The organism is Pseudomonas sp. KU26590 (genome assembly GCF_026153515.1).
GTDB lineage: Bacteria > Pseudomonadota > Gammaproteobacteria > Pseudomonadales > Pseudomonadaceae > Aquipseudomonas.
The window spans coordinates 3,222,679-3,450,603 of the sequence record NZ_CP110644.1 but is presented as its reverse complement, the minus strand read 5'-3'; the positions used below and the strand labels follow the sequence as shown (position 1 = coordinate 3,450,603).

The window sequence follows — 227,925 nt, the reverse complement described above, 5'->3', positions numbered from 1 at the left end:
CACCGGTTCGTACTTCCTGGCGCTGATTTTCTTCGTCGCCATGGCCTTGGGATTGGTGCTGTTCTCCAGTCTGATTGATTACCGCGAACGTGGATTGGCGTGACCTGCCCTGTTCTGCCCATTCCCATTGCGCTCACTGAATAACCGAGGCAATCGTCATGCAGCTCATAACAACAACAGGCAGCGAAACCGCTGCCAATGCCGTGATCAGACTCAACGCGCTGGACGATGTGTTGATCGCCCGGCAACCGCTGGTCAAAGGTCTGGTGCTTAAAGCCGAAGGTATCGAGGTGCTTGAGCCTGTGCCTTCCGGTCACAAAGTCGCGGCGCGTCATATCGACGTGGGCCAACCCGTGCGCCGCTACGGTCAAATCATCGGCTTCGCCAGCCAGTCCATCGAAGCGGGACAACACGTGCATGTCCACAACGTCGCCATGGGCGATTTCTCTCGGGACTACGCGTTCGGTGTTGACGCCAAAGGCAGCCCTGCCCCTATAGCGGAGACGTTCATGGGCATCGTGCGCGCCGATGGCCGTGTGGCGACTCGCAACTACATCGGCATCCTGACGTCGGTCAATTGCTCCGCCACAGTGGCGCGGGCGATCGCCGACTATTTCCGCCGCGACATTCATCCTGAGGCATTGATTGAATACCCCAACGTCGACGGCGTCGTCGCACTCACCCATGGCGTGGGCTGCGCCGTCGATCCGGGTGGCGAGGCGCTGGCCATGCTGCGCAGGACATTGGGGGATATGCCGTTCACCCGAACTTTGCCTCGGTGCTGATGATCGGCCTGGGTTGTGAGACGAATCAGATTCCCGATCTGCTGGCAGCCCAGGGCCTGACCAGCAGCCATTCGCTGCGCACGTTCACCATTCAGGGCACAGGCGGCACGTCGAAAACCATCGCCAGTGGCATCGCGCAAGTGAAGTCACTGCTGGCAGAAGCCAACCACGTCAAACGCGAACCCGTCAGCGCCAGCCACCTGATCATCGGCCTGCAGTGCGGTGGGTCGGACGGTTATTCGGGCATCACGGCGAACCCTGCATTGGGCAACGCAGTCGACCGCCTGGTAGCAGCCGGTGGCACCGCGATTCTGTCGGAAACGCCAGAGGTCTACGGCGCCGAGCACTTGCTGACCCGCCGCGCCGTCAGCCAGACAGTCGGTGAAAAGCTCATCGCCCGCATTCACTGGTGGGAAGCCTATTGCAAGCGTATGGACGCCGAGCTGAACAACAACCCTTCGGCGGGCAACAAAGCCGGAGGCTTGACCACCATTCTGGAAAAATCCCTGGGGGCCGTCGCCAAAGCGGGCTCCACCGATCTGGTGGATGTCTACGAATACGCTGAAACCATCAGGGCACATGGCCTGGTGTTCATGGACACCCCCGGCTACGACCCGATCTCCGCCACCGGCCAGGTCGCTGGCGGGGCCAACCTGATTGCCTTCACCACGGGGCGCGGTTCGGCGTATGGCTGTGCGCCCTCGCCGTCCATCAAGCTCGCCACCAACAACCGTCTGTGGGAAACCCAGGAAGAAGACATGGACGTCAACTGCGGCGGGATTGCCGACGGCACCATGACCATCGAGGAACGCGGCGAATACATCTTCCGCATGATGCTGCGCATCGCCTCGGGTGACAAAAGCAAAAGCGAACAGCATGGCTACGGCCAGAACGAGTTCGTGCCGTGGCAGATCGGCGCGATCACGTAAGACCTCTCATTTACTTCGGCACTCCGGCTCCCATCGTCCAGCACGGTGGGGAGCCGCTTGGTTCAGCGGGTGTCCCGACATTTACTCATCCAATCAGGAGCCCTGACATGACGCAGATTCTCGGTCTGAACTACATCGGTGGACAGCGACTCGGCGCTGGCAGTGTGCAGTTGCAAAGTTCCGATGCCACCACAGGCGAGGCACTCCCAGGCCAGTTCATCCAGGCGACGCAAGGCGAAGTCAACGCGGCAGCCAAGGCGGCCGCTGCTGCCTACCCGATTTATCGCAATCTGCCAGCGTCCTGCCGCGCCGAATTTCTGGACACCATCGCCGACGAGCTGGATGCGTTGGGCGACGATTTCGTCAGCACCGTCTGCCGTGAGACGGCGTTGCCTGCCGGACGTATCCAGGGCGAGCGTGGTCGCACCAGCGGGCAAATGCGCCTGTTCGCCAACGTGCTGCGTCGGGGTGACTTTTACGGTGCGCGCATTGATCGCGCCTTGCCGGATCGTAAACCCCTGCCCCGCCCCGATCTGCGTCAGTTCCGAATCGCCGTGGGCCCGGTCGCTGTGTTCGGCGCGAGCAACTTCCCCCTCGCGTTTTCCACTGCCGGTGGGGATACCGCTTCTGCCCTGGCGGCGGGCTGCCCGGTCGTATTCAAAGCGCACAGCGGCCACATGGCGACCGCTGAATGGGTGGCGGACGCGATCATGCGTGCAGCGGCGCGCACCGGTATGCCCGACGGTGTGTTCAACATGATCTATGGCGGGGGCGTCGGCGAGTGGCTGGTCAAGCATCCATCGATTCAAGCCGTGGGGTTCACCGGCTCTCTCAAAGGCGGCAACGCCTTGTGCAAGATGGCGGCCGAGCGTCCCCAGCCGATTCCGGTATTCGCCGAAATGTCGAGCATCAACCCGGTAATCATTCTCCCCCAGGCGCTAAAGGTGCGTGGCGACACGATCGCCAATGAGCTCGCCGCCTCGGTGACCTTGGGTTGCGGGCAGTTTTGCACCAACCCCGGGCTGATCATCGGCGTGCAGTCGGCCGATTTCACGGCGTTCTTGGAGCGCTTCACTGCGCGAATGGACGATCAACCGGCGCAGACCATGCTCAACGCTGGAACCCTGGCCAGCTACAGCAAGGGGCTGCAACACTTGCTCGCGCACCCGGGCGTGACGCATCTGGCGGGAAGTCCGCAACAGGGTAGCCAGGCCCAACCGCAGTTGTTCAAAGCCGACGTCAGCCTGCTGCTCAGCGGTGACGAACTGCTTCAGGAAGAGGTATTCGGGCCGGCCACCATCGTTATCGAAGTCGCCGATCAGGCGCAACTGGCCGCAGCGCTCAATGGCCTGCGCGGGCAACTGACGGCCACCGTCTTCGGCGAAGCGGATGAGCTGATGGAATACCGCTGGCTGACCGAGTTTTTGCAGGAGAAGGTCGGCCGGATTCTGTTGAACGGCTATCCGACGGGCGTGGAAGTCACCGAGACGATGGTGCATGGCGGGCCGTACCCGGCGACGTCGGACGCGCGCGGGACGTCGGTGGGGACATTGGCGATTGATCGCTTCCTGCGCCCGGTATGTTTCCAGAATTACCCGGATGCTTTGCTGCCCCCTGCGTTGCAAGACGCTAACCCGTTGGGCATTCAGCGGTTGGTGGATGGGCAACAGTCGAATGGGGCACTTTGACGGCCAAGCCGAGGGAGCCATGAAAAACCGCCCGATTGGGGCGGTTTTTATCATCCGTTAATCGCAACTCGCCGGCGAAGTGCCTACCGCCCGAGGTACTCACCCACCCCACTCTCCAGCAGGTCCACCAGTTCGGCATCCATATATTGAAAATCGTCAGGGATCTCCAGAACGTGGATGAGCTTGTGTTCAAGAAGCCGAGCGTACTCTGCGCGAAGCCGCTGCAGGTGTTTACGCTCCATGACGAAGATCACTTCTGCCCAGCGAATGTCCGCAGGCCCAACTTGCTTGCGTGCACTGGAACTGGTGCCCGCCGAACGCACATTGAAACCGGGTCGACGGCGCCACATCGCTTCCGCTGTAGGGCTTCGCCACTGGTTACGACTACAGATGAACAGGAGATTCGTCACTTTAGATCCAAAAGCCAGGAGAAGGATGAGGCGTTGCTCGTGGCACAGGCTGATTAACAGAATCGCCCATCAAGTACTGGCGCGGTCGATCAATGCAAAACCGGTGTCGACGCGAATACGACTGCTGCTGGAGGTGTGTTCATGAAACCGATCCAGCAAGGCCTGGGCAACTTGTAACCCGATGCGACTCCCATTGACGCTGACCGTCGACAACGCAGGGTAAACCTGAGCTGCGCTGCTGAGATCACCAAAGCCCATGACCGCCAGATCCCCGGGAACCTGAAGGCCACGACTTGCCGCCTCGGCCAGAACCCCCTGAGCGACGGTGTCGGAGCTGCACACAACGACGTCGGTGCTGATGCCTCGGCCGAGCAGTCCTGCCAGCCCTTCCCGTCCCACTTGCAACGTTGCCGGAGGTGCGAGCAGTTGCATGGGCACGTCGGTGATGCCGTGCTTTTTGAGTTCGGCGATCAGGCTATTGCACCGACGCATACCCCGGGGATCGCTGATCGCCACGACAGAAAAGCGCTTGTAGCCTTTGTGCAGCAAATGCCGAGCCGTTTCTTCACCAACGCGTTCGTGGGAGAAGCCCACCAGCATGTCGATGGGATCTTCGCTCAAGTCCCATGCTTCCACTACGGGAATACCTGCTTGAGCCAATCGGGTGCGACTGGATGCGGTGTGTAAAGTACCGGTCAGCACGATACCGTCCGGTCGACGTCCCAATACCGCCTCCAGGAGTTTTTCTTCCTGCTCCGCGTCGTACCCGGTAAGCCCGAGGAGGGTCTGATAGCCTGCTTGAGTCAGTCGGTCCATCAAGGCTTGAACCGTGTCGGCGAAAATGCTGTTGGCGATGGTGGGCAAAAAGATCGCCACCAGACGACTCTTGTTGCTCGCCAGCCCTCCCGCCAGCATGTTCGGCACATAGCCGGTCTTTCGAACGGCTTCGCGCACCTTCTCGCGGGTGTCCTCGCTCACCAGATCAGGCCGGTGCAACGCCCGCGAAACCGTCATGGGCGACACGCCCGCTACTTTGGCAACATCAATCAAGGTAGGGCTGGAGGGTTTTTTCGGCACGGACGACAGTTCCTGCTGGGCAGGCCCGCCTGGTTTCTTGGGCATGAAGGATTCCGAATTCAACACTGGGGTTGGCTCAGCTCTGAGACAAGCTGTGTCGAGGGGGAATTTAACAAAGCTTGGGGCGACAAGCACCCGGTTAAATAAATGGCCCGCTCACCCGACCGGGAACTGAATACGGATATCGAGCAGCGTGATGGCCGGACGCTGCGCTGCGGCGGTCCATCTCATCGAAGTGGCATACAACGAGCGTGGCAGCGGGTCCAGCCCACCGCTGCCACGCCCTTGCCGAATATCGCCGGTCAGGGCCGCGAACCCACCTCAGCGACCTGCGCGGTCCACGCGCGGGTTTGCTCGCTCAGAGAGAGCCCGAGGCCTGGGCGGTTCGGCACCAGCATGCGTCCGTCGCGGGTTTCCAGGCGCTCGTTGAACAACGGTTCCAGCCATTCGAAATGCTCGACCCATGGCTCCGTTGGGTAGGCAGCGGCCAGGTGAACATGCAGTTCCATGGCAAAATGCGGCGCCAGCATTATCCCGGCCTGCTCGGCCATGGCCGCGACCTTCAGATACGGCGTGATACCACCCACCCGTGGGGCGTCCGGCATGAGAAAGTCGGCGCCGCGCTTATTAATGAACTCAGCGTGCTCCGCAACGCTGGTGAGCATCTCCCCTGTCGCGATCGGTGTATCAAACTGTTGGGCCAGCGCCGCGTGCCCTTCGGCGTCGTAGCAATCGAGCGGTTCCTCGATCCAGATCAGGTTGAATTCCTCGAAGCGCCGGCACATTCGCTGCGCAGTCGGACGATCCCACTGCTGATTGGCATCGACCATCAACGGGAAGTCATCACCCAGATGTTTGCGCACGCTCGCAACCCTGTGCAGATCAAGCGCCCAATCGGGTTGCCCCACCTTCAGCTTGATGCCGCCGATGCCCTTTTCCCGCGACATATCGGTGTTGTGCAGCAACTGATCCAGCGGCGTATGCAGGAAGCCGCCTGATGTGTTGTAGCAGCGCACCGAATCCCGATGAGCGCCGAGCAAGCGGGCGAGCGACAAGTTGGCGCGTTTGGCTTTCAGGTCCCACAACGCAACGTCAAAGGCGCCGATGGCCTGAGTCGACAGACCGCTGCGGCCCACCGAAGCCCCCGCCCAGCACAATTTGGTCCACAGCTTGGCGATGTCGCTGGGGTTTTCTCCGATCAACGCAGGCGCAATCTCATTGGCATGGGCAAACTGGCCCGGGCCGCCGGCACGTTTGGAGTAGCTGAAACCCAGGCCCCGGTGGCCATCTCTGGTTTCGATCTCGGCCACCAGAATGGCGATTTCGGTCATCGGCTTCTGCCGGCCGGTCAGCACCTTGGCGTCGCTGATCGGGTTGGCCAGAGGCAAGAACACCGACGACACTTTCACCCAGGCAATCTGGTCATCGTCGGAAGACGTGGTGTGTTTTTGTTCTACGGGCATGGTGCGTTCCTTGGTCTTGAAGAAGTGTCTGTTGGGAAATTCACGCGCGAGAGTTCGCGAGATCCGGTTTTGTGGGCGCCTCGACAACCGGAGCCACCGCATCGTCGTCGAGGTCGTCGATCTCCAGACGAGTCAGCGGCCCGACAATGACCAGGTAGGCGAATGCACCGAGCAGGCCCATGGCGGCGACGTAGATCAGTGCCGAATCGAACGATCCCATCTGGTTGACCAGCACGCCGATGGCAATGGGCGTCACGATGCTGGCGATGTTGCCGCAGAAGTTGAACATTGCACCGCTGATGCCCATGGCACGTTTGGGCGAGACGTCCCCGACAATGCACCAACCGAGATTGCCGACGCCCTTGGCGAAAAACGCCAGCGACATCACAGCGATCACGAGCGCGACAGACTGGGTGTAGTTGGCAATGACGATGCTGCTGGACAGCAACAGCCCACAGATAATCGGAGTCTTGCGGGCGGTCGTCAGGCTGAAGCCCTTCTTGAGCATCCAGTCGGACCAGATGCCACCGATCATGCCACCCAGGCAGCCGGCGATGGGCGGGATGGCCGCGACGAGGCCCACTTTGAGCATGGTCATGCCTTTGGCTTCAATCAGATAAGTCGGAAACCAGGTCAGGAAAAACCAGGTGATCGACGTCAGACAGAACTGGCCGAGGTACACCCCCAGCATCATCCGGTTACCGCCGATCGCACGAACGCGCTTCCAACTGAAGGGGGTCTTTACGTCACCCATGTCAGGCAACCCACCGCCTGCCTCGATGTAATCGATTTCGGCCTGATTGGCGCGTTTGTCACTGCGCGGCTCACGGACCATCCTGAACCACAGCAGACCGATCAGGATCCCTGCCCCGCCCGTCCAGAAAAACACGTGCTGCCAGCCGAAGCTGTTGAGCAACAGCACCATCAGAGGCGTGAAAACAGCGAGGGCGAAATATTGCGCCGACTGGAAAACCGCCGTCGCCAGGCCACGTTCATGGCGAGGAAACCACATGACGGTCAGGCGGTTATTAGCCGGAAACGCCGGGGATTCAGCGACCCCCATCAGAAAGCGCAGCACAAACAGCACCAGAAATGCGGAGCTGAACAGGTCGACGTAGCCCTGCAGATAGGTCAGCGCCGACCAGATAATCAAGCTCAATCCGAGCACCGCGCGGGAGCCGTACCGGTCGAGGACGATGCCTCCGGGGATTTGCATGCTGGTGTAAGCCCAGCCGAATGCGGAGAAAGCGATGCCCATGGTGACGGCGTCGAAGCTCAGGTCAGTGCGCATGGAGGGGGCAGCAATCGACAACGTCGCGCGGTCGACGTAATTGAAAACAGTCACGATAAATATCATCGCAAGCATGAGATAGCGGACGTTTGTCCTGGGTTGCAGCGTGTTCTGGATCACTTTTATTTTCCTTATTGTGATGTGTGGCAGGTGGCGTTGGCAGCCCCGTCAACCTGAGCGTCGGCAGCCGATGATTGCGCAATCATGCGAAGCTAAAAAAAGAGTGCTCACCTCACAGATCACACCCAGCCAACGAAAATACTACATTGATTGCGCAATCATTAACTGACCGTTTATCACTTTTGCGCCCGTGAGGCGGTGATCGAAAGGTTATTCAGCGGCCGACTCATCTCGTCGGTCGCACACGAACCGTAGATTCATGGATTGCGAACCTGCTCTTGATGGCAACACCCCGGTCCCTATCCTGTTGAAGGTGTCCCCGTGAGTGTCCCCATCCGAGAGTTCATCATGAACAGCCCCAAAACCCTCTATCAAAAGCACATCGATGCGCACATGGTGTGCTCGCTGGACGACCAGGGTCATGTACTGCTGTACATCGATCGTCAGGTCATCAACGAATACACCAGTCCTCAGGCGTTCAGCGGTTTGCGTCAAGCCGGGCGAACGGTATGGCGCCCGGGTACGGCATTGGCGGTAGTCGATCACGTCAACCCGACCGCGCCTGAACGCACCGCCGTGATGCCCGATGCGGGCGGTGCGCGGCAGGTGTCCTATCTGGCCGAGAACTGTGAGGATTTCGGCATCGAACTGCTGGACATCCTTGATAAGCGCCAGGGCATCGAGCACGTCGTCGCCCCCGAACAGGGCTTCATTCTCCCCGGGATGGTCATTGCTGCGGGCGACAGTCACACCACGACTTACGGGGCACTCGGTGCCTTCGGGTTTGGCATCGGCACGTCTGAGATCGAGCATCTCCTGGCCACGCAAACACTCGTCTACAAACGCCTGAAAACCATGCGCGTCAGCGTCATGGGTGCCTTGCCGCCTGGCCTGACCTCCAAGGACGTCATCATGGCCCTGATCGGTCAGATCGGCGCCTCCGGGGCCACGGGTTTTGCCATCGAGTTTGCCGGATCGACCATTGATGCCCTCAGCGTCGAAGCGCGCATGACCATCTGCAACATGGCCGTCGAAGCCGGCGCGCGTGGCGCGTTCATGGCACCGGACCAGAAGGTGTTTGACTACCTTGAAGGCAAGCCGCGCGCGCCAAAGGGTGATCAATGGCGGCGTGCGGTGGAGGTGTGGCGCAGCTTGTGCAGCGACCCCGGTGCCGTGTTTGACCATGAGGTAACGCTCGACGTCAGCACCCTCCTCCCGATGATCACATGGGGTACGAGCCCCGATCAGGTCGGGGCCATTGATGCACGGGTTCCGGACCCGCTGCAGGTCAGTGATCTCATCCTGCGCCGCGACATGCAGCGCGCCCTGACCTACATGGGACTCACGGCGGGCGAGCCTTTGAATGAAATCGTCATCAGCCATGCATTCATCGGATCCTGCACGAATGCCCGTATTGAAGACCTGCGTGATGCAGCCAGCGTGATCCGCGGCAGGCGAGTGGCAACGCACGTGCGGGCGATGGTCGTGCCAGGCTCCACCGCCGTTCGCGATCAGGCTGAAGCGGAGGGGCTGGCAGCCATTTTTCGGGATGCCGGATTCGAATGGCGTCAATCGGGCTGCTCCATGTGCCTGGCCATGAACGACGATGTGCTCGCCCCGGGCAACCGCTGCGCGTCGAGTACCAATCGCAATTTCGAAGGCCGCCAGGGTGCTGGAGCACGCACCCACTTGATGAGCCCGGCAATGGTGGCAGCGGCTGCAATCAGCGGGCATCTGACGGATGTCCGGCAATCCGGAGAACGCGTATGAGCATGAACCCCTTCACCCGCGTCACCGGCGCCGCCGCGCCGATGTTGGCGGCCAATATCGACACTGACGTGATCATGCCCAAGCAATTCCTCAAAGGGATTGATCGCAACGGCCTGGACCAGGGGCTGTTTCATGACGTGCGCTTTTTGCCCTCAGGGCAGCCAGACCCTGCATTTGTGCTCAACCAACCCGCCTGGCAGCGTGCGCGCTTCATGGTGGTTGGCCCTAACTTTGGCTGCGGTTCCAGCCGAGAACATGCCGTGTGGGGCCTCAAGCAGAGGGGCATTCGTGCGCTGATTGGCACGAGCTTCGCCGGCATTTTTTACGACAACTGCCAGCGTAACGGTGTGCTGCTGATCAGCCTTGAGGCGGCCACCGTGCAACGCATCGGCGAGATCGTCGGGCAGCCGGAGACGTCCGAGATATCGATCGACCTGCAAGAACAAACCATCCTGCTGCACGGCCATGAAGTGGTTCGCTTCCAGATCGACACGCTGCGCAAAACCGCACTGTTGCTTGGACTGGATGCCATCGGCAGCACCCTGCAGCGCAGCGACCAGATACTGGCGTTTGAACGCGAGCATCTGGTCGCAAACCCGTGGCTGTCTTGAAGTAAGGGGTATCTCGATAGATGCGCGGTCGGTCGCACAATCCTGTGCGGCCCGCCTTGTTCAGATCGACAGCTGCGCGAAGTGCGCCACAAGAAATTTGACGCAGGCCCGCAGCTTTCCCGAGTGAGCAAGCCGCGTGGGGTAGACGGCCCACACGTTGGCGCTTTGCCCGTAATCGTGGAGCACCTGAACCAGCCTGCCCTGCTCGAGTAATGGTTTCACATCCCACAGCGAACGCAGGAACACACCTCGCCCATGCAACGCCCACTGCAACACGATCTCGCCGCTGTTGGATGACAAGGGGCCGCCTACCCGCACGCTTTCCTGCTGGCCGTCGCGCTCCAGCACCCAGACCCCGAACGCGTTATCGCGCTCCTTCAAAACGAGGCACTCATGGTGCTCCAGGTCACTCAGTTGCTGGGGTGCTCCATGGCGTTCGAGGTAGCCGGGGGCCGCGCACAGGATGCGTCGGTTGCTGACCAACTGACGCCCTATGTGCTGGCCGGGAATGTCGTCACCCACGCGAATTTCCAGATCGAAGCCTTCGTTGACGATATCCACCACCCGGTCGAACAGGTCCAGGCGGATTTCCAGCTCAGGGTATCGGTCGGTCAGCAACGCCAGCGCGGGTGCCACGTGATGGCGGCCAAATCCGAAGGTGCTGCAGATATGCAGTCGGCCACAGGGGTTGTCATGGGCATCGATCAACTGGTCGGACAGATGCTGAAAGTCTTCCAGGATCCGCGCCGCCCAGCCTTTTACACGCTCGCCATCGTCGGTCAACGTGATACGGCGACTGGTACGGTGCAGCAAACGGGTCGCCAGGGTCTTTTCGAGGATCTGGATACGTTTGCTGACGTAAGCCGCCGACACGCCAAGCTCATCGGCGGCCGCTGCAAAACCGGCCTTGCGGATCACGGTGAGGAAGACCCGCAGGTCTTCGGGGAGGGGCATGGAGCCTTTCTTGTCAGTCATCAAAATGGCACAAGTCGCGGTGTGAATTGCGAGGATAGCATCGCATCAACGGGCAAATTATTGCCCTCCTCACGCCTCTTGGCTAAAGGGGTTCAGCGAAAAATCCCAGCACCTCTTCAAGCAGTAACTCGGGCACTTCCTCGGCGATGTAATGGCCTGAAGGCAACGCCTTTCCGCGTACATCAGTCGCTACTTGCTGCCATTCCTTGAGCGGATCGAAACAACGCCCCACGGTGCCTTTGGCGCCCCAAAGGACCAACAGTGGCGGCGTCAGGTGATGACCCGCGGCGAGATCTGCGCGATCGTGTTCAAGGTCGATACCGGCCGAAGCGCGGTAATCTTCGCAGATGCCCCGCGCACTGCCGGGAATGTGCAGGCAGCGCAGGTACTCGGCGAACGCCTCTGGGGTGAAAGGATCAAGGCCAGCGCTGCGGCTGCCCATCACACTGCGCAAATAGAGGTCGGGGTTGGCCTCGATCAGGCTCTCCGGCAACGGCGCCGGACGGATGAGGAAGAACCAGTGCCAGTAGGCCCGGGCAAAGGCTTCGTCCGTTTGCGTATACATCGCCAGGGTGGGCGCGATGTCGAGCAGCACCATTTGCGTGACCGCTTGTGGATGGTCGAGGGCCAGGCGATGGGCCACCCTCGCCCCCCGGTCGTGGGCAAGCACCCTGAACTGCTCAAAGCCTAGCGACTGCATCAACTCGACAGCATCGAGCGCCATTTCACGCTTTGAATAATGAGCGTGCTCAGCATCGGCAGCCGGCCTGTCGCTATCGCCGTAGCCACGCAGGTCAGCGGCGACCACGGTGAATTCGGCGGCCAGTTGCTCGGCGATCTTGTGCCAGATAACGTGGGTCTGAGGGTGGCCGTGCAACAGCAACAACGCGGGGCCGGTGCCGCCGATGCGATAGCTGATGGTGAGGCCGTTGACCTGGCGTTGTTGTTTTTGGAAACCGGCGAACATGATTTGACTCCATAGGTGCTGGCTCAATCCTGAGATCAACCGAACCGGGCGGCAATATGCCAAGCGTAGACGCACAGTTCATGATCTGTGTAGCACTAGGTGTGCGGGCGCCTCAGCCGTACAAGCGTCCACCAGCCATGGGATTTTTCGTCGACAGTATTCAAGGTAAGTGCGCACAACGGCAGAAGGATGACGATGCGCAGGATAGAGAAGATTCAAAGCCACTGACGGCAGTGGACATTCCGGTAACAGCGGCACCAGTAAGCCCCCTTCTATAGCGTCCTTCACGATGAAGGGCGGCAGTTCGGTTATTACCTCGCCAGCCAACACACTGTGCAGCAAATGCATGCTGTCGTTTGTCGACAGCACGGTGTTCGGCGTCACTGATGTGCCTGCGAATCGCCAAGTCGCGTTCGTATTGGTGCCAAGACTCCACGTAGCACAGGGCAACCTGCCTAGATCATGTGGCGTGCTCGGCCGGCCGTGGGTCGAGATAAACCGGGGGCTGGCGACCAGCACATGTCGATAGTCGAGCAAATGCCTGCCGATCAACGCTTCATGCTCCACCTCACCGACGCGCAATGCCACGTCGATGCCGTCCTCGACCGGGTGAACACGACGCTCCGTCGACAGCAGATGAACGCGGATATCGGGATGATCGTTCTGAAAGTCAGTAATCAGCTGCCACCAGGGCGAGAACGATGGCGGCACTGAAAGACGCAGCTTCCCCTGAACGTGAGCTTGATCGCTCACCACCGCATCGTGGCCTTCCTGCAGCAGTTCCAGGCCCCGACTTGCATGCTCGAAGAGGCGAGTGCCGGCTTCAGTCAGCTTCACGCCCCTCGCTGAGCGCTCCAGCAACTCGACCTTCAGCGCCTGCTCAAGCGCACGAATCCTCCGGCTCGCGGTGGTCAGTGGTACGCCCAAACGTTCAGCTCCGGCGGTCATGCTGCCGGCCTGGACGATGGTCACCAGCATCTGTACCGCGTTGAGATCCATGGTTGGGCCCTCTCATTTATGAAACCCATGGTCTCACTGGCAGGCATTCTCTTTCAATCATCCACCCCATAGAGTGCTGCCTAGCGTCTCTACATCTCAAGGGGGAACACGTATGCCAACCGTTACCGAAGCCATCCAGTCGCGCTTCTCCGCCCACAGCTATGACCCGACTCATGTTTTATCGGAGCAGGACGTTACTGGCTTGATCGACCTTGCTCGCCATGCGCCGTCTGCATTTAATTTGCAACACTGGCGTTTCATTGCCGTGCATACCAAAGAGGCGAAAGCAAAGATGTTGGTGACGGTGGGTCGTGGGGGTAAAACGAATTGGCCGCAAAAACCACGCAAGGCCACTAGCGACATCCTCTCGATCGTTTGATTTCTCTATAAAAGAAATACTGAAGTGCCGTTATCTGCCTTTGTTGTCATCGCCAGAACTGCACTACGGCCACGTGCGCGGGCTGCGTTTCTTCCCGTCGCTGCCATCGCCTTCAACATCCGCTGAAGTTGTAGACCCTCAACGTGCTGTCGCCCTTGCGCCACGCAGCCCTGCTTTGGAATTCAAACCTCATGAAACTCTACGTTTACGATCATTGCCCGTTCTGCGTGAAAGCGCGCACGATTTTCGGCCTTAAGACCACAGCCTTCGATCTCGTCATTATGTTGAACGACGATGAAGCCACTCCGACGCGCATGATTGGCAAGAAAATGGCGCCGATCCTGGAGCACGACGGGCGCTACATCGCCGAGAGCATGGACATCGTTGCGCATGTCGATGGCCTGTCCGGCGCAAGAGTGTTGTCCGGCGTCAGCAACCCGTTCCTGTCCCAGTGGAACAGCGAGGTGACCGGTCCTCTTTATTCCCTGGCGATTCCGAGATGGGCGACTGCAGACTTCGAAGAGTTCTCCACCCCAAGTGCGCGCGCCTACTTCACGCGCAACAAAGAGGCCATGCTCGGCAGCTTCAAGGATCATCTGGCGGCCAGCGCCGACTACATCGCCACGCTAAACCGTCATTTGCTCATCCTTGAGCCAATGATCCAGTCGCCGGATGCGGTGAATGGCGAGCTGTCGGAAGACGACATCCACCTCTTCGCCACCTTGCGCAGCATGTCCATCGTACGGGGCATCGTGTACCCCCCCGCTGTACAGGCTTACCGGCTGCGCATGTCGGAACGCACCGGCATCGATCTTCACGATCACATCGCCGTCTAGTGTCGGCCCGACGGCGATCATGATCACCGTCGGATCGCTCTTGCCCTAAAGTGGCACGGTAAGCTTGAGCCAGTACGCTTCGCCTTCCGGACGGTTGCGAACGTCGCTTTCCCGTTGCCACTTAGCGGTGAGGAACCACCCCGACGCGCCGCTATATTTGATCGACGGCCCTATGGCAAATGCGCGCCCTTTGTTGTCTTCCAGCCGGTCACCGTTTTGGCGGTCATCGGTGGTCTGGCGGTAAATGTAACCCCCTACGCCCAGGACCCAGCCATGGCCGACGCCCCAGCCCAGGGAATAGTCTGCGTGCAGTTCCTGGCCCGAGCGATAGTCGGTGTCCGAGTTACGCAGGTTAAAGTCGTACATCACCTTGAGGTCGGCATTAAGCCCCACGGGGTCGACGTAAGAGAAGGCCGCAATGGGTTCGAATGCCCAGTAATTGCGCCCGATGTTGGCCAGGTCACCTCGATCGTAGCGGCCTGTCGGCGCAAAGATGTCCAGGGCGTAGATCGCATGGAATCTTTCACTGTAGTGATAGCCCAGGCCAGGGCCGAAGATCACATCACCCATGCCCTTCTTGCTTTGATGCTGGCCATTGACATCAACCTTCAGGTCAACCAGTGGAACGTTGACGTGAAAGGCCAAGGCGCCGTCGAACACCTTTTGCTCCGTGACCCAGATCAGCCTCGGCGCGATGACATTTGCACTCAGATGAAAATCGTCAACGGCCTTGCCACCTCGATTGTCACGCAGCGTGTCGGCCCGGTAACTTTCGGCGAATATCTGGCCGTAGAAACCGGGAGGCGGCATGGCCCCGGTCATGTAGTTTTCCGCCCCCATCGGGTAAGAAGATCCTCCTCCTTCGGTGGCCTGTGCGTCCGGCAGCGCCATGACCAGCACTGATCCCACCATCAAATAATGAAAGGGCTTGAAAAGACGCGTTGGTTCGTACGATTTATTATTATTCATTGTTCGCAACCATAAATGGGTGATGACGCGCCAACCCTGGAATCAGCCGCCTCCAGGGCTGCCTGACGTCGTGAAAACGCGAAGAAGGGTCCCCCTAGAATGGATAGGGCTGGTCCGACGGCTCCACGGTGACCCATTTCACTTCGGTGAACTCGTCGATGACAGCGCTGCCATCGAATCGACCGTATCCGCTGTTTTTCATACCGCCATAAGGCGCTTGAGGCTCGTTCTGTACCGTCGCCCCGTTGATGTGCACGCAGCCAGCGTCCAGACGACTCGCCAGCTCAAGTGCCCGGCTGACATCACGGCTGAAAATCGACGATGACAGTCCGTACGCAGTGTCATTGGCGACCGCCAACGCGTGCCCGGCCCCCTTGACCCGGACAATGGTGGTAACAGGTCCAAAGGTTTCCTCATCGTAGATATCCATTGCCGAACTGACGTGATCGACCAGCGTTGCGCTCATCAGCGCCTGCTCCGCCAAACCACCCGCCACAATCTTTGCGCCCTTGCGGGTGGCGTCGTCGAGCAGTTGATTGATGCGTTGGACCGAGCCCCGGGAAATCATCGGTCCGATCACACTGGCAGGCGACGAGACCGGGTCCCCCGTCTCCAGGCGGCTGATACGCGCGGCAAACATTTCAACGAATCGGTCGGCGATCGTTTCGTCAACGACAAAGCGCTCCGTCGACATGCAGATCTGCCCCTGATAGAGAAAGGCGCCAAATACCGCTGCGTTCACGGCACCCTGGAGATCGGCATCCTCGAGAACAATAAACGGCGCTTTACCGCCCAGCTCCAGCAAGCATCGCTTGAGGTATTTGGCACTGGTCTGCGCAATCATCCGCCCGACCTTGGTCGAACCGGTGAAGTTGATTCGCCGCACAGTGTCGTGAGCGATCAAGGCTTCGGTGACGGCCGATGCATCCTCGGGCGCCGAAATAATGAAGTTCAAGACACCCGGGGGAAAGCCTGCTTCGTAGAAACACTCGGCCAACAGTTCGTGGGTACGCGGGCTGTTCTCCGACCCTTTGAGAATGACGGTATTGCCGCACGCCAGTGGGTAGGCAATGGCCCGCGCGCCCAATATCACCGGCCCATTCCACGGGACGATGCTCAACACGGTGCCCACCGGTTGGCGAAGGGTCATGGACAGGGTGCCGGTTTTGTCCGTCGGAATGGTTTCACCCTTGATCTGAGTGGTGAGTGCCGCAGCCTCACGCAACAGATTCGCAGAGGCCCCCACGTTGAATTGCGCCCACAGCTGGGACGCGCCGATTTCTTCTGCCATCACGCTGCAGAACGTCGCCATCTTGCTTTCCAGCACGTCGGCCGCCGCCAGCAGCAGCCGACGGCGTTCGGTCGGTCCAACCCTGGACCAGGTCTTGAACGCGTTTTGCGAGGAGGCCGCTGCCCTCAATGCATCTTCAATGCCGCACGCAGCCCCTTCGGTGATCGGTTGAGCGCTGACAGGGTCCATCCGGCAATAGGTTTTGCCGCTGGCGGCGTCCTGCTTTTGGTTGTCGATAACCAGTTTCACATTCATCTTTCGCTACCTTTATCAGTCAGGGGTTCAAGCCGCGTCAGTCGCTGTCGGCATGCGCAGGATTGGCTTGATCGTGATACCGCTTTCGCTGTCAGCCATGGCTTCGTTGATCTGATCGAACGTGTAGAAACGGCACAGCTTGTCGAAGGGAAAACGGCCCTGCAGGTACAGATCGACCAAGGTAGGAATGAACGCATTGGCGACGACATCGCCCTGAACGATGCCCATGATTCGCTTGCCGGGAATCATCACGTCGTTGATGTTGAAGGCCACCTCGGTGCCCATCTTTGTCGCGCCGACAATGCCGCACGTCCCCAGCGTGGTCACCGCATCAATGGCTTGTCGCAGCACCTCTGCGCGCCCGGAACACTCCAGGCTGTAGTTGACGCCACCCCCGGTAATGTCACGAATGCGCTGCACCGGGTCTTCGTCGCGGCTGTTGATCACATGAGTGGCGCCCAGCTCAAGCGCCATCTCAAGACGACTGGGGGTCACGTCCACCGCGATGATGATGGTCGCGCCTGCGACCTTCGCCGCCATCACGGCCGCCAGGCCTACTGCGCCCGCACCGAACGCGGCGAAACTTGCGCCCGCCTCCACTTTCATGGCCTTGAGCACAGAGCCTGCCCCGGTCTGGATGCCGCAACCCAAAGGGCCAAGGAGTTCAAGCGGGGCATTTTTGGAAACCTTGACCACGTTGCGTTCGTTGGCGACGACGTACGTCGAAAAGGAAGATTGACCGAAAAAATGGTCATGGATTGGCGTATTTCCCTCGCAACTGCACGTTGCTGTGCTGCCATCCAGACGACCGCCGCCGAAGTTCAGCGGGTGCATATGGGAGCAATGGGCCGGGTGTCCGGTTTCGCACGGCAGGCACAGCCCGCACGACATGTACGTCATCACCACATGGTCGCCAGGCGCGACGGTGGTCACGGCCGAGCCCACGGACTCGACCACGCCGGCGCCTTCATGCCCCAGAACAATCGGCAGTGGCGTGGGAAACAGCTGATCCCGAACAACCATGTCCGTATGACACACACCGGTGGCGACAACGCGCACACGCACTTCGTCGTTACGCGGGACGCCCAGCTCAGCCTGTTCCATGCGCAGCTCTGCACCGGCCTCACGCAAGACAGCGACGGTGACTTCAATAGGTTTCAAATGACTCGGGGACATGCGGTGATCCTCTTTTTTATTGTCGATCGAACGTATGGAATCCGTGGGTTACGAGGCCTGAAGTGCCCGCAGACGATTGCTGCGTTGCTCGGCTGCGTTATCACGCGCGGTGCGCAGCTGGAAGTCGAAAGTCATCTCTGCGAACCGCCCTTGAACCCCCTGCTGCTGGCCCTCCTCAGCGGCTTCGACAAAGCGAACCTCACCGATCAATCCATCGCGGGTGGCGTAAGCGAAGTCATCCCAGAGGTAGGCGTCGTTCGAGAGGTTTATCTGCGTGGTCAGATGCTCAAAGCCTGGCGCAGACACGAAAAAATGAATGTGCGCCGGACGTTGACCATGGCGCCCAAGCTGGTTCAGGCATTCCTGGGTCGGACCTGATGGATTGCAGCCGTAGCCCGACGGCACAATGCTTTGAAAACGGTAACGTCCCTGCTCATCCGTCACTATTCGGCGGCGCAGGTTGTATGCCGATTGGCTTTTATCGAAGTGCGAATAATTGCCCTTGGTGTCCGCTTGCCAGACATCGACCAACGCGGCGGCGATCGGCTGGCCTTGCAGGTCGACAACCTTGCCTTCGACGAACAGGACCGTTGCGGCATCGCCCTCGCCCCCGTCATCCAGCCGTGCGTAGCCTTCACATAAAGGGGCACCGGCGACATACAGCGGGCCTTCGATGGTGCGCGGCGTCCCCCCCGTCTGGCCGGCGTGTGCCTGTTCGGCGTCGTGGCGCAGGTCGAGGAAATGCTCGATGCCAAGCCCCGCCACCAGCAGGCCGGCCTCATGGCTTGCGCCCAGTCGGTTGAGGTATTCCACCGCCGACCAGAATTCGTCATCGCTGACGTCCAGCTCCTCGATCAAGCGAAAGGTTTGCTGTAGCAGTCGAAAGACGATTTGCTTGTTTCGCGGATTTCCATCTGTATTTTTCAACCCCGCAGCGTCCTCGAAAAACGCGAGAACCTGCGGTGTGTCTGCAATGCTGACCGCCATGTTAAGGCTCCTTTTTTATTATTGAAGGGTGTGCAGTGGACCAAGAGTCCGGGGAAATCAGCGTACGGCTGCCGTTTGCCACCCGAGCTGAACGCGAGCGCTTGCCAGGTCGTTTTCCATGTCGTGGTTCCACAGCCAGTCGAACCGGTTGGCGAGAGTCGTTGACAGCACGGCCGGGTCATCGCCGGCCTGACGATCACGCCATTCGTACAGTTCACCGGCTTCCCATGAAGTCCGCTGAACCCTGCACGCACGCGGTCTGCGTACTGCGTCGTAAACCTCCAGTACGCGCTTTATGTTTTCGTGGCCCAGCTGAGGATCAGCCAGTAACCGCGCCAGCAACCAGGCATCTTCGAGGCCTTGACCGGCTCCGGCGCCTTGATGGGGAAGCATGGCGTGCGCTGCGTCACCGATCAGGGCCACACGACCGTGGACGTAGCCGGGCAGCTCGGCCAAATCATGAAGTGCCCAGAGAGTGGGCGCAGGAATGCACTCGAGTAGCACCCGAACCGCGTCTCCCCATTGCGAAAACGCATCGAGCATTTCGGCCTGGGTCGCATTTTTTACCCAGGGTTTGTCCTGGGGCCATTGCGGGTCAGGAACGCTACGATCGGAGACAAAGGCCACGACGTTGATCAGCCGGCCTTGTTTGATCGGGAAGGTGAGGATGTGGCCATCCAGGCCCAGGTACATCTGCGGGACATTGATTAAATGCTCATCGATGCCGGCAGCGCGATAAGCTTCCCTGAGCGTCTCGCTGTCAATCATTCCACGGTAAGCGCAGGTGCCACTGAAACGGGGTGCGACAGCAGGCTCACCCAGACCCCGCAAGACATAATCACGAATCGAGGACTTGATGCCGTCGGCCGCGATCAGCAGATCACAGGTGTGTTCGGTGCCGTCCAGGAAACCAATTCGAACCCGGTCGGCGACCTCTTCGAGGGTGACCGCACGTTTGTCAAACCGAGCGATGCCAGGGGGTAACTCGTGGGCCAGGGCGTCCAGAAAGTCGGCTCTGTGCACCGACGACTGGCCTACCCCCGGCGCAACGCTTGCCCCCAGATAGCCGGCGTCTGTGCCACGACGCCATTCAAACCAGATGTCCTGCCAGGGTTCGGGGGTGCGGTCAGCGATGCGCTGATACGGCTTGCCAATGCCCAACCCTTCGATGGCACGTACGGCGTTGGCACCAAAAGATACGCCTGCCCCGACTTCACCGAATGCAGGGGCGGCTTCAAACAGCTGGATATCGAGATGAGCGTGGCGGCATAAATCCAGCGCAAGCGCGATGCCTGCAATACCGCCACCGACGATTGCGATCTGTAGTTTTGATTGAGTACTGCTCATGGGACGGACCTGCGTTTTGTTTTTGGAATGTCCTGATCATGCCCATACTCAGAGTTATTGATAAATGGCGTAACATGCATAAAATCTATCACCAGTATGAATAACGGCTCTGGCTTGGGGCTTGAAGGCAGCACAATGCAGCTACGCGATCTGGATTTGAATTTGCTGGTGATTTTCCATCAGCTACTGATTGACCGAAGTGTCTCCGGCGCTGCCCAGAGTCTTGGACTCACGCAACCGGCTCTGAGTAATGCCCTTAAACGTTTACGCACAGCGCTCAAGGATGATCTGTTCGTGCGGACCCATCGCGGGATGCAGCCGACGCCTTACGCGTTGCAACTGGCTGAACCGGTGGCAAACGCCATTGGCACGCTGCACGGCGCATTGAACCGTCTTGACGATTTCAATCCGGCGACGACCCACAAGCGCTTCGTTATTGCGATGACGGACATCGGTGAGATCTACTTCATGCCCAAGTTGATTCAGACGCTGCTGGAATTGGCGCCGGGCGTGACAGTGAGTACGCTGCGCAGCCATGCCGGCCTTTCCGAAGGCATGGCGAACGGCGAGGTGGATCTGGCAGTCGGGCTGCTACCCGATCTGCAAGCGGGCTTTTATCAGCGACGACTTTTCCATCATCGCTATGTCGGCCTGTGCAGAACGGGGCATCCCGTTACACAGCACGCCATGACGCGCGCGCGTTACTGTGAATACGGCCACGTAAGGGTCAGTGCGACCAGCACGGGGCACGGCGAGATCGATGGGATCATGCAGCGCGCCGGCCTGCATCGAGACATCAAACTTGAAGTACCGCACTTCGTCGCTGTCGGCCACATCCTGCAAAACACCGACCTCATCGCCACCGTACCGGAGCGGTTTGCAATGAGTTGCATTGAGCCATTCGGACTGACCATTTTGCCGTTGCCCATGCCGTTGCCGGAAATCGCCATCAACCTGTTCTGGCACGCCCGATGCGTACGAGATCCCGCCAATCGCTGGTTTCGACAGTTGATGTTTGATCTGTTCAGCGACTGATGTGGATGGGGCGTCGGGAGAGAAAGGCGCTAAAGTTCAGGTGACACGTCGGCTCTACCGAAGTGGCAAGAAGTGTCCCGACAGCTTACTGCCAGTCCTCGAATAGCCGGACCAATTCATCCACGACATACCTCACCTTTGGCCGCAAGTGCGACACCTTCGGCCATACCGCATGGACCTCGACTGGCTCCGGCTCATAGCCTCCCAACACCTCGACCAACCTTCCGGCTTCAATATCATCCCTGAAAAGGCAGCGCGGCATCTGACACAGACCCACGCCGGCCAACGCGGCGAGAATCATCGCTTCCCCGTCACCGATCTGATGGGTAAACGGCGGCGAGAAGCGAACGGTTTCCTGATTCTGCGTGACCCGCCAGGAGAGCGGCTGGCCCCGTCGATGTCCGACGATGCAATGGTGGCGGTCCAGATCCTCGAGGCTGGCGGGGACGCCAAAGCGCGCCAGGTAATCCGGGGCCGCACAGATCGCCCAGCGTTGGCGCGCGAGCCGGCGGGCCACCAGGCCGCTGGTATCCTTGATTTCGCCAAAGCGCACGAGCAAGTCGATGCCTTCTTCAATCGGATCGACCAGATGATCCGAAAACGTCATGTTCAGCCGCAATGACGGGTATTTTTTGGCAATCTCAAACAGCAGGGGCGCAATCACCCGCCGCCCGAATGCCACGGGAATATCCACCCGCAGTCGGCCGGAAGGTTCGCGAGTGCCGGGCCCCAAGCCACTTTCTGCCGCGCCGATTTCTTCGAGTGCGTTTGAGCAGGCGATGAAATAAGCATCGCCATCAGCGGTGAGCGAAATTCGCCGCGTGGTTCGGTGGAAGAGCTGCACCCCCAGTCTTTCTTCAAGGCGAGCGATAGACTTGCCGACGGCCGATTTCGATACGCCCAATCGTGCAGCCGCCTCGGTGAAGCTGGTCGAGCGCGCGGCTGTAATAAAGGTGATCACACCTTGAAGCGAATCAATCGGAATCATGAAAACCGTCAACTGTAGATATTATGTCTACCCACTTTATAGTTTCAGGCCGTTTATCACGAGACTTATCTACACTAGGATGGGTGTCATCTGGTGGCCTGGGAGCTCAGGCCCGGTTTTCGATCCCCCAAGAGGAATACATCATGCCCGTAGTACGTGTTAGCTGGTTCGAAGGAAAAGAGCACGCTCAGAAAGCAACCGTCGCCGCTGAGATCACTGAAAGCATCGTAAAAAACACCGGTACCCCGGCCGAGTACATCTACGTTATTTTTGAAGACGTAGCCCCTTCCGACTGGGCCGGTGCAGGCAAGTTGTTTGGTGAAGAGCCGGCAAAGCCCTGATCTGATACAGCGCATTCAATGCATCGGCCAAGCGAGCGATGCATCCTCCCAAGGCGTGTTTTACGCCCTCGATGGAAGACATCCCCATGCATCCCTACATTTCCTGCCAGTTTTCCCTTGCCATCAAGCCCGGCGACTTTCCTGAGTTCAAGGCCCTGATTGCCCGTATCGTTGAAGCGACCAAAAAAGAGCCGGACACGCTGGTTTACGAGTACAGCGTCAACGAAGACCAAAGCGTTGCCCACATCCTTGAGCGTTACAAGGTGGAGTCCGTGGTCAGCCACGTGGACACGACCTTCGCCCCTTTCGGTGAGCGCTTTCTGGAGTTGTGCACCATCACCAGCCTGATCGTGTATGGCACCCCCGATGCAGAGATCCGTAAACGTCTGGATCCGTTCGGCGCTGTGTACATGACACCGTTTGACGGCTTCAGCCGCTGATCATGTAGACCGGTCAGGTGGAGGGCCTCACCGGCTAACCAACGGTAAACCCAGGCCGATGGATTCAAGCAACTGCGCGATGGTCTGCGAGATATGACGGACCACCGGGTCGCCGCGACTGTCCGGGTGCATGGCGACCCAGATGTCGAGATCAAGCATGGGGAGGCTACTCTGAAGCCTGACAAGGCGTGGATCGGGATCCGCGAGAAAACACGGTAATCCTGCCACGCCGATACCCGTGCATGCGGCCTCATATTGATGGCTCAAATCCGACAGTTCGCAGGCCACGCGCTTTGCGCCTATGACGTCGTACAGCCAGCGTTTGTGGGCGAAGTCGGTTTGACGTTCGGTATAGCCAACGAACGCCCACTGCTGCGGATCGTCTAGGCAGGGATAATCACGTCCGGCGTACAGTGCGAACGGCATCTGGCCTACCTTCCTGATGATATCCGTGTCTTCGATCGGTAGCGCCAGGCGCAACGCCAGGTCCGCCTCAAGGCGCGATAACGACGCCACATGGGACTCGCTGAGAATGCTCAACTGCACAAGCGGGTGCAGACGCGCCAGCACAGCGAGATGGGGGGCCAGGAAGTGTCTGGCGAGTATGGGCGGGGCCGTAATGGAGACCTTTGTCCTCACGGCTGTGCTGGATGCCAGACACTTGCGCTCGATGGCAAAGGACTTCGCCTCTATGTCCAAAGCATCCTGCAGTATCTGTTGCCCCACCGCTGTCAGGCGGGACTCGCGGGACAGCCTGTCCACCAGACGGACATTAAGTTGCGCTTCCAGCGAGGCCAGACGCCGGCTTACGGTGGCCTGATTGACGCCCAATACCCGCGCCGCGCCCGACAAACTGCCCGACCGTGCGATGGTTAAAAAAAATCGAAGGTCTTCCCAGTTCATAAGCCATGCACATATGCATTGAGTGTCTGCGGATTCTAGTATTTACGCATGGACTGTCAAACGCTACTTTCCATCCACTGTTTGAGCAATGTGACGATATAGCCATGTCAAGAACCACCTCTCTGGCCGCGATTCAAGTCGCAGCCTGCCTCGGATTCCTCGTGGTCCAGCTGGACGTCAGCGTGGTGAACGTCGGTTTAGGCGCACTGAAAACGGCTTTCGACACCAACCTCACTGGCTTGCAATGGGTCATCAACAGCTACGCGCTGGCGTTCTCCGCCCTGCTGATTCTCGGCGGCGCCTGGGGCGACAAGTTCGGCGCCAAGACAGTCTTCGCTTCGGGGTTTGGGATTTTCACACTCGCCTCGATCGGCTGCGGCCTGTCCAACAGCATGAGCATGCTTATCGGCATGCGGATCGTTCAGGGCGTCGGCGCGGCTCTGTTGGTCCCGACGTCCCTGACGCTGATAAGGCTGGCGTTCGAAGACCCTGATAAACGCAGGTCTGCTGTCGCGATCTGGGGTGCCTGTGGCGGTATTGCCTTGGCGGCCGGGCCCGTAATGGGTGGGCTGTTGATCGAGTACCTGGGCTGGCGCAGCGTTTTTTGGGTTAACGTACCCATCGGCGTGCTGGCGATCGGGCTTGTCATGCGCTATGCCCCGACATCCCCGCGCATTGAACAGAAAGTCGATGTACCGGGACAGATCACCATTGCCCTTTGTCTGGCGTCACTGACCTACGCACTGACCGAGTTGAGCGCAAAGGGCTGGGGTACCGAAACGGTCTCGGTCATGGGCATCGCCGTGGCGTGCGCCATTGCATTCGTGGTGATCGAGCGCCGGATAAAACACCCTCTGCTGCCTAAACGGCTGGCCAGCAACAGGATATTGGCGACCACTGCACTGGCAGGATCGGCCATCAACCTCACGTTCTATGGGACGGTGTTCGTCTTCAGCATTTACTTCCAATCGTTTCTGCACTATGACGCGTTCAGAACGGGCCTTGCATTCATACCGCTGACGGCAGTGCTGACCGTCTCCACCATGGTTTCGTCACGCATTGCCAAACGGGTAAGCGCGACGCGCATCATCACCACCGGTTTTCTAGTTCAGGTCGTGGGGTTTCTGGCGCTGTCAAGGGTCACTCCAGACTCTTCGCTCTGGTACCTGAACATCGCCTTGATGGTGGTGGGTATTGGCAGCGCAGCATCGGTGCCCTCCATCACCAACTCCATGTTGTCAGCTGTCTCCAAGGAGGATGCGGGCATGGCATCAGGCTTGATGGCATCGGCACGGCAGTTGGGAGGGGTCGTCGGCGTCGCGGTCTTCGGGGCGATGATCACCAGCACCGAACCTGCCGCTTTTTCTCACGGTTTGTCCATGGCGATGGTCGTCTGTGCGCTGGCGCTGCTGCTCTGTCTCGGCGTGAGCCACTGGGTCACTCGCCCGTCCCGTTTACCGGTGGCCACGTGAATAAACTACCAAACGACAATCTATTTGCCTCTACAGGAGTGCCCTATGAGCAAGCCCACCCTCGCCAATGACACCATCAGTTCCAAGGTTGAGATCGAGTATCCGGATTTTTCAAAACTGCCCGATCCGGTCAGAGAAAAGTTTGAGAACCTGCCAACGAAAGTTAATTTCTTTCGGATGCTGGGTTACAGCGCCGGGGCGTTTATTCCCGTCATCGATTTGACCAACGCGATATTCAGGGACCTGACGATCTCCGATTACCATAAAGAGTTGCTGGTGTTGCTGCTGGCTGCCCACGAAAACGTTGCTTATGAATGGGAGCAGCATATTTCCATCGCTCAGGTGGCGGGTGTTCGTCCGGAGCAGTTCGTCGCCATTGCAGAAGGCCGCCTCGATGATACCGTCGCGTTCAAAGAAGACGAGCGCGTTCTGCTTCGGTTCGGACAAGCCATTATTGACAAGGGCAAGGCGCCCGGTGTGCTGTTCAAGCATGCACAGCAGCACTTCTCGCTTCAGGAATTGAGCGACGCAGTCATCGTCATCGGTTACTACCGGATGGTGTCTGGCTATCTCCAGACCTTCAACATCGAGATTGATGCGCAGCAGGATGGCAGCTGGATCAAGGGTTGAGACTGATGCCCGCCTGCTTGCTGGCTGGCCCTGGGGTCGATGGCAGTGCCATCGACCCTGCAAGGCCCTTTCGCCAGTCGGCGTCAGCCGTTCATATCAAACAATGTCGTCAACCACACCACCGTCTACCCGCAGCGCTGCGCCTGTCGTAGCAGACGCCTGAGGTGAACAGACGTAGACGATCATGTTGGCGACTTCTTCAACCGTTGCCGCCCGCTGGATGATCGAGCTTGGCCGGTGCTCCTGGATGAACGCCTTGGCAACCTCGTCAAGGGATTTGCCAGTCCGCTCCACTTCGCTTTGCATCATGCCTGCAACCCCGTCGGACAACGTCGGGCCCGGCAGCACACTGTTGACGGTCACACCGCTGCCCGCGACCCGCTTTGCCAGGCCGCGCGCCAACGCCAGCTGTGCGGTTTTGGAGACGCCGTAGTGAATCATGTCCGCCGGGATGTTGCGTGCAGACTCAGAGGATACGAACACCACCCTGCCCCAGTGCTTGTCTACCATCGCCGGCAACAATGCGCGGCTCAGACGCACACCGGACATGACGTTGGTCTGCCAGTAGTTGTCCCAGACATCGTCGTCGGTTTCGAAAAAATCCTGGGTGCCGTAGATACCGGCATTGTTAACCAGAACGTCGATCTGCCCCGCACCCTGCACCAGTGTCTGAACGCCGTCCGGCGAGCCGAGATCTGCGGCCACGCCCGAAACGGTAGCGCTTGGGACAGCGCTTTTCAGTCTGGCGACGGCGTCATTGACCGAGCCCTCGCTGCGGCCATTGATCACCACTTCTGCGCCGGCCTCGGCGAGCCCTTTGGCAATCGCGAATCCGATCCCACTGGTGGAGGCGGTCACCAGCGCACGCTTGGTATTCAATTCGATTTTCATCATGTCTCCATCAATAATGGACGGGCATAGCCCCGATTGGGACTTCTACAGACTGTAGAAGCAATCCACCACTGTAGAGAATTGAGCCAGCGGGATAAATCTCGATTCGGGAGAGGGATTAACAACCGCCGGTTTCAAAACACCTCCGGGTTCACCGCCTCTTTGCCGAATGTGTGCAGCGCGAAGTCCAGAAAACTGCGCAGCTTGGGCGTCAGCCGTCGATCGGGCGCGTAAAGAACATGCAAGGGGCGAGAGGGAATCGGATAAGTCGGCAGCAGTGGCACGAGGTCGCCTCGCAGTAACGATGCCCGTACCAGTTCCACCGGTTGCAACAACACGCCCAGACCTGCCAGCGCGGCACACAGAAGCGGCTCGCCATGATCGGCCATCAAACGACTGTTCACCGGCACGATCACTTTGCCCTCCGGCCCGGCGAACGTCCAATGGGTCCGTAACTCAGTGTGGGAAAAGCCCAGGCACTCGTGGTCCTGCAAGTCCCATGGCGTATGTATGGCGGGCTTGTCGCGCAGGTACGATGGCGCCGCGCACAGCATCAGTTGATAAGGTGCCAGGGGACGCGCAATCAGGCCACTGTCGGACAACTGACCGACCCTGAAGACAACGTCAAAGCCTTCGTCGATGACGTCAACGGCGCGATTAGCCAGCGTCAACTCGACGCTGATCATGGGATTGGCCCTCATAAAATCAGGCAGTCGAGGTGCCAGCGACTGCATGCCGAAACTGACCGGCGCGTTGACCCGCAGTTGGCCTGTGGGCGTGGCCTGAATCTCGGCTGCCATATTTTCTGCGCTTTCCACCTCCGCAAGAATGATCTTGCAGCGGTCGTAAAACGTGCGACCAAAGTCGGTCAGGCTCTGACGTCTGGTCGTACGATTGAGCAACCGCACGCCCAAGTGCTGCTCGAGGTGCAGGACATGTTTGCCCACCATCTGCGCCGACATTTGCAGCGAATCCCCGGCAGCGCTGAACGAGCCCGTTTCGACTGCCCTGACGAACGTCGCCATACTGCTAAGCCGATCCATTAAAAATGATCCGTTTCGAATGTGACGCCATTTTCAGTATTTATCGCCCTGCACTTCAAGCCCTATTCTGGACGCACCTATTTTCCCCAAGGTGAAACCAGGCAGTACATGAGCATCAACCTCACAGGTTGGTGCAATACGTCGGTATCCATCTTCAAACGACTGCAGGCACTCCTTCTTGAAATACCCCTTGAACGCCATACCGCTTAACACCCTCCTCGGCGAAGACTTTTTCTTTCCCCACGAAATCATGGGTCAGCCCTTCCGCACCTCAGACTTCGAAGACCTGAGCCTCAGCAGCTTTGTCACGAGCGATGGGGTCAATCTCGCTTATTGGGAAGCAGGGGAAGGACAGCCGCTGATTTTCATCCCTGGCTGGTCTGCCAATGGCGCCATGTATTTCCACCTGATGCACATGCTGAGCAAGCACTACCATGTCTACGTGCTGGACGTGAGGAATCAGGGCCTTTCAGAACGGGTCAATTCGGGCAATCGAATTTCCCGGTTTGCGATGGACGTGAAACAGTTTGCGGATCACCTGGGGCTTTCCCAGGCCCACTACTGCGGCTGGTCGATGGGCGCCTCGGTCATGTGGGCCTACATCGACCTGTTCGGGACTCAAGGTATCCAGACGCTGAGCATCATCGACCAGGCGCCGTCGGTGTATTGCCATGCCGACTGGAGCGAGGAGGAACGTGTTCAGGCTGGCGCGTTCACCACCTCGCCCGAGCGCATGATCGCATCCTATACACAAGGCACCGCCACCAACATGCTCGTCTCCGGAAGCCGGGTACTGGAACGGGCCATGGCCATGGAATCGCCCTACTTCCATAACGTGATCAGTCTGGTGCAGGCAGCGGTGAACGATGACATGGCCTTCACCGCGCAGGTGTTGTTCGATCACGCCACCAATGACTGGAGGGATGTAATCCGCACCAAGATCGATGTGCCGACGGCGATCTTTACCGGCGAGCACAGCGACTGGCTGGAGAGCCAACGCTGGATGAGTTCGGTGATCCCGGATTCGGTGCTGCATGTGTACACGAAGGAAGAGCAAGGCGATCACTTCCTGGCCTTCAAAAATCCGCAAAAATTCGCGGCGGATCTGCGCGGCTTTATCGAGCGATAAGTCGCTCCCCAGACCACTTGACCCTGTCGCCAGGGTCAACGCTTAACGGCCAGTCGAGGTCATGACTGGACGCGGAACGTGTTACTCCCACGATGGCTTGGCGAATCGCTCCGCCAGAAACGTGATGAGCGCACGCACCTTGGCGGGCAGATGTTTACGCGTCGGGTAGACCGCATAGATACCCAGCTCGACCGAACGAAACCGAGGCAGGATTTCGATCAGGTCACCTCGACGCAGATCATCCGCCACCATAAAGCTTGGTTGCAGCGAAACGCCTCCGCCGGCCATGGCAATGGCCCGACAGGTGTCCCCGTTATTGCACCGCACCACTGAACGGGTGATGACGGTTTCCAGGCCGTGGGGCCCTTCGAATTGCCATTCATTGCCGCTGGCATAGTTGCTGTAGGCAACGGCGCCGTGCTCCGCCACATCTGACAATTCGCGGATGGGCGCATGGTTGCTCAGATAGGCCGGCGACGCGCACAGGCACATCCGGGTGCTGGCCAGGCGTCTGCCCACCAATGAAGAGTTCTCCATCCGTGCGATCCGCACAGCGACATCAATGCCTTCATCGACAAGGTCCACCAGACGATCGCTCAGGCTGATCTCCAACTCGACCTTGGGATAGGCCTTCATGAAATCGGCCCAGACCGGCGCCAGGTGCAACACGCCAAAACTGACCGGGGCATTCACCCGTAGCACGCCGCTGGCCTCTGGTGAAGCAGACGAAACCGCGTCCTCAGCCTCGTCCATCATCAACAGGACTTCACGCGCCTGGAGATAGAACTGGCGGCCCTCGTCCGTCAACGAAAGCCGCCGGGTCGTGCGGTGTAAAAGCCTTGCGCCCAGCCGCGCTTCAAGCCCGCTCACGTAGCGGGATATCGCCGCCTTGGACATGCCCAGTGGCTCGGCCGCGCCCACAAAGCTGCCTTTATCGACCACGGTGCAGAACACCTGCATTTCCAGCGCACGATCCATGATTGTCTCACTATGCGGAACTATTCATCACATTTAGCCCGGTTTATCCCAGTAGGGCAATCTATAAACTGAGCCCATCGAAACGCAACTCAACTCAAAACGAGGCACTTATGAAAATTACATTGATTGGTACCGGCAACATGGGTTCGGCATTTGCGAAACAGCTTTCGGCTGCAGGCCACACCGTTCGGGTCACTGGACGTGACATTGGCAAGGCACAGGCCCTGGCTGATCAGTTCGCCAATGTCAGCGCTCACACCGCATCTGAAGCACTGAACGACAGCGACGTGGTTGTCCTTGCAACCGCTTACCCGGATGCCGCTGCAGCGCTGCAAAGCCTGGGCGATCTGAGCGGCAAAGTCATCATCGACATCACCAACCCTCTGAGCGCCGACTTCATGTCGCTGACGGTTGGCCACGTGACCAGCGCCTCGGAAGAGATCGCCAAGTCCGTGCCACAGGCCCATGTCGTGAAGGCGTTCAACACCCTGTTCGCTCAAGTGCTGGCCGACGGTCCCACGTTCGCCAACGACCAGACCGGCAGCGTGTTTGTCGCCAGCGACAGCGAGCGCGCCAAGCAGACGGCCATCGCATTGGCCCGCAGCCTGGGCTGGAACACGGTGGATGCCGGTGGTCTGGTCAACGCTCGCTACCTGGAGCCTTTGGCAGGTCTGAATATTTATCTGGGCTATGGCGCAGGTCTGGGCACCACCGTCGCCCCGGTCTGGCTGAGCAAGTAATACCCACGTCATCAAACAGGAGTCGTCATGAACACCTTATTCCCACTGCTCTTTGTGTCTCATGGCGCTCCCTCGTTCGCCATGGAACCTGGCCTGGCAGGCAAGAACCTCACTGCGCTCGGTCAAGCAATGCCGCGACCTGACGCCATCGTGATCCTTTCTCCGCACTGGATGACCCGCGATCACGTCAGTGTCACCGCCAGTACTTTTCCAAAGACCATTCACGACTTTGGCGGCTTTCCCGACGCGCTGTATGAGTTGTCCTACCCGGCACCCGGTGCGCCAGAGTTGGCGAGCCATATCGTGGAGCTGTTGCAAACGGCCGGTTGGGACTCGCGGCTGGACGCGAACCGCGGGCTCGATCATGGCGCCTGGGTACCCCTGCGCTACCTGGCGCCAGACGCCGACATACCGGTGGTTCAGGTCTCCATGCCCGCATCACTCGATACACGCAGCGCCTGGAAACTGGGCGAAGCCCTCAAGCCGCTGCGCGAGATGAATGTGTTGATCGTGGCGTCAGGCAGCCTGACCCATAACTTGTACGAATTCCGTGGGGCAACACCCCATGGGGCCGATTACGTCAAACAGTTTGCAGCCTGGACGGCCCAGACCCTGCAAGCGCGAAACTTCGATCAATTGCTCGATTACAAGCAATTCGCGCCTTCCGCCCAGCGGGCGCACCCGACCGATGAACACTTTCTGCCCCTGTTCATAGCGCTGGGTGCAGCGGGCGAAACGTATCAGACGCACGTTCTGGAGGGGGGCATTACCCACGGCGTACTGGCCATGGACAGTTACCTCTTCACGTTACCCGTTAACGAGCCGTCCACATCCCTTCAACCCCTAAAAGGCGTGGCATAACCTCATGCAGACCATCAGTTTTTCAGATCCGGCACGCGAGGCCGAGTCGGGTATTTTCTTCCGCAAGGCGTGCAACAGCGTTAGCCCGAAAGGTCGTCTGCTGCTGCTCCATGGCGTGGGCTCGAACGAAGCGAATCTGGCATCTCTGGCAACTTCGCTGCCTGAAGACATTGAAATCCTCTTGCTGCGCGGCCCGTTGCAGCTTGGCCCCCAGGGTTTTGCCTGGTATCAGGTCAACTTCACCAGCAACGGCCCGTCTTTCAACCAGCAGCAGGCCGAAGCCAGCCGACAGCTGTTGATCCAGTTCATCGAGGCTCTCCCTGCGCTGCCTACCGTGATTGCAGGTTTCAGTCAGGGCGGAATCATGAGTTCCAGCGTTGGCGTCACGCAGCCGGAACTGGTGGCGGGTTTTGCACTGCTGAGCGGAAGGATGCTGCGGGAAATCGAACCGCTGATCGCTGCGCCAGAGCGGCTGAAAACGGTCTCGGCCTTCATTGCGCACGGACATCAGGACAACGTCCTGCCGGTTGATTGGGCCCACGAAGCCGATGCATGGCTGAGCCGGATTGGCGTGGAACACCAGACGCATTTTTACGACATGGCTCACGAGATCGTACCGCAAGAGCTGGCGGATTTTTCCCGCTGGCTGACCCAGACACTCTCGCTTTCCAACTGACAACGACCCATCAAAAAAGGACTTCATCATGATTGATTCACGCACTGCCCCTTACGCAGCACTGGTTATGCGCCTGGCCTTGGGCGTCATGTTTCTCGCCCATGGCCTGACCAAGGTATTGGTCTTCACGCCGGCGGGCACCGTAGGCTTTTTCGAGTCCATCGGCTTCCCCGGCTTCCTGGCTTACCCCGTCATGGCGTTTGAAGTCATCGGCGGCTTAATGTTGATACTCGGCGTGTATACCCGCCTGGTGGCAGCACTCGCTGTTGTTCAGCTGTTTGTCGCAGCGACCGTGCATTTCGCCAACGGCTGGAGCTTTACCAACCCGAATGGCGGCTGGGAATACCCGATCTATCTGGCTGTCACGGCGCTGGTCGTAGCGTTGCTCGGCGAAGGTGCCTTCGCTGCAAAGCCGTCCAGGGCCTGACGAACCCGATGCAGTTGCGCACCGAAGTGCTGCAGCTGCATCGCAACGTCTGAATGGCGGCACCCATGATGCACCGGGTGTTTGCTTCACTCCCCCTTCACCCTGGAAGCTCCGTGCTCCTTTGGCCAAGGTGAAGTTTTAGCGCCCTCACGGGCGCTTTTTTTGCTCAGGCGCCTGAGTGAAGCCTCGAAAGAGCGTGGCGTCACTTAGATATATGCACGTACCACGCTTGGCGTTTCAAGCCGCCTTACCTGCTGGGTATTCAGGCCAGTCGGGCGACCATGAATTCCACGAAGGCGCTGATTTTGGGCAGGGATTGACGGCTTGAGGGCCAGAGAATGCTGACCGTTCGGTGATCACGCAGATACCCTTCCAGGACAGGGACGAGCAGTCCCTCGGCCACGGCGCTTTCAACAAAGAAGTCCGGCAGGCAAGCGATGCCCCGGCCTGCCAGCGCCATGGCGAGTAAAGGCTCAATGGCGTTTGCTGTCGCCGTGGCCGCCACGTCAATGCTGCGTTCATCCTCCTGCACCACCAGCGGCCAGGGATCGAGTTTGCCACTGGTGGGGTAGCGATAGCGCAAGCAGGAATGAGCGCCCAGTTCGGATGGATGCGTCGGGGTGCCTTTTTCATCAAGGTACAACGGCGACGCCACCAGCCGATGGCTGTAGCCCTTGAGCCTGCGCATGGTCAGCCGCGAATCTTCCACCTCACCGATGCGTATGACCGCATCAAACCCGTCCTCGATAACGTTGACCAGACGGTCGCTGAATTCAAGCTCCAGCTCGACTTCGCCGTAGGCTTGCTGAAACGCGATCAGGTGCGGCATCAGGCTCATGCCCAACTGTGGCAAACCGATCCTGAGTTTGCCTTGAGGCTTGCCGGCAGCCTGGGAGAGCTCGCGCTTGGCGACTTCAAACTCAGAGAAAATCCGCCGGCAGCGTTCCAGAAACAGCTCGCCCTCTGCGGTCAAGGTGACCGCCCGTGTCGACCGGTGGAAAAGCCTGACACCGAGCTCCGCCTCAAGCCGGGCCACAGCCTTTCCCACTGCCGATGAGGACACGCCAACACGACGCCCCGCCTCGGTAAAACTGCGGGTTTCCGCAGTACGGACAAACGCGCCCAGCGCCCCAAAGTGATCCATTGCGCGTCTTCCTATTTAAGCTTTCTGTTCCGTAATGATCGGAATTCTAGCCTATTTTTCGCCAACGGAATTACCGATATAGTCTTCGTCATCAGCATTTATCGCTCAAATCCGGGTGCCGCCTAACGGCCATCCATCCATTCGGGAAGCCGTCCATGTCTTCTGTATCCCCCACCGAGGGGCTTTCATCGCAACTCCAGCTTCACCCCGGTTATTCGCGCGTGTTTGAACCGGGCCATTTAACCTTCGGCTTCATCGCGCCGCTGGAAAGCTACCCCGACAGCCCCGGACCGACCTTGCAGGATCATGTCGCCATGGCGCAAAAGGCTGACGAAGCCGGCTTTGCCGCCATCTGGCTGCGGGACGTGCCGTTCTGGGACCCGAATTTCGGGGACGTCGGCCAGATCCTTGACCCGATGATCTATGCCGGCTATCTGGCTGCCGTGACCCGCCAGATCACCATCGGCACTGCGGGCATCGTGCTCCCGTTACGCGACCCACTGATCGTCGCCAAGCAAGCCACCAGCGTCGACCAACTGCTGGGCGGTCGATTCATCATGGGCGTCGCCACCGGTGATCGCCCTACCGAGTACCCGGCCTTCGGCATCGATTTCGACAGCCGTGCGGCGCGCTTTCGCGATGCGTTTGCGTTGATCCGCACGGTAACGGAACAGTCGTGGCCGCGGCGCTCGACCGAGTTCTACGGGCAATTGGACGGTGCGATCGATCTGGTTCCCAAACCCGTGGGTCCACGGATTCCCACCATTGTCATCGGCCAGTCAGGCCAGTCGCTGGAGTGGATTGGGGAAAACGCCGACGGGATTCTTTCCTACATTTCCAATCCTGCGCTGGTCGCCCAGGTCACTGAGCGCTGGCGTATCGCTTGCGGCGTAAATGGCTACAAGCCCTACGGCTACGGCACGCTGTTTGATCTGGACCGTGACCCCAACTGTCCGGTGCAGCCAGGCCGCGTTTTGCGTGCGGGCCGCAATGCGTTGATCGAACTCTGGAAGCGCCAGGAGGAATTGGGGGTGGGCCACGTTGCCTTGCACTTCAAGCCGCAACGCCGCCATGCCGCCGAGGTCGTGGACGAGTTGGGGGAATATGTACTGCCGCACTTCCCGACGCGTACCTCACCCCTTCACCCGCCCCACGGGAGTGCTTCTCGATGAAACTCGATCTTCACCATATGGATTTCATCTTTCAGACCGCGCTGGGGACTTACCCGCTGGCTGCGCAGTGCGAGATGCTCGCCGAGAACGGCTACCAGGGCCTCACGATGTCGGCATGGAGCAACGATCTCAAATCGATCCCGCTTATCAAGCCCACATGGGGCCTGGATGTTGGCGCGATCTATCTGATCTACCGCCAGGGGTTGGAGTCGTTCGTCACACAGATTTTCGAATCGGTCGAAGGCTGCTCAACCATCGAACTGGCTTTGCATTCCGGCGAAACCGTCACCGACCTGGACCGACGGATGCTTGAGCATCTGCTTCCCATCTGCGAGCGTCGCGGTCTGAAAATCGCGCTCTATCCCCATGCACGGTATGGCATGCAAACCACGTCGCAAGCCGTGGCGCTCTGCGAGGAGTTCAACCACCCGCTTCTAAGCATCGTGTTCAACGGTTACCACTGGTACGCCACTCAGGAGAAATTGCTGGAGCAACGGCTTGACGCGGTGTGGCCATGGCTACACCAGGTCATTATCGCCGGAACCAGACGCTCCCCCCTGGGTTGGGGCGGCCTGGCAACCATCGAGCCGCTGGATGAGGGCGAGATGGACAACTTCGTGCTCATGGGTGCGCTGCTGCGCCGCGGCTTCAACGGCCGGGTGGGTGTGCTGGGCTGGGAAAGCATGGGAGGCGATGTGTACGGCAATCTGCATCGATCCGAGAAGGCTTTCCGCTCCATGGAGCAAAGGTTGGCGGCCCACCCCGAATGGGCCGTGCTGAACGAGCTGCCTTACTAGGCGCAGGAGCGATTCAATGACTCATTCCATTCATGCCCTGGACTCGTTCTTCTACTCGTCCATGGGCGTTTACGCGTTCCAGAGCCAGTGCGAGATGCTCGCAGACCTGGGCTATGACGGGATCACCGTCTCTGCATGGAGCGGTAGCCCGCTGACTGATCTGACGCTGCTCCCCCGCGTCAGGGAACAACATGGCCTGAAGGTCGAGGCGCTCTACCTGGTGCTGCACGAAGGCCGCAATGACCACGTCTTGAGGCGGATCATCGAGTCAGTCGAAGGCGTGGAGCTGATCGAACTGGCGGTCCAGACCTCAGTCAACGGCAGTCCAGCGATCCTTCGGTTTATCGAGTCCTTGCTGCCCATCGCCGAGCGGCGCGGGTTGCGCATCGCGCTTTATCCGCACCTGCACCACGTGACGCAAACCACCACGCAGGTCGTGGAGATCTGCGAGCACTTCAACCATCCACGCCTGGGCGCCTCTTTCAATGCGTACCACTGGTACGCCAGCCAGGAAGGCAAACTCCAGGAACGGCTTGACGCCATGAAACCCTGGCTGATGCAGGTCGTGACCTCTGGCAGCGCACTGTCGCAGCTGGGCTGGGGCGGCGTTGCAACCATGGAGCCGGTAGACCGGGGCGAGATGGACAATTTCGCCGTGCTCGCGGCACTGGACCGCATCGGTTACACCGGCAGTATCGGTGTGCTCGGCTGGGACTACGGTGGCGATATCTACCTTAAATTGCAGCGCTGTCTGGTCACGCTTCGAGACATGGACCGCAGGCTGGAGAAGCATTTGAACTGGGCAGACTTTCCGTTGAAGTAATCACGCTCTCTGCCCTCCCCTTGAGCCCACAACCAGGAATATGCAATGACAGCGCTTTCGGTTCTTGACCTGATGATGATCGGCGAAGGCAAGACCTTCGCCCACACCCTCGCCGATGCCGCCACTTTGGCACGTAGCGTCGAGCGCAGCGGTTACACACGATACTGGGTCGCGGAGCACCACGACCTGCCCGGTATTGCCTCGGCAGCGACTGCGCTGCTTATTCAACACCTGGCTGGCGCTACCCAAAACCTGCGTGTCGGCTCAGGCGGCATCATGTTGCCCAACCACTCGATGCTAAGCGTCGCGGAACAGTTTGGTACGCTGGACACCTTGTTTCCAGGGCGTATTGATTTGGGCGTAGGGAGAGCGCCGGGCTCGGCGGGGCCGGCAATTCGCGCCCTGCGTGGTGATTCGTCGGAACGGGATTTCACCCAGGACATACGTCAGTTGACCGACTACCTGGCGGACGACGGCCGCCAGCCTGTGCGTGCGATTCCGGGCAATCACAGCGTGCCGATCTGGCTGCTGGGCTCCAGCCCCAACAGTGCAGATCTGGCGGCGAAACTGGGGCTTCCCTACGCGTTCGCCTCGCATTTCGCACCGCGGTTTCTGATGGATTCAATCGCCCACTACCGCGCCACATTCAAGCCCTCGGCCATGCTCAAGCAACCCTACGTGATTGCCGGCGCCAATGTCTTTGCAGCAGCAACCCGTGCAGAAGCGCAGTACCACGCCAGCTCTCATCAGCAATGGGTGAGCAGGCTGTATGCCGGCAAGCCAGGGCTGCTGCCACTCCCCGAAGAAGGTTACATCGAGCGGCTCTCAGAGTTGGATCGACAGACCCTGACGCAGACCATGTCCTGTACCGCTGTTGGCGACAAAGACGATGTTGGCAGTTGGCTGCGGCAGTTCATCGCCACGACCCAGGCTGACGAAGTGATCATCGATGCGAGGATTCATGATCCCGATGCACGGTGCCGCTCCTATCAGCTTGCCGCTGAATCCATCGCAGACCTGCTGGACTGATTCGACAAAAAGGACAAACCGTGTCATCGCATTCAGAAGAAGACTTGCCACTGGTGCCCCCGGATTTCCAGGTTTCAATCCGCGCCATCGCTCACCCCGTCAGGCGTGAAATCCTGCAGTGGCTCAAGGAGCCGTTGCGGTATTTCCCAGATCAGGAGTACGGCCAGCACCTTGGGGTGTGCATCGGCCAGATAGTGCTGCGATGCGATCTCCCCCAATCAACTGTTTCCAGTCACCTGGCACTCCTCAAGGCTGCCGGTCTGGTGGAACAGCGCAAATCCGGGACTGTGCACTTTCTCCGGCGCAATGAAGCCTGCATTCGCAGCTTGGCAACCCTCGTGAGCAGGCAACTGCAGGCTGAATGAAACAGGCGCAAATCCGCGCCTGCGGCATCTCGACACAGACAGATCTATATACTCCCCGCCAGTATCTGCATATACTCCCCACCAGTACCTAGACATACCCCCTGCCAGTACCTGTGTAAAAATGCTGTCCGAGTCCACACCTGGAGAACATAGATGCCACATTCACCTGCTGAGAAGAAACGCGTACTGGGAAGGGTGAGACGTGTCAGGGGCCAGTTGGATGCCTTGGAAGCAGCGCTTGAAAAAGGCGCTGATTGCGGGCCGGTCCTGCAACAGATCGCCGCCATACGCGGCGCCGTCAACGGTCTGATGGCTGGCGTGCTGGAAAGCCACCTCAGAGAAGAATTCACTAATTTGGTAGAAACGACCGAGGCGCAGCGCTCGTCGATTGATGAAGTGGTTTCTCTGGTGCGCACGTACCTGAAATAGCTGCGACTCAATCTCGACGGCGTTGACTCCCCTGTTCAACAAACATTATTCCCAGGAGAAAGCCCTATGAAGTCTCGTGCTGCAGTTGCGTTCGAAGCGGGTAAACCGCTTCAAATCGTCGAGATTGATGTTGCACCGCCCCGCAAAGGCGAGGTGTTGATCAAAATCACCGACACCGGCGTTTGCCACACCGACGCGTTCACGCTGTCCGGTGATGACCCGGAAGGTCTGTTCCCCGTGGTCCTGGGCCATGAAGGCGCAGGCATCGTGGTTGAAGTCGGCGAAGGCGTCACCAGCCTCAAGCCGGGCGACCACGTCATCCCGCTCTACACCGCCGAATGTGGCGAATGCCTGTTCTGCAAGTCCGGCAAAACCAACCTGTGCACCGCCGTGCGCGCGACCCAGGGTAAGGGCGTGATGCCAGACGGTACCTCGCGCTTCTCTTACAACGGCCAGCCGCTGTATCACTACATGGGTTGCTCGACGTTCAGCGAATACACCGTGGTTGCCGAAGTCTCGGTGGCCAAGATCCACCCGGATGCCAACCCTGAGCACGTCTGCCTGCTGGGCTGCGGCGTGACCACCGGTATTGGCGCGGTGCACAACACCGCCAAGGTCCAGCCGGGTGACACCGTCGCCATCTTCGGTCTGGGCGGCATTGGCCTGGCAGCCATTCAGGGCGCCCGTCAGGCAAAAGCCGGTCGCATCATCGCCATCGACACCAACCCGTCGAAATTCGAACTGGCCCGCTCGTTCGGCGCCACCGATTGCGTGAACCCGAAGGACCACGAGCAGCCTATCCAGCAAGTGATCATCGAGATGACCGGCTGGGGCGTCGATCACTCTTTCGAGTGCATCGGTAACGTTCACGTGATGCGCGCAGCACTTGAATGCGCCCACCGCGGTTGGGGCCAGTCGATTGTCATCGGCGTTGCCGGTGCCGGTCAGGAGATCTCCACCCGTCCCTTCCAGCTGGTCACCGGTCGTACCTGGAAAGGCTCGGCATTCGGCGGCGTAAAAGGCCGTAGCCAGCTGCCGAAGATGGTTGAAGACTCGATGAAAGGCGAGATCGAACTCGCCCCGTTCGTGACCCACACCATGCCGCTGGAACGCATCAACGAAGCGTTCGACCTGATGCACGAAGGCAAGTCGATTCGTACGGTCATCAAGTACTGACGTCTCACCGCTGCGCTGGGGCATTTTCCACAGCGCTCGGTCCAAATCACACATAGATCTGGAGATCCATAATGAGCAACGTAAAACTGCACCCTTCGCTAGACAACGGCATCAAACCCGCCGCCGCCGGCTTCGATGGCGGTACCCTGCAGTGCCTGTGCGCGAGCAACAAGGTCGAAGTCAAGATCGACGCTCAGACCCTGCACAACCACGCGTGCGGTTGCAGCAAATGCTGGAAGCCTGAAGGCGCGAAATTCGCTGTCATCGCTGTCGTTCCACGCGACACCGTCAGCGTGACCGCCAACGCTGAAAAACTGGCCATCGTTGACGAAAGCGCCACCATCCAGCGTCACGCCTGCAAAGAGTGCGGCGCGCATCTCTACGGTCGCATCGAAAACACGGGCCACGCGTTCCACGGTCTGGACTTCGTGCACACCGAACTCTCGCCTCAGACCGGCTGGGCTGCTCCAGGCTTCGCCGCATTCGTGTCGTCGGTCATCGAAACCGGCACCCCTCCGGCCGAGATGGACGGCATCCGCGCGCGCTTCAACGAGATCGGCCTGCCTACTTACGACTGCTTGTCTCCAGCATTGATGGATGCCCTGGCCACTCATACCGCCAAGCAAAACGGCGTGCTCTGACCGACCGGCTTTATCACTGATTTGCAACTCGCAAAAAGTCGATAACACTTTTAGTTATCTGGCGCACCTGCTCGTCCGCTTAATGCGAGCCAGTGGGTGCACTTTTTTATCACGCACTGTTAGACATTAATAATGTCGAAACTCAAACAGCACTAAATACAGGGTATCCGTGCAAATCCTATTAAGTTTTGCCGTCATTATCAGCTTCTAATACAGCATCTTGATTACCGCGCAGGCCCGGCGTAAGACTGATCGCATCGTCACGTCTGCTCATCGGCAAACACCCTTTAACTATACGCCAAGACGCGCATTCTAGAGCCGTCGAGGCCTTTTACCGTTCGTCGTCTCCAGCCTTTCTTCTTGAACGATACCTCTAAATAAGCGCACTAAATCTGGCGTATACAAACGCAACAAACATTCAATCTTAGGAGAACTAATGAAAGCCATCATTTACAACGGTCCTCACGACGTCAGCGTTCAAAACGTTCCCGATGCAAAGATCGAAAAAGCAACTGATGTCCTGGTCCGAATTACCACGACCAATATTTGCGGTTCTGACTTGCACATGTACGAAGGACGCACCAGCTTCGAAACCGGCAGAATCCTGGGCCACGAGAACATGGGTGAAGTCATCGAAGTGGGCGCCGCAGTTGACCGCGTGAAAGTAGGCGATATGGTCTGCCTGCCGTTCAACATCGGTTGTGGTTTCTGCGACAACTGCGAGCGGGGCCTGACGGGCTACTGCCTGACCGTCAACCCCGGCAGCGCCGGCGGTGCCTACGGTTTTGCGGACATGGGCCCTTACCAGGGTGGCCAGGCTGAACTGCTGCGCGTGCCCTATGGCGACTTCAACTGCCTGGTGCTCCCTGAGGACGCCAAGGAGAAAGAAGACGACTACGTCATGCTCTCGGACATCCTTCCAACGGGCTGGCACGCGACTGAATTGTCCGGCTTGTTACCCGGTGAGAGCATCGCTATCTACGGCGCAGGTCCGGTCGGACTGATGGCTGCCCATTCAGCGATGATCAAAGGTGCGTCACAAGTCTTCGTCGTCGACAGCCATCCAGACCGCTTGGCACTGGCGGCCAAGCTGGGCGCTACGCCGATCAACACCTCACAAACGCAAGCCGTGGAGCAGATTCTGAATCTGACTAACGGCAAAGGCACGGACCGTGGCTGCGAATGCGTGGGTTATCAGTGCTGCGACAAGCATGGCCATGAAGCCAATCACGAGACCATGAACAACCTGGTGGCCTCCACCAAGCCAACGGGCGGTATCGGTGTCGTGGGTGTTTTCGTGCCGCAAGACCCGAACGCTGCAAGCGATCTGGCGAAGGAAGGCAAGATGGCCTTCGACTTCGGTTCGTTCTGGTTCAAAGGTCAGCAGATCCGTACTGGCCAGGCCAACGTCAAGGCGTACAACCGTCGTCTGGCCGAGTTGATCCACCATGACCGCGCCAAGCCATCGCAGATTATCTCCCACAGCCTGAAGTTGTCTGAAGGCCCGGAAGCCTACAAGCAATTTGATGCGCGGGCGGACGGCTGGACCAAAGTGGTACTCAAGCCTTCGGCATAACCTCCCGCACAATCAGTTGAGGTACCTTGACGCTGGCACCTGATTGACGCCTGGTGGGTGATCCGTGCAGACAAAGCTCTCGCTTTTAGCCGGATCACCGCCACGAAATTCAGGTAGCGCGGGGTAGGCACACACAGGGCGCTCTTTGACAGGCGAGCCGTCCTCAGCCGGTTGACGGGCGATAAGGACCGAAGGGGCTTTACCTCCTTCGGTCCATGCCACGAGCGTCATCAGCGCATCGTTACGGACGGTGGGAGGCACCGCCGACGAAAACGGCTGACCTATGTCGGTCACGCCCGGCCCACCCACGCAGTGGCCCATGCCTGGCACAAGAAACAGTCGCGCAAAATCCTCTTCTCCTTCTCCTTTCGCTTTTCCAGTGCTGGCGACCACGCGATCGTAGTAATGAACGACCTCAGCAAACGGCACCGCCGGATCAGCAAGGCCGGTGTACATCAGCAACTTGCCCCCTCCCCTGGCAAATGTAGAAAGGTCCGCAGCATTGGCATTGAGTGTGCTTGAGAGCTGCGCATCCAGGCGGTCGAGGTCATGGTCAAAATCAAAGCGCCGCGGTTCAAAGCCCGTGCCCAGACTCCAGTTGAACAGATAAAATTGCTCCTTGGGCCACGCGGCAGGATCACCCTGCGCGGCAGGACCTAGCGGCTGATCTTCACTGCCGACGGTGAGTCCTGCGTAGATGCGCTCGCCCGTGCGCGGATTCACCGGCCCGGCGTAGAGCCTGCGCACCGTATCGATCTGCTTCGAGGTCAGGCATTGATCCGTCGCGGAACCTGCGTCGCAGGTCGGGAGCTTCGCAGGGTCGAAGTGGCACTGCCGAGGATCGGTGAGAAACTGATCGCCCGGAGCGCCGCCATCTTTCCCGGCGCAGCTGGCGATGACGGCCTTGGAGACCGTCGACCATTGCCCTGATGAGAGCTTCGCCTCAGGGGAGGCATTCAGCGCCGCGTAATTCCACAAAAAGTAACTGGCGACGTGGGTTCGATTGTTGCCCGGGTCACCGGCCAGAATGCCGTCGTAATCATCCGGGTAACGCTGTGCATTGCTCAGTGCCTGTTGGCCACCGGTCGAGCAGCCTTCGAAATAGGCACGAAACGAGTGTTCGTTATAAAACGAGGTCACCAACGACTTGGCGATTCGGGTCATTTCGTGGGTTGCCCGGTAACCGAAGTCAGTCCAGCGCTCAGGGTGGTCAATCGTGAGATTGATATCAGGCGCCGTGCCCATGTCGGTGTTGGTCACGGCAAAGCCACGTTTCAATCCCTCGATCATGCCCATTTCATAAGCGATCGCGCCGGCGCCGCCGCCATTGCCCGTCCCCAGTAGCCGTCCGTTCCAGTGCTGAAGCGGCAACCAGACTTCGATGCCGATTCGGCTGTCCGGTGTCGGCGTTGCCAGCACCTGCACCCGGCAGAAGGCCGGCAGCGAGCTCATGCGCTGGGCGAGCGGCGAACCCGAGGGCGCTCGCGCGACGTTGAATGCCCCTGCGGCGACGGGCTCAACCGCCAGAATGCGTCCGCCCGTCAACGCTTTGGCCGCAAGCGCTTCACAGGCCTGCGGCGTCAGATTCGGTTGCGTGGGTGTGGCGGCCTGCGGGGCCGTCGCTATCGACAGCCCCGCCGTCAGCAATCCGTAAAGTGCCAGGTCTCTTGTGCCGATCAACATTGAAATACTCATAAAGGTTAACGTGGCGATTGCTAACAGTGACCAAATGATACCTGCGAGGCAGCCGTCACTATGGTGGCAGGCAATAACTGATACAAGCGCTCTTGAGGCGCTGGAGAACCATTTGCATGGCCAGAAAATGCAAGGAAGATTCAGACAGAACCTACCCGATGCTGCTGGACGCGGCGGAACAGGTGTTCAGCCAGAAGGGATACGCCAGAGCGACCTTCCATGAAATCGCTGAACAGGCCGGGCTGTCCCGTGGCGCGATCTATTGGCACTTCAGCGCCAAACATCAGTTGCTCGATGCCGTGCTGCGTCGTGCCCGATTGCCATGGGACGGTCTGCCGCAGCAGTTTTCCTCGCTGGAACAATGCCCTTCGCTGAGCGACCTGGGCCAGACCTTTGCCAAAGGCCTGGCCACCATCGTCGGTGATCCCAGCTTGCAGCGGGTCACTCTCATCTTGCTGCTTCGCACAGAACTGGTGAGTGATAACCATCCCGTCCAGGACCGACTCACCGCCATACACGAGCGCATCAAACGCTACCTCGTCGCGGCGTTGAGTTGGCGCTACCACAACCCTGACGGAAGCCCCCATGACAACATTCCTGCCGCGGCGACGGCGGTAAAGGCGTTGCTTGTCGGGACCGTCATGGGTTGGCTGCTCAGCCAGACCGAAATAGACCTGGTCCCCCTTCCGCGAATGGTAGAGCTACTGATCTCAAATTTTGTCGACGGGTGACGCGCATCTGTCGCTCTGGCTATTCAGTCGCCGCTCAGCGTGTCCGCCGATTGCTCTTCGATCCAGTGCAGGCATTGACGAACAAGCGCCGACGTATCGGCCGCCCTGTAGCTGACGATGATGGGCGAAGTGGCCAACGGATCCAGAAGCGGCGCATAGCCAATATCGTCGCGATGCAGACGCTGAACGGACGCCGGCACGAGGGTGATACCCATGCCGGCCGCCACCAGTCCGATGGCCGTCTGTAATTCGTTGGTCATTTGTGCCACATGGATGTCCAGCCCATTACGCGCGAAAAGCTTGAGTACATGGTCGGCGTAGCTGGGCCGGACATTACCCGGGTACAGCACAAAGGGTTCCCGGGCCAGTTGTTCCAGGCTCACCGCTGTGCCCAGCAAGTGATGCCCGGCGGGCAGCACGGCCACCAGCGGGTCCTGGTGAATCACCTTCTGCACGACCGCGGCGTCGTCGATGTGAATGCGCCCGAAGCCGATGTCGATGCGTCCGCTCTTCAAGGCGTCGACCTGTTGCAAGGTGATCATCTCCGACAGCCCCAGCTCGACCCCCCCGTCACTGCGTAACCGTCGGATCAGTTCCGGCAGTGCCCCGTACAGCGTCGAAGGAGCAAAACCGATGCCCAGCCAGCGGCGCTGACCCTGGTCGATTCGCTGCGTGTCATGACAGATCCGGTCGAGCCGTTCCAGCAGCTGAGCGGACTGTTCGTAGAAAAAGCGCCCCGCTTCGGTCAGACGCAAAGGGCGGCTTCGTTCCAGCAGCACCACGCCCAACTCTTCTTCCAGTTGCTGGATCTGTCGGCTCAAGGGCGGCTGCGCCAGATGCAAACGCTCAGCCGCCCGGGTGAAGTTGAGGGTTTGCGCAACCACTCGAAAATAACGCAAATGACGCAGCTCCACGATACCTCCCAGGTATCAAGTCAGACCCACTTGATATTGGACCTTGCTCCCGCTGCGATGCAACCTTGGCCTCAGATAAAAACAAACCTCAGGGATATGGACACGCTCCATACATCCTCGAACAGGATCTTCCTATGATCAGCATTACCCGCCTTGAAACCTTCATCGTCGATTTGCCCACCATCCGTCCCCATAAGCTGGCCATGCATACCATGCAAAGCCAGACCCTGGTGATCCTGCGTCTGCGTTGCAGCGATGGCATCGAAGGCCTGGGCGAAGCCACGACCATTGGCGGCCTGTCCTACGGGAACGAAAGCCCCGAAAGCATCAAAACCAATCTCGACGCCTATTTCGCGCCACTGCTGACGGGCCAGGATGCCACCAACATCAACGCCGCGATGCTGCGCATCGAGAAAGTGGTGCGGGGCAATACCTTCGCCAAATCCGCGGTCGAGACGGCCTTGCTGGATGCTCAAGGCAAACGCCTGGGGTTGCCCGTTGCCGAACTGCTCGGTGGACGCGTACGGGACGGTCTGGAAGTCGCCTGGACGCTGGCCAGTGGCAATACCGAGAAAGACATCGAAGAGGCGGAGCGGATGCTCGACATCCGCCGTCATCGTGTTTTCAAACTCAAGATCGGCGCTGGCGATCCCGCCAAAGACATCGCCCATGTGGCGGCGATCAAACGGGCCTTGGGTGACCGCGCCAGTGTGCGGGTCGATCTCAACCAAGCCTGGAGTGAAGCCACTGCCATGCGTGGCTGCCAGATGCTCGGCGATGCCGGCGTGGATTTGATCGAACAGCCGATTCCCCGACAGGATCGCGAAGCCCAGGCCCGGGTCAGTGCCCGCAGTCCGGTGCCGATCATGGCTGACGAAGCCATTGAAAGCGTCGAAGACAGTTTCGCCCTCGCCCGCGCGGGCGCCGCGCCGGTGTTCGCGCTGAAAATCGCCAAAAATGGCGGACCCAGGGCCGTGCTTCGTACAGCGGCCATCGCCGAAGCGGCAGGTCTGGGCCTGTATGGCGGCACCATGCTGGAAGGCGGTATCGGCACCCTGGCCTCGGCCCATGCCTTTGCCACACTGGGGCGCATCGAATGGCACACGGAGCTGTTCGGCCCACTGCTGCTGACGAACGACATCCTGACCGAGCCTTTGGTCTATCGCGATTTTCAACTGATGATTCCCGACCTGCCCGGGCTGGGTGTCGCGCTCGATGAAGAGCGTCTGAAGCACTTCCAGCGCCGCTGAACCGCGAATCACCTGACTGACCCACGCACCAAAAGGGAGACTAGATCAATGCTGTTTCACGTTCGCATGACCGTCAAACTGCCCCACGACATGCCCGCCGAACAGGCCGCGCGCTTGAAAGCCGATGAAAAGGCCCTGGCCCAGCGTCTGCAGGACGAAGGCACCTGGCGCCACCTGTGGCGCATCGCCGGGTTGTACGCCAACGTCAGCATTTTCGACGTGGCCGACACCCAGGCGCTGCACGACACGCTGATGCAATTACCGCTCTACCCCTTCATGGACATCGAAGTCATGGCGCTGTGTCGTCATCCCTCTTCGGTGCATGACGACGACCGCTGATCCACCGCCAGCCCGACCTGATGCTGAGCGACGTTTATAAAAACAAAATGAGGAATAAGCCATGACTGTGCGGATATCCCAGACAGCCGACGTGCAACAGTTTTTCGAGCAAGCCAGCGGCTTTGACAACGATCAAGGCAGCCAACGACTGAAGACGGTGGTTCATCGAGTACTGACCGACTCGATCAAGATCATTGAGGACCTGCAAATCAGCCCCGAGGAGTTTTGGAAAGCGGTCAATTACGTCAATGAACTGGGCAGCCGTCAGGAAGCCGGACTGCTGGTGGCCGGCCTCGGCCTGGAACACTACCTCGACCTGCTGATGGATGCCGAAGACCAGGTGGCCGGATTGACCGGCGGCACGCCACGGACCATCGAAGGCCCGCTGTATGTAGCCGGCGCTCCATTGAGCCAACACGAAGCGCGCCTGGATGACGGGCAGGACAACGGCACGGTGCTGTTCATGCAGGGTCGGGTTCTGGACACCGCCGGCGAGCCGCTGGCCGGTGCAATTGTCGATGTCTGGCATGCCAACACCGGCGGGACCTACTCCTATTTCGACGCCTCGCAATCAGCGTTCAACCTGCGCCGACGTATCGAAACCGACGCTGAGGGACGCTTCCGCTTTCGCAGCATCGTGCCGTCAGGCTACGGCTGCCCGCCAGACGGTCCGACGCAGCACTTGCTCGACCAATTGGGCCGTCACGGCCAGCGCCCGGCGCATATCCACTTCTTTATCTCAGCGCCGAATCATCGCCACCTGACCACCCAGATCAACCTGGCGGGGGACCAGTACCTGCATGATGACTTTGCCTATGCCACGCGCGATGAACTGATTGCCGACATCCATTTCATCGACGATGAAGAAAAGGCCCGCGCCCATGGCACGACCGGGCGTTACGCCGAAATGGAGTTTGACTTCACCCTGCAGCGCACGGCAGAACCCAAGGCCGAGCAGCGTCTGGAGCGAGCCCGCGCCCTGGAAGAGTAAACCCAACCGCACGGTCTATCCTGACAGCACCCCGTGCAAGCCCTAAAGCTGACATTCGGGACAGCACAAAGGGGCTGGGAGCCGATCACTGACGTGATGCTCCCCGGCCCTTTTTTCATTGCCGGTTTTCTATTTGCTGGTCACCTGCCCCAGGTCATCGCCGGACTTTGTGTTCAGGTCGTCGGTGCCCATCGACCCGGTGCCGCAGCTCGATGCGCAACCCGGCTGATCACACGTCGACAGCCGCCAGGCACTCAGGTACGAAACACCCTTTGGACCAGGGAGAAAATCAGCCCGACGACACCGATGACGGTGACCACGGAAAAATAGTCGAGGCTCGCCACCAGGGTGGATTGCTGGCTGATGCTCTGGCCGACTGCCGCAACCGCCATACGTGCGGCGACAGACGCCTCATAAGACTGAGCGAAGAAGTGCGAGAGCTGCTGAACGTACTGCGCGTAGATCGGATTATCCGGATGCAAGCGCACGCTCAGCGCGTCGTACTGCACGGTGCTGCGCCACTGCATGAAGATCGTCGCCAGCGCCGTGCCCGAGGCGGTCGCGATCTGCCCGGCCATGTTTTTCAGCTGCTGGGCGTTGGTAAACAGCGCATCGTCGTGACCGACGTCCTTGAAGGTCTGAGTGGCCGCCGTGGCCAGCAGAAACATCACGAAGCAGCCGTTGAGGAACAGGGCAGGCAGAATATTGCCCCACATTTCAGCGCCCGGGGTGATGCGCGCGAGCAGGTAACTGAACGCGATCAAGGATAAAAAGCCCAGGGTGAAAAACTTCTTCGGTGCCGGGAATTTTGGCAACAGCCACGACATCAGCAGCCAGGCTGCCAGCGTGCCCAATAGCCCCAGCGACTGGAAGTGCCCGACGGTTTCCCACGAGTAGCCCAGCGCTGACTGAAGGAAGGACGGCAACACATAGTTGTTCGCGCCCAGCAACAGATAACTGAAGCAGAACAAGCCGATACCGTAGGCGTAGCGGCGATTGATCACGTGGTGCACTTTCAGCAGTGGCCTTGGGTGTTTCTTCTCATTGCGCAAATAGGCGAACAGTGCAAACGCCGCTAATACGGCGAACACCAGAATAATGGCGGTTTCGTTGTAAAAGTCGTAATAAGAACGCTGAAGCACGTACAGGATCGAGAACGAACTGACGGCCAGCAGCAACACCTGGCCGAGACGGCTCTGGCTACGCAGCTCCACCGGGTGGCGATCTGTGGGGAGAAACCTCAGCGCCAGGATCGCAACCAGTACGGCGACGACAATCAGCATCCAGAAAATCGCCTGCCACGTGGAATACGCCACCGCCAGGGAAGAAAGCACCGGGGCGGCCGAGGTGCCGCACGCCAGGCCAATGGCGAAGGCCTTGATGCCGGTAAACCGCCCCGGTCCCGGTGCGATCATCTGCACCATGACCCGGGCCGAGGTCATGAAAGCGCCGCCACCCAGCGCCATCACCACGCGGCCGGTGGTGAACGTGACCAGATCGGCGCTGACACTGCAGATCACCGCGCCGACGATATAGATGCCGATGGACGTCAGCAGGTAATTGCGCCAGCCAAAACGCTCGGTCATCCAGCGTTGCTTGGAGATGGAGATCACGGCCAGGCAAGCGTAAAGCGCGGCCACCAGGCTGAATTCTTCAGGACTGGCTTCGATCTCCCCGCGAATCGGCGCCGAGGCGAACGCGATCATGCCGGTCTGCAAAAACTCCAGGCTGCACAACAGCGTGATAGTTGTCAGCAGTAGTCCGTATTTCCTGAACATGCTGTTCCCCTAGCGCGTTGCACTGCTGAGCGCTGGAGCCCGTTGTGTTCCCTCGTTTTCGCTGATGACGCTGTCGACCAATGCGTCAGCATTCTTCAGTTCGTCCTCGAACACCGCGGTGCTGTAAATATCGTCACGCGGCACGTCCTCGCGCAACACGTCACCGTTACGGGCGCTGGTGTCGACTTTCACGCGCATGGATATGCCGAGGCGCAACGGGTTGCGGGTGATTTCCTGCGCGTCGAGTGCGATCTTCACGGGCACGCGCTGAGTGACCTTGATCCAGTTGCCGGTCGCGTTCTGCGCCGGGAGCAAGGCGAAAGCGCTGCCGGTTCCCGCATCCAGTCCCGCGACGGTGCCGTGGAACACGATGTCGGTGCCATAAGAGTCAGCGGTCAGCGTGACCGGTTGGCCGATACGGATATGCTCCAGCTGCGATTCCTTGAAGTTGGCGTTGACCCACAAGTGATCCAGCGGCACGACTGTCATCATGGCCACGCCCGGACTGATGCGCTGGCCCACCTGGACGCTGCGCTTGGTGACAATGCCGGTCACCGGCGCCAGGATCACCGTGCGGTCACGGGCGACGAAGGCATCGCGCAGATTGGCGGCGGCCGTCAGCACGTCCGGGTGCGAGCGCAACGTGGTGCCGTCCACCATCGCCTTGCGCTGAGCAAGGGACTGGCGGGTCGAGGCCAACCCGGCGCGGGCGTTTTTCAGGATATCTTCGGCGTGGCTGATCTCTTCACGGGACACCGCCCCGCTGGACGCCAATTGCGCGCGCCGCTGCACATCCGCCCGAGCCTTGCTGACATCGTTATTGCGCTGATCGACTTCTGCCTGCAGTTGCTCCACCTGGGAGTACTGGGTGCGCGCCATGCGTGTGGCCCTGGCCAGCGCCGCCTTGCTGCGCTCGAACTGGATTTCGGCGTCCACGGGATTGAGCCGCACCACCGGATTGCCGGCGCGCACATAGTCGGTATTGTCCGCGCCGATGCCGGTGACCGTGCCGCTGATCTGCGAGGTCACTTGAACAGCATTGCCGTCTACGTACGCGTCTTCAGTGCGCTCGGTGCCATCCTGATACACGTACCCTCCGGCCAATAGCGCAATAACGATCAGGCCTGCGCCGATAAAGACAAGGGGGCCTGACGTGCGCGGTGCCGTGTCCGGGACGCTCGGCGCTGGGGATTGAGTGCTCATTGTGTGCTCGAAAGATGAGTGATCGGGTTAGCGTCCGACGCAATGGCATCGGGGCTGAAGCCGCCCCCCAACGCCCTGCTCAGACTGGCCTGGAGTGAAAGGCCTCTGGCGCGCAAGTCAACGAGCTGGCGCTGTTCGGCCAGTGCAGCGTTCTGTGCGATCAGCACCTGGATGTAGGTCGCAAGGCCCGCGCCGTAGCGGTTGTTGATCAGGTCGTAGGCATCGTTGGCGGTCTGCACGGCTTGTTGCTGCTGATCCACGCGTTCTTTCAGCCAGCGCAGCGAGGTCAACTGATCGGCAATATCGTGGATCGCGTCGACCAGCGTCTGGTTATAGCCCTCAACCGCAATGTCGTAGGCCGCATCCTGACTCGCCAGATTGGCGCGCAAGCGTCCGCCGTCGAAGATCGGCAGACTGATGGCAGGCCCGATGCCCAGCATCCGGCTGCTGCTGTCCTTGAAGTCCCCGAAGCCAAAACTCTGCAAGCCCAGGGACGCCGCCAGGTTGATGTTGGGGTAAAAGTTGGCCTTGGCCACAGCGATGTCATGCCCGGCCGCTTCGACTCGCCAGCGCTGGGCCACCACGTCGGGACGTCCGCCCAGGAGTTCGGCCGGCAGGCGGCTGGGTATCGAAAACGGCTGAACCTGGCTGATGGCGGGCCTGCGGATGGAACGACCACGGTCCGGACCATCGCCCATCAACGCCGCCAACCGGTTCTGATCGAGTTCGACGGCTTCCTTGAGTGAGGAGATAGTGGCTTTGCTGGCCGGGACGCTCGCTTGCGCCTGTTTGATATCGACCTGCGAATCCAGTTCGGCGGCGAAGCGGCGTTGCGTGAGGTCGAGGATCGACTGCTGCTGGGCCAGCACCTTTTCGGCCAGATCGATCTGCTCGTAGTTCTTTTGCAGCTCGATGTAGGCCTGCACCATCGCCGAGGAGATCATCAGCGTGGTCGCGTAACGGTCCACGTCGGCGGCATGTTGGCGGCCAATGGCGGCGTCCAGTGCGGATCGATTCTTGCCCCAGAAGTCCAGCTCGTAACCCACGCCCAGCGAGGTCTGATAAAGCGTCTGCCAAGTGCCTGAAACCCCACCCGCTGTGCCGTTGGCGCTGTAGCGTTGTCGAGTAGCGGAAAAACTGGCGTCGACCCGTGGCAACAGCGACGCGTCGTTGAGACCGGTTATGGCCTGGGCTTGCCGCACTCGGGCCGCAGCGCTGGCGACGCCGGGATTTCCCTTCAAGGCTTCGCCAATCAGGTCGTCGAGCTGGCGGTCGCCGAACGCCTTCCACCAGTCCTGCCCGGGCCAATGGGCGTCAGATACTGGCGTCTCATTCAGGGTCTCTTTGCTGCTGGTCTGCAGCCCCTCCCATAACGAAGACTGCGGCTTCAAATCGCTGTAGGAACATCCACCGAGCACTACGGCAACCAGAGCGGTCAAGATAAATCGGTTGGGATGTTCGATGATCAATCGTGTGTCTCCGCAAACAGGTCGCTGAGAAGTTGCCTTCACGCAATGCCGTAAAAAGTCGATGGGATGGGCAGTTCGATTCACGCTAAACAGCGACGACGGGGCCCTGATGGGAGACCATCGAAAACAACAAGGACTGTTCGGCGGACACAGACTTCATGACTTCATCCCAGGACGTTGAAACAGCCTGTGCTGCCCGCTGATACAGCGAAAGACCGTCCGGCAACAGGTGGATGGTGATAAACCGTCGGTCAGTGTCTCCCCGCCCCCTGCTCACCAATCCGCGAAGTTCCAGATTGTCCAGTACATGGGTCATGCCCGAAGACGTGAGATTGATCTCACGGCCGCATTGGGCCGGTGAAGTGGCTCGGCCTGACGCAACGGTCTCCAGCAACTGAAACTGCGCCACGGTCAGGTCGAAGCGGGCTATTGCCGATTTGATCGCGTGTTCCAGCACACGATGAATTTTGCCCACCGAACAGTAAATATCGGCGCACGTTGGGGTCATCATTGAGGGACTCATCATGGTCTGAAAGTTGAACACTGCAACGACGCCAGCGGTGTCCTGACGACTGCGTTGTCAACAGGGTTGATTGAGTTGAATCAGGCATTGCCCCGGCGTTGGCAGACGATGCTATCAGTGTTTTTTTTTCGCACTCATTGGCAAGGTCGATAACCGTTATCCCCGTTCCCGATGGGCTGACGCTGGTCAGTCATGGGCCGGCAACGCGTGCACGCCTGCCGCCAGGCGCCTGGGAAAATGAGCACTCAAGTAATTGATCCAACTTCTCACGCATACGTCATTCACCCGATGCTCCGCGCAAATGGCATGTATCCCGCAAGACGCGAGATGGTAGTCAGGCAACACGCGGACCACCTCCCCATCACGCAATAACTCAGCGGCCATGAACGCTGGGATGCAGCCAATTCCCAGGCCCGCGCGCACCGCATCGACGATCGCGTCGCGGGCGTTCAACTGAAAGGACGACGGTGGAAGGTAGATGTTGACCGGGCCGTAAGGTCCTTCGAAGGTCCAGGTGTCTTGGGCGTTCGAAGGCGCCTCCAGCGGATTCAGGCACTCGTGCAGGCTCAGGTCCTCGGGCACCTTGGGGGCGGGGTTTTGAGCAAGATAGGCTCGGGAAGCACACATCACGCTGTAGGTCGCACCGATATTCCTCGAAGCCCACCGTTCACCGCCCATGGGCAGGACTGAAACCGAGACATCCGCACTCTCACGCAACTGATCGGCAGGACAGTCATCAAGCACGAGATCAAAGGTGACCAGGGGGTGGTCTCGCCGGTAGTCGGCAATCAGGGGCATGAGCTGGTGCCTGCCGATTTCATGGGCGGCATGCACCCGCAAATGACCTTGTGGCTGCACATTAGTGTCCGACGCCGTTTGTACGGCCTCGTCCACGCCGACAATGATTTTCGTGCACTTGTAAAAAAAATCCTGACCCACATCGGTCAACGCCAGACGTCGAGTTGTTCGGGTCAACAACGCTGCATTGAGGTGTCTTTCCAGTCTCGAGATACTTCGGGAAACGGCAGGCAACGTCAGGTTCAACGCTTTCGCGGCACCCGTGAAACTGCTGAATTTAGCGACGAATACAAAAATCCGCATGTGGTCGAGAAGGTTCACGACCGCTCCTTTTTTTCTGAAAATCGGAAGGTCGTGCTTCAAGGTGCGCGACCGGTGACAGGCCAACGCTAAGCAAGAGTACAGAGCGGCCGGAGCTACCTTAGCAATGAGTGTATGAACCTCGGCATGGCAAACAGTGATAACGGTTATTGATTGTTGGCCAGTGATTTTTTGAACATCAACACCCGGTACCGCTTGATGAAGGAACGGATCAAGAGCCGTTATTGAACGTTGACGGGGACGGCAATCCGCCAGTCCATTCTGCGTGGTGGCACACGCGCTGGCGCAAGCCCCGCAGCCTCCCTAGAATGGGCATCGCTCAATAATCCAGAGCACAGACAATGGCGGTTGAGAGGGAAGCGGCTTATGAATCGAAATGAGCTACGCAAGGCCGACATTAACCTGATGGTGGTGTTCGAGACCTTGATGCTGGAGCGCAATGTCACGCGAGCAGCTGAAAAGCTTTTCCTCGGTCAGCCCACCATCAGCTCCGCACTGAACCGCCTGCGCGCGCTCTTCAATGACCCGCTGTTCATTCGTGTGGGCAACAGAATGGAGCCTACCGCGCGGGCCAACGAGATCATCCATCATCTGTCCCCGGCGCTGGATGCCATGTCGGTGGCACTGAGTTTGACCCACGATTTTGACCCCGCCAGCAGCGACATGACGTTTCGAATCGGACTGTCTGACGATGTCGAATACAGCCTGATGCCAGCGTTGCTACAGGCGCTGCGTGAGGAGGCTCCCCATGTCGTGATTGTGATTAAACAGGCAAATTATTGGAGCATTTCCGAGCTATTGGCCTCTGGCGAGATCACCGCAGGGGTTTGCATCACCAAAGATCTCCCGGCCAATGCCAAGCGCAAACTGCTCCGAAAAGTAGTCCCCATGGTGTTGCGTACTGATCTGTCCGCTACGCCGCTTACCCTGGATGAATACTGCACGCGTCCTCACGTGGTGGTGTCCCATGTGGCCAACATTTCCAGCTTCGCTGATGAGTGGCTGGAAGCCGTGGGACGCACGCGCAAGGCCGTGCTTTCCATTCCCCAGTACACAACGCTCCCTGCCCTCATGGCTGGCAGCAACATGCTGTGCAATCTGCCGGACTACCTGGCGTTGGCCTTGAGCCAGACCAGCGCGTTACAGGCCGAACCCCTGCCCTTTGTCACGCCGACGCTGGAGTTGTCCATGACATGGTTGAGTGTCATGGACAGTGACCCGGCCGAGCGATGGCTACGAAGCAGGATTGAGCACGTCATGGGGCAGAGAGAACACTGATGTCCGGGAGTCGCTCATCAAAAAACCTCAGGCGCTTTGAGCAGCAGAAACGCTGTGATGTGAGGCTTCCAGCGCGCGTACTAGCGGCAGTACGTGTTCACCGAAATACGCGACTTCCTCCTGAAAGTGCAGAAACGCAGAGAGCACCAGATCCACGCCCACGGCTTTTAACGCCACAATGCGCTCCGCAATCTGTTTCGGCGTTCCAATCAGATTGGTTTTAAACCCGTCGTTGTATTGAACCAGGTCTTCAAACGTGGACTTGGCCCAATTACCCTCGCCTTCAGGACTGGCCTTCCCGGCCTGTTTTGCCGCATCGCCGAATGCATTCACCGCTTCAGGGTCTGCCTGATCGATGATTTCCTGAAGCACCGCGCGCGCTTGCTCTTCGGTTTCGCGGGCGATGATGAACGCGTTGACCCCGATCTTCACGGAATGCCCGTTGGCCGCTGCCTTGGCGCGAATATCATTCACCTGCGCCTTGATGCCTTCTACCGTGTTGCCATTGGTGAAGTACCAGTCAGACACGCGCGCAGCCATGTCGCGGGCGGCGCGGGAGCTGCCGCCCTGAAAGATTTCAGGATGGGGCTGCTGAATCGGCTTCGGACGCAGTGTGTAATTGTGGAAGCGATAGAAATCGCCTTTGAAGGTGAAATTGTCGGTTGTCCAAATGCCTTTCAACGCCTGGATGAACTCTTCCGAACGACGATAGCGCTCGTCATGCTCCAGCCAGGGCTCGCCGATGGCTTGGAATTCACCTTTGAACCAGCCACTGACAATGTTGATCGCCACACGCCCGGCCGTCAGTTGATCGATCGTCGCCAGTTGCTTGGCAACGACGGCGGGCGTCCAGGGCCCGGGAAGGATGGCGGCGATGACCTTGAGTTTCTCGGTCGCCGCCAGCAATGCATGGCTGAACGCAACAGACTCATGCTGGTTATCGGCGCCATAACCGGCCGTGAACCGGATTTGCGTGAGGCCGTACTCAAAGCCCGACTGCTCGGCAATTTGAGCCAGCTTGCGGTTGTACTCGATGCCCCAGTGGGTGCGTTGTTCGATTTTACTGACGATCAAACCGCCGCTGACGTTAGGTACCCAGTATGCGAATTTAATTGCGTTCTGACTCATCTACCGATCTCCAAATAGAGCAAGGGAGCCGCCCGGCGTGGTCGCCAAGTACGGTGTGTTTACCTGCCTGTTGAGGAAATAGCAGCAACTGTGCCAGTTGTTTATTTAGAGCCATTTCAACGGGTTAACGACCGGGTCACGGGTTTTAGATCTGTCGGCAAACAACGTTTTGCTGAACAGGTGTTTCCAGGCAAACAGTCGTGTTTCCCGCACGCTGCGAAACGCTGTCGCAAGACAGCCAGCGAAACAACACAACTGTTGATGCATCAACAGCGATGTCCCTCAATTCGAAGCATTCACCCAGAATAATCGGCCCGATAGCGTTCGGCATGGAGCATGCAAAGCGGGTGTATCAAAGCCGCCAGCACCGGACGGCTTTCATGGTCACCGGAGTTGCCCCATGCCTGACACGCCAAACAATCCGCTTTCTCTGGGTACCGACTACGAAGCACTGGCTAATCGTTTTCGGCCGCTGTTCCAGCACATTGCAGCGGGCACCGTTGAGCGGGAAAACGCTCGAACTCTTCCTTACGAACCCATTAAGTGGCTCAAACAGGCCGGGTTCGGTGCTATCCGAGTGCCCACAGAATATGGCGGCGCCGGCGCTTCTGTTGAGCAACTGTTCGAGTTGCTGATCGAACTGGCCGAAGCCGACTCCAACATTCCGCAGTCCCTGCGCGGCCATTTTGCCTTCGTGGAAGATCAACTGAATTCGCCCCCGACGGCCGAACGCGACACATGGTTCCGGCGCTTCGTTGCAGGCGACTTAGTGGGTAACGCCTGGACCGAAACAGGCGATGTAAAGCTCGGTGAAGTCATCACCAAAGCGACTCCGGACGGAGCACAGTTTCTTTTGAGCGGAAAAAAATACTACAGCACCGGCAGTCTATTTGCTGACTGGATCGACGTGTACGCGCAGCGCTCAGACACGGGTGCGGACATTATTGCCGTAGTGAATGCCCGTCACGCCGGTGTACAGCAAAGTGATGATTGGGACGGTTTTGGACAACGCACGACGGGCAGCGGGACGTCGGTGTTCAATAACGTTCCGGTTCCCGCGACACACATCATCCCCTTCGAAAACCGTTTCAAATATCAAACTGCTTTTTATCAACTGGTATTGCTCGCCGTATTGGCGGGCACAGGTCGGGCGATAGAACGCGACATTACCCAGCAGATCCGCGAGCGCACACGTGTTTACAGCCACGGCAATGCCACCCGCGTGAGCGCCGATGTTCAGATCCAGCAAGTGGTCGGTCAAATTTCCGCGCAAGTTTACGCTGCACAGGCCACCACCCTTCGCTCTGCAAGGCCCTTGCAGCACGCCTACGAAGCGCGGTTTTCGGGGAATGCCGAGGCAGAGCGAACGGCGAACATTGCAGCAGAAATCGAAACGGCGAAAGCACAGGTCGTGGTCTCTGACCTCATTCTGCGAGCCGCTACCGACCTGTTCAATGCGCTCGGCGCCTCAGGCATCAGCGTCAATAAAGCCCTGGATCGACACTGGCGTAACGCGCGTACCGTCGCGTCCCATAACCCGCTCATCTACAAGGCGAAGATCGTCGGTGACTGGAGCATCAACGGCACAGAGCCACCCTATGTCTGGCAAATCGGACAGGGAGAGCCGAAAGCCAGTTGAACGCGTTGTTTCCAGCCAGGGGTTTCGATCCCTGGCAGACGAAAGATAGCGCGGGCTGGGGGATGAGAGCGGGCAAGCCCGTCAGGGTGACTCATCTTGGCATGCACGGGGTTGCGCGTCGTCCAACTGATCAAAAGTCATCCTGCACCTCTCCCCCCTTGATCTTGAACGCTCGGGTTTGCAGATAGACACTTCGGATAAAGTTGTACTTGTCGCCCGTGATGAGTTTTTCAGACTTCAGGTATTGAGCCCGTCCGTCGATGATGCTCGCGCCATACAGGCTATTACGCGTAGGGACGTCGCCGATGTAGCGAATCGGGTTGGCGTAGGCATCGGGCAGGATTGCCGGTGCATCGCGCAATGTGCTCGGCCCCAGAAAGGGCAGTACCAGGTACGGGCCGCTACCGACCCCCCAGTGACCGAGGGTTTGACCGAAGTCCTCATCACTGCGCTGTAACCCCATCGGCGTGGCGACGTCGATCAAACCCGCCAGGCCAATCGTGCTGTTGAACAAAAATCGGCTCGTATCAACGCCGGCGCTATGAAACCTGGCTTGAAGTAGATTGTTAGCCAGATTTTTCACCTCTCCCAGATTGTTCAACACGTTGTGAATTCCATCCTGGACAAGGTGGGGGGTGACGAATTGATAACCTTGAGCCAGGGGTTTGAGCGCATACGTATCCAAGGTGTCGTTGAACGAAAACACCGGCCGGTTAAAACCTTCCCATGGGTCCGTGTCCGGGTCCGCATGGCAAAGCGGTGAAACGGTGATCAAGCAGGCGCAGGTGAGCCCTTGCAGGCGCCGGCTTGGTGCGGAACGAAAAGCGCACATGTTTATTCCCCAGTGAGTGAAGTAACCCGATTTGTTGCGCGCAGGCCGTTCCATTGCTGCGGTCGTTGTATGTGTGTGTGTGCACGTGGCGGCGTCAATTCGACTGAACCCTCAGTACCCGCCGCCCCCCAGCACTTTGTATAAGGTGATGCGGTTGCTCTGCTCGGTCAGGCGCAGGGTGATCAGGTCTTGCTGGGCGCTGTAGAGCGAGCGTTGTGCATCCAGGGCTTCGAGGTAACTTTTCGAGCCGCCGCGATACAAGGCATCCGAGAGTTCGAAGCTTTTACGGCTGGCGTCGGTCAGCGCCTGTTGCGCGGCGATACGGCGATCCAGCGTGCTGCGCACGGCCAATGCGTCGGCCACTTCACGGAACGCGGTCTGCAGGGTTTGCTGATAGGTCTGTACCTGGATGTCACGTTCGACTCTGGCCGAATCCAGGGTCGCGCGGTTACTTCCCCCGTTGAAAATGGGCACGCTGATACTCGGCGCAAAGGTCCAGGCGCCGCTGCCGGCTTTGAACAGGCCGGCCAGCGCAGAGCTGGATGAGCCGGCGCTGGCGGTCAGGGTGATGCTCGGGTAGAACGCCGCACGGGCCGCGCCAATGTCAATATTGGCGGACCTGAGCGTGTGCTCCGCTGACAACACATCCGGACGCTGTTGCAACAGGCTGGAGGGCAAGCCTGGTGGAATTTCCACCAACACCGCCGCCGATTCCAGGTGCGTGCCCGGCAAAAGCGCTTCGGGCAGATCACTGCCCACCAGCAGGCGCAAGGCGTTGCGGTCCTGCAGAATCTCGCTCTCATAGAGGGCCACATCGCCCCGTGCCGTTTCGACCGTGGTCTGTGCCTGGGCCACGGCCAACTCCGCAGAGCCGCCCAAGGCATAGCTGCGCTGGGTCAGGTCGTAGGTGGCCAACTGGCTGGTCAGGGTTTGCTGGGCCAGCGACAACCGTTCGTTGTCGGCGGCCAACGTCAGCCAGGCGGTGGCGACCTCGGCCACCAGGCTGATTTGCGTGCTGCGCCGGGTCTCCGTCAGGGCCAGGTAGTCTTCGAGCGCTTCGTCACGCAGGTTGCGTACCCGGCCAAACACGTCCAGCTCATAACTGCTCAGCCCCAGTTCGGCGCTGTAATCATGGGTGGTGACTGCGGTGCCAGTGTTGGACAGTCCTCCCGGCGTACGGCTGTGGGTGCCGCTGACGCTTGCGTCAACGGCGGGAAACAGGTCCGCGCGCTTGATACGGTACTGCGCCTGGGCCTTTTCAACGTTCAGGCTGGCCAGGCGCAAGTCACGGTTGTTGGCCAGCGCCAGCGTCTGTAACTGCGCCAGGCGGCGGTCAGTAAAGAACTGCTGCCATTTGATATCGGCGCTGACCTGCCCTTTCGGCAGGCTGGCGGCCGGCAGCCATTGCTCGGAGACGGGCGCTTCAGGGCGCTCATACTGCGGCGCCAGATTCACGCAGCCCCCCAGGGCCAATGCGGCCAGCAAGGGCCAGTGCGACTTGATCATGCATCACCTGTCGGGGCAGATTGGTTAGCGTTGCGTACGCGGCCAAAGCGGCGGCGGATCAGCAAGAAGAACAGCGGTACGAAGAAGATCCCCAGCACCGTGGCGCTGAACATGCCGCCCAGCACGCCAGTACCGATGGCCTGACGCCCGGCCGAGCCTGCGCCGGTACTCAAGGCCAGTGGCAACACGCCGAACATGAACGCCAGGGACGTCATCAGGATCGGCCGCAGGCGTTGGCGCACCGCGATCAGCGTCGCGTCAATCACGCTGTTGCCCTGCTCTTGCAGGTGTTTGGCGAACTCAACGATGAGGATCGCGTTTTTCGCGGCCAGCCCCACGGTGGTCAATAGCCCGACCTGGAAGTACACGTCGTTGCTCAACCCGGCGACACGGGTCGCGAGCACTGCACCGATCACCCCCAGGGGCACCACCAGAATCACCGAGAACGGCACCGACCAACTCTCGTAGAGTGCGGCCAGGCACAGGAACACAAACAACACCGAGATCGCGTAGAGCAGCGGTGCCTGAGACCCGGACAGCCGTAGCTGATAGGACTGCCCTGTCCACTCGTAGCCGATGCCCTGGGGCAATTGCCCGACGATGGCTTGAACCGCGTTCATCGCGTCCCCGGAACTGACGCCTGGCGCGGGATCGCCGACGATTTCCAGGGACGCATTACCGTTGTAGCGCTCCAGTAACGGCGAGCCATAACTCCACGCGCTGCTGGCAAAGGACGAGAACGGCACCATGTCACCGTTGCTGTTGCGCACAAACCAATGATCAAGGTCCGCCGCCTGCATGCGCGAGGAGGCTTGCCCCTGCACATAGACTTTCTTCACCCGGCCCTGATTGAGAAAGTCGTTCACGTACGTACCGCCCAACGCCGTCGACAGGGTGGCGTTGATGTCGCTGGTGCTCAGGCTCAGGGCGCCGGCCTTGCGGTCGTCAATGCTGATCTTTAGCTGCGGCGCATCGTCCAGGCCATTACTGCGAACCCCCTGCAAGCGTGGGTCTTTTCTGGCCAGCTCAAGCAACTTTTCGCGAGCCGCCACTAGCGCATCATGGCCCAGGCCACCGAGGTCCTTGAGTTGAAGGTCGAAGCCCGAGCTCTGGCCCAGGCCGCGCACCGTGGGAGGCTGCATGACGAACGCGTCGGCATCACCGATGCTGGACAGCGCCAGGGTCGCCCGCTGGGCAATCGAGGCCGCATCCTGGCCGGAGCTGCCACGCTCGGCCCAGTCCTTGAGGCGGATAAAGGCCCGCGCGGTATTCTGGCTGTTACCGCCCATGCCCAGCCCGCTGATGCTGATCATCGATTCGACTTCGGGCTGTTTGAGAATGTAGTCCTCGAACTGCTTGATCACGCTTTGCGTACGGCCGTCCGTCGCGCCTACCGGCAACTGGATCTGTGCCAGCAGAATCCCCTGGTCTTCGTCAGGCAGAAACGAGGTGGCCAGATTCATGTAGCCCACCGCCATGACCACCAGCACCAGCCCATAAAGCAGCAGGCTCCGTCCCCAGCGCCGCAACACCACACCCACCCACCGTTCATAACCGGCGCTGGCCCGTTCAAAGGTGCGGTTGAACCAGCCGAAGAACCCGCGCTGAGCACCCGGCGTCTTGTCGTTATGCGCTTTGAGCAACGAAGCACACAGCGCGGGTGTCAGGGTCATGGCCACCAACACCGAGAGGACCATGGCCGAGACAATGGTCACGGAAAACTGCCGATAGATAATCCCGGTGGAGCCGCCAAAAAACGCCATCGGAATAAACACCGCACTCAGCACCAGGGTGATGCCGACCAGTGCACTGCTGATTTCACTCATCGATTGTCGCGTGGCAGCCATGGGCGACAGCCCCTCGCCCATCAACCGCTCGACGTTTTCCACCACCACGATGGCGTCATCGACCAGCAAGCCGATCGCCAGGACCATGGCGAACATGGTCAGGGTGTTGATCGAGTAGCCGAACAGCGACAACACGCCGAACGTGCCCAACAGCACCACTGGCACGGTAATTGCCGGGATCAGCGTTGCGCGCAGGTTCTGCAGGAACAGAAACATGATCAACACCACCAGCACGATCGCCTCGCCCAGGGCCTTGACCACCTCCTCGATGGACAGGCTCACAAACGGCGTGGTGTCGTAGGCAATGACGTTCTTGAGCTGCATTTCTGACGGGTAGAACGGCTCCATCTCCTGGAGCTTGGCCTTGACCGCCTCGCCGACGTTCAGCGCATTGGCGCCTGCCGCCAGTTGCACGCCCATGGCCGCAGCGGGCTTGCCGTTGAGCGCCGTACTGATGTCGTAGCTTTCACTGCCCAACTCCAGGGTCGCGACGTCGCCCAGCAGGACCACAGCTACATCACTGTCGGACTTGACCACCACATTGCGAAACTCTTCAACGGTTTGCAGTTTGCTGCGGGCGCTGATAGTGGCGTTCAACTGCTGCCCCTTGACGGCCGGCAAGGCACCGAGCTGGCCGGCGGAGACTTCGGTGTTCTGCGCCTCCAGGGCACTGCTGACGTCCGAAGGCATCAAGGCGTACTTTTCCAGCAGCGCGGGGTCCAGCCAGATGCGCATGGCGTAGCCCGACCCCAACGTCTGCACATCGCCGACACCGTCTATTCGGCTGATCGAGTCCAGCAAGGTGGTGGAGATGTAGTCACCGATCTGGGTGCCGGTGACACTGGGATCGTCCGACGCCAGGGCGACAATCATCAAAAAGTCCGAGCCGCCCTTGGTCACGGTCAGCCCCTCGCTTTGTACCGTTTGCGGTAGTCGCGATTCGGCTTGTTGCAGCTTGTTCTGCACCTGCATCTGGGCGACATCAGGGTCAGTGCCTGCGGTAAAGGTCAAACTGATGCTGGCGCTGCCGGCCGAACTGCTGGTGGCCGACATGTAGGTCAGGTTATCCAGACCCTTCATTTGCTGCTCGATGACCTGGGTCACCGAGTCTTCCACGGTCTTGGCCGAGGCCCCGGTGTACGTGGCGGAAATCTTCACGGTGGGCGGCGCGATGTCCGGGTATTGCTCAAGGGGCAACTGGCTGATGGACAGGCCGCCGCCGAGCATGATCACGATGGCGATGACCCAGGCGAAAATCGGTCGATCAATGAAAAAGTGCGCCACGTTCAACCCTCCTTCACGGGGGTGGACGGTGTGGCGGCCTGATCACTCGCGTCCTGCACCTGGACGGCGGCCCCGGCACGGACTTTTTGTCCGCCCTCGACAATCAACTGATCACCCGCCTTCAGGCCAACCGTGACCCACCACTGATTACCCACGGCGCGGTCGATGGTCAGTTCACGTTGTTCCACCTTGCCGTCGACCACCAACAACGCCGTGGTCACGCCGCTGGCGCTGCGGTTCACGGCCTTTTGCGGCACCAGAATGGCCTGGTCATTGCGCGCCTGCTCCAGCACCCCGCGGACATACATGCCCGACAACAGCAGATGATCCGGGTTGGCGAACTCAGCGCGTAGCGTGACGGTGCCCGTGCCCTCGTTGACACTCACGCCGCTGACCTTGAGCCGTCCCTCGTGGTTGTAGGTGCTGCCATCGTCGAGTTTCAGGCTGATGCGTGCCTCGCCCTCGCCGCTGGACTGCAAGGCGCCGCTGGCCAGGTCACGCTTGAGCCGCAGCAGTTCGGTGGTCGACTGGGTAACGTCCACATAGATCGGATCGAGTTGCTGCACCGTCGTCAACGCGCTGTCCTGATTGGCCACCACCAACGCCCCCGGGGTCACGGTGGAGGTTTCAATCCGTCCGCTGACCGGCGAGGTGATACGGGTGTAAGCCAGATTGATCCGGGCGGTCTGGACTTCGGCCTCGGCGACTTTTACGTCGGCGGCGGCCGTCAACAAGGTCGCCTGAGCGTCTTCATTGTCTTGCTGGCTGATGGCATTGATTTTCACCAGCCCGGCGTTGCGCCTGGCCGTGGCCTGCGCTGAATTGAGCGTGGCGCGGTACTTGGCCAGACTTGCCTGAGCCTGCGCCAGAGCGGCGGTATAAGACGCCGCATCCAGTTGGTACAGCGCTTGCCCGACCTTGACATCCGCACCCTCGACAAACAGACGCCGCTGGACGATGCCACCGACCTGCGGACGAATCTGCGCCACCATGAACGCCTGGGTGCGCCCCGCCAGCTCAGTGGTCAGCACCTGGCTCTGGGGTTTGATGCTGATGACCGAGACTTTCGGGATCACCGCTTGCGGTGCAGGCTCGCCGCCAGAGCAGCCGCCCAGCAGAACCAGAATGATCAGGGACAGGAGAACCGCGGCGGTTACCAGGAATTTGGCGAGTATTTTCGTCGACATAGCTGCCTCTGCAAAACGGAATGGCTTGAGTCGGCGCCATCGTGCAAGGCAAATGTGCAGGAAAATTGAAGATTGCCCGGCCGGCTTGAATCTTTCTTTGGTCAGGGCCTAAATGCCCCATCCCTTCTTACCGGCCCGCCTCCATGAAGTTGAGTATTTCCACCAAGCTGTTTATTGCGGTACTGGCCGGCGCGCTGCTGGTCATCCTGAGCATGGGCCTGGCGACGGGCTGGAGTTTTGGCCGGGGCTTTCTGGGCTATCTCAATGAGCAGGCGCTGGACCGCATGGCGCCGGTGTTACCGCGTCTGGAAAGTGCCTACGCGCGTGAGGGAAACTGGGAGTTCCTGCGCAACCAGCCGGACCGCTGGTTTGACATCATGCGGCCTGAACTCGGCGAGGATCCGGCGAAGAACGACTTGCGCACACCCCTGGCCTCGGACCTGACGGGGGCCTTGTTTCGCATCGCGTTGCTGGATAAACACAAAAAACGCGTGAACGGCTACCCGGACATCGGCAACGACGCCCTGTTACGCCCGATCGTGGTAGCGGATGAAACCGTCGGCTGGCTGGCTGTTACCCCGTTCCAGAGCGTGACGGAAGCGGGCGGCGAACGGTTCCAGCAATACCAGTTGCGCACCAGCCTGGTCATGGGGGCCTTTTCGCTGCTGCTGGCGATGCTGATTGCCTGGTGGATCGCCCGCACACTGCTGGAGCCGGTCAAACGGGTGGCCGCCGCAACCCATCGCCTGGCCAGCGGCGACTACAGTGGTCGGGTGGTGGTGGCCTCCAATGACGAAGTGGGTCAACTGGCCCGTGATTTCAATCAGCTCGCCTACACCCTGGAACGCAATGAGCAGATGCGTCGCGAGTTCATGGCGGATGTGTCCCACGAGTTGCGCACCCCGTTGTCAGTATTGCGCGGTGAGCTGGAGGCCATCGAAGATGGCGTACGCACCCTCAACCAAGAGTCGATGAAGTCATTGCAAGGTGAGGTCAGCATGCTCAGCAAACTGGTGGATGACTTGTATGAGCTGTCCCTGGCGGATGTCGGCGCACTGACCTACCGAAAAAAGCCCTGCGCACTCGATCAACTGTTGCAGGACAGCGTGTCGATGTTCCAGGAGCGCTTGAACGCCCGGCACCTGCGCGTTGAACTGGACCTGCCGTCCCAGCCCCTGGAACTGTCGGCCGATGCCAATCGCCTGCAGCAATTGTTTTGCAACCTGCTGGAAAACACCGTGCGCTACACCGACCCGAACGGGCTGATCCACATCCGGGCGGTCCTTGATCGCGACAACGTCTGCATCGAATTCCTGAACTCCGGCCCTGGGGTGTCAGACGAGCAGCTGCCGCGCCTGTTCGAACGTTTCTATCGCGGCGAATCGTCGCGCGCCCGTGCCAGTGGCGGGGCCGGCCTGGGCCTGGCGATCTGTCACAGCATCGCCCTCGCCCATGGCGGCAGCCTCAGCGCCGCTCATTCGCCTCTCGGTGGGCTTTGGCTGACGCTGCATCTGCCACGGAATATCTGAACCATGACCGACGACTCCCCAATCCTCATTGTTGAAGACGAACCGAAGCTGGCCGCATTACTGCAGGATTATCTGATCGCGGCGGGCTATCCGACCCGGTGCCTGGACAACGGCTTGCAAGTGGTGCCGACCGTGCGCGCCCAGGCACCTCGCCTGATCTTGCTCGACCTCATGCTGCCCGGGCGTGACGGTATGCAAGTCTGCCAGGACCTGCGCGGTTTCAGCGCCGTGCCGATCATCATGATCACCGCCCGCGTTGAAGAAATGGACCGCCTGCGGGGCCTTGAACTGGGCGCTGACGACTATATCTGGAAGCCGTTCAGCCCCCGCGAGGTGGTTGCCCGGGTCAAGGCCATCCTGCGCCGCGGCCCCCAAATGCTGACCAGCGTCGCACCGCGACTGCTGATTGATGACGCACAACACCGCGCGTCACTCAATGGTGTCGAACTGGACCTGACACGCATTGAACTGCGGCTGCTCAGCACCTTCGCGCGTTCAGCTGGGCGGGTATTTTCCCGTGATCAACTGCTCGACAAACTCTACTCCGACCACCGCGTGGTCACTGACCGCACGGTGGACAGCCATATCCGCAACCTGCGGCGCAAGCTGGAACAGGCCTGCCCGGGTGAGACGCCCATTGAGTCGTTGTATGGCGTGGGCTATCGGTTTCAGCTCACTGACGCGTGAAGCGTCAGCGAGGCAAATGCCCCTGGCTCAACCCGCGAGGCGCTGGGTCTGTGCCTCAATCGCGGCCATCTCCAGTCCCTTGACGATGTTGCTCAGATTGATCAGCGTCATCCAGCGCACCTGATCACCCTTGCCGATACTCACCAGGCTGCGCATGCGGTCATTGACTGACCCCCTGACCCTCACGCTTTGCTCCCACCCCTCGGGATGCTCGAAGGCCGGGTGGGTGAAGGTTTCGATAGAGTCGGTCCGGTTGACCACAAGGCCGAAGCTATTAAGCTCGCCTTTGACCAGCAGGACGCGTTCCAGCGTATTGCCGGGAGGCGTTGCGCCTTCTACCAGACTGCTCAGGCAGACCAGCGGAATCTGCTCGCCACGCAAATTGAAACTGCCCAGCAGATGGGACTGCTGTTGCGCGAACCGGACAAAGTGCTCGGGCATGTCCAGGATTTCCAGCACTTGATCCAGCGGCACCACGAACGGCTGGGCCGCCTGGAACATCAGGCACGTCTGGTTCATCTGCGCGAGACGAGAGCCCGACGCATCCTGGTTGGGCACGCTGGTCTGATAGATCCTGGCAAAACTCAGCGTCTCTTTGCGCTCCAGCAACTCGCGGTATTCAAGCAACAACGCTTGTTCCCCGTTCTCCAGCCCCACAACACCGGCAAACATCCCGGGCTCTCGCAACCCATAGCGGGGCAACGGCAGGATTTCATGGGCACGCTTGCGCACGATCGAAATCATGCGGTCATAGACCAGGCCGATGCGATAGCCCTCTCGCGAGGTCAACACCAGCAGCTGGTTCTGGGCCTGCGCAGCGGCCGGGCGTTCAATGCCCAGTATCCGGTTCAGGCTCAAGGCAGGCACATCAACGCCACGGCGGTTGACGACGCCCAGGCAGTAATCGCCCCCCAACTTGCTTGGCAGCATGTCCGGGCGGTCGACCAGCTCGGTAATCGCTTTCGCGTCCACGGCATAGCGCTTCCCTTCGCACTCAAACAACAGCAAGTGATGCAGCTCTTGGGATTGATCCTGCACCTGCACCAGGTGGCCGACATCCGCCGCCTGCGCCGTCAACACCTGCGGCAGGCCACACAGCGCGTCCAGGTCGAGCCGGTAAATCATTCGCTCGTTTTCCAGCATCGCAAGTTCCGGCAGCAGAGCAACCGCGGTGCCCTCCCCGCCGAGACGGCACAGGTTTCGCGCCTCGACTTTCATCACGTCACTGACGCCACTGACCGCAATGCCCAGGCGCCGACCTTGATGGTTGACGATGGCAACCATCTCCAACGGATCGTGTCGGGAGACATCATGCTCACCCAGCAACGACCGCAGCTCGATCAATGGCAGCGCCTTCCCGCGGAGGCTGAACATGCCGAGCAATGCGCTGCCTTGCAGCGGATGAGGCTGCAGCCGGCTGGGCCAGTTGATCACCTGCTCCAGTGCCTGGGCGTCGATGGCCACTTCCAGCCCGCCCAGCTTGACTACCCCAAAAGCCAGTGCCTCGCTCATAGGCTTTCAACCTGGCCTGGGGCGCTCAAGCCTTTGCCCAACCCGTTTGCCAGCTTGATACGGTTGAGCTCGCCGATCAGTTCAGCGACCCGTTCAGCCAGATGATGCTGTTCCTGGGTGGCCGCGCCGATGGTCGTCATCGCGCCATTGGTCTTTTCAACCCCGGCAACGATCCGCTCGAACGCACTGCCCGCGCTACGGGAGATCTCGCTGCCGGAGTTGATGCGGCGCACCGTCTCCTGAATCAATTTGTTGATTTTGGTGGTGGCTTGCGAAGACTTTTCAGCCAGCTTGCGCACCTCATCGGCCACCACAGAGAAGCCCAGCCCATGCTCACCCGCCCGCGCCGCTTCAATCGCGGCGTTGAACGCGAGCATATTGGTCTGGCCGGCGATCGTACTGATCACCTCAATGATTTCCTGGATGTCTTCGGCTGACTTGCCGATGGTGTCCATCGCCTCCGACGCCTCGTTGAGGGTCTGGGAACCGCGCTGGGCTTCATCTTGGGTAATGCGTGCCTGATCGTTGGCGTCGCCCGTGGTTTTGACCACTTCGGCGATGGCCTGCATCAGGCGGGTGACTGAGTCATCCATCGCCTGGGTCTTGGCTTCAATGGCTTCTTCGAGCTCCACCTGAGCGGTAATGTCGGTGGCGAATTTGACCACCTTGTAGGGTTGCCCCACCGCATTGAACACCGGGTTGTACGTGGCCTGAATCCAGATTTTCTGGCCGTATTTGCTGATGCGCATGAAGCGCCCGGTGAAAAACTTGCCGCTGCTCAGCGCGCCCCAGAATTCACGATAAGGCGTGGTCTTGACGTATTCGGGTTCGCAAAACAGCGAATGATGCCGGCCTTTCAATTCCTCCATCCGGTAACCCACCAGATCCAGGAAGTTAGCGTTGGCCGAGAGAATATTGCCGCTCAGGTCGAACTCGATCACGCCCTGGGCGCGGTTAATGGCGTTGACCTTGCCTTCGTGCTCCATCGTGCGAAGTTTGGTGTCGGTGACATCTGTGGCGAACTTCACGATCTTGTAGGTCTGGCCTTGAGCATCAAGAATCGGGTTATAGGACGCTTGAATCCACACATCCTGACCGTCTTTGTTCAGGCGCTTGTATTCGTTGGAGTCATACTCGCCCTTGCCGAGCTTCTCCCAAAACTCGCGGTACACCAGGGAAGCCGCGTATTCCGGCTCACAAAACATCCGGTGATGTTGGCCCACGACTTCGTCCAGCGTGTAGCCCATGGCCGAGAGGAACTTGCTGTTGGCGGTCACCACATAGCCTTCAGGTGTAAACTCGATCAGCGCCTGGGAGCGCTCGATTGCCTCGATCTTGCTTTCCCATTCGGCATTGCGATTGCGCACTTCAGTGACATCGCTGGCAAATTTGACGATCTTGAAGGGCTTGCCATTGTTGTCCATCACCGGATTGTAAGTGGCCTGCAACCAGATCTGGCGCCCGTCCTTGGCCTGACGCTGGTACTGGCCGGCGTCAAAACTGCCGGTCCCCAGCTTCTCCCAGAACATCAGGTATTCCTTGCTGGTCGCATAGTCGGGCATGCAAAACAGCCGGTGATGGCGCCCACGAATTTCTTCGAGCTCGTAACCCATGCACTCGAGAAAATTCTGGTTGGCGTACAGCACGTTCCCCTGCAGATCGAATTCGATCACGGCCTGGGAGCGGTCGATTGCGCTCAGGAGGGAGTTCAGGTCAGCGCCGGCCTGGGCAAGTTCGGCGGTTGGATTGGATTTATTGTTCATGGGGCAGGTCCGCTAAAGGGTATTGAGTGGGCGGGACTCCTTCCCTGGAAGTGATAAGCAAATGCCGTTCACTGTCCGACGTTGAATGGCGTTCCCAGAGGCAGGACTTGTGCAAAGCCCTACTTCCAGTTATGTGCTCGCCGGGCAACTGTGTTCAGAGCGCCTTACGTTTTGAAATGCGACGTCATTTTTTGCAAACCGCTCCCCAGAGACGCCAACTCAATGGTCGCCCTTGCGCTCTCCTCGCTCGCTGTCGCGGACTGATCGGCGACGTCACGAACACTCAGCACACTGCGATTGATTTCTTCGGCCACGGCACTTTGCTGCTCGACGGCGGCGGATATCTGCAGGCTCATTTCCTGGATCGTGCCGATGGAGTGGTTGATCTGGTCAATCGCCTGCTCGGCTTTCTGAGCCAGTTCGACCGTGTCCAGTGTTCGTTCCCGGCTGGACACCATCAGGCTGGCGGCGGATTGGGTACCCTGCTGCAAAGCAAGGATCAATGTTTCGATTTCCAGGGTGGAGGCTTGCGTGCGCTGTGCCAGTGAACGGACCTCGTCGGCGACCACTGCGAACCCACGACCCTGCTCCCCCGCCCTTGCGGCTTCGATGGCGGCGTTGAGTGCCAGCAAGTTGGTTTGTTCGGCAACCGCTTTAATCACGTCGATGACTTTGCCAATTTGCGCGCTGTCTTGAGTCAGCACGTTCATGGCGCCGCCCAATGCGTCGATGGCCTGGGAGAGCTCGCTGATCTGCGTCGTGGCCTGCTTGACCACGGCGCTGCCATGACGTGCCTGCTCTTCGGCCAGGGTTGCGGCGGCCGACGCGTCGGCGGTGTTGCGCGCCACTTCCTGAACCGTGGAGGCCATCTCATGCATGGCGGTGGCCACCTGGTCCACTTCGACTTTTTGCTGACGAACACCGGCGCTGGTCTGCTCACTCATGGCGGACAGCTTCTCGGCAGAGCTCGAAATCCGGGTCACGCCACCACCGATGCCCTGCACCAGCGTGTTGAGATTTTGCGCCATGTCTTGCACGGCATTCTGAAGGTCGCCCAGCTCATCGCGGCGCGTGGATTTGGCCTGCACGGTGAGGTCGCCTTTGGCGATGCGGCGTGCCAGATCGACCGTCAGCGCAAGCGGCGTGGTGATTTGACGAGAGATGATGACGGAAGCAAGGAGCCCTACCACCAGCGCAAACAGGGTCAGAATCAGCACCTGAATCAATGCATCGTGTTGATCGGCAAGGGCCAGGCGTTGCTGGGTGTCCATCAAGCCGGTCAGGATTTTATCCATGGCCTCGCTTTCTTGATCCACTTGCTGGCGCAGGCTCTGCTTCTGCTCGAACAGAGCAGAGACTTGAACCAGCACGTCGCGGTACTGACGCATCCCGGCATAGGCGTCGTCCAGTTGGCTGGACAGTTCGGCAGGCAGGCTGGTACGGGCTTTGCTGATGTTGCTCAGGAACGAGTCGGTCGTGTCCATGAGCAGCTTTTTGTTGGTGGTGTCTTGAACCGCGATGTAGCGGCGCAGCACGAGACGAAACATCGTCATGCCATTGCGCAAGTCGGCCACCGTGCGCAGCTCGGTGACACGCTCGACCCCGGGTTGCCCCAAGGCGGTGGCGGTGGTGGTTTCAAGCATTCTGGAGAAGGTGTCGACAAACTTGTCGGACAATGCTCCAAGCGGCTTCAGCGCACCGCTGGTGGACTTGTCGGTGTCTACGAGGCGATTGACCTTTTGATCGTAAGACGCGGTACTGGCTTGCAGTTGCGCCAGCGCTTGTTGGCTCTCGGCCCTTTTCATCGTCAGCAGTGCCTGGGCGGTCAGCGCTTGCAGCGCACTGAGCTGTGTGTGATAGGCGTCAAGGGCGCCTTGATCAGCTGACGCTTCGTACTGTTTTTCGGAAAGGCGCATATCTTGCGCTGCATCATTGAGCGTACCGGTCAAGCGCGTAGTGTTCAGGCGATCCACGAGGAGGTTGTTACTGGTGTAACCGACGAACGCCACCGCCAGGACGGCCAGCAGCAGAATGCCAAAGCCGATCCCCAGCTTCCGGGAAACCTTGATGTTGTCTAAAAATCTCGATGCCACTGCCATTTCCAGCCTCAAACGCCATCACGCAATCAATCCGCCCGGCGAAAAATAGTTCGGGCAACCGCAGTTGCCTACAAAGGTAAGGTGTCGTCATCCAGGGCGAGGTTGAGAGCCAGTTCCAAGTGACCCGGCCAGACGAAGCTTATGTGCTGGCCTATTCGCATCGGCAGAGGGTGCGATTAACTTTAGGCAGGGTTGTACATTTATTTTTTCCTGTATAACTTTGGAACCTTTCAGACATCAGGCTCCAAGCGCGTGCAACGCTAGAACCCTGTGCCATTGAGTGATATTTCCCATCAGTGCGCAGGCACTATGATGTTAGGTTGAAATCATGGACTGCCCGCACTCATTCCCCGGATTCGAGTCAGGTGTTGCCAGATCGTCCTGTTGAACTTCGCCGACTCGCCGATACCGAAGCTGCTAGCGCCTCACCAGGGGCCGCGGATCTTCTATCCGGCTGCTCCTGGTCTTTTCGATCTTTACGGGTGTCGAATGACCGCCTTGCACCCCGTCCCCTTTTTCAGGTAATGCACATGGCCGTCAAGGCTCACCTCGGTTTAAAGAATCATGAAGTTTTGGGTCATTTTCTGGACGCGGCTTCCCATCTGACCGGGGCGTCGGGCGCCATCCTGATATTGCGAGACGACGAGCAGTGGCACACGGTGGCGACCTGTGGCAGCGCGCCGGCGGTGCGTGCAGACGCAATCACCGGTGGCTGGTTAAAGATGGTGTTGTCCTACGGCGATGTTGTCGACGTTGGCGAGGCCATGCCCGCCGACGCTGCGCTGCCTGCCGGGCTTGATCGAGTGGTCAACGAGTCGCTGGTCTGCGTTGCCATCCGCGATGGCGACGCAGTGCTGACCGGTGCGGTACTGATGACAATCCCGCGTCCCTATAAACGACTCAGCGCCGCGCACATCTATGGCCTGCAAACCCATGCAGCCGACCTGTACGACTCGCTGAAGATGAACCCCACTCATCCGTCGGGTGGATCAGCGGTGATCGAGCGCCTGCGCTTGCTGGAATCGGTGGTGGTCAACGCCAAGGACGCCATCCTGATTACCGAGGCCGAGCCCATCGATTTGCCGGGGCCGCGCATCGTGTATTGCAACCCGGCGTTCCTGACCACTACCGGGTTCAGCCTCGACGAAGTCATGGGCAAGACGCCGCGGATTCTGCAATGCCCCGAGACCGATCGCAAAACGCTGCAGAAGATAAGAGAAGCGCTGCAACGCTGGGACCCCGTGGAAGTCGAGCTCATCAACACGCGCCGGGACGGCACCCAGTTCTGGGTGCAGCTGAGCATTGTGCCCGTCGCAAACGAGAAAGGCTGGTTCACCCACTGGGTGTCCGTACAACGCGACATCACCGAGCGCAAAGACGCCGAGCGGCACTTTCGACAAGCCCAGCTCGACCGTGAGGAACGTGTCGCGCTTGAGTCGCGGCTGATCGAGCGAGAGCGTATTCAGGACGAGTTGTCCTACGCTGCGTTTCATGACGAACTGACGAGGCTCAAGAACCGGGGCTATTTCATGGCCCGCATCCATTCGGCCTTGAGCAAGGGGGACACGGAACAGCCTGGCGCGGCGACGGTGTTGTACCTGGATCTGGATCGATTCAAGTACGTCAACGACGGCATGGGGCATCATGCGGGCGACACCTTGCTCAAAAGCGTTGCCCAGCGCCTGAGTGAGTGCATCGATCCCACGGCGGTGATAGCGCGCATCGGAGGCGATGAGTTCGCGATACTGCTGACCGACGAAGGCCACCAGGAACAGGCGATCGAGACCGCGAAGCGCGTGACCCACGCCCTCAGCTTGCCGACTGCCATTGATGGGCAACAACTCTTTATCTCCTGCAGCATCGGCATCGCCACGCTGGATGTCCAACACCGGACCGCCGAAGACCTGATCCGTGATGCGGACGTGGCGATGTACGCCGCCAAAAAGAAAGGCCGTGGCAGCTGGGCGGTTTTCGACCTCTCGATGCGCCAGGCCTCCATCGACATGCTGGTGATGCAGAACGCGCTCAAGCATGCGATTGCCCGCGAAGAGTTCTATCTGGTGTACCAACCGATCTATTCCATCACCACTGAAATGATCGTGGGCGTCGAAGCCCTGGTGAGATGGCGCCATTCGACCCTGGGCATTATCGCCCCTGATGTGTTCATCGGCGTGGCCGAGGACATTGGCGTCATTTGCGACCTTGGCCTGTGGGTGATGCGCAACGCCTGTCGCGAAGTCAAAAAATGGGATGAGGCTGCCGGGCCGGACAGTATCAAACTGAACGTGAACGTGTCCGGGGTTGAACTCAACCGTAAGGACTTCGCCCTTCAGGTCGCCAGGATTATGGAAGAGACCGGATTCGATCCCCGCGCCTTGCAGATCGAGATCACCGAGTCCGTGTTCCTGCATGAACCGGAGATGGTGGCGAAGACGCTCGAAGACCTTCGCGCTCAAGGGATTCGCATTGCGCTGGACGATTTCGGTACCGGCTACAGCTCCCTTGGCTACATCGACCGCTACCCCATCGACGCCATCAAGATAGACCGGTCATTTGTCTCGCGCATGATGAAACATGAACGCAGCGTGGCCATCGTCCAAAGTATTCTGTCTCTGGGGAAGGCACTGGACCTGGCCATTGTCGCCGAGGGCGTCGAAACCCTTGGCCAGCTCGACCAGCTCAGGGAGCTGGGCTGCCCCTATGCCCAGGGTTTCCTGCTCAGCACGCCGGTGCTGGCCGAGGATGCTCTGGCGTTGCTTGTGGCAAACAGGCGGTGACAAGGAGAGCGCGTTCATCTCTGACTGAATGCACGCGGTCTGCCTGCGCAGGATCGGCTTCAGCCGGAAAGAGGCCTGCGTGTTCACTATCAACATTTATTGATGCAAGAGGTCATACACATCGAGGCCAAGACCGCCAGCCTGGCGATTGCGTCCTTTACCGACGCTTCACTGCGGCCATTGATCACCACCTCGGCACCCGCCTCGGCCAGACCTTTGGCGATCGCGAAGCCTTTGCCACCGGTCGAAGCGGTGACCAGTGCGCGTTTGCTGTTCAGCTGAATGTTCATTTCCACTCCGTCACATTGGGTTGGGGGCAGGACTGAACTCACCCTATTGGCGCTTTCACGGCGAGCACAGAAGCGATCGTGTTTTTCGTCCAGGGCTGATCATTGCTCCCGGACCGGATGGGCGAAACGGCTCGCCGGAACCATTTCTGCGCACGTTCTCGCCGTTTTTTTCTGATGCGCAATCCCTGTGCAGGCGGGCATGCAGGTGACTTTACCTCTCCCCAGCGCCAGCTTTGAACCGCCTGAAAGCCCCATTTCAGAGCCTTTGGCCAGCATTTACCGTTCGTCACTCCCGGCCAATCTCTTTGAACGACGGGCAGCGCCGGTCGCACTAAAACTGGCGCCTATATCCGTATTGGCACCTCATTCTTCAGGAGAACTCATGAAAGCCATTATTTATAACGGTCCTTACGACGTCAGCGTTCAAAACGTTCCCGATGCAAAAATTGAAAAGGCCACTGATGTCCTGGTCCGCATTACCACGACCAACATCTGCGGCTCTGATTTGCACATGTATGAAGGCCGCACCAGCTTCGAAACGGGCCGGATTCTGGGTCACGAGAACATGGGTGAAGTCATCGAAGTGGGCGCCGCAGTGGATCGCGTGAAAGTGGGCGATATGGTCTGCCTGCCGTTCAACATCGGTTGTGGTTTCTGCGAAAACTGCGAGCGGGGCCTGACCGGTTACTGCTTGACCGTCAACCCGGGCAATGCGGGCGGTGCCTACGGTTTTGCCGAGATGGGCCCCTACGAGGGTGGCCAGGCAGAGCTGCTGCGCGTGCCTTATGGCGACTTCAATTGCCTGGTGCTGCCTGAAGACGCCAGGGAGAAAGAAGACGACTACGTCATGCTGTCGGACATCCTTCCCACCGGCTGGCACGCGACTGAATTGTCGGGCTTGCTGCCGGGTGAAAGCATCGCTATCTATGGCGCAGGCCCGGTCGGACTGATGGCTGCCCACGCCGCGATGATCAAGGGTGCCTCACAAGTCTTTGTGGTCGACAACCATCCAGACCGTCTGGCACTGGCTTCCAAGCTGGGCGCGACGCCGATCAACACGGCACAGACCCAGGCCGTGGAGCAGATTCTGAACCTGACCAACGGCAAAGGCACGGACCGTGGCTGCGAATGCGTGGGTTATCAGTGCTGCGACAAGCATGGCCATGAAGCCAATCACGAGACCATGAACAACCTGGTGGCCTCCACCAAGCCCACCGGCGGTATCGGTGTCGTGGGTGTCTTCGTGCCACAGGATCCCAACGCCGCAAGCGATCTGGCGAAAGAAGGCAAGATGGCCTTCGACTTCGGTTCTTTCTGGTTCAAGGGCCAGCAGATTCGTACCGGCCAGGCCAACGTTAAGGCGTACAACCGTCGTCTGGCCGAGCTGATTCACCATGACCGCGCCAAGCCGTCGCAGATCATTTCCCACAGCTTGAAGCTGTCTGAAGGCCCGGACGCCTACAAGCACTTTGATCAGCGGGACGACGGCTGGACCAAGGTTGTGCTCAAGCCTTCGGCGTAAAGCTCACGACCATCCGTTGAGGCGCAGTGACGCAGGCGCCTCAACGATCCTTCGTAGGTGATCCGAGCCAAAGCGCTCGCTTTGATCCGGATCACCCGCATGAATCATGGGCGATGGAACTGGCTTTAGCTGGCCCACACAGGTCCGCGACGCGCCCTCCTCCACAGATTGACGTGCACTGAAAGAGCAACGCGTCACAACCAGGCTTCAGCAGCTCACTGCCGTCATCCACGCCTTCCTTCCTCCTTTGCTGGATTCCCCGGCTGTGCCTGATTCAGAGGCGGCTGAATACGCCCCTGCGCGGTACGAAAACTGCATTCCCTACGCCATTCGCCAATTAGATGACGCCTGACATGACGCTTGTTCAATTTTTCTCCACAAGATTGACACCCAAAGCGCTCTCCAACTCGCTGATAAGTTTTATTGCTTTAGTCTGTGCACTTTTGGTTCTCGCTACCGCCTGGCAGATTCAGCAATCGGCCAATGAGCGGGTGGACGCTGCGAAAGTTTCTGTCTCGAACATAGTCCTCGCCGCCGAACAATTAGCGCGTGACACGATGCTGCAGGCCGATAACACGTTGCAAGATATAGCCGAGCGCGTGGCGCATGACGGGATCATTGCCGACCAGCAACCTCGCATGACGGCATTGCTAGCCCGACAGGTCGAACGTATTGACGGCATTCAAGGGCTGTTCATTTTCGATGCGAAAGGCAATTGGGTTGCAAACTCTTTTTCTCAGGGTGTACAGACCAAAAACAATAGTGACCGCGCTTACTTCATTTATCACCGGGATAACACCAGCCAGGCTATCCATATTGGTTCTATCGTTGAGAGCAGAACCACCGGCGACCTGATCATCCCCATCAGCCGCCGCATTGAATCTTCTGACGGAACCTTTGCGGGCGTAGCGCTCGCCACTATTCCTGTTGCTTATTTTCAAAGCTTTTTCAATCGGGTAGATATCGATAACGACGGGGTCATCTTTCTCGCCCTCGACAAAGGTGAATTGCTCGCACGGCGCCCGACAGTGGCTGCGCTGATCACAACCAATATTTCAAAGGGAGAGATTTTCGTTCGCTATCTCCCCCACAGTGACAGCGGCACGGCGATTATCAAGTCGGTGGTGGATGGCGTAGAGAGGATATATGCCTATCGTCGTCTATCAGGACTTCCCATCGTTGCCGCGGCAGGGGTCGCCTATCATCAAGTGTTTGCACCGTGGTGGTCCTATGTTTTCCAGTCCGTGGCCGTCGTGGGGGTGATCATTTTAGCGCTGGCGCTGCTGGGCGGGTTGCTGTACCGCCAGATCCAGCAGCTGCTTGTAGCAGAAGTCGAACTTAATGTGGCACAGAACAAACTTGAAATCATTGCAATGACAGACAGTTTGACGTCATTGGCCAACAGACGAAGTTTCGATGTTGCCCTCAAAAAAGAATGGGGGCGCGCGCTCAGAAACGAATCAAGTCTTGCGGTGATCCTGTTGGACATAGACTGGTTTAAACAATATAACGACCATTACGGGCACTTGCTTGGCGATGACTGCCTGGTTGAAGTCGCTGCTCTCATTGCACAAAGTGCCAGCAGGCCATTCGATGTCGCCGCTCGTTACGGTGGCGAGGAATTTGTCATCTTGCTCCCTGAAACGGAACTGGCGGGTGCAATTGTGGTGGCTGAAAAAGTGAGGCTATCGATAGAGCAAGCACAGATTAAACACTCAGCAAGCGCCCTGGGCATCATTACGATCAGCGCCGGGGTCGTCGCGGTATGCCCGACTGACAAAAATAGCCACAGAGACAGCATGGCCGAGGCTGATCGCCTCCTGTACTGCGCAAAGATTAAAGGGCGCAATCGTATAGAAGCCGCTTCCTAAGAACCCCGCCATCCACTACCTGCACGGCACCTATCGGCCAGGAAGCGATGTGCTGAGCGAGGATTTTGGCGCCGAGCCGTTCGGACCGGGCCAGGCGGCTGGACGCGAGCAAGTACTGCATCATTTCTACCGACGGCGTTGGCACGTACGAGACTGAGAGGTGCGCTAAATCCACCCGCCGATCTGTCCCTCCACAACCGGATGAACGGATGACCCTATGTAAGACGGTGTGCACGAGAAGCCTCTCGATAGTATTAGAATGCCATCACTCGTTATCGCTGTGTGACGGATTAGCACCATGCCCAATACTGTCGATTTTCCCACTACACCGTTCATCCGGTGGTTTGTAAAAGACAATGAAGGCCTGGATCGGGGCACTCGTTTGAAGTTACTCGAGGGCCCCTTCACGTCTCGCGCCGCGTTGGTTGCAGCAGGCATAAACACACTGCTGGTCTGCAGCGTGGCGGTCGCGCTTCACCCAACGGTGTTTTTCATCAGCTGGTTGGTCGTCGATATGGTGATTTGGATCATCCGCTGGTTTCTGCTGCAACGATTCGTCGCCAGTGACAAGCCCAGATTCCCCTACGCAACGGACCTTTCTCTGTTCTTCGGTTTGCTCTGGGCTGCGGAAATAGGCATCGGCACCGCAGGATGCATCATCAGCCAGGACGCGGTGCTGCAGGTTCTGGCGTGCACATCGGCGGTCAGCATGACTGGAGCGGCTGCCATGAGAAACCAAGGCGTACCCCGCTATGCATTCATGCAGATCCTGCTCATGGACATACCGATGAAACTGGCGACGTTGTTCCAGCCGGAACCGATCTTGCGGGTGCTGATTCTACAAGCGCCCATGTACCTCATTGGCTTGTGGGTGCTGCTCAATAACCTCAACGCGAATCTGACGAAAGCCTATGTGGCAGAAACGCAAAGCACGCATTCAGCCACTCATGACAAACTGACCGGCGTGCTGAATCGCCTGGGCATCTTGAACATTCTGACGGCCTCACTGAGCGCGAAGGTCAATGAGGACAAGCGGTTTTGCGTACTGTGTCTGGATCTGGACGGGTTCAAAAAAATCAATGATGCCTACGGGCATGCCGCCGGTGACAGTGTATTGGTTTGCTTTTCCGCGATGATCAGCAGGGTGGTGCGCAAGGGTGATGCAGTCGCACGAATTGGCGGCGACGAATTTATCGTGACGATGCCGGACAGCGACAAGGCATCCGCTTCGCTCATTGCCGAGCGCATCATCAAAAACCTCGATGAGTACACGGACAGAAACCCGGATTATAGAGGTCTGGGCGTCAGCATCGGCATCGCCGAGACCCTCCCTCTGGAGCTTTCGAGTGTTGAACAGGTTTTATGCAGAGCAGACATCGCCATGTATAACGCAAAATCTGCGGGCAAAAACTGTTACCGGTTTGGCTGAGTCTTGGATTCGAAGGGATTAGTCAGGTACGCGGGCTGCGCACCAGCAGTGCCGACTGCCTTGCAAGGCCGGTGCAGCGTGGTTCGCCTACTGTCGTCCAAGGACGTTATATATCTGCGAGACCACCTGCATCGTTGCGTCTTCGAGCCGCCCTTCATTACGGCACATCACCCAGCCGTTCTCTGAAACCGCCCGCTCGAACGCCTCGGTGCAAGCAGCGTGTTCTTCCAGCGTATGAATCACCGTACTGCTCAACCCACGCCGGCGTGCTGCTGCCCTCGCCCATGAAGTCTCGGCCGCAGTGACAACCCCGACATGCAGGTCCGGCACCCGCACGTCCTGCTCACTGTTTAACTGCAGAATCTCTGCAAACGGGACCACCCGGCGAAACGCGGCGTCAGACGGGTACCAGCGATCAATCAGGATGATGCTGTCGGCTGGCTGTTGAGTCAGCACATGCCGGGAAATCCAGCCACGGCTCGCCGCGAGGCGCCTACACACCTCCCATTCCAGATCGCGATCGGGCTGTCTGACCAGTCGGTTAACCAGGGCCATTGTTTCAGCCCGCTGGGGATCACGTTTGCTCTCGCACAGCCGGATCACTTTGTTGTTATCGGCCCTCAACGATAGGGTGACGGCCTCCAACAAGGTGGTTTTACCGACACCCTTTGGCCCATCCAGAGAAACAAACAGCGGACGATTCATGGGTCAAACAGCGAGGGCTTCGTCAATGGCCGCGGTCAGGCGTGGATCATCTGCGGTCACATCCGGCGCAAAGCGGCCAATCACCTTGCCGTCCCGCCCGATCAGGAATTTTTCGAAATTCCACAGCACGTCGGTGCCTGCGCCGCTTTCGATGCCATAGCCCTTGAGGCGTTCACGGAACGGTCCGTCGCCGGTGGCAGCAGGCTGCGCGGCGGTCAGTTCGCGGTAGAGCGGGTGCGTGTCGTCGCCGGCGACCGAGATTTTCGAGAACAGCGGGAAGTGCACGTCGTAGGTGGTCGAGCAGAACGACTGGATGTCACTGTCGGTGCCCGGCTCTTGCTCCTTGAAGTTGTTGGCCGGAAAGCCCAGCACTTCAAGTCCGGCGTCCTTCTTACCCTGGTAAAGGCTTTCAAGCCCTTCGTATTGCGGCGTCAGCCCGCATTTGGAGGCCACGTTCACCACCAGCAGCACTTTGCCCTTGTACTGGCCCAGGTTGCCTGGCGTGCCATCGATTTGCTTGAGGGGAATGTCGTACAGAGAATCGGTCATGGGTGGCTCCTGTTGGCGGTTGAATAGTCTTTGGCTAACCATCAGCGGTCGGCCGCAGGGACACCTTAAAGCGTACGGCCGATGATTTCATCCATGATGACCGAGGTGTCACCCTCAAAGCTCCGCAGAAACTTTGATAGCCAATGCGAAAGTCGGAGCGTCTATCGATTACAACTAACTCTTGCCTGAAATGTCTGCCCTATAACTTCCTGAGGCCACTTGGAGTTTCGATACAGGAAACCAAGCGTGCCGCCTCAATGCCATCGCACCTATTAAGTCGAACTGGCCCTGAAAAATTCATGGCATCAAGCAAGTGGCTAATCCTCTCTGGCGCAGGATGGAAGATATCGAGCATCTGCAACGAGCAACCCTTATCTTCAAGCATCGTCGCAGGGTGAACTGGCTGCCCCCATTGAATAAGGCTGGGCGCGCCTCCCTCCAAAGGCAGTCTGCCGTTCTCCAAAATTGTAATTTCCCAGCGCAGCGCACCTCGGCTCATCGACTGCGCCTCCCCGACGACCTCTGCGAATATCGGGCTAAGCGCTTTCAAGGTGTCGGTTTTTGCGACCCAATGAGCCAGCCGGGGAGAAACATCGTCTGGCAGTCCGTCCATGCCAAACCACCGAGGCCGACCCGGAGGCGGGGCCACGGGGTTAACAGCGATCACTTCGAGATAGAAATGCGTACCCAGGCGCAGCAGCTTATTGTGGGTTCCCATAAGCGGATGGCAACCGCCAGGTTGAAGCTCGACACCCAGGCGCTGATTCACGAAGCGGTCCCCCGCTTCCAGCGTAGGCGCCACGATGACCAAATGATCCAGCGAAGTCTGCATAAGGGCTCCAATCGCCGCAGGCGACTGTGTCAAAAAGATAGGTGGGTCGGACCGCTAACCTCACCTCTCAGCGTAGCTGAAGTGTTATGAGGCCTCTCTCGCTGTGCCATCACCTACATTTTTACTCACCGCACGCGCAAGGCCGTTTCTACGAGGACGTGTTATCGCGCAGCCCTCAACGCGAAGCACCCAGCCCCTCGCGCATTTCGGCGATCATGTCCAGCAGGATGATCTTCACCGCCTGTGCCGGTACCGACAGCGGCAGATGCCCGGACAGGCACAGCGCCAGAGGCGCCTCGATCTCAGGTTCGATGATGCGGGTCAGGTGCACGTCCTGATGCTGTTGCATCGCCCGCGCCGCGGACTCGGGCAGCACGGTCGAACCAAAGCGTTCGGCAACGGCGGTCGCGAGGGTCGAGGCCGATTCGACTTCGGCGATCACCTTGGCGCTGAGGTTGAGCTTCATCAGCGCATCGTCCACCAGCCGCCGCATGATGTTGTAGGTCCGCGGCAGCAGCAGGTCGAGGGCTGCCAGTTCGGTCAACGGAATGCTCGGCTGCGCGGCGAACTGCGGATCGGCGCTGACCAGGTATAACTGCTCGCGCAGCAAGGGCGTGAAGCTCAGGCCGTGGATTTCGCGACCGCCGTACAGCACGGCCATGTCCATGCGCCCGTTCATGATCAGCTCACTGAGCGTGGTCCCGAAGTTTTCGTTGAGGTACAGCAGAATCCCCGGATGCTGCTCGCGCACGCGACGCAGTAGCGGCACCGACAGCGCCGAGGCGGCAGTGCCGGGCGCCAGTCCCACCGACACCTGACCTGACAAGGCATGGCCGGTGGCGTTGACATCGCTTTGCGCCTGTTCGCATTGACGCAGGATCAACTGCGCATGCCCGTACAGGACCTTGCCGGCCTCGGTTGGTGTCACGCCGCGCTTGGTGCGGATCAGCAGCTGCTGCTGCACTTCGGTCTCGAGCGTCACCAGTTGTTGGCTGAGCGCCGGTTGGGCGATGTGCAGGACATTGGCCGCCTGGGTCATGCTGCCGATGTCGACAATCTTGACGAAGTACTTCAAACGGCGAAAATTCACGCGGTTACACCCCTGAATAAGATCATGGGCTTGCCAGAGCAAGAGCCGCGCCAGCCGGCGAAGTGCACGCTCTGGCGCAGGTCATCGCCTTTACTTATGGCAGGCGCCGACTCTCCGGCGCATCCAGCGGGTGCGCTGCACGCTCCCCCTTGCCACCAAATTGGTGCAGCTGCGCACCCATGGTGCGTCATAAGGAGGCCTTATCCGTCCAGAACAAAGACGTCTTTCTGCCTGCGCGCCTCAGCTCTTAAATTAGCCTACCGACACCCGAGGAGCGGCCCCATGTCTGCCTGTCATTTGCATCGCAGCACCCACCCATGACCCGCGCCGAAACTCAACCGCTGACGTTTCGCCAGGCGCTGCTGGCCATGCTCGGGGTCTCGCTGGTGCTGATGTTGTCGGCCCTCGACCAGACCGTGATCGGCAACGCGCTGCCCACCATCGTCAGCGAACTGAACGGCTTCGACCTGTACGCCTGGGTGGCGACCGGCTACCTGCTGACCTCGATCGTGACCATTCCGATCTTTGGCCGCCTGGGTGATTACTACGGGCGCAAGCCTTTCGTCATTGCCGCCACGCTGATCTTTATCTTCGCCTCCGTGCTGTGTGCGCTGGCCAACGGGATGGTCGCGCTGGTGGCCGGACGCGCGCTGCAAGGCATCGGCGGCGGCATGCTGGTCGGCACGGCGTTCGCCTGCGTTCCCGAGCTGTTTCCCGACACCCGTCAACGCCTGCGCTGGCAGATCATGCTCAGCGCGCTGTTCAGCGTGGTCAACGCCATCGGACCAGGGCTGGGTGGTTTCATGACCGCGCATTTTGGCTGGCGCTCGGTGTTCTGGCTGAACCTGCCACTGGGGGCGCTGGCGTTGTATTTCGCCTGGCGCCACCTGCCTTGGTACCGGACGGCCGCCACCGGGGCGATTCGCATGGACTGGACCGGGGCGGCACTGATCGCGCTGGGCCTGGGTGCGCTGCAATTGTTCGTCGAATGGCTGGGTCATTCCAGCATGGCGGTGTGCACTGCGCTGGGCTTTATCAGCCTGGCGGCCTTCACGGCGTTATGGTTTCAGGAGCGACGCAGTGCGGCGCCCCTGCTGCCCGGTCCGTTGTTTGCCGATCAGAGCATGCGGGTGCTGTTCATCCTCGCACTGCTGGCAGGCGCGGTGATGTTCACGCTGCTGTTCTATCTGCCGCTGCTTCTACAGGGGGGCTATGGCTATTCACCGCAACAGGCCGGCGTCCTGATTACGCCACTGGCGTTAAGCATTACCTTGGGGGCAATCGTCAACAGCCGAGTGATGACTCGCTTGCGCAATCCCAATCGCCTGCCCCAGGCCGGCTTCGCCACGCTGGGTTGCGCCTGCCTTGGCCTGGCGCTGGTCGGCCCGAGCGCCGGGTTCAACACCCTGCTGGGGTTGATCCTGCTGGCGGGCCTGGGCCTGGGTTTTATCTTTCTCAACCTGTCGGTGTTCACCCAGACCCTGGTGCAGCGTCAGTACCTGGGTATCGCCACCGCCCTGCAGCAATCGCTGCGACTGGTCGGCGGCCTGCTGGGCACGGCGTGTATGGGTGCCCTGGTGAATGTGCTTTATGCCTGGCACCTCGGCCGCTTGCTCACCCAGGCCGGCCAGCCTCAGGCCCTGGCGCTGCTGAGTGATCCGCAAGTGCTGTCCCGGGGTGCCAGTGCGCTGAACCCGGCACTGCTGACGCTCGGACGCACAGCGTTGGTCGAGGCCATGTCCATGGGTTTGGCCACCTGCGCCGTGCTGACCGTCGTGGCGCTGTGGTTGCTAAGGCGGCTGCCCACGGTGCAACTGATGCCCGCTCCAGGTCAGGCGGCAGGCGCCAAGTCATGAAACCGACCCTTTCCTTATCTCCCTGCGCTACAGGAATTTCATCATGAACAGCAGTTCGCAGCCGCTCGGTGCCTCCCCTGCCCCCGCGCTGCTTTTGACCCCCCTGCCCGCCAAGGTCTCGATGATCGGCAGCCGCGCCTTTCTCATCGATGCCCCGGGTGATTTCGATCTGGCCGCGCAACGGCGCATCTGGGCCTTGAGCAACGCGCTGCAGCATGACGACGATATCGAAGAGCTGGTACCGGGCATGACCAATCTGCTGGTGGTGCTCAAGCACACGCCTGCGGCACCGGACCGAATCATCGAACAACTCCACGAGGCCTGGAGCCTGGCGCGGGAGCTCGACCGACCCGGCCGGCTGATCGAGATTCCGACCTGCTACGGGGGCGAGCACGCCATCGACCTGCCAGCCATCTGCGACTTCTCCGGCCTGCCGGCCGCCGAGGTGATCCGTCGTCATCATCAAGCGATCTATACCGTGTTTGCGGTCGCCAGCGCGCCGGGCTTCGGCTATCTGGCGGGCCTCGACCCGGCGATCTACATGCCACGCAAGAAGGTCCCTTCGCTGAACATGCGCAAGGGCATGGTCACCATTGGTGGCATGCAATCGGGGCTTTCGGTACTCGACGGCCCGAATGGCTGGAACGCGCTGGGCAGCGCCGAAATGGCGATGTTCGATCCCTATGCCAGCGTTCCCGCCACCCTCGCACCGGGTGACACCGTGCGCTTTTTGCCTGAAAGGATTGAACTGTGATCGAGATTATCGCCAGCGGGCCCCTCAACAGTGTCCAGGACCTCGGGCGGCGCGGTTATCGCAATATCGGCGTCGCAACCGCCGGCGCCATGGACCCGGTCGCCCTGCGTGTCGGCAACTTGATGCTCGGCAACGACGGCAATTGCGCCGCCATCGAAATCCAGACCTTTCCCTTCAAGGTGCGCTTTAACCGCACCCTGGCAATCGCGCTGACGGGTGCCGACTGCAAGGCGCGCCTGGATGGCCAACCCTTGCTGCCCTGGTGGGCGTGTACGGTGCAGGCCGGTCAGGAGCTGGAGCTCAGTTTCCCCAAGGGTGGCGCCCGTGGCTACCTGTGTGTCAGCGGCGGTATCGACGTGCCGGTGCTGATGGGCTCGCGCAGTACGTCGCTGCGCGGCAATTTCGGCGGCCACGAAGGCCGGACCCTGGCGACCGGCGACACCTTGGCCGTGGTCGACGGGCCTCAGCCAGTGCTGCCCATCTCAGGCTTTGGGGTAACGCCGCCGAACCAGGCTGTGCGGGAACACTTCCCGGTAGATGCCGACGGGACGCTGCTGCTGCGCGCGATTCCGGCGGGTGAATACGCGCTGTTCAAGGCCGATGCCGAGCGCTTCTGGGCGCAGAGCTGGAAGATCTCGGCGCAAAGCAACCGCACCGGCTATCGCCTGTCAGGTCTGGCGATCCAGCCGGAAACCGTGGTCGAGATGCGCTCGTATGGCCTGGTCCCGGGTATCGTCCAGGTACCGCCCGCGGGCGAGCCGATCATTCAGATGAGCGATGCCAACACCGCCGGCGGGTATCCGAAGATCGCCGGGATCATCGAGGCGGACCTGTGGCGGTTGGGGCAGGCACCGATCGGCAGCAGGATTCGTCTGGTCAAGGCGGACACCCGGGATGCAATCGCGGCCGAAGAGGCGCTTGAAGGGTATTTGCAGGCGGTGGGACAGATGCTGCAGGCGCTGGCCTTGCGCTGATCGCAGGCGGGCTTGCCGGCAACAGGGCCTTCGCGGGCCCCATCACTGGCAAGCTAAATCAAATCAAATCACTTCAGACCTGCACAGAACTCGGCGATGCGATCACAGCCTTCGCCGAGCACGTCGAGGCTGGTGGCATAGGACAGGCGAAAGTACGGACTCATGCCATAGGCCGCGCCCTGCACCGTGGTCACGTGATGCTCTTCCATCAAGGCCATGACGAAATCGGTGTCGCTGCCGATCCGGCGTCCGCCGCGCGAGGTCCGCCCGATCAGCTCGGACATGTTCGGAAACAGGTAGAACGCACCCTCAGGCTTGTGGCATTGCAGCCCGGGAATATCCGCCAGCCGCCCGAGGACGAAATCGCGGCGCTGCTGATAGATCGTCGCGCGCTCCTTGAGCAAATCCTGAGGGCCATCGAGCACGGCAATCGCCGCCGCCTGGGTCAGGGTGCAGATCCCCCCGCTGTTCTGGGTGTTGACGTTGCTCATCGCCTTGACCAGATCCGCCGGGCCACCGCAGAAGCCCATGCGCCAACCGGTCATGGCATACGCCTTGGAGACACCGTTGACGGTCAACACACGATCAAACAGGCGCGGCTCGACGTCAGCGATGGTGCAGAACTCGAAATCGTCGTAGATCAGGTGCTCGTACATGTCGTCGGTCATGATCCACACGTGCTCATGGCGCAGCATCACGTCAGCGATTGCGGCCATCTCGGCCCGCGAGCACGCCGAACCCGTCGGATTGCTCGGGTAGTTGAGCAGCAGCCACTTGGTCTTCGGGGTGATGGCCGCTTCGAGGTCTTCGGGACGCAGTTTGAAGTGATTGGCCTGCGTGCAGTTGACCGGCACCGGCACACCGCCGGCAAACTTGACGATGTCGGCGTAGCTGATCCACGCCGGCGTGGGAATCAACACTTCATCGCCCGGGTTGATGGTCGCCAGCATGGCATTGAAAATGATCTGCTTGCCGCCGCCCGCAGTGAGAATCCGGGTGACGTCGTAGTCGAGATTGTTGTCGCGCTTGAATTTGCGCTGAATCGCCGCTCGCAGCGCCGGCGTACCGTCGGTGGGCGGGTATTTGGTGTCGCCGGCACGGGCCGCCGCATACGCGGCTTCGATGGCGTGTTCGGGCGTAGGAAAGTCGGGCTCGCCGGTCGACAAGCCAATGACCTTGATGCCTTGAGCGGCCAGGTCACGGGCTTTCTGGGTCATGGCCACGGACGCGGAAACGGAAACGTTCTTCAAGCGATCAGCGATAGCAGGCATTGTCATCAGTCTTCGTGGTTGCGGGATCGGGGTGGCAAAAGAAGCTTAAAAGCAAACGGCCGCCGGGCTCCAATAGCGCTTTACTGTGGATACATAACGTAAATGGATGGCCCCCATTCCCGGGGCGCGGATAGCAGACGCACAAAGGCCCGGCATGACGGCCGGGCCTCGGTATGACGGGCAAGCGTGGGCACTTATTGCGTGGCCGAGCCGCCCGAGGTCTGCTTGATCAGGGTGAGGGCCTTCTGACCGCTGCGGGCGCAGTTGTCCAGGTCTCCCTTGGCCTTGTAGGCCTTGGCCTCGGCGATCAACGTATTGACCTCGGACGATGGCCCGGTGACGGATGAAGGCTTGGTAATCGCCGCTTGATCAGTGAGTTTCTGCAATTGCAGAGAGCACACGTCCTCAGCGGCCATCACACTGCCTGTCGCCATCAGCGCAGCAACAGCGATCAATCGTTTCATTGCGCATTCTCCGTGGATTCATGGATAAAACCGGCCCGCCGTCGGGTGGTCATTCAAGGGGTTCGAATTTCAGGGCGCTGAGCTTCTGCACTTTCTCTTCACGCACCATCTTGTATTCGGTGTTGGGCCCGATCCACTTGGCCCAGATCTGGTCGATCTCGCCAGCGGTTTCCATGGCCATCAGCGCGTCGTTGACCTTCGCCAGCATGACGGGCTCGTCCAGGCGCATGCCGACGCTCACCGGTTCAAGCGCCATTGGCTCTTTGACGATACCCAGCTCGACACCGCCGGCCCCGGCCTGAGCCACCAGTTTGGCCGCCGACATGGCATTGGTGACCACGCCCAGCACCTTGTTCTGCTGCACCGCAAGGTACGCCGAACCGGTGTCCTGGAACGTCACCGGGGTGGCCTTGGCCATGCGAATCGACTGCTCGGAGGTCGAGCCCTTGGTGGCGCTGATGCGCTTGCCTTCAAAGTACGAACGCGGCTGGTCCGCCAGCGGCTTCTTGACCACGAGCATTTCCTTGGCCACGTAGTAAGGGTCGCTGAACTGGATCTGCTGGGCGCGGGTCTTGGTGTACGCCAGGTTGGCGATGACCACATCGACGCGGCCCATCTTCACTTCCGGCACCCGTGCTTCGCCCGACAGCGGCTTGAGTTCAACCTTCACGCCCAGGTGCTTTGCCAGCGTGGTGCACAAGTCGACGTCCATGCCTTCAAGCACGCGGGTCTGTGGATTGGGCGACGAGAACGGCGGGACATCGGAGTAAACGCCGCAGCTGAGGGTTTGTTTTGCCTGGATATCTGCCCATTGATCGGCGTGAGCCGCCATGGCGATTACCGGGGTGACGATCAGGGCCAGACAGGCCGATTTGATTCGCATGCATCCATCCTCAAAAGTGTGTGGTGTGGGCGGCAGCCTGAGCGCGCGGGTACACCGCGCAAGGGTCGTGGGCGGCTCTGACGGCGCCTCAATGAGAACGTAGATCGCTGATGAAACGTTGAGCGCGAGGGTGCGCGGGCTCGCTGAAAAACACCTGTGGCGTGGCTTTCTCGAGAATCTGTCCGGCGTCCATGAACCAGATGGTGTCGGCCACTTCGCGAGCGAAGTTCATTTCGTGGGTCACGCACATCATGGTCATGCCCTCCTTCGCAAGACCGCGCATCACGCTGAGCACTTCACCGACCATTTCCGGGTCAAGGGCGCTGGTGGGTTCGTCGAACAGCATCACCGGCGGCTCCATGGCCAGCGCCCGGGCGATGGCCACACGCTGCTGCTGACCGCCCGACAACTGCCCGGGGTAGGCAGCGGCCTTGTGCGCCATGCCGACACGGTCCAGCAGCTCCATCGCCTGCTTCTTCGCTGCCGAGCCCTTGATGCCCTTGACCTTGGTCGGCGACAGCACGACGTTGTCGAGCACCGACAAGTGCGGGAACAGATTGAAACTCTGGAACACGAAGCCGATGCGGCTGCGCAGGCGATTGACGTTGGCATCCGTGCCGTGAATGTCATGGCCCTCGAACAGAATCTGTCCGCCCTGAATGGCCTCGAGGCGATTGACGGTGCGGATCAGCGTCGATTTGCCCGAGCCGGAGGGTCCGCAGACCACCACCACTTCACCCTTGGAGATTTCCGCGTTGATGGTGGTCAGGGCACGGTACTCGCCGTACCACTTGTCGATGTTGGAAAACGTGATCATGGGTTTCATGGCGATTACCTGGGCAGATCGGTGGAAACGAGTTCGGGAATGGCCTTGGCGGCCGACGCTCTGCCGTTATCGCCCTTGCGCTTGCGCTCGATGCGATGTTCCACGGCGCTGGCCAGCCGGGTCAGGCTGTAGCAGATGCAGAAGTAGCTGATCGCCAGAATGAAATAGACCTGGAACGGTTTGGTCAGCAGCTGGTTGTTGACCTGATTGGCCGAGAAGGTCAGCTCCTGCAGGTTGATGATGTAGCCCAGCGTGGTTTCCTTGATGATCGACACGAACTGGCTGATCAGGCTCGGCAAGGCGTTATAAAGCGCTTGCGGCAGGATTACATAACTCATCCCCCGCCAGTAGCCCATGCCCAGCGCCCTTGCGGCCTCGTACTGACCACCGGGCAGCGCCTGTATCCCGCCCCGCACGATTTCGCTGAGGTAGGCGCTCTGGTAAATCACCAGCGTGCACAGCATGGTGGTGAAGGCGCTGATGTTATGGCCGATCAGTACCGGCACCAGAAAGTAGGTCCAGAAGATCACCAGCAACAGCGGGATACCGCGCAGCACATACACCCAGACAAACGCCGGGTAGCGCAGTGCGCGGAACGGCGAAATTCGCGCCATGGCCAGCAGAATGCTCAGCGGAAAGGCGATCACCAGCGCCAGCGCTGACAGCACCAGGGTGTTGACCAGCCCGCCCATCGGCCCGCTCGGGTACTGGCCGATCAACAGCAGTTCCCAGTTGCCGCGCAGAATAGTAAAGACATCAAACATGTGGGATTACCTCGCCCGCGCCAGATCGAAACGACGGGCAATCAGCGCCCCGATACCCATCAGCACCAGCGAGACCGCCAGGTAGCCGACCGTGGCAACCAGGTACGACTCGAACGTGCGAAAGGTGTAGTTTTCGACTTCACGGGTGGCGTAGGTCAACTCGACCACGCCAATGGCCATTGCCAGGCTGGTGTTCTTGAACAACAGCACGGTGTGGTTGATCAACGACGGCAGCGAGTTGCGCACGCCTTGGGGCAGGATCACGTAACGCATCGAACGCACATAGCCCATGCCCAGCGCCCGCGAGGCTTCGGTCTGGCCGTCGGGAATCGCCCGCAAGCCGGCGCGCAGGTCCTCGGCAAAATACGCTGCCTGGCACAGACCCAGAGCGATCACCGCAAAGATGAATTCAGTGCTGAAATTGGCCAGCCAGAACTGGGCGCTTTCGGGCAGGAGCGTCGGTACACCGAAGTACCAGAGCATCAGTTGCACCAGGGTCGGGACATTACGGTGGTACGCCACATAAGCGGCAACCAGGTGTTCGGCCAGTTTGTTGTGGGTCAGGCGCACCACCACCAGCAAAAACGCCAGACTCATGGCCAGCAGCCAGGCGAAGAGCATCAACTTGAGGGTCAACAGCGCACCCTGAAGCATCAGTGCGGCATATTCGCCGGTCAGAATCGGCCCCAGATCGAAACCTTTAATCATGGGAGTCACCTATGGAAGTCTGTAGCGGCAGCGTCAATCGAAAGCCGGAGCCCCCAGGGGCGTGACGGATGCATCCGTTCTTGTCCGGCAGCCGCCTCAATTCCCCTGCGGGCGCGTCGTCTGCAGACCTCCGGGAACCTGCAGCGTCGGGGTGATTTCCATGTGGCCGACGTTCATCGACACCGGCGCCGCAATGGCAAAGGCGATGGCGTCGGCAATGTCGGCAGCCACCGGCAATTCGAAGCCTTCGATGTACTTCTTGTGGCTTTCTTCCGGGTTGCCGTGGACGTGGGCAAAGATGTCCGTCGCCACGCGGCCAGGGCAGATTTCAGTCACCCGTACGCGCTTGCCGAACACATCGATGCGCAGGTTGCGCGAGAGCATGCTGACGGCCGCCTTGGTCGCGTGATAGGTCGAGTTGCCGCCAAAGTTGTAGGCGGCCGCGATCGAGCTGATGTTGATCACATGGCCGCGGTCACGGCTGACCATGCCGGGCACCAGCAACCGGGTCAGGTGCAGCACCGCGCGCAGGTTGACGTCGATCAGGGCGTCGATGCCCTCCGCGTCGGCATTGAGAATCGAGCCAGGGCGATCGACCCCGGCGTTGTTCACCAGAATGTCAATGTCCAGCCCGTCGGTCAGCGCCGTAATGCCCGCCAGGTCAGCCACGTCCACTGCGTGGGGAATGCAGCCCGTGCGGGCAGCCAGCGCGGCGAGGTTCTCGGCATTGCGGGCGACCGCGTGCACGGTGATGCCTTCGCGGCAAAGGCGCTCGACCGTGGCGGCACCGATGCCCGAAGAAGCGCCGGTCACCAGTGCGGTCTTGTAGTCTGAAAATGGCATCTCTCATTCCTCATCAAATCGTTCAGCGACCCCGAGTTGCAGGTGTCGGAAATTGGGGCCGGGCCTGTGTCACGACTCTACTGGGCCACGATTGCGGGCGCCAAGACGTAATCCCTGTGTGGCGATAAGCGCGGCTTATGGCCCTGCGCAGCCCAATGAATTCAGGGGATCAAGCGCGAGATCGGGACGATTTCACCACCGCCCTGCTGGATTTCTTCACGGATGTCCCGCGCCAGTTGCACCGCGCCGGCGGTATCGCCGTGCAGCAGAATCGAACAGGCATCCATCTTGATCCGCTCGCCGCTATAGCACGTGACGGTGCCGTCATCGAGAAACTGCCGGACCCGCTCGCGGACCTTGCCCGGCTCTTTGATGACCGAGTCGGGCAGTTTGCGTGGCACCAGCAGGCCGCTTTTGTCGTAGGCGCGGTCGGCCAGAAAGGTGGTCGCCACGCGTAAGCCATGAAGTTCGGCAGCGCCTTCGATGGCGCGGCTGGTGGACGAACTGATAATGATATTCGGATCGAAGGCGGCCACGGCGGCGATCAGCGGCCCGGCCAGATCGGCATCGGCTGCGGCCATGTTGCCCAACGCCCCGTGAAAACTCATGTGGGTCAGCCGATGGCCCGCAACGGCGGCGAAACCGGCCAACGCGCCGAGCTGGTAGATCACGTAAGTGGCCAGTTCGCGCGGCTCGATCTGCATCGGCCGACGACCGAAGCCGAGCAGATCGGGAAAGCCCACATGGGCGCCCAGATCAATGCCGCCGGCCAGCGCCAGACGCACCGTGGTGTCCATGATCAATGGATCGCCCGCATGGAAACCGCAGGCGACGTTGGCCGATGAGATGATCTGCATCAGCGCTTCGTCCTCGCCCATCCGGTAGGCCGCGAAGCCCTCGCCCAGGTCAGCGTTCAAATCGATTTTCATGCCCTGCTCCTTATGCCCTGCTTGTCATGTGTGGACCAGCGACAACAGCGCAGTGCCGTAATCGACCCGTTGCTGTTCTTCGACCATGAAGGCTTTCACGGTACCGGCTGCGGTGGCAGTGACCGGCAGCAAGACGTCGCCGACTTGGATCAAACCGACCACTGCACCCACGGCGATCACGTCGCCGGGCTGCACTTCAGCCTGGTCACGCCCCGGGTGGCAGGACAGAAAGCGTCCGCAGACCGTGGCCATGGCGCCGATCCGTGGCGCAGGTGCAGCGGTTTCGATGGCCTGCGCCGTGTGGGCAGCCCCGCCCGCGGCGCTGTTGAGCGGACGGTTCAGGCGCAGGCTGAAGTCGCCGCTGTGCAACTCGAACTGGGCCAGGTTGGCGCTGCTCATCCATTCTACGATCTGTCGAATCTTGCTGATGTGCATCGCGCTTACTCCGCTTGCCGTCTGGCCTTGAGCCAACGTTCCAGATGATGGATGTCCACCGAACCCGCGCAGAAATCCGGGTCTTGAAGGATGTCGCGATGGAGCGCGACATTACTGCTGATGCCTTCGATGCGCAGTTGCGAGAGCGCCGTGCGCATACGCGCCAGCGCTTCCTCGCGGGTGGCGCCGTGGGTGATGACCTTGGCAATCATGGAGTCGTAGTAAGGCGGCACCTGATCGCCGGCGGTCACGTGGGAATCGACGCGCACGCCGATGCCGCCGGGGACTTCCCAACGGGTCACGCGCCCGGGCGTGGGGATGAACGTCTGCGGGTCCTCGGCGTTGATGCGGCACTCCAGCGCATGGCCCTGGGTGCGAATGTCGCGCTGTTCGAAAGTCAGCGGCTCACCCATCGCCATGCGCAGTTGCTGTTGAACGATGTCGATACACGTGGTCAGTTCGGTCACCGGGTGCTCCACCTGCAAGCGGGTATTCATCTCGATGAAATAGAACTCGTCGTCTTCGAACAGAAACTCGAAGGTGCCGACGCCGCGGTAGCCGATCTGTTGGCAGGCCCGCACACAACGCTCGCCGACGGCCGCCAGCAGTGCGGCATCAATACCCGGCGCTGGCGCCTCCTCGAGCACCTTCTGATGACGGCGCTGTTGCGAGCAATCACGGCTGCCCAGCCACACGCCCCGGCCGTGGTTATCGCACAGCACCTGGATTTCGACATGGCGCGGATGACCGAGGAATTTCTCGATATACAGCTCCGGATTGCCGAAGGCCCGTCGGGCTTCTTCACGGGTGACGCTGACGGCAGGCAGCAGGTCTTCACTGCGCTCGACCATGCGCATGCCGCGCCCGCCGCCACCGCCTGCGGCCTTGACGATCACCGGATAACCGATTTCATCGCCGATGCGCTGAATCAGCAACGGGTCGTCTGGCAACGCGCCTTCAGGCCCCGGCACGCAGGGCACGCCGGCTTTGCGCATGGCACGCTTGGCCGCGACCTTGTCGCCCATTTCCCGAATGCACGCGGCGGTCGGCCCGATAAAGGTCATCCCGGCGGCTTCGACACGCTCACTGAAGTCTGCGTTCTCGGACAGGAAGCCATAACCAGGATGAATGGCCTGCGCGCCGGAGGCCTGTGCCGCATAGATGATCGCTTGCTGATTCAGGTAGCTCTGCCCGGGTGCGGCCGGACCGATGCATAAAGCTTCGTCGGCATACTGCAGATAAGACGCCTGGGCATCGGCCTGGGAATAGACCATGACGGTTTTCACGCCCAGGCCGTGGCACGCGCGCTGAATGCGCAGGGCAATTTCACCGCGGTTGGCGATCAGTACTTTGTCGAACATGGGGAAACCTGCCTGGGGCTAAATGAGGTCGAACAGGGGCTGACCGGATTCCACTTCGGCGCCGCCCGCTGCCAGGATCGCGTTGACCTGCCCGGCGCGGGGGGCCGTGACCTGGTGAAACATCTTCATCGCCTCGACGATGCACAGGGTCTGCCCTGCGGTCACGGCATCACCGATTGCCACGAAGGGCGGCTCATCCGGCGAGGGCGTCAGGTGCAGGACGCCGTACAGCGGCGAGCACACTTGGCGGCGGGTCGGCTCTGGCTGGCTCGCCTCTGAGTGGGACTGGCTGGGACCTGGCTGGTTTGGACCTGGCGGGGGTTTTACCGGAGCCGCGGCCGGCTCAACGATGGCCTGAGCAGCGGTCGTTTCGGCGGGCAGCGTTGCGGCGGGCACACCGCCATGGCGGCTCAGCGTGACCGTGGTGCCGCCCTCGCTAAGTGTGAGTGCGCTCAGGTCGGACTCGGCCAGCAGGTCGATCAGGTGTTTGATGCGCTGTTGATCCATCTCTTGTTTCTGCCTCTTGCTCGCTCGTCTGAGCGGTCATGACTCGGGTCTGCCGCCAATGTACCGAGGCTGCCGGGCGGCGCGCCAAGAGCCTTTATAACTGGAGCGATAAGCCCGACTTATGACCGCTTTTGCACCCGCCACCACGGCGTTGCACTTATTAAATGCATAACGCCCATCCATAAGTGTTTGTTATCCAGCCAGAGCGAAGTTGTCTTAACCCGCCGATGGAACTATTGCGTAGTTTTGCGCTGTGCCGAGAACAGCGAGACGTGACACAGATCACGCAGAGGAAACGCTGCCTGCAACGGCAGGCGATCAATAACAGGCGCTGACTCAGCGCGGCATCCGTTATTCCTGCGCACTCGCACTACTGCGCACGCTTAACACTGCGCACTTTCGACACTGCCCAAGCACACGGTATTCCACACTTCATGCAACGGCATTAGGTATGCATCATGACCTTGATCAAATACTCAACGGGGATTCTGGGCTTGTTGGCCATTCAGAACGGTATGGCAGCAGGTTTAATCGAGGACAGTCACGCGACGTTATTGGCTCGTAACTTCTACAGTAACGCCGATAACCGCGATGGCGCCGCAGCGCCCAATTACACCCAGGAATGGGGCCAGGGCTTTATTCTGAACTTCGCCTCCGGTTTCACACAGGGCCCCGTCGGTTTTGGCGTCGACGCCGTGGGCATGCTCGGGATCAAGCTGGACTCGGGCAAGGGCGTGCACTACAACCCCACCGGCAGCGCTCGTCAGGGCAACATCTTCCCTACCGATAGCGACGGCCGTGCCGTTGACGATTTCAGCAGCGTCGGCATGACCCTCAAGGCCCTGGTGTCGAAAACCGAGTTCCGTTACGGCACCCTGCAACCAAAATTGCCGATCCTGATCGCCAGTGACCGCCTGGTCTGGCAGACCTTTCAGGGCGCCCAGGTAGAGTCGCGCGAGATCGATAACCTGACCCTCACCGCAGGCCGTATCGACAAGGTCAAAGAGCGCGGTTCAACCGATGAAGAAGGTCTTTCGATCGCGGGCTCCAATGCAAAACTTGACCCGGTCAACCCGGGACTTAATACAACGCGCAGCACCTATTCCCATGAGTTCTGGTACGGCGGGGGTTCATACAAGGCCACCCCTGATCTGACCCTGCAATACTATTACGCCAACTTGACCAACTTTTACAAACAGCACTTTCTGGGTGCCTTATATGGTCTGCAGTTGGGGCCGGGACGTTTAACGTCGGATATTCGTCATTGGGACAACAGTTCCGATGGCCGTAACGGCAACGACCCTGACTACTTCAGTACCGGCTATTACGGCAACGGCGTGACCCGCGGCAAAGTCGACAGCCGTTTGACCAGCGGGTTGTTCACTTACACCCTGGGCGCCCACGCTGTCTCAGCCGGTTACCAACAGGTCAACGGCAGCAGCGATGCGGTCTGGCTTAACGAAGGCGCGGGCACGACCAGCTACTTCATGACGGAAACCATGTCCGGTAAATTCCAGCGCGCGGGCGAGCGCGCCTGGCAGCTGCGCTACGCCTATGACTTCGCCGGAATGGGCTTCCCGGGCTGGTCGCTGAAGACGGTCTATACCAATGGCGATCACATCAAGACCGCCGCCGCCGACGGTAAAGAATGGACCCGAGATACGACGCTGGCCTACGTGGTGCAATCCGGGCCTGCCAAAGGCCTGAGCACGGCCGTCCGCCAAGGTGTGTTCCGCACCGACATGCAGCGAGACACCGACGAGTACCGGGTCATCATCGACTACCCGATCTCGTTGTTTTAAGACGACGGCGCGCACTTCCGTGGTGCGCAGTGTCAACCTCACGTCATCAGGATCAGGCGACAGCGCAAGCTGTCGCCTTTTTTGCGTTCACGTTAATAGCCGGGCTGCCCACTCTAAACGCGCAGGTTTCGCAGTTCCAGGCGGCTCATCCAGGCCAATCCGGCCGGCTAGTCTACGTCCGGCTTCGCGCTCTTTTTCGCGGCAGCACGCGCCCTGAAGGCGCTGACTTTAGCGATCGTCCCGCACGCCCTGCCCTCCGCGCCGCCCTTGGTCATCCCGCACCAGCGCTTGCTGCCGTTGCGAGTGTGGTCGTAGAAAGCCCAACGGCAATCGCCACACGTCTTAAGTCGCGACCAGGTACCTGATGAGGTTGCATTGGCCACCGCCGCAAGCATGTAGGCGATGCAGCTGGCGTCGGCGGGCGTCACCGCTAGCTGGGGGGCGCCCTGCACAGACTTGACCTGCACTGACAGCGCAACGCGTGAGAACCAGGCGTTCAGCTGAGCATGGTTGTCATCGAGGCCCTCGCACGACTTGCGTAAATCCGAGCGCAACGCCAATAGCTTTTCCAGGGTATCGCTGTCGGCCCGAGGGTGAAGCGAGAGTTCCTCGCGCCATCTTGCAGCGTCACGTACGAGCAACGGCAGGTCATCCGTCTCGGTGCGCGTCTGGTTTGGAATACACCAGGTGTTGATGAAGCGCCGAACGCATTCGAGATCGCCCGGTGCGGCTTGATTCTGAGTCTGCATCGCCCTCTCCTGTTGCAAACGCCGCCGATGTAAGTAACCATCAAATTAACATTGATGGTTACTGGATCTCAACATGATCATGGAAAAGCAGCCCGAACGACCTTCCTGGCCCCGCGATATCCGAAGATTGCTGTGGATGCAGGGGGTGATGAACGCCTCGCATTTCATGACGATTCCGCTGCTGGCGCTGTACATGTCAACCCACCTCCATTTTGGTGCAGCCGCCCTTGCGTCGGTGATGTCCGCCAATTTGCTCTGCGCACAAGCGTTGCCACTCGCTGCAGGCGCGATCGCTGATCGGTTCGGCTCGCACAGGGTCATTCCCCTGGGCCTGCTGCTAAGGGGCTTGGGGTTTCTCGGGTTCAGCTGTTTCGATGGGGTGAGCGCCTGGATAGGCTTCGCGGTGCTCGCAGGGTCCGGTGTCGCGTTTTACGAGGGCGGCGTTTATGGCCTGTTTGGCCGGCAACCCAAGGACTGTCATTCAGCTCTCTTCGCTTCCAACAACCAGATGCTGAACGCCGGAGCAGCGGTTGGGCCCATTATCGGCGGTCTTGCGGGACAGGCTGACATCCGCATGGCTTTCGGCGTCAGCGCCGTGCTGTTTATAGGCCTCAGCGCTGTCGCCTATCGGTCGAAGTTCGGCTCGTCCGTGAGGTTTAAAAGTCAGCCCGTGATGAGCAGCCTGAAGCTGGCCGCCACACATGCCGGGTTGTGGCGGTTGATCGTGGTTTCGTTGCCATGGTTTTTCCTGTTTCCCCAGCTTTACGTCACATTCCCGATGTACGCGGGGCAATTGGCAGGCCCTCATGCCGCTTCCTCGATTTACGTGGTGAACGGCGTGGTCGGGCTGGCCTTCCTCATCCTGGCGAAACGCTGGATGACGAAAGTAAATCCTGCGTCACTGGCCACCTGGGCGTATCTGGGCGCGGGTGTGACGTTCGCCAGTCTCGCTGTGCTGCGTGGTATCGAGTGGTTTCTGCTGTTCATCGTGGCCTACACCGTCGTCGAAACCATCCTGCTGCCCACGCTGGAAGGCATGACCGCATCACTGGCAGCGGATGGTAGTCAGGGAACGTTTTTCGGCCTGATGAGTGCGGCAGGGGCGCTTAGCGGCACCGCCGGCTATTACGCGGGAAGCTGGCTTATCGTGAATCGAACCCCTGTCGAGACCTGGTCAACCTTGGGAAGCGTAGGGATTTTGGGCTTCGTCGCCTCCTTGCTGTTACTTCGCCGGCCGGATCCCAGGATGGCTGCTGGCTAACCTGAAAGCGCGCCTACGCAGGCCACGCTCCCGATCACACGCAAATACCGTTCGGCATCCAGCGATGATTCTTCGATCAACGGTGCGAACCTATGTGCAATGATGGCAGTCTGACACTGCATATTACTTTTATGGCCCAGAGAGGCCTGCCATGACTGACCTGCACCGCCGCAATGCCTGTCGCCTCCCCGTACTGTTAACGATCGCACTGTCCACCGTGATTGGCCTGTCCATCCTGTGGGAATTCAAGCTCGAAGCCTGGGTCATGCACTGGCTCGGCCTGCCGTATGACGCTGACTTCGAAGACGCCGAAAGGTGGCGTTTCGTCCTGACCGTCACGGGGTTTTCGCTGATTTCGTTGATCATCCCGACGCTCCTGCTCAAGCGCCTGATCGCCAACACCCAGTCAAGCTACCGCCGGCTGAAAGAAGCCCAGCTACAGACCGAAACCCTGGCCACCTATGATTCGCTCAGTGGCTTGATCAACCGGCGCATCTTCATGGAGATGGTTCGAAATCAGCTCGGTTTGAGGCGGCCTGCGACGGTCATGCTCATTGATCTGGACCACTTCAAGGCGGTCAATGATCAGCACGGCCACGCCGCCGGTGACACCGTGCTGGTGGAGATAGCACGCAGGCTCGAAGCGATAGCGGACGATAACGGCGGCGTTGCGGTGCGCCTGGGCGGTGATGAGTTCTGCCTGCTGTTTCTCAATTTCAAGCACCAGACCGAGCTGTGCCAGATCGCCGAGGCGGCAGTGTTTCAGCTCGGCGCGCCCTTGTCCGGCGTCGCCGAGCCTTCGGCGTTGGGCGCTACCATTGGCATTTCACGCTCGTGGACAGACGCCCAGGATGCCTCGGCATTGCTGCACTGCGCCGACACGGCAATGTACCGGGGCAAGAAAGACGGGCGTTCGACCTACAACTTTTATGACAGCGAATACGAAAAGCAGCACCGGGCCCAGGCCGACCTTGAACTGGCACTGAGACGGGCGGTGGATGCAGACGAAATCGTGCCCTACTTTCAGCCGATCGTCGCGCTCCCTTCTCAGGCGGTGGTGGGTTTTGAGGTCCTCGCGCGCTGGCTCAAGGCCGACGGCAGCACCGGAGCACCGGCCGACTTCATTCCGGTGCTTGAGCGCCTGGGATTGATCCCGGCCATGACCCGCTCGCTGATCAAGCAAGCCTGTCGCGCCGCCAATCGCTGGGACGATCACTTGCGCTTATCCATGAACGTCAGTGCCGGCATGGTGACCGACGCGCTGTTTCCCGATCAGTTGCTGGAGCAACTGCGGCAAGAGCGATTTGCGTTTCATCGCTTCGAAGTCGAAATCACCGAAGAGGCCCTGGTCGGCAATCTGGACGTGGCGCGGCAGAACCTGAGCAAGTTGCACGAGCACGGCATTACGGTGGCGCTGGATGACTTCGGCATCGGTTATTCAAGCCTGTATCACCTGACCCGCCTGTCCATCGACAAGATCAAAATAGACCGGTCGTTCTTTGAACCGGGGCAAACCGATCACCTGCCCATGGTCGAAGCGATTCTGGGCATGGCGCGCAGCCTGAAAATGCAAGTCACGGCTGAAGGCGTCGAGGAATTTCACCTGCCCCATCTACCGTCCTGGCTGGCCAACAGCGGATGCAATTACGCCCAGGGCTACCTGTATGGCCGTCCGAAGCCGGCGTCGAGTCTGTTTTGTTACATCCAGCCGGCTTTCGCGCAGCAGGCGGGCTGAGGATTGGTGGGCATTTGCGCTGACGACATCATCTGGTGGCCGGGCTGACGGGTCATCGCGGGGCAGTCATCACGGGGCAGTCATCTCGCAGGTCACCCTCGCGGTTTAAATTGCACTGAACGCTGAAGCCGGCACTGACTCCAAATCTTGCCACGGCGCTCACGGCCAACGTGCCGCGTCGGTGAGCATTCGAATCAACTGCCAGATCAAGGAATTCCCATGACCGATCCACGTAACGTCGCCCACGACAAAAAAGTGCAGCAAGAGAAGAAGCACCACGGTGAAGAAGTCGCACCGGATGCCGTGCACGCGCCGCAGCCAGGCATGAAGCCCGCGCTCAAGCACGACGATGATGCGACCGAGCAAGACGAAAAGGCGTGAATCAGGCACTGACCTGAGTTGACGATAGCCGTTTGGCGGCGCTGACTGACGTCAGCAGCCGCTCTGTATACAGCCACGCTCTGCCGCAGAACAGCACGCCCACACGCGGGGGCGCGACTGAAGTCCTACTCAGTGTTTACCCCAGGCATTCACGTCAATTTACGGCACGTCAGACTTCCGCATGCAGGCCCGCCCAACTGCTCGCCCGTTTCCAGGCTGAACACCGAGAAGTGCAGCGGACAGGTGATGGTCCGTCGGTTGTGATTGACGGTGCCATGCTCCAGCCAGCCCTCGCGGTGTGGGCACAGACTGGGCACTTCGTACTGGTCCTGTCCGGCCTGAATGACGAAGGTCGCCGGCCTGAGTGCAACGTCCCCTTCCTCAAGCATGTGCGACGCCCTCGCCGACCTTGCTCGCCTGCGCCTTGTACACCGCCTGATCGAACGCGTTGTTGGTGATCCACCGCCCCATGCAGATGCCCTGCCAGGCGTTGGCGTGATTCAACTGCTTGTCGTTGTCCATCGCCTTGAGCAGCCGCTGACCTTCCAGCGCGTGGAAGACGTCGATGTGCACATGCTCGCTGTAATAGGTGTGGGCTTTGATCCCGAGCCTGTCGCACAGGGTCGTGTAGCAACCGAAGAAGAACGGCACCACCGTCTCGAAGTAGGTGATCACGCCGGCGAAATACGACGGATCATGGGCGCGCATGGTCAACCAGCAGAACATGTTGGGAAACGAGCAGCCTGCCTCGGCGTTCGCCTGAATATTGCTTTCCAGGTCCGTCGGCATGTCCAGCTCATCCAGCAGCACCTTGTAGAGCGTGGTGTGCGACCGCCTGATGTTCCCCGAACCGAACTCGTCGATCATCATTCGCAGCATGGGCATCTGGGCTTCAAGGCTCAGACGCGGCATGAGGTGATAAAACACCTGGGCTTCGGTGAGGCCGTCGAGGGCGAACTCCTGAACGAGGATCTTGAATTCGTCCAGGGTCATGTGTTCGGCCACGTAGCGCGCCGTCTCAGGCTCTTCTGCCTTGTCCTGTTCAACCAGCGCCGCGAGCATGGCGCGCAATTCGCTCAGGTTGGCCGGCTGATGCTCGGTCATGCTCTCGCGGATCGCAGTATCCAGCCATTGCTGCTCGAAGTGCAGCAGCTCAGCGGGAATCGGCTGAAGCTGTTCGATGAGCGCCCGGTTGGCGCGAAACAATGATTTCTGAGAAGCGATCATCTGGCGTGCTCCCAATTGACGTGCGCCAGGATGGCGTGCTCGTGAACGGCGTGCACGTGAGCGTCCTGCTGTTGAGTCGTGAGGCCCGAGCGCAGCACGCCACGGGCGGTAAGCTCGCGCTTCACGTGTGCGTACCAGTCATCCTCCCCGAGGCTAAATTGTTCATTGAGGCGAGCGACGATGGCCGCGACCTCAGGCTGCTGCGCGAGGCAGGCCACTCGGCACAGGGCGGGTTCCAGGTTGGCCAGGGAGACGACGTTGCCATCGCTGACCAGCGCGCCGGCCAGTTCACGTTCCCAGCCAATGAAGTAATCCACGCCCTCTTCCCGAATCCGGTCGATCTGCGCCTGCGTCCGTTGTTCACTGGGCGAATCCTTGAGCCCGGTCACACGCTCCAGCCGAGCGATTTTCAACAACGTGTCGAAGCTCTTTTCGTTACCCGACAGCGCCGATTCGTTGTAGACCAACAGGTCCAGCGGCGTGCGGCTGTGAATGGCCTGGTAGTGCGCCAGAATGTGCTCCTGACCGGTGCCGGGCGCAAAGGGTGATGTCACGATGATTTCCCTGGCGCCAATCTCGCGCGCCATTTCGGCCCGTTCAATCACCTCCTCAGTCGTGGGAAGCTCTATGCCGGCCACCACGCGGTGCGCGTCGCCGGCAAACTCCAGGGTGTAGGTGAGCATGTCTGTCCACTGCGCAGCCGACAGGTTCCAGCCTTCCCCTGAGGTCAGACACGGGATAAACCCGTCAACCAGCGGCCCGCAGGCCCGAATGAGCTGCTTCACGCTTTGCCGGCAGACCTTGGCATCTACGTCGAGCGGCGTCACCAGAGGGACCAGCACTTGGTGTCTAGACATGCTGGTAATCCTCGTCGGTTATGACCAACTCGAGGGATGCGCGATACAGCCGCTGCAGACCCTCCGGAAACCCATTGGCAGAGTTCGCCTCATCGAAGGCAATCAAGTGCGGTTTCAGCGCCGCGCAGTCCAGGTAATCGGGGTCATGGGTGTAGAACAGGCAATTGGCCTCAAGCACCTGCGCCGCTTGCAGGCGCTTTTCTGCGGACAGCCCGGACAACGACGCACTGTTGGCCGCCCGGTTCAGCGCCGCGTTGCTGTACCCCGCGCGCAGGATGTTCATGTCCGAGTGCAGCACATCCATGAACGGGTAATAGACGTCCTGAAGCGTGCGGGCTTTCTTCCAGATAATCGCGTCGCACACGCCAATCTGGCTGAAGCTCATGCGCACCTCGCTGTGATAGCGCTGGGTGAAGAACGCCAGCGACCTGTCCCGGATGGCCTGATTTTGATGGTGCATGCCCATGAACACCGTCGCGTCGATCATCGGCGTTTCTTTAAGCATCGTAAGCCTCCAGCGCCTGGCGGATGACGTGCAGGGCACTTTCGAAAGCGTCAGGGTCACGGGCCAGAGCCAGGCGCACAAAAGAGCGGCCCTGTTCCGGATGGCTCCAGAAGAAATAGCGACCGGGCAATACGTAGGCTTGATGGGTCAGCAGGTAGGCTTGCAGGTCATCGCCCGAGAGGTCGTCGCGCTGGATTTCAAACCACGCGACGCTGGTCTCGATGGCCGGCTCGACGTAACGCAGCATCGTGCCCTCAAGGTATTCGCGTGCCACCCTGCGGTTGGTCTGCAGCACGTCGCGAACGGAGGCAAAGCCATCAGCTTCGCTGTCGTTGATGTATTCGGTGACGACCTGAAGAATGAATGGCGAGACGTTGAGCAGCACGCTGGTGACGATGCTGTAGATCTCGGGATTCAACCGGCGGCTGCTCATGAGTGCGGCGCACTTGGTGTCCTGCAGTGGCCAGGTTTTGCCCGTGTCTTCCATCACCAGGTAGTCGGTGCCGATCTCATCGAGAATGGCGTAGGCATCGACACGCTGACCGCCGGCCACTTTCAGAAAGGAGGCGAAGCAGAAGTCCAGAATCAGAATCTTGTCGTGATCGCGGCAGTATTTCGCGACTTCGATGAACGTCTCCGGGCCCTCGGCAAACATGGAAGTGCCGGTCGGGTTGTTCGGGTCCACCAGAAAAATCGCGTCCACCGCCGATGCGGTTTTCTCCAGCAGCCGGTAGACCTGCGTCGGGTCGGCCAGAATGGCTTCCGGCAGCGGCGTCATCGGCACTTCCATGTGCTTGAGCAAGTCGTGCAGGTTGTCGAAGCAGGGCTCGATCAGCGCCACGCTCATGTCGTGCTTGCGCAGGAAAGTGGCGGTGATGTGCATCGCCACCGAGGCGGCGTACGCCAGGTAGATTTCATCGCTGCGCTGCAGCGCATGGTGCTGACCGTGAAACTGATAAAACGCCTTGATGAACGCTTGCTCGCTCTCGTATTGGGTCAGCGTCTGCGCGCGCTGCCACAACTGGGGCAGCTTTCGGACGATTTCGGCCTGGGTGCGGCTCTGATTCTGGTGGGTGTGGGCGTCGGCGAGGTTGTGCCGGGTCTTGAGGGCAGAAATTTCATGTTGAGTGATGTCTTCCAGGACACGAGCTTCATGCGTACTGACGGGCTGGGCAGAGAACGTCATGAGGGATCCCTCTCATTGTGGGTTGTTATCGAGGCTGCCCCACCATCATTCTGTTTTCCTTTTCGCCCCGAAACTGTACCTAGGTACAGGACGCGCGCCTCGCGCTGACGTGCCCGATGCGCCTGTGCAAACGGCGCAGCGGGCGCCCAATCAGGCGATGCCCAGCCGCGCCGCCGCGAAGACCGCTTGCTTGGCAGTGTCGACCTCGAGCTTGCGCACGATGTTGGCCATGTGGAACTTGACCGTGCGCACGCGGATGTCACAGATACAGGCGATCTCGCTGTGGGACTTGCCGAGTGACACCCAGCTCAGGATCGTGTGCTCGCGGACCGTGAGGGGCGGATCGGCAGTGTTCTGGGCCATTGAGACCGGGTTCATGCCGCTGTGAAACGCCACCAACGCCAGTTGCAGCGTCCCTTTGATGTGCTGGATCTGGTGATGAAAGTGCGGGCTCTGCTCACGGTTGACCAGGCTCAACAGGCCCATGCGCTGTTGCGGGTCGTGGACGACAAAGGTGTAGCCGTCCTGCATCGAGAACTCCCGGGTGAGCTGCTCGAACGCGCCCTGCCCCTGCACGGGCTTGCGCCGGTAGGCTTCGTTCCAGTGAAACGGCGCGACGCTTTGCACGCCGTGGGAGATGATCGGATCAACCCTGTGCAGCGCCTCGCTGCAGTATTTGTGCTGCCAGGCGATGGGGAAACTCGACAGGAAGTTCGACAGGCCAAACGTACGTTTGTCGATTGTGGCGTAGGTGAACGGGCAGTCTATTTCGCAAGGCAAATGCTCGATCAGGGTGGCCAGGTTAGGGTCCTGGCCCGGCCTGACAAAAAGCGGCGTTGAAATGCATGATCACGTCTTCTTTTTATGGGCATCAGGCGGATGGGGTCAGGCTTGCTGGCGTGATTTTGCCAGCCCGCGCTTGACGGCCGGTCGCTGCTCGATCTTTTGCAACCAGGTGCGCACCGCCTTGAACCCCGTTATGTCCAGGTCCAGTTCTTCGTACGTGCGCAGCCAGGTGAACAGCGCGATGTCGGCGATGGTGTAGCGGTCGCCGGCGATGTACCCGCGATCGGCAAGTTGGCTGCTCACCACACCGTAAAGCCGCAGCGACTCTTGACGGTAGCGATCCAGCGCCTGCGCGTTGGCGGTTTGGCTGGCATGGCGGAACCACCACAGCTGTCCGAGCATCGGCCCCACGCTTGCGATCTGGAAACTCAGCCATTGCTGGACCCGCAACCGCTCTGCCTGCCTCTCGCCGCCGAGTGAAGGATGCTGATCGGCCAGGTAGGTGAGAATCACCCCCGATTCAAACAGTGTCACGTCATTGGCGCGATCCACCAGGACCGGAATTTTTCCGTTGGGGTTGAGGGCAACGAAAACAGGGGCTTTCTGCTCGCCCTTGTTCAGGTCGACGTGGGTCAGGGTGTAATCGAGGCCGAGTTCTTCGAGGGCGATGGGGATTTTCTGGCCGTTTGGGGTATCGGCCGTGTAGAGGTGCAGCGAGGCAGTATTCATCGAAGGTTCCGTCCTTGTGGTTGCATTTGCAATGAGTCTGCATTATTCCTTTAGCAACCCGCAAGACAGTCATAGGAGTTTCATCTTCATGGATAGCCTTCGTTTACAGCGCACCGCCAAGACCGGCTCGGCGGCCCAGGCGTGCATCGAGTGCATTGATCAGAGCCACCTGACAGGCGTGGTCACTCAGCGTTCTCCCCTCTTCACCGTTGTCGATCTGATCAAACGCCTGGAGAGCGATCAGCGCACCCGCGGGCAATTCTGGAAGATCAACGACGGTGCGCCCGAGCTTGCCACCGGCACTGCGATCAGTGCATGGCCGCTGTGGTTCAGCGAGCCGGCGCGCAACGATGAGCGGCCGCTGTTCTACATGACCCAGTCAGCGACGTCCGCGCACCTGTCGATGCTCACGTCCCAGACCGGACAACGGGGCATCATCCTCAACGACATCGAATCGTCGCCCTCGCGATGGGCAAAGGGCGCTCACCCATGGTTGCCGCTGTGGCTGGCGTCCAACCGGCACTGCATCCCTTTCGACCCCGCCACGGGTGATGAGGCCCGGGCAATTCTCGCCGGCGCGCTCGATGAACTCTATGTGCAAGGGGCGCCCGGCTTCTGTTACATGACGCTGCACGATGAAACCGGCGATGGGGTGGTGTGTGATCGTACCCAGGCGTTTCTCGGGATGTACCGCGTGAACCCGCCAACCCCGCACGCGCAGCAGGTCCGGTTGCTGGGCGCGGGACTCATGCTGCGGGAGGTGCAAGCCGCCGCGCAGATGCTGCACGATGACTGGGGCATCACCGCCGAGGTGTGGAGCTGCCCCAGTTACACCAAACTGGCGCGGGAGGCGGAGCGCGAGTCCCGACGCAAACGCCTTCTGCGCGGCGAGGCACCGAGGACCAGTCATCTGCAGGACTGCCTCGGCGACTCGAAAACCCCGGTGGTTGCAGTGACCGGGTACGCAGAGTTCGTCGCGGCACAACTGGCGGCCCATGTCCGTGGGCCGTTCACTGCGCTGGGCGCCGACAGCCTGGAACCCCGTCAACGCCTGGACCGGCACTGGATCGCGATCACGGCCCTGCGCGAACTGGCGAATATCGAGCAGATCAGCACCTTGCTGGTCAGCAATGCGCTGAACCGTTACCGGCTGGTCTGAGAGGGTTTGCGGGATTGGCGGGCGTTGCGGCCGGCATTTTCGAGCGCGTCCGCGAACACGCGTTTCTGCTCTTCATTGAACTGAGCCAGAAACAGTTCCTCCACGGCCTGCTTGTAGACCTGCCAGATCTGTTTGCGCAGCGCCCGGCCGTCGTCGGTAATCCGGGCGATGGCGCCGCGCCCGTCGTCCAGGGACTTCTCCCGGGTGACCAGCCCTGCCTTCACAAGACGGTCAACCAGCCGCGTGAGGTTGTAGCGTTCAATGGCCATGACGTCAGCGAGTTCATGCATTCTTCGGGCGCCGTCCTGCCCGCTTTCGATACCCCAGAGTGCGTCATACCAGTCGTACGGCGGCAGCTTTTCTTCAGCCAGGCGTCGCTCGATTTCCTGGATCAGGCAGCGATGCGCCCGAATGAAGTTGTACCAGAGGTCTGGCGATGGAGTGGCCATGGTAGATCCAAATCCTAGGGTTGATTGCAGTTGCAATCATAGCCGGAATGACGCTAGATTCAATTGCAATTGCAACGATGTGCGGGTTGAACAAAGACCTGCTGATGCCACTTTCAGGAGATGTAATGATGGAACAGAGCGACCTGCTTCGCGACGAGGATCCACAAGAAACCCGCGAATGGATTGACTCCATTGCATCGGTCGTCGAGGCAGAAGGCCGCCCCAGGGCCCACTTCCTGATCGACCAATTGCTTGATTTCGACGTTTCTGTCCATGGCGACTTCCATGGACGCGTCACCACCCCGTACGTGAACACCATTGCCCCCGAACGCGAGGTGCCTTATCCGGGCGACCTTGGCATCGAAAAACGCCTCAACGCATTCATCCGCTGGAACGCCCTGACCATGGTCCTGCGGGCCGGAAAACATTCAGGCGTCGGTGGCCACATTGCCACGTACGCCTCGGCCGCAGTCCTCTACGATGTGGGTTTCGACCATTTTTTCCGGGGACGGACAGACACCTTCGCCGGCGACCTGATTTATATCCAGGGTCACTCGGCACCGGGCATCTATGGACGGGCCTTTACCGAAGGCCGTCTCACCGAAGAGCAACTGGATAATTTCCGTCGGGAAACCGATCGCGACGGCGTGTCGTCCTATCCCCACCCCCGCCTGATGCCCGACTTCTGGCAATTCCCGACCGTGTCCATGGGCCTGGGCCCGATCACGGCGGCCTACCAGGCGCGCTTCATGCGTTATCTGGAAAACCGTGGCCTGAAGGAGCATCAGGGCCGCAAGGTCTGGGCGTTCCTGGGCGACGGCGAAATGGACCAGCCGGAATCCCTGGCCGCCATTTCCCTGGCCGGGCGCGAGAAGCTCGACAACATCATTTTCGTCGTCAACTGCAACCTGCAACGCCTCGACGGGCCGGTGCGCGGCAACAGCAAGGTGATTCAGGAGTTCGAGAGCCTGTACCGGGCCGCCGGCTGGAACGTGATCAAGGTGATCTGGGGCGGTGGCTGGGATGAACTGCTGGCCAAAGACACGTCCGGCCTGCTGCGCCAGCGCATGATGGAGTGCGTCGATGGCGAGTACCAGACCTACAAGTCCCAGGACGGCGCTTACGTGCGCGAGCACTTCTTCGGCAAATACCCCGAACTGCTCGAACTGGTCAGCGACATGACCGACGACCAGATCTGGAAGCTCACCCGCGGCGGCCACGACCCGGTCAAGGTCTACAACGCTTACGCTGCAGCATCGCGCAAGACCGGCCGCCCCACCGTGATCCTCGCCAAGACGGTAAAAGGTTTTGGCATGGGCGAAGCCGGCGAAGGCCAGAACGTCAATCATCAGCTGAAGAAAATGGGGGGTGATGCGGTCAAGGCGTTCCGCGACCGTTTCGGGCTTGAGCTGGCCGATGATCAATTGGGCGAAATGCCCTACCTGCGTCCTGCGGAAGACAGCGTCGAAGCCCGCTACCTCAAGGCCCGCCGTGCCAGCCTCGGGGGCCAGATTCCCGCCCGGCACGCCCAGGTCGAGCCGTTGCAGATCCCGCCGCTGTCGGCGCTCGACGTGCAGCTCAAAAGCACCGGTGATCGTTCGATCTCCACCACCATGGCCTTCGTGCGTATCCTCGCCACGCTGTTGAAAGACCCGAATATCGGCAAGCTCATCGTCCCGATCGTGCCTGACGAGTCGCGCACCTTCGGCATGGAAAACCTGTTCCGCCAGATCGGCATCCATTCCCACGTCGGCCAGCTCTATACCCCGCAGGATGCCGGCACGTTGTCCTACTACAAGGAAAGCGTTGACGGGCAAATCATGCAGGAAGGTCTGAATGAGTCCGGGGCGACGTCATCCTGGATCGCGGCCAGTACCTCTTACGCCAACCATGGCGTGATGACCCTGCCGTTCTACATCTTCTATTCGATGTTCGGCTTCCAGCGCGTTGGCGATTTGCTCTGGGCGGCAGGTGACGCGCGGGCCCGAGGCTTTTTGCTCGGCGCGACGTCTGGCCGTACCACCCTGATGGGTGAAGGCCTGCAGCATGACGACGGCCACAGCCACGTGATGTCGGCCACCGTGCCGTGCTGCGTGTCCTACGACCCGACTTATGCCTACGAGCTGGCGGTCATCGTGCACGACGGCATGCGCCGGATGTATGTCGATCAGGAAGACATCTATTACTACATCACCCTGCTCAACGAGAACTACCCGCACCCCGAACTGCCCGAAGGCGCCGAAGAAGGCATTCTCAAGGGCCTGTACCGACTGCCGATCGAGCGCGAAAAGCCCCATACCGATCGCCACGTTCAGCTGATGGGCAGTGGCTCGATCCTTCCCGAAGTCATCGCTGCAGCGGAGATTCTTGCCCGCGAGTATCAAGTCAGCAGCGACGTCTGGAGCGCTACCAGCCTCACCGAGGTCCGCCGCGAAGCGCAGCAGATCGAACGCTGGAACCTGCTGCATCCGCTGGATGAGCCGAAAGTGCCGTACCTGACCGAGGTGCTCGAAGGGCACCCTGGCCCGGTGGTGGTCGCGACGGACTACATGAAAATCCACGCTGACCAGATCCGTCCATGGATCGGTAATCGGCGCTTTGTCGCCCTGGGCACCGATGGTTTCGGGCAGTCGGACACCCGTGAGGCGCTGCGCCGGCACTTCGAGGTTGACCGTCAGTTTGTCGTGCTCGCGGCGTTGAAGGCCTTGGCCGACGAAGGGGTGATTGAACGGCAAGTGGTCGCCCGCGCGCTGGCGGACATGCAGATTGACGTCGAGAAGGTCGATCCGATTACGGTCTGATTCGACAGTGAACCTAGCGCAGAGACAGGCCATCAGCCTGTCTCTGCGTTTGTGTTTTAAGCCTGCCACGCCGGCGTCGACGATTGCCGCGCAGGGTTTCGCCTCCTTGGTGCTCGGCGTAGTCTGCTGGTTGCCGGTTGCCGGTCACTGAGCACGCGCGATCTCTCCGCCCAGGATTAGCAGCGTTGCAAGCTGAGCACGAGGGCCTGCAAAGATCTCGTGCACTGTTCTTGCTGGCGGTGGTCCCACTGATGGAGGGCAAACAACCAGCGGACTAACGGGATTGCACTAACCTCCGTATGATTCCCGCTCAACGAACAGGCGGCTCAGGTGACATGGATATCAAAGAATCAGGAACCCCCACGATAGCTAACCCACCCAACGTAGACCCCGACGTGCAATTCGAATGCGTCGGCTGCGGCGAATGCTGTCGCGGCCGCTTCGTACCCTTGACCCTGAGTGAAGCAGTGACCTGGCTCAAGCGTGGCCATTCTGTGGGGATATTGCTTGAGGCATTCGACGATTCACTCTGGCCCGTGACATCGCCCGAATATGCCTACAACGCCGGGCGATCCGCGCCGGTAAGCGGCGGTTCGGGCACCCTGCGCGTGACCGTGATTCTGGCGGCCAACGCGATCCCTGAATGCCCGAACCTGCAAAAAGACGGGCTCTGTTCGGTGTACCTGGAGCGCCCGCTGGTGTGCCGGATCTACCCGATGGAGATCAGTCCTTTCATTGAGCTAAAACCCCAAGCCAAGGACTGCCCGCCGGAAAGCTGGCAGCAGGGCAGCCTGTTGGCGTCGGATGTGGGGCTGGCGATGCTGGTCCAGCAATCACGCCAGATCGACCGCGAAGATGCCCAGAACAAAGTGGCGTTATGCGAAGCCCTGGGGCTGACCGTTGCCGGCTGGAAAGGCAACGGCCTGGTGATTCACCAACCGTCGGTCGAAACGCTGCTTGCCGCCTGCGAAAGGTCCGAGGTCAACCCCAGCCCTGCGGCTCAACCCTGGCAGATCAAGGCAGAAGACCCGGCGTTGAGGGCGTATCTGCACGCGCAGTCCCTGCCCCTGGCCGACTCACCGAGCGACGCTTACATCTTCCATTCGCTGCCAAATTGACCGGCCGCCGCTGAACCGCTTGTAGCTTGCCGCTTGCCGCTTCAGCCTATAACCCGCGCATACACCGACCGGTCCACATTCCCGCCGGACAGAATCACCCCGACCTTTTTCCCTGCCATGGCCTGGCGCTCCTGAATAAGCGCCGCCAGTGCTGCAGCGCCCGCGCCTTCCGCAAGGTTGTGGGTATCGGTGTAATAGACGCGCATGGCCTCGGCGATTTCTTCCTCGCTAACGGCGACGATGCGCTGCGCCCCTGCCCGATAGATGGCGAAGGCCGCAGGAACGGGTCTGCGTACCGCTAGGCCGTCGGCAAAGGTGTTCGCCGACGGGGTTTGCAAAATGGTGCCTTCTTCAAACGACCACTTGGCGGCCGCCGCCTCGGTGGACACCACGCCCACCACCCGGGTCTGTAGGCCCAGCGCGTCGCGGGCGGCAATCACCCCGCAAATCCCGGACCCACAGCCGATGGGCACGTAAACGGTGTGCAGATCGGGCGCTGCCATGAACAACTCCAGCGCATAAGTGGCCACGCCCTTGAGCAACTCGACGTGAAATGGCGGGACCAGATAGTGCCCATGCAGGTCCGCCAGCCGCGCGGCCTCTTCCCGTGCCTCATCGAAATCCCGGCCGCATTCGATGACGGTGCCGCCGAGTGCGCGCATGGCGTTGTTCTTTTCCGGCGAGTTGCCTTCCGGCACGACGATCAACGCACTCAAGCCCAGGGCAGTGGCCGCCAGCGCCAGGCTCTGACCATGATTGCCACGGGTGGCGGTGACGATGCCGTTGACGCTCGGGTAGGTGCGCTTGAGCCAGTGCATGAACGTAATCCCGCCGCGTACCTTGAACGCGCCGGTGGGCGTGTGGTTTTCGTGTTTGACCCACACCGTGCTGTTCAGCCGCTCCGCCAGTAACGGCCAGGCATATTGAGCGGTCGGCGGCATGACCTCGTACACCTGGCGAGCGGCCTGTTCGATAGCGTCGCGGGTCAGTCCGTGCATGGGTGTCTCCTCGAAAATTTCGTCCAGTCTAGGCAGAGGCCCGTCGCGCCGGCTTTCAGAAAACTGACCTGACTTTTGGCCGCTCGCTTGATTACTATGAATGCCATGAGCCCGACAAAACGCCCGCCTCACCCGCCCACCTCTGAACCGGTTCGCCGTGTCGAGGCAGGGCCGTGGATGATCGAATTGCTCCCCGCCGCCGGTTACGCCGCACGCTACGTGGCGAGCCAGGCGGCGATCGGCTTTGCCTTCGAAAGCCAGCGCGGCCTGCACGCCATCGGCAGCGACCGGGTGCAGCCCTTTGACGCGGTGCCCAACGGGTTGGCGTTCGTGCCTGCCGGTTGCGACGTGCTGTCGGAGTCGCCCACGGGCGGCGAATACCTGCGGCTACTGCGCACGGACGGGCTTGCACTCACGGGCGATCACGCCTTCAACAACCGCATCGACCCCCAGGCGATCGCCCTCGCCATGAAGATGCGCGCAGCACTGTTGCAGGCTTCGGCGGCGGATGATTGGGAGGGCTGGGCGCTGGCTTTGGCCGACCGGATCGAGGGTAGAAACACCTTCGAAACGCCGCTGCCAGGCACAATAAACGGCAGCCGGATGCGCAAGCTAGATGAGTTCATTGACGCCGGCATCGACGGCCCGCTGGGGGTTCAGGCGATGGCGCAGATGCTGGGGTTGTCCGAGGGTTATTTCATTCGGGCCTTTAAGCACACCACCGGCAAAAGCCCGCACAGCTACCTGATCGACCGACGCCTGGCCAAAGCCCGAACACTGATGCGGGACTCAAACGCGAGACTGGCCGAGATCGCCCATGACTGTGGCTTCAGCTCCCAGGCGCACATGGCGACGGCGTTTCGGCTGCGCATCGGCATCAGCCCGGCGAAGCTGCGCAGTCAGTTGTCGTTGTAACTGATCACGCGTTCACCAACCGTGTCGCTGCAGTACCGCCTTGATGACGGAATGACGATCAATGCGCCCGAGGGATGCGCTGAACTCGGGGCGCGACCTTTCCAGATGCTCTCGCGCCCCACTCCACTGACTGACCACGCTGGCAAGCATTTCCACCGCGCCAGGTGCCTGTGGGTGCCAGGCAACCGGGTTGTAAAACACATGGCTGAACACCTCCCACTGACTGTGGAGCTTGCTCCGGGCGCCAGCGACCAAGCGGTCTAATTGGTCAGCGTCGGCGTCTGGCAGCCACCGTTCGGGGTAGTCGATCATGCCGATGGACGCGTAGCAGCTGGTGGTGATGTACGCCAGGGCCCGGAGTTGCTGGGCACGTTCAAAGGCGTCTTGAGAGAGCAGGCCGGACAAAGGGAATTCCAGGCCCAGATGAATGAGAATGGCCGCGCTCTCCGTCAGCACTCCGTCGCCAGGAATAACCAGCGTCGGCACTTGCATCAACGGGTTCAGGCGTGTCAGCTCGTCCTGCCCGGCGCCCTCTTCCCAAGAACTGGCACCGACCAGGCGGTAATCGGCCCCGCACAGGGTGAGCGCCATCTCGATGGCGGCCGAGCCGGATCTGTCGGCCCCAAATAATGTGAACATGCTGTCTCCCGCGCTCGTCAGGCTTTATTGCCGTGGCGCCGCTGCCATTCTTCAACCACATCGCCCAGCGTCTTTGCGGTGTCGTTGCGTATCCAGGCCATGAAGTCCCGGTCGAATTTGAACGTCGGTCCGCACTGCTCGGTCAGGAACCGGCGCACGTTCTGGGTGTTGCGGTAATCCTGGGTGACAGGGGTGTCTCGGGTAAGCGGTTCGCTGTGCCAGTCAAAAGCCATGGGGGATGAGTCCAGAGGGGATTGTCATACGCAGTCTAGCGGGTGAAACATGCCCCGCTATAACCGCCCACAGGTGCACAAGAACAAACCGTCATGGGATGGCAATAATCTGGTATTAAAGTGCCACCATACTTTGTCGGAAGCACCCGGTGATCCCTCGATCGTTGTCCTCGCTCCGTTTCATTCAATCGCTACTGGTGCTGCTCTGCGCGGCGACCTTGGTGTTCCTGTGGGGATTGCATTACCAGCAACAAGCCTCGTCCCGCGAGGAGGCGTTGGCCGCCAAAGCCTCCGAGCATTTGAACCTGGCCACCATCGCCGCCGAAAACCTGCGTCAGTTGGTCGACAGAGCCCAGGCCATCGGCGGGGTCACGCGCAGCGATATGCAGGCGTTGGGCGTGCGCCATCGAGGGCTGGTACGGATGCTGGCCGAAGACCCGGTTTTCAAGCGCATGGGCCTGTACGCAGTCGACGGCACGCTGATCTCCGCCAGCCACAGCGATGAGCCGGCCCAACTGCCCTCTCTGTGGCTCGAGCAATTGCAGGTCCACTCGAGGCAATACGGTTTCAAAGCGCTTTTGCCTTCTTCCCTCGGCCCACAAACCACGTCCCTTGGGCCCAGTTGGCGCCTGCCGTTCCTCTTGCCGCTTACCGATCCGTTTACCGGCAGACTGGATAACATCCTCTTGATCCAACTGGACGTCGGCTACCTCGCGGGGCTGTTCGAACACATCGATCTGGGCCAAAGCGGGATGATGCGGCTGATCGATAACATCGGCCGAGAGCGCTTGCGGATCAGCGGCAGCGGCGTGGTGTTCTCCGGCGCCCTCCTGACGCCGGAGCTGCCGGGTGACGGCCCGTTGGCGGGAATGCTTCCTCAACATTCCCCGGCCGGCCTTTTTCAGAGCATGTACCTGCGCGTGCCGCAACGGGGGTTTAGTGTTGTCGTGAGCCAGGCGAAGGATGAAATTCTCGCGTCCTCCCTGCTCGCCTCGCGGCGGCAGTTCTGGCTGAACCTGTCGATGACCGTGCTGATTCTGGGCGCCCTGTTCTGGACGTTGCGGGTCTTGCGCAAGCGTCAGGAAGCGTTCACGGCGCTTGAAGATGCGCAGCTCATCAATCAGCAATTGATCAGCCGGCTGGAGGACGAGCATCGCCGCAGCAGCCACGCCGCTGCGACGGATCACCTGAGTGGGCTGCACAACCGGCGTCAGTTTCTGGAGATCACCACCCAAGTGCTCGCGCGCCAGCGTGGCAAGCGCCGATTGTTGGCCATCCTGTTCATCGACATGGACCGCTTCAAATCGATCAATGACTCGTTGGGGCACAAGGTCGGCGACATGCTGCTGCAGGCCGTGGCGGGACGCATCACCCGCATGCTGGAGCCCGGCGATGAAGCAGCGAGGTTTGGCGGAGACGAATTCGTCATCCTGCTGGCAGGCGAGCGCAGTGAAGAACAGATCGATGGCTGGGCGCGAGCACTGGTCGAGAAACTTTCAGCGGTCTATTCGCTCAACGACCACGAAGTCACAACCACCCCCAGCGTCGGCGTCAGCATCTGCCCCCGGGACGGTCAGGATGTCGAGGAGCTGATTCGCGGTGCGGACGCAGCGATGTATTCGGCCAAGCGTGCCGGGCGCGGCCAGTACCGCTTCTTCGACCCGTCGCTGAACGTCGCCGACGTCGAGGAATTCATGCTGGAACAGGCGTTCAGCCATGCGTTGAGCCATCACCAGTTCGTGCTGCACTATCAGCCGCAGATCCGGCTCGACACCCTGCAGGTGGATGGTTATGAGGCGCTGGTTCGCTGGCAGCATCCTGAGTTTGGGCTGCTTTATCCCGACCGCTTCATTTCGATGGCCGAGCGCACGGGTTTCATCGTCGGCCTCGGCTGGGAGGTGTTGCGCCTGAGCTGCGAAGACCTCATGCGCTGGCACGCCGAGGGCCGGGCGCTGAAAATCGCCGTCAACGTGTCCGCGATCCAGCTGCATCAGGCGGACTACAGCGACAGGTTCCTGCATGAGCTGGCAACACGAGGCATTGCCCCGCAGTGTGTGGAAGTGGAGATCACCGAAACCTCACTGCTCGACCCTGAAGGTCAGGCCGTTGAGCACCTTCAGCGCCTGCGACTGGCGGGCGTGCGCATCAGCCTTGATGATTTCGGCAGCGGCTACGCAGGCTTTGCGCATCTGCAACTGCTGCCGCTGAACAAACTGAAAATCGACCGCGCGTTGATTACCCCGCTGTCCAACACCCCTGATGACAACCCTATCGTGTCCTCCACCATCATCCTGGCCAAACGCCTGGGCCTTGAAGTGGTGGCCGAGGGCGTGGAAACCCGCGAGCAAGTCGTCTGCCTGAAGCTTGCCGGCTGCGACATCGTCCAGGGCTACCACTTCAGCCGGCCCCTCAGCGTCGCACAGTTGCAAGAGTACCCACCCTTCATGAACCTGGTAGGCGAAGCATGCGTGCAATGAAATGTCTGGCAGTTCTGCTGGCGACCCTGGCGCTGATCGAGCCGGCGTATGGTCAATGTTCGCAGCAGAGCTTGCGCATCGCCGTGATTCCGAAGAAAAGCATGGAGGCGTTGTTGCGCGAGCATCAACCGCTGATAGAACAGCTGCGTGCGGCGACGGGCATGCCGGTGGAGATCGTGCCCTCCTCATCCTACGAAAGCGTGGTCGATGCCATCGTATCGGGCGGCGTTGACGTGGCCTGGTTGGGTCCGGCGTCCTACATCCTGGCCTATCAACGCGATCCGCGCATCGAACCGTTCGCCAGCCTCACCATCGCCAAAGGCCTCTTTACCCCGGCCGGCCAGCATTATCAGGCGCTGCTCGTGGCCCGCCAGGAAATCGCCCGGCAGACCGATGATCTGCGCGGCAAGCGTGTGGCGCTCACAGACCCTGCCAGCACCTCGGGCAGCATCATCCCCAACGCGGAGTTCTCGGCCAAGGTTGGCATGCCCTTGTCGCAGTTCTTCAGCTCGGTGGTCTACTCCGGCTCCCACGACAAGTCGCTGGACGCCGTGCTGGACCGAAAGGTCGAGGCCGCCTTCGTGTCCAGTGTCCGGGTGGATGAATACCTCAAGAAGGGCCTCATCAACAGCGCAACCCTCAGCGTGCTGTGGCGCTCGGAGCCTATCTACTACGACCCCTTCGTCTTCCGTGGCGCGCCCTGTGCCGACATCAAGGCCAGGATCCGCGACGCCATGCTGGTGAATAACCAAGGCTTGCGCGGCTTTCTTGATTCCCAGGAAGCCTCGGGAATTGTGCCGGTCGTCCACGCGCAATACGCCCCGCTGCTTCAGAAAATGCAGCAGATTACGCCGGTGTATTGATGGATTTCGCTGTTGCGACTGGCCTCTTCCCGGCTAAAGCCGGTCCCACTAAAGCAACGCGTCCCGTCAGTGGGAATGCGTGTGAACGCGAATGTGGGACCGGCTTTAGCCGGGAAAGCGTCGGGCGTCACGCTGCTGAACATGGGGCTACTACGACTCGCCTCTTCCCGGCTGAAGCCGGTCCTACTAGCATCGCGTCCAGCCAGCGGGATTGCGTGTGAACGCGAGTGTAGGACCGGCTTTAGCCGGGAAAGCGTCGGGCGGCGCGCTGCAAAACTTGAGCTGATCAGACTGGCCTCTTCCCGGCTGAAGCCGGTCCTACTAGCATCGCGTCCAGCCAGCGGGATTGCGTGTGAACGCGAATGTGGGACCGGCTTTAGCCGGGAAAGCGTCGGGCGGCACGCTGCAGAACTTGGGTCCGCTACGACTGGCCTCTTCCCGGCTGACGCCGGTCCTACTAGCATCGCGTCCAGCCAATGGGATTGCGTGTGAACGCGAGTGTAGGACCGGCTTTAGCCGGGAAAGCGGCGGGCGGCGCGCTGCAGAACTTGAGCTGATCAGACTGGCCTCTTCCCGGCTGACGCCGGCTAAGAACGTACGCGTTCGTTCAGTGAGGAGGATTTATCGGTTGAAAGGCTGTCCAAGCCCGTGAGCGCGGGTTGAATCATTCCCAAGCCCCGCGCCGATACCATTCGCAATCGATCTGCTCCCCTGGAGGCCCAATGAACCCGGACACGACCCTGACCGACGACGCAGGATCCCCGCCCCAGCCGGACTGGTTTTCCAGCGAGCACCGTGCCCGGATCGACGAGTTGATCGCCAAGCTCAAAACCAGCGACACACGGGAAAGCGTCTCGCGCTACCACGCCATGGCCGAGGGGTACTTGCTGGGCCTGTTGGACAGCTACCACGTCAGCGTCGAGCACCATGATGCCGTGCGCCAATACCTGCACAACCTGGCGATTGCACGGTTGAAGGCCGTGAAACCCAAACTGCGCAAATGATCCGGCGTGAGCCGCCTGAGTAAGTGAGCCAGCGCCGCTCAACCGATGATGATCGTCCCCGCCGCAATCACCACGCACGCGAGTATCTTCCGCGCCGTCAGCGACTCGCCCAGAAACAAATACCCGAGCAACGCCGCAAACAGGACGCTGGTTTCGCGCAGGGCGGACACCGCGCCCATGGGCGCAAGGGTCATGGCGTAAATGACGATGCCGTACGCCAACAGCGACACCGCGCCCCCGCCCAACGAAGCGAGCAGCCCGGGCCGGACGGTGAACAGACTGCGAGCGTCGCGCAGACAGATGTAAGTCATTGGCATCAACACCCCCCACAGCGCACACATCCAGGCGGTGTAAGCCATCGGCGCGCCGGACAGGCGCCCGCCTATCCCATCCGTCACGCTGTAGGCAGCGATGAAACACCCGGTGCCCAGGGCATACGGAAGGTTAGCCACGTCCAGTTTTCGGCCCTTGAACGCGAGGGAAATAATGCCTGCCGAGACCAGCGCGATGCCGATCATCGTGCCGGTCTGCACCACCTCCCCCGCAAAGATCGAGGCGCACAGGGTGATCAGCACCGGTGAAGAGCCCCGTGAGATCGGATACGTCTGGCCGAGGTCGCCACTGCGGTAGGTGCGCACCAGAAACAGGTTGTAACCCACATGCAAGAGCGCCGAGAGCCCCGCGTAGAACCAGCTTTCTCGCGCCGGTGCCGGCATGAACAACACCCCGATCGCGCTGACGATGGCCACCGCCACGCACATCATGGTCATCGACCAGAGCTTGTCATTGCCGCCGCGCAGCAAGGCGTTCCAACTGGCATGCAGCAAGGCGGCGAAGAGGATCAACAGGATGATGTAAGTAGGCATGTCAGATTCTAGGCACCCGATTATTCGAAACTAAAGCGAAGTCTTTTCATTCGGCCATGAGCAAATCCTCATGACTCAGTCGTAGGCAATCCCGGCTGCGGCCGACTCTTCGAGCAGCCAGTCGCGAAAGCTCGCAACGTGGGGCTGGGTTTCAATGCCTTTCGGGCAGACGAAGTAATAGGCCACCGGAGAGGGAAAAGGCACGTCGAACAACCTGATCAGGCTGCCGTCGCGCACTTCTTTTTCCACATGCCCACTTCGAACAAGGGCGATGCCCTGCCCTAACAAGGCCGCTTCCACGGTCATGTTGGTGTCGGGGAAACGCACGCTTTCTTTCAGCGAGGTCACGCCCAGGCCGATGTTCTGAAACCACACTTCCCACTTTGGCACCAGCTCCGAACCGTCCCGGGCCAACAGTGGATAGCGCAACAACTCGGCGGGCTCCCGGGGCATGCCGAAGCGCTTGAGCAGGTCAGGGCTTGCCACCGGAAACATCTGCTCCCGGAACATGAACTCCGAATGCAGGGCCGGATAGTGTCCGCCACCCAGACGGATCGCCACGTCGGCCTCTGCGCTGGCGAAGTTGATGGCGGTATCCGTGCTGTCCAGCGTGACGAGGATTTCCGGGTGCAGTGCGGCCAGATTGGGCAAACGTGGTAACAGCCACTTCAGCGCAAAGGAATAGGTGGTACTGACTTTGAGCCGAACGCGGCCGTTCTCTTCACGAAGGTCCGCAAGGGTGGCTTCCAGGTTCATGAAGAACGTCCGCACGATCGGCGCCAGGGCTGCACCGGCGGGGGTCAGACTCAGGGTTTTGCCGCGCTGAAACAGCTGCACGCCCCAAATGTCTTCGAGATTTTTTAATTGGTGACTCACCGCACTTTGAGTAACGTGCAGTTCTTCTGATGCGGAGGTGAACGTCGCATGACGGGTGGCGACTTCGAAGGCGCGCAAGGTCGCGGTGGGTGGCAGGTCTCTCATCTCATCGGGCCTCGAGGGGCATGCATGAAGCTGCCCACACCATGAATGAAGGCTCATGGTAGACCATTATCCAGATCGACAGAGGGAACGACTTACTTATGACCGGGCAGATCATCTACAACGTGAAAGGCGAAAGCGACGAATTGAAAGCTGCTGTGGCTGAGTGTGAACGCGAGTGTGGGACCGGCTTCAGCCGGGAAGACGTCAGCTGCCACACCGCGAGATTGATGGTGGTCAGACTGGCCTCTTCCCGGCTGAAGCCGATCCCACTGGGATCGCGTGCAGCCAGTAGATTGAGTGCGGTCCCGCCGTACCGCCGGGTGAATTCATTGAAATCTGGTGTGAACGCAAGTGTGGGACCGGCTTCAGCCGGGAAGACGTCAGCTGCCACACCGCGAGATTGGTGGTGTTCAGACTGGCCTCTTCCCGGCTGAAGCCGATCCCACTGGGATCGCGTGCAGCCAGTAGATTGAGTGCGGTCCCGCCGTACCGCCGGGTGAATTCATTGAAATCTGGTGTGAACGCAAGTGTGGGACCGGCTTCAGCCGGGAAGACGTCAGCTGCCCCACCGCACCCACCCTGCTCCGCTTTGAGGCTCTTCATGACCGAACGCTCCACCCCGGAGCATTCGCAGACAGGCAAGTGCCGACGAACGCCATCAATCCGGCGGACGTTCACTTGGCACGCTTATTTCATGTTTAAAACAAACGACAAGCCGGACCCCGGTCCTTAAGTCTCGTCCACATACGCGCCTCGAATGCGCCAGGTATCGAAGCCTGATCGACCCCTACCGGGTTGATCGGGCTTTTTTTATGGATGCTGTTCATGCCCGACTTTCGCCCCACCGTCTCTGTTGGCTTCCTGCTCTCGACCGAAGGCACCTACCGGCGCATGGGCCGCAGTGCCTTGCTCGGGTTGCAGGACGCGCTGGCTGAAGTCAACGCCGACACCCGGCGCCGCGTGCAACTGGAGGCGATCTGCATCGACCCCCAAGGCGATCCGGCCGCCTACAGCAGCGGCGTTGCCCAGTTGCTGGGTGCGGGCGTCCGGCACATCTTCGGCACCACGCTGTCGGCGAGCCGCAAGGAAATCATCCCGGACCTGGACCAGCACGGCGCCCTGCTCTGGTATTCGAGCCCCTACGAAGGCTACGAAAGCAGCGAGAACGTCTTGTACCTCGGCGGGTGCCCGAACCAGACGCTGCTGCCGCTGTTGCGCTACGCCCTGAGCCAGTTCGGTCGGCGAGCGTTTTTGCTCGGTTCCAACTATGTGTGGGGCTGGGAAAGCAACCGCATTGCCCGGGAAGTATTGGAAGCCAACGGCGCTGAAGTGACTGGGGAAAAGTACTGGCACTTGGGCGCGACCGGCTTCGACACGCTGATTGAAGGGCTGATTCAGGACCCGCCGGCGTTTGTGCTGAACAACCTGGTGGGCGAGTCTTCCTACGCTTTTCTGCAGCAACTGGATCGGGCCTGCGCGCGCCAAGGCCTGCGCCTGCCGGTGCTCAGCTGCAACCTCACCGAAGCGGAGCTCGATGGGGTGGGCCCGATGCAGGCGCTGCGGCTGCTGTCCTGCGGACCGTTTTTCGAGACCCTGAACCCGGCGTTTTGCGAGGGCCAACAGCGTCATGGCCCGCGCACCTGCTCGCATTACTACACCAGCGCCTACACGGCGTTATGGGTCTTTGCTGACGCCTTGCAGGCCCGCGGAGATGCGTCGCCCAAGGCCATTTGCGAGCACCTTTACGGCCACCCGGTTGCCAGCGTGCTCGGCACTGTCAGCCTGTCGGCGCGCAATCATCACAGCGCGCTGGCCAGTCATATCGCTGAACTGCGCGAGGGTCGCTTCCAGGTTGTGCAGTCGGCGCCTCACCCAATCGCCGCCGACCCTTATCTCACTGTTACGGATGTACACGCCGATGGGGTCGACCGACACGCCACCCCGGCGCTGCGCTTGAGGATCGTCAAATGAACACACGCGCATTTCCGGCTTTTGACCAGGGTCATCTGCTGCTGATCGACTGCGACGAACGCAGTCAAGCCAATCTGGGCAAGAGCTTGCAACGCCTGGGGATTCACTCTCAGGTGCTCGATCACGATGCGCCCTGTGACACCCAGGGCTGTTTCGCGGCGATCCTTGAAATCGAGCATTTCGCCAGCCCGCTGGCCGTTGAGGCGCTGAACGCGGCCAGCATTCCCATGGTGGCGCTGACCGCCCACGAAACCCTGTCGCAGATTCAGCGCGCACTGCAGCTTGGCGCGACGGCATTGCTGAACAAACCCATCAGCCAGGGCTCGGTGTACACCACGCTGATGATGGCGGTGGGATTGCGCGACCGGCAACGCGCCGATGCCGAACGGCTCACCGATTTGCAACAGCGGCTGGCGATGCGTCCACTGATGGCCCAGGCCCTGGCGCGCTTGATGGTGACCCAGCGCATTAACGAGGCGACGGCTTACGAGCGCTTGCGCAGTCTGTCGATGCAGCTCAATCGACCGATCGAAGCGCTGTGTGCCGACCTCCTCGCGGCCCGGGACGAGGACCGCGCATGAACACCCTCAAAGCCCTGTTGCGCCGGCCAGCGGTGGCGGTGTCGCTGTTGTTTATCGTCACCGTGGTGCTGCTGGCGGCGCTGGCGCCGTGGCTAAGCCCCTTCGATCCGGATGAGCAATTCGTCGAAGGCCTGACGATGGAAGGCGCACCGATGGCCCCGGCGACGCCGTACTGGATGGGCACCGACCTGCTCGGCCGTGACCTGCTGTCGCGGTTGATCTTCGGCGCGCGCACCTCGCTATTCATAGGCGTGCTGGCCAACGGGCTGGCGGTGTTGATCGGCACGCTGGTGGGTCTGACCGCAGGTTTTGTGCGCGGCTGGCTCGGCAGCGTGTTGATGCGCCTGACCGACCTGATGATGGCTTTCCCTGCGCTGCTGTTGGCAATCGCCCTGTCGGCGATTTTCCAGCCCAGCGTGTGGATCGTGGCCATGGTCATTGCGATGGTCAACTGGGTGCAGATCGCCCGGGTCATCTACGCCGAAACCGTGGCGCTGAGCGCCCGAGACTTTGTCGCCGTGGAGCGCACCCTCGGCGCCAGTTCCCTGCGCATTCTGTTCTCGCACCTGTTGCCCCATCTGCTGCCGACCATTCTGGTGTGGGCGACGCTGGGGATATCCACCACGGTATTGCTGGAAGCCACCTTGTCGTACCTGGGCGTGGGCGTACAACCGCCAACGCCCAGCTGGGGCAACATCATTTTCGAAAGCCAGACCTACTTCACCTCGGCTCCGTGGCTGGTGTTCATCCCGGGCGCGGCGATCATCCTGCTGTCCCTGGCGTTCAACCTGGTCGGCGACGCCCTGCGCGACGAACTCGACCCCACACTCAAGGGGCGTCGCTGATGCTGCCGTTCATTTGCCGCCGGGTCGGTTACGCGCTGCTGATTCTGCTGGGGGTGACGTTTATCACCTACCTGCTGCTGTTCCTGCTGCCCGCCGACCCGGCGCGGCAAATCGCCGGGCGCAGCGCGACCCCTGAGGTGGTCGCGGCAATTCGTGCGCAACTGGGGCTGGACCTGCCCTTCTATCAGCAATACCTGAGTTACCTGGGCAACCTGCTCCACGGCGACCTTGGCCGCTCGTACATCCAGCGCACCGCGGTAAGCGAGCTGATCGGCGCGCGACTGCGGCCTTCGCTGGAACTGATGGCCGCCGGGATCGGCTTCGAGCTGTTGATCGGCATCAGCCTGGGCATGCTCGCCGCGCTCAAGCGCGACAGCTTCGCCGACAAGCTGCTGATGGCGTTCTCCTTCGTCGGTGTGTCGGCGCCGCAATTCATCGCCGCGATGCTGTTTCTGTACTTCTTCGCCGTGCAACTGGGCTGGTTCCCCCTGGGGGGCTATGGCGGCGCGAGCCATTTGATGTTGCCGGCGCTGACCCTCGGGCTGCTCGGCAGCGGCTGGTATTCGCGCATGGTCCGCTCTTCAATGATCGAAGTGCTGCATCAGGATTTCATCCGCACGGCACGGGCCAAGGGCCTGAGCCGGGCGCGGATCGTGTTCGTGCACGTGCTGCCCAACGCGATCGTGCCGGTGATCCCGATGATCGGCATCGACATCGGCGTGTTCATGGGCGGGCTGGTGGTGGTCGAGTCGGTGTTCGGCTGGCCGGGCATCGGTCAGCTCGCCTGGCAATCCATTCAGCAAGTCGACATTCCGGTCATCGTCGGCGTCACCACGCTGTCGGCGGTGGCCATCGTGCTGGGCAACCTGCTGGCGGATCTGGTGATCCCGCTGGTGGACCCGCGCATCGACATCAAGCAGCACTGAATTCATCAACACAACGGGGCACAACAATGAAAATCAACGCGCTGACCCTGGCCGTGGCGGCCACGCTGTTTACCACGCCACTGTGGGCCGACACGCCGAAAAGCGGTGGCGATGTGGTGGTGACCTACCAGAACGATGTCGCGACCCTGGACCCGGCCATTGGCTACGACTGGCAGAACTGGTCGATGATCAAAAGCCTGTTCGGCCGCCTGATGGACTACAAGCCCGGCACCACGGAGCTTGTGAAAAGTCTGGCCGAGGACTACAGCATTTCCCCGGACGGGCTGGTGTACAGCTTCACCCTGGTCAAGGGCGTGAAATTCCAGAACGGCCGTGAGCTGGTCGCCAATGACGTGAAGTACTCCCTGGAGCGCACGGTCAACCCGAAAACCCAGAGCCCGGGCGCCGGTTTCTTCAGCTCCATCGTCGGTTATGAAGACGTGACCGGCGGCAAAAGCACGACCCTCAGTGGCATCAAGGTGGTCGATGATCAACACCTGACCATTACGCTCAGCGCGCCAAACGCGACCTTCCTGCACATCATGGCCATCAACTTCGCCTCGGTCGTACCCAAGGAAGCGGTGGAGCAATGGGGCGCCGACTTCGGCAAGCACCCGGTCGGCAGCGGCGCGTTCAGCCTGGCCGAGTGGAAACTGGGGCAGAAACTGGAACTGGTGAAGAACCCGAATTACTTCCAGAAGGGCCTGCCCTACGTCGACAAGATCACCTTCGAAATCGGCCAGGACCCGACCGTTGCGCTGCTGCGCCTGAACAAGGGCGAGGTGGACATTGCCGGCGACGGCGTACCCCCCGCGCAATTTCTGCAGTTCAAGAACGACCCGGCCTCCAAGCAGTTACTGGTCACCGGCAATCAGCTGCAAACCGGCTACGTGACGCTGAAAACCACCCTGCCGCCGTTCGACAATCTCAAGGTGCGCCAGGCCATCAACATGGCCATCAGCAAGGAACGCATCGTGCGCATCATCAATGGTCGCGCGGTGCCGGCGAATCAGCCGTTGCCGCCGGCGATGCCGGGTTACGACACGCAATACAAGGGCCTGCCCTACGACGTCGAGGGCGCGAAAAAGCTGCTCGCCGACGCAGGGCTGGCCAAGGGTTTCGACACCGAGCTGTACGTGATGAACACCGACCCGCAGCCGCGCATTGCCCAGTCGATCCAGCAGGACCTGGCCAAGGTCGGCATACGCGTGCAGATCAAGTCCCTGGCCCAGGCCAACGTGATTGCCGCCGGCAGCTCCAAGGATCAGGCGCCGATGGTGTGGTCCGGCGGCATGGCCTGGATCGCCGACTTCCCGGACCCGTCGAACTTCTACGGCCCGATTCTCGGATGCACCGGCGCGGTCGAAGGCGGCTGGAACTGGTCGTTGTACTGCAACAAGGCCCTGGACGAACGCGCCGCCAAAGCCGACGCCATGGCACGCCCGGAACAACAGGCCGAACGCACTGAAGCCTGGAAGAAGATCTTCACCGATGCCATGGCCGACGCGCCGTGGGTGCCGATCTTCAACGAGCAACGCTTCACCGTGCGCTCCAAGCGCATGGGCGGCGACGACGCGCTGTACGTCGATCCGGTCCACGTGCCGGTCAACTATGACTACATCTGGGTGAAGTGATCTCGCGCTGGTCTGTTCCCGGCAAGCGCCGGGGCACAGGCCACGGCTTCCCTCCCCCATAGCCTGTTTGCAACGAGGACCGCACCCATGTGCCAGAACTGCCTGGTCAAGACCATTCACAGCGTCAACAGCCACTTTGGCTGGGACCACAGCTTTACCCCGGTCGAGCGCGTGGCGCCCGGCACCACCCTGCAGATGAACTGCCGGGATTCGTCCAACGGCTATTTCACTGCGCAATCGCAAGTGGCTGACGTTAGCGTCATGCCCTTCGATCAGATCAACCCGGTCACCGGGCCGATCTACGTCGAGGGTGCCGAGCCTGGCGACATCCTGAAAATTACCCTGGACAGCTTCAAGCCCGGCGGCTTCGGCTGGACCGCCAACATCCCCGGCTTCGGCCTGCTCGCTGATCAGTTCCAGGCGCCCGCCTTAGCGCTGTGGCATTACGACACGCAAACCCTCGCCCCCGCCGCCTTCGGCGATTTCGCCAAGGTGCCGCTCAAGCCGTTCGCCGGCACGGTTGGCGTGGCGCCCGCTGAAGCCGGGCTGCATTCCATCGTGCCGCCCCGTCGGGTCGGCGGCAATCTGGACATCCGCGACCTGGCGGCCGGCAGCATCTTGTACCTGCCGGTGGAAGTCGCCGGCGCGCTCTTTTCCATCGGCGACACCCATGCTGCCCAAGGCGATGGCGAGGTCTGCGGCACTGCCATCGAGAGCGCCATGGACGTGGTGGTCAAGCTTGACCTGATCAAGCAAACGCCCCTGGCCACCCCGCGTTTCAGCACACCCGGCCCGGTCACCGGGCACCTGGACAGCGCCGGCTACGAAGCCTTCACCGGCATCGGCCCGGACTTGATGCAGGCCGCCCGCCAGGCCGTGGCCAACACCATCGACTGGCTGTGCCGCGAGCACCGCATGCCGGCGGAACAGGCGTACATGCTGTGCTCGGTGTGCGGCGATTTGCGCATCAGCGAAATCGTCGACCTACCGAACTGGGTGGTGTCGTTCTATTTTCCGAAAGTGGTGTTCCAGTGAAGCCAGCCGATCAGCCCAGTCTGTCGGTTGAGCGGCTGAGCATCGACGTCGGTGGTGGCGCGTCACGGCGGCGGGTGGTCGATGAGCTAAGTTTCGCCCTCTACCCGCGCCGCACGCTGTGCATCGCCGGTGAATCGGGCAGCGGCAAATCGCTGTCGTCCCTGGCGATCATGGGCTTGCTGCCCAAGGCGGCCAGTGTTCCCGGTGGCGCGATCCTGTTCGACAACCGCGACCTGCTGAGCCTGCCGGAACGGGACCTGCAACGCCTGCGCGGCAAGCGCATCGGCATGATTTTTCAGGAGCCAATGACGTCACTGAACCCGCTGCTGACCGTCGGCCAGCAACTGGCGGAAACCCTGCGCCGGCATGAGGCGTTGAGTCGCGGCGAGATTCGTCAGCGCTGCCGGGCCATGCTCGACGCCGTGCGCATGCCCCAGGTCGACAAGCGCCTGACCCAGTACCCCCACGAACTGTCCGGTGGCATGCGTCAGCGGGTGATGATCGCCATGGCGATGCTCTGCCAGCCGGAAATCCTCATCGCCGACGAGCCGACCACCGCGCTGGACGTGACGATTCAGGCGCAGATTCTTGAGCTGATGCGCGAGTTGCAGCAGCAGTTCGCGACCAGCCTTTTACTCATCACCCACGACATGGGCGTGGTCGCCGAGATGGCCGATGAAGTGGTGGTGATGAATCAGGGGCGCATGGAAGAGCGCGGTTCGTTGCATCAGGTCTTCACCGACGCCCAGGCGCCCTACACGCGCAAACTGCTGGCCGCCGTGCCGGTGCTGGGCAGCGCGCCGCCGCCTGACGCATTGACAGAACAGCCGGTGGTGCTCGCCGTTAAGGACCTCAGCGTGCGCTTCCCTTTGCGCCACGGCTGGTTCGAAACGCCGCGCACGGTGCATGCGGTCGAGGGCGTGAGTTTCGAACTGCGTCAAGGCGAAACCCTGGGGCTGGTCGGCGAAAGCGGCTGCGGTAAGTCCACCACCGGCAAGGCCTTGATGAACATGCTCAGCTATCAGGGCAGCGTCAAATTGCTGGGGCAGGAACTCAACGGTTTGCAGGGTGACGCGTTGCAGCGGGTGCGCCGTGACGTGCAGATGGTGTTTCAAGACCCGTACGCGGCGTTGAATCCGCGCAAAACCGTGTTCGATCTGGTGGGCGAGCCGTTGCTGATTCACGACAGGATGCCCGAGCCCCAACGGCGGGAGCGCGTGGCGCAACTGCTGCAACAGGTCGACCTGCCACGGGACACCCTGGAGCGCTATCCCCATCAGTTTTCCGGCGGGCAACGCCAACGGATCTGCATCGCCCGGGCGCTGGCACTGAATCCCAAAGTGATCATCGCGGATGAATCGGTCTCGGCGCTGGACGTCTCGGTGCAGGCCCAGGTGCTGGAACTGCTGGAACGGCTGCGCGCCGAGCATTGCCTGAGTTACCTGTTCATCTCCCACGACATGGCGGTGGTCGAGCGCATCTGTCATCGCGTGGCGGTGATGTATGGCGGCCGCATTGTCGAAATCGGCGCCCGTGATCAGGTCCTGCACAACCCGCAGCATCCCTATACCCGCCGCCTGCTCGCCGCAGTGCCGGTGCCCGAAGTGGGCCGGCGCCGGGATTTCAAGAGCCTGCTCAAAGAGCTGGACCGGCCTGACCCGATCAAGACAAAGGATTTTGTCGCGCCGGTGCAGCGGTTTTCAGCGGTAGCCGCCGATCACTGGGTCGCGGTAGAGTGATAATGGCAGTGACCGCTTAACGCTTTTCAGCCGACCACGGCAGCATGCGGCGCAGGGTGTTGTCGCGGACAAAGTAATGATGAAAGAGCCCCGCTGCGGCGTGTACGCCGATCAACCAATAGCCCAGGTTGCCGGCCCACTCGTGCCAGCCTTTGATCTGTCTGGCCAGATCAGGGTCGACGGCCAGGGGCGCGGGCAGGAAGAAGCCGAAGTACGGCATCGGTTTGCCACCCGCCGCCAGCATCAGCCAGGCCAGCACCGGTGTCGCGATCATCAGTGCGTACAACAGCCCGTGAACAAGGTGGGCCATCCCGAGCTGCCAGGTACGAGGGGCCGGCGTGATAGGTGGCGCTTTGTACATCAACCTGCCCAGCAGACGCAGCCAGACCAGCGCAAATATCGACAGACCGAACATGCCGTGCATGCCTAACAACAGCGAGCGCAGCGTACTGCCCCGGGGCGCAAAGCCTTTCAGCTCGATACAGGCGTAAACGCCGACGAACAACGCCAGCATCAGCCAGTGCAGGGACATCGACAATCTGGCGTACCGGTGTGGGGTTGAATTCATAGTGGGCGCTCGCTGAGTGAGGAGGATGTTGCTGAATGGCTCCGCACCTTGGGGCCGCTGTCTTAAGGCAGTCTGAAGACCTCGCGCAGGTTGCAAAGAACGCCAAACCAGGGACATTTCTCACCTTCAGACTTCGTTAAGAATCGACACTGATACTCCACCCCATTCACCACTGGGGAGGAGCCACACCCATGCAGGGTCTGGACTGGAATAACCGATTACCACAGCACTCAATGCCGTCCAGTGCGCTGCCTCTGGATTTCCTGCCTATGGGATTCGGCACTGCGCAATCACCGCCCCTCTCGCTTAATCGCGCGCTGCCTCAGGAGCCACTGCGCGATGCCTACGAGGCCTTTATCCAGCAACGCTTTCGCCAGGCCCACAACGCCGAGATCCGCAGCTTCATGCCGGAGCTGTTTGGACTCCACGACACCACAGACACGCTCTGCGCCGTGGCCGGCGTGCGGGTGGCGACCTCCGGCACGCTGTTCCTGGAGCGCTACCTCGACCAGCCCGTCGAGCACATGATCGAAGCCAGTGCCGGCAGGCCAGCGGACCGTCAGGGCATCGTTGAAGTGGGCAACCTCGCCGCCAGCAACCTGGGCAGCGCGCGGCTGAGCATCATCACCGTGACCTGGCTGCTCGCCATGGGCGGCCTGGAATGGGTCGCTTTCACGGGCAACGCCGGGCTGGTCAACAGCTTCAATCGCCTCGGGCTGCGCCCCGTCACCCTCTGTGCTGCCGACCCTATGCGTCTGGGCGAGGACCGCCACGCATGGGGTCATTACTACGACACGCAACCGAACGTGCACGTCGGCGATATCCGCGCAGGCTTTCTGCATTTGAGCAGCTGTGGCGTGTTTGAACGCTTCGGGCTGCCCCTGACACTGGAGGACAGCTGCCATGTCGCCTGAACTGACCGGCTTGCGCCAGCGCATCACCGATCTCGCCGCCAAGCAGCCCGATGCGTGCGCGCTGTGGGGCGATGACTTGAAACTGAGTTATGCCGAGCTGGATGCAGAAATCAATCTGCGTCAGGAGAGGCTCAAGGACCTGGACGCCAGGGTCGTGGCCCTCGCCCTGGAGAATGGCCCGGACCTGCTGATCTGGGACCTGGCGATTCTGTTCGCAGGCCTGGCCTGTGTGACGCTGCCGCCGTTCTTCAGCCCAGCGCAGCGGCTTCACTGCCTGGAGCAGAGCCAGGCTGACGTGGTCATTGCCGACGACGACTACGCCAGTGAACTGGCCATTTCGGCGTTCCGTCATGAAGAGGGATTCTGGCTGCGGACAAACCCTCAGCCGTCGCCCCTGCCCGTCGGCACGGCAAAGCTCACCTTTACGTCTGGCACGACCGGCACCCCCAAAGGCGTCTGCCTGGATGCTGCAAGCGTACTGGCGGTGGCCATGGAGCTGCAGCGCGCCAGCGAATCTCGTCAGCCCGCCCACCACCTTTCACTCTTGCCTCTGGCGATCCTGCTGGAAAACGTCGGCTGCTACGCCGCGCTTTATGCCGGGGCCATGCTGAGTCTCCCGAGTCAGCGAGCCTTGGGGATTCAAGGCGCCAGCGGCGTGGAGTTACCGCGTCTGCTGTCAACCTTGGCGGTGCGCCAGCCCCACAGCATGATCCTCGTGCCGCAGCTGTTGTTGCTGCTGGTCAGCGCGTGCGAGATGGGCGCTTTCAACCCGGCAGCGCTGCGTTTCATCGCGGTGGGCGGCGCCAAAGTCAGCCATGAACTGTTGCTGCGCGCCGAAACCCTTGGCATTCCGGTGTACGAAGGCTACGGCCTGTCCGAGTGCGCGTCGGTCGTCGCCCTCAACCGCCCCGACGCCAATCATCCCGGCAGCGTTGGCAAACCGCTGCCCCATGTGCAGATACGCCTGGCCGAGGACGGTGAAGTCCTGATTGGCGGGTCGCGGATGCTGGGCTATCTCGGCGACGCGGAACCCACACCGCAGTGGTGGCCGAGCGGTGATCTCGGCGCGTTTGACGCCAACGGCTACCTATATATTCACGGCCGCAAGAAGCATCAGTTCGTGACCAGTTACGGTCGCAACGTCAACCCTGAGTGGGTCGAGGCCGAACTGACCCAGCGCGGTCTGATCGCTCAGGCATTCGTCTACGGCGAAGCCCTGCCGCGCAACCATGCGCTGCTGTGGCCACTGCGCCCGGACGCCACCGACTCGCACCTGCACAGCGCTGTCGAGCAGGCCAATCAGGCGCTGCCGGACTACGCACGCGTCCACACCTGGACCCGTCTCGATCAGCCTTTCACCACCGTCAACGGCATGGCCACCGCCAACGGCCGACCCCGGCGCGACGCCATCCTGGCGAATTACCGACATCTGTTCACTGAGCCCACGCGAGCAAAGGACCTTCAATCATGAGTTTTTTCGAATCCCTGCAAGACGCCACCCGCACCGAGCGCGAGACCTTGTTCAATCTGCCCGTCATCCATCAGGCGCTGCACGGTGAAGTCTCGCTGGACAGCTATCGCGCCTTCCTGACTCAGGCGTATTACCACGTGCGCCATACCGTGCCGTTGATGATGGCCTGTGGCGCGCGGCTGCCTTCGCGGCTGGAATGGCTGCGTGGCGCGGTGTGCGAGTACATCGAAGACGAATACGGCCACGAGCAGTGGATCCTCAACGACGTGCGCGCCTGCGGTGGCGATGCCGATGCCGTGCGCGACGGTACGCCTGGCCTGCCTATCGAGCTCATGGTCGCCTACCTCTACGATGTCATCGCGCGGGGCAACCCGGTGGGACTGTTCGGCATGGTCAATGTGCTGGAAGGCACCAGCATTGCGCTGGCGACCCATGCGGCGGGCAGCATTCAGCAGCGCCTGGGGCTGCCGGCCACGGCCTTCCGCTACCTGAGTTCCCACGGCAGCCTCGATGTCGGCCACATGGAGACCTATCGCAAACTGATGGACCGTCTTGAAGACCCGGAGGATCAGGCGGCCGTGATCAAGGCCTCGAAAGTGGTGTACGGCCTGTACACCGACATGTTTCGTCAGTTGCCCGTCGCTCAGGCCGCACCGGTGAAGGAGCTCGCCCATGCGTCTGTCTGAAACCCGCGTCGTCCTGACCGGTGCCAGTGGCGGCATCGGCATGGCCATCGCCCAGGCGCTGTGCAGCCATGGCGCCGAAGTGCTCGCCGTCTGCCGGCATCAGGAGCCGCTGTTGCCATTGCAACAGCAGTATCCGCACCTGTTGCACTGGGTAAAGGCCGATCTGACCAGCGCCGAAGGTCGTCAGCACGTGCTGATGACGGCGCAGGCGATGGAAGGGGTCAACCTGCTGATCAACGCCGCCGGCGTCAATCATTTCGCCATGCTGGAACAGCTGCCGGGGCACGAGATCGATTCGATGCTCGACATCAACCTGAACGCGCCGATTCAGCTCACCGGCCTGCTGTTGCCGCTGCTGCGCCAGGCCAGCCGCGCCATGGTGGTCAACGTCGGCTCTACCTACGGCTCGATCGGCTACGCCGGTTACGCCACGTACTGCGCGAGCAAGTTTGCCCTGCGCGGGTTTTCCGAAGCCTTGCGCCGTGAGCTGGCGGATACGCGGGTCGGCGTGTTGTACGTCGCCCCGCGCGCCACCCGCACGACGATGAACAGTCCCGCAGCGCGCGCCCTCAACTCTGCCCTGAAGACCGCCGAGGACGATCCGCAGACGGTCGCCGCAGCCGTTGTCCGTGCCATTGTCGGTAATCAGCGCGAGCTGTACATGGGCTGGCCTGAACAGTTCTTCGTACGCCTCAACAGTCTGCTGCCTGCCGTGGTGGACCGTGGGCTGCGCAAACACTTGCCCCTCATTCGCCGACTCAGCAGCGCCCCCCTCGAAAAGAGCACCAAGCCATGAAAGGTCTACTCGTCGTACTGCTCGCCACCTTCACCCTGCCGGTGTGGGCACTGGATGCACCTGACCAGCAACGCCTGACCGGCATCCAGCAGGATTGGGCGCGGATTCAATACCAGTTGCCGGAAGACCAGCGCGTCGCTGCCTTTGAGCAGTTGGCCGCCAAGTCCTCCGCCTTCACCCAGCAGCGTCCCGCCGTCGCCGAGGCATGGATATGGTCGGGCATTGTCACCAGCAGTTGGGCCGGTGCCCAGGGCGGACTGGGTGCATTGAGCAAGGTGAAAACCGCAAAAGCCGACCTCGAAAAAGCCATGACGCTGGACCCCAATGCCTTGCAAGGCTCCGCCTACGCCAGCCTGGCTGCGCTGTACGATCGCGTGCCGGGCTGGCCCATCGGATTCGGCGATGCCGATAAAGCGCAAGGGCTGCTGGAGCAGGCGCTGAAACTCAATCCCGACGGCATCGATCCGCTTTACTTCTGGGGCGATCATCTCTACCGCCAAGGCCACTACGCTCAGGCAACGGAAGCGCTGGAGAAAGCCTTGCTCGCCGCACCCCGCCCCGGGCGTGAAGTGGCGGACAGTGGACGTCGTAAAGATATCCAGCTATTGCTGGTGGACGTAAACAAAAAACTGAAATGACGGAGCATTCATGCGTTTGCTGCTGGTTGAAGACGATGTTGCCCTCGGTGAGGGCATTCATCAGGCGTTGAGTCGCGAAGGCTACACGGTGGACTGGGTGAAAGACGGCGCCAGCGCTCTCCATGCGTTGTTGAGCGAAGCGTTTGATCTGGCCATTCTTGACCTCGGATTGCCCAGGCTCGACGGCCTCGCAGTGTTGCGGCGCCTGCGTGAAAGTGGCTCGGCCCTGCCGGTGCTGATCCTCACGGCACGCGATTCCACTGACGATCGCATTGCCGGCCTCGACGCAGGGGCCGACGATTACCTGATAAAGCCCTTCGACCTGTCCGAACTCAAGGCCCGCCTGCGCGCATTGTTGCGGCGCAGTGCCGGGCGTGCGCGGGTCACGATCGAGCACGCGGGCATTCGCCTGGACCCGGCCACCCAGCAAGTCAGTTACAAGAACGAACCCGTCGCCCTCACCCCCAAGGAATACCAGTTGCTGTACGAACTGCTCTCGCCACCGGGCCGGGTGATGACCCGCGAACGCTTGATGCAGTTGCTGTACGGCTGGAATGAAGAGGCGGAAAGCAACACCCTTGAAGTGCACATCCATCACCTGCGCAAGAAGTTTTCCAGCGAGCTGATCCGCACCGTACGCGGCGTCGGCTATCTGGTAGAGGATCGCCCGTGACTTCGATCCGTCGACGCACGCTGACGTTGATTCTCGGACTGGTGCTGATCGGACTGCTGATCCTGACGCTGGTCAACCTCCATGACAGCAACCACGAAATCGCCGAAGTCTATGACGCCCAGCTCGCCACCAATGCCCGGTTGCTGCAGGGCGTGATGCGCATGCCCCTGGCGCGGCAGGAGCATGCGCAGTTGTACCAGGCGTTCAATCAGGCCCTGGCTCAGGCCGAACCCAGGGTCGACGGCCACCCCTACGAGAGCAAAATCGCCTTTCAGGTCTGGGACCTTCAGGGGCAACTGCTGGTGCACACCCCCAGCGCGCCGAGTTTGACCCGTGCGCCCCAGTACAACGGCTTCAGCGACATCAATGATCTGGGCAAACATGAATGGCGCACCTTCGTGCTCAGGGACGAGCAACACGACCTGCTGATCTGGGTCGGCGAGCGCGACGACGTGCGCTCGGACCTGGTCAACCGCATCGTCCGCCACACGGTGATCCCCAACCTGATCGGCAGCCTGCTGCTGATGGGCGCGATCTGGCTGGCCATTGGCTGGGGACTGAAGCCGCTGGCCGACCTGGCCGCCACGCTGCGCGGTCGTCATCCCGGCTCCCTCGATCCCTTGCAACTGGCCCCGCTGCCCAGCGAGCTGGAACCCATGCAAGCGGCACTGAACAGACTGCTCGGACAGATTCAGGAGGTGTTGAGCCGTGAACGGCGCTTCATCGCCGACGCCGCCCATGAAATGCGCACCCCGCTGGCGGTGCTTCGCGTTCATGCGCAAAACGTGCTGGAGGCACACGACGGCGCGCAGCGCGACCAGTCCCTGAGTTACCTCATCGTCGGCGTTGACCGCACGGCACGGCTGGTCAATCAGTTGCTGACCGTCGCGCGGATGGAGCCCGGGGCAGGCGCGGTTCTCACCCGCGACGCCGATCTTGTTGCGGCTGTACGCGAGAGCCTGGTGCAAATGACGCCGTGGGTCTTGAGCCGGGGGCTGGAATTGGTGTTCGACTGCGATGAACCTTCCCTGATGGTACGAACCGATTTCGCCGCCATCGACATTGCCCTGCAGAACCTGGTCACCAATGCGGTCAATTTTTCGCCCTTGAACGGTCAGGTGATCGTCAATCTGGGCGTGGCCGATGGCTTTTTCCAGCTCAGCGTTGCGGACGAGGGGCCCGGCATTGACGAAGCCGAGCGGGAGCGCCTTTTCGAGCGCTTCTACAGCCGCGGCAACGATCAGGGCGCGGGGCTGGGCCTGACCATCGTGCAATCGATTGCACGACGCCTCGGCGGTGAAATTACCCTGGAGAACCGCGCAGGAAAAGGCTTGCGCGCGACACTATGTGCGCCAGCGAACAGACAGCCCTGATCAAGCGTACTCACACTGGCGTGGTCTGAACGCTTCGTTCACCAGGGCACATCGGTGCCGGCGCTCCGCTGTGCACACTGCCCAACACGCTGCGTTCGCCGGAGTGCAAGTCATTTCAGGGAAACTAATGACGAGCACATGGACACGCACCAAGCAGGCGATCTCCCGGGTCAGTCTGTTTCGCGGCGCCGGGGGTCATCCCAAGCTGGAATTTGCTTACGAACGGATATTGCGCGCCGAATTGTTCAGCGCCGACCAGATGGCCAGCCACGGCATAGCCCTGGCCAGCCAGCATCAGCTGGGTGCAGTGACCACGCGTGATTTCCTGCTGGGCAGGCTGGATGACAACGAGGCACTGCTCAAAAAGAGCTGCAACGCGTTGACCCAAGCCCAGGCGTCCGACCGCCGCATCACCCCTGCCGCCGAGTGGCTGCTCGATAATTTTTTCCTGATCGAAGATCACATCCGCACCGCACGCTCCCACCTTCCCAAGGGTTACAGCCGGGAATTGCCACGCCTTAGCAATGGGCCCTCCTCGGGTCTGCCACGGGTCTATGACCTCGCGCTGGAGACGATCTCCCACGGTGATGGCCGGTTTGACGAGCTGAGCCTCAAGCGCTTCGTCGTCTCGTACCAGACGGTGATGCCGCTGACGCTGGGCGAACTCTGGGCGATCCCGATCATGCTGCGCCTAGCATTGATAGAGAACTTGCGGCGAGTGGCCTCGCGGGTCATCGCCAACTGGGACGATCGCAACCTGGCTGATGATTGGGCCGAGCGGTTGATCGAAGTGTCCGAGCACGACGTGAAGAGCGTGGTGTTGACTGTCGCCGACATGGCGCATTCATCCCCGCCCATGACCGCTGCATTCGTCGCCGAGTTCGCCCGCCGCCTGCAGGGCCAAAGCGCTGCCTTGGCGTTGCCGCTCAACTGGATCGAGCAGTTGCTCGCCGAGACCGGTTCGAGTACGGAGCGACAGGTGCAATTCGATGCACAGCAACAGTCAGCCGATCAGGTGTCGATCAGCAACAGCATCGCCAGCCTGCGCCTGCTGTCTGCGACCCCCTGGCGTGAGTTTGTCGAAGCGATGAGCCATGTCGAGCAGACGCTTCAACAGGATCCGGCTGAGGTCTACCCGCACATGGACTTCGCCACCCGTGACAGCTATCGCCACGCCATCGAACGGCTGGCCAGACGCAGTCGAAGCGCTGAAATGTTCGTCGCGCAAACCGTTGTGGCGCTGTCCCGGGAACATCGGGACGCGGGCGGCGGGGACGATCTCGCCGGGCACATCGGGTTTTACCTGGTCGGACCCGGCATCGGGGTTCTCGAACAGAAAGTCGGTGCCCGTGTGCCCTTTCACGAAAGGTGGAAACGCCTGCTGCAACGTTCGCCGCTGACGTTCTACCTGGCACCTGCGGGAGCCCTGACGATTATTTTTGCACTGCCGCTGCTGGCTTCGGCGCACCGGGACGGGCTGCCGAATATCGCGCTCATTGCATTGGCAGTGCCCTGTCTGGTCATGACCAGTCGCCTGGCGTTCAGTCTCATCAACTGGCTGGTCACGTTCAGCCTGCTGCCGGCGATGCTGCCGAAAATGGATTACGCCGACGGGATTCCCGATGAGGCGCGCACGCTGGTGGCCATCCCGACGATGATCGGGTCGCGCGCGGACATCGACGAACTGGTAGAGGGGCTGGAAGTCAGGTTTCTGGCCAATCGAGACAGCAATCTGTTTTTCGCGCTGCTCACCGACTTTCTCGACTCAGCGACGCAAGTGCAGGCAGCGGATGCAGGCCTGCTCGTCTACGCCTCCGAGGCAATCAACCGACTCAACGGCAAATATGCGGACGAGTTGCCAGCGCGGTTTTTCCTGTTTCACCGCCCCCGCCGCTGGAACGCCGGTGAGCGTGCCTGGATGGGCCACGAACGCAAACGCGGCAAGATGTCCGACCTCAACGCGTGGCTGCGGGGTGCCGGCGAAAACCGTTTCAGCACCGTTGTCGGCGACACCTCGGCCCTTGTGTCTGTGCGCTATGTGCTGACCCTGGATACCGACACCCTGCTGCCAGGCGAGGTGGCCCGCCAGTGCGTGGCCGCCATGATGCACCCGCTCAACCGCCCGGTGTTCGACGCAAGCCGTGAGCGGGTCATTTCCGGGTACGCGCTGTTGCAACCCCAGGTCGGCATCAGCCTGACCAGTACGCCCCGCTCGATCTATTCACGCCTGTTCGGCAGTGGTGGCGGCGTCGACCCCTACACCCGGGCGGTGTCGGACATTTACCAGGACTTGTTCAAACAAGGCTCTTTCATTGGCAAGGGCATCTACGATGTCGACGCGTTCACCTGTGCGCTGGAGGGCTGTCTGCCGGACAACCAGGTCCTCAGTCACGACTTGATCGAGGGCTGCTACGCCCGGTCAGGCCTGCTCAGCGATGTGCAGCTGTATGAGCAATACCCGTCCCGCTACAGCGTGGACGTCAAACGACGCCATCGCTGGATTCGCGGCGATTGGCAGCTGACCCCCTGGATCCTGCCCTGGACCCTGAACACGCGCAGAGAATGGACACGCAACCGTCTCGATGTCATGGCGCGCTGGAAGATTCTCGACAACCTGCGCCGCAGCCTTGAACCGGCGGCTGTGTTGCTTATGCTGGCCTGGGGTTGGTTCGCCAGCAGTGAACCGCTGGCCTGGACCTTGGCGGTGCTCGGCTTGCTGGTCATGCAACCGCTGCTCAGGACCCTGACCGATGGGTTGCAACCGCCGTTGAACGTGCCTTATCGGCAATACCTCGCCGCGCTGTGCAGGAGTCTGGGCCAGGACCTCGCCCAGATCGCTGCAACCGTCGCATGGTTGCCGTTCGAGATGTATTACAGCGTGGGCGCCATCGCGCGTTCGCTCTGGCGGATCCTGTTCAGCCGTCGCCTGTTATTGCAATGGCAACCCTCCCGGGAAGTCGAGCGCAACACGCAAAATCCACTGCCGGCGCTCTACCGCGAGATGTGGATAGGCCCTCTGCTCGCACTCTGCGGGTTTGCCGGTTTACTGGCTGACCCGCTGGCTCTGCTGATCGCCATGCCGTTCCTGCTCGCCTGGGCTGCCGGGCCATGGATCGCCTGGCGCCTGAGCGCGGTGCCGGAACATGCAGTGTTCGAGCCCTCGGTGGAGGCACTGCGCTTTCTGCAAGTGCTCTCACGGCGGACGTGGGCGTTTTTCGACGAATTCGTCGGGCCACAGGACAACTGGCTGCCCCCCGACAACGTTCAGGAAGAACCAAAAGCGATGATTGCCCACCGCACCTCGCCAACCAATATGGGCATGGCGTTGCTGGCGCATCTGGCGGCCCACGACTTCGGCTATCTCAGCACCGAGCGACTGCTGCAGCGCTTGTCCGCTTCGCTGGAGAGCATGGACAACCTGGAGCGTTACCAGCACCATTTTTACAACTGGTATGACACGCAAACCCTCAAGCCCCTGCGCCCTCAATACATCTCCACCGTTGACAGTGGCAACCTGGCCGGGCACTTGCTGACCCTGCGTGCCGGCTTGATCCAGCTGCCCGACGCGGCGGTGTTCGATGCCACGATGGTTAAAGGCCTGCGTATCACGCTGGACACGCTGCTGGAAACGACGGACGCCAGCGGCACGTTGAATTCGCTCTATCCACTGCTTGAAGAGGTTGCCGAAGCCCACGAACCCGATGCGCTGTTGACCGCGTTGCAGACCGTCCGTGCTCGGGTGGCGGCCATGACGGCGGGCAGCACAGAGGACAGCGTTTACTGGCAAGACGCATTGACTGCGCAGTGTGATGACTGGATCGCGGCCCTCGAACGTTATCGACTGCCCACGCCTTTGATCGGTCGACACCCGCCTCGCAGCACGCTGCGGGAACTGTCCCGGCTGGAAGAAGCTGACTGGGGACTCGATGATCACCCGCGCATTGACGCTGTCCGCCAGGCTGCCCTCGCCGCTATTGCCCGGATTGATCGCCTGATCATCCTGACGGGCGCGCTGGCGCAGATGGACTTCTCCCTGCTCTACGACAACAAGCGCGACTTGTTCGTGATCGGTTACAACGCCGACGAGCGGCGCCTGGACACCGGCTATTACGACCTGCTGGCATCCGAAGTGCGTCTGACCAACTTTGTGGTGATCGCTCAGGGGCAGATTCCGCAGCGGGCGTGGTTCACCCTCGGGCGATTGCTCGGTGACTGCGCCGGTGTACCGACCTTGATGTCCTGGTCCGGCTCGATGTTCGAATACCTGATGCCCATGCTGGTCATGCCTAACTACGACGGCAGTCTGCTTGACCAGACCTGCCGTGCGGCGGTGGCCGTGCAGATTGAACATGGAAAGCGCCTGGGCATTCCCTGGGGCGTGTCGGAATCGGGCTATTACACGCTGGATGCGCATTTCAATTACCAGTACCGGGCGTTCGGCGTCCAGGCGCTGGGCCTCAAGCGCGGCCTGGGCGACGACGTCGTGGTCGCGCCTTACGCCAGCGTCCTGGCCTTGATGGTGGACGCCGACGCGGCCTGCAAAAACCTGCAGGGTCTTGCCCGCAAAGGTGCCTGCGGCCGCTTCGGACTCTATGAGGCCATTGATTACACCGAAGCGCGTCTGCCGCGAGGCCAGCGTTACGCCTGGGTGCAGTCCTTCATGGCGCACCATCAGGGCATGAGCCTGCTGGCGTTGACCAGCGTGTTGCTCGATCAGCCCATGCAACGGCGTTTTGAATCCGATCCGGCCCTGCAATCGGCCCTGCTGCTGTTGCAAGAGCGGGTGCCCAAGGTGGCAGCGCCTTATCTGCAAACCGCACAGCAGCCCGCCGCCGGCGATGCGGGGGCCGGTCAGGAGAACGACCTGAGGGTGTTCGCCAACCCGGGGCTCAAGCGCCCGGCGGTGCAATTGCTGTCCAACGGCAAGTACCACGTCATGCTTACCAGCGCCGGCGGCGGCTACAGCCGTCTCGACACCATGGCCGCCACCCGCTGGCAGGAAGACACCACCCAGGACAACTGGGGCACGTTCTGCTACTTGCGGGACGTGGCAACGGGCGCTGTCTGGTCCAGCGCCTTTCAGCCGACCCTGCACCGGGCCGAGAGCCACGAGGCCATTTTCAGCGATGCGCGGGCCGAATTCCGCACCCGGGAACTGGGCTTCGATACCCATATGGAAATCGTCGTTTCCCCGGAAGACAATATCGAACTGCGCCGCCTGCACGTCACCAACCGAGGGACCTCAGCCAAGACCCTGGAGATCACCACCTACGCGGAAGTGGTGCTGGCGTCGCCGGAAACGGACGCCATGCACCCGGCCTTCAGCAAGCTATTCGTGCAGACCGAGTTGTTGCTGCCGCTGCAAGCCATCGTTTGCAGTCGACGGCCGCGGGCCAGCGATGAACACACGCCGTGGATGTGCCACCTGCTGGCCGCCCATGGCGTGGATATTCAGGCCATTTCCTACGAGACCGACCGCGCGCGTTTCATTGGTCGCGGCCGCAGCACCCAGTCGCCGGCGGCGCTGGACCCCGGCTGCGAGCACTTGTCCGGCAGCGCCGGTCCGGTGCTGGACCCGATTGTCGCTATCCGTTGCCGGATCAACCTGGAGCCCGGGCAGCAAGGCACCATCGATCTGGTCACGGGCGTCGCGGACAGCCGCGAAGACTGCCTCTCGCTGATCAACAAGTACCGTGATCGGCACCTCGCGGACCGGGTTTTCGATCTGTCATGGACCCACAGTCAGGTGCTGCTGCGCCAGCTCAACGTCTCGCCCGCCGACGCGCGTCTGTTTGAACAGATGGCCTCCTCGCTGATTTACGCCAATGCGGCGTTGCGCCCGGACAGCAGCGTGCTGACGGCCAACCTGCGCAATCAGCAAGGCCTGTGGGGGCAGTCGATTTCAGGCGACCTACCCATCGTGCTGTTGCAGGTTAACAGCCTTGAAAATATCGAGCTGGTCCAGAAGATGATTCAGGCCCACGCCTACTGGCGACAGAAAGGCCTGCTCACGGACCTGCTGATCTGGAACGAAGATCAGGTGGGTTATCGCCAGCAACTGCAGGACGCGATCATGGGACTGGTCACGTCCGGCAGTGAAGCCACGCTGGTGGATAGGCCGGGCGGCATATTCGTGCGTATGGCGCAGCAGATGTCCAACGAGGACCGCACGCTGATCCTCTCGGCTGCGCGGCTGGTGTTTGCCGAAGGGCGTGGGACCCTGGCCGAGCAGGTTCACCGACGCCGCGTAGTGCGGGTGCACCCGGCGTTTGTCGCGACCCGCGCTCATGTGCCAGCGCCATCGCAGCCGGCCCTTGCCCCGATTCCCGTGTCGCTGCCACTGAGTAATGCCTACGGTGCGTTCAGCCAGGATGGCGGTGAGTACATCATCAACGCCCCGGCCTCCCATCCCACGCCAGCCCCCTGGGTCAACGTGATTGCCAATGCCCAGATGGGCACCGTCATCTCTGAGTCCGGCAGTGCCTACACCTGGGCCGAAAATGCCCACGAGTTCCGCCTCACGCCCTGGCACAACGACCCGGTGAGCGACCCCGTCGGTGAGGTCATTTACCTGCGTGATGAGGACACCGGTCATTTCTGGTCGGCCACCCCCAGACCTGCCTCGGGCACTGGCGCTTACCGAACGCGCCACGGCTTCGGTTACACCGTGTTTGAGCACGAGGAAGACGGCATCCGCAGCGAACTCTGGGTTTACGTGGCGCTGGATGCGCCGATCAAGTTCTCCAGGCTGGTGCTGCGCAATGTGTCGGGGCGTGACCGCAACCTCTCGGTGACGGGCTATGTGGAGTGGGTGCTGGGCGATCTGCGCAGTAAATCAGCCATGCACGTGGTCACCCATTCGGATCCTGCCAGCGGCGCCTTGTTCGCCCGCAACGCCTGGTCGGTGGAATTCAGCGAGCGCGTGGCATTCTTTGATACCGATTCCGTCGATCACAGCGTCACGGCGGACCGTACCGAGTTCATCGGACGCAGCGGCAGTCTGCAGTCTCCCGCAGCAATGCGGCACAAAGGACTGTCCGGGAAAACCGGTGGAGGTCTGGACCCCTGCGCCGCTATACAGGTGGCAGTGGCGCTCACACACGGGCAAGGCACGGAAGTCGTCCTGCGCCTGGGTGCGGAGAAACACGCCCAGGCGGCCACCCAGCTGGCGCAACGTTACAAAGGCGTACAGGTGGCGGCGCAGGAGTTGCAGAAAGTCAAAGACCATTGGCGCTCGGTGCTCTCCGTGGTTCAGGTGAAGACCCCGGTGCCGGCCCTGGACGTGATGCTCAACGGCTGGTTGATGTACCAGGTCATCGCCTGCCGGTTTCTCGCCCGCAGTGGCTATTACCAGTCGGGCGGCGCCATCGGTTTTCGCGATCAGCTGCAGGACAGCATGGCCATGATCCATGCCGATCCAGCAGCAGCGCGGGCGCACCTGTTGTTGTGCGCGAATCATCAATACGCAGAGGGCGATGTTCAGCACTGGTGGCACCCTCCCCTCAATCGAGGCGTGCGCACGGCTTGCTCCGACGATTTCCTGTGGTTGGTGGCCGCCACCAGCCGCTACGTCGAGGTCACCGGTGATCTGTCGGTGCTGGACGAACCCGCCGGCTACCTTGAAGGGCGCGCGCTGGGGCCGGGGGAAGAATCCTATTACGACTTGCCCGGTCTATCAGCGCTGCAGGAGCCGCTGTATCAGCACTGTCTTCGCGCCATCGAGCACAGCCTGAGCCGCGGTGAACACGGTCTGCCATTGATGGGCAGTGGCGACTGGAATGACGGCATGAATCGCGTGGGCTATCTCGGCAAGGGTGAAAGCGTCTGGCTGGGCTTTTTCGGGTGTCAGGTGCTGGAGCGTTTCGCACGGCTGGCCGAGCGCCACGGCGACAGTGAATTCGCGGCACGCTGCGATGAACACGCGAAAGAACTCCGTGGGAGCCTGGAAGCGGCTGCCTGGGACGGCGCGTGGTATCGCCGTGGCTGGTTTGACGATGGACAGCCTCTGGGTTCTTCCGTCAACGATGAGTGTCGGCTGGATTCCATCGCCCAGAGCTGGTCGGTGTTGTCCGGTGCAGGATCACCCGAACGCCAGCACCTGGCGATGCAGGCGGTGGATCAGTACCTGGTCAAACCGGACATCCGCGCCGTCCTGCTGCTCGACCCTCCGTTCGACAAAGGCCTGCAAGACCCGGGCTACATCAAGGGCTACGTGCCAGGCGTGCGCGAGAACGGAGGGCAATACACCCACGCGGCCGTCTGGGCGGCGATGGCCTTTGCGCAGTTGGGCGATACGGCCAAAGCCTGGGAGCTGCTGCACATGATCAACCCGGCCGACCCCCTCAACAGTGCCAGGATCGACACTTACAAAGTCGAGCCCTACGTGATGGCGGCCGATGTCTACGGCATTGCGCCCCATGCAGGGCGTGGCGGCTGGACGTGGTACACCGGCTCCGCTGGCTGGATGTACCGGTTGGGCGTCGAGTCACTGCTGGGGCTTACACGCAACGGCAACCTGCTGCAGCTAAACCCTTTGATGCCGGCGGACTGGCCCGGGTTTACCCTGAGTTACCGCTTTGCAGGGACGCAGTACCACTTCGAGGTGGTCCGTGGCGATACGGCCGGCACCTCGATGACGCTGGATGGCACACCGGTCGAAGGCAATGCGTTGGCGCTGGTGGACGATGGCGTGGAGCGCTGGGTACGGATTGAGTGCGGCGGTGCGCAGCCAGCAGCACACGAGCCGATCGAATACACGACGGCAGCCGATGATTGACCCGCGGCGCCGGCGCTGCGCTGGAGTACCCTCTGTTCGTCGTCCCTACTTCTGGAGTTCCACCATGTGCACCGCGCCGCAGCCCGTCGACAATCACCTGCTTGCTGCGCTCGCCGAGGAAGAACTCTTGCGCCTGGCCCCGCACATGGAGTGGGTGGACCTGGTATTGGGCGAGGTGCTGTATGAGCCCGGGGACACTCTGCGTCAGGTGTACTTCCCTACCGACTCGATCGTGTCCTTGCTGCAGGTCACTGAAAGCGGGTCCTCGGCAGAGATCGCCGTGGTGGGCAACGAGGGGCTTGTCGGCATCGCGGTGTTCATGGGTGGCGAGAGCACGTCCAGTCGCGCGGTGGTGCAGAGTGCCGGGGGCGCCTTCCGCCTGGCCGGCCATAGGCTCAAGGAAGAGTTCGATCGCCACGGCGATTTGTTGCTGCTCATGCTGCGCTACACCCAGGCCTTGATTGCGCAAATGTCACAGACCGGCTTGTGCAATCGCCATCATTCGATCGATCAGCAGTTGTGCCGCTGGTTGCTGTTGTCGCTGGACCGGCTGCAAGGCAATCAACTGACCATGACCCAGGAACTCATGGCCAATATGCTGGGCGTGCGCCGAGAAGGTGTCACCGAAGCGGCGGGCAAGCTGCAGCGCCAGGGCGTGATCGAATACAGCCGTGGCCAGATCAAGGTCCTGGATCGCCCGCGTCTGGAACGGTTGAGCTGCGAATGTTATTCGGTGGTCAAGGCCGAGTCCGACCGCTTGCTGAGCTATACCCGTCGCCACGAGTCATCAGTGGCTGGCACGCCTGTGCGGCCTGCACCGCCGGCTCACCCTGGCAACGTGCGCTGACGAACAGACGCGCCGCGCAGCACCGCGCAGAGTGTCCGTGGCCATTTCGAGTGGCTGGCTTGCACCCTTCCCCTGTGCCGAATACTCGACCGGCACAACAAAGGACAGCCCTATGTTACGCAGCATGCGAGACCTTGAAGGTTTCACCCTCGCCGCCATTGACGGTGATATCGGCGACGTGGACGATTTCTATTTCGACAACGAAGCCTGGGTCATCAGGTACCTGGTGGTCGAGACCGGATCCTGGCTGTTCGGCGGTCAGGTACTGATCTCGCCGTTCTCCACCGGACTGCCGGATTGGGTCTCACGCAGGTTGCCGATCCATGTCGACAAGCAAGAGGTCAGGGATGTTCTGGATTCCGAACATGAGCGGCGCGCCGTGGCCGCTGCTCAAGATCAGCCGTCGATCGAAAGCTGGGCGATTGCGCCACCGACCCAGGAGCCAACCGATGATCAGAGCTTGCGCAGCTGCCGTGCATTGATCGGCTGTCACATCAAAGCCACAGACGGTGAAATCGGCCACGTCGATGACGTGCTGATCAACGAAGACACTTGGGCGATTCAGTACCTGGTGGTCAATACCAGCCATTGGTGGCATGGACACAAGGTGCTGATCGCGCCAGAGTGGATCGACGAGGTGTCGTGGCAGGACAAGATTGTCGCGGTAGACCTCGAACAGGCCGCCGTCAGGGCATCCCCTCATTACGAATCCACGCAGCAGTTGAACCGTGAACGCGAAGAAGCCCTGTACGCACACTACGGGCGGGTTGCGTACTGGCGAATCGAGGCGGTCATTGCACAGGTCGGATGAGTACGGCGTCAGGTAAACCAGCAGGCACGGGCCCCTTTGATGGCAATCAGATACATCCGCAGCCTGACCGGCAGAAGACGCACCCCCGCCGCGAACCGGCAGCTTGGCTTCGCCCTGGCTTTTGTGGCTGGGGCCATCAACGCCGGAGGCTTTCTGGCGGTTCAGCAGTACACGTCGCACATGACCGGCATCGTCTCGTCAATGGCCGACAACGCGGTGCTGGGAGCGTACGACCTAGCGTTGCGCGGCGGCAGCGCCCTGCTCTCCTTCATGGCAGGTGCCGCCTGCTCGGCCATCATGGTCAATTACTCCCGGCGCAAACGCCTGCACAGTGCATTCGCGCTGCCGCTGCTGTTGGAAGCATTTTTGCTGATCTGCTTCGGCTTGCTGGGCGCCAGGCTGTCGGCGCTGGACGGCGTGATCGTGTCGCTCACCGTGATGCTGCTGTGCTTCATCATGGGCCTGCAAAACGCCCTCATCACCAAGGTCTCCAAGGCCGAAATCAGAACCACCCATATCACCGGCATCGTCACTGACATCGGCATTGAACTCGGCAAATTCTTTTACTGGAATGGCGCCACACCGCCCGGGCAGCCGCGTGTGCTGGCCAATCGCGCGCGCTTGAAGATATTGACCGTACTGGCCTTGAGCTTTTTCGCCGGTGGGGTGGCCGGTGCGTACGGGTTTAAACACGTCGGGTACATCGCGACCGTGCCGCTCTCGCTGGTGCTTGGCGCGCTGGCCGTTGTGCCGGCGCTGGACGATGTGCGCCGCTATGCTCGCCGTGCGTTGCGCCAGTGACCTGTCGACAGACTTAGTCCGATGCAGCCGACACGCGGCGCGAGGTAGGACCGGTTTTAGCCGGGAAGTCGTCCAGGGAGCACGCTGCAAAGTTTAGGGTGACTGAATTGCACCATTCACGGCTGGACCGGAGAAGAATCCATGTCTCCACCGACGACATCCACTCACAGCGAGGGTATGGCGGTCACTGGCTGATGCCTGGACTTCGGCGTCAGGCGGACGGCAGTGGCTATTAGCTGACGCCGCGCTTTTTTAAGCAAAGTTTAAAGAGACGAAAATGACGCCTGACCAGGCTGTGGCAAGAGAGCACACGCTGGAAGTAAAGATTGGGTTCGTGTAACTGAGGTTCGTCAAATAGGAGACACGCAGGGCTCACGCTCTGAGCGTGGGTGTGCGACCAGGATCTGCTGGACAGCCCACGGGATATGTTCCCGACGCACCATTTACAGCCCACATTCTTTCGTGACCGGTTCGACAATCAGTGTCGATGGAGCTTGGCCGGTCTGGAGATTGATAATCTCCACTGAGCAACCCCATGCAGGAGCAGTATGAGTGACTTGGTACGTCGCGCCAGTTTCAGGGACGAAGCTGCTGACGCTCAGACAACTCCTACGAATCATCGGTTTTGCAAAGCTCTCGCGCTCAATGACGCCAGCGCTAAGGGCGGTTAGGTAAATCCGTCGATTGGTCTGGATAAAAAATCGATTTTTTCCAGGTGAGGATGGCGACACCGTACCAAGGGCTCCAGTTTGACCAGTGTCCTGGCAATGCGCGTCATAAAAAGCCCAATATGACTGGGCTCCGCCATCGATGAGATTGTTATCACCCTTTTGGGCTTCAAGAGTCGCACGGGGCGCGTCCGCTGCGGGCTGCTGATAATGACCCACGCACCCGGTGAGCGAGATCACACAGCCAATCAAAAACAAGTTGTTCAACGCCACATCCTTAGCGAGAGATGTCAGATAGTTTCAACAGCCGGTCCCGCGATCAAACCGGCACCGGCTGGCGATGACTCATGATGAAAGCAGAGCCAGCGCCTGATCCTGATCCTGAATCAGATACCAGACGATGTGAAGATTGATTATACGGAGCAGCCACAGTGATAAACCACAAACGCCGAGTCTCCCCCAAGCCCCCCATCCCACGCAGGTCTTTATTCGACCAGATACCTAAAAGTCGCCAGCCTTTTTATGCCGCGCTGTTGGGGATATTCAGTTTCGTGGGCGCCTGCGGCGCGAGTGTCGAGCTCTACCTGGCGTTAATGAGCGGGCAAATCGTGGCGTTCACAGGGCCCAAAGGCCACCGTATCAAAGACATTATCTTCTCCGATGTCGAACCTACCCGCTTTGGCTGGAACGTCGCCGGGACCGTTTTCATGATTCTGGTGTTGGCCACAGCAGCAATAACGATGCTGCGCCGGTTACTCAAAAGGGACGAATAGGCTGATCTCGCCCCAGTCGAACGGTTGCCAACAGACTCTACAAAGACCGCTTTATTTCAATGGCGAGCTGGGCCGCTCTGTTGCGCAACGCTTCAAGTTTATCGTTCATCTCCACATGCCGTGGTGTCCAGGAATAACCAACCCCGGCAACATTCTGTCCAAGCATCAGATCGTTGAACGAACCCATGCCTCCATAGGCCGACCGCAGGTAGGCAATCCCGGAATAATCGGAGTCGATGAGCATGGCTCGTGCCTTCCGCATCCACCGGCTCCAATGCATATCTCCGTCGCTTTCAAGTAGCTCGATCAGTTGCTCAAGTACGTCGATCAGCTCTTCTGTTTGCTGTCCCATTTGGCCCGGCACCCAAGTTTTTAACAAGTTTCGGGAAGTGGGCGGAGTACGCCTGCTCATCCTGACTAAATAAAATAGTGTCAGTCCCGCCGAACCTACAATGAGCTCACCTCCGGATTCAACCGTTCCATCAGCTGCCTGCTATTGCTGCCGCCGAACAGGCTCATCAGGTCCATGACCCGGACCGGGTCTTTGGGGTCGATGCTCAGTTGGATACCGTCGTTTTTGCCTTTGAACAGCTTAACCATCAGCTCGCAGCCATCGCTGAGCATCGGGGCCTTTGCGCGCATTCCGCTTTCACAGTTTTTCTGCCAGCTACCCAGGCTCTTTTCGAACCAGGCCTGGCGCTGTTTGTCGGCGCTGCCGGCAGTCGGGTCCAAGGGCGTGGCGTAGCGTTGTTCGAGCAATGCGCTACGTTTGACCATGCCCTTGTCCTTGAAACTGACGTTCAATTCGCTCAACTCGGCTCGAGCGAATGCAGCTTGCATGCCTTGTGCTGCACCGCCGAGCAACCCATAGACGGCCATTTCACCGCCGCGCTGCAAGTCGTTGATCGTACGGTGAAGGTCCTTGACGTTATCCATGCGATAGCTGGCGCTAAAGGTGAACAGGTCTGGCATGTCCAAAAGGGTCTCACCCGTGGCGCGGGTGGCGTCGTCATTCAGGTCCAGAAACAGCATGAGGTCGAATGGTTTGAGCTCGTTGCGACCGCTGCTTAATAACGGGCCAAAATTATTCATGCCCCTTGAGCCACCGCCCATCCCTGTCAAGCCGGCCATTGCGCCCAGGTCCTGCAGGCTTTGCAGCGAGCTGTTGGACGCCTGTATGCCGCTGGCTTCGATGCGCACACGGGAGCGGCTGTCATTGTTGATCAAGTCGGTCACGATGACTTTATCGGCACGCAGACCGCCTGCTTTCCCCTCTCCAAACTCCACACCCTTGATCACGACCTTGCCGCCAAATGGCGAGGAGCTGACCGAGGCCCAGCTGACTGTGCCGCTGAGATGGTTGTCATACACGAAGTCATCCAGGCGGTTCTGTGCCTGCTTGCTGGCATAGGCACACAAGCCAAAGTAGCCCGCAGCGAGTATCGCCACAGCCGCAGCAGGGACAAGCAGTTTTTTCTGGATCATTGCACATCCCCCTGAATGTTCCGGTCAGGCCAGGCCTGTTTGAATACCTGGCGCGCCGCGTCGGGCGTCCAGCTGTCGTCACCCAACTGCATGCGCATGATTTTCAGTGGATCACGCAAATCCGTGCAGCCGTCTTCGGTGCAGGCTTGCAGGTAATTGACCGCTACAAGGGTCAGCGGCAGGTCTTCGCTGTCTCGCTTGACCGGATCCACGGTGACCTCGCCTTTGGCCAGGAACCAGCCCTTCTCAGGCTTCAGGTTGGGGCTGACAATGTTCAGTTGCGACTCATAGGGATAATCGGTTTCCCAGCGTCCATCCGTCTTGCCGACGATGTGCACGATCTGGCTGTAAGCGGCTTTGCCGCCGGCCACCAGCCGCGCATAGCCTCCTCCGGAAGTGGGTGCATAGCTGACGTCGGTGAGCAGTCGAGACTGGATATATTTAGCGTCGCTGCTTTCGGTTTTCAGTTGGGCAAACTGCTGGAGCTGGGTCTGAGCCTGGTAGCCGGCCTGCTCAAGTTTTCTCTGTTCTTCGTACTGGCGCTGACGGTCGGCAGCACGCTTTTGCTCGGCGACCTGCGCTTCATGCATAAACAGGTAGTTGTTGGCGTTTTGCGGGTTGAACTGCCAGCTTTTGGTGCTCCAGTTCCGGTTGATGCTGGATTCATACAGCCAGCTGTCGCGGTCATTCTTCAACAGGCCCTGTGGTACATCTCGAACGGCAATGAAGCTGACGTTCGGGGTTTTTGGCTGGGCTTGGTCCAGAGCACTCAGAGCGGTGAATACCGTGGTTTTAATGGTTTCAAGCTGGCGGAAAAGCTCCTGGTTTTCGGTCACAGCTACCAGCGCCGGACTGCGTGTGTCCCAATAGCCACTCCAGCTGTAAGACGCTCGCAGCAGATAATGTATGCCACTGGCCGGGTCACTGGTGAGCAGCATCAGGGCGTTTTTCTGGTTATCAAAGCCTACGATAGGAAGCTGCGGCGCTTGTTTGTTGAACGGGATGCCTTGATGAAAACTGCCTTCATATTCCTTCAGCTTCACCCCGTCTGCCCGTAGCACCACCACTGCCCCCTCCCCTGCAGCGTAGCCATCGGAACCGCAGGTGACACCGGTGGATTTTGCACTCACGAAGCGGGTGTCACCGTCTGGCTTGTAGGTGGTACGAAACAGGCACCCGTTCTGATCTTTGAGTTCCAGGAAAAAAGTGGCGGCCTTGATCGCGTCGGCCTCTGCCGGCGGCGTCCAGCCGGATACCGCAAAAGCCGGCGTCGCATGTGTAATCGTTTTGGGCGCAGGGGACTGCGGAGCCGGTTCCGATTCAGCCGGTTGTGGAACTGCAGGACTGGGTGCAGGAGCAGGAGCAGGAGCAGGAGCAGGTACTGGATCTGCGGCCACAGCGGGTGCAGGAGCAGGTGGTGGCACTGGATCTGCAGCCGCAACCGGCGCAGGAGCAGGCGGCGGGACTGGGGCCGCAGCTGCAACGGGTGCAGGAACGGGCGGCACGGACGCCGGGCTTGGCTCGGAGACAGGCGAAGCGGCCACCTTGGCTGCCGGCACGGCCAGCATATCAGCCACGACGACATGGCTGGACCATTCCTCCGCCTTGGCAGCCACCCCGATGGCAACGATCTGGCCTTGGGCGTTGTAGCTTTTCCAGGTCACCGTGGCAGCACTCGGGCACTGGCTGGCAAGCAGGCCGCCGAGTTTGGGCAGCAGGCGCGCCACCCCATCGTTGTCCGGCTTGCCTGCGAAGGCAAAACGCAGCGCCAGCGGGTTCGTGCACCACGGCTGATTGTCGGCATGGTCCACGAATACCTCGACGTTCTCGCCTTTGGAAAAGGCCAGCCGGTAGGCAGCAGCATGGGCATTCGGGCACACGGCCAGCGCCAACAGGGTCAGTGGCAACAGTTTGCTTACGCTGTTCATCAAATCAGTTCCCAGGCGCCGTCACCCGCCTGGCAGGCCTTGACGGTCTGCTTCTCGGCCTGACTGTCCTTGGCTTTCACGTCGTAGGTGATGGTGCGGCAGGTGGTTTGTGCGGTCAGTTTGTCTTCCACCGGCTTGGCGTCGATGGCGTCAAGGTCCACGCCTTGTTTGGCGGCGCTGGCCGTGTCGAGGTTGTCCAGGTCAGTGGCGGTGTCGGCGGAAGCTTGTGTGGCAGTACTGCTGGCAACCGCTATGACTTTGGGCGCCACGGCTTCCACCAGCGGGGCATACACATAGCCTACGGTGACGCCGCGGCGGCCGACCATGATCCAGTCATTGTGGGTGCGGCCCAAGGCTGTGAACGTCGAACTCGGCGGTAACCCACCCACTTTTTCGGCAGTGGTGTCAGGGGCACTGCGCAGGTTGGCCGACTTGATGGTCCGGTAGGGTTTATTGAGCACGGTCATGTCGGTGACGGGCTGAATCTTAGGCAGGCGCTTCACCGCGACCTGCCGAGATTGGGTTTCGGTACTCACAGGGGTGATTTGCGCGCTGCTGCCGCTGTGGTTGGACTGCCAACTGGTGGCCTGGCCGTCCTGGTTTCTATTGAGGACTTGCTGGGTTTGTGCAGCGAGGGCCAGACGATCGCTTTCATCCATCTTCGCGCCGATGGTTTTGCCCAGCAAGGCGCCGGCCATTCCGCCGATCAACATCGCTGCGGTTCGCCCGCCTCCCGCGCCAATGCGGCTGCCGATCAGTACGCCAGCGGCGCCGCCGAGTACGGTGCCAATGTTTTCCTTGTTAGCCCAGTCGGTACCCGACGTGGCGCAACCGGATGAAAAACCAATGCTCAAAACGAGCAACGCAGCAGTGGCTCTTTTTGCCAAACCCATCGCACAGTCCTCTGGAGTGAAGGAGAGATATGCAGGGATGAGTTAGCACGATGGAATCGTTGATCGGCCTTCATCCCTGAAGAAGTGCGCGGATTACACACAAATTTCAAAAGAGTCACAACCGTTTTTGTCGCTGGCAGGGGGTTCTGAGGAAGAACAGTGAGCTGCGACTGGAGCAAGCGCTTTTACGGATGCATTAAGCGCTTCGCACTCATGACAGATGCTGCCCACCCGCGGCGCGCAGGGTAAAACTCCATGCTTTCCAGAAACGTCTTTCACTGACAAATCTCAATGGCTGATTTTCCAGCGGGTTCTTAATGATGACATCGTCGCGCCGGGCGAAGTCGCCTCGCGCGTTTTGTCAGCAACCCGAGAGGATTGACCATGAGTGATTTGACGTTGCGCAGGAACATCCTGGATGAGCTTGAGTTTCTACCCCACATCGACGCCGCCGCCATTGGCGTTGCCATAGAGGACGGCGTCGTTGTCCTGAGCGGTCATGTGAAGACCTACGCCCAGAAGATTGCGGCGCAACGGGCCGTTAAACAGGTGAAAGGCGTTCGCGCCATCGCCGACGAAATCGAAGTGCGGCTGACCGGCATGTCAGCCATTGATGACGGGATGATTGCCTCGCGCTGTCTGGACCTGATTCGCTGGAGCACCGCCGTCCCCGGCGATCAGATCATGATCAACGTCCAGCAGGGCTGGGTCACGCTCGAGGGGGACGTTGAATGGCAGTATGAGAAACAAGCCGCGCAGAACGCCATCCAGAAACTGGACGGCGTAGTGGGCCTGAACAACCTGCTGGTTATAAAGCCCAAGGCGAGCGTCCGGGACATCAAGAAGCTGATTGACGAAGCGCTGACGCGAAGCGCGGACCTCGATCCGAGCAAGATCCACGTCTCCGCCGACGGCGACCAGGTCAGGCTTGAGGGGACTGTTGGCAGATGGCTTGAACGTAAAACGGTCGAACAGGCCGCCTGGTCTGTACCGGGTGTCAGGAACGTGGAAAACCATCTGCGCATCGCCTGACAGATCCCCTCTTCAGGCGATTGCCCAATCCGGATCTGGCGGGACTACACCGGGTATGACGGCGTTTTGCATGTCAGGCGCCATGCCGGCCAGACGCAGGCGCTCCAGGTCGTCCCTCACCTCTTCGTATTTGAAAATCACGCTTCCCCTGTCGAGCATTGTTGATCCATTGGTAAGTCTGCCCTTGCATAGGTATAGGGGTACCCCTATCCTGCATTCCGTCTAGCCAGGGGTGTATCCGATGGGCCATATCGCCGCCAACAAAAACGATCTTCTCAAGCGCGTAAAACGCATTGCCGGACAACTCCAGGCTGTGGAGCGGGCATTGGAGTCGGATCTCGACTGCGCCAAGACGCTGCACCTTGTTGCCGCCACGCGCGGGGCCATCAACGGCTTGATGGAGGAAATCATTGAAGACCACGCCCGCGCGCATGTTGCGGATCCTGGTCTCAGCGAAGCCGAGCGTAACAAAGGCGTCGAAGAGCTTCTTGAAGCCATACGTCGTTATTCCAAGTGAACACATCACGGCACTCACTCATGAACAGCAGCATCAACTACGCCCACGACCACGTGTTCCTCGGCTCAGCCCACGATGAGAATGCCAAACGTACGCTTTGGGTTGTGGCGTTAACCGTCGTGATGATGGTCGGTGAAATCACCGCCGGGTATGTCACCGGCTCGATGGCGTTACTGGCCGATGGTTTTCACATGGCCACTCATGCTGGTGCATTGGGCATCGCGGCGGCCGCCTATGGATACGCCAAGCGCAACGCGTCCAGCCAGCGTTACAGCTTCGGCACAGGAAAGGTCGGCGATCTGGGCGGGTTCGCGTCGGCGCTGATTCTCGGCATGGTTTCCCTGGGAATCGGCGTGGAGTCCGTCATGCGCCTCTTGCAGCCAACGGACGTTCAGTTCGGCACCGCTACCCTCATCGCGATTGCCGGGTTGATCGTCAACATCGTCAGCGCCCTGTTGCTGGGCCACGGGCACAGCCATGGACACGATCATGACCACCACCCTGATGATCACGCCCATAGCCATGCTCATCATGGCAACGACAACAATTTGAAATCGGCCTATGTCCATGTCCTCGCAGACGCGCTGACGTCGGTGCTGGCCATCGCTGCACTGCTCGCCGGTCGCTACCTGGGTTGGGTATGGCTGGACCCGGCCATGGGCATCGTTGGCGCCCTCGTTATCGCGCGGTGGGCATGGACCTTGATGCGGGTGACCGCAGGCGTATTGCTTGATCAGACTGACGCCCACGTTGCCGAGGAGATCCGCCAATTCGTTGAAGAGCCGGGGGATGCCACCATCACCGACCTGCACGTCTGGCGGATCGGGCCCCAAGCCCATGCGGCCATCGTCAGCGTCGTTGGCGCAGCCACTGCGAACGCCGACACCATCCGTGAACGTCTCCAGCCGGTCCATGAAATCAGGCACCTGACGGTCGAGTTTCGACCGGCCTGATCAGCACCTCTGCCCCTACTCCAAAGGAAACTGCGATGCCACCCGGCAAACGTGAACTGGCGCGAATCGAACGTCGGTTAATCGCCACGCTGACCGAAGCGTGCGAAACAGCTAAAGGTGAAATCAACGGCTTCACTTGGCTGACCCACATGGCTGACCTTGACGCGTTATCTGAAACCCTGAAGGTGATCTGGGTCTTCGAAACGCTGTCGGACAAACAGCTCGCTCAGGTTGAAGCGAAGGCTCGCATTTTTGAGCTGACGGCCACCGCGCTGAAGGAAGCCTGCATGGATCTGAAGCTCTCGGATCGCAATGTCCGCTTCGACTCTGAGGAAGAATGCCAGCGCGCTCAGGGTGGCAACTGGCAAAAGCGACTGGTTAAGGGTGACTGACGATGGCCAAAGAAATCGAAAATCCGTGCATCGCTGTGTGCCAGCTCAGGGGTGATCTGTGTGTGAGTTGTGGGCGGACCAAGGACGACATCAGAAAGTGGAAGCGCATGAAGCGCCCTGAAAAAATGGCGGCGGTGCAAAGGGCGAGCGGGCGTTTGAAGGCGTTGAAGTAAGCGATAGATTCGGGGTTTGGTGCGGCTGCGGTTAGAGCGCTCGAAAACCGCTGCTGGTGACCGGTGGCTGCTGGCCGACTTCCACCGGTGCCGAGCGGCCGCAATTGTTCAAACATGCTCGTTATCTTGCTCAAACCCAAGGCCACCCCGATCTAAGCGCGCTAATCAGCCACTACCAACGCAACCAACGCGGCCCCATGGCCGCGCCGATCAAGGTCGGCACCAGCATCCCCAGAAAATACCAGATACCCCAGAACGGTATGGCCATTTCAGGACAGTGCAGGCAGTAGGCAAGCGTAGCCAGGGAGCTGGCGAGCAGGCCGCCGCACGCGCCCGCGAGCTTCGGCCGGGTTGGTGCCAGGCCGCGCAATGCCCAGAACACCGCAACAAAGCCGGGTACAGAGAGCAAGGTGATATTGAAGGCGCACACTTTCCAGGTTGTGCCCAAGACGATGGCGACTCGATCATCGGCAGGTGCGACAGCCAGCCCGTACAGCGTGCCGACCCAGATCGCCGCCACCCCCAGCGTCACCCACAGCTTGCCGCCACCCGCACTCATGCCGGGACGAGCCAGACGCGTCGTCATCAGTAACGCGCCCACCATCAGGCTCAGGGGAAAGGCGACCTTGGCCCAGAAAATCGGAGTCGTCGCCACGTCGGCCAGATCAGGCCGTACGCCGAAGCGCAGCAGGATCACCAACAGAGCCCCCACTCCGCCAATCAGCATCGCCAGGCTGAAGCGCTTGGCGATCGCCCTGGGATCAACGGGTTCGACCCCGGTGGAAAGCATGGAAACAAGATCATCTGTATTCATCATTTACCTCTGATCATGGCCGCTAGGGCCTTGAGCCCGCGATGCACGCCAATCTTTACCGCAGACTCGGAAAGCCCGGTCAACTGCGCCGTCTGCGCAACGGAAAGCCCTTCGAGCTTGACGTGCATGATGGGCAGGCGCTGCTTGTCCGGCAACTCTTCGAGCAACTTGTCCAGATCGCGACTTGCCTGAGCCGGTTCCAGGCAGGGCTCGGCAAATAGCTCCTCGGCGTCATCAATGGAATCGTTGAGCCCATCGTGCCGCGAGCGGGAACGATAGAAATCAGCCAGTTTGTAGCGAGCAATGGCAAACACCCAGGCCGTCAACGGCTGATCGGATTGATAGGTCTGACGGCCGTTATGCACCGCCAGCAGAATCTCTTGCAGCAGATCCTCTATCTCATCTGGCTGACGCAGCAGCCGTGCCCTGAGAAAACCACGCAGGTGTGTACTCAACTCCCGCAGAAAATGCGCGTAGTCGGCTTGCTCACCCTTGAGTCCAGACAGGAAGAGCGTCTGAAGATCGATCTCTCGCCTGCGCAACGATTCGTTATGTGTAGTTCGGTCCATCAATCGCCCTGGTTACACAAAAGTTAAAAATTTTTTAATTGTTCTTTTCATCAAGTGCGTTAGGAGCGCGCACTGACTGAATGCAGGTGGGCAGTGAACTGAGAAACCCCGCGCGGCGCAAATTTTTTCACGGTATTTCAAATATTTTTTCGATCGCTGTAACCGGTTGGCGTTTCGCGACGAATTACTTTCCGGATCGCAAGCAAAGCGAAAGATTCGCTGAACTGCTGACCAACTACCTGAATCCTCGGAGAAATACCCATGAAAACTATCAATATTGCCGCTATCGCAATCGCCCTGTCTTCCGTTGCTGCCGGTTCTGTCATGGCGGCCGAAAAACCAGCGGCCATGGAGAAGTGCTACGGCGTTTCCATGGCGGGCAAGAATGATTGCAAAGCAGGCGCAGGCACCACGTGTGCTGGCACTTCGAAGACCGACTACCAGGCCAACTCGTGGAAAAACGTTCCGGCCGGCACTTGCACCTCGATCAAGACGCCAAACGGCCACGGTACTCTGGAAGCCATGTAACCCGCCACATCAAGGGAGACGTCAATCATGAAAACTTCCCAAAAGATGGGCGCCGGACTTGGTCTCAAGGCAGAGCATTACGAGCACGCACTCGATTGCACCGCCAGCGGCCTGTGGTTTGAAGTCCATCCGGAAAATTACATGGTTGACGGCGGCCCCCGACTGGCCTGGCTTGAAGCGATTGGAAGCCGGCACCCGCTGTCACTGCACGGTGTATCCCTGTCCCTGGCGGCCGATTGCCCGCCGGACATGGCCCACTTGCAACGGCTCAAGGTGCTTGCCGATCGCGTTCAACCGGCCCTGATGTCGGAACACCTGGCCTGGTCAACCTGGCGAGGCCAGTACCACCCCGACCTGCTGCCGTTTCCCCGTTCCCATGAAGCGCTGCAACGGATCGTAGACAACATTGATTGCACCCAGACCACCCTCGGACGCCGGATTGCGATTGAAAATCCGACCCACTATTTAAAGCTCGACGGCCATGACTGGAGCGAGCTCGACTTCCTCACCGAACTAAGCGACAGAACCGGTTGCGGGCTGCTGCTGGACGTGAACAACGTCTTTATCAGTGCGCATAACCAGGATTTCAACGCCGCCGATTATCTGGATGCCTTCCCGGCCAAAGCGGTCATGGAAGTTCATCTGGCCGGTCATACCCCTGACCCTGGCGACTCAGGCCTGCTGATCGACTCCCACGACAGCCCCATCAGCGAGGCGGTCTGGTCCCTTTATCAACGCTTGATCAAGCGCATCGGCCCACGCCCGACGCTCATTGAACGCGATGACCAGATTCCCGCCTTTGATCAATTGATGATCGAGCGCAGCCGCGCTCAGGGCGTCCTGGACACCCATCGTCACCTGCTAATGGAGACTGCGTAATGAATCTGTCACTGGCCGGTTTTCAGGACGCCTTTATCAGCGCCTTGTATGGCAAGGACCCCGCGAGCTTGCCGGTATTGACCGAGCAGTCGGGATTTCTGGTGTATCGCAACACTGTGATGAAAGGCGCCAGTGATGCCCTGTTGGCGAACTTTCCCACCGTGGAGCGTCTGGTAGGCAGCGAATGGTTGCAGGCCGCCGCCGCGCGGTATGTCCGCCAATTCCCGCCTGCCGATGCGCGGTTGCTTCATTACGGCCAAGGCTTCCCGGAGTTTCTCGATGCGTTCGAGCACGCCCGGGATCTGCCTTATCTGGGCAATGTGGCACGCATCGATCTGCTGTGGAATGAAGCGCACGGTGCTGAGGACCAACTCGCCCTCGATGTCGCCGCCTTTGCAGCCATCGAGCCGGCGCTGTTGGCCGGCGTAAGGCTCAAATTGCGCGCCACGACTCGCTGGAAATGGTTCCCGAACCAACCGGCCTACACCCTCTGGCGGTGCAATCGCGAACTGATCGACGTACCTGCCGAGCTGGATTGGGTCGGCGAAGGCGTGTTGATCAGCCGCAGCACCACGTCCATTGCCTGGTATCCGTTGAGTGTTGGCGAGTGTGCCTTCCTGGACGCCTGCGCAGCCCATCTGCCCCTGGAAGAGGCGGCCGAATACGCAACCCGAGCTGAACCCGAACTGGATCTGATGAACATGCTCAGCCGACTGATCGCTGCCAACGTATTTGCCGCTCACTGAGCATTGGAGAACACCGTGAATGCACCTCGCCTGCTCACTCTGTGGAACCGCCTCGCCGACCGTCTGCATGGCCTGATCAATGATTCGGTGTTGGCACTGGTGGCGCGGGTCTCTATTGCCGCGATCTTTATCCTGTCCGGCCGGACCAAGGTCGAGGGCTTTTTAACCATCACCGACAGCACTTACGAGCTGTTTCGCACTGAATACAACTTGCCGTTGATCTCTCCGGAACTGGCTGCTCATCTTTCTGCCTATGCTGAACATCTGTTCCCGGTGCTACTGATTCTCGGTCTGTTCAGTCGTCTTTCGGCCCTGGCTCTGCTGGGCATGACGTTGGTGATTGAGATATTTGTTTACCCCGATGCGTGGCCGACTCATTTGTCCTGGATCGGATTACTGCTGATTATCATCGCCAAGGGTGCCGGTACAGTTTCGCTGGACAGACGATTTGGCATTCGGTGATTTATAAAATAGGGATGATTCGTGGTTGCTTAAATCTCGACAAGCCTGTCATAAGCCAGCCAAGTCGGACCGTACGAGGCGAACTGTCCTTCGAAAGCTGTCCCATGGGGTCGTAGAAGCGACTCGCGAACCTCAGCTATCGACCCCTGCCCTCCTGACCTGTTTTGCCCTGCCTGATCGCTGCTCGGCGTTTTTACCTACAGCTCACAGAAAACACCCGCCGACGCTCGCCTCCAACGACGGCCCTCACTCGAGAAGAGCGGGATAACGGCTATCGCTAATGGGGTCAATGATGAGGGGCGGATCAGTGGATCCAATGCTCTTAACTAATTATTTAAGTAACCTCTGCTTAAGTTCCACCTGTCCCGGCCGATTGCATTGGATTGCAGGGCTTAATCTAGCCCTGATCACCTTTGGGTGAGACGCTAGTATCAATCCGGAGTTAACACGTGACGTCACGCCTAATCTTCAAAGCTATTATTATTGCGCTGTCCTTTGGGTTGGCAAATGTGGCTGTCTCTGAAGATCTTAAAGTCTACAACTTCTCACCCGTCAACCAATACAACCTTAATCTCTCGGCCAGTTTCTGGAACCCGATCATACGGTATGTGTCTGAAAAAAGCGGTGTGAATCTTACGCTGAAATTAGGGCGAACATCCTCTGACACCACCAGTTATGTGCTCGCACAAGAAGTTGATTTTGCTTTTACCAATCATCTGTTTAGCCCCGACCGTGACAAAATGGGCTGGAAGGTATTTGGTCGTCGTGACGCGCCTGCCCTCGAAGGACAAATCGTCGTACCTGCCGACTCGCCCATCCATAGCCTTGCGGAACTGGAAGGCCAGGAGGTCGTGTACCCGGGACCCGAAGCGTTTATTGCTTACAAAGTGACCAGCGCAGAATTGGTAAAGAAAGGAATAAATACGTCCACTGTGTTTGCAGGAAACATGGATGGCGCGTTCAGCCAGCTGCTCAGCGGCAAGGCCCAGGCGATGGGGGGCAACTCACAGCTTGTCAGCGGTTACACGGAGAGAGAAGGTAAGTCATTCCGCGTACTGTGGAAGTCGTCCTTGTTTAATGATTTAGCCCTCATGGCATCCCCCAGAGTGTCTCAAAAAGAACTGGCTGCGGTCGCCGAGGCATTTTTTAATATGCAATATGATACAGACGGCAGCAGCATTCTTCATGAGGCGACCGAGTTAGTCCATGCACCCGCACCGATTAAATTCATTCCTGCGACGGCAGCGGATTATGCTTCCTACCGTGATTTTTATAACAACTTGCCAGCCACCCGTAAGTAATCAATCTCACCCTTAGCTGGAGAGGCTGTTAATGAGTTTTTTTAAAAGCCTGATGCCCAGATCACTGACGTCGCGCATATTGGCGATGCTGTCCATTTTGATACTGGTTTTTCTCACGACTGGCCTGGGTCTTTTTTATAAAAACCAGATGCTTCAACACATTGAAGAGATACAAGACAGCGCTAACATGCTGATAGAGGTTGCCGCGCAGGCCGTAGAGGAAAGTGTCGTCATAGGCGATTACGACACCATCAAAAGAACCCTCGAAAAAACCGTGTCTCGCTCGCCGTTCAAGTCGGCCATGTTTATTGACCTGTCAGGTGGCGTCATCCGTCTGCAGGCACCCAAGGCGCCTCTTGGCAGAGCCCCTGCGTGGATAGAGTCGGAGGTTGCTGCACGATTATTCGATGTCAACCGTCCGATAACGATCGGGGGGAAAGATTATGGCGTGATGCGCCTGTCATTTAATGCCGAGAAAATAGCGGCCGAGCTTTGTACCTTGGTGGTGCAGGCGACGGTACTGGCAGTGCTTTTTTTGCTGACAAGTTTGCTGTTGATGGGATTCCTGATCAAGCGTTCGCTTGCCCATCTGGACAAGCTTCACTCCTATGAAGCGGAAATCGCTTCAGGCGCAGTGGCCGCAGAAGCGATGTTGGTCGCCGATGCTCCCGTGGAAATACAGGAGGCTATAAAAGCGGTGAACCGCACGGCAGCGAGTATGCGCAATCACTTTGGTCAGCGCATCGAATCGTTGATGAATACCCTGGTGCAGCATAAAAACGCACTGGATGAGGTTTCAATCGTTTGCGAATTTTCGCCCTCCGGCCGTATCACCTACGCTAACGAACGATTCGTGACACGCTCACAGCATTCACGGGCTGAGCTTTTAGAATTGAAGATCGATGAAGTGTGGACCGGCATGTCTTCAGCGACACAGCCATGGCAATGGGCACCTGAAAATGAGGTGTGGAACGGAGAGGTCAGGCTGTCAGGTCGTACCGGAAAGGACAAATGGCATCGACGCACTATCATCCCTATTCTCGATGACAGGGGCGGCGTTGAAAAATATATTTGCATCGATATCGATATTACGGATCGCAAAGAGTTTGAGGTCGCGATTCTGGATAACGCCAGAAGGCAAAACCTTATCGCCTTGTTTGGCCAGCAGGCATTGACAGAAGAAAACGTCAGTGTCTTGGGTGAACTGGCAGCACTGACGGCCGCCCAAGGATTAAAACTGAGCAAGGCCGCGTTGTTAGTCGTTGATAGAGTGAGTCGCCGGATCATCATCAATGCCGAGGTGGGTTTGACCCACTTTGACAGCCGGAGGGGTTATAACAACGAATTGTTGAACGGCACTGCTGCTTCTACTGAGTGTGCCAACGACCTTGATGAGGCGGGTGCAGGCAAATTGCTTTCGGGTGCGACAGTGGACGCTGAAAGAATTAGGAGCAGCATCGAAGTTGACCTGTCTTGCAGAGAAGTTTTTAAGGGCATTTTGGGGGTCTATGCCACCACGGACTACCTCTTTACACGTGAAGACGTCAGCTACATTCAAACACTGGCAAACCTGATGGCAGCCGCGCTTGAAAGGGATGACGCAAAGAAAAAGCTCACCTACCTGGCCGAAAATGATTCGCTCACAGATCTGCCTAATCGCTGGTTTCTCAACAATTATCTGCGCGGGGCCATCAGTCTCAACGCGTCAGATGTAATCAGCGTCATATTCATCGATCTGGACAGATTCAAAACCGTCAACGACACCATGGGGCATTCTGTAGGCGATGAATTGCTTATCCAGGCGAGCCGGCGATTGGAAGAATTCATTGATGACAACAGTATGGTTGCGCGGCTGGGAGGTGACGAATTTTCGATCGTGGTTACCCATCCTGTTTATTCGGAACACCTCATCAAGTCGCTCGCGACCCATGTCGTCGATGCACTGGGGAAACCGTTTAACCTTCGCGGCCAGGATATATTTGTTTCAGCGAGCGTAGGCATCGCTCATTATCCGTTTGATGGGAGTGACGCGGGCGTTATCCTCAAGAATGCGGATACCGCGATGTACAACGCGAAAAAAAGTGGTCGCAACAATTTCAAGTTTTACGATGCCGAGATGAACGCCAGTGCAGTTAAACGCCTGCAGACTGAAACACTCTTGCGCGGTGCGCTTGATCGGGATGAGTTCATTCTGCATTTCCAGCCGAAGGTCAGCCTCACAGATGGCCGGATAAGCGGTTTTGAGGCTTTATTGAGGTGGAATCATCCAACCCTCGGCCTGGTTTCTCCCGCTGATTTTATCCCCATGCTTGAGGACACCGGCCTGATCATTCCTGTCGGCGAATGGGTGATCCGCAAAGTCTGTGAAACCCTGAAAAACTGGGAAGAACATAATTTCCGAGTGGTACCGATCGCCATCAACCTCTCCGCCAGGCAGCTTCAGGTAAAAGGCCTGGCTAAAATCGTCAAGCACATCCTGGAAGAATACGGTATCAACCCCGCTCTTTTAGAGTTTGAGCTCACCGAATCCGTGCTGATGATTGATCCGGAGTCGGCAGTTGAAATCCTTCGCGATATCAAATCGTATGGCATAGGTCTTTCAGTCGACGACTTCGGCACGGGTTATTCCAGCCTGGCCTACTTGAAACGATTCCCCATAGACACCCTTAAAATCGACAGGATGTTCATAAAAGACATCATGAGCAATCATGAAGACGCGGCCATCACCCGAGCGGTCATCGTATTGGCGCACGAACTGGATTTGAAGGTTATTGCCGAAGGCGTCGAAACATCCGAGCAACTGGAACTGCTCATCAGGCATGGCTGCGATCAAATACAAGGCTATCTTTTTAGCAAACCCGTGCCGAGTGATCAGTGCGCTGCCATGATCAAGTCGTCACGTACCCTGGATATAAGATTCTCTGAGCCTGATTTCGCGTAAACCGGCAAATAGTATTTACACAGGCTGCCATGAGAATCATCCCCTCGGAACCGTCGCAGTCCGAGCCCAACACATTGAGGTCGCGACACAGCACCGTTATTGGCACACTGTGCGGCACTCGCCTAAACACCCAGCACCTAACCTCTATCTGGACGTCACATGACACCCAACGCAGACCTCTATAACCCTTCAACCGAATACGCCGACAAGCTGATTTCGCGGATTGGCCAAACGCCTTCATGGATCGCGAAGCGTATCGGTGTGACTGACAAGCGCATCCGCTACATCCTGGATGGCGAAAGAACCGTCAAGGGAGAAACAACGCCCATTCAGATGACGTACACCGAGCAGTTCGCCCTTGAGTGCCTTGTCCAAGAGGCCATAGCCCTCAAGAGGTAACCACTCCGGGCTGCCGCGAGGCTACAAACCTTCCAGCAGCCCGTCGGCGCGAAGCAGATCAACGATCACGTGCTCATCCACCGCATAAACACCCCGTGAAGCCTTCCACACCAGGTTCTTTTCCTGCAGGGCAATGAGGGCTTGTTGCACACCCGGCACCTCAACTTTGATCTCACTTTCTACGACGCCTGCCTGCTTCAGCGCTGTGGCGTACAACGCCATGGTGGGCGCCTCGAAGGGGGCGTAGCTGTCGCCCATACTGCCCATGACGCGAATCACGGCGGACTGGATCGGGGTGAGGCTGTGGATCACCTTCTTGAGGTTCGCGTTCAGTTCATCCGCTTGCGCCCGAACAAGCTCGGCAAACCGCTCTGGTACGTCTTGAGGGTCAATGAAAAAGTCAAAGCGGATGGCATCAGCCGCCGCACCGAGCAGTTCGGGGCGATAGCCACTTTCTTTGAAGAGCTGGAACACCTCCGCCGGGTCGAGCGGTGATGGCAGGTCAATGTTGGCGCACAGCCAGTCAATGTAGTTTTGATCGAGCGTCGGGAACGGCACCATCGACGCCCCGAAGAACGCCTGATCCTTGCTGTTGCGCAGCATCGCCAGCTTGTCCCGGTTCGAGCCGGTGCAGACGATGCGCAGGCCATGGTGCCGGGAGCTGTTGAGCTCGTCCCTTGCCGCCTTGAGCGCGAACAGCGCCGCTACACCCGCCTCGGTGGTGATCGCGTGCTGCGCTTCATCGATCATCAGAACGATGAGCTTCTTCGACTCATCGGAGAGCGCCACCAGCGCAGTGGTGAGGTCGATGTCCTTGCCGAGACCGATTTTATCCAGACTGAAATTCAGCCCGCCCACAACCACCCTCTCTATGCCGGAGGACTTTGCAAGCCGGGTAATGAAACCGTCACTGCGGCCGACCGCTTCGCGGATGGCTTCCACGATGACCAGGCCGGGGTCTTTGGTCAGGTCTTGCCAGAGGTCGGCATACAGCACGATCGCCCCCGCTTTTTCCAGCGCAGGGCGCAGGTCTTCACGCGCGAAGGTGGATTTGCCAGTGCGTCTTGGCGCCGCCAGGAAGACGCCTGAGCTGGCCGAGCTGCCCACAGATATCTGCATGATCAGCTTGGAGAGCCGGGTAGCCAGCTCGGGACGGTGGTAGAAGATTTCTGGCATTTGTAGACCTCAGGCACTGCTTTATAGGCAATTATAGAACGACTATAGACCAATTATAGATATGGGTGAAATATGCGTTTATAGGTGATTATAGAGCAATTATAGACTGATTATAGGTGACTCCATTTCAGTCGTGCCCCAACGATCGGCGCCCGCAGAACATTCGGGCGGCGCCAGGCCAAAGCGTAAGGACAGTCCACCGAGATGGGCGTGCCTAATCGATCAACCCCTGCGCGTCATAAAACGGGTACGGCCCCGGGTAATCGCCGAACACGCCGTTGTGGGTCACCAGGCCCCGCTCCGCATCCCAGCGATGCAGCAGGTAGCCCGCCGGTTCGAGGTTGAAATGCGCCGGAGCTTCCTCGCGCAGGTCGAGCACGATCTGGTGCGAAGTGCCCGGGCAGGTGCAGCTGATGCTGCCGGCAAAGCGCCGTTGCATCGGCCGATGCAGATGGCCGCACAGAACGCGCTCTACTTGCGGGTGGCGTTTAATGACTTCTTCCAGCGCCGCGCCGTTGATGAAGGACTCGTGTTCCATGTGGCCGATCCCCGTGACAAACGGCGGGTGGTGCATGATCAACAGCGTCGGCACGTCGGGGCGTCGGCCAAGCACGTCATCCAGCCAGCGCATCTGACTGTCCAGCACTTGTCCGCCGTGGGCGCCCGGAATGGTCGAATCCAGTCCGATCAGGCGCACCGGGTGCTCTTCGACGACCCAATCCAGGGGTGAGTTGGGACAGAGCGGCAAGTAAACGTGATCGGCAAATTCAGCCAGCAGGTGCTCGCGGACGTCGTGATTACCGGGCACCAGGTAATACGGCATGCTCAGACACGCCAGCTCGGGGTGCAGGACGGCGTATTCATCCGGCCGACCGAAATCCACCAGATCGCCACTGATCACCACGATGTCCGGGCGCGGCGTGCTGGCATTCAGATGATCAACCGCTCGACGCAAGGCGCCGAGGGTGTCGACCACGCCATAGGTCAGCTTGTTGCCGGCTTTAAGGTGCAGGTCGCTGATCTGTGCGACGAGAAACGGGACGTTCACATTCAACTCACTTAAACAAGGATTACGGGTGCAGGGCAAACAGCGCCTGCGGCTCGATGGCCAGGGCGATCAGATCACCCGGGGCATGAATGACGTTGTCGGCGCTGTCGACCAGCAACGGTTGCGCCGCGCCGACGTCGATCAGCAAACGGCTCTGCGCCCCCTGAAAAAACTGGCCCAGCAAACGTCCTTGCAGGTGCCCTTCGCTCTTCACCACCCGCAGATGCTCGGGTCGGCAATACACCGTCGCCGGCTCACCCGCCTCACTCCAGGGCAGTTCGCCGCCGCTGACTTTCAGGCCCTTAACCGTGCGCCCAGCCACCGTAAAAGCGTTGAGGTTGCCGACAAAGCTCGCCACGAACGGATTCGCCGGCTGCTGATAGATTTCCCGCGGCGTGCCGAGCTGGGCGATGCGCCCTTGCTGCATGACCAGAATCCGGTCGCCAAGGGCCATGGCTTCGCCCTGATCGTGGGTGACGAACACAGACGTGATGCCGAGGCCGCGCAGCAGTTGATCGAGCTCGCTGCGCAGGCGTTCACGCAGTTGCGCGTCCAGTGCGGCCAGCGGTTCATCGAGCAGCAGGACTTTCGGCCGTGGCGCCAAGGCACGGGCCAATGCCACCCGCTGCCGTTGTCCACCGGACAGCTCATGAATGCCACGCTTGGCGTGTTCTTGCAGGCCCACCAGTTCCAGCAGTTCGGCGCAGCGCTTGTTCCGCTCGGCGACGGCCATGCCGCGCACCTTCAGGCCATACACGATGTTGCCTTCCACCGTCAGGTTGGGGAACAGCGCGTAATTCTGAAAGACCATGCCGACGTCGCGGCGCTCGATGGGGAGGCGAGTGACGTCCTGATCGCCGAAGAACACCTGGCCGACGTCCGGGCGTTCGAGGCCGGCGATCATCCGCAGCGTGGTGGTTTTGCCGCATCCGGACGGACCAAGGATCGCCAGGGTCTCACCTGCCTCGATGGTCAGGTTGAGGTCGTGAACAGCGACAGTGCCGTCGGCGAAGGCCTTGCGGCAGCCGATCAGCCGCAGCGTGGTTCCAGTCATCTTTGCTCTCCACGGGAAAGGCGTGCGCTGATGGCCTGCAACGCCACCAGCAGCGGCACGATCATCAACAGAAATATGAGGGTGTAGGCGCTGGCGACTTCCAGCCGCGCCGAGGCGTAACTGTCCGCCAGCCCCACCGGCAGGGTTTTGGTCATGGGCGTGTGCAGCATCCACGTCAGGTTGAATTCACCCAGGGACAGCGTCACCACCATGAGCACGCCGGCGAGAATCCCCGCCCGGCAGTTGGGCACCACGACGCTGAAAAACCGTCGCAGCGGCCCGGCGCCAAGACTCGCGGCGGCCTCCTCCAGCGTTGGCAGATGTTGACGCTGCATCACCGCCATCACCGGCCGCACCAGAAACGGCAGTGTGAACAGCACGTGGCCGACGAGGATGAACAACCAACTGCTGCGGAAACTGCCGAACTGGCCGTAGGTCAGCAGCAGGGCCAGGGCGCTGGCGAGGCCGGGCATGGCGACGGGCAAGACCATCAATTCCTCGAAGGCGCGACTGAAGAGGTTGTTCACCCGCACCAATGCATACGCGGCCGGTACACCGATCACGCAGACGCACACCGCGCAGGCGAAGGCCAGTTGCAGCGAGAGCCAGACGGTCGGCGAGTAGGCCTGCCAGACTTGCGCGATCCAGTCGAAGGTCAAACCGCTGGACACGCCCTGAAAGTAATTGCGCGTCAGGCCGGCCAGCAGCGACATCACCACCGGCACCAGCATGAAGGCGCAGACCAGCAGCGTGAACAGCAGTTGCGCGATGAACAGCGATGAGCGCTTCACAGGACCGTCCTCGATTGCTTGACCATGCGCCGCGCGAGCAGCAACACCGCCCAGGTCAGCGCGCCCAACACCACCGACAGCGCAGCCGCGACAGTGAAGTTGGCGTAGTTGGTGAACACGTTGTAGATCGCCACGGGCGTGACGTTCAGCTGAGTGCCGAGGGTGAAGGCGGTGCCGAACGCGCCCATGGACGTGGCAAAACAGATCGCGCCGCAGGACACCAAAGCCGGTGCCAGCCCGGGAATGATCACGTCACACACCACGCGCCAGTGCCCGGCGCCGAGGGAATGCGCGGCTTCTTCCAGGCTGCGGTCGAGGCTTTCGCAGGCGGCCATAATCGTGAGGATCACTCGGGGAATCGAAAAATACAGGTAGCCGAGGAACAGCCCCGCCAGGGAATAGGCGAACACCCAGCGCTCACCCGCCAGTTTCAGGCCGAGCATGGCGAACAGCCCTTGCCGCCCCGCCAGCAGAATCACCAGAAAGCCCACCACCACGCCGGGAAACGCCAACGGAAACGTCAGCAGCGCCACCAGCGTCGTGCGCCCGAAAAAGCGCTGACGGGCGAGAAACACGCCGGTGATGCCGCCGACCAACAGCGCGGCGAAGGTCACCACCGCCGCGAGCACACAGGTTTGCGCCAGGCTGCCCAGGTACTGCGGGCTGCTGAGCACTTGCCAATAACCGCTGCCGGCGCCGTCCCGTTGCTGTCCGCCGAGCAATATGAGGTGCGCCAGCGGTAACAGCCAGAACGCCGCCAAAACTGCCGCTGCTGGCGCCAGTGCCCAGGCCGACGTCGGACGCAGACGCCCTGTCAGAGACCCGCGCGCGCGGGCATCCTGCGCCTTCAAAACCGTGCTGCTCACTTACTTGACCTCGCTCAGGTAGCGCGCGGCGAAGGCTTCCTGGACATCGGCCATGTGCTGGTAATCGACCACGCCGGCGCGGGCGTAATCGCTGTCCGGCAGAAACTGCGCCGCCACGTCAGCCGGCATCTTCATGGTGCGCACCGGACGCAGATACGCCTTGGCCCACAACGCCTGGCCCTGCTCGGAGAGGACGAAATCCAGCACCTTCTCGGCGTTGGCCTGATGCGGGGCATTGGCGACCAGACTCATCACGTAGGGCACGCTGATGCTGCCCTCCTTCGGGATGACGAAGGCGACGTTGGCCTTGTCCTTGTAGCGGGCGCGGTAGGCGTTGAAATCGTAATCCACCAGGATTGGCAGCTCACCAGACAGCACTCGCGCATAAGCGGTTTGCTTGGGCACGATCGGTGAGTTCTTCGCCAGTTTCTGGAAGTAGTCGATGGCCGGCGCGAAGTTATCCAGGGTGCCGCCCATGGCCTGGTTGATCGCCACAGCGGAGACGTAGCCGACAAAGGCGCTGGACGGATCGAGGTAACCGACCATGCCTTTGTATTCCGGCTTGAGCAGATCAGCCCAGCTTTGCGGGACCGGCAAGCCACCCAGTGCATCGACGTTGACCATGATTCCCAGGGTACCGGAGTGAATCGCGAACCAGTACCCTTCCGGGTCTTTCAGACCTGGGGGAATCTGCTCCCAGCCCTTGGGTTTGTAGGTGCCGACGACGCCGGCTTTCTGCGCCTGCAAGCCGAAGGTCACGCCGTAATACACCACGTCCGCCACCGGTGCGGCTTTTTCCGCCACGAGCTGTGCCAGTGACTGCCCGGAGTTCTTGTTGTCGAGCGGCACCTGCACGCCGGTGCTGTCGGCAATCGCCTTGAGCTGGGTACCCCAGTCCGCCCATTCCGGCGGGCAGTTGTAGCAGATGGCGGTTTCGGCGGCCTGGGTCAGGCTGGCTACGCCACACAGCAGCAGTGCCGCCAGGGTTTTACTGAAGCGGATCATGGAGCGTCTCCTCGTAGGGCTGATTGTAGGGTTGAGTGCTTTCGCCCGGCCGGATGTGGCACGGCAGGCAATGGGAAGTCGGGACGGCGCCAGCAATCTGCGCCAGCAATTGATCAATGACGGTGGTCGCCAGCGCGCCGATGGGCTGGACCACGCTGCACAGCGTCGGGTGCATCTGGGTGCCGATCTCGATGCCGTCGAAACCGATGATCGACAGTTGCTGCGGGACCGCCCATCCGTGGCGGCGCAGTTCGGCGATCAGGCTGATCGCCAGCAGGTCGTTGGAGCAGACCAGCGCTGTGGGGGCTTGAGGGCCGTTTAACAGCGGCGCGAGCGCGCTGAAATCGGCCTGGGTGTGGCTGGGCATTTCGATGATGGGCATCGCGTTCAAGCGGTGTTCAACCATGGCGTCGCAGTAGCCGGCATAACGCTGCCGCGCCCGGTCGGACTGCAGCGTCGGCCCGGCGACCATACCGATGCGTCGATGACCGGCGTCCAGCAGATAACGCGTGGCCAGAGCCATGCCGGCACGGTTGTCTACCGAGACGGCGCTGTATTCGGTGCTGCCGGGCTGGTGATAGGCGAGGACAAAGGGCGTGTCTTCGGTGCTCAGGCTTTGCAGCACGCGATTGCTGTGGGCGTCGGTCACGGTGAGGACGAGGCCGTCTACACGCTGGCGCAGTAATTCTTCAACCACTGCGCTTTCTCGCTCGGCGCTGTAATCGGTGGTCGCCAGCAGCAGGTTGTAGCCCCGCAACCGCGCGGCGCGTTCCATGGCTTGAAATTGTTCGGCGAACACCGGGTTGAGCAGGCTCGGCACGACCACGCCAATGAGCTGGGTGGTTTGCAGGCGCAACTGACGGCCGAGCAGATTGGGTCGAAAACCTAGCTCTCGAGCGGCGGCGAATACCTGGTCGCGGGTCGTCGGGCGTACCACTCCGGGGGAGGCGAAACAACGGGCAGCGGTCGCTCTGGAAACCCCGGCCACCCGTGCAACGTCTTTCAGGTCACTCATGATCACTCGCTTGAGATCGATCTCATTGGCGAGGACATTACGGCGTCAATGTGGCATTTCAGGGGCGAGGATGTGACAGGTTGAAGTCAGTGGGTGCAGTGGCAGTGACTGCGCACCCTTGCATGGGACTGGCGGCGGACTAATTGTGGGACCGGCTTTAGCCGGGAAAGCGTCAGGCGTCACACCGCACAGCTGAAGGTGCTCGGACTGGCCTCTTCCCGGCTGAAGCCGGTCCTACACTGAGATCGCGTGTAGCCTGAGAGACCACATGCGGTGAAGGTGATCAGGCGTCGGACAACACCACATGGTCCATCGCCGCTGCCACACCCACCACCTTGATCTCAGCAGCATTTCCTACAGTGCTAAAAGCAAAGTCATCGGCCTTCAGGCTGTGGCTGTAATCCCCCGTCAGGGTGACCTGGAATTTCTGACCGGTGCTATCCGCTTCGTTGCTGCGCACGTAGGTGCGGTCGCTGTTGGCGTTGTAGCTGACCTGCAAGGTGCCGTCACGACCGTCGCCCAAGCCAGTGAAGCCCAAAGCGGAGACATCCAGCGTGTCGTGGCCGGTGGTGAAATCGGTGATCAGGTCTGCCGCGCCGACGTAGCTGTCGCTGACGTGATCGAAGCGGAAGGTGTCAGCGCCGGAGCCACCGGTGAGCTTGTCGCTGCCAGCACCGCCGACCAGCAGGTCATCGCCGACGCTGCCCGCCAGGACGTCATTGCCCGCCAGGCCAAACAGGGTGTCGTTGCCCCAGTCGCCATAGAGCGTGTCGACGCCCGCCGTGCCGGTGGCGTTCACCGAAGTCAGCGGCTGGGACGAGTCAGTGCGTGTGTCGTCCGGATTGGCGAACAGCACGTTGCTGGCGGTCAGGTCATACAGATGATTGCCGCTGAGCAGGATTTCAAAGCGGTTGCCGTCGGCGTCCGGCTCCAGCGACTTCAGCGCCGTTTGGTCGCCTGCCAGGTTCAACACGACTTTGAGCGTGCCGTCATAGCCGTTGCCCAGGCCTTTGAAACCCAAGGCGGTGAGGTCGAGGCGATCATGACCGTTGCTGTTGAAATCGGTGATCAGGTCGCGTTGCGCGTAGCTGCCGCTGGCATCATTGCGCAGGCTGTCGCTGACGCGGGTGTAGACGAAGGTGTCCGCACCTGCCCCGCCGGTCAGCGTGTCGCCGCCACTGCCGCCGAGCAGGCGATCCGCGCCGCCGTCGCCAGACAAGGTGTCGCGCCCGGCGCCGCCGATCAGCACGTCATCGCCAGCGCTGCCCAGCAGTTTGTCGTCACTGGCCGTGCCGGTAATCGACGAGAAGAAGTTCGCCGCGCTCAGCGTGCTCAGATGATTGCCGTCCAGTGCCAGCTGAAAACGGTTGCCAGCCGCATCGGCGTCCAGGCTGGCGAGGTAAGTAATGTCAGTGCCGGCGTTGTACGTCGCCTTGAGCGTGCCGTCGTGGCCATTGCCCAGGCCGGACAATCCCAGCAGGGTCAGGTCGAGACGGTCGCTGGTGTCGTTGAAGTCGGTAATGCGATCGGTGAAGGACGTCGTCGCCGTGCGATAACTGTCGCTGACCGAGGTGAAGCGAAACACATCGCTGCCGGTGCCGCCGCTGAGGCGGTCCGCGCCTGCACCGCCATGAATGACGTCGTCACCCGCTCCGCCATCGATGCGATCGCGCCCTGCTCCGCCGCTGATGAGTTCGTCCGAGCGGCTGCCGATCAGCGTGTCGGCGCCCGCACTGCCGCGCACGATGAGCACATCGCTGTTGTTGTAGACCTGGCTGTCGTTGCCTGCTGCACTGATATCGCCGGCCTGGGTGCCATTGATGACGTTGCCAAAGATCACACTGCCTTCGACGCTTGCCACGTCCGACGGCACCTCGGCCACGCCCCAGCTCGACCCGGTGCTGCCAGTGATCAGGTTGTCGTAGACGAAATTCTGCGTGCCGTTATCGCTGCCCAGGTTGCGGATCGCCACTTCCGGCACGTCGTTGCTCTGCGCGTTGGCATGAATGACGTTGTTGGACACCTCGATGTGGGTCGTCCCTTGCAGGTTGACCCCAGACCCACCGTTGTCGTGGATGTCGAGGCGATACACGCCGCCGTATTCGATGCCGCGCATGTGCACGCCATCGCCGCCGTTGCCATAGACGTCACCGCCTATGACGCTGAAAAAGCCAGTGTCGACGCCGCTTTCTTCATGGACGTGAATGCCGTCGCCGGCGTTGCCCGAGGCCTGGTTGTCGGTCAGCGACATCGCCACGCCGCCCAGGCCGACGTTGATGCCGTTGCCGCCGTTGTCCAGCGCGCGGTTGTCCTGAAAGGTCAATGCGGCCAGCGACCCGCCCAGCACGAAACCGTCGGAGGCGTTGTCTGTGGCCGTGCTGTTGCGCACCGTCAAATGCACCGACGCGCCAGTGAGGTCAAAACCGCTGCCGCTGAAGTGAGTGGCGGTGACGCCGTCGATCAACAGATTGGTACTGCTCGCCCCCGATTGAGACCAGCCGCTGACCTGCCCACCGCCACTGGCCTGATTGCCCTCCAGGGACAGATTGCTGACCGTCGCGTCTCGCACGGTGCTGCCTGCCACCACGCCCAACAGAGAGGTGGTATTTGACCCGGCGCCATCGGCCAGCTTGAGCACGCTGTCACCGGCACCATCGCCGGTGAGGGTGACGTTGCTTTTCAGCGCGAGGGCATTGCCCGAACCGTCGCTGTCAGACACCCGCCAGGTGCCGCCAGGAATGTAAACCTTGCCCCCACCCGCAGCGTTTGCGGCATCAATGGCCTTCTGAATGGCGACGGTATCGTCCGTGACGGCGTCGCCCTTGGCGCCATAATTGCGGATATCGAAAGTGGGGGTAATGCTCATGCGCTGCTCCTGCCTGGAATACTGACGACCTGTGAACCGGTTGTCGCAACCGGTTCGGCGAACAGCTTGGACCGGCGGATTTCGTGATTGTTAGTGGCCCGGAACGGACTTTCGTCGGATGGGCATCTCGGGGGCCCGTGGCACCTTTCGGTCAGCCGTCCAGTGGGGGAGGGAAACGCTGTGTGACTAAACCCCCGTGAATTCACTACATTCAGTCCAGCTCTCCACCCAGGCTCTATCGATGAACAGCTATCTGGCGCAGGCACACAATAATCAATGGTCGAACCGGCGATTGCTCTCGGCATGCCTTGGGTTGAGCGATGGAGAATTCCGGGCGCCGCGAACGGGTTTTTTTCCCTCCATCGAGCTGACCTTGCGGCACATACTGGATGTCGATCAGTTCTACCTGGCCGCGCTGACGTTTGATCTGGAAGGTCAACGACACGATCTGCCCGAGCGTTTGCCGCTGCAGGAAATCGTCCAGCGCCAAACTGCGGCAGACGTCCGGCTTGTTACCTATTGCGAAGTTCTGGATGAGAACGCGCTTAGTCGTCGAGCTGGGGTGGTGCGGGCGACGGGCATTATTCCGGAACGAGTGGATCGCCTGTTACTGCATCTGTTCCAGCACCAGATTCACCATCGTGGGCAGGTTCACACCATGCTGTCCGGTACCCGCGTACCGCCGCCACAACTGGATGAGTTTTATCTGGATGGGGATTTGCCTTTGAGGGCATCGGATGAGCTTCTTCCCGGCTGAAGCCGGTCCTACCCGGAGACAACGTGCGTCCAGTGAAGCGGGCGATTGAACCCACTGTAGGACCGGCTTTAGCCGGGAAGACGTCATGTGTCACGCCATCATTCGTTGGCTGAGGAATGAGGTTTCAGCCAATGGCGTTACTTGTGCCCTTTGGCCTTCGGCACCATCTGTTTGATCGTCCCGGTCGGGATGTCAATCAACGCATATTTGTCCTTGATCTGCACCCACTGTTGATTCTCGTCCGGTGCGGCCAAGTGACGTGCGCGCCAGTCTTTGACGGCCAGGCTAGGGCGTTGGTACTGGTCTGGGGCGTTGTCGCCTTCCTTGATTTCCTTGACCCCTGCGCCCGGTCGCTCCATCGTCACGCTTGGCTGTTCGGCCGCGTAGGAAAAACTGCTGACTGCGCATACCGCGGTGAACAGCAGATGAGGAAGGTATTTCTTGGCGAGCATGATCAGATCCTTTGGCAAACGAGTGCCGCTTATTGAATAAGGGGTGACGGTACATCCGTCATGCTCTGACCGGGACTGATTCGCAGGAGTTCGATCAAATCACGAGCATTGAGCCCCGTATCACCCGGTTACCCAGCCCCACTGGCAGGCCTTGCCTGTATCCAGCCTCGAGCAGCCGCAGCACTAATCCACAATGAAAAGCCTGGCGCCCACAGCGCTCGACGACCTATGCGCCTCCGCGTTGTCAGCCACCTGGTAGCTCATGCCCGGGGTCAAGGTGAATGTCCGGCCATCCTCAAGCTCGGTGTCGAGCTGACCATCCAGGCACAGAAGAATGTGGCCCTTGCTGCACCAATGATCAGCCAGGTAGCCGGGACAGTAATCAACCATGCGCACCCTGACATCACCAAACTGGCAAGTGCGCCAAAGCGCTGTGCCGGTCTCGCCCGGATGTGCGACGGCTTCGAGTTTAGACCAGTCGGTCGTACCAAATGGAATGGCGGTGAGTTTCATGGCGGCCTCGGCGAATGAAGGGTGTTCGATGCTACCGATGCATGACCGGGCCAAACAGATACAGATCAGATTGATTGGGCCCATACGCTCGCGTGCAGCCCTGCCCCGCCAGGCTAGTTACCCAACACGTCAATAAGGTGAGTCACAAGGGCCCGCACCTTCGCCGAGGGTCTGGGGCCTGAGGGGAATACGGCAAACACTTGCAAGGGCTCTAGTGCGCAGTCGGGCAACACGTGAACGAGGGTGCCGTTGCACAGGGGTTCTGCCGCCATGAGCGTCGTGACATTGGCGATGCCGAGACCTGCCGTGGCTGCAGCGAGGATACCCGGCGCCGCATCAATTTTGACCCGCCCGTGCAGCGTGACCACTCGCTGAACCCCAGCCTTGATGAGCGTCAACGTGCTTTTCGCTGGATAGCCTGGGTCGTGCAAGAGCGCGTCGTGAAACGCCAGATCTTCGGGCGTTTCCGGCAACCCTCGCTTGGCAAGGTACCTCGGGGACGCGACGAGCAACCGCGGTACTGAAGCAATCCGCCGGGCGCCAAATGTGGAGTCCTCAAGTGTGCCCAAACGGATGGCCATGTCGACCCCGGCTGCCACGAGGTTCTGCCGCTCATCGCGCATGCTGATTTCGACCCGCAGTTCGGGATAGCGCTCTAGGAAATCGGGCAACGCGGGAATCACCGCCAGGGTGCCGTACGCAATGGGCACCGCCAGACGGAGGGTGCCACGCAGGGAATCGATGCCACGGGCCGCATCTTCCGCGTCCTGCAGGTCGGCCGCAGCCTGACGAGCCTTTTCCAGAAACGCCGCGCCCGCTTCAGTGAGGGCCACACTCCGGGTCGTGCGCAGCAACAGCTTCACACCCAGACGCGCTTCCAGTCCGGTAACAATTCGTGAGGTCGATGGCTGAGAAAGCCCGAGCGCCTGAGCGGCGCGGGAGAAGCTGCCCGACTCCGCGACCCGGGTAAAAACCTCGATCTCCAGCCAACGATCAGTCATTTGAATTCCAGATAAGTGTTCTGCGAAAAGACAGCATTATTTTGTGCGAAGCAAGAGTCTACCGTGGTCTCGTCATTCAACGGAGCAGACGGCTGACATTCACTCATTGGCCCGCTTCACGCGATCGGTGCCAATGCCCACGCCGGCTGGTTCCACCATCGAATTGTGAGGAAAAACCATGTCCATCAAAATCTACGGCGATCCGGGCTCCGGGAGTCTTCGGCGCGTCACTGTTGCGGCCGCGATCATGGGCGTCGAGATCGAACGCATTGATGTCGACCTTTTCAAGGGCGAAAGTCATACCCCTGAGTTTTTGAGGCTCAACCCCCACGGCCTGACGCCGGTGCTTCAGGACGGGGATACCGTGATCTGGGAAGCGTCAGCGATCAACCTCTACCTTGCCGCAAGCGCGAGCCTGGATTTAAACCTGCTGGGACGAAAAGAAGCAGAGAGGTTTGAGGTCCTGCAATGGATGTTCTGGTCGGGAGAACAATGGCGGGTATTCTCTACCTTTCTCTTCAACGAATGGGCTGGCAAGACGTTGATGGGCAAACCGCCGACCGACGCAGTGGTTGAGCTGGCAATGAGCAATATCGGCAACGGTGCGAAGGTCCTGGACGCCCACTTGGCGACGCGAAACTATATCGTCGGTGATGCCCTGACCTTGGCGGACATCGACATTGCAGCGCCCTTTTCGCAGTACCAGCGGACAGGCGCGCCTTTCAATGAATTCCCGAATCTGATGGCCTGGCAACAGCGTCTGCTCGACACCGTACCGGCATGGGCGGCCACTCGGGCTGAGGTGGAAACGCGCATGGGTGGCGTGCTTAATGCCATGAGCTGACGTAGAGCGGTGCGGGAATTCGGGTTCCCGCACCGGTCGTGCCTCTCGACATCGGGGCTGCGATCGGCGGGTGCAGTGGACTGCGTCGCTACGACGCGGTAGCGTCCGCCCTTGAGCAATTCCAAAGAAGAGCCCGCATGGACAGCCCCACGCTCCAGACTGCCCGACTCACTCTCGCCCCGCTGCAGCTAACCGATGCGCCCGCGATTCAACAGGTGTTTCCCCAGTGGGACGTGGTCCGTTATCTGGACAGCCACGTGCCATGGCCCTACCCCGACGACGGCGCGCTGACCTACCTCCGCGACATCGCGCTGCCTGCCGTGGCAGAGGGACGCGAATGGCACTGGACGATACGCCTGATCGGCGAACCAACGCGGGTGATCGGCTGCATCAGCCTTCACGATCAGCCCGAGAACCACCGGGGTTTCTGGCTGGCGCCGCCGTGGCGCGGTCATGGCTACATGCGGGAGGCGTGTGAGGTCATCAACGCCTTTTGGTTCGAAACCCTGCAGCGACCGGTGATGCAGGTCCCCAAAGCGGCGGGCAATGAGGCGTCGAGAAAGATCTCCGAACGCGAGGGCATGCGGATGATCGAGCGACGCAACGGCCACTTTGTGTCTGGCGCGATGGTTCAAGAACTCTGGGAATTGACGCGCGATGAATGGCGGGCCATTAAAGCGCGGACCTCGGGATGATGCGACAGCGACCGTTTTCCCGGGACAGTGACTTGATTGCCTGTTGACCTGCCCCGTCTCAATCCCTAGGGTAGCCGGCCTTCTTTACCCTCGGGAACCCCATGTCCAGCCGCAGCAAGCTCCCCTCCACCGTCTACCTCCTGGGCCTGACGATCTTCTCGCTTGTGACGGCCGAATTCATGGTCGCCGGCATGATGCCCGCGCTGGCCGACGCGTTCTCGGTCAGCCTCGCGCAGGTCGGCAACCTCATCGCCTTTTACGCTTTGGGCATGGCCATTGGCGGCCCCCTTGTGACCGTCCTGCTGCTGTCCAAAGGCGTCAGCAATAAACGTTCGTTGATCGCTCTGCTCGTGTGTTATGTGGTGGCCGGCGCAGTCGCAGCGGCCGCTCAAAGTTATCTGGTGCTTGCCGCTGCTCGCGTGGTCATGGGGATTGCCAGCGCGGTGTGCATTGGTTTGTGCATGACGGTGTGCGCAGGCCTGGTCACCCCGGAACGACGCGGCCGAGCGGTGTCGGTGGTCCTCGCCGGGCTGATGCTGTCCCCTGTGGTTGGCGTGCCGCTGACTACGTGGGTCGAGCAACACTTCGGCTGGCGTGCGAGCGCCTGGCTGGTGGTGGTGCTGGCGATGCTCTGCACGGTGCTCGCGAGCAAACGCCTGCCGGCAGGCGCCAATGGCAGCGAACCGCCGCTGCGGCAGCAATGGGCTGACATGAAAACTGCACCCCTCTGGGCGGCGTACCTCACCAGCGGTTTGATCATCGGCGCCACATTTGCCGCGTTCAGCTATTGCACGCCCATTCTGATTCAGGAAGTCGGCGTCGCGCCGAAATTCGTCGCGCCGCTGCTGGCGCTGTATGGCGTCGCGAACGTGCTGGGCAACTGGGTGGTCGGCCGGCTGGCGGATCGCTACATGATGGCGATCGTCGGCTGGGGTCTGGCAATCATGGTGCTGGCGTTGTCGGGCTTCGCACTGGCCGGGGATCATCTGTGGCTCAACCTCACGTGCTTCCTCGCCCTTGGGCTGACCGGTGTGGCGCTGAACCCTGCGATGGTCGCGCGCGTCATGAAAGCCGCCGAGCCCGGCGCGCTGGTGAACATCATGCACACCTCGGTCATCACCGCCGGACTGGCGCTCGGCAGCTGGGCGGGCGGTGTGACGATCGATGCAGGCCTGGGTTTGCGCTCACCGCTCTGGGTCGGCGCGGCCATGGCCCTGGCAGGATTGCTGAGCCTGGTGCGGCCGATAGCGATGCGTCACCGCCAGGCGCTGTGCGACTGAAGCCGGCGTCACTGACGTTCGGGCATTGCGAGGTAATGTGTCCTTCAGGGGACCTCAGCGGCGCCAGTGCCCAGCAGCGGACAGACCTGCCCGGCCCGCTCGGCCAACAGAGTGCGCAGCGCATGCATCTGCCCGATGCGCTCGTCCAGCAACGCGATTTTCTCGGCGAATAATCGCCCCAGCAGCTCGCTGGAGACCTGCTCGCTGTTCCACAGCAGCGGCAGGTTTTCGCCAATCTCCTTCAGCGAAAACCCCAGCTGTTGCGCCAGTTTGATGTACCCCACCAGTTGCAGCGTCTCCGGCGGATAATGCCGATAGCCATTGGCACTGCGCTGAGGCTTGATCAGGCCTTTCTCCTCATAAAACCGCAATGCGTCGACAGACACATCCGCACGCAGTGCCACTTCACCTATTTTCATGACGTTTCATGCTCACGTTGACTCTGGACCTAAGACCAGGCTTTAGCCTGCGGGCTCAACTGTGAGGGAAGATCATGATCAGCGCAAAGACCAACAGGCACCTCGTCAGAGGCAGCGCCTTTTACGATTTGATAATGACAGCGGGCTTCATGACGCCCTGGACGGCCGCATGGGTGTTCAACACCTTTGCCACGCTGTCGGCCGCTCTCGCATTGGAGCGGCCTGTGCCCGTGCTGGACGTCAGCGGGATGCTGTTCGCCAACCTGCTCGGCAGCGTGGTGGTGGTCTGGTCGTTGTGGCGCCTGGCGCAACCGAGCCGCCGCGTGGGGTTGTACGACGCACTGGCGAGAGCGCTGTTCGCGACCTGGCAGCTTTATGCGGTCGCCCATGGCGCGAGTTTTCTGATTCTCGGGTTTACGGTTTTTGAGGTGGTGTTTGCTGTCGTGCAGACTGTGCCGGTCAGTGAGCGGCCCCCGAGATAGGCAGGATGATTGCCAAGGCACGGCTCAATGAGCGACGACCCTCTCCATGGCAAACCGCTCGCCCTGCACAAAACCATGGGTCCGCGCACGGAACGCAATCGCCAGGCTGATCAGCAGCACCAGCACCATCACCCACGCAAAGGTGCCCGCGCCCCAGTGATCAAGCAGCACGCCACCCAGAATCCCGCCGCCGGCAATCGCGCTGTTCCAGACGACCACGTTCATCGACAGGGCCACGTCGTCGCCCTCACCTGCGGCATCAGCCAGGGCAGTTTGCAGCAGGGTGGCGGCGCCGCCGAAGGTCAGGCCCCAGACAAACACACCGAAGTAGATCGCCGAGGCAGAGCCCGAGAACACCCCGAAGAACACCGAAACCCCGGCGAAGGTGGCCAGGCTAAGCAACACCGCAGTGCGAAGATGACGATCAACCAGACGCCCGCCGACCCAGATGCCGACCAGCGCGGCAATGCCGAACACCAGCAGCACCCGATCGACATGGGCACCCAACCCTGCGAGGGAAACAAAGGGCGCGACGTAGGTATAGAGAATGTTGTGGGCCAGCATCCAGGTCAGCACCACGCCGAGGACGGCACGCACGCCCGGCGTGAACAGCACCTGACGCAATGGCATACGCCGGGAGGACGATTGACCCGGGTAGTCCGGCACTTTGATCAGCACCCAGGCAATCAACACCAGCGTCAGTCCGGACATCACGGCAAACGACATCCGCCAGCCGATCACCCCGCCCAACCAGGTACCAAGAGGTACACCCAGTGACAGCGCGATCGGCGTACCCACCATCGCCACTGCCATGGCGCGGCCCTGTGCGGCGGGCTCGACCATCCGCCGCGCGTAGCCACCGATCAGGCTCCAGGCGAGGCCCGCTGAAACCCCTGCGAAAAATCGCGCAATCAGCGTCAGCCAGTAAACCGAAGACAGCGCCGTGATGGAGTTGAACAGTAGAAACCCGACGACGGTAAGCAGCAGCACTGTCCTGCGCCGCCAGCTGCGCGTGGCAATGGTCAGCGGGATGGCGGCCAGCAACGATCCCAGCGCGTACGCCGTCACCATCTGGCCTGCCAGCGACGCCGATATGCCCAGGCCGTCGCCAATTTCAGGCAGCAGCCCGGCCGGCAGCGTCTCCGTGACGATGCAGATAAAACCGGTCATCGCCAGCGCCAGCAGCGCCCCATACGGCAGTTTTGTGGCCTTTCCCTCATGGGTCATCATTCGATCCTCCAACTAATATACTGATCGGTAGCAATCTAAAGAGCCGAAGCAGGGTAGTCAATCATTTATGTATCGACTAGTATTTATATCGCTGGAAAAGTGACTTTAAAGGTGAACTCTATGGCTCAGATGGGACGACCGCGCACGTTCGACCGTGACGTGGCAATCACGCAGGCATTGCATCTGTTTTGGGAACACGGCTATGACGCAACGTCACTCAGCCAGCTCAAGGCGAACATCGGCGGCGGCATCACCGCGCCGAGCTTTTACGCAGCATTTGGCTCCAAACAGGCGCTGTTCAATGAAGTCATGCAGCGCTACCTGAACACCCATGGCCGCGTGACCGATAGCCTGTTCGACACCTCCCTGGCCCCAAGAGAAGCGATCGAGCGCACGCTGCGCTGCTCGGCAAACATGCAGTGCGAGGCGGATCATCCCAAAGGCTGCCTGGTCTCGCTGGGTTTGCTGAGCGCGTCCACAGAAGAGAGCAAAACCATCTCCCAGCCGCTGGCGGATGCGCGAGCGTTGAACCGTGCCGCCATTGTCGCCTGTGTCGAACGGGCCATCGCAGCAGGAGAACTGCCCGCAACGGTGGCGCCAGTCGCGCTAGCCACGGTGTTCGACAGCTTCATGCTGGGCATGGCGGTTTTGGCACGCGACGGCGCGACGTTTGAAACACTCGACGGCGCAATTACCCATGTAATGGGCGTATGGGACGGGCTGCGCATCGACGCTCCCATGGAGGCTGGCGACTGAGGCCTGATCACTGGCAATCCCTGAGTGCCCCCGCTCGCTACGATTTAACCAAAACGCTCAAGGGCCGCATCAATAAATCGGCGCAGCTTGGCCGTTCGCTGCCGGCTCGCGGTGTAGAGCATATGCGTGGGCCGGCTCGGCGCCTCATAGTCAGGCAACAGTCGCACCAGCGCGCCGCTGCCCAAGGCGGGTTCGAGGAAATCCCAAGGACCGAGCACGATGCCGAATCCGTCCAGCGCCGCCGACAGCAGCGCGCGGACCTCATTGACCCTCAGTCGACTGGCCACCTGCACGCGCTCCACCGTCGCGCCTTTGCAGAAGACCCACTCGCGATCACTGGGCCGCGCCCACCAGGCATAGCCCAGGCACTCATGCTGGCTCAGGGCCTGCGGAGTTTGCGGCACGCCGCGTTCGGCCAGATAGCCAGGCGCCGCGCAAGCGACCAGCTGATAAGGCGCCAACGGCCTTGCGGTCAGGCTGGACACGTCCAGCGGGCCGATCCTGAACGCGATGTCGAACCCCTCCTCCACCAGGTCAACGAAGCGATCGGTCAACTGCAGCTCGATTTCAATCTCGGGATGCTGTCGCAGAAATTCCGTCACGAAGGGCATGAGGCGACAGGAACCGAAAGTGATGGGCGCGCTGATTTTCAATTTGCCGCGCGGGGTGTCGTTCATCATCTCCCCTAGGGAGTCGGCCGCCTTTGCTTCACTGAGGATGTGTCTGCAACGTTCCAAGTACGCGTGGCCCAGTTCCGTCAGGCTCTGGCGTCGCGTGGTGCGGTTCAGCAACCGCGCGCCGAGTCGATGCTCAAGCCCGGCAACATGCTTGGCGACCATCTGCGGCGACAGCCCCAGGCGCTCGGCCGCTTTGGCGTAGGAGCCGCACTCCGCCGCCGTGACGAAGGCTTCCATGCTGCTGAGACGGTCCATGATTCAACACTCCGGGTGGCGAGACTAAGTGCCTGATGATTATTTATCCGCTGCTGGTTGGCAATCATCATGGCCGCTTCCAGCACACCATAGGAGTCATCGCATGCGCATCGGCATTATCGGGGCAGGCTATATCGGACGCGCAGTGGCGCAATTGGCCATCGCGGCAGGCCATGAAGTCATGCTCAGCAACTCACGCGGGCCGCAAACCCTGGGCGATGTGGTCATCGAAATCCCGGGCGCGCAAATCGGCACCCTCGAAGACGCCACGCAGTTTGGCGATGTTGTTCTCGTGGCGATCCCCTTCAACCACTACCCAACCCTGCCGGCCGAATGGCTTGCGGGCAAAACGGTGCTGGATGCCAACAATTACTATCCCGACCGGGATGGCCCTATCCCGGCGCTGGACAGGTTTGAAACCACCACCAGCCGACTGCTCGCCGAGCACTTGCCTCGCTCCAGCGTGGTCAAGGTGTTCAACGCGATCCTGGCGGATGACCTTAGCCGCGATGCTCGCCCGAGTGCGGCGCACGACCGACGCGCATTGCCGGTGGCGGCCGATGACCCTGCAGCGAAATCGCTGGCCATCCAGCTGCTGGACGAGGTGGGATTCGATGCGGTCGACGCTGGCAATCTGGACGAAAGCTGGCGATTTGAACGCGCCAAGCCGGCGTACTGCATTCCGCTGAACAAGGAGGCGCTGAAGATCGCACTGGCCAAGGCTGAAAGGCACGTTGAAATGCCCCATGGGTCGTGGCGCCACTGAATGGCGGCGTTCATCGAAGATCGCGCGCGCCAGCTTCGATGAACATGGTGACTCGCGGGGTCCGGCATCCCTTGATTTCCTGCCGTTTCAACCGCAAGAATCAGAGCGTGAACGCACCACGAGCACGCTTAGCATCAAGGCTCAATACCCCTCGGAGCCAACCATGGCCTTTCGCATATCCGGACTTTGCCCCACACCTTTTCAGGCCTTCTACGGATTGCCTGACAATGAACTGGCAGCGCTTGGGATCAAGCGTTACATCGTCGACGCCCACCCCGGTTTTCCTGATCGCACTGAGATGAAGGACGCAGAGGTAGGTCAGCGCGTGCTGTTACTCAATCACGTCCACCAGCCCGCGAACACGCCCTATCGCGCCTCCCACGCCATTTTTGTCAGAGAGGGTGCGACACAGGCTTATGACGCGGTCGACCAGATTCCCCAGTCAATGCGCATTCGCCTGCTGTCACTGCGTGGGTTTAGCGACGACGGAATGATGATCGACGCGGATGTCGCGCAAGGGACCGGCCTGGAGCCAGTCATCATGCAGATGTTTGCCAACCCTACCGTCAGCTACATCCACGCCCATCATGCGAAACAGGGTTGCTACTCCGGGCGCATTGATCGGGCTTAGCAGCAAGCGATCCTGATCTCAACGCTTCTGATCACGAGGCGCAGGCCAACGCTGAAAGAAGATCTCATCGCCCATTTCGCTGAACAAGGAGCCCCGCCATGGCTGCCATTACCGACTATTCGGACACGCTTCATCGCCAGGCCGTGATCGAACTCTGGGACGCCGTATTCGGCTACGAAACCGCCCATAACACGCCCAGCCTGGCCATCGACAAAAAGCTGGCTGTAGCGGACGGTCTCTTTTTTGTTGCCCTGACGGGTCATGAGGTGGTGGGGACCGTTCTAGCCGGCTACGACGGCCATCGTGGATGGCTGTATGCGGTGGCGGTGCACCCCGCTCATCGTAGGAATGGCCTGGGCGTGCAGTTGGTTCGTCATGCCGAGCACGCCCTGACTTTGCGGGGGTGCATGAAGATCAACCTGCAAATCCTCAGCACCAATGCCAGCGTCCAGGCGTTCTACGAGTCGCTTGGTTACTCAACCGAACCGCGCATCAGCATGGGCAGGAAGATCGAATCGAACATCACGAGCTGATGCGCACGCCTTGCCCTGCCCACGCCACGTGGACTGGATATCAGCGCCCCTCATCACGGGGCGCAGGCCGATGCAGGGTTACTGAGCCGGATGCGCTTTCAGCCATTTTTTCATCTGCGCAATTTCCGCCGCCTGCGCCGCTACGATCTGGCGCGCCAGTTCCAGCATCTCCGGATCCTTGCCGTACTTGAGCTCGATCTTGGCCATCTCCACCGCGCCTTCGTGGTGAGGCAGCATGCCCGCCGCGAAGGCAACGTCCGGGTCGTCGCTCATCATCCCGTGATGCATGTCGTCTTTCATGGCGCCCATTGATTGCTGGTAGGCCTCATGCATCTGTTTGACGTCCTCCGTCTGGTCAGCCCTGACGGCTGTTATGGCAAGCAGCGCAATGACGCTGACAACGGCGGCGATCTTTTTCATGAGTGGGCATCCTGGTTGAGGGTAGAGACGAAGCTGTCACGCTAGACCTTTCCACTGCGGCAAGGTCAAGCGCATTCAGTAGGCCCATCGCAGCCGGAACGGTAGAAAGGCCATACCGAAGAAATCAACAAACCCCCATAAGGTCCTGGCAAATCATCCCCGATGCCGGAACCTTTGTGTTTGCGCCCGAGTCTTTTCTGAAGCCGAATTGCATTCTGCCAGCATGCAGCGTAAAACGCTGGCCGCCGATACGGCTGGATCAGCCGGCTGGCGCAGTCGCGGAGGGCGCATGGCGCACCTCCGACCTCAGGTCATCACGTTACGTTTTGCAGGTGGACACTTGAAGCATTTGACCCGAGAAGCCCTTGAGGCTGAAGTCTTGCTGTTGCGCTCGGCACTCAAGCAAAGTGAAGCCCTGAGGCTGGACAGCCTATGCACCGGCACACGACCGAACGCTGTCGCAGGCTCGTTCGACCCTATGGCTGAGCGCGCCGCCGGAGAGGTTGCCGAGCAGGCGATCGAAGACGCGCAGATCCGCTACCGCCTTGCTGTAAAAGCCACCAATGATGCGATCTGGGATTGGGACCTCAAGCAAAACCACGTCCTGTGGAACGACGCGCTGGAACGGGTCTACGGGCATCCCCCCACAGCGGTCGAGATGACCGGCGACTGGTGGATTGCTCAGATTCACCCCGATGACAGGCAGCGCATCGTCACCTCGATCCATCACGTGATAGACGGCAGGCAGACCGGCTGGAGTGACGAGTACCGGTTTCGCCGGGTGGACGGCACTTACGCTCAGGTCCTCGACCGAGGACACGTCATCCGCGACATTCAAGGCAACGCCGTGCGCATGATCGGCGCGATGCTCGATCTCACGCCGATTCGCGACACCGAGGCCGCACTGCGTCAAAGCGAGGAGCGTTTCAGGACCATTCTGGAAACGATTGAAGCCGCCTTCGCCATCGTGCAGGTCAAGTTCGATGCCAACGACTACCCGGTCGATTATCGCTTTCTTGAAGCGAACCCGGCCTTTGAACGTGAGGCGGGCGTCAACCTGCGGGGGAAATGGGTCAGGGAGTTTGCCCCGGATCTGGAGCAATTCTGGTTCGACACCTATGGACGGGTGGCCAAGACCCGCGAGCCGGCCACATTCGAAAGTTACGCCAAGGCCTTTCAGCGCTGGTTTGACGTGCGCGCCGTGCCCGTCGGCGATCCCGCCGAATGTCAGATTGCAATCATCTTCAACGACGTGACGGGCCGGCGGGATGCCGAGGAACGTCTGCGTCAGAGCGAAGCCATCGCCCGCGCGAACGTCGAACGTGTGCAGCTGGCCCTGGCGGCCGGGGCCATTTTCGGCACCTGGCACTGGGACTTGCCCAGCGACAGTTTCACCGTGGATGAAGCCTTCACCCGGGCCTTTGGCCTCGATCCGGCGCTGGGGCGGGAAGGACTTACCCTGGAACAGGTGGTGGAAACCGTCCATCCGGAAGACCGGGCGGGCCTGATGACGGCGATTAACGAAGCCATTCGTCGCGGGGGCGCCTACGCCCATCAATACCGGGTCCGTCGGGCGGACGGCAAATACTATTGGATCGAGGCGAACGGGCGCGTCAACTTCAGCGAGGAAGGTGTTCCCCTGAGTTTTCCCGGTGTCTTGATCGATGTGGAGGAGCGGCGTTCGGTCGAAGCCCAGCGCGACCTCGCCACCGCCGCCCTGCGTACCCTCAATGAGACCCTGGAACAGCGCGTGGCGGAGCGTACCGCGGCGTTGATGCAGACCGAGGAAAAGCTGCGCCAGTCGCAAAAGATGGAAGCCGTGGGTCAACTCACGGGCGGGCTTGCCCATGACTTCAATAATTTGCTCGCAGGCATCTCCGGTTCGCTGGAGTTGTTGAGTGCACGGTTTGCACAGGGCCGTCTGACAGATGTCGACCGGTACCTGACGACAGCACAAGGCGCCACCAAACGTGCTGCCGCTTTGACTCACCGGCTGCTTGCGTTTTCCCGTCGACAGACACTCGATCCCCGGCCCACCGAAATCAACAGCCTTGTCGAAGGCATGACAGAACTGATCCAGCGTACCGTGGGGCCCAGTATCACCGTGCAGACCGTCGGCTCGCAGGACAGCTGCGTCGCACTGGTCGACGCGAGCCAGCTGGAAAATGCGCTGTTGAACCTTTGCATCAACTCGCGGGATGCCATGCAGGACGGCGGCAGCATTACCATCGAAACCCGCCATCAGGTCGTGGGAGCAGCGGAAGCACCGTTGCTGGAGGTCGCCGAGGGCGAATACCTGACCCTCAGCGTGACCGACACCGGGACCGGCATGGCTGCCAACGTCGTGGCGAAGGCATTCGACCCCTTCTTCACCACCAAACCCATTGGCCAGGGCACCGGCCTGGGCCTCTCGATGATTTACGGTTTCGCCAAGCAATCCGGTGGGCAGGTTCGCATCGCCTCGGTGGTCGGGCAAGGGACAACGCTGTCCATCTACCTCCCCCGCTACCACGGGAATCCCGGCGCCCATGAGGCGCACATACTGGATGCCGCCACTCAGACTGCAGGCATTGGTGAATCGATCCTGGTTGTGGATGATGAACCCACGGTGCGCATGCTGGTGACAGAGGTGCTGAGCGAGCTTGGCTATTCAGTCATGGAGGCGGCGGACAGCGCCAGCGGGCTGAAGCTGCTTCGCTCGGACATGCGAGTCGACATGCTCGTCACCGACGTGGGCTTGCCCGGCGGGATGAACGGACGCCAGATGGCGGACGCTGCGCGCGAGCTGCGTCCGGGACTTAGGACGTTATTCATCACCGGCTACGCGGAAAGCGCGGCCATCGGCGCCAACCAGCTCGAGCCCGGCATGCATGTGCTGACCAAGCCCTTTGCCATTGAAACGCTGGCTGCGCGTGTCCGCGAGCTCATGCAAACGGCGATCTGATCCTCACTGCGCAAGACGCGATCAGGCTGACGCGCACTTATAGGCAGCGCTTATACGAGGGATTGTTTATTGGTCTTGGACGCTATCGGCGGATGGGAAGATGATTGCTCCAGACCGGGCAACATCAATCAGCAACCCCCATCCGCCAGGAGCACTCCATGACACAGTCCCATGCTTACAATGACCCCAGCCTCGCACTCACCGCCGAGGTCCTCGACGCCAAGCAGCGCAAGCACCTGTCCTTCCAGGACCTGACTGACGGCACCGGCCTGAGCCTGGCCTACGTCACCGCGGCCCTCCTCGGCCAGCACCCATTGCCGGCCGATGCGGCCAGGGTCATTGGCGAAAAGCTTGAGCTGAACGACGAGGCCGTTGCCCGTCTGCAGATCATCCCGCTGCGCGGCAGCCTCTCCGGCGTGCCAACCGACCCGACCATCTACCGCTTCTACGAAATGATCCAGATCTACGGCACCACCCTCAAAGCACTGGTCCACGAGCAATTCGGCGACGGCATCATCAGCGCGATCAACTTCAGGCTCGACATGAAGAAAGTGGAAGACCCTGAAGGCGGCCACCGTGCAGTCATCACCCTGGACGGCAAGTTCCTGCCGCTGCGTCCTTTTTAAGTTGCACCCGCATTGAGACGTCGGCCCGCCGCAACGGCGGGCCTGCTTTAAAGCGCTGACAGTGAGATTGCGTGTGAACTCGAATGCAGGACCGGCTTTAGCCGGGAAGACAGCAGGCGCAACACGCAAAAATGGGGTGTTCACACTGGCCCCTTCCCGGCTGAAGCCGGTCCCACACAATACCGCGTGCCGTCAGTGAGATTGAGCGTGAACTCGAATGTGGGACCGGCTTTAGCCGGGAAGACGTGAGATGCCACGCTGCGGAATTGAGAGTGCCCGCACTGGTCTCTTCCCGGCTGAAGCCGGTCCTACGAAACAGCGCGTGGGGTCAGTGAGATTGAGCGTGAACTCGAATGTGGGACCGGCTTTAGCCGGGAACACGTCAGATGCCACGCTGCGGAATTGAGAGTGCCCGCACTGGTCTCTTCCCGGCTGAAGCCGGTCCTACGAAACAGCGCGTGGGGTCAGTGAAATTGGGTGTGAACTCGAATGTGGGACCGGCTTTAGCCGGGAAGGCGTCAGGCGTCACGCTGCGCAATTGAGAGTGCTCACACTGGCCTCTTCCCGGCTGAAGCCGGTCCCACAGATATCATCTGTGGCCGACAATCCCTCAAAAAATACAGTCAACCACCCCGCCATCCACCCGCAGCGCCGCTCTGGGGGAAGGACGTTTCTGTACAACGCCTGAACCAGCAGTAAAGAGGCAAAAGAGGACCACAGCGAGCCGTTATCATTTTTCGCGACGGACCGGTCAGCTGCCGACGATCAGCTGCCTCTCTCCCATCGACTGACCAGCAGGATCAAGCGAGCAGAACAATGATGACGCACAGGGCAAATGCGACTTGGGCCGATCGCGCGGTTAACGTCCATGCGGTGGCAGCCGTCGCGCTGGGGCTTCTCCTGTCGTTGTACCAGGTGGCGCAAGCCGCCGACCTGCCGGACGGCTTCGCTCAAGGCGTGACAGGCGGTGGCGCAGTCGCCGCTGTACATCCGCGCACGCCGGATGAGTTGAAGAGCGCCCTGTGCAGCAGCTTCGACAGAAAGGGTCAGTGCACCGACGTCACGCCCCGAGTCATCGTGCTTGACCACGTTTTCGATTTCCGAGGCTCCGTCTCAGTCAACGGCAGCAGCACGACGACCGAAACCGGGTGCATGGTAACCGCGTGCCCTAAAGGCGGCGGGCAGTGGGCAATAAACGGCGCCAACAGTTTTTGCGCGACAAGGCCGCCGGCACAGGTCACCTATGACAACGCCGGGTTGCAGCGTCTGAAGGTCGGATCGAACAAGACGATCATCGGCAGCGGCGATCGAGCGGGAATTCAGGGGATGGGCCTGCTCATCGGAGGCGGCGCCCACAACGTGATCGTCCGTAATCTGACCCTGTCGGACATCAACCCCCGGGTGGTCTGGGCCGGGGATGCCCTGACAATCGACGATGCCGACGGGGTCTGGATCGACCACAACACCTTTGCGCGCATCGGGCGGCAAATGGTCGTGACGGGATGGGGCTCGGCCTCCCACGTCACGCTGTCCAACAACGAATTCGACGGTCGCACCAACTACTCGTCGACCTGCGACGGTCATCACTACTGGGTCTGGCTGTTTCTGGGCCATCACGACACGCTGACAATCGCGCGCAATTACATCCACGACACCTCCGGGCGCGCACCCCACGCCGGGGGCATGGGCAACGCGGACATCACCGCGCAGCTGGTCAACAACGTGTTTGCCCACCTGAGCCGCGAGGGGGCCATCATGTCGCGGACCGACTCATCGCACCTGCTGGTCGAAGGCAACCGCTTCGAAGACGTCACCCACCCGTTGTTCAACGATATCAAACAACCCGGTACCGCCTTTGCGCCCTTCGCGCCGCTTTCAGAGGGCACGACAAGCCTCTGCACTAAGGTCATCGGCAGGGCCTGCGTCGCCAACGACGCCCGTGCCAGCGGTGACGATTACCGGCCTCAGGATCTCGCCGCCCTCAAGGCCTTCGAACCCTACCGTCAGTACTTGATCACGCCGCTGTCGTCGGACGCCGCTATGGCCCAAGTGCCCGCTCAAGCCGGCGCGGGGAAGATTCATCCCCATGACTGAATCGAAGCGCCAGTCTGTGCACCGTCGCGTTGGCAGGCTGTTTCTGTGTGCCTGCTTGTGGCTCATTGGCCTGCCTGCTTTTGCTGACGAGAACACGTTCGGGTTCAGCCGTGACGGATCCCGGATCGTCGTGAAGACCGGCGCCGACCTTGTTTTCAGCATCGACACGCGAAACGGTGACCTGGTGTCGATGCAGTTCCGGGGGGACGAGCTGCAAACCACTGAGCGCAAAGGCTCGCAGCTCGCCTCCGGCCTGGGGACAGCTCAGGTTGACGTTGAAACCCGGGGCGACAGCATTGTCGTCAGCGCACGGTCGGGTGACCTGATCCAGTACTACATCGCGCGCAAGGGGCGCGATGCGATCTACCTGGCAACCTATGCCCCGACCCTGCCACCGGCAGGCGAGCTGCGCTTCGTCACTCGACTGAACGTCAGCAGACTGCCCAAAGCCGATCACGGTACGGACTCCAACGTTGGGCAGGTGATCGAAGGCAAGGATGTGTTTCTGCTCCCTGACGGGCGGACCAGTTCCAAGTTCTACTCGGCCCGGCCCGCGAAGGACGATGCACTGCACGGGGTTCACGGCCCCGGCGTCGCGGTCTACATGCTGATGGGCAATCGAGAGCTCAGTTCAGGAGGGCCATTGTTCAAAGACATCGCCACCCAGAAAACAGCAGTCACCCACGAGCTCTATAGCTACATGTACTCGAACCACACCCAGACCGAACCCTATCGGGGCGGTTTGCATGGGGTGTACGGGCTGTTATTTACCGACGGCGGGCCTCCGTCCGACGCGTTGATGAATCTCAGATTTGTGGATGATTCCCTCGGACTCAAAGGCTTTTTGAGCAACGCTGGCCGAGGCGCCGTCACAGGCCACATCGCCGGGGTGGCGGCTGGCATGCCCGCCGTCGTGGGGCTGAGCAACGGCAGCGCGCAGTACTGGGCAAGCGTCGGCGACGATCAGAACTTCAAGCTGAACGGGATCATCCCCGGCCACTACCGGACCGTGCTTTACCAAAAGGAGCTTGAGGTTGCGCGAGGCACTGTCGATGTGACCGCGAACGCAACTGCCCGGGTGGTGCTTGAGGCGCAGCCACTGCCAGGCCAGGTGATGTGGCAGATCGGCGCGCCTGATGGCACGCCAGTTGGCTTTCGTAACGCCGACCTCCTGGCGTCCGAGCATCCGTCGGATTCACGGATGGCCCCGTGGTCTAGCGGGACGTACATCGTCGGAGCCAGTGCGCCAAGCGACCTCCCTGCAGCGCAGTGGCGAGACGTTAACACGCCCACCCGGATTGAATTTGTCCTGGGCCCGAACGCGTTGCACGACTATCGACTGCGTCTGTTCGTGACGTTGTCCCAGGCAGGCGCCCGGCCGACCATCAGCGTCAACCATGTGTGGGATGCACCGGTGCCGCCACCACCCGATCAGCCTGACAGTCGCGGCATCACCCGCGGGACTTATCGTGGCAACAACACGCTGTACGAAACGACGGTGCCCGGCACCGCGTTGCACGCCGGCGCGAATGTGATCGAAATAGGCGTCGCTTCCGGCAAGGCGGGCACAGGCTTTTTGAGCCCCGGATTTGTGTTCGACAGCGTGCAATGGGTGGCTCCGTAACCGGGGCTAGTGAGCGTGTTCCGGAAACGACGCCACGCTGAGCTTTCTCATCATGTCGCGCTTCTTGTCATGGTGGTCGCGCATGCGCTTGAGCAGATCGTCCAGGGTGCTGATCGCTTTGAGGATGTACGGGCCCTTGTTGAGCATGACGCATTCGGCGCGAATGCCCATCGCTGCATCGGTGATTTCCGCCCGGGTGGGCGCGCCCGTTTTGGCGAGTGTTTCCAGCACCTGGGTGGCCCAGACCACCGGCACATGGGCCGCCTCGCACAGGCACAACAGCTCTTCCTGCAGCTCGGCGGTGCGCTCAAAGCCCGTCTCCACGGCCAGATCCCCTCGGGCGATCATCACACCCAGCCTGGGCATGGCCATGCCGGCGATCAACAACTCGGGCAGGTTTTCGAAGCCGCTGCGGGTTTCGATCTTCAGCACCACGCCCAGGTGCAGCGCGTCCAGGCGCCTGAGCTCGGCGATCACCGCCCTGACATCGTCAGCGCTGTTCACAAACGAGACCTCGACGATGTCCGCGTGGGTGGCAGCAAATTCGAGGGCGCGCAGGTCGTCATCGGTCAGCGCGCTCAAGCCCAGATCGGTGGACGGCAGGTTGATGCCTTTGTCCGCCTTGAGCTTTGCGCCGTCGGGTGCATGCTGGAGGGTGATCTGCAGCGTGCCCTGTGAAACCGACGTCACCACGCCGCCCATCTTGCCGTCGTCAAACCAGATGGGATCGCCCGCCGCCGCCCTGAACACCGCGGCCGAGTTGCAGCTGATGCGCGCAGGCGTGATGACCTCGCCCTCCTCGTCCGTCACAGCGGGCTGGCCCTCTTCATCGCCGTGGATCAGCAGCAGTGAGTCACCTTCTGCAAGCTTGATGGCGCCGGACCTGGCGGGCACGGCCATGACCCTGGCTTGCGGCGTGCGGCCTTTGGCGTCCTTGAGTTCGAGCAGGGTGCCCGGAACGAAGTAAGCGGTCTTTTCCAGCTCGACCCAGCAGCCTGAATCGTCGACCCGTGAGACGCGCATCCGGCGTTTCGAATCACGGGCATCCTGAAGCTGCAGGACATCGTCCACCGCAAGCCTTTTCAGCCAGTCCCCCGGCAGTTGCAGCCAGCCACCGCCACTGCACACGCCAGAACCCAGATACAGACGGCCGGGCGAGACCACTCTGCCAAGCTCGTCGCGCACAGGCTTGATTTTCAGCACCGGGGTGCAGTCTTTGACCGGACCGGTACGCAACTTGGGGCCTGCCAGGTCCATCACCACCTGGCAGGGTTGGCCGAGTGTGTCCGTGGCCTTGCGCAGGTGCTCGATCATCTTCGACCAGACTTCGGGGCCATCATGGGCGCAGTTGATGCGCTGGCCATTCATCCCCGTCGCCAGCATGCCCTCGACCATGGCGTAATCCTCGGCGGCTTCGGTCGGCATGGTGACCATGATGCGCACCGCCCTGTCGCGGGGCGCGTCGCCGAACAACGCGTTGCCGTGGTCTTGCAGCGAGGTCGTGTGACTGGACGCACCGGCTGTGTTGCCTGATTGGGGCCAGGCGTACGGGGATTCAGCGTTGCCGGTGAGTTGCTGGAGCACTTCAATGACACGGTTGACGGACTCGGCGACGTTGCGTTCGCAGCGTCCCAGTGAAGACAGGCCCAGCTCGGCCAGCTGCGTTTGCAGCGGACGGATGTCGTGCCTGCGCAGCGCGAGATAGCCCAACAGATTTACCGCACTGTCGCGGTAATCGTCATGGAGGTGGATGAGGTGCGCGGCCTGCTCGGCGGCCACCTGGACCTTGCCCCGCAGGAACAGCAGCGTTTTCAGCGCCGCCTGATGCGTAACGTCATCGACGGGTGCAACGGAGGCTTTCAACGGAGTCATGGCGCTACCTGGAGGGCTCGATGACCCACGCTAAGAGCTCCAGGTGACAGTTCTCGTACCGCTGACCCGAGCGCAGGCGTCGAACGCCGCCCAAGTGACCAGCGGCGTGGTCAGCTTCAATCCAGTGCGGCGACGGCCTCATCGCCCAGGCTGGGAGCGACGTCCCGTCGAGACTCCGCCAGCAGATCGTTCAGCGCAGTGTGCAGCTTTTGCAACGCCCCTTCCTTATCCACCCACCAGTCGGTGGACCACAGCCGCAGCAGGTTCCAGCCCAGGCCGGTGAGAATCGCCCCGCGCACTTTGTCCCGGTCCCGCGCAGTCGCCGCGCTGTGATACGTGGCACCGTCGCACTCGACACCCGCCAGGTAATCGCCCGGGCGATCCGGGTGAACGATGCCCAGATCGATGCGGAAACGTGACACGCCGATCTGCGGGACCACCTGCCAGCCCAGACGCCTCAGCCCTTGGGCGACGGCCTCTTCGAACGGCGAGTCATAACCGCCCACCGATCCCTGTATCGCCTCGGCCAGCGCCTTCGGCCCACGCTGGGCGAACTCGATGAAGTGCTTCAGATCGCGCACGGCCCGCGCGTTGGTGCGGTTGAGGTCGATCATCGACGGCTCGAAGGAGGTGAACACGAGCATTTCTCGGCGGGACCGGGTGATGGCGACGTTAAGCCTGCGCCAGCCGCCATCCTTGTTGAGCGGCCCGAAGTTCATCGACATCACCGGCGCACCGGCTTCGGTAGGGCCATAGCCAATGCCGAGCATGATCAGGTCACGCTCGTCGCCCTGGACGGTTTCCAGGTTTTTGACCACCACCGGCTCGGTCTGGGTGTCCTGGAATAACGGCTCGATCTGCGGGTACTGCTTGCGGGCCGCGTCCAGCAGGTCGTTGATCAGTTTCTGCTGATCGGAGTTGAGGGTGATGATGCCGATGGAATACCCCGCCGCCACGAACGCAGGGTCGGTGAGGCGCTTGACGGTTTCATCGACGATGGCTTGGGCTTCGGCCTGGTTGTAACGGCCTTTTCCTTTCGCATACACGCCCTCGACCTTGCGCCACTCCACCGCACTGGCGCGGGTTTCCGCGGCCGGGAAGGTGATCAGGTTGCTGTCGTAGTAACGGTGATTGGAGAAGGCGATCAGGCTTTCGTGGCGACTGCGGTAGTGCCAGCTCAGACTGTGGCTCGGCACCCCTGCCCCCAGGCATTCGTCGAGGATGCTTTCCATGTCCTCGGCGGTGTCGTCGTCGCCGGCATTCGCGCCCCGGTTGAAGAAGTTGGTCGGCGGCATCTGCCGCGGGTCACCGGCGATAATCACCTGCTTGCCCCGGGCAATAGAACCGATGGCGTCCCACGGCGCGATTTGCGACGCCTCGTCGAAGATCACCAGATCGAACGGCGGCTGATCGGCGGGCAAAAACTGCGCAATCGACAACGGGCTCATGAGCATGCACGGGGCCAGGCAATTCAGCGCATCGCCCATCTCGATCGCCAGCTGCCGGACCGGTTTGTGCCGGCGCGACTTCTGCAGTTCATGCTTGAGAATCGCAAAGCCGCTGCTCTTGGGGATGTCGTTCTTCGAAGGAATCAAGCCGCAGAGTTTGGCGCGGATATAGCGCACCGTCAGTTTCGCCAGCTCGTCGTCCAGGCGCACGAATGCACCGATGTCGCTCATGTGCTCGGCCGCGACGAAATTGCGCAGCAACGGTTCGCCGTCGATGCCCTGGGTCGCGAACCAGTGGGCATAGGCCGTGACGAAGGTCTCCTCGCTGGCAGACGGCAACAGGCTGCCGGCTTCCAGTCCCCGGGCCAGATTGGCCAGGCCGGCCTCAGTCGCCTGTTCGCGCACCCGGCACCAATCGCACCACGCCTTGAGTTGCTCTTCCTGCTGCTGGATGGCGAGTGACGTCGCCCGAAGCGTCGCCACGCTGAGGGACGTTTCAGTGCTTGTGCAGGCCAACCCGGCGAACAATTCTATCGCCGCCTCAGCGCGGGACAACGCCTGCTGCAAGGTCAAGCAAGCGGAAGCGAGTTGCCCACTCGGCGCCAACATGTCGTTTGCGTCGATCACCAGACGCGCCACGGCACCGCGCAAGGCAACCAGGTGCTCGGGTGATTCGGCCAGCCCGATCAGCAGGCCGCGCAAACCCTCGGCCAGGGTCACGGCCTGCAGCGTGCGCATCGGGTCGCTCTTCAGGCCGTGCCAGCCAGGGATCGACTGCATGTCGCTGGCCAACGCATCCAGCTCCAGCAGTTGGGCGTGCAGGCGTTCAAAAATAGCGAGGTCGCCGACGGTGTCCGGCAGGCCTGCCGCGCCACCCAGGGAGGCGAGTTGCTTCGCCACCTTTTTCTGGGCGAGCGTCCCCAGGAACCAGAACTTGCCCTCGGCTTCGTGCCACTCACCGCGCATTTGCGCGACGGGAACACGACGGCACGCTTCATCGGCGTAATCCAGGGACAGGCTTTCTTCAAGCTCCCGATAGCTCTCGAGCAACTGGCAACTGCGCCGGGCCGCTTCGATGCGCGCGGCAGCATCGGGTGCAAAGGCAAACGACAGGTTCAGGCCATGGGATTCAAGAATGAGTGCCGCGAGATCATGCAGCTGCCGGACCTCTTTCACTTCCGCCACAGGCAGCGGCACGTGGGTCAGTGCCAGCAGCCGTTCGCTGGCGGCATTCAATTCATCAAGCGCCTGGGGCACCTCCCGTGCGGCGCTGGCGATCTGTGCCTGCCAGGCGTTCGACCATTGGGTCTGCGCCAGGGCGCCGAACTTCCCTGACAGGTCGCGGGCGGCGCTGCCATTCAGTCCCAGGCGACGGGCAAGATCCAGCAACTGGCCGTACTCGGCCCCATCGTGTTCGGTGCCCGTTGGCCAGGCCAGCCTTGGTGTCTGAGGACCGTGGTCGCGAACCACCCGGCCAATCGACTGGTGCAGGGTCAGGCCGTTATGCCAGCGTCGGTGCAGCACGTCGACCAGTTGATTGAGCCGTGAGCGCAGAGTCTGCAACCGCGCGGCTTCACGTTCCCATTCCTCGGCGCTCAACGCTTCACTCACGTCCCAGGCGCGGTCCAGCTGCTTGAGCACTTCAACCTTCGACGCTTTGCTGGAATGCAGCTCCAGACAGAACTCGCCAAGGCCCTTTTCAGCCAAACGACGAAACACCACGTCAAGGGCCGCGCGTTTCTCTGCCACGAACAGCACACGGCGACCGAGGGCCAGGTTGTGGGCAATCATGTTGGCAATGGTCTGGGATTTACCGGTGCCGGGCGGACCGTCCATGACAAAGCTGTGGGTGTTGGCCGAGGCCACGACCGCCGCCAATTGCGAGGAGTCGGCCGGCAATGGCGCAAACAGCTGAGCCGGCGTCACTGACGCATCCAGACGCTCGGGCCGGGGGAATTCGGCCGAACCGGAAAAACCCTCACCCGCTGCGTCGGGGTCCAGCAGATGCTTGACCAAGGGGCTTTGCAGCAACTGCGCTGCGTTGGCGTTCAGGTCTTTCCACATCAGGTATTTGGCAAACGAGAAGGTGCCCAGCACCAGCTCGGTGCTCACCTCGAAGCCGGGCACATCGCGCACGGCCCGGCGCACGCTGTTCCAGATGCCGGCAACATCAATGCCGCTCCCATCGCTGGGCAGCTCCCCGTCCAGCCCGGGAATCAGCAGCTCGAAATCGTGGCGCAACAGCTCAAGCAAGGTCAGGTTGAAACGCGGTTCTTCGTCGAGCAGGCTCAGCGTGACCCCGGACAAGGCGCTTTTACGCTCGAGTTTCACCGGCAACAGAATCAGCGGCGCGGAATAGGTTTTCGGATCGTCAGCGCTTTTCTTCCACTTCAGGAAGCCGATGGCCAGGAACAGCGTGTTGGCCCCGCCTTCCTCCAGATCGCTGCGGGCCTTGCGGAACAGGTCGATCAGCGTGGCTTCCAGCTTGACCTTCTCCAGACTGGCCAGGACTTCGCCGCGCGCCAGTGCCTGACGGGCGACTTCGTCGACCAGGCTTTCGTTGTTCTGCTGTTCATACAAGGCCTCATCGCGGCCGCTGCTTTTCAAATCAGGGACGGCCACCACGCGGATGCGCTGACCGCTGGAGAGCAGGTCCTCAAGGGCCGCCGGATCGGGGCACAGCAGACGCACACCTTTGGCGCTGTCCGGCAAATGCAGCAGACGATTGCGCGTGGTCAAATCGAGCAGCTTGCGTTGCCACAGGGTGAGTTTTCCCGCCGGGCCCGAGGCGTCTTCATTGATCTCGACATCGAACCCCGGCAGCGACGGTGCTTCCTCCAGCCCTTCAATCACGGGCGGTGCTTCGTCGGCGCCCTCGACCGGGACGGCTGACACCAGCGCCATCGGGCGAATCTTCTGCATCCGGGCGCGGTGCAGGTCGATAGCCATGATGAACTGCTCATCGTCGAGCTCGCGTTCGGCGGCGGCCACCGCCCGGGAAAAACTGGGCGCCGGCGCCTGGGTCGCGAGGGTCGTCTCGAAGACCAGCATTTCTTTCAAATCGAGACGTTTGCGCACGGCCGACGCTTCATCGGTCAGCAACTGGGAAAATTCCTGCGGCTGCAACCAGACGCCAGCGAACGCATGGCCCTTGGTCATGACCAGCAACGCATTCAACCCGGCCTGCTCCAGCGCGGCCGCGAACAGCAGCGCGGTATCGAGGCACGTCGCCACGCCGTTTTCCAGCACCACACTCGGCGGTCGGATTTTCTGCCCCTGCTGCTCGAAACTGGCGGGTGGCAACGCATAGCTCAATTGAAAGCTGCACACCCCCGACCAGATGGCGGAAGCCAGCTCCCAGGTGCGCGTGCGGGATTTGCTTTCGTAGCCGTCGATGCCGTCTTTCTTGCCGGCCCGGCGCAAGACCTGAGAGGCGGCTTTGAGCACCCGGTCCACCGCAGGGTCATTGGGCATGCAGAACGCGGCGAGCAGTTCCGGCATCGCGCTCAACCCGCCCCATTCGGTGCGGGCGAGCAGTTCGGTGGGGAAGCGCTGCTCGACGAGCACCGTCTCGCCCCGGGACACGCGCATGACCACGTCGGCGTTCAGGCTTTCCGTCAGGCCGGACAGGTAACCGGCGTTCAGCTTGATGTCGCGATCAGGGATGCTGAGGCGATCACCGGCATGGATACGGTCAATATTCCAGCTTCGGCTTTCAACGAACTCCGGGTCGGTGCTCAGCGTCAGCACCAGGTCTTCGAGGGTGGTTTCTTCCTGGTTCCAGAGGCTCAATTCACGCACGAGGGGAACGGCGTTCTGGTGGGAGGCGAAGCCGATCTTGCGGGCGATCAGCGCGTCAATCTTGATGTTCATTCACAGAATCCTGAAGCTACGAGCGCTGGCCCCATGAGGAGCGCGCCAAATGGCGCCTATAGTCCATGACTAATCGATGCTTGTGAATGTGTTTCTCGGTGAGTCGGACGGCTTGCGGCTGTGTGAGCGTGCCAGTGCGCCGGTTCGGGAAAGCCGACTTCACTGGCGGCGCGAGCGCTTCACTGCCTGCGTGAGCCTTTGCCCCCTGCCCGCGAGATGTCCCCCCAGCGGCGCACCAGGTAGTTGTGTTCATCCATGACCGCATTCCACACCGCGATGTGGCCCATGCGCTGCTCGTAGGAGCCGCCATCGCGCACTTCGCCAATGTCGATCAACGGCAGGCCGTCGCTGCCCATCAGTTGTTCGCGGGCGGGCAGCCCGGCGTACCAGTAATCCCACTCCGCCGCGCTCAGGTGTTCGCGGCTGCGGGCCGGGTTGCCGATGTAATAACCCTGGCGGGCCATCACCGCGCCGGGCCAGCCGGACAGCCACCAGTTGAGATACGCGTAGGCGGCGTCGAGTACCGCGCCCTTGGCATGGCGCGACAACGACAACCCGCCAAACCAGCCGCGATAACCCTCGCGCGGGACGGCGACGCGGTATTTCACGCCGGCGCGGTGCAAGCGCACCAGGGTCGGCGACCATAAGCTCTGGATGTCGATGGTCGGGTGCAACATCAGCTCCGCCGCTTCCTCATCGTCAGACCAGAACGCGCCGAACATGCCCTGCCCCTGCTTGCGCACGAGGATGTCCGCCAGCACGTCGATCTCTTCGATGCTCAGGTTGCCGATGTCGCCGAACTGCGCCAATCCTGCTCCTTGCACGGCCAGTGCGGCGTCCAGCGCGCCAATGGCCGCGTCACTTTGCAAGGCCACCCGCCCGCACCACGCCGGATCGACCAGCCAGCCCCAGCTTTCGTCCGCCGAACTGAAACCGGCGGGAAGGCGCTCGGGTCGATAGGCGAAACTGTCGGCGTTGTGGGTCAGCGGCAACATGCTGATCCGCTCACTCACCGCGCTGCCGAGGCTGCCGTCGTGCTGGACGAACAGGCGTTCGCTGGGCACGCTGCCGCTGCCGAGCCGGTCACTGGCCGACAGCCTGCCGCGTTTGGGCAGGTCGTTGATTTCATGCCACAGGGCGACACGGCGCGTGTCGATGGGCTGGATGGCCCGCGCGGGCCAGACGAAATCCACGTTGTGGAACCACTGGTCATAGAGGTCGTAACTGTCGGGCTGCATGACCGCGATGCGCTGGGCGGTCTGCACGTCATGCACCTGATACACCAGCTTGATGCCCAGGTCCTCTTCCGCCCGCACGCGCAGGGATTCAAGCAGGGTCACCGAAGTGCCCAGGACCCGCAGCGTCACCGTCATGCCAGCGCTTCCCGGGGCGCCGGCGCCAGGCGTTCGGTGAAGACCTCGAACGAGCGGCGCAGCAGCGCGGTGTCCAGCCCGCGCACAATAAACACCAGCCGCGAACGATGGTCGCCGCCGGGCCATGCAGGCAGATGCACCGGTGCGTGCAGGCAATGCTGCACGCCATGAATGACGACGGGGGCGTGGCTGTTGTTCACGTTAAGCAGTCCTTTGACGCGCAGGATTCGTTCGCCGTGGCATCTTAGCAGCATGGACAGCCAGACCCCGAAGGCGACCCAGTCCAGCGGGCGCTCAAAGGTCAGGCAGCAGACCTGCGCCTCGCCGTGACGGGCGGCTGTCGAGCGCACGCCCATCAGGTGCCAGCGCGCGACCTCCTGGGCGGGCTCATCACTGTGCAGCCCGTCACCGAGCAGCAGTTGATCGCCGCTGCGGATGGCATCCGTGGTCAGCACCGGCGCAGGGTTGATCGACTGCAAACGCCGCTGCAGCGTTCGCAACGTGTCCGCATCGGCGAGGTCGGTCTTGCTGATCAGCAGTCGGTCGGCAGCGGCGACCTGGGCCATCCACTCCGGGTGCAGACGCTCTTGAAGCGCGGCGTGGCTGGCATCGACCACGGTCAGCACCAGCCCGATATGCACCCGGCCGCGCAGGTGCGGGTCATTGTTGATGGTCGCCAGAATGGGCGCCGGATCGGCCAGGCCCGTGGTCTCCAGCAGGATCCGTCGGAACGCCGGCACTTCGCCCCGTGCGCGGCGCTGGAGCAAGTCGGTCAGGGCGTCGCGCAATTCGCCGCGAATCGAGCAACAGACACAGCCGCTGGGCAGCAGGACGGTGTCCGGGGCGACCTCTTCCACCAGCAGGTGATCGATGCCGACGTCGCCGAACTCATTGATCAGCAGCGCCGTGTCGCCGAGGGTTTCGCCCTGCAGCAGGCGCTTGAGCAAGGTGGTCTTGCCGCTGCCGAGAAACCCGGTGATGACGTTCAGCGCGATGCTCATGGGTGCTGCTCCAGATGGTCCAGCAATCGCTCATCGAGGGGGTCCAGCGGACGCCCGATCAATTGCTCGGCCCGTTGCCAGAGTTGGTCGAGGCCGCTGGCCAGTTCCTGCTTGCCGGTGGCGCCGAGCAGCAGGTAGGACACGCCCTGAAAGTCCTCGACCTTCAGCCGAAACGGCGCCACCACCTTGTTGATCGCGGCAATCCGGCGCAGGCGCTCGCGGCGACGGGGTAATTCGTCGCCCAGCGGATCGCTCCAGTGCACGTCTTCGCCCAGCAGGCCGCAGAGTCCACACATGCTTATTCGCTCCTGTGTTGTTCGATCCGGTGCATCAGGGCATCACATCGCCGGAATTCGGCCCCAGGGTCTGGCCGACGAACAGGTTGCCGCCCGGCTCGCTGGCCAGCAGCACGGCGACGGGCGCCACTTCTTCCGCCCGACCAAAGCGGCCCAGGGGCAGCTCGGCTGCCTTGGCGGTTTTCCAGGCGCTGCTGATCCCGGCCACCAGCGGCGTTTCGATCGGGCCCGGCGCGATGGCGTTGACCAGCACGTTGTCCTTGGCCACTTCCAGGGCAAGGGATTTCGTGAAGCCGATCACCCCGGCCTTGGCCGCCGCGTAATGGGTTAGCTCGGCGCCGCCCTTGATGCCTAACTGGGAAGCGACGTTGATGATGCGTCCCCAGCGCTGTGCCAGCATGTGCGGCAAGGCGCGCTGACTGGCGATGAACACGCTGGTCAGGTCGACGCGCAGCATGTCGTTCCACATGTCCAGGGTCAGGTCGACACAGCGGGCCTGGGTGAGCATGCCGGCGTTGTTGACCAGAATATCGATGCCGCCAAAACGCTCCACGCAGGCATCGACACTGGCCTGCGCACCCTCGACGGTGCCAACATCGGCCACGCTTTCGACCACCTCGGCGCCCAACTCGCGGCAGTGTTGGGCGGTCTGCCCCAGGGTAATCGCATCGCGATCCGCCAGAACCAGCCGCGCGCCCTGCTCGGCATACGCCCGCGCAATGGCGGCGCCGATGCCGCTGCCTGCGCCGGTGATCACCGCCCGTTTGTTGACCAGTTGCATGGTGTTTCCTCTTTCAGTCTGCGGCTTGTGGCGCAATCAATAGCGGATCAGCGCTGCGCCCTACTCCGGCCAACGCACGGTCAGGCCGCCATCGATGACGATGCTTTGTCCGGTAAGATAACTGGACTCGTCGCTGCACAGGAATCGCACCAGCGAGGCGACTTCATCGGCCCGGCCGACACGGCCCAGCGGGATGGCGCTGGCCGCTTTGGCGAGGCCCTCCGGCCCCAATGAGTTTTTGCTGTCCAGCGATTGCGGTGTCTCGATCAAACCCGGAATCACGGCGTTGCAGCGAATGCCGCGCGCTGCCAGTTCCACCGCCAGTGAGCGACACAACCCTGGCACACCGGCCTTGGCCGCGGCGTAATGGGAGTGGTCCTGCCAGCCATAGACGCCCCCGGCAATCGACGAAATGGCCACCATGGATCCGCCCTCGCCCATGTGCCGGGCCGCCGCGCGAAAAGTGCGCATCACACCGGTGAGGTCGACATCGAGCATCTCGTTCCAGCGCTCGTCGGTCATCTCCAGCAACGGTGCGCGGCGCAGCAGGCCGGCATTGGCGACGGCGTAATCAATGCGGCCAAAGCGGCTGATCGCCTGCTCGGCCAGTGCGTCCACCGAGGCCGTCTGGGTGACGTCCAGCTCAGCCATCAGACATTCGCCGCCGGCGTCTGCCACCCACCGCGCCGTGATCTCGGGGTCATGGGGGTCGGCCGGGTAATAGCCGCCCACCACCGCGACGCCCTTCTTCGCGAACGCCACCGCCAGGGCCTGGCCGATACCGCTGGCGGCCCCGGTAATCAACGCTACTCTGCGAGTCATGTTCAGCTCCTTATTGGACGGTTGCTATTGGACGGTTTCGGGCCGCACGTGGCGGGCGGCGAACATCAGTACACCGGACAGAAAGCACGGCACGGCACCGAAATACAGCGCCGACGTCTGCCAGTCGCCACCGGCGCTCAACACCGAGGTCGCGCCAAAGCCTGCGACCACAGCGCCAATCGGGCCCATCGCGTGGATAATGGCGCCGCCGGTGGCGCGGATGCTGGTCGGGAAGCTTTCGCTGATGAAAAACAGGGCGGCGGAATACGGACCGATCAGGAAGAACAGCCCGAGGCTGTACAGGCCAACCACCGTCGGCATGTTGCTGGGGCCGAAGAGCATGCCGGTGAACGACAGGCCGCCGAGCATCCAGCCCAGGCCGATCACGTTGCGCCGGCCGATCTTGTCGCCCATCCAGCCGTGGGTCAGATAACCGCAATAGCCCACCAGGTTCGACAGCACCAGGATAATCAGCGAGTTCTCGAAGGAGATGTGGTGCACGCTGACAATCACCGAGGTGCCCAGCACGCTGAACACCTGAATCGCCGCCCAGTTGAGCAGGATCGCCGCGCCGATCACCAGCGTCGCGCGCCGTGAGGTGCCACGGAATGCAGCGCCCATGCCAGCGGTGCGGTGCTCTTCGTAATTCACCCCGTAGGTCATTGCCACTTGTTTGGCCTGTTCAGCGTCGCCAGCCTTGCGCAACTGGGTAATGCGCTGGTGAATCTGGAACTGCGGGCTTTCCTTGAGCTTGCGCGCCATGAACGCGATGACCAGCGCCGGGATCGCTGCAAAGACGAAGCAACCCTGCCAGCCGATGACCGGCAACAGCACGGCGGTCAGACCTGCCGCAATCAACGCGCCGACCGGCCAGCCACCCTGCACAAGGCTGTAGATGAAGCCACGGCGCTTGGCCAGGCGCGGATCATCGGAGGCGGCGTAGATCTCGCTGAGGTACGTCGCGTTGACCGTTTCTTCGGCGTAACCCAGCCCGCTCAGGGAGCGGATCAGGATCAGCGGCGACTTGCCCCATGACCCGCCCAGCGCCGTGAGCGCCGAGCAGATCGCGGAACCGGTGACCGTGAAAATGATGCCCATGCGTCGGCCGAGACGGTCCACCAACGGCCCGATGGCCAGGGCGATGACCGCCGTGCCGACCGCCGCCCAGGTGGCGATTTCCGCCTGTTCCGCTTCGCCCCACTGAAAGTGCCGGCCGATTTCCGGCAGCAAGGTGCCGAACAGGATGAAGTCGTACACCGCAAAGACCCACGCGAAGAAGGCGATCCAGGTGGCGTAGCGGACTTCTTCGGAAGTCAGTTGCTGGGGTTTCCAGCCAGTCAGATCAAGTTTGTTATAGATGGACATGGGTCACGCCTCGGAATGAAGGGGCAATCAGCTGTGGCGAGGATTACGGCGGACGAAGTCATCGGCGATTTCATCGAACGTGACGAACTTGACGCCGGCGTGGCTCTGGATGTGCTCGATCAGACGCTCCAGCATCAGCAGCACTTGCGGGCGACCGGAAACGTCGGGGTGGATGGTCATGGTGAACACGGCGTGCTCGTGCTCGCGGTAGACCCAGTCGAACTGATCGCGCCACATCTCTTCCAGGTGGCGCGGGTTGACGAAGCCGTGGCTGTTGGGGGCCTTTTTGATGAACATCATCGGCGGCAGGTCATCGAGGTACCAGTTGGCCGGGATCTCAACCAGGTCGGTTTCCTGACCCCGCACCAGCGGTTTCATCCAGGTGTCGGGGTGCTGGGTGTAATCGATCTTGGTCCAGCTGTCCCCCACGCGCACGTAGTACGGATGGAAGTCGTTGTGCATCAGGCTGTGGTCGTACTTGATGCCCTTCTTGAGCAGCAGTTCGTTGGTGACCTTGCTGAACTCCCACCAGGGCGCGACGTAGCCGGTCGGACGCTTGCCGGTCATTTGCGTGATCAGCTCGATGGATCTGTCGAGGACGATTTCTTCCTGCTCGGGCGTCATGGCGATCGGGTTTTCGTGGCTGTAGCCGTGCACGCCGATCTCGTGACCGGCGTCGAACACGGCCTTCATCTGCTCGGGAAACGTCTCCATCGAGTGACCGGGCACGAACCAGGTGGTGCGCAGGCCGTAGCGCTCGAACAGCTTGAGCAGGCGCGGCGCACCGATTTCGCCTGCGAACAGGCCACGGGAAATGTCATCCGGCGAGTCCTCGCCACCGTAGGAACCCAACCAGCCTGCCACGGCGTCTACGTCGACACCAAAGGCGCACAAGATTTCTTTAGCCATCATCGTTCTCCAGCGGAGTTAGCGGATCATTGGTTTTGGGAGGTGCGCAACGCGGCTTCGACGGCCAGCGCAGCGCGCAGTAAACGGGAGTCTTCGCCGCTCGGCGCGCTGATCAGCAGGCCGGTGGGCAAGCCAGGGCCGTCGCAGCCGCTGGGCAGTGACACGCCCGGCATGTCCAGCAAACTGCCCGGCATGGTCAGGCGCAACGTGGCCAGGTTGGTGCGGGTGAACAGGTCATCGTCGCTCAGCAGCGGGGCGAGCGGCGGCGCCACATGGGCCACGCTGGGGGTGAGCAGAAAGGCGCCATCGAGTTCGTCGCTCATCTGTTGCTGAAGACGCTCGCGGGCGCTGTAGAGGTTGATCAAATGGCTGGCCGGGAACGCTCGCGCCGCTTCAAGACGGCGCCGTACGCGAGGGTCGAGTTGCGCGGCGGCGTCGCTGTCGAGCAAGGCCTGATGCAGGGCAAACGCTTCTGCCGCGCCGAGCCAGCCTTGCTGCTGGATTAGATCAAGCGTGGCCTGAAAGGCCGGCGAAGGACGCACCTCGATCAGGGCACCGTGGGCCTCAATCGCGCTCACACAGCGCAGCAGGTTGTCGCGCACGGAAGCCTCGACGCGGTCGTCCTCAAGGACCGCCTGATCGAGCCGGAACCGCTGGCCTGCCAACGGGCGCGGCACCAGAGCGGTCGGCTTCGAGCGGCCTCGCAGGATGTCGTCAATGGCCACGGCATCGCGCACGCTGCGTGTCAGAGGGCCGAGACTGTCGAGGGTATGCGCGAGGGGGAAGACACCGTCGCGGCTGTAGCGCCGGCAACTGCTGCGAAAACCCACCAGGCCGTTGAAGGCGGCCGGGATGCGGATCGAGCCGGCCGTGTCGGTGCCCATGGCGACGGGGACGATACCCGCTGCCACCGCCACCGCCGAACCTGACGAAGACCCGCCCGGAATGCGCGGCTGGTCATGCCCACGCGGGTTATGCGGCGTGCCGAAATGGGGGTTCAGGCCCAGGCCCGAGTAGGCGAATTCACTGAGGTTGGTTTTGCCGACACTGACCATGCCAGCCCGTGACAGCAGGCCGACGATCTGCGCATCCAGCAGCGCCGGCGCGAAATCACGGCGCACCGCAGCGCCCGCGGTGGTCGGGCTGCCGGCCACGTCAAACAGGTCTTTCCAAGCAATGGGCACACCGTCCAGCGGGCTGGCCGGTTGTCCGGCCTTCCAGCGCGCCGCCGAGGCTTGCGCTTCGCGGCGCGCCCGATGGGTGGAGAAAGAGATGAACACGTCATCGACTGCGGCGACCTTCTCCAACGCCGCGTCCAGAGCCTGTACCGGGTCGTTCGTTCCGTTGGCAAACGCTTCGGCCATTGCCAGGGCATCGACAACGGGCGGATCCGGGAAGCGTGCATCAGACATTTCATCTACCCTTTAATGTACATATTATGAGAATGTACGTTTAGTAAAGGCAGAAAGCGTGCCAGAGTCTGGGTACGCTGATTCGCGGAGCGATGGGTGCGCGGGCCTTCGGGCCATGACGCCCGAGCTAGATACCTCGCAGGATTTTAAAGCATGACCGGGTGCGCAGGATTGGAAGCGTTATCACATGAATGTCACAGAGGATGGATATTTATGCAAAGGTACGTTTTAGTGCAAAAAAGTAACAACGGCTCCAATACCGTGCGTTTTGACGTGGCCCGCAGTGACGCTCTGTCTTGTGCGAGAATCGCCGCCCGCCTTCCGAGAAGTGTATGAAATCGATGTCCGCCGAGGATTCCCGCACCGCGTCCCGCTACGCCACGATCCGACTGGTCCTGCGCGATGCCATCGTCAACGGTGACGTCGTTCAAGGATTGGTGCTGCTCGAAGCACCGCTGGCAGAGCTGTTCGGCACCAGCCGCGTGCCGGTGCGCCGGGCGCTGGACCTGCTGCATGACGAGGGTCTGATCAGTCGATTCAACGGCCGCGGTTATCTGGTCAACCCCGACGGCGCCGAGGTGGAGCCAGTGCGACTTGCCTTGACCCATCATCAGTTGGGCCTTGATGGCAGCGAAGAACTGGTCGACACGCGCCCGCTGGGGGAACGGATTTTTGATGAAATCGGCGCGGCGTTATCGACCTGCATCGCGTTCGGTCATTATCGCCTCGACGAGCAGATCGCTGCCGAACACTACGGCGTCAGCCGGGCCGTGGTGCGCGAGGCGCTGATGCGCTTGCGTGATCGCGGGCTGGTGGAAAAGGAACCCTACTCCCAGTGGCTGGCCGGCCCGCTCACCGCTCGGGAAGTGACCGAAGATTACGAGCTGCGGGCGTGCCTGGAGCCTGAAGCGTTGCGCCAGACCGCGCCGGGCTTGAGCCGGGACGACCTGGTCGCCATGCTCGCGCGGGTCGACGCCGCGCAGAACGCTGAACAGTGCAGCCTGGCCGACATCGAACGGCTGGAAGAAGACCTGCATCACCACTGCCTGGCGGGCATCACCAACCGCAAGATCGCGACGTTGATCCGCCAGGGGCAGAGCCCCATGATCATTAGCCGGATTTTCTACAGCCAGTTGGGTATCGGCCCCGACGACGCGATGCTGGCCGAACACCGGTTGATCCTCGAATTACTGCTGCACGGCGCATTCGACGCCGCAGCGTTAAACCTCAAGGAGCACCTCAACCGCGCGCGTCAACGGATGCTGCAACGGCTGAAAGTGTTGTCGGTGCTGCCTGAACAGCCCGTCCCCAAATATCTGACTCGACTCAGCTGAAGCTCGTGCGTACGCCCGAGATTCCGTGTGCTGCGCAGATCCAGTGTAGGAGCGCGCTTGCCCGCGAAGGCGTCGGTACAGACGTTAAAAATGCGTCGGATGTACCACCCGTTCGCGGGCAAGCGCGCTCCTACAGGTTATGTGTTCGCCGCAGATACCCGTGTGTAGTCACGCGTCTACGGGCTATTCGTTCACCAACAAGACGGTATCCATCGGTCATTCACACACCGCGAATTATCGGCCGAATGGAGATCCCTTGTAGGAGCGCGCTTGCCCGCGAGGCGTCGGTACAGACCATAAAAATGCGTCGGATGTACCACCCGTTCGCGGGCAAGCGCGCTCCTACAGGTTATGTGTTCGCCGTAGATATCCGTGTGTAGTCATGCGTCTACCGGCTATTCGTTCACTAACAAGACGGTATCCATCGGTCATTCACACACCACGGATTTTCGGCCGAATGGAGATCCCTTGTAGGAGCGCGCTTGCCCGCGAAGGCGTCGGTACAGACGATAAAAATGCGTCGGATGTACCGCCCATTCGGGGGCAAGCGCGCTGCTGCAACAGCTTTTCGTCGGCCAACACTTCAGGGTAAGACGCAAAATCTGTAGGAGCGTGGCTTGTCCCGCGATCGGCTGCGAAGCAGTCGTTAAACCTGGCGACCCCAATGCTGCTGACCCTCCGCATTCATCGGATCACCGCCGCTGCGCGCCAGATCGAGGGACAAGCCACGGTCCTACAGTGGCTCTGCGTTGGCCTGGATTTCAGCGGCTGGCGCAAAACCGGTGTGCGGCGATCCGTGAGACTGGGTGTGAACCGCAGAATTGATGGCGTCCACACCGGCCTCTTCCCGGCTAAGGCGGGTCCCACTTAGATCAAAAGCAGGGTCCTCCTGAAGTCACTCCGTTACCCACGACCCACCCAGCGCGGCCTGTAGCTGAACACTGGTAATCAGCTGCGTGGCCACCAGGTTGAGCAGGGTCTGGCGTTCGTTGAGGCTGGTGGCCTGGGTGGTGGCGACGTCGAGGTAGTCGATGACGCCCGCCTCGTACTGATCACGACTCACCGCTGCAGAGTCTTCCGCCGACTGCGCGGAGTTGCGCCGTGCTTCCAGCTCCGGCTCCAGGGTGCGCAGTTCGACCAGGTAATCCTCGACTTCGCCCAGACCGGTCAGCACGGTCTGGCGATAGGTCGCGACGGTGGCGTCGTAGGCATGCCGGGCCTGTTCGACGCTGGCGCGGGTGGCGCCAAAATCGAGGATCGTGCCGGTCAGGCTCGGGCCGATTGACCAGAAGCGGTTGGGCAGCGAGAACAGGTTGCTCAGGGTTGAGCTCTGGTAGCCGCCACTGGCGCTCAACGTCAGGTCCGGGTAATACGCTGCCGTTGCAACACCGACCGCGGCGTTGGCAGCGGCCATTTGCCGTTCGGCGGCGGCGATGTCCGGGCGACGTTCCAGCAAGCGACTGGGCACACCCAACGGCACGCCCGGCACGTGGTACTGCCAGGCCGGGTCTGCGGCCAGAGCAAAGTCCGCCGGCGGTTTGCCCATCAGCAACGCGATGGCGTGTTCGTACTGGGCACGCTGCCATTGCAAGTCGAGCATCGAGGCCTGGGCGCTCTGCAATTGGGTTTTGCCCGTCGCCAGATCGGCCCGCGACGAGATCTGCTCGTCATACTTGTTCTGGATGATTTGCAGGTAGCGCTCGTAGCCGGCAATGGTCTCGCGGTACAGCGTGATACGTCGGTCCAGCAGGCGCAGCTGGAAGTAATTCTGCGCCAGCGACGATTGCGCGCTCAGGGTGGCGTTGGCCAGGTCGGCAGCGCTGGCCTGTGCGCTGGCACGGTCCTGTTCATTGGTGCGGCGCAGTTTGCCCCAAATATCCGCCTCCCAACTCAGGTCCAGGGTGGCCGAATGCACCTTGCTCACACCCCCTGCCCCGCTGGACGACGAGCCGGTGGCGGACTCACTGCGGCTGCTCGCCCCGGTGCCTGTCAACGTCGGGAATTCTTCGGCGCGGGACTGACGCACCAGGGCCAGAGCCTGCTGGTATTGCGCGGCATAAACCGCGACGTTCTGGTTATTGAGCTGCACCTGAGACACCAGCGCGTTCAGTTGCGGATCTTGATAAAGCGCCCACCACGGCCCCTTGGGCAACTCATCCTGCGGGCTCGCCGCTTTCCAGCCTTGGGCTTCCTTGAAGGTGGCGGTGATCGGCGCATTGGGTTTCTGGTAGTCGGGACCGACCATGCAGCCCGTTAACAACGTGCTGGTCAGCAGCAGAGCGATGCACAGACGGGAAGGCAGCAAAGCGTTCATTCATTCAACCTTGTCAGTCAGCCGGGCACGTGAGTGCGGCGGATACGCGTGTGCCAGAAATGCCGCGAAGCACGGCTCAGGCGATCGAGATAGAGGTACACCACCGGGGTGGTAAACAGGGTCAGCAACTGGCTCAGCACCAGACCGCCGGCGATCGCGACACCCAGCGGTTTGCGCAGGTCGGCATCGCCGCCGCTGCCGAGGGCAAGCGGTAAAGCGCCGAAAAAGGCGGCCAGCGTGGTCATCATGATGGGCCGGAAGCGCATGCGGCAGGCTTCGATGATGGCCTGTTCCGGCGTCATCTTGCGGTCGCGCTCGGCCATCAGGGCGAAGTCGATCATCATGATGGCGTTCTTTTTGACGATGCCGATCAGCAACAGAATGCCGATCAGGGCGATCACCGTCAGTTGCATGTTCACCGCCTTGAGCAGCAGCAAGGCGCCAACCCCCGCCGACGGCAAGGTCGACAGAATCGTCAGCGGGTGGATGTAACTCTCGTAGAGCACACCTAGCACGATGTACACCGCCAGCAACGCCGCCCCGATCAACCACGGCATGCTGGCCGCGAGCGCGGCGAAAGCCTGGGCTGTGCCGGCGAATCCGTACTGGATGTCACGGGGCAAGCCGACCTTGTCGACGGCCGCATTAATGGCGGCCGTGGCCTGCTCCAGGGAGACGCCATCCTGCAGATTGAACGCGATGGTGCTGGTCGCCGACTGGCCCTGATGCGCCACGGCCAGCGGCGCATTGTCCGGGCTGAAGGTGGCAAACGCGGTCAGCGGCACTTGCTGGTTATCGGCATTGATCACATACATGCGGTCGAGCATCGTCGCGTCCTGGGTGTACACCGGGTCCAGCCCCATGATGACGTGGTACTGGTTCAGGGTTTTGTACAGCGTCGCCACCTGCCGCTGGCTGTAGGCGTTGTTCAGCAGGTTGTCGATGTCGCTGACGCTGACCCCCAGACGACTGGCGGCGGCGCGGTCGATGTGCAGTTTCATCTCCTGGCCGCCGGTCTGGGAATCGGAGTCGATGCCGGTCAGTTGCGGCAATGCACGCAGTGCCGCCTCGACCTTCGGTTCCCACACCCGCAGCAGGTCCAGATCGTCGGCCTGCAGGCTGAACTGATAGGTGGCGTTGGCGCTGCGCCCGCCGACACGGATGTCCTCGGCGGGCATCAGGAACACCTGAATCCCCGCCACCTTGTTATTTGCCCGGGTCAACCGGTTCGCCACCGCCGCCGCGCTGCTGGTGCGCTGTTTGTAGTCCTTGAGCCGAATGAAGAAGTCGCCGGTGTTGCGCGACCCTGCCCGCCCGCTGCCGGTGGATGACATCACCGCCTCAACGTCCGGGTCAGCCGCCAGGTCATGGGCGATCTGCATCAGGTGCGGCTTGAGCGCCTGGAATGAAATGTTCTGATCGGCGCGCACGGCACCCATCAGCACACCTGTGTCCTGGGCCGGGAAAAACCCTTTTGGCACCGTGGCGTAGAGATACACGTTGAGCCCCACGGTCAGCAGCAGGCTGAACATGGTCAACAGCCGATGGCGCATGACCCAGGCCAAGGCCGTGAGATAAGCGCCCTGCATCCGCGCAATCCCGGCTTCAATCCAGCGATAAAGCCGCGGCTCGCGGGCATCATGGGCGGGCTGGCGCAGCAGCAGGACACACAGCACCGGGGTCAGGCTCAGCGACACCAGCATCGACAGGCCCAGAGCGATGCTCAAGGTCACCGCGAACTCCCGGAACAGCCGCCCGACAATGCTGCCCATCAGCAGGATCGGGATGAACACGGCGATCAGCGACAGGGTCATGGACAGCACCGTAAAGCCGACTTCGCGGGTGCCCATCAGCGCCGCACGCAGCGGACGCATGCCCTGTTCCTGATAGCGCGCGATGTTTTCCAGCACCACGATCGCGTCATCCACCACAAAACCGGTGCAGATGATCAGCGCCATCAGCGACAGGTTATCGAGGCTATAACCGAGCAGGTACATGATCGAGCAGGTGCCAATCAGCGACACTGGCAGCACCACCGCCGGAATCAGCGTCGCGCGCAGGTTGCGCAAAAACACGAAGACCACGGCGATCACCAGCAAGGTGGCGATCAGCAGGGTTTCTTCGGTGTCATGCAAGGACGAACGCACCGTCGGGCCACGGTCGATGACGCTGATCAGTTGCACGTCACCCGGGATCTCGCGCTGCAACTCGGGCATCAGCGCTTTGATGCTGTCGATGGTCTTGAGCATGTTGGCGCCGGCCTGACGGGTCACGCCCAGCGTCACCGAGGGCTGGCCGTTGTAATAGCCGCCGACAAAGGTGTCCTCCACCGAGTCGTAGACATTGGCCACATCGCGCAGACGCACAGCGGCGCCGTTCTGGTAGGTGATGACCAGGTCCTGGTAATCGGCGGCCTTGTCGATCTGGTCATTGCCGTCAATCACCCAGCTCTGCCCCTCACCCTGCAAAATGCCTTTGGGCTTGGCCTTGGTGGCGTCGTTGATCGTCTGCCGCACGGCCTCCAGGGAAATACCGGCATGGTTGAGCAGGTTGGGCTGCACGTCGATGCGCACGGCCGGCAAGGCGCCGCCGCGCACCGACACCTCGCCCACGCCGTTCACCTGGGCGATCTTCTGCTGCAACTTGCTGTAGGCCAGGTCGTAGAGTTCGCCGGGGCTGCGCGTCGATGAGGTCAGCGCCAGCATCAGCACCGGCGCCTCGGACGGGTTGGCTTTGCGGTACGTGGGCAGCGAGGGCATGGAACTGGGCAGCAGACTGCGCGCGGCATTGATGCCGGCCTGCACATCCCGGGCGGCGCCGTTGATGTCGCGGTCGAGCTCGAATTGCAGGATCAGGGTGGTGGAGCCCTGGCTGCTGGTGGACGTCATCTCGGTGATGCCGGCGATCTGCCCGAGACTGCGCTCCAGCGGCGTGGCCACCGTGGCGGCCATGGTCTCCGGGCTGGCACCGGGCAGCGAGGCACTGACCATGATCGTCGGGAAATCCACCTGGGGCAGCGGCGCCACCGGCAGCAGCATGTAACCGAGAATCCCCGCCAGGGTGATGCTCAGGCTCAGCAACAGCGTCGCCACCGGACGGCGGATAAAAATGCGCGACAGATTCATGGCCGCGCACTGCCCTGATCGCCGTCCCCGGTACTTCCACGAGCGCTGCCCCGCGTGCTCCCCCGCGTGAAGCGCGCCCTGGCCCGCTCGGACAGGCGATCAAACATCAGGTAGATCACCGGCGTGGTGAACAGCGTCAGCACCTGGCTGAGCAACAGCCCGCCGACAATCACCAGCCCCAGCGGCCGACGCAGCTCAGCCCCGGCCCCCGTGGCGAGCATCAGCGGCAGCGCCCCGAACAGCGCCGCCAGCGTGGTCATCAGGATCGGTCGCAAGCGCAGCAGCGCCGCCCGGTGAATGGCGTCCCGCGCGTTGAGGCGCTGGTGCTGACGACCCTCAAGGGCGAAGTCGATCATCATGATCGCGTTCTTCTTCACGATGCCGATCAACAGCACCACGCCGATCAGCGCGATCAGGCTGAATTCGGTCCCGGTCAGCAGCAACGCCAGCAAGGCACCGATCGCCGCCGAGGGCAACGTCGAGAGAATCGTGACCGGGTGGATGAAGCTCTCGTAAAGCATGCCCAGCACGATGTACATGGTGACCAGCGCTGCCAGGATCAGCCACAGCGTGTTGCCCGTGGCGGTCTGGAACGCCTCGGCAGCGCCCTGATAACGCAGCGTGATGCTGCTCGGCGCGTTCAGCTCGGTCATCACCTCGCTGATCGCCTGTTGCGCCTGCTCCAGGGAATAACCGTCTGCCAGGTTGAACGACACCGTTACCGCCGGAAACTGATCCAGACGGCTGAGGGACAGCGAACCGGTGCGTTGGCCGACCTTGGCGATGTCGGTCAGGCGGACCATTTGCGCCGCCGTGCCTGTGGTGGTGGTCGAACTCGACGACGTGCTCTGGATGGTGGTGCTCGACGACGTGCCCGATGTCGTGCTGGCCGTCGTCGAGGTAGAACCGGTCGCCGCCGCCAGATAGATGTTGTCGAACGCCGCCAGGGATTGCTGGAACTGGCCCGGCACCTGCAGCACCACGCGGTACTGGTTGGACTGGGTGAAAATGGTTGAAATCAGGCGCTGGCCGAAGGCGTTGTACAACGCGGTATCAACGTCGGAGGCGCTGATGCCGTAGCGCATGGCCGCTGCCCGATTGAGCTCGACGTACGCCACTAGGCCCTGGTCCTGCAGGTTGTCGACGACGTCGCGCATTTCCGGGCGGTGCTGCAATTTCTCGATCAGCCGCGGCGTCAGCGTCGACAGGTTGGCGCTTTCCGAGTCGTCGAGGGTGAACTGGTACTGGCTCGGGGTTAGCTGGTCATCGACGGTGAGGTCCTGGGACGAGACCAGATGCAGCTGAATCCCGGACACCCCACTGGCGGATTTCTCCAGCCGGGTGATGACCTGGGTCGCGGTGTCGGCACGCTCGTCGAAGGGCTTGAGGCCGATCTGCAGACGGCCGTTGTTCAACGAGTCATTGCTGCCGTCGACGCCGATGGTGGACGACACCGACTCCACCGCCGGGTCCTGTCGCACGACTTCAACCATCGCCTGCTGACGACGGGCCATTTCGCTGAAGGACACGTCCTGTGAGGCGCGGGTGAAGCCTTGAATCAGCCCCGTGTCCTGGGTCGGGAAGAAGCCTTTCGGCACCACCAGATAGAGCAGGCCGGTGAGCGCCACGGTGCCGACGGCCACCAGCAGCGTCAGGCGCTGGTGGTCAAGCACCCACACCAGACCGCGGTCGTAGCCGTTCAACACTTTTTGGTACTGGCGATCGCCCCAGGCCGCAAAGCGGCCTTTTTCGCCTTCAGGCACGTGCCGCAACAGGTGTGCGCAAAGCATCGGCGTGAGGGTCAGTGACACCACCATCGACACCAGAATCGCCACGGCCAGGGTGATGGCGAACTCGCGAAACAGCCGCCCTACCACGTCACCCATGAACAGCAGCGGGATCAGCACGGCAATCAACGAGAAGGTCAGGGAAATGATCGTGAAGCCGATTTCCTGGGAGCCTTTCAGCGCCGCCGCCATGGGCTCCTCGCCCTCCTCCAGGTGACGGGAAATGTTCTCGACCACCACAATGGCGTCGTCGATGACGAAGCCGGTGGCGATGGTCAGCGCCATCAACGTCAGGTTATTCACGCTGAAGCCGGCCAGGTACATGACGCCGAACGTGCCGATCAGCGACAGCGGCACCGCGAGGCTCGGGATCAGGGTGGCGGTGAAGTTGCCGAGGAACGCAAAGGTCACCAGCACCACCAGCCCGATGGACAGCAGCAGCTCGATCTGCACGTCCTTGATCGAGGCGCGGATGGTCTGGGTCCGGTCGCTGATGACCGTCAGTTTGACGGAGTCGGGCAAGGCCGTTTGCAGCGTCGCCAGCTTCTGCTTGATGCTGTCGACCACGTCAATGACGTTGGCACCCGGCTGGCGCTGGACCGCGATGACAATCGCCGGCTGCCCGTTCGCCGTCGCACCCAGGTACTGATCCTGAGGCGCTTCGGAGGTGGTCGCGACATCTTTGAGACGCAGCGCGGCGCCGTTCTCGTAGGCCAGCACCAGCTCGCCGTACTCCACCGCATCGCGCAGTTGGTCATTGGCGTCGATGGTGATGGAGTGCGACGGGCCGTCAAAGCCGCCCTTGGAACCGTTGACGTTGGCGGCGTTGACCTTGTCGTAGACGTCTTCCAGGGTCAGGCCGTGGGCCGCCAGGCTGGTGGGGTTGACTTCGATCTTCACGGCGGGCTGCTGACCGCCCGCCAGGCTGACCATGCCGACGCCGGAAATCTGCGAGAGCTTGAGCGCGACACGGGTGTTGACCAGATCCTGCACACGGGTCAGCGGCAGGCTGTCGGACGTCGCCGCGAGGGTCAGCACGGCGGTGTCGGCCGGGTTGACCTTTTTATAGGTCGGCGGATTCGGCAGGTCGGTGGGCAGCAGGCTGTCGGCGGCATTGATCGCCGCCTGCACTTCCTGCTCGGCGACGTCCAGCGACAAATCCAGGGAGAACTTCAGGGTAATCACCGACGCCCCTGCCGAACTGGTCGAATACATCTGCGCCAGCCCCGACATCTGCCCCAGTTGGCGCTCCAGCGGCGCAGTAACCGCCGACGCGAGCACACTGGAGCTCGCGCCGGGGTACAGCGTGGTGACCTGGATGGTCGGGTAGTCCACTTCCGGCAGCGCCGAGGTCGACAGCAGGCGGTAAGCGAAAATACCGGCCAGCATCACCGCGAGCATCAGCAGCACTGTTGCCACCGGGCGCTGGATAAACAGTCTTGAGGGATTCATGGGGCAGCGTTGCCGGCAGCCGGCTTGGTGGCATTTGTCGTGGCGACGTCCGCGCCGGCCGGTTTTTCCGCCTCGATGTTCACCTTGCTGCCGTCACGCAAATGATCAATGCCACGGGTGACGACCTGATCGCCTTTGTCCACGCCCTGGCTGATGACCGTCTGTTCTCCGAGGGCCGGGCCGACCTTGACGCTGCGGCGGGCGACCTTGCCGTCCTTGACCACGTACAGAAACTCGCCATCGCTGCTCAATTGCACGGCGGCCGACGGCACCACCACAGCGTTGTGCAGGGTGTCGGTGGTCAGCTTCACGTTGACGAACTGGTTGGGGTAAAGCTTCTCGGCGGGGTTATCGAACAGCGCCTTCAGTTTGATGCTGCCGGTGCTGGTGTCGATTTCGTTGCTGATGAATTTTAGCGCACCCGTGGCCAGCGGCGTGTTGCCCAACTGATCGAGGGCCTGCACGCTCAGGGTCTCGCCTTTACGGACCTTGGGCAGCAGGGTCGCCAATTGCGCCTGGGGCAGGCTGAAGGTCACCGCGATCGGGTTGGTCTGGGTCACGGTGACGATGCCGGTGGTGCTGCTGGATGCCACGATGTTGCCCGGGTCCACCAGACGCAAGCCGACGTAGCCATCAATCGGCGAAACGATTTTGGCGTACACCAGATTGAGTTTCGCCGCATCGATCTGGCCCTGATCCGCCTTCACCGCCCCGGCGTACTGGCCGACGGTGGCCATCTGCGTGTCCAGGTCTTGCTTGGCGAGGGAGTCCTTGGCGAACAGCCGTTTGTAGCGTTCGGCGGTCAGTTGCGCGCTTTTGAGCAGCGCCTGGTTCTGCGCCATGTCGCCCAGGTACTGGTCCAGCGTGGCCTGGTAGGCACGGGGGTCGATCTGCGCGAGTACCTGCCCTTTCTTGACGTACTGCCCTTCGGTGAAATACACGGCCATCAGCTCACCGTCTACCCGGCTGGTCACGGTGACCGAGTAGTTGGGCACGACCGTGCCCAGCGCCTGCTGAATCACCGGAACGTCGGCTGTACTGGCCGTGCCGACCGCGACGCTCACGGCGGCGTTGGGGTCCGCCATGCCCGGACCCGCGTGGCGACCGCCGGGTCCGGCGGAAACGGCGGCGCCAGCATCGGTCGCTGGCGTCTGGCTCGAGGCATGCCGGTAGTAGACATAAACAGCCCCAACGGCTGCGGCTATGAGGAGCGCAAGGACAAGGCGCTTTCGTGAGCGGGCTGCCGAAATCTGGGTCATGGGTTACTTCTTTGTGGCCAAGGGACAAAAGTAAAGCCGTCAGCCGGCGTCACCGGGCGGATCGGTACACCACGGCGAGCAAACCGCTGCGCCAGGCAACGTCGAGGCGCGCGGCGAGCCGCGGTTGTGCAGCAGGCGCCGCCTGGCTGGCTGAAGTTCGGATTGAGGTGTTTCGAATTGTTGCGACATTTAGCCTTGGGTGATCGGCAGGAACAAGCGACGCGCCCCACCTTTTCAGAGAATTTACATTCAGCGGGCGCATGGGGAGGCATTCATGACCGCGATCGCGCTCACTCCGCCAGCATCACCCGATTGCGTCCCTCCTGCTTGCCTTCATACAGGCGCTGATCCGCCCGGTTAAGCGCATCCCGGAAGGTCTCCCCCTCTTGCAACGTTGCCACTGCAAGGGTCGCCGTGAGGTTCAGGCTCATCTGCCTGATCTCCCCGACCTCTTCGCGAATGTGCGTGAGAATTCGCTCGGCGATCAGCCGGGCGTCCTCGAAGGGGGTGTTGGGCATCAACACCAGAAACTCCTCGCCGCCCCAGCGCGCGGCGATGTCGGTGGTGCGTACGCACTTGGCGATGACGTCGGCCACCTGCTGCAGCACCACGTCGCCCAGGTCGTGGCCATGCTGGTCGTTGATCTGTTTGAAGTGATCGATGTCGATCAGCACCAGCGCCGTGGGGATCTCGCGGCGACCTCCGCCCAACTGACGCAAGCGCTGCAGCACGCGGCGCCGGGTGTAGAGGTTGGTCAGGCTGTCGCGGTGGGCAGACTGGTAAAGGTTCATGTGCATGGTCAGGTTAAAGCGCACCGACAGCGCCGTGACGTGCAGCAACAGCGCCGTCGCGGCCAAAGCATTGACCGCGCCAAAAAGGTCCTGCGCATGGGGGCTGATGCTGGTCACCGGCACCTTGTTGCGCAGGACGTAGCCGCCCACCGTAACGATAAGCACGGCCGTGTTCAGGCACCTGCGCCGCACAGGCGACGAATGAAAGCCGAAGGCGATGATGGGCACGATGCAGAACACGTAGAGATAGAAGTTGCTGTCCCAGCCAACACACCAGGTGGCAATCGCGGCGTGGATGATGACTTCAATGCAGATGAGCATGCCGGCGCAGCGGTACAAGCGGCGCCTGATCGACAGCAGACAGGCGATGTAGGCCGTGACGCTCACCGCATTGGTCATCCACATCACCGGCACATCCACAAGCAGGAACAAACCCAGCAGCAGCACATGGATCGCGAAGGCGATCTGCACGATCGGGACGATGTGTTTCCAGTAGGTAACGGTGGCTTCGCGAGTGACCTGACTTCGGTCATCGGCTGTGAGGCTGTTCATCTAGCTGTCTCGGAGAAATTCACGACGGTGGAATGGGAGGTATTTAAGGACAGGCTCCGGAGTGGCGCCTATCGCGATTCTGAATAGCTTTAATTCCAATTTGATCTGCTTGCAGCCCTTTGATTTTCCGTAACTTTTAAAGTTTAGGCCTTTTGCCACTATTTTATTTGCGGCCTGCGTAAAACTAACTAAAAACCGCGAGGGTCATTGAAGTACACGCAAGGATCCTTGCGTTCTGCCAATGACCAAAGGAACTGACATCATGATTCGCGATGACCAAGTAACGCCCGTTGGATACGACGACCCCGTCTACCGAGGCACTGCCGTTGCCCCCTTGCTCAAACGTATTTCCTGGGGCGCCATTCTGGCCGGTGTCGTACTGGCACTGGTCGTATCACTCATGCTCAGCTTGCTGGGCACCGCCATCGGCAGCGCCAGCATCGACCCGCTGCAAGAAGCCGACCCGCTGGCGGGCATGGGCAAAGGCGCCGGCATCTGGCTGGGTGTGAGTATGGTCATTTCCCTGTTCGTCGGTGGCTGGGCCGCCGGCCGGTTGGCCCATCGTGAAGGCGCCTTCCACGGCATTCTGGTCTGGGCCAGCGTTTCGCTGATCAGCGTGTATCTGGTCTCCAGCGCCGTGACCGGCGTGGTACGTGGCGGTCTGAACCTGGCGGGCAGCGGCCTGTCGGCAGTGGGCAGCGGTATCGCGCAAGTGGCCCCGGCCGTTGGCGGCCAGATTCAGGAGCAACTGCGTGCCCAGGGCATCGACTTCAATTTGAACGACATTCAGGGTGAGATCGAACAAGCCATGCGTCAGACCGGCAAGCCTGAACTGGACCCGAACACAGTCAAGCAGGACGTCGCCACTACCCAGCAAGACGCGAAAAACACCGCACAGCGCAGCGCCCAGGATCCACAACAGGCCGATGAGCAACTGAGCGGCTTGCTGGACCGTCTGAAAGCCAAGGGTGATCAGGCGTGGGACGCGGCTGACCGTCAGGCCTTCGTCAACCTGATCAAGGCCCGTGGCAACAAGACCGACGCCGAGGCCAATCAGATCGTCGATCAGGCCCAGGCCAGCTACCGTCAGGCCTACGCCAAGTACCAGGAGCTGAAAGCTCAGGCCGAACAGAAAGCCCGTGAAGCGGCGGACGTCGCGGCGAAAAACATTTCCCGCGCCGCCTGGATCCTGCTGCTCACCCTGGTGGTTTCCGCCCTTGTCGCCGCAGGTGCCGGTGCAATGGGTCGTCGTACCCAGCCGGTTGCGAAGATCGTTACCGCCGTCTAAGCGTCAGGTTCAAGCGAGCAAATAAAATGGCCCGATCGCAAGATCGGGCCATTTTTGTGTGCGCTGAGGCTGTGCAACGGACTGCCCCGTGCGTCTGAAAACGCCGGTTCACGCCTGCGCCAGAATGCTGCGCAACAATCCCGGAAACCGCGCATCCAGCTCCTCGGTGCGCAGTGAGTTCAAGTGCGTGGTGCCGATGTTACGCGTGTGCACCAGGCCCGCGTCGCGCAGCACCCGGAAGTGATGGGACATGCTGGACTTGGGTCGCCCGCCGTCGAGTTCACCGCAAGTCGCCTCGGCCACCGAGGAAAGACAGCGAACGATGTCGAGACGCACGGGGTCACTTAAAGCGTAAAGCAAACGCTCAAGTGTGAGTTCGGTGGGTAACGGATGTTTGAAGGCGCGCATGCCGCGCATCATAGCGGGGGGTTTCATCCTTCGCCATATTTCGAATACTATCGAACAAGCGAATTCAATCATCAGGAGTATTTCCATGTCTGCATTGTTCGAACCCTTCACGCTGAAGGACGTGACCCTGCGTAACCGCATCGCCATTCCTCCAATGTGTCAGTACGTGGCAGACAACGGCGTCATCAACGACTGGCACCACGTTCACCTCGCCAGCATGGCCCGCGGCGGCGCCGGTCTGGTGGTCGTCGAAGCCACAGCCGTCTCCCCTGAAGGTCGCATCACCCCGGGTTGCGCCGGTATCTGGAGCGACGAGCACGCCCAGGCATTCATCCCTGCCGTGCAGGCGATCAAGGCCGCGGGTTCGATCCCGGGCATCCAGATCGCCCACGCCGGTCGCAAGGCCAGCGCCAACCGTCCATGGGAAGGCGACGACCACATGGCCGCCGATGACGCCCGTGGCTGGCAGACCATCGCGCCCTCGGCCATCGCCTTTGGCGCCAACCTGCCGAAAGTCCCGCAGGAAATGACCCTGGACGACATCGCCCGGGTCAAGCAGGACTTCGTCGACGCCGCACGCCGCGCCCGTGAAGCCGGCTTTGAGTGGATCGAGCTGCACTTTGCCCACGGTTACCTGGGCCAGAGCTTCTTCTCCGAACACTCCAACCAGCGCACCGACGCCTACGGCGGCAGCTTCGACAACCGCAGCCGCTTCCTGCTGGAAACCCTCGCCGCCGTGCGTGAAGTCTGGCCGGAAAACCTGCCCCTGACTGCGCGCTTCGGTGTGATCGAGTACGACGGCCGTGACGAGCAGACCCTCACCGAATCCATCGAACTGGCGCGCCGCTTCAGGGCCGGCGGTCTGGATCTGCTGAGCGTCAGCGTCGGCTTCACCATCCCGGAAACCAACATTCCGTGGGGCCCGGCCTTCATGGGCCCGGTCGCCGAACGCGTACGCCGCGAAGCCGGTATCCCGGTGACCTCGGCATGGGGTTTTGGCGATCCGCAACTGGCTCAGGCCGCCGTGCAAAACGGTCAGCTGGACCTGGTGTCCATCGGCCGGGCGCACTTGGCGGACCCGCATTGGGCGTATTTCGCCGCCAAGGAGCTGGGCGTCGACAAAGCCGCGTGGACCCTGCCTGCGCCTTACGCCCACTGGCTGGAACGCTATCGTTAAGCGTCCCGCGATAAAAAATGCCGCCCATTGAGGCGGCATTTTATTTGTCGACGGCACTGGTTACTATCCGCTGCCGGCCGCCTGTCGATGCGCCCTGCCCGATTTGAATTCCCCTCCCAGGACCTGACGATGATCAGAGAGTTGAAAACCTTCGTCTGCGTGGCGCGCCGAGGCACCTTCGCGGCGGCGGGACGCGAGGTCGGCCTGACGCAATCGGCGGTCAGCGCACAGATCAAGAACCTCGAAGACACCCTGGGCGTCACCCTGTTCGACCGCACCGGCCGCGCCGCCACGTTGAATGCCGCCGGACAGCGCGCCGTGGCACTGGCCGAAGAAATCCTGCAGTTGTTCGGGCGCATGGGCAGCCCCGACAGCGCCAATGACTTTCGGGGTTCGCTGCGCATCGGCGCCATCAGCACCGCGCAGACCGGCATCTTGCCCCAAGCCCTGGTCGCGCTGCGCAGCAAGGCGCCGTTCATCGAAGCCAGTCTGGTGCCGGGGGTGTCGCTGAATCTGCTCAGTCAGGTGGACGCCGGCGAGCTGGACCTGGCGATCATGATCAAGCCGCCGTTCGCCCTGCCCAAGGAGCTGCACGCCGAGGTGATTGCCAGGGAGCCGTTTGTGCTGATCACGCCGTCCGACATGCAGGGCGACGACCCTCGGCAGATCCTGACCGACAATCCCTTTATTCGCTACGATCAACGCTCGTTCGGCGGCCGCCGGGTTACCCGGTTCCTGCGCGAGCGCAAGCTGGAGGTGCGGCAAACCCTGGAGCTCGACGAGCTGGACGCCATCGTCAAGATGGTCCGCGCCGGGCTCGGCGTGGCGCTGGTGCCCATGGCCGGATTGTGGCTGGAACATGCGCAGGACGTGCGGGTCATCGATCTGGGCGAGATGACCTTTTTCCGCGAGATCGTGCTGGTGAGCAAATACCTGCAGCGGCACACGCCGCTGCTGGAATTGTTCAGAAGCTGCGTTGTGGACGCACTCCCCCGCCGACGCTGACGCTATAGCCTGTCACGGCAGCGCGCGCCGCGCGGTCACACCTTGAATTTCGCCACCAGGGTTTGCAGGTGCACGCCCAGCCGGGCGAGTTCCACACTGGAAGCTGCGGTCTGTTCGCTGGCTGCCGATGTTTGCTCGGAGACTTCGCGAACACTGATCACGCTGCGGTTGATTTCTTCGGCGACAGCGCTTTGCTCTTCAGCGGCAGCAGCGATCTGGTGGTTCATTGACTCGATGGACAACACCGAGCGGGTGATGCCGCCCAGGGACACCCCGGCGCGACGGCTCAGCTCGACACTGCTGTCGGTCAACACGCGGCTGTTTTCGAGGATCCCTGCCACCTGCTGCGTGCCGCTTTGCAGACCGGTGATCAGTTGCTCGATTTCTTCAGTGGAAGACTGGGTGCGCTGGGCCAGGCTGCGCACCTCGTCGGCGACCACCGCAAAGCCCCTTCCTGCCTCGCCCGCCCGCGCAGCCTCGATGGCGGCGTTCAGCGCCAGCAGGTTGGTCTGTTGAGCGACCGACTTGATGACGTCGAGGACGCTGCCAATTTTGCCGCTTTCGGTTTTCAGATCCGCCATGGCCACCGTTGAGTTCACGACTTCGGTGGCCAGGCGCTCGATCTGGTCGATGGCCTGACGCACCACCTCGTCACCGTCACGGGCCTCACGGGTGGCAGTGGCTGCGGCCTCGGAAGCGCTTTCCGCGTTGCGTGCAACTTCCTGCACGGTGGCGGCCATTTCGTTCATCGCCGTTGCCACCTGATCGGTTTCGATCTTCTGGCTGTTGACGCCTGCACTGGTTTGCTCGGTGATCGCTGACAACTCCTCGGCGGCGCTGGCGATCTGCGTCACGCCATTGCGCAACCCGGCAATCAGTTCGCGCAGGTTGACCGTCATCCGCGCCATGCTGCGTTGCAACATGCCCAGTTCGTCATTGCGCGTCACCACACGGGCATTTGTCAGGTCGCCACCGGCCACCTGCTCGGCGGTACGCAGCGCGTCCCTCAGCGGCAGAACAATCAAGCGCGTGATCAACAAGGCCGCGAGAATGCCCAGCAGCAATGCACCCAGCGTCGCGCCACCCAACAGGTTGCGAGCGGCGTCCATGTCTTCGCCACGCAATACGGCCTGATTTTTTGCCAGCGCGTTACTGGCGGCAAACAGACTGGCGATGTCATCGTTCAGGCCCAGCTGGGCCTTGGCAGCTCCGGCCTGGGCCTCACTGA

Annotated in this window: 202 protein-coding genes and 4 pseudogenes (2 of these 206 cut by a window edge); 101 read left to right on the top strand and 105 right to left on the bottom strand. The window is 60.9% G+C overall.

Going from position 1 to position 227,925, the window contains the following annotated elements; all coding sequences use genetic code 11:
- The 3 genes and pseudogenes from OKW98_RS15020 to OKW98_RS15010 form a co-directional block, all read left to right on the top strand.
- A protein-coding gene (locus tag OKW98_RS15020; protein ID WP_265385460.1) for an MFS transporter crosses the window boundary here: on the top strand, positions 1 to 103 show its final stretch. The gene continues 1,217 nt to the left of window position 1, outside the view; 103 of the gene's 1,320 nt are visible here — the last part of the coding sequence; its start codon lies beyond the left edge, outside the window; its stop codon occupies positions 101 to 103.
- Between the two features lie 55 nt (positions 104 to 158).
- Positions 159 to 1,714, top strand: a pseudogene (locus OKW98_RS15015) (UxaA family hydrolase).
- A 107-nt stretch (positions 1,715 to 1,821) separates the two neighbouring features.
- Positions 1,822 to 3,402: an aldehyde dehydrogenase (NADP(+)) gene (locus OKW98_RS15010; protein WP_265385459.1), complete on the top strand. Its 1,581-nt coding sequence runs from the start codon at positions 1,822 to 1,824 to the stop codon at positions 3,400 to 3,402.
- 83 nt (positions 3,403 to 3,485) lie between these two features.
- On the opposite strand, the gene OKW98_RS15005 is transcribed toward OKW98_RS15010, so the two are convergent.
- The 4 genes from OKW98_RS15005 to OKW98_RS14990 all read right to left on the bottom strand — a co-directional run bounded on the left by OKW98_RS15005 (position 3,486) and on the right by OKW98_RS14990 (position 7,718).
- Positions 3,486 to 3,812 (bottom strand): low molecular weight protein tyrosine phosphatase family protein, encoded by a 327-nt coding sequence (locus OKW98_RS15005; RefSeq protein ID WP_265385458.1) that lies wholly within the window; start codon positions 3,810 to 3,812, stop codon positions 3,486 to 3,488.
- A 69-nt stretch (positions 3,813 to 3,881) separates the two neighbouring features.
- Positions 3,882 to 4,934 (bottom strand): LacI family DNA-binding transcriptional regulator, encoded by a 1,053-nt coding sequence (locus OKW98_RS15000; protein WP_265385457.1) that lies wholly within the window; start codon positions 4,932 to 4,934, stop codon positions 3,882 to 3,884.
- Between the two features lie 257 nt (positions 4,935 to 5,191).
- Positions 5,192 to 6,352, bottom strand: a complete 1,161-nt coding sequence (locus OKW98_RS14995; RefSeq protein WP_265385456.1) for an L-talarate/galactarate dehydratase — start codon at positions 6,350 to 6,352, stop codon at positions 5,192 to 5,194.
- 40 nt (positions 6,353 to 6,392) lie between these two features.
- Positions 6,393 to 7,718, bottom strand: a complete 1,326-nt coding sequence (locus OKW98_RS14990) for an MFS transporter (RefSeq protein ID WP_265389741.1) — start codon at positions 7,716 to 7,718, stop codon at positions 6,393 to 6,395.
- Between the two features lie 393 nt (positions 7,719 to 8,111).
- On the opposite strand from OKW98_RS14990, the gene leuC reads away from it, so the two are divergent.
- Both leuC and leuD read left to right on the top strand, forming a co-directional pair.
- Positions 8,112 to 9,533: a 3-isopropylmalate dehydratase large subunit gene (leuC, locus tag OKW98_RS14985; RefSeq protein WP_265385455.1), complete on the top strand. Its 1,422-nt coding sequence runs from the start codon at positions 8,112 to 8,114 to the stop codon at positions 9,531 to 9,533.
- The gene (gene leuD, locus OKW98_RS14980; protein WP_265385454.1) at positions 9,530 to 10,144 is read left to right on the top strand and encodes a 3-isopropylmalate dehydratase small subunit; all 615 of its coding nucleotides are present in this window, start codon (positions 9,530 to 9,532) and stop codon (positions 10,142 to 10,144) included. Before leuC ends, leuD begins: the two co-directional genes overlap by 4 nt.
- A gap of 60 nt (positions 10,145 to 10,204) precedes the next feature.
- Here the strand turns inward: leuD and OKW98_RS14975 are convergent, their stop codons facing one another.
- The 3 genes from OKW98_RS14975 to OKW98_RS14965 all read right to left on the bottom strand — a co-directional run bounded on the left by OKW98_RS14975 (position 10,205) and on the right by OKW98_RS14965 (position 13,085).
- Positions 10,205 to 11,119: a LysR substrate-binding domain-containing protein gene (locus tag OKW98_RS14975; RefSeq protein ID WP_265385453.1), complete on the bottom strand. Its 915-nt coding sequence runs from the start codon at positions 11,117 to 11,119 to the stop codon at positions 10,205 to 10,207.
- Positions 11,120 to 11,201: 82 nt separating this feature from the next.
- A complete protein-coding gene (locus tag OKW98_RS14970) occupies positions 11,202 to 12,086 on the bottom strand; it encodes an alpha/beta fold hydrolase (RefSeq protein ID WP_265385452.1) in 885 nt (294 codons plus the stop codon).
- A 78-nt stretch (positions 12,087 to 12,164) separates the two neighbouring features.
- A complete protein-coding gene (locus OKW98_RS14965) occupies positions 12,165 to 13,085 on the bottom strand; it encodes a LysR family transcriptional regulator (RefSeq protein ID WP_265385451.1) in 921 nt (306 codons plus the stop codon).
- Between the two features lie 112 nt (positions 13,086 to 13,197).
- On the opposite strand from OKW98_RS14965, the gene OKW98_RS14960 reads away from it, so the two are divergent.
- Positions 13,198 to 13,464 carry a nitroreductase family protein gene (locus OKW98_RS14960; RefSeq protein WP_265385450.1) on the top strand — a complete coding sequence of 89 codons (267 nt, stop codon included), beginning with the start codon at positions 13,198 to 13,200 and terminating at the stop codon, positions 13,462 to 13,464.
- A gap of 191 nt (positions 13,465 to 13,655) precedes the next feature.
- Positions 13,656 to 14,300, top strand: a complete 645-nt coding sequence (gene grxB, locus OKW98_RS14955; RefSeq protein ID WP_265385449.1) for a glutaredoxin 2 — start codon at positions 13,656 to 13,658, stop codon at positions 14,298 to 14,300.
- 45 nt (positions 14,301 to 14,345) lie between these two features.
- Here grxB and OKW98_RS14950 read toward each other — a convergent pair whose 3' ends face one another.
- The 5 genes from OKW98_RS14950 to salA form a co-directional block, all read right to left on the bottom strand.
- On the bottom strand, positions 14,346 to 15,191 hold the full coding sequence (locus OKW98_RS14950; protein ID WP_265389740.1) for a SphA family protein: 846 nt from the start codon (positions 15,189 to 15,191) through the stop codon (positions 14,346 to 14,348).
- A gap of 172 nt (positions 15,192 to 15,363) precedes the next feature.
- The gene (locus tag OKW98_RS14945) at positions 15,364 to 16,815 is read right to left on the bottom strand and encodes an aldehyde dehydrogenase (protein ID WP_265385448.1); all 1,452 of its coding nucleotides are present in this window, start codon (positions 16,813 to 16,815) and stop codon (positions 15,364 to 15,366) included.
- A 27-nt stretch (positions 16,816 to 16,842) separates the two neighbouring features.
- Positions 16,843 to 17,991 carry an NAD(P)-dependent alcohol dehydrogenase gene (locus OKW98_RS14940; protein WP_265385447.1) on the bottom strand — a complete coding sequence of 383 codons (1,149 nt, stop codon included), beginning with the start codon at positions 17,989 to 17,991 and terminating at the stop codon, positions 16,843 to 16,845.
- A 48-nt stretch (positions 17,992 to 18,039) separates the two neighbouring features.
- Positions 18,040 to 18,978, bottom strand: a complete 939-nt coding sequence (gene catA, locus OKW98_RS14935; protein WP_265385446.1) for a catechol 1,2-dioxygenase — start codon at positions 18,976 to 18,978, stop codon at positions 18,040 to 18,042.
- Between the two features lie 57 nt (positions 18,979 to 19,035).
- Positions 19,036 to 20,325, bottom strand: coding sequence for a salicylate 1-monooxygenase (gene salA, locus OKW98_RS14930; RefSeq protein ID WP_265385445.1), 1,290 nt, complete (start codon positions 20,323 to 20,325; stop codon positions 19,036 to 19,038).
- 135 nt (positions 20,326 to 20,460) lie between these two features.
- On the opposite strand from salA, the gene OKW98_RS14925 reads away from it, so the two are divergent.
- Positions 20,461 to 21,360 carry a LysR family transcriptional regulator gene (locus OKW98_RS14925; RefSeq protein ID WP_265385444.1) on the top strand — a complete coding sequence of 300 codons (900 nt, stop codon included), beginning with the start codon at positions 20,461 to 20,463 and terminating at the stop codon, positions 21,358 to 21,360.
- Between the two features lie 85 nt (positions 21,361 to 21,445).
- On the opposite strand, the gene OKW98_RS14920 is transcribed toward OKW98_RS14925, so the two are convergent.
- Positions 21,446 to 22,348 carry a LysR family transcriptional regulator gene (locus OKW98_RS14920; RefSeq protein ID WP_265385443.1) on the bottom strand — a complete coding sequence of 301 codons (903 nt, stop codon included), beginning with the start codon at positions 22,346 to 22,348 and terminating at the stop codon, positions 21,446 to 21,448.
- A 143-nt stretch (positions 22,349 to 22,491) separates the two neighbouring features.
- Between OKW98_RS14920 and OKW98_RS14915 the strand changes: the two genes are divergently transcribed.
- Both OKW98_RS14915 and OKW98_RS14910 read left to right on the top strand, forming a co-directional pair.
- Positions 22,492 to 22,689, top strand: a complete 198-nt coding sequence (locus OKW98_RS14915; RefSeq protein ID WP_166650554.1) for a tautomerase family protein — start codon at positions 22,492 to 22,494, stop codon at positions 22,687 to 22,689.
- A gap of 86 nt (positions 22,690 to 22,775) precedes the next feature.
- A complete protein-coding gene (locus tag OKW98_RS14910) occupies positions 22,776 to 23,129 on the top strand; it encodes a putative quinol monooxygenase (protein WP_265385442.1) in 354 nt (117 codons plus the stop codon).
- Positions 23,130 to 23,156: 27 nt separating this feature from the next.
- Here OKW98_RS14910 and OKW98_RS14905 read toward each other — a convergent pair whose 3' ends face one another.
- The gene (locus tag OKW98_RS14905) at positions 23,157 to 24,032 is read right to left on the bottom strand and encodes a LysR family transcriptional regulator (RefSeq protein ID WP_265385441.1); all 876 of its coding nucleotides are present in this window, start codon (positions 24,030 to 24,032) and stop codon (positions 23,157 to 23,159) included.
- A 104-nt stretch (positions 24,033 to 24,136) separates the two neighbouring features.
- Between OKW98_RS14905 and OKW98_RS14900 the strand changes: the two genes are divergently transcribed.
- Positions 24,137 to 25,504 (top strand): MFS transporter, encoded by a 1,368-nt coding sequence (locus tag OKW98_RS14900; protein ID WP_265385440.1) that lies wholly within the window; start codon positions 24,137 to 24,139, stop codon positions 25,502 to 25,504.
- 45 nt (positions 25,505 to 25,549) lie between these two features.
- On the top strand, positions 25,550 to 26,134 hold the full coding sequence (locus OKW98_RS14895; RefSeq protein WP_265385439.1) for a carboxymuconolactone decarboxylase family protein: 585 nt from the start codon (positions 25,550 to 25,552) through the stop codon (positions 26,132 to 26,134).
- A 96-nt stretch (positions 26,135 to 26,230) separates the two neighbouring features.
- Here OKW98_RS14895 and OKW98_RS14890 read toward each other — a convergent pair whose 3' ends face one another.
- The gene (locus tag OKW98_RS14890; RefSeq protein ID WP_265385438.1) at positions 26,231 to 27,025 is read right to left on the bottom strand and encodes an SDR family NAD(P)-dependent oxidoreductase; all 795 of its coding nucleotides are present in this window, start codon (positions 27,023 to 27,025) and stop codon (positions 26,231 to 26,233) included.
- A gap of 134 nt (positions 27,026 to 27,159) precedes the next feature.
- Positions 27,160 to 28,068 carry a LysR family transcriptional regulator gene (locus tag OKW98_RS14885; RefSeq protein ID WP_265385437.1) on the bottom strand — a complete coding sequence of 303 codons (909 nt, stop codon included), beginning with the start codon at positions 28,066 to 28,068 and terminating at the stop codon, positions 27,160 to 27,162.
- A gap of 178 nt (positions 28,069 to 28,246) precedes the next feature.
- Here OKW98_RS14885 and OKW98_RS14880 point away from each other — a divergent pair, with 178 nt between their 5' ends.
- Positions 28,247 to 29,197, top strand: coding sequence for an alpha/beta fold hydrolase (locus OKW98_RS14880; RefSeq protein WP_265385436.1), 951 nt, complete (start codon positions 28,247 to 28,249; stop codon positions 29,195 to 29,197).
- A gap of 81 nt (positions 29,198 to 29,278) precedes the next feature.
- On the opposite strand, the gene OKW98_RS14875 is transcribed toward OKW98_RS14880, so the two are convergent.
- Positions 29,279 to 30,175 carry a LysR family transcriptional regulator gene (locus OKW98_RS14875; RefSeq protein WP_265385435.1) on the bottom strand — a complete coding sequence of 299 codons (897 nt, stop codon included), beginning with the start codon at positions 30,173 to 30,175 and terminating at the stop codon, positions 29,279 to 29,281.
- 110 nt (positions 30,176 to 30,285) lie between these two features.
- Here OKW98_RS14875 and OKW98_RS14870 point away from each other — a divergent pair, with 110 nt between their 5' ends.
- Genes OKW98_RS14870 through OKW98_RS14855 form a run of 4 tightly spaced genes read left to right on the top strand, consistent with a single transcriptional unit; the run spans position 30,286 to position 32,879 of the window.
- Positions 30,286 to 30,915, top strand: a complete 630-nt coding sequence (locus tag OKW98_RS14870) for an NADPH-dependent F420 reductase (RefSeq protein ID WP_265385434.1) — start codon at positions 30,286 to 30,288, stop codon at positions 30,913 to 30,915.
- A 27-nt stretch (positions 30,916 to 30,942) separates the two neighbouring features.
- Positions 30,943 to 31,776 carry a DODA-type extradiol aromatic ring-opening family dioxygenase gene (locus OKW98_RS14865; protein ID WP_265385433.1) on the top strand — a complete coding sequence of 278 codons (834 nt, stop codon included), beginning with the start codon at positions 30,943 to 30,945 and terminating at the stop codon, positions 31,774 to 31,776.
- 4 nt (positions 31,777 to 31,780) lie between these two features.
- The gene (locus tag OKW98_RS14860) at positions 31,781 to 32,452 is read left to right on the top strand and encodes an alpha/beta hydrolase (RefSeq protein ID WP_265385432.1); all 672 of its coding nucleotides are present in this window, start codon (positions 31,781 to 31,783) and stop codon (positions 32,450 to 32,452) included.
- A gap of 28 nt (positions 32,453 to 32,480) precedes the next feature.
- Positions 32,481 to 32,879, top strand: coding sequence for a DoxX family protein (locus OKW98_RS14855; RefSeq protein ID WP_265385431.1), 399 nt, complete (start codon positions 32,481 to 32,483; stop codon positions 32,877 to 32,879).
- Positions 32,880 to 33,141: 262 nt separating this feature from the next.
- On the opposite strand, the gene OKW98_RS14850 is transcribed toward OKW98_RS14855, so the two are convergent.
- Positions 33,142 to 34,023, bottom strand: a complete 882-nt coding sequence (locus OKW98_RS14850; RefSeq protein ID WP_265385430.1) for a LysR family transcriptional regulator — start codon at positions 34,021 to 34,023, stop codon at positions 33,142 to 33,144.
- Between the two features lie 155 nt (positions 34,024 to 34,178).
- On the opposite strand from OKW98_RS14850, the gene OKW98_RS14845 reads away from it, so the two are divergent.
- The 9 genes from OKW98_RS14845 to OKW98_RS14805 all read left to right on the top strand — a co-directional run bounded on the left by OKW98_RS14845 (position 34,179) and on the right by OKW98_RS14805 (position 42,031).
- A complete protein-coding gene (locus tag OKW98_RS14845; RefSeq protein WP_265385429.1) occupies positions 34,179 to 35,195 on the top strand; it encodes an LLM class oxidoreductase in 1,017 nt (338 codons plus the stop codon).
- Positions 35,192 to 35,992 carry a TIM barrel protein gene (locus tag OKW98_RS14840; protein WP_265385428.1) on the top strand — a complete coding sequence of 267 codons (801 nt, stop codon included), beginning with the start codon at positions 35,192 to 35,194 and terminating at the stop codon, positions 35,990 to 35,992. Before OKW98_RS14845 ends, OKW98_RS14840 begins: the two co-directional genes overlap by 4 nt.
- 16 nt (positions 35,993 to 36,008) lie before the next feature.
- Complete coding sequence (locus tag OKW98_RS14835; protein ID WP_265385427.1) at positions 36,009 to 36,815, top strand: sugar phosphate isomerase/epimerase family protein; 807 nt, start codon at positions 36,009 to 36,011, stop codon at positions 36,813 to 36,815.
- Positions 36,816 to 36,860: 45 nt separating this feature from the next.
- Complete coding sequence (locus OKW98_RS14830; protein WP_265385426.1) at positions 36,861 to 37,844, top strand: LLM class flavin-dependent oxidoreductase; 984 nt, start codon at positions 36,861 to 36,863, stop codon at positions 37,842 to 37,844.
- A gap of 20 nt (positions 37,845 to 37,864) precedes the next feature.
- Positions 37,865 to 38,209 (top strand): ArsR/SmtB family transcription factor, encoded by a 345-nt coding sequence (locus OKW98_RS14825; protein WP_416147211.1) that lies wholly within the window; start codon positions 37,865 to 37,867, stop codon positions 38,207 to 38,209.
- Positions 38,210 to 38,362: 153 nt separating this feature from the next.
- Positions 38,363 to 38,638 carry a formaldehyde-responsive transcriptional repressor FrmR gene (gene frmR / locus OKW98_RS14820; protein ID WP_265385425.1) on the top strand — a complete coding sequence of 92 codons (276 nt, stop codon included), beginning with the start codon at positions 38,363 to 38,365 and terminating at the stop codon, positions 38,636 to 38,638.
- 66 nt (positions 38,639 to 38,704) lie between these two features.
- Positions 38,705 to 39,814: an S-(hydroxymethyl)glutathione dehydrogenase/class III alcohol dehydrogenase gene (locus OKW98_RS14815; protein ID WP_133775298.1), complete on the top strand. Its 1,110-nt coding sequence runs from the start codon at positions 38,705 to 38,707 to the stop codon at positions 39,812 to 39,814.
- A gap of 71 nt (positions 39,815 to 39,885) precedes the next feature.
- The gene (gene gfa / locus OKW98_RS14810; protein WP_265385424.1) at positions 39,886 to 40,455 is read left to right on the top strand and encodes an S-(hydroxymethyl)glutathione synthase; all 570 of its coding nucleotides are present in this window, start codon (positions 39,886 to 39,888) and stop codon (positions 40,453 to 40,455) included.
- A gap of 436 nt (positions 40,456 to 40,891) precedes the next feature.
- A complete protein-coding gene (locus OKW98_RS14805) occupies positions 40,892 to 42,031 on the top strand; it encodes a glutathione-independent formaldehyde dehydrogenase (RefSeq protein ID WP_265385423.1) in 1,140 nt (379 codons plus the stop codon).
- Between the two features lie 12 nt (positions 42,032 to 42,043).
- Here OKW98_RS14805 and OKW98_RS14800 read toward each other — a convergent pair whose 3' ends face one another.
- On the bottom strand, positions 42,044 to 43,726 hold the full coding sequence (locus OKW98_RS14800) for a tannase/feruloyl esterase family alpha/beta hydrolase (protein WP_265385422.1): 1,683 nt from the start codon (positions 43,724 to 43,726) through the stop codon (positions 42,044 to 42,046).
- Between the two features lie 116 nt (positions 43,727 to 43,842).
- Here OKW98_RS14800 and OKW98_RS14795 point away from each other — a divergent pair, with 116 nt between their 5' ends.
- Positions 43,843 to 44,457 carry a TetR family transcriptional regulator gene (locus OKW98_RS14795; protein WP_265385421.1) on the top strand — a complete coding sequence of 205 codons (615 nt, stop codon included), beginning with the start codon at positions 43,843 to 43,845 and terminating at the stop codon, positions 44,455 to 44,457.
- A gap of 23 nt (positions 44,458 to 44,480) precedes the next feature.
- On the opposite strand, the gene OKW98_RS14790 is transcribed toward OKW98_RS14795, so the two are convergent.
- Entirely contained in the window at positions 44,481 to 45,371 is an 891-nt protein-coding gene (locus OKW98_RS14790; protein ID WP_265385420.1) for a LysR family transcriptional regulator, read from the bottom strand.
- Between the two features lie 134 nt (positions 45,372 to 45,505).
- On the opposite strand from OKW98_RS14790, the gene OKW98_RS14785 reads away from it, so the two are divergent.
- The 3 genes from OKW98_RS14785 (at position 45,506) to catA (OKW98_RS14775) (ending at position 47,951) form a co-directional block, all read left to right on the top strand.
- Entirely contained in the window at positions 45,506 to 46,621 is a 1,116-nt protein-coding gene (locus OKW98_RS14785; RefSeq protein ID WP_265385419.1) for a muconate cycloisomerase family protein, read from the top strand.
- Positions 46,622 to 46,669: 48 nt separating this feature from the next.
- Entirely contained in the window at positions 46,670 to 46,960 is a 291-nt protein-coding gene (gene catC / locus OKW98_RS14780) for a muconolactone Delta-isomerase (RefSeq protein WP_133775308.1), read from the top strand.
- A gap of 61 nt (positions 46,961 to 47,021) precedes the next feature.
- A complete protein-coding gene (catA, locus tag OKW98_RS14775) occupies positions 47,022 to 47,951 on the top strand; it encodes a catechol 1,2-dioxygenase (RefSeq protein ID WP_265385418.1) in 930 nt (309 codons plus the stop codon).
- Between the two features lie 254 nt (positions 47,952 to 48,205).
- Here catA (OKW98_RS14775) and OKW98_RS14770 read toward each other — a convergent pair whose 3' ends face one another.
- The 5 genes from OKW98_RS14770 to OKW98_RS14750 form a co-directional block, all read right to left on the bottom strand.
- A complete protein-coding gene (locus OKW98_RS14770; protein ID WP_265385417.1) occupies positions 48,206 to 49,729 on the bottom strand; it encodes an MFS transporter in 1,524 nt (507 codons plus the stop codon).
- Between the two features lie 9 nt (positions 49,730 to 49,738).
- On the bottom strand, positions 49,739 to 50,932 hold the full coding sequence (locus tag OKW98_RS14765; protein ID WP_265385416.1) for an efflux RND transporter periplasmic adaptor subunit: 1,194 nt from the start codon (positions 50,930 to 50,932) through the stop codon (positions 49,739 to 49,741).
- Positions 50,929 to 52,371 (bottom strand): efflux transporter outer membrane subunit, encoded by a 1,443-nt coding sequence (locus OKW98_RS14760; protein ID WP_265385415.1) that lies wholly within the window; start codon positions 52,369 to 52,371, stop codon positions 50,929 to 50,931. The genes OKW98_RS14765 and OKW98_RS14760 overlap by 4 nt, the downstream gene beginning before the upstream one ends.
- A gap of 115 nt (positions 52,372 to 52,486) precedes the next feature.
- On the bottom strand, positions 52,487 to 52,912 hold the full coding sequence (locus tag OKW98_RS14755) for a MarR family winged helix-turn-helix transcriptional regulator (protein ID WP_265385414.1): 426 nt from the start codon (positions 52,910 to 52,912) through the stop codon (positions 52,487 to 52,489).
- Between the two features lie 198 nt (positions 52,913 to 53,110).
- A complete protein-coding gene (locus tag OKW98_RS14750) occupies positions 53,111 to 54,043 on the bottom strand; it encodes a LysR family transcriptional regulator (protein ID WP_265385413.1) in 933 nt (310 codons plus the stop codon).
- A gap of 366 nt (positions 54,044 to 54,409) precedes the next feature.
- On the opposite strand from OKW98_RS14750, the gene OKW98_RS14745 reads away from it, so the two are divergent.
- Positions 54,410 to 55,321 (top strand): LysR substrate-binding domain-containing protein, encoded by a 912-nt coding sequence (locus OKW98_RS14745; protein ID WP_265385412.1) that lies wholly within the window; start codon positions 54,410 to 54,412, stop codon positions 55,319 to 55,321.
- A 27-nt stretch (positions 55,322 to 55,348) separates the two neighbouring features.
- Here the strand turns inward: OKW98_RS14745 and sfnG are convergent, their stop codons facing one another.
- Positions 55,349 to 56,449, bottom strand: a complete 1,101-nt coding sequence (gene sfnG, locus OKW98_RS14740; RefSeq protein ID WP_265385411.1) for a dimethylsulfone monooxygenase SfnG — start codon at positions 56,447 to 56,449, stop codon at positions 55,349 to 55,351.
- Between the two features lie 400 nt (positions 56,450 to 56,849).
- Here sfnG and OKW98_RS14735 point away from each other — a divergent pair, with 400 nt between their 5' ends.
- On the top strand, positions 56,850 to 58,088 hold the full coding sequence (locus OKW98_RS14735; protein ID WP_265385410.1) for an acyl-CoA dehydrogenase family protein: 1,239 nt from the start codon (positions 56,850 to 56,852) through the stop codon (positions 58,086 to 58,088).
- A 130-nt stretch (positions 58,089 to 58,218) separates the two neighbouring features.
- Here the strand turns inward: OKW98_RS14735 and OKW98_RS14730 are convergent, their stop codons facing one another.
- The 4 genes from OKW98_RS14730 to OKW98_RS14715 form a co-directional block, all read right to left on the bottom strand.
- A complete protein-coding gene (locus tag OKW98_RS14730; protein WP_416148480.1) occupies positions 58,219 to 58,920 on the bottom strand; it encodes a VacJ family lipoprotein in 702 nt (233 codons plus the stop codon).
- A gap of 111 nt (positions 58,921 to 59,031) precedes the next feature.
- Positions 59,032 to 60,426 (bottom strand): efflux transporter outer membrane subunit, encoded by a 1,395-nt coding sequence (locus OKW98_RS14725; protein ID WP_265385408.1) that lies wholly within the window; start codon positions 60,424 to 60,426, stop codon positions 59,032 to 59,034.
- The gene (locus OKW98_RS14720) at positions 60,423 to 63,557 is read right to left on the bottom strand and encodes an efflux RND transporter permease subunit (protein ID WP_265385407.1); all 3,135 of its coding nucleotides are present in this window, start codon (positions 63,555 to 63,557) and stop codon (positions 60,423 to 60,425) included. The genes OKW98_RS14725 and OKW98_RS14720 overlap by 4 nt, the downstream gene beginning before the upstream one ends.
- A 2-nt stretch (positions 63,558 to 63,559) precedes the next feature.
- Complete coding sequence (locus OKW98_RS14715; RefSeq protein ID WP_265385406.1) at positions 63,560 to 64,744, bottom strand: efflux RND transporter periplasmic adaptor subunit; 1,185 nt, start codon at positions 64,742 to 64,744, stop codon at positions 63,560 to 63,562.
- Between the two features lie 143 nt (positions 64,745 to 64,887).
- Between OKW98_RS14715 and baeS the strand changes: the two genes are divergently transcribed.
- Together baeS and OKW98_RS14705 are read left to right on the top strand one after the other, a co-directional pair.
- On the top strand, positions 64,888 to 66,273 hold the full coding sequence (gene baeS / locus OKW98_RS14710) for a sensor histidine kinase efflux regulator BaeS (protein ID WP_265385405.1): 1,386 nt from the start codon (positions 64,888 to 64,890) through the stop codon (positions 66,271 to 66,273).
- 3 nt (positions 66,274 to 66,276) lie between these two features.
- Positions 66,277 to 66,960, top strand: coding sequence for a response regulator (locus tag OKW98_RS14705; RefSeq protein WP_265385404.1), 684 nt, complete (start codon positions 66,277 to 66,279; stop codon positions 66,958 to 66,960).
- A gap of 27 nt (positions 66,961 to 66,987) precedes the next feature.
- Here the strand turns inward: OKW98_RS14705 and OKW98_RS14700 are convergent, their stop codons facing one another.
- The 4 genes and pseudogenes from OKW98_RS14700 to OKW98_RS27520 form a co-directional block, all read right to left on the bottom strand.
- Entirely contained in the window at positions 66,988 to 68,472 is a 1,485-nt protein-coding gene (locus OKW98_RS14700; RefSeq protein ID WP_265385403.1) for a chemotaxis protein CheW, read from the bottom strand.
- Positions 68,469 to 70,235, bottom strand: a complete 1,767-nt coding sequence (locus tag OKW98_RS14695) for a PAS domain-containing methyl-accepting chemotaxis protein (RefSeq protein ID WP_265385402.1) — start codon at positions 70,233 to 70,235, stop codon at positions 68,469 to 68,471. Before OKW98_RS14695 ends, OKW98_RS14700 begins: the two co-directional genes overlap by 4 nt.
- Before the next feature lie 164 nt (positions 70,236 to 70,399).
- Positions 70,400 to 71,104 carry a methyl-accepting chemotaxis protein gene (locus OKW98_RS27525; RefSeq protein ID WP_416148478.1) on the bottom strand — a complete coding sequence of 235 codons (705 nt, stop codon included), beginning with the start codon at positions 71,102 to 71,104 and terminating at the stop codon, positions 70,400 to 70,402.
- Positions 71,105 to 71,305: 201 nt separating this feature from the next.
- Positions 71,306 to 72,334 (bottom strand): annotated as a pseudogene (locus tag OKW98_RS27520) (methyl-accepting chemotaxis protein); the annotation flags it as partial.
- A gap of 530 nt (positions 72,335 to 72,864) precedes the next feature.
- Here OKW98_RS27520 and OKW98_RS14685 point away from each other — a divergent pair.
- Complete coding sequence (locus OKW98_RS14685; RefSeq protein WP_265385400.1) at positions 72,865 to 75,111, top strand: EAL and GGDEF domain-containing protein; 2,247 nt, start codon at positions 72,865 to 72,867, stop codon at positions 75,109 to 75,111.
- A gap of 137 nt (positions 75,112 to 75,248) precedes the next feature.
- Here the strand turns inward: OKW98_RS14685 and OKW98_RS14680 are convergent.
- Positions 75,249 to 75,401: pseudogene (locus OKW98_RS14680) on the bottom strand (oxidoreductase); the annotation flags it as partial.
- Positions 75,402 to 75,783: 382 nt separating this feature from the next.
- Here OKW98_RS14680 and OKW98_RS14675 point away from each other — a divergent pair.
- From OKW98_RS14675 to OKW98_RS14665, 4 genes and pseudogenes are all read left to right on the top strand, one after another.
- The gene (locus OKW98_RS14675; RefSeq protein WP_265385399.1) at positions 75,784 to 76,923 is read left to right on the top strand and encodes a glutathione-independent formaldehyde dehydrogenase; all 1,140 of its coding nucleotides are present in this window, start codon (positions 75,784 to 75,786) and stop codon (positions 76,921 to 76,923) included.
- 353 nt (positions 76,924 to 77,276) lie between these two features.
- On the top strand, positions 77,277 to 78,794 hold the full coding sequence (locus OKW98_RS14670) for a sensor domain-containing diguanylate cyclase (RefSeq protein WP_265385398.1): 1,518 nt from the start codon (positions 77,277 to 77,279) through the stop codon (positions 78,792 to 78,794).
- Positions 78,790 to 78,985, top strand: a pseudogene (locus OKW98_RS27515) (hypothetical protein); the annotation flags it as partial. The gene OKW98_RS14670 and the pseudogene OKW98_RS27515, both read left to right, overlap by 5 nt.
- A gap of 107 nt (positions 78,986 to 79,092) precedes the next feature.
- On the top strand, positions 79,093 to 80,223 hold the full coding sequence (locus OKW98_RS14665; RefSeq protein WP_265385397.1) for a sensor domain-containing diguanylate cyclase: 1,131 nt from the start codon (positions 79,093 to 79,095) through the stop codon (positions 80,221 to 80,223).
- An 87-nt stretch (positions 80,224 to 80,310) separates the two neighbouring features.
- On the opposite strand, the gene OKW98_RS14660 is transcribed toward OKW98_RS14665, so the two are convergent.
- The 4 genes from OKW98_RS14660 to nac form a co-directional block, all read right to left on the bottom strand.
- Positions 80,311 to 80,928, bottom strand: coding sequence for a dTMP kinase (locus OKW98_RS14660; protein ID WP_265385396.1), 618 nt, complete (start codon positions 80,926 to 80,928; stop codon positions 80,311 to 80,313).
- A gap of 3 nt (positions 80,929 to 80,931) precedes the next feature.
- Positions 80,932 to 81,477 (bottom strand): glutathione peroxidase, encoded by a 546-nt coding sequence (locus OKW98_RS14655; protein ID WP_265385395.1) that lies wholly within the window; start codon positions 81,475 to 81,477, stop codon positions 80,932 to 80,934.
- 199 nt (positions 81,478 to 81,676) lie between these two features.
- Positions 81,677 to 82,309 carry a VOC family protein gene (locus OKW98_RS14650; RefSeq protein WP_265385394.1) on the bottom strand — a complete coding sequence of 211 codons (633 nt, stop codon included), beginning with the start codon at positions 82,307 to 82,309 and terminating at the stop codon, positions 81,677 to 81,679.
- 175 nt (positions 82,310 to 82,484) lie between these two features.
- A complete protein-coding gene (nac, locus tag OKW98_RS14645) occupies positions 82,485 to 83,399 on the bottom strand; it encodes a nitrogen assimilation transcriptional regulator NAC (RefSeq protein ID WP_265385393.1) in 915 nt (304 codons plus the stop codon).
- Between the two features lie 317 nt (positions 83,400 to 83,716).
- Here nac and OKW98_RS14640 point away from each other — a divergent pair, with 317 nt between their 5' ends.
- The 3 genes from OKW98_RS14640 to OKW98_RS14630 are packed head-to-tail and all read left to right on the top strand — an operon-like array spanning position 83,717 to position 86,983.
- Positions 83,717 to 85,255, top strand: coding sequence for an MFS transporter (locus OKW98_RS14640; protein ID WP_265385392.1), 1,539 nt, complete (start codon positions 83,717 to 83,719; stop codon positions 85,253 to 85,255).
- A 43-nt stretch (positions 85,256 to 85,298) separates the two neighbouring features.
- Positions 85,299 to 86,009, top strand: a complete 711-nt coding sequence (pxpB, locus tag OKW98_RS14635) for a 5-oxoprolinase subunit PxpB (protein WP_265385391.1) — start codon at positions 85,299 to 85,301, stop codon at positions 86,007 to 86,009.
- Complete coding sequence (locus OKW98_RS14630) at positions 86,006 to 86,983, top strand: biotin-dependent carboxyltransferase family protein (protein ID WP_265385390.1); 978 nt, start codon at positions 86,006 to 86,008, stop codon at positions 86,981 to 86,983. The genes pxpB and OKW98_RS14630 overlap by 4 nt, the downstream gene beginning before the upstream one ends.
- 68 nt (positions 86,984 to 87,051) lie before the next feature.
- On the opposite strand, the gene OKW98_RS14625 is transcribed toward OKW98_RS14630, so the two are convergent.
- The 11 genes from OKW98_RS14625 to OKW98_RS14575 form a co-directional block, all read right to left on the bottom strand.
- Complete coding sequence (locus OKW98_RS14625; protein WP_265385389.1) at positions 87,052 to 88,260, bottom strand: pyridoxal phosphate-dependent aminotransferase; 1,209 nt, start codon at positions 88,258 to 88,260, stop codon at positions 87,052 to 87,054.
- 188 nt (positions 88,261 to 88,448) lie between these two features.
- Positions 88,449 to 88,718 (bottom strand): hypothetical protein, encoded by a 270-nt coding sequence (locus OKW98_RS14620; protein WP_265385388.1) that lies wholly within the window; start codon positions 88,716 to 88,718, stop codon positions 88,449 to 88,451.
- A gap of 49 nt (positions 88,719 to 88,767) precedes the next feature.
- A complete protein-coding gene (locus OKW98_RS14615) occupies positions 88,768 to 89,601 on the bottom strand; it encodes a transporter substrate-binding domain-containing protein (RefSeq protein ID WP_265385387.1) in 834 nt (277 codons plus the stop codon).
- 88 nt (positions 89,602 to 89,689) lie between these two features.
- Positions 89,690 to 90,418 carry an amino acid ABC transporter ATP-binding protein gene (locus OKW98_RS14610; RefSeq protein ID WP_265389738.1) on the bottom strand — a complete coding sequence of 243 codons (729 nt, stop codon included), beginning with the start codon at positions 90,416 to 90,418 and terminating at the stop codon, positions 89,690 to 89,692.
- Between the two features lie 14 nt (positions 90,419 to 90,432).
- Positions 90,433 to 91,191 (bottom strand): amino acid ABC transporter permease, encoded by a 759-nt coding sequence (locus OKW98_RS14605; protein WP_265385386.1) that lies wholly within the window; start codon positions 91,189 to 91,191, stop codon positions 90,433 to 90,435.
- Between the two features lie 6 nt (positions 91,192 to 91,197).
- Positions 91,198 to 91,899, bottom strand: coding sequence for an amino acid ABC transporter permease (locus OKW98_RS14600; RefSeq protein WP_265385385.1), 702 nt, complete (start codon positions 91,897 to 91,899; stop codon positions 91,198 to 91,200).
- Between the two features lie 96 nt (positions 91,900 to 91,995).
- Positions 91,996 to 92,742 carry an SDR family oxidoreductase gene (locus OKW98_RS14595; RefSeq protein ID WP_265385384.1) on the bottom strand — a complete coding sequence of 249 codons (747 nt, stop codon included), beginning with the start codon at positions 92,740 to 92,742 and terminating at the stop codon, positions 91,996 to 91,998.
- 161 nt (positions 92,743 to 92,903) lie between these two features.
- Positions 92,904 to 93,671 (bottom strand): LamB/YcsF family protein, encoded by a 768-nt coding sequence (locus tag OKW98_RS14590; protein WP_265385383.1) that lies wholly within the window; start codon positions 93,669 to 93,671, stop codon positions 92,904 to 92,906.
- Between the two features lie 24 nt (positions 93,672 to 93,695).
- Positions 93,696 to 94,106 (bottom strand): acetyl-CoA carboxylase biotin carboxyl carrier protein, encoded by a 411-nt coding sequence (locus OKW98_RS14585; RefSeq protein ID WP_265385382.1) that lies wholly within the window; start codon positions 94,104 to 94,106, stop codon positions 93,696 to 93,698.
- A 5-nt stretch (positions 94,107 to 94,111) separates the two neighbouring features.
- Positions 94,112 to 95,467, bottom strand: coding sequence for an acetyl-CoA carboxylase biotin carboxylase subunit (gene accC, locus OKW98_RS14580; protein WP_265385381.1), 1,356 nt, complete (start codon positions 95,465 to 95,467; stop codon positions 94,112 to 94,114).
- An 18-nt stretch (positions 95,468 to 95,485) separates the two neighbouring features.
- Positions 95,486 to 95,974 carry an acetyl-CoA carboxylase biotin carboxyl carrier protein gene (locus tag OKW98_RS14575; RefSeq protein WP_265385380.1) on the bottom strand — a complete coding sequence of 163 codons (489 nt, stop codon included), beginning with the start codon at positions 95,972 to 95,974 and terminating at the stop codon, positions 95,486 to 95,488.
- A 458-nt stretch (positions 95,975 to 96,432) separates the two neighbouring features.
- Here OKW98_RS14575 and OKW98_RS14570 point away from each other — a divergent pair, with 458 nt between their 5' ends.
- Positions 96,433 to 97,776 carry an OprD family porin gene (locus OKW98_RS14570; RefSeq protein WP_416147198.1) on the top strand — a complete coding sequence of 448 codons (1,344 nt, stop codon included), beginning with the start codon at positions 96,433 to 96,435 and terminating at the stop codon, positions 97,774 to 97,776.
- A gap of 167 nt (positions 97,777 to 97,943) precedes the next feature.
- Here OKW98_RS14570 and OKW98_RS14565 read toward each other — a convergent pair whose 3' ends face one another.
- Positions 97,944 to 98,525 (bottom strand): CGNR zinc finger domain-containing protein, encoded by a 582-nt coding sequence (locus OKW98_RS14565; protein WP_265385379.1) that lies wholly within the window; start codon positions 98,523 to 98,525, stop codon positions 97,944 to 97,946.
- 73 nt (positions 98,526 to 98,598) lie between these two features.
- Between OKW98_RS14565 and OKW98_RS14560 the strand changes: the two genes are divergently transcribed.
- The 3 genes from OKW98_RS14560 (at position 98,599) to OKW98_RS14550 (ending at position 101,902) form a co-directional block, all read left to right on the top strand.
- Entirely contained in the window at positions 98,599 to 99,786 is a 1,188-nt protein-coding gene (locus tag OKW98_RS14560) for an MFS transporter (RefSeq protein ID WP_265385378.1), read from the top strand.
- 151 nt (positions 99,787 to 99,937) lie between these two features.
- Positions 99,938 to 101,521, top strand: coding sequence for a putative bifunctional diguanylate cyclase/phosphodiesterase (locus OKW98_RS14555; RefSeq protein ID WP_265385377.1), 1,584 nt, complete (start codon positions 99,938 to 99,940; stop codon positions 101,519 to 101,521).
- Between the two features lie 219 nt (positions 101,522 to 101,740).
- The gene (locus tag OKW98_RS14550) at positions 101,741 to 101,902 is read left to right on the top strand and encodes a hypothetical protein (protein WP_265385376.1); all 162 of its coding nucleotides are present in this window, start codon (positions 101,741 to 101,743) and stop codon (positions 101,900 to 101,902) included.
- A gap of 149 nt (positions 101,903 to 102,051) precedes the next feature.
- On the opposite strand, the gene OKW98_RS14545 is transcribed toward OKW98_RS14550, so the two are convergent.
- From OKW98_RS14545 to OKW98_RS14515, 7 genes are all read right to left on the bottom strand, one after another.
- On the bottom strand, positions 102,052 to 102,291 hold the full coding sequence (locus OKW98_RS14545; RefSeq protein WP_265385375.1) for a Rieske (2Fe-2S) protein: 240 nt from the start codon (positions 102,289 to 102,291) through the stop codon (positions 102,052 to 102,054).
- Positions 102,284 to 103,129 (bottom strand): iron-containing redox enzyme family protein, encoded by an 846-nt coding sequence (locus OKW98_RS14540; RefSeq protein WP_265385374.1) that lies wholly within the window; start codon positions 103,127 to 103,129, stop codon positions 102,284 to 102,286. The genes OKW98_RS14545 and OKW98_RS14540 overlap by 8 nt, the downstream gene beginning before the upstream one ends.
- Positions 103,126 to 103,986 (bottom strand): dihydrodipicolinate synthase family protein, encoded by an 861-nt coding sequence (locus OKW98_RS14535; protein ID WP_265385373.1) that lies wholly within the window; start codon positions 103,984 to 103,986, stop codon positions 103,126 to 103,128. Before OKW98_RS14535 ends, OKW98_RS14540 begins: the two co-directional genes overlap by 4 nt.
- Positions 103,979 to 104,491 (bottom strand): DUF6190 family protein, encoded by a 513-nt coding sequence (locus OKW98_RS14530; protein ID WP_265385372.1) that lies wholly within the window; start codon positions 104,489 to 104,491, stop codon positions 103,979 to 103,981. The genes OKW98_RS14535 and OKW98_RS14530 overlap by 8 nt, the downstream gene beginning before the upstream one ends.
- Positions 104,484 to 105,677, bottom strand: coding sequence for a pyridoxal phosphate-dependent aminotransferase (locus OKW98_RS14525; protein WP_265385371.1), 1,194 nt, complete (start codon positions 105,675 to 105,677; stop codon positions 104,484 to 104,486). The genes OKW98_RS14530 and OKW98_RS14525 overlap by 8 nt, the downstream gene beginning before the upstream one ends.
- Before the next feature lie 150 nt (positions 105,678 to 105,827).
- Positions 105,828 to 106,457: a LuxR family transcriptional regulator gene (locus OKW98_RS14520; protein WP_265385370.1), complete on the bottom strand. Its 630-nt coding sequence runs from the start codon at positions 106,455 to 106,457 to the stop codon at positions 105,828 to 105,830.
- A gap of 105 nt (positions 106,458 to 106,562) precedes the next feature.
- Positions 106,563 to 107,192 carry a glutathione S-transferase family protein gene (locus OKW98_RS14515; protein ID WP_265385369.1) on the bottom strand — a complete coding sequence of 210 codons (630 nt, stop codon included), beginning with the start codon at positions 107,190 to 107,192 and terminating at the stop codon, positions 106,563 to 106,565.
- Positions 107,193 to 107,280: 88 nt separating this feature from the next.
- On the opposite strand from OKW98_RS14515, the gene OKW98_RS14510 reads away from it, so the two are divergent.
- Complete coding sequence (locus OKW98_RS14510) at positions 107,281 to 108,351, top strand: transketolase-like TK C-terminal-containing protein (RefSeq protein ID WP_265385368.1); 1,071 nt, start codon at positions 107,281 to 107,283, stop codon at positions 108,349 to 108,351.
- Here the strand turns inward: OKW98_RS14510 and OKW98_RS14505 are convergent.
- Positions 108,336 to 108,800 (bottom strand): MarR family winged helix-turn-helix transcriptional regulator, encoded by a 465-nt coding sequence (locus OKW98_RS14505; RefSeq protein ID WP_265385367.1) that lies wholly within the window; start codon positions 108,798 to 108,800, stop codon positions 108,336 to 108,338. The genes OKW98_RS14510 and OKW98_RS14505 overlap by 16 nt on opposite strands.
- A 128-nt stretch (positions 108,801 to 108,928) precedes the next feature.
- Here OKW98_RS14505 and aceE point away from each other — a divergent pair, with 128 nt between their 5' ends.
- Positions 108,929 to 111,601, top strand: a complete 2,673-nt coding sequence (gene aceE / locus OKW98_RS14500) for a pyruvate dehydrogenase (acetyl-transferring), homodimeric type (RefSeq protein ID WP_265385366.1) — start codon at positions 108,929 to 108,931, stop codon at positions 111,599 to 111,601.
- A gap of 335 nt (positions 111,602 to 111,936) precedes the next feature.
- On the top strand, positions 111,937 to 112,719 hold the full coding sequence (locus tag OKW98_RS14495) for a YkgJ family cysteine cluster protein (protein ID WP_265385365.1): 783 nt from the start codon (positions 111,937 to 111,939) through the stop codon (positions 112,717 to 112,719).
- 41 nt (positions 112,720 to 112,760) lie between these two features.
- Here the strand turns inward: OKW98_RS14495 and OKW98_RS14490 are convergent, their stop codons facing one another.
- Positions 112,761 to 113,717, bottom strand: coding sequence for a threonine dehydratase (locus tag OKW98_RS14490; RefSeq protein ID WP_265385364.1), 957 nt, complete (start codon positions 113,715 to 113,717; stop codon positions 112,761 to 112,763).
- A gap of 96 nt (positions 113,718 to 113,813) precedes the next feature.
- On the opposite strand from OKW98_RS14490, the gene OKW98_RS14485 reads away from it, so the two are divergent.
- Positions 113,814 to 114,632, top strand: coding sequence for a helix-turn-helix transcriptional regulator (locus tag OKW98_RS14485; protein WP_416147192.1), 819 nt, complete (start codon positions 113,814 to 113,816; stop codon positions 114,630 to 114,632).
- Positions 114,633 to 114,644: 12 nt separating this feature from the next.
- On the opposite strand, the gene OKW98_RS14480 is transcribed toward OKW98_RS14485, so the two are convergent.
- Together OKW98_RS14480 and OKW98_RS14475 are read right to left on the bottom strand one after the other, a co-directional pair.
- Positions 114,645 to 115,271, bottom strand: coding sequence for a glutathione S-transferase (locus tag OKW98_RS14480; RefSeq protein ID WP_265385362.1), 627 nt, complete (start codon positions 115,269 to 115,271; stop codon positions 114,645 to 114,647).
- Between the two features lie 17 nt (positions 115,272 to 115,288).
- Positions 115,289 to 115,504, bottom strand: a complete 216-nt coding sequence (locus tag OKW98_RS14475; protein ID WP_265385361.1) for a DUF6434 domain-containing protein — start codon at positions 115,502 to 115,504, stop codon at positions 115,289 to 115,291.
- 149 nt (positions 115,505 to 115,653) lie between these two features.
- Between OKW98_RS14475 and OKW98_RS14470 the strand changes: the two genes are divergently transcribed.
- The 3 genes from OKW98_RS14470 (at position 115,654) to OKW98_RS14460 (ending at position 119,848) form a co-directional block, all read left to right on the top strand.
- Positions 115,654 to 117,981: a putative bifunctional diguanylate cyclase/phosphodiesterase gene (locus OKW98_RS14470; RefSeq protein WP_265385360.1), complete on the top strand. Its 2,328-nt coding sequence runs from the start codon at positions 115,654 to 115,656 to the stop codon at positions 117,979 to 117,981.
- On the top strand, positions 117,969 to 118,844 hold the full coding sequence (locus tag OKW98_RS14465; RefSeq protein ID WP_265385359.1) for a phosphate/phosphite/phosphonate ABC transporter substrate-binding protein: 876 nt from the start codon (positions 117,969 to 117,971) through the stop codon (positions 118,842 to 118,844). The genes OKW98_RS14470 and OKW98_RS14465 overlap by 13 nt, the downstream gene beginning before the upstream one ends.
- A 722-nt stretch (positions 118,845 to 119,566) precedes the next feature.
- Complete coding sequence (locus tag OKW98_RS14460; RefSeq protein WP_265385358.1) at positions 119,567 to 119,848, top strand: hypothetical protein; 282 nt, start codon at positions 119,567 to 119,569, stop codon at positions 119,846 to 119,848.
- A gap of 38 nt (positions 119,849 to 119,886) precedes the next feature.
- Here the strand turns inward: OKW98_RS14460 and OKW98_RS14455 are convergent, their stop codons facing one another.
- Positions 119,887 to 120,714 (bottom strand): DMT family transporter, encoded by an 828-nt coding sequence (locus OKW98_RS14455; protein WP_265385357.1) that lies wholly within the window; start codon positions 120,712 to 120,714, stop codon positions 119,887 to 119,889.
- 75 nt (positions 120,715 to 120,789) lie between these two features.
- Positions 120,790 to 121,695: a transcriptional regulator GcvA gene (gene gcvA / locus OKW98_RS14450; protein WP_265385356.1), complete on the bottom strand. Its 906-nt coding sequence runs from the start codon at positions 121,693 to 121,695 to the stop codon at positions 120,790 to 120,792.
- Positions 121,696 to 122,520: 825 nt separating this feature from the next.
- Here gcvA and OKW98_RS14445 point away from each other — a divergent pair.
- The 7 genes from OKW98_RS14445 to OKW98_RS14415 all read left to right on the top strand — a co-directional run bounded on the left by OKW98_RS14445 (position 122,521) and on the right by OKW98_RS14415 (position 130,426).
- A complete protein-coding gene (locus OKW98_RS14445) occupies positions 122,521 to 123,666 on the top strand; it encodes a transporter substrate-binding protein (RefSeq protein WP_265385355.1) in 1,146 nt (381 codons plus the stop codon).
- Positions 123,663 to 124,247, top strand: coding sequence for an ANTAR domain-containing response regulator (locus OKW98_RS14440; RefSeq protein ID WP_265385354.1), 585 nt, complete (start codon positions 123,663 to 123,665; stop codon positions 124,245 to 124,247). Before OKW98_RS14445 ends, OKW98_RS14440 begins: the two co-directional genes overlap by 4 nt.
- Positions 124,244 to 125,092, top strand: a complete 849-nt coding sequence (locus tag OKW98_RS14435) for an ABC transporter permease (RefSeq protein WP_265385353.1) — start codon at positions 124,244 to 124,246, stop codon at positions 125,090 to 125,092. Before OKW98_RS14440 ends, OKW98_RS14435 begins: the two co-directional genes overlap by 4 nt.
- Positions 125,092 to 126,018, top strand: a complete 927-nt coding sequence (locus OKW98_RS14430) for an ABC transporter permease (protein WP_065988863.1) — start codon at positions 125,092 to 125,094, stop codon at positions 126,016 to 126,018. The genes OKW98_RS14435 and OKW98_RS14430 overlap by 1 nt, the downstream gene beginning before the upstream one ends.
- A gap of 26 nt (positions 126,019 to 126,044) precedes the next feature.
- The gene (locus OKW98_RS14425; protein WP_265385352.1) at positions 126,045 to 127,652 is read left to right on the top strand and encodes an ABC transporter substrate-binding protein; all 1,608 of its coding nucleotides are present in this window, start codon (positions 126,045 to 126,047) and stop codon (positions 127,650 to 127,652) included.
- A gap of 87 nt (positions 127,653 to 127,739) precedes the next feature.
- Positions 127,740 to 128,687 carry an acetamidase/formamidase family protein gene (locus tag OKW98_RS14420; RefSeq protein WP_265385351.1) on the top strand — a complete coding sequence of 316 codons (948 nt, stop codon included), beginning with the start codon at positions 127,740 to 127,742 and terminating at the stop codon, positions 128,685 to 128,687.
- Entirely contained in the window at positions 128,684 to 130,426 is a 1,743-nt protein-coding gene (locus OKW98_RS14415; RefSeq protein WP_265385350.1) for an ABC transporter ATP-binding protein, read from the top strand. The genes OKW98_RS14420 and OKW98_RS14415 overlap by 4 nt, the downstream gene beginning before the upstream one ends.
- Positions 130,427 to 130,442: 16 nt before the next feature.
- On the opposite strand, the gene OKW98_RS14410 is transcribed toward OKW98_RS14415, so the two are convergent.
- Positions 130,443 to 130,994, bottom strand: coding sequence for a cytochrome b (locus tag OKW98_RS14410; protein ID WP_265385349.1), 552 nt, complete (start codon positions 130,992 to 130,994; stop codon positions 130,443 to 130,445).
- Between the two features lie 191 nt (positions 130,995 to 131,185).
- Between OKW98_RS14410 and OKW98_RS14405 the strand changes: the two genes are divergently transcribed.
- The 11 genes from OKW98_RS14405 (at position 131,186) to OKW98_RS14355 (ending at position 148,780) form a co-directional block, all read left to right on the top strand.
- On the top strand, positions 131,186 to 131,908 hold the full coding sequence (locus OKW98_RS14405; RefSeq protein ID WP_416147187.1) for a thermostable hemolysin: 723 nt from the start codon (positions 131,186 to 131,188) through the stop codon (positions 131,906 to 131,908).
- Complete coding sequence (locus tag OKW98_RS14400) at positions 131,898 to 133,379, top strand: AMP-binding protein (RefSeq protein WP_265385348.1); 1,482 nt, start codon at positions 131,898 to 131,900, stop codon at positions 133,377 to 133,379. The genes OKW98_RS14405 and OKW98_RS14400 overlap by 11 nt, the downstream gene beginning before the upstream one ends.
- Positions 133,376 to 134,065: a TenA family transcriptional regulator gene (locus OKW98_RS14395; RefSeq protein WP_265385347.1), complete on the top strand. Its 690-nt coding sequence runs from the start codon at positions 133,376 to 133,378 to the stop codon at positions 134,063 to 134,065. The genes OKW98_RS14400 and OKW98_RS14395 overlap by 4 nt, the downstream gene beginning before the upstream one ends.
- A complete protein-coding gene (locus OKW98_RS14390; protein ID WP_265385346.1) occupies positions 134,052 to 134,861 on the top strand; it encodes an SDR family oxidoreductase in 810 nt (269 codons plus the stop codon). The genes OKW98_RS14395 and OKW98_RS14390 overlap by 14 nt, the downstream gene beginning before the upstream one ends.
- A complete protein-coding gene (locus OKW98_RS14385) occupies positions 134,858 to 135,499 on the top strand; it encodes a tetratricopeptide repeat protein (protein ID WP_265385345.1) in 642 nt (213 codons plus the stop codon). The genes OKW98_RS14390 and OKW98_RS14385 overlap by 4 nt, the downstream gene beginning before the upstream one ends.
- A 10-nt stretch (positions 135,500 to 135,509) precedes the next feature.
- Positions 135,510 to 136,172 (top strand): response regulator, encoded by a 663-nt coding sequence (locus OKW98_RS14380; RefSeq protein ID WP_265385344.1) that lies wholly within the window; start codon positions 135,510 to 135,512, stop codon positions 136,170 to 136,172.
- On the top strand, positions 136,169 to 137,545 hold the full coding sequence (locus OKW98_RS14375) for an ATP-binding protein (protein ID WP_265385343.1): 1,377 nt from the start codon (positions 136,169 to 136,171) through the stop codon (positions 137,543 to 137,545). Before OKW98_RS14380 ends, OKW98_RS14375 begins: the two co-directional genes overlap by 4 nt.
- Positions 137,546 to 137,672: 127 nt before the next feature.
- Positions 137,673 to 146,321, top strand: coding sequence for a GH36-type glycosyl hydrolase domain-containing protein (locus OKW98_RS14370; RefSeq protein ID WP_265385342.1), 8,649 nt, complete (start codon positions 137,673 to 137,675; stop codon positions 146,319 to 146,321).
- Between the two features lie 64 nt (positions 146,322 to 146,385).
- On the top strand, positions 146,386 to 147,168 hold the full coding sequence (locus OKW98_RS14365; protein ID WP_265385341.1) for a Crp/Fnr family transcriptional regulator: 783 nt from the start codon (positions 146,386 to 146,388) through the stop codon (positions 147,166 to 147,168).
- A gap of 112 nt (positions 147,169 to 147,280) precedes the next feature.
- Complete coding sequence (locus tag OKW98_RS14360; RefSeq protein ID WP_265385340.1) at positions 147,281 to 147,979, top strand: PRC-barrel domain-containing protein; 699 nt, start codon at positions 147,281 to 147,283, stop codon at positions 147,977 to 147,979.
- A 39-nt stretch (positions 147,980 to 148,018) separates the two neighbouring features.
- On the top strand, positions 148,019 to 148,780 hold the full coding sequence (locus OKW98_RS14355) for a YoaK family protein (RefSeq protein WP_322114146.1): 762 nt from the start codon (positions 148,019 to 148,021) through the stop codon (positions 148,778 to 148,780).
- A 443-nt stretch (positions 148,781 to 149,223) separates the two neighbouring features.
- On the opposite strand, the gene OKW98_RS14350 is transcribed toward OKW98_RS14355, so the two are convergent.
- On the bottom strand, positions 149,224 to 149,721 hold the full coding sequence (locus OKW98_RS14350; RefSeq protein ID WP_265385339.1) for a hypothetical protein: 498 nt from the start codon (positions 149,719 to 149,721) through the stop codon (positions 149,224 to 149,226).
- A 158-nt stretch (positions 149,722 to 149,879) separates the two neighbouring features.
- Here OKW98_RS14350 and OKW98_RS14345 point away from each other — a divergent pair, with 158 nt between their 5' ends.
- Positions 149,880 to 150,221, top strand: a complete 342-nt coding sequence (locus tag OKW98_RS14345; protein WP_265385338.1) for a hypothetical protein — start codon at positions 149,880 to 149,882, stop codon at positions 150,219 to 150,221.
- Positions 150,222 to 150,258: 37 nt separating this feature from the next.
- Here the strand turns inward: OKW98_RS14345 and OKW98_RS14340 are convergent, their stop codons facing one another.
- From OKW98_RS14340 to OKW98_RS14325, 4 genes are all read right to left on the bottom strand, one after another.
- Positions 150,259 to 150,573 (bottom strand): DUF6966 domain-containing protein, encoded by a 315-nt coding sequence (locus tag OKW98_RS14340; protein WP_265385337.1) that lies wholly within the window; start codon positions 150,571 to 150,573, stop codon positions 150,259 to 150,261.
- Positions 150,574 to 150,668: 95 nt separating this feature from the next.
- Entirely contained in the window at positions 150,669 to 151,706 is a 1,038-nt protein-coding gene (locus OKW98_RS14335; RefSeq protein WP_265385336.1) for a hypothetical protein, read from the bottom strand.
- Entirely contained in the window at positions 151,703 to 153,634 is a 1,932-nt protein-coding gene (locus OKW98_RS14330; protein ID WP_265385335.1) for a hypothetical protein, read from the bottom strand. The genes OKW98_RS14335 and OKW98_RS14330 overlap by 4 nt, the downstream gene beginning before the upstream one ends.
- Positions 153,634 to 154,527, bottom strand: coding sequence for an SH3 domain-containing protein (locus OKW98_RS14325; protein ID WP_265385334.1), 894 nt, complete (start codon positions 154,525 to 154,527; stop codon positions 153,634 to 153,636). Before OKW98_RS14325 ends, OKW98_RS14330 begins: the two co-directional genes overlap by 1 nt.
- Before the next feature lie 384 nt (positions 154,528 to 154,911).
- Here OKW98_RS14325 and OKW98_RS14320 point away from each other — a divergent pair, with 384 nt between their 5' ends.
- Entirely contained in the window at positions 154,912 to 155,559 is a 648-nt protein-coding gene (locus OKW98_RS14320; RefSeq protein WP_265385333.1) for a BON domain-containing protein, read from the top strand.
- A gap of 12 nt (positions 155,560 to 155,571) precedes the next feature.
- Here the strand turns inward: OKW98_RS14320 and OKW98_RS14315 are convergent, their stop codons facing one another.
- Complete coding sequence (locus OKW98_RS14315) at positions 155,572 to 155,718, bottom strand: hypothetical protein (RefSeq protein ID WP_265385332.1); 147 nt, start codon at positions 155,716 to 155,718, stop codon at positions 155,572 to 155,574.
- An 82-nt stretch (positions 155,719 to 155,800) separates the two neighbouring features.
- Between OKW98_RS14315 and OKW98_RS14310 the strand changes: the two genes are divergently transcribed.
- Genes OKW98_RS14310 through OKW98_RS14295 form a run of 4 tightly spaced genes read left to right on the top strand, consistent with a single transcriptional unit; the run spans position 155,801 to position 157,594 of the window.
- Complete coding sequence (locus OKW98_RS14310) at positions 155,801 to 156,076, top strand: metal/formaldehyde-sensitive transcriptional repressor (RefSeq protein ID WP_265385331.1); 276 nt, start codon at positions 155,801 to 155,803, stop codon at positions 156,074 to 156,076.
- Between the two features lie 20 nt (positions 156,077 to 156,096).
- Positions 156,097 to 157,029 carry a CDF family Co(II)/Ni(II) efflux transporter DmeF gene (gene dmeF, locus OKW98_RS14305; protein WP_265385330.1) on the top strand — a complete coding sequence of 311 codons (933 nt, stop codon included), beginning with the start codon at positions 156,097 to 156,099 and terminating at the stop codon, positions 157,027 to 157,029.
- A 35-nt stretch (positions 157,030 to 157,064) separates the two neighbouring features.
- On the top strand, positions 157,065 to 157,421 hold the full coding sequence (locus OKW98_RS14300) for a hypothetical protein (protein ID WP_265385329.1): 357 nt from the start codon (positions 157,065 to 157,067) through the stop codon (positions 157,419 to 157,421).
- Positions 157,422 to 157,423: 2 nt separating this feature from the next.
- The gene (locus OKW98_RS14295) at positions 157,424 to 157,594 is read left to right on the top strand and encodes a DUF1289 domain-containing protein (protein WP_265385328.1); all 171 of its coding nucleotides are present in this window, start codon (positions 157,424 to 157,426) and stop codon (positions 157,592 to 157,594) included.
- A 172-nt stretch (positions 157,595 to 157,766) separates the two neighbouring features.
- On the opposite strand, the gene OKW98_RS14290 is transcribed toward OKW98_RS14295, so the two are convergent.
- Together OKW98_RS14290 and OKW98_RS14285 are read right to left on the bottom strand one after the other, a co-directional pair.
- A complete protein-coding gene (locus OKW98_RS14290) occupies positions 157,767 to 158,408 on the bottom strand; it encodes a DUF1109 domain-containing protein (protein ID WP_265385327.1) in 642 nt (213 codons plus the stop codon).
- The gene (locus tag OKW98_RS14285; protein ID WP_265385326.1) at positions 158,408 to 158,977 is read right to left on the bottom strand and encodes a sigma-70 family RNA polymerase sigma factor; all 570 of its coding nucleotides are present in this window, start codon (positions 158,975 to 158,977) and stop codon (positions 158,408 to 158,410) included. Before OKW98_RS14285 ends, OKW98_RS14290 begins: the two co-directional genes overlap by 1 nt.
- A gap of 261 nt (positions 158,978 to 159,238) precedes the next feature.
- Here OKW98_RS14285 and OKW98_RS14280 point away from each other — a divergent pair, with 261 nt between their 5' ends.
- The 7 genes from OKW98_RS14280 to OKW98_RS14250 all read left to right on the top strand — a co-directional run bounded on the left by OKW98_RS14280 (position 159,239) and on the right by OKW98_RS14250 (position 166,233).
- Positions 159,239 to 159,505, top strand: a complete 267-nt coding sequence (locus tag OKW98_RS14280; protein ID WP_265385325.1) for a DUF2282 domain-containing protein — start codon at positions 159,239 to 159,241, stop codon at positions 159,503 to 159,505.
- Between the two features lie 27 nt (positions 159,506 to 159,532).
- Positions 159,533 to 160,384, top strand: coding sequence for a DUF692 domain-containing protein (locus tag OKW98_RS14275; protein ID WP_265385324.1), 852 nt, complete (start codon positions 159,533 to 159,535; stop codon positions 160,382 to 160,384).
- Positions 160,384 to 161,130, top strand: coding sequence for a DNA-binding domain-containing protein (locus OKW98_RS14270; RefSeq protein WP_265385323.1), 747 nt, complete (start codon positions 160,384 to 160,386; stop codon positions 161,128 to 161,130). Before OKW98_RS14275 ends, OKW98_RS14270 begins: the two co-directional genes overlap by 1 nt.
- 15 nt (positions 161,131 to 161,145) lie before the next feature.
- Complete coding sequence (locus OKW98_RS14265; protein ID WP_265385322.1) at positions 161,146 to 161,592, top strand: DoxX family protein; 447 nt, start codon at positions 161,146 to 161,148, stop codon at positions 161,590 to 161,592.
- A gap of 479 nt (positions 161,593 to 162,071) precedes the next feature.
- Positions 162,072 to 162,893, top strand: a complete 822-nt coding sequence (locus tag OKW98_RS14260) for a phosphate/phosphite/phosphonate ABC transporter substrate-binding protein (RefSeq protein ID WP_265389735.1) — start codon at positions 162,072 to 162,074, stop codon at positions 162,891 to 162,893.
- 31 nt (positions 162,894 to 162,924) lie between these two features.
- On the top strand, positions 162,925 to 165,834 hold the full coding sequence (locus tag OKW98_RS14255) for a putative bifunctional diguanylate cyclase/phosphodiesterase (RefSeq protein WP_265385321.1): 2,910 nt from the start codon (positions 162,925 to 162,927) through the stop codon (positions 165,832 to 165,834).
- 159 nt (positions 165,835 to 165,993) lie between these two features.
- A complete protein-coding gene (locus OKW98_RS14250) occupies positions 165,994 to 166,233 on the top strand; it encodes a hypothetical protein (RefSeq protein WP_265385320.1) in 240 nt (79 codons plus the stop codon).
- 21 nt (positions 166,234 to 166,254) lie between these two features.
- Here OKW98_RS14250 and OKW98_RS14245 read toward each other — a convergent pair whose 3' ends face one another.
- The 8 genes from OKW98_RS14245 to OKW98_RS14210 all read right to left on the bottom strand — a co-directional run bounded on the left by OKW98_RS14245 (position 166,255) and on the right by OKW98_RS14210 (position 176,054).
- Positions 166,255 to 167,409: an ATP-binding protein gene (locus OKW98_RS14245; RefSeq protein ID WP_265385319.1), complete on the bottom strand. Its 1,155-nt coding sequence runs from the start codon at positions 167,407 to 167,409 to the stop codon at positions 166,255 to 166,257.
- A gap of 214 nt (positions 167,410 to 167,623) precedes the next feature.
- Positions 167,624 to 168,457 (bottom strand): phosphodiesterase, encoded by an 834-nt coding sequence (locus OKW98_RS14240; RefSeq protein WP_265385318.1) that lies wholly within the window; start codon positions 168,455 to 168,457, stop codon positions 167,624 to 167,626.
- A 22-nt stretch (positions 168,458 to 168,479) separates the two neighbouring features.
- The gene (locus OKW98_RS14235; RefSeq protein WP_265385317.1) at positions 168,480 to 169,511 is read right to left on the bottom strand and encodes an ABC transporter ATP-binding protein; all 1,032 of its coding nucleotides are present in this window, start codon (positions 169,509 to 169,511) and stop codon (positions 168,480 to 168,482) included.
- Positions 169,508 to 170,302, bottom strand: coding sequence for an ABC transporter permease (locus OKW98_RS14230; protein ID WP_265385316.1), 795 nt, complete (start codon positions 170,300 to 170,302; stop codon positions 169,508 to 169,510). Before OKW98_RS14230 ends, OKW98_RS14235 begins: the two co-directional genes overlap by 4 nt.
- Positions 170,299 to 171,120, bottom strand: a complete 822-nt coding sequence (locus OKW98_RS14225) for an ABC transporter permease (protein WP_265389734.1) — start codon at positions 171,118 to 171,120, stop codon at positions 170,299 to 170,301. The genes OKW98_RS14230 and OKW98_RS14225 overlap by 4 nt, the downstream gene beginning before the upstream one ends.
- 48 nt (positions 171,121 to 171,168) lie before the next feature.
- Positions 171,169 to 172,173, bottom strand: coding sequence for an ABC transporter substrate-binding protein (locus OKW98_RS14220; RefSeq protein WP_265385315.1), 1,005 nt, complete (start codon positions 172,171 to 172,173; stop codon positions 171,169 to 171,171).
- Positions 172,157 to 173,188, bottom strand: coding sequence for a substrate-binding domain-containing protein (locus OKW98_RS14215; protein ID WP_265385314.1), 1,032 nt, complete (start codon positions 173,186 to 173,188; stop codon positions 172,157 to 172,159). The genes OKW98_RS14220 and OKW98_RS14215 overlap by 17 nt, the downstream gene beginning before the upstream one ends.
- 283 nt (positions 173,189 to 173,471) lie before the next feature.
- Positions 173,472 to 176,054 carry a M10 family metallopeptidase C-terminal domain-containing protein gene (locus OKW98_RS14210; RefSeq protein WP_265385313.1) on the bottom strand — a complete coding sequence of 861 codons (2,583 nt, stop codon included), beginning with the start codon at positions 176,052 to 176,054 and terminating at the stop codon, positions 173,472 to 173,474.
- Between the two features lie 241 nt (positions 176,055 to 176,295).
- On the opposite strand from OKW98_RS14210, the gene OKW98_RS14205 reads away from it, so the two are divergent.
- Positions 176,296 to 176,811, top strand: a complete 516-nt coding sequence (locus OKW98_RS14205; RefSeq protein WP_265385312.1) for a DinB family protein — start codon at positions 176,296 to 176,298, stop codon at positions 176,809 to 176,811.
- Between the two features lie 137 nt (positions 176,812 to 176,948).
- Here the strand turns inward: OKW98_RS14205 and OKW98_RS14200 are convergent, their stop codons facing one another.
- From OKW98_RS14200 to OKW98_RS14190, 3 genes are all read right to left on the bottom strand, one after another.
- A complete protein-coding gene (locus tag OKW98_RS14200; protein WP_265385311.1) occupies positions 176,949 to 177,263 on the bottom strand; it encodes an RcnB family protein in 315 nt (104 codons plus the stop codon).
- Between the two features lie 183 nt (positions 177,264 to 177,446).
- Entirely contained in the window at positions 177,447 to 177,776 is a 330-nt protein-coding gene (locus OKW98_RS14195; RefSeq protein ID WP_265385310.1) for a DHCW motif cupin fold protein, read from the bottom strand.
- Between the two features lie 113 nt (positions 177,777 to 177,889).
- Positions 177,890 to 178,777, bottom strand: a complete 888-nt coding sequence (locus OKW98_RS14190; RefSeq protein ID WP_265385309.1) for a LysR family transcriptional regulator — start codon at positions 178,775 to 178,777, stop codon at positions 177,890 to 177,892.
- Positions 178,778 to 178,955: 178 nt separating this feature from the next.
- On the opposite strand from OKW98_RS14190, the gene OKW98_RS14185 reads away from it, so the two are divergent.
- The 3 genes from OKW98_RS14185 to OKW98_RS14175 all read left to right on the top strand — a co-directional run bounded on the left by OKW98_RS14185 (position 178,956) and on the right by OKW98_RS14175 (position 181,596).
- On the top strand, positions 178,956 to 179,621 hold the full coding sequence (locus OKW98_RS14185) for a glutathione S-transferase family protein (RefSeq protein WP_265385308.1): 666 nt from the start codon (positions 178,956 to 178,958) through the stop codon (positions 179,619 to 179,621).
- A 137-nt stretch (positions 179,622 to 179,758) separates the two neighbouring features.
- Complete coding sequence (locus tag OKW98_RS14180) at positions 179,759 to 180,316, top strand: GNAT family N-acetyltransferase (RefSeq protein WP_265385307.1); 558 nt, start codon at positions 179,759 to 179,761, stop codon at positions 180,314 to 180,316.
- Positions 180,317 to 180,417: 101 nt separating this feature from the next.
- Positions 180,418 to 181,596 carry an MFS transporter gene (locus OKW98_RS14175; RefSeq protein ID WP_265385306.1) on the top strand — a complete coding sequence of 393 codons (1,179 nt, stop codon included), beginning with the start codon at positions 180,418 to 180,420 and terminating at the stop codon, positions 181,594 to 181,596.
- Between the two features lie 44 nt (positions 181,597 to 181,640).
- On the opposite strand, the gene OKW98_RS14170 is transcribed toward OKW98_RS14175, so the two are convergent.
- Positions 181,641 to 182,015 (bottom strand): MerR family transcriptional regulator, encoded by a 375-nt coding sequence (locus OKW98_RS14170; RefSeq protein WP_265385305.1) that lies wholly within the window; start codon positions 182,013 to 182,015, stop codon positions 181,641 to 181,643.
- Between the two features lie 149 nt (positions 182,016 to 182,164).
- Here OKW98_RS14170 and OKW98_RS14165 point away from each other — a divergent pair, with 149 nt between their 5' ends.
- On the top strand, positions 182,165 to 182,497 hold the full coding sequence (locus OKW98_RS14165) for a hypothetical protein (protein ID WP_265385304.1): 333 nt from the start codon (positions 182,165 to 182,167) through the stop codon (positions 182,495 to 182,497).
- Between the two features lie 24 nt (positions 182,498 to 182,521).
- Here OKW98_RS14165 and OKW98_RS14160 read toward each other — a convergent pair whose 3' ends face one another.
- Positions 182,522 to 183,724, bottom strand: coding sequence for an MFS transporter (locus OKW98_RS14160; protein ID WP_416147177.1), 1,203 nt, complete (start codon positions 183,722 to 183,724; stop codon positions 182,522 to 182,524).
- Positions 183,725 to 183,847: 123 nt separating this feature from the next.
- On the opposite strand from OKW98_RS14160, the gene OKW98_RS14155 reads away from it, so the two are divergent.
- Positions 183,848 to 184,483, top strand: a complete 636-nt coding sequence (locus tag OKW98_RS14155) for a TetR/AcrR family transcriptional regulator (RefSeq protein WP_265385302.1) — start codon at positions 183,848 to 183,850, stop codon at positions 184,481 to 184,483.
- A 44-nt stretch (positions 184,484 to 184,527) separates the two neighbouring features.
- On the opposite strand, the gene OKW98_RS14150 is transcribed toward OKW98_RS14155, so the two are convergent.
- Positions 184,528 to 185,415, bottom strand: coding sequence for a LysR family transcriptional regulator (locus tag OKW98_RS14150; RefSeq protein WP_265385301.1), 888 nt, complete (start codon positions 185,413 to 185,415; stop codon positions 184,528 to 184,530).
- A 103-nt stretch (positions 185,416 to 185,518) separates the two neighbouring features.
- Between OKW98_RS14150 and OKW98_RS14145 the strand changes: the two genes are divergently transcribed.
- From OKW98_RS14145 to OKW98_RS14135, 3 genes are all read left to right on the top strand, one after another.
- A complete protein-coding gene (locus OKW98_RS14145) occupies positions 185,519 to 186,181 on the top strand; it encodes an NADPH-dependent F420 reductase (protein ID WP_265385300.1) in 663 nt (220 codons plus the stop codon).
- Entirely contained in the window at positions 186,162 to 186,812 is a 651-nt protein-coding gene (locus OKW98_RS14140) for a DUF1203 domain-containing protein (protein ID WP_265385299.1), read from the top strand. Before OKW98_RS14145 ends, OKW98_RS14140 begins: the two co-directional genes overlap by 20 nt.
- 98 nt (positions 186,813 to 186,910) lie before the next feature.
- Complete coding sequence (locus tag OKW98_RS14135) at positions 186,911 to 187,345, top strand: GNAT family acetyltransferase (protein WP_265385298.1); 435 nt, start codon at positions 186,911 to 186,913, stop codon at positions 187,343 to 187,345.
- 78 nt (positions 187,346 to 187,423) lie between these two features.
- On the opposite strand, the gene OKW98_RS14130 is transcribed toward OKW98_RS14135, so the two are convergent.
- Positions 187,424 to 187,765 carry a DUF305 domain-containing protein gene (locus OKW98_RS14130; protein WP_265385297.1) on the bottom strand — a complete coding sequence of 114 codons (342 nt, stop codon included), beginning with the start codon at positions 187,763 to 187,765 and terminating at the stop codon, positions 187,424 to 187,426.
- Positions 187,766 to 188,243: 478 nt separating this feature from the next.
- Between OKW98_RS14130 and OKW98_RS14125 the strand changes: the two genes are divergently transcribed.
- The 4 genes from OKW98_RS14125 to OKW98_RS14110 all read left to right on the top strand — a co-directional run bounded on the left by OKW98_RS14125 (position 188,244) and on the right by OKW98_RS14110 (position 195,053).
- A complete protein-coding gene (locus tag OKW98_RS14125; protein ID WP_265389733.1) occupies positions 188,244 to 190,709 on the top strand; it encodes a hybrid sensor histidine kinase/response regulator in 2,466 nt (821 codons plus the stop codon).
- 158 nt (positions 190,710 to 190,867) lie between these two features.
- On the top strand, positions 190,868 to 191,335 hold the full coding sequence (gene cynS, locus OKW98_RS14120; RefSeq protein WP_265385296.1) for a cyanase: 468 nt from the start codon (positions 190,868 to 190,870) through the stop codon (positions 191,333 to 191,335).
- Between the two features lie 819 nt (positions 191,336 to 192,154).
- Complete coding sequence (locus OKW98_RS14115; protein WP_416148475.1) at positions 192,155 to 193,429, top strand: right-handed parallel beta-helix repeat-containing protein; 1,275 nt, start codon at positions 192,155 to 192,157, stop codon at positions 193,427 to 193,429.
- Positions 193,422 to 195,053: a rhamnogalacturonan lyase B N-terminal domain-containing protein gene (locus OKW98_RS14110; protein ID WP_265385295.1), complete on the top strand. Its 1,632-nt coding sequence runs from the start codon at positions 193,422 to 193,424 to the stop codon at positions 195,051 to 195,053. Before OKW98_RS14115 ends, OKW98_RS14110 begins: the two co-directional genes overlap by 8 nt.
- A 6-nt stretch (positions 195,054 to 195,059) precedes the next feature.
- On the opposite strand, the gene OKW98_RS14105 is transcribed toward OKW98_RS14110, so the two are convergent.
- The 10 genes from OKW98_RS14105 to OKW98_RS14060 all read right to left on the bottom strand — a co-directional run bounded on the left by OKW98_RS14105 (position 195,060) and on the right by OKW98_RS14060 (position 210,205).
- Entirely contained in the window at positions 195,060 to 196,925 is a 1,866-nt protein-coding gene (locus OKW98_RS14105) for a pyruvate kinase (protein ID WP_265385294.1), read from the bottom strand.
- A 116-nt stretch (positions 196,926 to 197,041) separates the two neighbouring features.
- On the bottom strand, positions 197,042 to 202,246 hold the full coding sequence (locus OKW98_RS14100; protein ID WP_265385293.1) for a DUF4011 domain-containing protein: 5,205 nt from the start codon (positions 202,244 to 202,246) through the stop codon (positions 197,042 to 197,044).
- A 179-nt stretch (positions 202,247 to 202,425) separates the two neighbouring features.
- Positions 202,426 to 203,619: an ABC transporter substrate-binding protein gene (locus OKW98_RS14095; protein WP_265385292.1), complete on the bottom strand. Its 1,194-nt coding sequence runs from the start codon at positions 203,617 to 203,619 to the stop codon at positions 202,426 to 202,428.
- Complete coding sequence (locus OKW98_RS14090) at positions 203,616 to 204,620, bottom strand: CobW family GTP-binding protein (RefSeq protein ID WP_265385291.1); 1,005 nt, start codon at positions 204,618 to 204,620, stop codon at positions 203,616 to 203,618. Before OKW98_RS14090 ends, OKW98_RS14095 begins: the two co-directional genes overlap by 4 nt.
- Complete coding sequence (locus OKW98_RS14085) at positions 204,617 to 204,916, bottom strand: hypothetical protein (RefSeq protein ID WP_065989066.1); 300 nt, start codon at positions 204,914 to 204,916, stop codon at positions 204,617 to 204,619. Before OKW98_RS14085 ends, OKW98_RS14090 begins: the two co-directional genes overlap by 4 nt.
- A 34-nt stretch (positions 204,917 to 204,950) precedes the next feature.
- Positions 204,951 to 205,697 (bottom strand): SDR family NAD(P)-dependent oxidoreductase, encoded by a 747-nt coding sequence (locus OKW98_RS14080; RefSeq protein WP_265385290.1) that lies wholly within the window; start codon positions 205,695 to 205,697, stop codon positions 204,951 to 204,953.
- Positions 205,698 to 205,757: 60 nt separating this feature from the next.
- Positions 205,758 to 206,519 carry an SDR family NAD(P)-dependent oxidoreductase gene (locus tag OKW98_RS14075; RefSeq protein WP_265385289.1) on the bottom strand — a complete coding sequence of 254 codons (762 nt, stop codon included), beginning with the start codon at positions 206,517 to 206,519 and terminating at the stop codon, positions 205,758 to 205,760.
- Between the two features lie 24 nt (positions 206,520 to 206,543).
- Positions 206,544 to 207,884 (bottom strand): MFS transporter, encoded by a 1,341-nt coding sequence (locus OKW98_RS14070; RefSeq protein WP_265385288.1) that lies wholly within the window; start codon positions 207,882 to 207,884, stop codon positions 206,544 to 206,546.
- Between the two features lie 27 nt (positions 207,885 to 207,911).
- Entirely contained in the window at positions 207,912 to 208,793 is an 882-nt protein-coding gene (locus tag OKW98_RS14065; RefSeq protein WP_265385287.1) for a polysaccharide deacetylase family protein, read from the bottom strand.
- 26 nt (positions 208,794 to 208,819) lie between these two features.
- Entirely contained in the window at positions 208,820 to 210,205 is a 1,386-nt protein-coding gene (locus OKW98_RS14060; protein ID WP_265385286.1) for an amidase, read from the bottom strand.
- A gap of 332 nt (positions 210,206 to 210,537) precedes the next feature.
- Here OKW98_RS14060 and OKW98_RS14055 point away from each other — a divergent pair, with 332 nt between their 5' ends.
- Entirely contained in the window at positions 210,538 to 211,539 is a 1,002-nt protein-coding gene (locus OKW98_RS14055) for a GntR family transcriptional regulator (RefSeq protein WP_265385285.1), read from the top strand.
- An 895-nt stretch (positions 211,540 to 212,434) separates the two neighbouring features.
- On the opposite strand, the gene OKW98_RS14050 is transcribed toward OKW98_RS14055, so the two are convergent.
- From OKW98_RS14050 to OKW98_RS14030, 5 genes are all read right to left on the bottom strand, one after another.
- The gene (locus OKW98_RS14050; RefSeq protein WP_265385284.1) at positions 212,435 to 213,853 is read right to left on the bottom strand and encodes an efflux transporter outer membrane subunit; all 1,419 of its coding nucleotides are present in this window, start codon (positions 213,851 to 213,853) and stop codon (positions 212,435 to 212,437) included.
- Positions 213,854 to 213,870: 17 nt separating this feature from the next.
- Positions 213,871 to 216,978 (bottom strand): efflux RND transporter permease subunit, encoded by a 3,108-nt coding sequence (locus tag OKW98_RS14045; protein ID WP_265385283.1) that lies wholly within the window; start codon positions 216,976 to 216,978, stop codon positions 213,871 to 213,873.
- Positions 216,975 to 220,217, bottom strand: a complete 3,243-nt coding sequence (locus OKW98_RS14040; RefSeq protein WP_265385282.1) for an efflux RND transporter permease subunit — start codon at positions 220,215 to 220,217, stop codon at positions 216,975 to 216,977. The genes OKW98_RS14045 and OKW98_RS14040 overlap by 4 nt, the downstream gene beginning before the upstream one ends.
- The gene (locus OKW98_RS14035) at positions 220,214 to 221,302 is read right to left on the bottom strand and encodes an efflux RND transporter periplasmic adaptor subunit (protein ID WP_265385281.1); all 1,089 of its coding nucleotides are present in this window, start codon (positions 221,300 to 221,302) and stop codon (positions 220,214 to 220,216) included. The genes OKW98_RS14040 and OKW98_RS14035 overlap by 4 nt, the downstream gene beginning before the upstream one ends.
- A 464-nt stretch (positions 221,303 to 221,766) precedes the next feature.
- Positions 221,767 to 222,819, bottom strand: coding sequence for a GGDEF domain-containing protein (locus tag OKW98_RS14030; RefSeq protein ID WP_265385280.1), 1,053 nt, complete (start codon positions 222,817 to 222,819; stop codon positions 221,767 to 221,769).
- A gap of 262 nt (positions 222,820 to 223,081) precedes the next feature.
- On the opposite strand from OKW98_RS14030, the gene OKW98_RS14025 reads away from it, so the two are divergent.
- The gene (locus tag OKW98_RS14025; protein ID WP_265385279.1) at positions 223,082 to 224,107 is read left to right on the top strand and encodes a YrzE family protein; all 1,026 of its coding nucleotides are present in this window, start codon (positions 223,082 to 223,084) and stop codon (positions 224,105 to 224,107) included.
- A 108-nt stretch (positions 224,108 to 224,215) separates the two neighbouring features.
- Here OKW98_RS14025 and OKW98_RS14020 read toward each other — a convergent pair whose 3' ends face one another.
- On the bottom strand, positions 224,216 to 224,515 hold the full coding sequence (locus OKW98_RS14020; RefSeq protein ID WP_265389731.1) for an ArsR/SmtB family transcription factor: 300 nt from the start codon (positions 224,513 to 224,515) through the stop codon (positions 224,216 to 224,218).
- A gap of 85 nt (positions 224,516 to 224,600) precedes the next feature.
- Here OKW98_RS14020 and OKW98_RS14015 point away from each other — a divergent pair, with 85 nt between their 5' ends.
- Together OKW98_RS14015 and OKW98_RS14010 are read left to right on the top strand one after the other, a co-directional pair.
- The gene (locus tag OKW98_RS14015; protein WP_265385278.1) at positions 224,601 to 225,692 is read left to right on the top strand and encodes an NADH:flavin oxidoreductase/NADH oxidase; all 1,092 of its coding nucleotides are present in this window, start codon (positions 224,601 to 224,603) and stop codon (positions 225,690 to 225,692) included.
- A gap of 129 nt (positions 225,693 to 225,821) precedes the next feature.
- Entirely contained in the window at positions 225,822 to 226,697 is an 876-nt protein-coding gene (locus OKW98_RS14010; RefSeq protein WP_265385277.1) for a LysR family transcriptional regulator, read from the top strand.
- Positions 226,698 to 226,732: 35 nt separating this feature from the next.
- Here the strand turns inward: OKW98_RS14010 and OKW98_RS14005 are convergent, their stop codons facing one another.
- Positions 226,733 to 227,925: the 3' portion of a HAMP domain-containing methyl-accepting chemotaxis protein gene (locus OKW98_RS14005; protein WP_416148473.1), read on the bottom strand. The gene runs 703 nt beyond the window's last position; only the last 1,193 of its 1,896 coding nucleotides appear in the window; its start codon lies beyond the right edge, outside the window; its stop codon occupies positions 226,733 to 226,735.

What these genes read in the sequence shown, in the direction of transcription:
- gfa (WP_265385424.1), top strand. Translation starts at nt 39,886, where the DNA reads ATGAGCAACGTAAAACTGCACCCTTCGCTAGACAACGGCATCAAACCC.
- OKW98_RS14940 (WP_265385447.1), bottom strand. Translation starts at nt 17,991, where the DNA reads ATGTCCCCGAGTCATTTGAAACCTATTGAAGTCACCGTCGCTGTCTTG.
- OKW98_RS14095 (WP_265385292.1), bottom strand. Translation starts at nt 203,619, where the DNA reads ATGACGGTGACGCTGCGGGTCCTGGGCACTTCGGTGACCCTGCTTGAA.
- OKW98_RS14310 (WP_265385331.1), top strand. Translation starts at nt 155,801, where the DNA reads ATGGGCCATATCGCCGCCAACAAAAACGATCTTCTCAAGCGCGTAAAA.
- OKW98_RS27525 (WP_416148478.1), bottom strand. Translation starts at nt 71,104, where the DNA reads ATGGCCTCCACGGTTCAGGAAGTGGCGCGCAACACCGCCGACGCGTCG.
- OKW98_RS14960 (WP_265385450.1), top strand. Translation starts at nt 13,198, where the DNA reads ATGCCAACCGTTACCGAAGCCATCCAGTCGCGCTTCTCCGCCCACAGC.
- OKW98_RS14130 (WP_265385297.1), bottom strand. Translation starts at nt 187,765, where the DNA reads ATGAAAAAGATCGCCGCCGTTGTCAGCGTCATTGCGCTGCTTGCCATA.
- OKW98_RS14335 (WP_265385336.1), bottom strand. Translation starts at nt 151,706, where the DNA reads ATGATCCAGAAAAAACTGCTTGTCCCTGCTGCGGCTGTGGCGATACTC.
- OKW98_RS14905 (WP_265385441.1), bottom strand. Translation starts at nt 24,032, where the DNA reads ATGAACTGGGAAGACCTTCGATTTTTTTTAACCATCGCACGGTCGGGC.
- OKW98_RS14845 (WP_265385429.1), top strand. Translation starts at nt 34,179, where the DNA reads ATGTCTTCTGTATCCCCCACCGAGGGGCTTTCATCGCAACTCCAGCTT.
- OKW98_RS14830 (WP_265385426.1), top strand. Translation starts at nt 36,861, where the DNA reads ATGACAGCGCTTTCGGTTCTTGACCTGATGATGATCGGCGAAGGCAAG.
- OKW98_RS14330 (WP_265385335.1), bottom strand. Translation starts at nt 153,634, where the DNA reads ATGAACAGCGTAAGCAAACTGTTGCCACTGACCCTGTTGGCGCTGGCC.
- salA (WP_265385445.1), bottom strand. Translation starts at nt 20,325, where the DNA reads ATGAGCAGTACTCAATCAAAACTACAGATCGCAATCGTCGGTGGCGGT.
- OKW98_RS14300 (WP_265385329.1), top strand. Translation starts at nt 157,065, where the DNA reads ATGCCACCCGGCAAACGTGAACTGGCGCGAATCGAACGTCGGTTAATC.
- OKW98_RS14100 (WP_265385293.1), bottom strand. Translation starts at nt 202,246, where the DNA reads ATGAACATCAAGATTGACGCGCTGATCGCCCGCAAGATCGGCTTCGCC.
- OKW98_RS14590 (WP_265385383.1), bottom strand. Translation starts at nt 93,671, where the DNA reads ATGAAAATCGATTTGAACGCTGACCTGGGCGAGGGCTTCGCGGCCTAC.
- leuC (WP_265385455.1), top strand. Translation starts at nt 8,112, where the DNA reads ATGAACAGCCCCAAAACCCTCTATCAAAAGCACATCGATGCGCACATG.
- OKW98_RS14315 (WP_265385332.1), bottom strand. Translation starts at nt 155,718, where the DNA reads ATGCTCGACAGGGGAAGCGTGATTTTCAAATACGAAGAGGTGAGGGAC.
- OKW98_RS14460 (WP_265385358.1), top strand. Translation starts at nt 119,567, where the DNA reads ATGAACCCGGACACGACCCTGACCGACGACGCAGGATCCCCGCCCCAG.
- OKW98_RS14770 (WP_265385417.1), bottom strand. Translation starts at nt 49,729, where the DNA reads ATGTTCAGGAAATACGGACTACTGCTGACAACTATCACGCTGTTGTGC.
- OKW98_RS14055 (WP_265385285.1), top strand. Translation starts at nt 210,538, where the DNA reads ATGAAATCGATGTCCGCCGAGGATTCCCGCACCGCGTCCCGCTACGCC.
- OKW98_RS14380 (WP_265385344.1), top strand. Translation starts at nt 135,510, where the DNA reads ATGCGTTTGCTGCTGGTTGAAGACGATGTTGCCCTCGGTGAGGGCATT.
- OKW98_RS14360 (WP_265385340.1), top strand. Translation starts at nt 147,281, where the DNA reads ATGTTACGCAGCATGCGAGACCTTGAAGGTTTCACCCTCGCCGCCATT.
- OKW98_RS14075 (WP_265385289.1), bottom strand. Translation starts at nt 206,519, where the DNA reads ATGACTCGCAGAGTAGCGTTGATTACCGGGGCCGCCAGCGGTATCGGC.
- OKW98_RS14695 (WP_265385402.1), bottom strand. Translation starts at nt 70,235, where the DNA reads ATGAACAATAAATCCAATCCAACCGCCGAACTTGCCCAGGCCGGCGCT.
- OKW98_RS14440 (WP_265385354.1), top strand. Translation starts at nt 123,663, where the DNA reads ATGAACACACGCGCATTTCCGGCTTTTGACCAGGGTCATCTGCTGCTG.
- OKW98_RS14065 (WP_265385287.1), bottom strand. Translation starts at nt 208,793, where the DNA reads ATGGCTAAAGAAATCTTGTGCGCCTTTGGTGTCGACGTAGACGCCGTG.
- catC (WP_133775308.1), top strand. Translation starts at nt 46,670, where the DNA reads ATGCTGTTTCACGTTCGCATGACCGTCAAACTGCCCCACGACATGCCC.
- OKW98_RS14390 (WP_265385346.1), top strand. Translation starts at nt 134,052, where the DNA reads ATGCGTCTGTCTGAAACCCGCGTCGTCCTGACCGGTGCCAGTGGCGGC.
- OKW98_RS14650 (WP_265385394.1), bottom strand. Translation starts at nt 82,309, where the DNA reads ATGCAGACTTCGCTGGATCATTTGGTCATCGTGGCGCCTACGCTGGAA.
- OKW98_RS14045 (WP_265385283.1), bottom strand. Translation starts at nt 216,978, where the DNA reads ATGAATCTGTCGCGCATTTTTATCCGCCGTCCGGTGGCGACGCTGTTG.
- leuD (WP_265385454.1), top strand. Translation starts at nt 9,530, where the DNA reads ATGAGCATGAACCCCTTCACCCGCGTCACCGGCGCCGCCGCGCCGATG.
- OKW98_RS14085 (WP_065989066.1), bottom strand. Translation starts at nt 204,916, where the DNA reads ATGTGTGGACTCTGCGGCCTGCTGGGCGAAGACGTGCACTGGAGCGAT.
- OKW98_RS14995 (WP_265385456.1), bottom strand. Translation starts at nt 6,352, where the DNA reads ATGCCCGTAGAACAAAAACACACCACGTCTTCCGACGATGACCAGATT.
- OKW98_RS14400 (WP_265385348.1), top strand. Translation starts at nt 131,898, where the DNA reads ATGTCGCCTGAACTGACCGGCTTGCGCCAGCGCATCACCGATCTCGCC.
- OKW98_RS14600 (WP_265385385.1), bottom strand. Translation starts at nt 91,899, where the DNA reads ATGATTAAAGGTTTCGATCTGGGGCCGATTCTGACCGGCGAATATGCC.
- OKW98_RS14185 (WP_265385308.1), top strand. Translation starts at nt 178,956, where the DNA reads ATGTCCATCAAAATCTACGGCGATCCGGGCTCCGGGAGTCTTCGGCGC.
- frmR (WP_265385425.1), top strand. Translation starts at nt 38,363, where the DNA reads ATGCCACATTCACCTGCTGAGAAGAAACGCGTACTGGGAAGGGTGAGA.
- OKW98_RS14755 (WP_265385414.1), bottom strand. Translation starts at nt 52,912, where the DNA reads ATGATGACCCCAACGTGCGCCGATATTTACTGTTCGGTGGGCAAAATT.
- OKW98_RS14510 (WP_265385368.1), top strand. Translation starts at nt 107,281, where the DNA reads ATGGATAGCCTTCGTTTACAGCGCACCGCCAAGACCGGCTCGGCGGCC.
- OKW98_RS14910 (WP_265385442.1), top strand. Translation starts at nt 22,776, where the DNA reads ATGCATCCCTACATTTCCTGCCAGTTTTCCCTTGCCATCAAGCCCGGC.
- OKW98_RS14555 (WP_265385377.1), top strand. Translation starts at nt 99,938, where the DNA reads ATGACTGACCTGCACCGCCGCAATGCCTGTCGCCTCCCCGTACTGTTA.
- dmeF (WP_265385330.1), top strand. Translation starts at nt 156,097, where the DNA reads ATGAACAGCAGCATCAACTACGCCCACGACCACGTGTTCCTCGGCTCA.
- OKW98_RS14595 (WP_265385384.1), bottom strand. Translation starts at nt 92,742, where the DNA reads ATGCCATTTTCAGACTACAAGACCGCACTGGTGACCGGCGCTTCTTCG.
- OKW98_RS14700 (WP_265385403.1), bottom strand. Translation starts at nt 68,472, where the DNA reads ATGAGCGAGGCACTGGCTTTTGGGGTAGTCAAGCTGGGCGGGCTGGAA.
- OKW98_RS14070 (WP_265385288.1), bottom strand. Translation starts at nt 207,884, where the DNA reads ATGTCCATCTATAACAAACTTGATCTGACTGGCTGGAAACCCCAGCAA.
- OKW98_RS14530 (WP_265385372.1), bottom strand. Translation starts at nt 104,491, where the DNA reads ATGCTTAAAGAAACGCCGATGATCGACGCGACGGTGTTCATGGGCATG.
- OKW98_RS14925 (WP_265385444.1), top strand. Translation starts at nt 20,461, where the DNA reads ATGCAGCTACGCGATCTGGATTTGAATTTGCTGGTGATTTTCCATCAG.
- OKW98_RS14385 (WP_265385345.1), top strand. Translation starts at nt 134,858, where the DNA reads ATGAAAGGTCTACTCGTCGTACTGCTCGCCACCTTCACCCTGCCGGTG.
- OKW98_RS14735 (WP_265385410.1), top strand. Translation starts at nt 56,850, where the DNA reads ATGCCTGACACGCCAAACAATCCGCTTTCTCTGGGTACCGACTACGAA.
- OKW98_RS14445 (WP_265385355.1), top strand. Translation starts at nt 122,521, where the DNA reads ATGCCCGACTTTCGCCCCACCGTCTCTGTTGGCTTCCTGCTCTCGACC.
- OKW98_RS14235 (WP_265385317.1), bottom strand. Translation starts at nt 169,511, where the DNA reads ATGACTGGAACCACGCTGCGGCTGATCGGCTGCCGCAAGGCCTTCGCC.
- catA (WP_265385418.1), top strand. Translation starts at nt 47,022, where the DNA reads ATGACTGTGCGGATATCCCAGACAGCCGACGTGCAACAGTTTTTCGAG.
- OKW98_RS14275 (WP_265385324.1), top strand. Translation starts at nt 159,533, where the DNA reads ATGAAAACTTCCCAAAAGATGGGCGCCGGACTTGGTCTCAAGGCAGAG.
- OKW98_RS14540 (WP_265385374.1), bottom strand. Translation starts at nt 103,129, where the DNA reads ATGATCGCTTCTCAGAAATCATTGTTTCGCGCCAACCGGGCGCTCATC.
- OKW98_RS14895 (WP_265385439.1), top strand. Translation starts at nt 25,550, where the DNA reads ATGAGCAAGCCCACCCTCGCCAATGACACCATCAGTTCCAAGGTTGAG.
- OKW98_RS14365 (WP_265385341.1), top strand. Translation starts at nt 146,386, where the DNA reads ATGTGCACCGCGCCGCAGCCCGTCGACAATCACCTGCTTGCTGCGCTC.
- OKW98_RS14730 (WP_416148480.1), bottom strand. Translation starts at nt 58,920, where the DNA reads ATGTGCGCTTTTCGTTCCGCACCAAGCCGGCGCCTGCAAGGGCTCACC.
- OKW98_RS14410 (WP_265385349.1), bottom strand. Translation starts at nt 130,994, where the DNA reads ATGAATTCAACCCCACACCGGTACGCCAGATTGTCGATGTCCCTGCAC.
- OKW98_RS14425 (WP_265385352.1), top strand. Translation starts at nt 126,045, where the DNA reads ATGAAAATCAACGCGCTGACCCTGGCCGTGGCGGCCACGCTGTTTACC.
- OKW98_RS14020 (WP_265389731.1), bottom strand. Translation starts at nt 224,515, where the DNA reads ATGCGCGCCTTCAAACATCCGTTACCCACCGAACTCACACTTGAGCGT.
- OKW98_RS14505 (WP_265385367.1), bottom strand. Translation starts at nt 108,800, where the DNA reads ATGGCCACTCCATCGCCAGACCTCTGGTACAACTTCATTCGGGCGCAT.
- OKW98_RS15000 (WP_265385457.1), bottom strand. Translation starts at nt 4,934, where the DNA reads ATGCCCAAGAAACCAGGCGGGCCTGCCCAGCAGGAACTGTCGTCCGTG.
- OKW98_RS14170 (WP_265385305.1), bottom strand. Translation starts at nt 182,015, where the DNA reads ATGAAAATAGGTGAAGTGGCACTGCGTGCGGATGTGTCTGTCGACGCA.
- OKW98_RS14620 (WP_265385388.1), bottom strand. Translation starts at nt 88,718, where the DNA reads ATGAAACGATTGATCGCTGTTGCTGCGCTGATGGCGACAGGCAGTGTG.
- OKW98_RS14575 (WP_265385380.1), bottom strand. Translation starts at nt 95,974, where the DNA reads ATGGATCAACAGCGCATCAAACACCTGATCGACCTGCTGGCCGAGTCC.
- OKW98_RS14190 (WP_265385309.1), bottom strand. Translation starts at nt 178,777, where the DNA reads ATGACTGATCGTTGGCTGGAGATCGAGGTTTTTACCCGGGTCGCGGAG.
- OKW98_RS14175 (WP_265385306.1), top strand. Translation starts at nt 180,418, where the DNA reads ATGTCCAGCCGCAGCAAGCTCCCCTCCACCGTCTACCTCCTGGGCCTG.
- OKW98_RS14665 (WP_265385397.1), top strand. Translation starts at nt 79,093, where the DNA reads ATGCCCAATACTGTCGATTTTCCCACTACACCGTTCATCCGGTGGTTT.
- catA (WP_265385446.1), bottom strand. Translation starts at nt 18,978, where the DNA reads ATGGCGGTCAGCATTGCAGACACACCGCAGGTTCTCGCGTTTTTCGAG.
- OKW98_RS14495 (WP_265385365.1), top strand. Translation starts at nt 111,937, where the DNA reads ATGGATATCAAAGAATCAGGAACCCCCACGATAGCTAACCCACCCAAC.
- OKW98_RS14195 (WP_265385310.1), bottom strand. Translation starts at nt 177,776, where the DNA reads ATGAAACTCACCGCCATTCCATTTGGTACGACCGACTGGTCTAAACTC.
- OKW98_RS14080 (WP_265385290.1), bottom strand. Translation starts at nt 205,697, where the DNA reads ATGCAACTGGTCAACAAACGGGCGGTGATCACCGGCGCAGGCAGCGGC.
- OKW98_RS14485 (WP_416147192.1), top strand. Translation starts at nt 113,814, where the DNA reads ATGAATGCCATGAGCCCGACAAAACGCCCGCCTCACCCGCCCACCTCT.
- OKW98_RS14705 (WP_265385404.1), top strand. Translation starts at nt 66,277, where the DNA reads ATGACCGACGACTCCCCAATCCTCATTGTTGAAGACGAACCGAAGCTG.
- OKW98_RS14245 (WP_265385319.1), bottom strand. Translation starts at nt 167,409, where the DNA reads ATGCCAGAAATCTTCTACCACCGTCCCGAGCTGGCTACCCGGCTCTCC.
- OKW98_RS15010 (WP_265385459.1), top strand. Translation starts at nt 1,822, where the DNA reads ATGACGCAGATTCTCGGTCTGAACTACATCGGTGGACAGCGACTCGGC.
- OKW98_RS14560 (WP_265385378.1), top strand. Translation starts at nt 98,599, where the DNA reads ATGATCATGGAAAAGCAGCCCGAACGACCTTCCTGGCCCCGCGATATC.
- OKW98_RS14115 (WP_416148475.1), top strand. Translation starts at nt 192,155, where the DNA reads ATGACGCACAGGGCAAATGCGACTTGGGCCGATCGCGCGGTTAACGTC.
- gcvA (WP_265385356.1), bottom strand. Translation starts at nt 121,695, where the DNA reads ATGAGAGACCTGCCACCCACCGCGACCTTGCGCGCCTTCGAAGTCGCC.
- OKW98_RS14545 (WP_265385375.1), bottom strand. Translation starts at nt 102,291, where the DNA reads ATGCTTGAGGAAGGGGACGTTGCACTCAGGCCGGCGACCTTCGTCATT.
- OKW98_RS14865 (WP_265385433.1), top strand. Translation starts at nt 30,943, where the DNA reads ATGAACACCTTATTCCCACTGCTCTTTGTGTCTCATGGCGCTCCCTCG.
- OKW98_RS14355 (WP_322114146.1), top strand. Translation starts at nt 148,019, where the DNA reads ATGGCAATCAGATACATCCGCAGCCTGACCGGCAGAAGACGCACCCCC.
- OKW98_RS14280 (WP_265385325.1), top strand. Translation starts at nt 159,239, where the DNA reads ATGAAAACTATCAATATTGCCGCTATCGCAATCGCCCTGTCTTCCGTT.
- OKW98_RS14550 (WP_265385376.1), top strand. Translation starts at nt 101,741, where the DNA reads ATGACCGATCCACGTAACGTCGCCCACGACAAAAAAGTGCAGCAAGAG.
- OKW98_RS14885 (WP_265385437.1), bottom strand. Translation starts at nt 28,068, where the DNA reads ATGGATCGGCTTAGCAGTATGGCGACGTTCGTCAGGGCAGTCGAAACG.
- OKW98_RS14405 (WP_416147187.1), top strand. Translation starts at nt 131,186, where the DNA reads ATGCAGGGTCTGGACTGGAATAACCGATTACCACAGCACTCAATGCCG.
- OKW98_RS14805 (WP_265385423.1), top strand. Translation starts at nt 40,892, where the DNA reads ATGAAAGCCATCATTTACAACGGTCCTCACGACGTCAGCGTTCAAAAC.
- OKW98_RS14215 (WP_265385314.1), bottom strand. Translation starts at nt 173,188, where the DNA reads ATGAGTGACCTGAAAGACGTTGCACGGGTGGCCGGGGTTTCCAGAGCG.
- OKW98_RS14860 (WP_265385432.1), top strand. Translation starts at nt 31,781, where the DNA reads ATGCAGACCATCAGTTTTTCAGATCCGGCACGCGAGGCCGAGTCGGGT.
- OKW98_RS14340 (WP_265385337.1), bottom strand. Translation starts at nt 150,573, where the DNA reads ATGGGACAGCAAACAGAAGAGCTGATCGACGTACTTGAGCAACTGATC.
- OKW98_RS14920 (WP_265385443.1), bottom strand. Translation starts at nt 22,348, where the DNA reads ATGATTCCGATTGATTCGCTTCAAGGTGTGATCACCTTTATTACAGCC.
- OKW98_RS14430 (WP_065988863.1), top strand. Translation starts at nt 125,092, where the DNA reads ATGCTGCCGTTCATTTGCCGCCGGGTCGGTTACGCGCTGCTGATTCTG.
- OKW98_RS14155 (WP_265385302.1), top strand. Translation starts at nt 183,848, where the DNA reads ATGGCTCAGATGGGACGACCGCGCACGTTCGACCGTGACGTGGCAATC.
- OKW98_RS14840 (WP_265385428.1), top strand. Translation starts at nt 35,192, where the DNA reads ATGAAACTCGATCTTCACCATATGGATTTCATCTTTCAGACCGCGCTG.
- OKW98_RS14325 (WP_265385334.1), bottom strand. Translation starts at nt 154,527, where the DNA reads ATGGGTTTGGCAAAAAGAGCCACTGCTGCGTTGCTCGTTTTGAGCATT.
- OKW98_RS14965 (WP_265385451.1), bottom strand. Translation starts at nt 13,085, where the DNA reads ATGGATCTCAACGCGGTACAGATGCTGGTGACCATCGTCCAGGCCGGC.
- OKW98_RS14915 (WP_166650554.1), top strand. Translation starts at nt 22,492, where the DNA reads ATGCCCGTAGTACGTGTTAGCTGGTTCGAAGGAAAAGAGCACGCTCAG.
- OKW98_RS14025 (WP_265385279.1), top strand. Translation starts at nt 223,082, where the DNA reads ATGATTCGCGATGACCAAGTAACGCCCGTTGGATACGACGACCCCGTC.
- OKW98_RS14990 (WP_265389741.1), bottom strand. Translation starts at nt 7,718, where the DNA reads ATGCTTGCGATGATATTTATCGTGACTGTTTTCAATTACGTCGACCGC.
- OKW98_RS14015 (WP_265385278.1), top strand. Translation starts at nt 224,601, where the DNA reads ATGTCTGCATTGTTCGAACCCTTCACGCTGAAGGACGTGACCCTGCGT.
- OKW98_RS14875 (WP_265385435.1), bottom strand. Translation starts at nt 30,175, where the DNA reads ATGGATCGTGCGCTGGAAATGCAGGTGTTCTGCACCGTGGTCGATAAA.
- OKW98_RS14135 (WP_265385298.1), top strand. Translation starts at nt 186,911, where the DNA reads ATGGCTGCCATTACCGACTATTCGGACACGCTTCATCGCCAGGCCGTG.
- OKW98_RS14835 (WP_265385427.1), top strand. Translation starts at nt 36,009, where the DNA reads ATGACTCATTCCATTCATGCCCTGGACTCGTTCTTCTACTCGTCCATG.
- OKW98_RS14535 (WP_265385373.1), bottom strand. Translation starts at nt 103,986, where the DNA reads ATGTCTAGACACCAAGTGCTGGTCCCTCTGGTGACGCCGCTCGACGTA.
- OKW98_RS14615 (WP_265385387.1), bottom strand. Translation starts at nt 89,601, where the DNA reads ATGCGAATCAAATCGGCCTGTCTGGCCCTGATCGTCACCCCGGTAATC.
- OKW98_RS14525 (WP_265385371.1), bottom strand. Translation starts at nt 105,677, where the DNA reads ATGACGTTCTCTGCCCAGCCCGTCAGTACGCATGAAGCTCGTGTCCTG.
- OKW98_RS14220 (WP_265385315.1), bottom strand. Translation starts at nt 172,173, where the DNA reads ATGATCCGCTTCAGTAAAACCCTGGCGGCACTGCTGCTGTGTGGCGTA.
- OKW98_RS14565 (WP_265385379.1), bottom strand. Translation starts at nt 98,525, where the DNA reads ATGCAGACTCAGAATCAAGCCGCACCGGGCGATCTCGAATGCGTTCGG.
- sfnG (WP_265385411.1), bottom strand. Translation starts at nt 56,449, where the DNA reads ATGAGTCAGAACGCAATTAAATTCGCATACTGGGTACCTAACGTCAGC.
- OKW98_RS14165 (WP_265385304.1), top strand. Translation starts at nt 182,165, where the DNA reads ATGACGCCCTGGACGGCCGCATGGGTGTTCAACACCTTTGCCACGCTG.
- OKW98_RS14035 (WP_265385281.1), bottom strand. Translation starts at nt 221,302, where the DNA reads ATGGCGGACCCCAACGCCGCCGTGAGCGTCGCGGTCGGCACGGCCAGT.
- OKW98_RS14945 (WP_265385448.1), bottom strand. Translation starts at nt 16,815, where the DNA reads ATGAATGTGAAACTGGTTATCGACAACCAAAAGCAGGACGCCGCCAGC.
- OKW98_RS14950 (WP_265389740.1), bottom strand. Translation starts at nt 15,191, where the DNA reads ATGGCGCTGCCGGACGCACAGGCCACCGAAGGAGGAGGATCTTCTTAC.
- OKW98_RS14050 (WP_265385284.1), bottom strand. Translation starts at nt 213,853, where the DNA reads ATGAACGCTTTGCTGCCTTCCCGTCTGTGCATCGCTCTGCTGCTGACC.
- OKW98_RS14890 (WP_265385438.1), bottom strand. Translation starts at nt 27,025, where the DNA reads ATGAAAATCGAATTGAATACCAAGCGTGCGCTGGTGACCGCCTCCACC.
- OKW98_RS14795 (WP_265385421.1), top strand. Translation starts at nt 43,843, where the DNA reads ATGGCCAGAAAATGCAAGGAAGATTCAGACAGAACCTACCCGATGCTG.
- OKW98_RS14625 (WP_265385389.1), bottom strand. Translation starts at nt 88,260, where the DNA reads ATGACAATGCCTGCTATCGCTGATCGCTTGAAGAACGTTTCCGTTTCC.
- OKW98_RS14640 (WP_265385392.1), top strand. Translation starts at nt 83,717, where the DNA reads ATGACCCGCGCCGAAACTCAACCGCTGACGTTTCGCCAGGCGCTGCTG.
- pxpB (WP_265385391.1), top strand. Translation starts at nt 85,299, where the DNA reads ATGAACAGCAGTTCGCAGCCGCTCGGTGCCTCCCCTGCCCCCGCGCTG.
- OKW98_RS14800 (WP_265385422.1), bottom strand. Translation starts at nt 43,726, where the DNA reads ATGAGTATTTCAATGTTGATCGGCACAAGAGACCTGGCACTTTACGGA.
- OKW98_RS14660 (WP_265385396.1), bottom strand. Translation starts at nt 80,928, where the DNA reads ATGAATCGTCCGCTGTTTGTTTCTCTGGATGGGCCAAAGGGTGTCGGT.
- OKW98_RS14975 (WP_265385453.1), bottom strand. Translation starts at nt 11,119, where the DNA reads ATGACTGACAAGAAAGGCTCCATGCCCCTCCCCGAAGACCTGCGGGTC.
- OKW98_RS14255 (WP_265385321.1), top strand. Translation starts at nt 162,925, where the DNA reads ATGAGTTTTTTTAAAAGCCTGATGCCCAGATCACTGACGTCGCGCATA.
- OKW98_RS14570 (WP_416147198.1), top strand. Translation starts at nt 96,433, where the DNA reads ATGACCTTGATCAAATACTCAACGGGGATTCTGGGCTTGTTGGCCATT.
- OKW98_RS14010 (WP_265385277.1), top strand. Translation starts at nt 225,822, where the DNA reads ATGATCAGAGAGTTGAAAACCTTCGTCTGCGTGGCGCGCCGAGGCACC.
- OKW98_RS14290 (WP_265385327.1), bottom strand. Translation starts at nt 158,408, where the DNA reads ATGAATACAGATGATCTTGTTTCCATGCTTTCCACCGGGGTCGAACCC.
- OKW98_RS14725 (WP_265385408.1), bottom strand. Translation starts at nt 60,426, where the DNA reads ATGATCAAGTCGCACTGGCCCTTGCTGGCCGCATTGGCCCTGGGGGGC.
- OKW98_RS14745 (WP_265385412.1), top strand. Translation starts at nt 54,410, where the DNA reads ATGAATCGAAATGAGCTACGCAAGGCCGACATTAACCTGATGGTGGTG.
- OKW98_RS14320 (WP_265385333.1), top strand. Translation starts at nt 154,912, where the DNA reads ATGAGTGATTTGACGTTGCGCAGGAACATCCTGGATGAGCTTGAGTTT.
- grxB (WP_265385449.1), top strand. Translation starts at nt 13,656, where the DNA reads ATGAAACTCTACGTTTACGATCATTGCCCGTTCTGCGTGAAAGCGCGC.
- OKW98_RS14210 (WP_265385313.1), bottom strand. Translation starts at nt 176,054, where the DNA reads ATGAGCATTACCCCCACTTTCGATATCCGCAATTATGGCGCCAAGGGC.
- OKW98_RS14785 (WP_265385419.1), top strand. Translation starts at nt 45,506, where the DNA reads ATGATCAGCATTACCCGCCTTGAAACCTTCATCGTCGATTTGCCCACC.
- OKW98_RS14765 (WP_265385416.1), bottom strand. Translation starts at nt 50,932, where the DNA reads ATGAGCACTCAATCCCCAGCGCCGAGCGTCCCGGACACGGCACCGCGC.
- OKW98_RS14675 (WP_265385399.1), top strand. Translation starts at nt 75,784, where the DNA reads ATGAAAGCCATTATTTATAACGGTCCTTACGACGTCAGCGTTCAAAAC.
- OKW98_RS14490 (WP_265385364.1), bottom strand. Translation starts at nt 113,717, where the DNA reads ATGCACGGACTGACCCGCGACGCTATCGAACAGGCCGCTCGCCAGGTG.
- OKW98_RS14270 (WP_265385323.1), top strand. Translation starts at nt 160,384, where the DNA reads ATGAATCTGTCACTGGCCGGTTTTCAGGACGCCTTTATCAGCGCCTTG.
- OKW98_RS14180 (WP_265385307.1), top strand. Translation starts at nt 179,759, where the DNA reads ATGGACAGCCCCACGCTCCAGACTGCCCGACTCACTCTCGCCCCGCTG.
- OKW98_RS14060 (WP_265385286.1), bottom strand. Translation starts at nt 210,205, where the DNA reads ATGTCTGATGCACGCTTCCCGGATCCGCCCGTTGTCGATGCCCTGGCA.
- OKW98_RS14370 (WP_265385342.1), top strand. Translation starts at nt 137,673, where the DNA reads ATGACGAGCACATGGACACGCACCAAGCAGGCGATCTCCCGGGTCAGT.
- OKW98_RS14295 (WP_265385328.1), top strand. Translation starts at nt 157,424, where the DNA reads ATGGCCAAAGAAATCGAAAATCCGTGCATCGCTGTGTGCCAGCTCAGG.
- aceE (WP_265385366.1), top strand. Translation starts at nt 108,929, where the DNA reads ATGGAACAGAGCGACCTGCTTCGCGACGAGGATCCACAAGAAACCCGC.
- OKW98_RS14150 (WP_265385301.1), bottom strand. Translation starts at nt 185,415, where the DNA reads ATGGACCGTCTCAGCAGCATGGAAGCCTTCGTCACGGCGGCGGAGTGC.
- OKW98_RS14715 (WP_265385406.1), bottom strand. Translation starts at nt 64,744, where the DNA reads ATGTCGACGAAAATACTCGCCAAATTCCTGGTAACCGCCGCGGTTCTC.
- OKW98_RS14140 (WP_265385299.1), top strand. Translation starts at nt 186,162, where the DNA reads ATGGGTCGTGGCGCCACTGAATGGCGGCGTTCATCGAAGATCGCGCGC.
- OKW98_RS14870 (WP_265385434.1), top strand. Translation starts at nt 30,286, where the DNA reads ATGAAAATTACATTGATTGGTACCGGCAACATGGGTTCGGCATTTGCG.
- OKW98_RS14200 (WP_265385311.1), bottom strand. Translation starts at nt 177,263, where the DNA reads ATGCTCGCCAAGAAATACCTTCCTCATCTGCTGTTCACCGCGGTATGC.
- OKW98_RS14435 (WP_265385353.1), top strand. Translation starts at nt 124,244, where the DNA reads ATGAACACCCTCAAAGCCCTGTTGCGCCGGCCAGCGGTGGCGGTGTCG.
- OKW98_RS14110 (WP_265385295.1), top strand. Translation starts at nt 193,422, where the DNA reads ATGACTGAATCGAAGCGCCAGTCTGTGCACCGTCGCGTTGGCAGGCTG.
- OKW98_RS14655 (WP_265385395.1), bottom strand. Translation starts at nt 81,477, where the DNA reads ATGACCGATTCTCTGTACGACATTCCCCTCAAGCAAATCGATGGCACG.
- OKW98_RS14250 (WP_265385320.1), top strand. Translation starts at nt 165,994, where the DNA reads ATGACACCCAACGCAGACCTCTATAACCCTTCAACCGAATACGCCGAC.
- OKW98_RS14090 (WP_265385291.1), bottom strand. Translation starts at nt 204,620, where the DNA reads ATGAGCATCGCGCTGAACGTCATCACCGGGTTTCTCGGCAGCGGCAAG.
- OKW98_RS14900 (WP_265385440.1), top strand. Translation starts at nt 24,137, where the DNA reads ATGTCAAGAACCACCTCTCTGGCCGCGATTCAAGTCGCAGCCTGCCTC.
- OKW98_RS14815 (WP_133775298.1), top strand. Translation starts at nt 38,705, where the DNA reads ATGAAGTCTCGTGCTGCAGTTGCGTTCGAAGCGGGTAAACCGCTTCAA.
- OKW98_RS14285 (WP_265385326.1), bottom strand. Translation starts at nt 158,977, where the DNA reads ATGGACCGAACTACACATAACGAATCGTTGCGCAGGCGAGAGATCGAT.
- OKW98_RS14610 (WP_265389738.1), bottom strand. Translation starts at nt 90,418, where the DNA reads ATGATCACGTTTTCCAACATCGACAAGTGGTACGGCGAGTACCGTGCC.
- OKW98_RS14670 (WP_265385398.1), top strand. Translation starts at nt 77,277, where the DNA reads ATGACGCTTGTTCAATTTTTCTCCACAAGATTGACACCCAAAGCGCTC.
- OKW98_RS14475 (WP_265385361.1), bottom strand. Translation starts at nt 115,504, where the DNA reads ATGGCTTTTGACTGGCACAGCGAACCGCTTACCCGAGACACCCCTGTC.
- OKW98_RS14420 (WP_265385351.1), top strand. Translation starts at nt 127,740, where the DNA reads ATGTGCCAGAACTGCCTGGTCAAGACCATTCACAGCGTCAACAGCCAC.
- OKW98_RS14855 (WP_265385431.1), top strand. Translation starts at nt 32,481, where the DNA reads ATGATTGATTCACGCACTGCCCCTTACGCAGCACTGGTTATGCGCCTG.
- OKW98_RS14605 (WP_265385386.1), bottom strand. Translation starts at nt 91,191, where the DNA reads ATGTTTGATGTCTTTACTATTCTGCGCGGCAACTGGGAACTGCTGTTG.
- OKW98_RS14205 (WP_265385312.1), top strand. Translation starts at nt 176,296, where the DNA reads ATGAACAGCTATCTGGCGCAGGCACACAATAATCAATGGTCGAACCGG.
- OKW98_RS14105 (WP_265385294.1), bottom strand. Translation starts at nt 196,925, where the DNA reads ATGACTCCGTTGAAAGCCTCCGTTGCACCCGTCGATGACGTTACGCAT.
- OKW98_RS14850 (WP_265385430.1), bottom strand. Translation starts at nt 34,023, where the DNA reads ATGGATCACTTTGGGGCGCTGGGCGCGTTTGTCCGTACTGCGGAAACC.
- OKW98_RS14465 (WP_265385359.1), top strand. Translation starts at nt 117,969, where the DNA reads ATGCGTGCAATGAAATGTCTGGCAGTTCTGCTGGCGACCCTGGCGCTG.
- OKW98_RS14480 (WP_265385362.1), bottom strand. Translation starts at nt 115,271, where the DNA reads ATGTTCACATTATTTGGGGCCGACAGATCCGGCTCGGCCGCCATCGAG.
- OKW98_RS14685 (WP_265385400.1), top strand. Translation starts at nt 72,865, where the DNA reads ATGGCCGTCAAGGCTCACCTCGGTTTAAAGAATCATGAAGTTTTGGGT.
- OKW98_RS14145 (WP_265385300.1), top strand. Translation starts at nt 185,519, where the DNA reads ATGCGCATCGGCATTATCGGGGCAGGCTATATCGGACGCGCAGTGGCG.
- OKW98_RS14030 (WP_265385280.1), bottom strand. Translation starts at nt 222,819, where the DNA reads ATGAACAGCCTCACAGCCGATGACCGAAGTCAGGTCACTCGCGAAGCC.
- OKW98_RS14585 (WP_265385382.1), bottom strand. Translation starts at nt 94,106, where the DNA reads ATGCACATCAGCAAGATTCGACAGATCGTAGAATGGATGAGCAGCGCC.
- OKW98_RS14160 (WP_416147177.1), bottom strand. Translation starts at nt 183,724, where the DNA reads ATGACCCATGAGGGAAAGGCCACAAAACTGCCGTATGGGGCGCTGCTG.
- OKW98_RS14970 (WP_265385452.1), bottom strand. Translation starts at nt 12,086, where the DNA reads ATGTTCGCCGGTTTCCAAAAACAACAACGCCAGGTCAACGGCCTCACC.
- OKW98_RS14395 (WP_265385347.1), top strand. Translation starts at nt 133,376, where the DNA reads ATGAGTTTTTTCGAATCCCTGCAAGACGCCACCCGCACCGAGCGCGAG.
- baeS (WP_265385405.1), top strand. Translation starts at nt 64,888, where the DNA reads ATGAAGTTGAGTATTTCCACCAAGCTGTTTATTGCGGTACTGGCCGGC.
- OKW98_RS14040 (WP_265385282.1), bottom strand. Translation starts at nt 220,217, where the DNA reads ATGAATCCCTCAAGACTGTTTATCCAGCGCCCGGTGGCAACAGTGCTG.
- OKW98_RS14515 (WP_265385369.1), bottom strand. Translation starts at nt 107,192, where the DNA reads ATGAATACTGCCTCGCTGCACCTCTACACGGCCGATACCCCAAACGGC.
- OKW98_RS14455 (WP_265385357.1), bottom strand. Translation starts at nt 120,714, where the DNA reads ATGCCTACTTACATCATCCTGTTGATCCTCTTCGCCGCCTTGCTGCAT.
- cynS (WP_265385296.1), top strand. Translation starts at nt 190,868, where the DNA reads ATGACACAGTCCCATGCTTACAATGACCCCAGCCTCGCACTCACCGCC.
- OKW98_RS14125 (WP_265389733.1), top strand. Translation starts at nt 188,244, where the DNA reads ATGGCTGAGCGCGCCGCCGGAGAGGTTGCCGAGCAGGCGATCGAAGAC.
- accC (WP_265385381.1), bottom strand. Translation starts at nt 95,467, where the DNA reads ATGTTCGACAAAGTACTGATCGCCAACCGCGGTGAAATTGCCCTGCGC.